Origin of the sequence: Pseudomonas sp. W2Jun17 (assembly GCF_023127795.1) — a bacterium.
In the GTDB taxonomy this organism is placed as follows: Bacteria; Pseudomonadota; Gammaproteobacteria; order Pseudomonadales; family Pseudomonadaceae; genus Aquipseudomonas; species Aquipseudomonas synxantha_A.
Genome location: NZ_SPKO01000003.1, coordinates 1 through 228,098 on the forward strand (window position 1 = coordinate 1; position 228,098 = coordinate 228,098).

Annotated in this window: 208 protein-coding genes and 2 pseudogenes (1 of these 210 running past the window's edge); 104 read left to right on the forward strand and 106 right to left on the reverse strand. The window is 60.3% G+C overall.

Going from position 1 to position 228,098, the window contains the following annotated elements:
• Window positions 1-112 precede the first annotated feature (112 nt).
• Both rpmG and rpmB read right to left on the reverse strand, forming a co-directional pair.
• Window positions 113-268 (reverse strand): 50S ribosomal protein L33, encoded by a 156-nt coding sequence (gene rpmG, locus E4O98_RS00965; RefSeq protein ID WP_003176906.1) that lies wholly within the window; start codon window positions 266-268, stop codon window positions 113-115.
• Window positions 269-279: 11 nt separating this feature from the next.
• Window positions 280-513 carry a 50S ribosomal protein L28 gene (gene rpmB, locus E4O98_RS00970; protein ID WP_003176907.1) on the reverse strand — a complete coding sequence of 78 codons (234 nt, stop codon included), beginning with the start codon at window positions 511-513 and terminating at the stop codon, window positions 280-282.
• 458 nt (window positions 514-971) lie between these two features.
• Here rpmB and E4O98_RS00975 point away from each other — a divergent pair, with 458 nt between their 5' ends.
• Window positions 972-2,564, forward strand: coding sequence for an ABC transporter substrate-binding protein (locus E4O98_RS00975; protein WP_248133954.1), 1,593 nt, complete (start codon window positions 972-974; stop codon window positions 2,562-2,564).
• 57 nt (window positions 2,565-2,621) lie between these two features.
• On the opposite strand, the gene radC is transcribed toward E4O98_RS00975, so the two are convergent.
• Complete coding sequence (gene radC, locus E4O98_RS00980; RefSeq protein WP_032878719.1) at window positions 2,622-3,296, reverse strand: DNA repair protein RadC; 675 nt, start codon at window positions 3,294-3,296, stop codon at window positions 2,622-2,624.
• 143 nt (window positions 3,297-3,439) lie between these two features.
• Between radC and coaBC the strand changes: the two genes are divergently transcribed.
• The 4 genes and pseudogenes from coaBC to argB all read left to right on the forward strand — a co-directional run bounded on the left by coaBC (window position 3,440) and on the right by argB (window position 7,696).
• Window positions 3,440-4,648, forward strand: coding sequence for a bifunctional phosphopantothenoylcysteine decarboxylase/phosphopantothenate--cysteine ligase CoaBC (coaBC, locus tag E4O98_RS00985; protein ID WP_015886530.1), 1,209 nt, complete (start codon window positions 3,440-3,442; stop codon window positions 4,646-4,648).
• 5 nt (window positions 4,649-4,653) lie between these two features.
• Window positions 4,654-5,109 carry a dUTP diphosphatase gene (gene dut / locus E4O98_RS00990; protein WP_016975923.1) on the forward strand — a complete coding sequence of 152 codons (456 nt, stop codon included), beginning with the start codon at window positions 4,654-4,656 and terminating at the stop codon, window positions 5,107-5,109.
• A 248-nt stretch (window positions 5,110-5,357) separates the two neighbouring features.
• Window positions 5,358-6,770, forward strand: a pseudogene (locus E4O98_RS00995) (phosphomannomutase/phosphoglucomutase); the annotation flags it as partial.
• A 20-nt stretch (window positions 6,771-6,790) separates the two neighbouring features.
• Window positions 6,791-7,696, forward strand: coding sequence for an acetylglutamate kinase (gene argB, locus E4O98_RS01000; protein ID WP_003213275.1), 906 nt, complete (start codon window positions 6,791-6,793; stop codon window positions 7,694-7,696).
• Between the two features lie 166 nt (window positions 7,697-7,862).
• Here the strand turns inward: argB and pyrE are convergent, their stop codons facing one another.
• Window positions 7,863-8,507, reverse strand: a complete 645-nt coding sequence (pyrE, locus tag E4O98_RS01005) for an orotate phosphoribosyltransferase (RefSeq protein ID WP_003195489.1) — start codon at window positions 8,505-8,507, stop codon at window positions 7,863-7,865.
• 82 nt (window positions 8,508-8,589) lie between these two features.
• Between pyrE and E4O98_RS01010 the strand changes: the two genes are divergently transcribed.
• Window positions 8,590-9,369 carry an exodeoxyribonuclease III gene (locus E4O98_RS01010; protein WP_003195493.1) on the forward strand — a complete coding sequence of 260 codons (780 nt, stop codon included), beginning with the start codon at window positions 8,590-8,592 and terminating at the stop codon, window positions 9,367-9,369.
• Window positions 9,370-9,430: 61 nt separating this feature from the next.
• Here the strand turns inward: E4O98_RS01010 and E4O98_RS01015 are convergent, their stop codons facing one another.
• Both E4O98_RS01015 and rph read right to left on the reverse strand, forming a co-directional pair.
• Window positions 9,431-9,799, reverse strand: a complete 369-nt coding sequence (locus tag E4O98_RS01015) for a DUF4870 domain-containing protein (RefSeq protein WP_005792486.1) — start codon at window positions 9,797-9,799, stop codon at window positions 9,431-9,433.
• 22 nt (window positions 9,800-9,821) lie between these two features.
• Window positions 9,822-10,544 (reverse strand): ribonuclease PH, encoded by a 723-nt coding sequence (gene rph / locus E4O98_RS01020; RefSeq protein ID WP_005792487.1) that lies wholly within the window; start codon window positions 10,542-10,544, stop codon window positions 9,822-9,824.
• A gap of 214 nt (window positions 10,545-10,758) precedes the next feature.
• Here rph and E4O98_RS01025 point away from each other — a divergent pair, with 214 nt between their 5' ends.
• From E4O98_RS01025 to E4O98_RS01050, 6 genes are all read left to right on the forward strand, one after another.
• The gene (locus E4O98_RS01025; RefSeq protein WP_005792488.1) at window positions 10,759-11,622 is read left to right on the forward strand and encodes a YicC/YloC family endoribonuclease; all 864 of its coding nucleotides are present in this window, start codon (window positions 10,759-10,761) and stop codon (window positions 11,620-11,622) included.
• Window positions 11,623-11,632: 10 nt separating this feature from the next.
• Complete coding sequence (gene gmk / locus E4O98_RS01030) at window positions 11,633-12,253, forward strand: guanylate kinase (RefSeq protein ID WP_003213284.1); 621 nt, start codon at window positions 11,633-11,635, stop codon at window positions 12,251-12,253.
• A gap of 167 nt (window positions 12,254-12,420) precedes the next feature.
• A complete protein-coding gene (gene rpoZ / locus E4O98_RS01035; protein ID WP_003176920.1) occupies window positions 12,421-12,684 on the forward strand; it encodes a DNA-directed RNA polymerase subunit omega in 264 nt (87 codons plus the stop codon).
• 60 nt (window positions 12,685-12,744) lie between these two features.
• A complete protein-coding gene (gene spoT / locus E4O98_RS01040) occupies window positions 12,745-14,850 on the forward strand; it encodes a bifunctional GTP diphosphokinase/guanosine-3',5'-bis pyrophosphate 3'-pyrophosphohydrolase (RefSeq protein WP_005792489.1) in 2,106 nt (701 codons plus the stop codon).
• Window positions 14,851-14,874: 24 nt separating this feature from the next.
• Entirely contained in the window at window positions 14,875-15,255 is a 381-nt protein-coding gene (locus E4O98_RS01045) for a RidA family protein (RefSeq protein WP_003176922.1), read from the forward strand.
• 56 nt (window positions 15,256-15,311) lie between these two features.
• Entirely contained in the window at window positions 15,312-16,052 is a 741-nt protein-coding gene (locus E4O98_RS01050) for a hypothetical protein (RefSeq protein ID WP_032878714.1), read from the forward strand.
• Between the two features lie 126 nt (window positions 16,053-16,178).
• Here E4O98_RS01050 and E4O98_RS01055 read toward each other — a convergent pair whose 3' ends face one another.
• Window positions 16,179-17,030 (reverse strand): SDR family oxidoreductase, encoded by an 852-nt coding sequence (locus E4O98_RS01055; RefSeq protein ID WP_223017778.1) that lies wholly within the window; start codon window positions 17,028-17,030, stop codon window positions 16,179-16,181.
• 188 nt (window positions 17,031-17,218) lie between these two features.
• On the opposite strand from E4O98_RS01055, the gene exbB reads away from it, so the two are divergent.
• The 6 genes from exbB (at window position 17,219) to E4O98_RS01085 (ending at window position 24,017) form a co-directional block, all read left to right on the forward strand.
• Entirely contained in the window at window positions 17,219-18,202 is a 984-nt protein-coding gene (exbB, locus tag E4O98_RS01060; protein ID WP_248133956.1) for a tonB-system energizer ExbB, read from the forward strand.
• A 6-nt stretch (window positions 18,203-18,208) separates the two neighbouring features.
• Window positions 18,209-18,634, forward strand: coding sequence for a TonB system transport protein ExbD (gene exbD / locus E4O98_RS01065; RefSeq protein WP_003195519.1), 426 nt, complete (start codon window positions 18,209-18,211; stop codon window positions 18,632-18,634).
• The gene (locus E4O98_RS01070) at window positions 18,631-19,377 is read left to right on the forward strand and encodes an energy transducer TonB (protein WP_228309126.1); all 747 of its coding nucleotides are present in this window, start codon (window positions 18,631-18,633) and stop codon (window positions 19,375-19,377) included. The genes exbD and E4O98_RS01070 overlap by 4 nt, the downstream gene beginning before the upstream one ends.
• 157 nt (window positions 19,378-19,534) lie before the next feature.
• Complete coding sequence (locus tag E4O98_RS01075; protein ID WP_032878710.1) at window positions 19,535-20,455, forward strand: hydrogen peroxide-inducible genes activator; 921 nt, start codon at window positions 19,535-19,537, stop codon at window positions 20,453-20,455.
• A gap of 8 nt (window positions 20,456-20,463) precedes the next feature.
• Complete coding sequence (gene recG, locus E4O98_RS01080; RefSeq protein ID WP_032881178.1) at window positions 20,464-22,539, forward strand: ATP-dependent DNA helicase RecG; 2,076 nt, start codon at window positions 20,464-20,466, stop codon at window positions 22,537-22,539.
• Between the two features lie 77 nt (window positions 22,540-22,616).
• Window positions 22,617-24,017, forward strand: coding sequence for an aminoacyl-tRNA deacylase and HDOD domain-containing protein (locus E4O98_RS01085; protein WP_005792496.1), 1,401 nt, complete (start codon window positions 22,617-22,619; stop codon window positions 24,015-24,017).
• A gap of 132 nt (window positions 24,018-24,149) precedes the next feature.
• Here the strand turns inward: E4O98_RS01085 and E4O98_RS01090 are convergent, their stop codons facing one another.
• From E4O98_RS01090 to tagH, 13 genes are all read right to left on the reverse strand, one after another.
• Window positions 24,150-24,524, reverse strand: a complete 375-nt coding sequence (locus tag E4O98_RS01090; protein ID WP_032803751.1) for a hypothetical protein — start codon at window positions 24,522-24,524, stop codon at window positions 24,150-24,152.
• A gap of 124 nt (window positions 24,525-24,648) precedes the next feature.
• Window positions 24,649-25,575: a type VI secretion system-associated lipoprotein TagQ gene (tagQ, locus tag E4O98_RS01095; RefSeq protein ID WP_032878708.1), complete on the reverse strand. Its 927-nt coding sequence runs from the start codon at window positions 25,573-25,575 to the stop codon at window positions 24,649-24,651.
• A gap of 84 nt (window positions 25,576-25,659) precedes the next feature.
• Entirely contained in the window at window positions 25,660-27,372 is a 1,713-nt protein-coding gene (locus tag E4O98_RS01100) for an SUMF1/EgtB/PvdO family nonheme iron enzyme (protein WP_248133958.1), read from the reverse strand.
• Window positions 27,365-28,549 carry a hypothetical protein gene (locus E4O98_RS01105; RefSeq protein WP_005792500.1) on the reverse strand — a complete coding sequence of 395 codons (1,185 nt, stop codon included), beginning with the start codon at window positions 28,547-28,549 and terminating at the stop codon, window positions 27,365-27,367. The genes E4O98_RS01100 and E4O98_RS01105 overlap by 8 nt, the downstream gene beginning before the upstream one ends.
• Window positions 28,549-29,253 (reverse strand): ABC transporter ATP-binding protein, encoded by a 705-nt coding sequence (locus E4O98_RS01110; RefSeq protein WP_032878706.1) that lies wholly within the window; start codon window positions 29,251-29,253, stop codon window positions 28,549-28,551. The genes E4O98_RS01105 and E4O98_RS01110 overlap by 1 nt, the downstream gene beginning before the upstream one ends.
• Window positions 29,253-32,231, reverse strand: a complete 2,979-nt coding sequence (locus E4O98_RS01115; protein WP_248133960.1) for a serine/threonine-protein kinase — start codon at window positions 32,229-32,231, stop codon at window positions 29,253-29,255. The genes E4O98_RS01110 and E4O98_RS01115 overlap by 1 nt, the downstream gene beginning before the upstream one ends.
• Window positions 32,228-32,947, reverse strand: coding sequence for a protein phosphatase 2C domain-containing protein (locus tag E4O98_RS01120; RefSeq protein WP_005792503.1), 720 nt, complete (start codon window positions 32,945-32,947; stop codon window positions 32,228-32,230). Before E4O98_RS01120 ends, E4O98_RS01115 begins: the two co-directional genes overlap by 4 nt.
• Entirely contained in the window at window positions 32,948-33,601 is a 654-nt protein-coding gene (gene tagF / locus E4O98_RS01125) for a type VI secretion system-associated protein TagF (RefSeq protein ID WP_248127688.1), read from the reverse strand.
• A complete protein-coding gene (tssM, locus tag E4O98_RS01130; RefSeq protein WP_103734145.1) occupies window positions 33,598-37,098 on the reverse strand; it encodes a type VI secretion system membrane subunit TssM in 3,501 nt (1,166 codons plus the stop codon). Before tssM ends, tagF begins: the two co-directional genes overlap by 4 nt.
• Complete coding sequence (locus tag E4O98_RS01135; RefSeq protein WP_078822642.1) at window positions 37,095-38,384, reverse strand: DotU family type VI secretion system protein; 1,290 nt, start codon at window positions 38,382-38,384, stop codon at window positions 37,095-37,097. Before E4O98_RS01135 ends, tssM begins: the two co-directional genes overlap by 4 nt.
• 6 nt (window positions 38,385-38,390) lie before the next feature.
• A complete protein-coding gene (gene tssK / locus E4O98_RS01140) occupies window positions 38,391-39,725 on the reverse strand; it encodes a type VI secretion system baseplate subunit TssK (RefSeq protein WP_005792507.1) in 1,335 nt (444 codons plus the stop codon).
• An 18-nt stretch (window positions 39,726-39,743) separates the two neighbouring features.
• Window positions 39,744-40,253, reverse strand: coding sequence for a type VI secretion system lipoprotein TssJ (gene tssJ / locus E4O98_RS01145; RefSeq protein WP_005792508.1), 510 nt, complete (start codon window positions 40,251-40,253; stop codon window positions 39,744-39,746).
• A gap of 56 nt (window positions 40,254-40,309) precedes the next feature.
• Window positions 40,310-41,656, reverse strand: a complete 1,347-nt coding sequence (gene tagH, locus E4O98_RS01150) for a type VI secretion system-associated FHA domain protein TagH (RefSeq protein ID WP_248133962.1) — start codon at window positions 41,654-41,656, stop codon at window positions 40,310-40,312.
• A 393-nt stretch (window positions 41,657-42,049) separates the two neighbouring features.
• Between tagH and tssA the strand changes: the two genes are divergently transcribed.
• From tssA to E4O98_RS01210, 12 genes are all read left to right on the forward strand, one after another.
• Window positions 42,050-43,069 (forward strand): type VI secretion system protein TssA, encoded by a 1,020-nt coding sequence (gene tssA, locus E4O98_RS01155; protein ID WP_032878693.1) that lies wholly within the window; start codon window positions 42,050-42,052, stop codon window positions 43,067-43,069.
• Window positions 43,070-43,123: 54 nt separating this feature from the next.
• Window positions 43,124-43,630: a type VI secretion system contractile sheath small subunit gene (gene tssB / locus E4O98_RS01160; RefSeq protein WP_003195557.1), complete on the forward strand. Its 507-nt coding sequence runs from the start codon at window positions 43,124-43,126 to the stop codon at window positions 43,628-43,630.
• Between the two features lie 2 nt (window positions 43,631-43,632).
• Window positions 43,633-45,129, forward strand: coding sequence for a type VI secretion system contractile sheath large subunit (tssC, locus tag E4O98_RS01165; RefSeq protein WP_005792511.1), 1,497 nt, complete (start codon window positions 43,633-43,635; stop codon window positions 45,127-45,129).
• A 171-nt stretch (window positions 45,130-45,300) separates the two neighbouring features.
• A complete protein-coding gene (locus E4O98_RS01170) occupies window positions 45,301-45,789 on the forward strand; it encodes a type VI secretion system tube protein Hcp (protein WP_005792512.1) in 489 nt (162 codons plus the stop codon).
• Window positions 45,790-45,867: 78 nt separating this feature from the next.
• The gene (gene tssE, locus E4O98_RS01175) at window positions 45,868-46,383 is read left to right on the forward strand and encodes a type VI secretion system baseplate subunit TssE (RefSeq protein WP_005792513.1); all 516 of its coding nucleotides are present in this window, start codon (window positions 45,868-45,870) and stop codon (window positions 46,381-46,383) included.
• Window positions 46,380-48,239, forward strand: a complete 1,860-nt coding sequence (gene tssF, locus E4O98_RS01180) for a type VI secretion system baseplate subunit TssF (RefSeq protein WP_032878692.1) — start codon at window positions 46,380-46,382, stop codon at window positions 48,237-48,239. The genes tssE and tssF overlap by 4 nt, the downstream gene beginning before the upstream one ends.
• Window positions 48,203-49,246 (forward strand): type VI secretion system baseplate subunit TssG, encoded by a 1,044-nt coding sequence (gene tssG, locus E4O98_RS01185; protein WP_078822644.1) that lies wholly within the window; start codon window positions 48,203-48,205, stop codon window positions 49,244-49,246. The genes tssF and tssG overlap by 37 nt, the downstream gene beginning before the upstream one ends.
• Window positions 49,239-51,902, forward strand: coding sequence for a type VI secretion system ATPase TssH (tssH, locus tag E4O98_RS01190; protein WP_103734141.1), 2,664 nt, complete (start codon window positions 49,239-49,241; stop codon window positions 51,900-51,902). Before tssG ends, tssH begins: the two co-directional genes overlap by 8 nt.
• A gap of 156 nt (window positions 51,903-52,058) precedes the next feature.
• Window positions 52,059-54,005: a type VI secretion system Vgr family protein gene (locus E4O98_RS01195; RefSeq protein ID WP_032878689.1), complete on the forward strand. Its 1,947-nt coding sequence runs from the start codon at window positions 52,059-52,061 to the stop codon at window positions 54,003-54,005.
• 15 nt (window positions 54,006-54,020) lie between these two features.
• Window positions 54,021-54,455, forward strand: a complete 435-nt coding sequence (locus tag E4O98_RS01200; protein ID WP_032878688.1) for a DcrB-related protein — start codon at window positions 54,021-54,023, stop codon at window positions 54,453-54,455.
• Window positions 54,456-54,469: 14 nt separating this feature from the next.
• Window positions 54,470-58,840 (forward strand): RHS repeat-associated core domain-containing protein, encoded by a 4,371-nt coding sequence (locus E4O98_RS01205; protein WP_248133964.1) that lies wholly within the window; start codon window positions 54,470-54,472, stop codon window positions 58,838-58,840.
• Window positions 58,841-58,850: 10 nt separating this feature from the next.
• On the forward strand, window positions 58,851-59,225 hold the full coding sequence (locus tag E4O98_RS01210) for a DUF4259 domain-containing protein (protein WP_032878687.1): 375 nt from the start codon (window positions 58,851-58,853) through the stop codon (window positions 59,223-59,225).
• A gap of 102 nt (window positions 59,226-59,327) precedes the next feature.
• Here E4O98_RS01210 and E4O98_RS01215 read toward each other — a convergent pair whose 3' ends face one another.
• From E4O98_RS01215 to E4O98_RS01225, 3 genes are all read right to left on the reverse strand, one after another.
• Complete coding sequence (locus E4O98_RS01215) at window positions 59,328-59,603, reverse strand: HU family DNA-binding protein (RefSeq protein WP_003195589.1); 276 nt, start codon at window positions 59,601-59,603, stop codon at window positions 59,328-59,330.
• Window positions 59,604-59,794: 191 nt separating this feature from the next.
• Complete coding sequence (locus E4O98_RS01220; protein WP_103734137.1) at window positions 59,795-60,943, reverse strand: FAD-dependent oxidoreductase; 1,149 nt, start codon at window positions 60,941-60,943, stop codon at window positions 59,795-59,797.
• Between the two features lie 36 nt (window positions 60,944-60,979).
• Entirely contained in the window at window positions 60,980-61,147 is a 168-nt protein-coding gene (locus E4O98_RS01225; RefSeq protein ID WP_002555879.1) for a rubredoxin, read from the reverse strand.
• Between the two features lie 195 nt (window positions 61,148-61,342).
• Here E4O98_RS01225 and E4O98_RS01230 point away from each other — a divergent pair, with 195 nt between their 5' ends.
• Both E4O98_RS01230 and ubiA read left to right on the forward strand, forming a co-directional pair.
• Window positions 61,343-61,906 (forward strand): chorismate lyase, encoded by a 564-nt coding sequence (locus E4O98_RS01230; RefSeq protein ID WP_103734136.1) that lies wholly within the window; start codon window positions 61,343-61,345, stop codon window positions 61,904-61,906.
• Window positions 61,906-62,796, forward strand: a complete 891-nt coding sequence (ubiA, locus tag E4O98_RS01235) for a 4-hydroxybenzoate octaprenyltransferase (protein ID WP_148853784.1) — start codon at window positions 61,906-61,908, stop codon at window positions 62,794-62,796. The genes E4O98_RS01230 and ubiA overlap by 1 nt, the downstream gene beginning before the upstream one ends.
• Window positions 62,797-62,852: 56 nt before the next feature.
• On the opposite strand, the gene E4O98_RS01240 is transcribed toward ubiA, so the two are convergent.
• The gene (locus E4O98_RS01240; RefSeq protein ID WP_078822653.1) at window positions 62,853-63,236 is read right to left on the reverse strand and encodes a hypothetical protein; all 384 of its coding nucleotides are present in this window, start codon (window positions 63,234-63,236) and stop codon (window positions 62,853-62,855) included.
• A 154-nt stretch (window positions 63,237-63,390) separates the two neighbouring features.
• Between E4O98_RS01240 and phoB the strand changes: the two genes are divergently transcribed.
• From phoB to E4O98_RS01255, 3 genes are all read left to right on the forward strand, one after another.
• A complete protein-coding gene (gene phoB / locus E4O98_RS01245) occupies window positions 63,391-64,080 on the forward strand; it encodes a phosphate regulon transcriptional regulator PhoB (RefSeq protein WP_005792526.1) in 690 nt (229 codons plus the stop codon).
• Window positions 64,081-64,161: 81 nt separating this feature from the next.
• Complete coding sequence (gene phoR, locus E4O98_RS01250; RefSeq protein ID WP_236648093.1) at window positions 64,162-65,448, forward strand: phosphate regulon sensor histidine kinase PhoR; 1,287 nt, start codon at window positions 64,162-64,164, stop codon at window positions 65,446-65,448.
• A 208-nt stretch (window positions 65,449-65,656) separates the two neighbouring features.
• Window positions 65,657-66,997 (forward strand): hemolysin family protein, encoded by a 1,341-nt coding sequence (locus tag E4O98_RS01255; RefSeq protein WP_005792528.1) that lies wholly within the window; start codon window positions 65,657-65,659, stop codon window positions 66,995-66,997.
• A gap of 62 nt (window positions 66,998-67,059) precedes the next feature.
• Here E4O98_RS01255 and E4O98_RS01260 read toward each other — a convergent pair whose 3' ends face one another.
• The 9 genes from E4O98_RS01260 to E4O98_RS01300 form a co-directional block, all read right to left on the reverse strand.
• Window positions 67,060-67,359 carry an XRE family transcriptional regulator gene (locus E4O98_RS01260; RefSeq protein WP_005792529.1) on the reverse strand — a complete coding sequence of 100 codons (300 nt, stop codon included), beginning with the start codon at window positions 67,357-67,359 and terminating at the stop codon, window positions 67,060-67,062.
• Between the two features lie 4 nt (window positions 67,360-67,363).
• Entirely contained in the window at window positions 67,364-67,687 is a 324-nt protein-coding gene (locus E4O98_RS01265) for a type II toxin-antitoxin system RelE/ParE family toxin (protein WP_005792530.1), read from the reverse strand.
• 186 nt (window positions 67,688-67,873) lie between these two features.
• On the reverse strand, window positions 67,874-68,773 hold the full coding sequence (locus E4O98_RS01270; protein WP_032878681.1) for a response regulator: 900 nt from the start codon (window positions 68,771-68,773) through the stop codon (window positions 67,874-67,876).
• A gap of 167 nt (window positions 68,774-68,940) precedes the next feature.
• A complete protein-coding gene (phoU, locus tag E4O98_RS01275; protein ID WP_017528598.1) occupies window positions 68,941-69,702 on the reverse strand; it encodes a phosphate signaling complex protein PhoU in 762 nt (253 codons plus the stop codon).
• A gap of 70 nt (window positions 69,703-69,772) precedes the next feature.
• The gene (gene pstB, locus E4O98_RS01280; RefSeq protein WP_005792533.1) at window positions 69,773-70,606 is read right to left on the reverse strand and encodes a phosphate ABC transporter ATP-binding protein PstB; all 834 of its coding nucleotides are present in this window, start codon (window positions 70,604-70,606) and stop codon (window positions 69,773-69,775) included.
• 80 nt (window positions 70,607-70,686) lie between these two features.
• On the reverse strand, window positions 70,687-72,357 hold the full coding sequence (gene pstA, locus E4O98_RS01285; RefSeq protein ID WP_032878679.1) for a phosphate ABC transporter permease PstA: 1,671 nt from the start codon (window positions 72,355-72,357) through the stop codon (window positions 70,687-70,689).
• A 15-nt stretch (window positions 72,358-72,372) separates the two neighbouring features.
• Window positions 72,373-74,406, reverse strand: a complete 2,034-nt coding sequence (locus E4O98_RS01290) for an ABC transporter permease subunit (RefSeq protein WP_248134053.1) — start codon at window positions 74,404-74,406, stop codon at window positions 72,373-72,375.
• A 484-nt stretch (window positions 74,407-74,890) separates the two neighbouring features.
• Window positions 74,891-75,877: a phosphate ABC transporter substrate-binding protein PstS gene (locus tag E4O98_RS01295; protein ID WP_248133966.1), complete on the reverse strand. Its 987-nt coding sequence runs from the start codon at window positions 75,875-75,877 to the stop codon at window positions 74,891-74,893.
• Window positions 75,878-76,074: 197 nt separating this feature from the next.
• On the reverse strand, window positions 76,075-77,364 hold the full coding sequence (locus E4O98_RS01300) for an MFS transporter (protein WP_005792537.1): 1,290 nt from the start codon (window positions 77,362-77,364) through the stop codon (window positions 76,075-76,077).
• Window positions 77,365-77,769: 405 nt separating this feature from the next.
• On the opposite strand from E4O98_RS01300, the gene E4O98_RS01305 reads away from it, so the two are divergent.
• Window positions 77,770-78,174, forward strand: coding sequence for an acyl-CoA thioesterase (locus E4O98_RS01305; protein ID WP_003176975.1), 405 nt, complete (start codon window positions 77,770-77,772; stop codon window positions 78,172-78,174).
• A 59-nt stretch (window positions 78,175-78,233) separates the two neighbouring features.
• A complete protein-coding gene (locus E4O98_RS01310) occupies window positions 78,234-79,133 on the forward strand; it encodes a D-hexose-6-phosphate mutarotase (RefSeq protein ID WP_248133967.1) in 900 nt (299 codons plus the stop codon).
• 117 nt (window positions 79,134-79,250) lie between these two features.
• On the opposite strand, the gene E4O98_RS01315 is transcribed toward E4O98_RS01310, so the two are convergent.
• The 5 genes from E4O98_RS01315 to E4O98_RS01335 form a co-directional block, all read right to left on the reverse strand.
• Window positions 79,251-79,787 carry a DUF3299 domain-containing protein gene (locus E4O98_RS01315; RefSeq protein WP_103734131.1) on the reverse strand — a complete coding sequence of 179 codons (537 nt, stop codon included), beginning with the start codon at window positions 79,785-79,787 and terminating at the stop codon, window positions 79,251-79,253.
• A 77-nt stretch (window positions 79,788-79,864) separates the two neighbouring features.
• Entirely contained in the window at window positions 79,865-80,110 is a 246-nt protein-coding gene (locus E4O98_RS01320) for a GlsB/YeaQ/YmgE family stress response membrane protein (RefSeq protein WP_005792540.1), read from the reverse strand.
• Window positions 80,111-80,219: 109 nt separating this feature from the next.
• Window positions 80,220-81,302 carry a 5-(carboxyamino)imidazole ribonucleotide synthase gene (locus tag E4O98_RS01325; RefSeq protein WP_032878674.1) on the reverse strand — a complete coding sequence of 361 codons (1,083 nt, stop codon included), beginning with the start codon at window positions 81,300-81,302 and terminating at the stop codon, window positions 80,220-80,222.
• Between the two features lie 11 nt (window positions 81,303-81,313).
• Window positions 81,314-81,805: a 5-(carboxyamino)imidazole ribonucleotide mutase gene (gene purE / locus E4O98_RS01330; RefSeq protein WP_003195648.1), complete on the reverse strand. Its 492-nt coding sequence runs from the start codon at window positions 81,803-81,805 to the stop codon at window positions 81,314-81,316.
• Window positions 81,806-82,181: 376 nt separating this feature from the next.
• On the reverse strand, window positions 82,182-83,090 hold the full coding sequence (locus E4O98_RS01335) for a LysR substrate-binding domain-containing protein (RefSeq protein WP_032881175.1): 909 nt from the start codon (window positions 83,088-83,090) through the stop codon (window positions 82,182-82,184).
• A 183-nt stretch (window positions 83,091-83,273) separates the two neighbouring features.
• Between E4O98_RS01335 and aspA the strand changes: the two genes are divergently transcribed.
• The 8 genes and pseudogenes from aspA to E4O98_RS27705 all read left to right on the forward strand — a co-directional run bounded on the left by aspA (window position 83,274) and on the right by E4O98_RS27705 (window position 95,635).
• On the forward strand, window positions 83,274-84,698 hold the full coding sequence (gene aspA / locus E4O98_RS01340) for an aspartate ammonia-lyase (protein ID WP_003195657.1): 1,425 nt from the start codon (window positions 83,274-83,276) through the stop codon (window positions 84,696-84,698).
• 392 nt (window positions 84,699-85,090) lie between these two features.
• Window positions 85,091-86,536 (forward strand): alanine/glycine:cation symporter family protein, encoded by a 1,446-nt coding sequence (locus E4O98_RS01345; RefSeq protein ID WP_005792545.1) that lies wholly within the window; start codon window positions 85,091-85,093, stop codon window positions 86,534-86,536.
• A 76-nt stretch (window positions 86,537-86,612) separates the two neighbouring features.
• Window positions 86,613-87,590 carry an asparaginase gene (locus E4O98_RS01350; RefSeq protein ID WP_248133969.1) on the forward strand — a complete coding sequence of 326 codons (978 nt, stop codon included), beginning with the start codon at window positions 86,613-86,615 and terminating at the stop codon, window positions 87,588-87,590.
• Window positions 87,591-87,639: 49 nt separating this feature from the next.
• A complete protein-coding gene (locus E4O98_RS01355; protein WP_148853781.1) occupies window positions 87,640-88,632 on the forward strand; it encodes an AraC family transcriptional regulator in 993 nt (330 codons plus the stop codon).
• Window positions 88,633-88,764: 132 nt separating this feature from the next.
• Window positions 88,765-89,798: pseudogene (locus E4O98_RS01360) on the forward strand (histone deacetylase family protein).
• The gene (locus E4O98_RS01365) at window positions 89,795-90,886 is read left to right on the forward strand and encodes a polyamine ABC transporter substrate-binding protein (RefSeq protein WP_148853780.1); all 1,092 of its coding nucleotides are present in this window, start codon (window positions 89,795-89,797) and stop codon (window positions 90,884-90,886) included. Before E4O98_RS01360 ends, E4O98_RS01365 begins: the two are co-directional and overlap by 4 nt.
• 151 nt (window positions 90,887-91,037) lie before the next feature.
• Window positions 91,038-93,464 carry a DUF6543 domain-containing protein gene (locus tag E4O98_RS27700; RefSeq protein ID WP_348984623.1) on the forward strand — a complete coding sequence of 809 codons (2,427 nt, stop codon included), beginning with the start codon at window positions 91,038-91,040 and terminating at the stop codon, window positions 93,462-93,464.
• The gene (locus tag E4O98_RS27705) at window positions 93,461-95,635 is read left to right on the forward strand and encodes a hypothetical protein (protein ID WP_348984624.1); all 2,175 of its coding nucleotides are present in this window, start codon (window positions 93,461-93,463) and stop codon (window positions 95,633-95,635) included. Before E4O98_RS27700 ends, E4O98_RS27705 begins: the two co-directional genes overlap by 4 nt.
• 19 nt (window positions 95,636-95,654) lie before the next feature.
• Here the strand turns inward: E4O98_RS27705 and E4O98_RS01375 are convergent, their stop codons facing one another.
• Window positions 95,655-97,193: a PLP-dependent aminotransferase family protein gene (locus tag E4O98_RS01375; RefSeq protein ID WP_216090498.1), complete on the reverse strand. Its 1,539-nt coding sequence runs from the start codon at window positions 97,191-97,193 to the stop codon at window positions 95,655-95,657.
• Window positions 97,194-97,281: 88 nt separating this feature from the next.
• On the opposite strand from E4O98_RS01375, the gene E4O98_RS01380 reads away from it, so the two are divergent.
• Genes E4O98_RS01380 through E4O98_RS01390 form a run of 3 tightly spaced genes read left to right on the forward strand, consistent with a single transcriptional unit; the run spans window position 97,282 to window position 99,045 of the window.
• A complete protein-coding gene (locus tag E4O98_RS01380) occupies window positions 97,282-97,920 on the forward strand; it encodes an FMN-binding negative transcriptional regulator (RefSeq protein ID WP_228309141.1) in 639 nt (212 codons plus the stop codon).
• Complete coding sequence (locus E4O98_RS01385) at window positions 97,917-98,363, forward strand: GNAT family N-acetyltransferase (protein WP_032878663.1); 447 nt, start codon at window positions 97,917-97,919, stop codon at window positions 98,361-98,363. Before E4O98_RS01380 ends, E4O98_RS01385 begins: the two co-directional genes overlap by 4 nt.
• A 10-nt stretch (window positions 98,364-98,373) precedes the next feature.
• Entirely contained in the window at window positions 98,374-99,045 is a 672-nt protein-coding gene (locus E4O98_RS01390) for a GNAT family protein (protein ID WP_032878662.1), read from the forward strand.
• Window positions 99,046-99,087: 42 nt separating this feature from the next.
• Here E4O98_RS01390 and E4O98_RS01395 read toward each other — a convergent pair whose 3' ends face one another.
• A complete protein-coding gene (locus E4O98_RS01395) occupies window positions 99,088-99,990 on the reverse strand; it encodes a homocysteine S-methyltransferase family protein (RefSeq protein ID WP_032878661.1) in 903 nt (300 codons plus the stop codon).
• Window positions 99,991-100,104: 114 nt separating this feature from the next.
• Between E4O98_RS01395 and E4O98_RS01400 the strand changes: the two genes are divergently transcribed.
• The 4 genes from E4O98_RS01400 to E4O98_RS01415 all read left to right on the forward strand — a co-directional run bounded on the left by E4O98_RS01400 (window position 100,105) and on the right by E4O98_RS01415 (window position 104,670).
• Complete coding sequence (locus E4O98_RS01400) at window positions 100,105-100,926, forward strand: ABC transporter substrate-binding protein (RefSeq protein WP_186559102.1); 822 nt, start codon at window positions 100,105-100,107, stop codon at window positions 100,924-100,926.
• Complete coding sequence (locus E4O98_RS01405) at window positions 100,923-101,693, forward strand: amino acid ABC transporter permease (RefSeq protein ID WP_032878659.1); 771 nt, start codon at window positions 100,923-100,925, stop codon at window positions 101,691-101,693. The genes E4O98_RS01400 and E4O98_RS01405 overlap by 4 nt, the downstream gene beginning before the upstream one ends.
• 164 nt (window positions 101,694-101,857) lie before the next feature.
• The gene (locus E4O98_RS01410; protein ID WP_032878658.1) at window positions 101,858-103,153 is read left to right on the forward strand and encodes an autotransporter outer membrane beta-barrel domain-containing protein; all 1,296 of its coding nucleotides are present in this window, start codon (window positions 101,858-101,860) and stop codon (window positions 103,151-103,153) included.
• A gap of 125 nt (window positions 103,154-103,278) precedes the next feature.
• Window positions 103,279-104,670: a hypothetical protein gene (locus E4O98_RS01415; protein WP_248133971.1), complete on the forward strand. Its 1,392-nt coding sequence runs from the start codon at window positions 103,279-103,281 to the stop codon at window positions 104,668-104,670.
• A 66-nt stretch (window positions 104,671-104,736) separates the two neighbouring features.
• Here the strand turns inward: E4O98_RS01415 and oadA are convergent, their stop codons facing one another.
• Window positions 104,737-106,545 carry a sodium-extruding oxaloacetate decarboxylase subunit alpha gene (gene oadA / locus E4O98_RS01420; RefSeq protein WP_005792562.1) on the reverse strand — a complete coding sequence of 603 codons (1,809 nt, stop codon included), beginning with the start codon at window positions 106,543-106,545 and terminating at the stop codon, window positions 104,737-104,739.
• Between the two features lie 11 nt (window positions 106,546-106,556).
• The gene (locus E4O98_RS01425; RefSeq protein WP_003195732.1) at window positions 106,557-107,972 is read right to left on the reverse strand and encodes an acetyl-CoA carboxylase biotin carboxylase subunit; all 1,416 of its coding nucleotides are present in this window, start codon (window positions 107,970-107,972) and stop codon (window positions 106,557-106,559) included.
• A gap of 196 nt (window positions 107,973-108,168) precedes the next feature.
• Here E4O98_RS01425 and E4O98_RS01430 point away from each other — a divergent pair, with 196 nt between their 5' ends.
• On the forward strand, window positions 108,169-109,143 hold the full coding sequence (locus E4O98_RS01430) for a LysR family transcriptional regulator (protein WP_032878656.1): 975 nt from the start codon (window positions 108,169-108,171) through the stop codon (window positions 109,141-109,143).
• Here E4O98_RS01430 and E4O98_RS01435 read toward each other — a convergent pair.
• The 3 genes from E4O98_RS01435 to E4O98_RS01445 all read right to left on the reverse strand — a co-directional run bounded on the left by E4O98_RS01435 (window position 109,073) and on the right by E4O98_RS01445 (window position 113,385).
• Window positions 109,073-109,270, reverse strand: a complete 198-nt coding sequence (locus E4O98_RS01435) for a hypothetical protein (RefSeq protein ID WP_078822668.1) — start codon at window positions 109,268-109,270, stop codon at window positions 109,073-109,075. The genes E4O98_RS01430 and E4O98_RS01435 overlap by 71 nt on opposite strands.
• A gap of 211 nt (window positions 109,271-109,481) precedes the next feature.
• Complete coding sequence (hexR, locus tag E4O98_RS01440; RefSeq protein ID WP_003177007.1) at window positions 109,482-110,348, reverse strand: transcriptional regulator HexR; 867 nt, start codon at window positions 110,346-110,348, stop codon at window positions 109,482-109,484.
• 163 nt (window positions 110,349-110,511) lie between these two features.
• Window positions 110,512-113,385 (reverse strand): EAL domain-containing protein, encoded by a 2,874-nt coding sequence (locus E4O98_RS01445; RefSeq protein WP_248133973.1) that lies wholly within the window; start codon window positions 113,383-113,385, stop codon window positions 110,512-110,514.
• A 279-nt stretch (window positions 113,386-113,664) separates the two neighbouring features.
• On the opposite strand from E4O98_RS01445, the gene uvrD reads away from it, so the two are divergent.
• From uvrD to E4O98_RS01460, 3 genes are all read left to right on the forward strand, one after another.
• On the forward strand, window positions 113,665-115,848 hold the full coding sequence (uvrD, locus tag E4O98_RS01450) for a DNA helicase II (protein WP_032878654.1): 2,184 nt from the start codon (window positions 113,665-113,667) through the stop codon (window positions 115,846-115,848).
• A gap of 273 nt (window positions 115,849-116,121) precedes the next feature.
• Window positions 116,122-116,991: a Tim44 domain-containing protein gene (locus tag E4O98_RS01455; RefSeq protein ID WP_032878653.1), complete on the forward strand. Its 870-nt coding sequence runs from the start codon at window positions 116,122-116,124 to the stop codon at window positions 116,989-116,991.
• Window positions 116,992-117,126: 135 nt separating this feature from the next.
• On the forward strand, window positions 117,127-117,534 hold the full coding sequence (locus tag E4O98_RS01460; protein WP_032878652.1) for an SMI1/KNR4 family protein: 408 nt from the start codon (window positions 117,127-117,129) through the stop codon (window positions 117,532-117,534).
• 16 nt (window positions 117,535-117,550) lie between these two features.
• Here E4O98_RS01460 and E4O98_RS01465 read toward each other — a convergent pair whose 3' ends face one another.
• Window positions 117,551-119,314 (reverse strand): cation:proton antiporter, encoded by a 1,764-nt coding sequence (locus tag E4O98_RS01465; protein ID WP_005792568.1) that lies wholly within the window; start codon window positions 119,312-119,314, stop codon window positions 117,551-117,553.
• 292 nt (window positions 119,315-119,606) lie between these two features.
• Here E4O98_RS01465 and E4O98_RS01470 point away from each other — a divergent pair, with 292 nt between their 5' ends.
• Window positions 119,607-120,092, forward strand: coding sequence for an acyl-CoA thioesterase (locus E4O98_RS01470; protein WP_003195747.1), 486 nt, complete (start codon window positions 119,607-119,609; stop codon window positions 120,090-120,092).
• Between the two features lie 26 nt (window positions 120,093-120,118).
• Here the strand turns inward: E4O98_RS01470 and pdxY are convergent, their stop codons facing one another.
• Entirely contained in the window at window positions 120,119-120,991 is an 873-nt protein-coding gene (gene pdxY / locus E4O98_RS01475; RefSeq protein ID WP_032878650.1) for a pyridoxal kinase PdxY, read from the reverse strand.
• A 117-nt stretch (window positions 120,992-121,108) separates the two neighbouring features.
• Between pdxY and E4O98_RS01480 the strand changes: the two genes are divergently transcribed.
• On the forward strand, window positions 121,109-121,504 hold the full coding sequence (locus tag E4O98_RS01480; RefSeq protein ID WP_005792570.1) for a DUF3301 domain-containing protein: 396 nt from the start codon (window positions 121,109-121,111) through the stop codon (window positions 121,502-121,504).
• Here E4O98_RS01480 and E4O98_RS01485 read toward each other — a convergent pair.
• The 4 genes from E4O98_RS01485 to dksA are packed head-to-tail and all read right to left on the reverse strand — an operon-like array spanning window position 121,498 to window position 124,786.
• Window positions 121,498-122,460: a CobW-like GTP-binding protein gene (locus E4O98_RS01485; protein WP_103734118.1), complete on the reverse strand. Its 963-nt coding sequence runs from the start codon at window positions 122,458-122,460 to the stop codon at window positions 121,498-121,500. The genes E4O98_RS01480 and E4O98_RS01485 overlap by 7 nt on opposite strands.
• 44 nt (window positions 122,461-122,504) lie before the next feature.
• Window positions 122,505-123,149, reverse strand: coding sequence for a DUF1826 domain-containing protein (locus E4O98_RS01490; RefSeq protein WP_032878648.1), 645 nt, complete (start codon window positions 123,147-123,149; stop codon window positions 122,505-122,507).
• Complete coding sequence (gene zigA, locus E4O98_RS01495) at window positions 123,149-124,354, reverse strand: zinc metallochaperone GTPase ZigA (RefSeq protein WP_005792573.1); 1,206 nt, start codon at window positions 124,352-124,354, stop codon at window positions 123,149-123,151. Before zigA ends, E4O98_RS01490 begins: the two co-directional genes overlap by 1 nt.
• A gap of 27 nt (window positions 124,355-124,381) precedes the next feature.
• The gene (gene dksA / locus E4O98_RS01500; RefSeq protein WP_148853769.1) at window positions 124,382-124,786 is read right to left on the reverse strand and encodes an RNA polymerase-binding protein DksA; all 405 of its coding nucleotides are present in this window, start codon (window positions 124,784-124,786) and stop codon (window positions 124,382-124,384) included.
• A gap of 126 nt (window positions 124,787-124,912) precedes the next feature.
• Here dksA and E4O98_RS01505 point away from each other — a divergent pair, with 126 nt between their 5' ends.
• Entirely contained in the window at window positions 124,913-125,281 is a 369-nt protein-coding gene (locus tag E4O98_RS01505) for a hypothetical protein (RefSeq protein ID WP_032803757.1), read from the forward strand.
• Here E4O98_RS01505 and E4O98_RS01510 read toward each other — a convergent pair.
• Window positions 125,278-126,489 (reverse strand): N-acetylmuramoyl-L-alanine amidase, encoded by a 1,212-nt coding sequence (locus E4O98_RS01510; RefSeq protein ID WP_248133975.1) that lies wholly within the window; start codon window positions 126,487-126,489, stop codon window positions 125,278-125,280. The genes E4O98_RS01505 and E4O98_RS01510 overlap by 4 nt on opposite strands.
• Before the next feature lie 128 nt (window positions 126,490-126,617).
• On the opposite strand from E4O98_RS01510, the gene folE2 reads away from it, so the two are divergent.
• Genes folE2 through E4O98_RS01540 form a run of 6 tightly spaced genes read left to right on the forward strand, consistent with a single transcriptional unit; the run spans window position 126,618 to window position 131,827 of the window.
• Complete coding sequence (gene folE2, locus E4O98_RS01515; protein WP_248133977.1) at window positions 126,618-127,508, forward strand: GTP cyclohydrolase FolE2; 891 nt, start codon at window positions 126,618-126,620, stop codon at window positions 127,506-127,508.
• Window positions 127,505-128,173 carry an ATP-binding cassette domain-containing protein gene (locus tag E4O98_RS01520; protein WP_032878643.1) on the forward strand — a complete coding sequence of 223 codons (669 nt, stop codon included), beginning with the start codon at window positions 127,505-127,507 and terminating at the stop codon, window positions 128,171-128,173. The genes folE2 and E4O98_RS01520 overlap by 4 nt, the downstream gene beginning before the upstream one ends.
• Complete coding sequence (locus tag E4O98_RS01525) at window positions 128,173-129,039, forward strand: metal ABC transporter permease (protein WP_032878642.1); 867 nt, start codon at window positions 128,173-128,175, stop codon at window positions 129,037-129,039. Before E4O98_RS01520 ends, E4O98_RS01525 begins: the two co-directional genes overlap by 1 nt.
• 11 nt (window positions 129,040-129,050) lie before the next feature.
• Window positions 129,051-129,929 (forward strand): metal ABC transporter substrate-binding protein, encoded by an 879-nt coding sequence (locus E4O98_RS01530; protein ID WP_248133979.1) that lies wholly within the window; start codon window positions 129,051-129,053, stop codon window positions 129,927-129,929.
• Entirely contained in the window at window positions 129,926-130,486 is a 561-nt protein-coding gene (locus E4O98_RS01535; RefSeq protein ID WP_103734111.1) for a DapH/DapD/GlmU-related protein, read from the forward strand. Before E4O98_RS01530 ends, E4O98_RS01535 begins: the two co-directional genes overlap by 4 nt.
• A 3-nt stretch (window positions 130,487-130,489) precedes the next feature.
• The gene (locus E4O98_RS01540) at window positions 130,490-131,827 is read left to right on the forward strand and encodes a dihydroorotase (protein ID WP_078822676.1); all 1,338 of its coding nucleotides are present in this window, start codon (window positions 130,490-130,492) and stop codon (window positions 131,825-131,827) included.
• On the opposite strand, the gene E4O98_RS01545 is transcribed toward E4O98_RS01540, so the two are convergent.
• Window positions 131,824-132,345 carry a DUF3617 domain-containing protein gene (locus E4O98_RS01545; RefSeq protein WP_005792583.1) on the reverse strand — a complete coding sequence of 174 codons (522 nt, stop codon included), beginning with the start codon at window positions 132,343-132,345 and terminating at the stop codon, window positions 131,824-131,826. The genes E4O98_RS01540 and E4O98_RS01545 overlap by 4 nt on opposite strands.
• A gap of 130 nt (window positions 132,346-132,475) precedes the next feature.
• Between E4O98_RS01545 and cls the strand changes: the two genes are divergently transcribed.
• Window positions 132,476-133,915 (forward strand): cardiolipin synthase, encoded by a 1,440-nt coding sequence (gene cls / locus E4O98_RS01550; RefSeq protein WP_005792584.1) that lies wholly within the window; start codon window positions 132,476-132,478, stop codon window positions 133,913-133,915.
• Between the two features lie 76 nt (window positions 133,916-133,991).
• On the opposite strand, the gene cfaB is transcribed toward cls, so the two are convergent.
• The 8 genes from cfaB to E4O98_RS01590 form a co-directional block, all read right to left on the reverse strand.
• Window positions 133,992-135,176, reverse strand: coding sequence for a C17 cyclopropane fatty acid synthase CfaB (gene cfaB, locus E4O98_RS01555; RefSeq protein WP_005792585.1), 1,185 nt, complete (start codon window positions 135,174-135,176; stop codon window positions 133,992-133,994).
• 87 nt (window positions 135,177-135,263) lie between these two features.
• Entirely contained in the window at window positions 135,264-136,052 is a 789-nt protein-coding gene (locus E4O98_RS01560) for a DNA-binding domain-containing protein (protein WP_148853766.1), read from the reverse strand.
• Complete coding sequence (locus tag E4O98_RS01565) at window positions 136,043-136,888, reverse strand: DUF692 domain-containing protein (protein WP_248133981.1); 846 nt, start codon at window positions 136,886-136,888, stop codon at window positions 136,043-136,045. The genes E4O98_RS01560 and E4O98_RS01565 overlap by 10 nt, the downstream gene beginning before the upstream one ends.
• A 65-nt stretch (window positions 136,889-136,953) precedes the next feature.
• Complete coding sequence (locus E4O98_RS01570; RefSeq protein WP_078822679.1) at window positions 136,954-137,205, reverse strand: hypothetical protein; 252 nt, start codon at window positions 137,203-137,205, stop codon at window positions 136,954-136,956.
• Between the two features lie 116 nt (window positions 137,206-137,321).
• Window positions 137,322-139,208, reverse strand: a complete 1,887-nt coding sequence (locus E4O98_RS01575; RefSeq protein ID WP_248133983.1) for a cation-translocating P-type ATPase — start codon at window positions 139,206-139,208, stop codon at window positions 137,322-137,324.
• Complete coding sequence (locus E4O98_RS01580; protein WP_248133985.1) at window positions 139,205-140,239, reverse strand: protease modulator HflK; 1,035 nt, start codon at window positions 140,237-140,239, stop codon at window positions 139,205-139,207. Before E4O98_RS01580 ends, E4O98_RS01575 begins: the two co-directional genes overlap by 4 nt.
• On the reverse strand, window positions 140,236-141,231 hold the full coding sequence (locus E4O98_RS01585; RefSeq protein WP_164699557.1) for a protease modulator HflC: 996 nt from the start codon (window positions 141,229-141,231) through the stop codon (window positions 140,236-140,238). Before E4O98_RS01585 ends, E4O98_RS01580 begins: the two co-directional genes overlap by 4 nt.
• Window positions 141,232-141,240: 9 nt before the next feature.
• Entirely contained in the window at window positions 141,241-143,166 is a 1,926-nt protein-coding gene (locus E4O98_RS01590) for a protease modulator HflK (RefSeq protein ID WP_248133987.1), read from the reverse strand.
• A gap of 308 nt (window positions 143,167-143,474) precedes the next feature.
• On the opposite strand from E4O98_RS01590, the gene E4O98_RS01595 reads away from it, so the two are divergent.
• Genes E4O98_RS01595 through E4O98_RS01620 form a run of 6 tightly spaced genes read left to right on the forward strand, consistent with a single transcriptional unit; the run spans window position 143,475 to window position 149,155 of the window.
• Entirely contained in the window at window positions 143,475-144,098 is a 624-nt protein-coding gene (locus tag E4O98_RS01595; RefSeq protein ID WP_248133120.1) for a CDP-alcohol phosphatidyltransferase family protein, read from the forward strand.
• Between the two features lie 10 nt (window positions 144,099-144,108).
• On the forward strand, window positions 144,109-145,857 hold the full coding sequence (locus E4O98_RS01600) for a bifunctional alpha/beta hydrolase/class I SAM-dependent methyltransferase (protein WP_248133989.1): 1,749 nt from the start codon (window positions 144,109-144,111) through the stop codon (window positions 145,855-145,857).
• Window positions 145,858-145,859: 2 nt separating this feature from the next.
• Window positions 145,860-147,158 (forward strand): phosphatase PAP2/dual specificity phosphatase family protein, encoded by a 1,299-nt coding sequence (locus E4O98_RS01605; protein ID WP_248133995.1) that lies wholly within the window; start codon window positions 145,860-145,862, stop codon window positions 147,156-147,158.
• Window positions 147,148-147,591, forward strand: a complete 444-nt coding sequence (locus E4O98_RS01610) for a hypothetical protein (protein WP_032878622.1) — start codon at window positions 147,148-147,150, stop codon at window positions 147,589-147,591. The genes E4O98_RS01605 and E4O98_RS01610 overlap by 11 nt, the downstream gene beginning before the upstream one ends.
• Window positions 147,592-147,600: 9 nt before the next feature.
• Complete coding sequence (locus tag E4O98_RS01615) at window positions 147,601-148,221, forward strand: lysophospholipid acyltransferase family protein (RefSeq protein ID WP_228309152.1); 621 nt, start codon at window positions 147,601-147,603, stop codon at window positions 148,219-148,221.
• A gap of 1 nt (window position 148,222) precedes the next feature.
• On the forward strand, window positions 148,223-149,155 hold the full coding sequence (locus tag E4O98_RS01620; protein ID WP_248133997.1) for a phosphatidate cytidylyltransferase: 933 nt from the start codon (window positions 148,223-148,225) through the stop codon (window positions 149,153-149,155).
• Between the two features lie 149 nt (window positions 149,156-149,304).
• Here the strand turns inward: E4O98_RS01620 and E4O98_RS01625 are convergent, their stop codons facing one another.
• The 22 genes from E4O98_RS01625 to rpmH form a co-directional block, all read right to left on the reverse strand.
• On the reverse strand, window positions 149,305-149,691 hold the full coding sequence (locus tag E4O98_RS01625) for a hypothetical protein (protein ID WP_248133999.1): 387 nt from the start codon (window positions 149,689-149,691) through the stop codon (window positions 149,305-149,307).
• A gap of 84 nt (window positions 149,692-149,775) precedes the next feature.
• Window positions 149,776-151,608 carry a glutamine--fructose-6-phosphate transaminase (isomerizing) gene (glmS, locus tag E4O98_RS01630; protein ID WP_005792598.1) on the reverse strand — a complete coding sequence of 611 codons (1,833 nt, stop codon included), beginning with the start codon at window positions 151,606-151,608 and terminating at the stop codon, window positions 149,776-149,778.
• A 10-nt stretch (window positions 151,609-151,618) separates the two neighbouring features.
• Complete coding sequence (locus E4O98_RS01635; protein WP_032878617.1) at window positions 151,619-152,386, reverse strand: DeoR family transcriptional regulator; 768 nt, start codon at window positions 152,384-152,386, stop codon at window positions 151,619-151,621.
• Window positions 152,387-152,615: 229 nt separating this feature from the next.
• Window positions 152,616-153,983 carry a bifunctional UDP-N-acetylglucosamine diphosphorylase/glucosamine-1-phosphate N-acetyltransferase GlmU gene (gene glmU / locus E4O98_RS01640; protein WP_032878616.1) on the reverse strand — a complete coding sequence of 456 codons (1,368 nt, stop codon included), beginning with the start codon at window positions 153,981-153,983 and terminating at the stop codon, window positions 152,616-152,618.
• Window positions 153,984-154,106: 123 nt separating this feature from the next.
• On the reverse strand, window positions 154,107-154,523 hold the full coding sequence (locus tag E4O98_RS01645) for a F0F1 ATP synthase subunit epsilon (protein ID WP_005792601.1): 417 nt from the start codon (window positions 154,521-154,523) through the stop codon (window positions 154,107-154,109).
• Window positions 154,524-154,567: 44 nt separating this feature from the next.
• Window positions 154,568-155,944 (reverse strand): F0F1 ATP synthase subunit beta, encoded by a 1,377-nt coding sequence (gene atpD / locus E4O98_RS01650; RefSeq protein WP_003195827.1) that lies wholly within the window; start codon window positions 155,942-155,944, stop codon window positions 154,568-154,570.
• 27 nt (window positions 155,945-155,971) lie between these two features.
• On the reverse strand, window positions 155,972-156,832 hold the full coding sequence (gene atpG, locus E4O98_RS01655; RefSeq protein ID WP_005792602.1) for a F0F1 ATP synthase subunit gamma: 861 nt from the start codon (window positions 156,830-156,832) through the stop codon (window positions 155,972-155,974).
• A gap of 50 nt (window positions 156,833-156,882) precedes the next feature.
• The gene (atpA, locus tag E4O98_RS01660; RefSeq protein ID WP_003195831.1) at window positions 156,883-158,427 is read right to left on the reverse strand and encodes a F0F1 ATP synthase subunit alpha; all 1,545 of its coding nucleotides are present in this window, start codon (window positions 158,425-158,427) and stop codon (window positions 156,883-156,885) included.
• A 21-nt stretch (window positions 158,428-158,448) separates the two neighbouring features.
• Window positions 158,449-158,985, reverse strand: coding sequence for a F0F1 ATP synthase subunit delta (locus tag E4O98_RS01665; RefSeq protein WP_003195833.1), 537 nt, complete (start codon window positions 158,983-158,985; stop codon window positions 158,449-158,451).
• A 12-nt stretch (window positions 158,986-158,997) separates the two neighbouring features.
• Window positions 158,998-159,468, reverse strand: coding sequence for a F0F1 ATP synthase subunit B (locus tag E4O98_RS01670; protein ID WP_003195835.1), 471 nt, complete (start codon window positions 159,466-159,468; stop codon window positions 158,998-159,000).
• Between the two features lie 56 nt (window positions 159,469-159,524).
• A complete protein-coding gene (atpE, locus tag E4O98_RS01675; protein WP_002555987.1) occupies window positions 159,525-159,782 on the reverse strand; it encodes a F0F1 ATP synthase subunit C in 258 nt (85 codons plus the stop codon).
• A 133-nt stretch (window positions 159,783-159,915) separates the two neighbouring features.
• A complete protein-coding gene (gene atpB / locus E4O98_RS01680; RefSeq protein ID WP_003195886.1) occupies window positions 159,916-160,785 on the reverse strand; it encodes a F0F1 ATP synthase subunit A in 870 nt (289 codons plus the stop codon).
• 16 nt (window positions 160,786-160,801) lie between these two features.
• A complete protein-coding gene (locus E4O98_RS01685) occupies window positions 160,802-161,209 on the reverse strand; it encodes a F0F1 ATP synthase subunit I (protein ID WP_010565865.1) in 408 nt (135 codons plus the stop codon).
• 148 nt (window positions 161,210-161,357) lie between these two features.
• Window positions 161,358-162,230 carry a ParB/RepB/Spo0J family partition protein gene (locus E4O98_RS01690; protein WP_248134002.1) on the reverse strand — a complete coding sequence of 291 codons (873 nt, stop codon included), beginning with the start codon at window positions 162,228-162,230 and terminating at the stop codon, window positions 161,358-161,360.
• A gap of 9 nt (window positions 162,231-162,239) precedes the next feature.
• Window positions 162,240-163,037 carry a ParA family protein gene (locus E4O98_RS01695; protein ID WP_005792605.1) on the reverse strand — a complete coding sequence of 266 codons (798 nt, stop codon included), beginning with the start codon at window positions 163,035-163,037 and terminating at the stop codon, window positions 162,240-162,242.
• An 18-nt stretch (window positions 163,038-163,055) separates the two neighbouring features.
• Entirely contained in the window at window positions 163,056-163,700 is a 645-nt protein-coding gene (gene rsmG / locus E4O98_RS01700; protein ID WP_032878612.1) for a 16S rRNA (guanine(527)-N(7))-methyltransferase RsmG, read from the reverse strand.
• Entirely contained in the window at window positions 163,697-165,589 is a 1,893-nt protein-coding gene (gene mnmG, locus E4O98_RS01705; protein ID WP_005792607.1) for a tRNA uridine-5-carboxymethylaminomethyl(34) synthesis enzyme MnmG, read from the reverse strand. The genes rsmG and mnmG overlap by 4 nt, the downstream gene beginning before the upstream one ends.
• 550 nt (window positions 165,590-166,139) lie before the next feature.
• The gene (gene mnmE / locus E4O98_RS01710; RefSeq protein WP_032878611.1) at window positions 166,140-167,510 is read right to left on the reverse strand and encodes a tRNA uridine-5-carboxymethylaminomethyl(34) synthesis GTPase MnmE; all 1,371 of its coding nucleotides are present in this window, start codon (window positions 167,508-167,510) and stop codon (window positions 166,140-166,142) included.
• Between the two features lie 79 nt (window positions 167,511-167,589).
• Window positions 167,590-169,272: a membrane protein insertase YidC gene (gene yidC / locus E4O98_RS01715; protein ID WP_248134004.1), complete on the reverse strand. Its 1,683-nt coding sequence runs from the start codon at window positions 169,270-169,272 to the stop codon at window positions 167,590-167,592.
• Window positions 169,273-169,274: 2 nt separating this feature from the next.
• The gene (gene yidD / locus E4O98_RS01720; protein ID WP_019816912.1) at window positions 169,275-169,520 is read right to left on the reverse strand and encodes a membrane protein insertion efficiency factor YidD; all 246 of its coding nucleotides are present in this window, start codon (window positions 169,518-169,520) and stop codon (window positions 169,275-169,277) included.
• Complete coding sequence (gene rnpA / locus E4O98_RS01725; protein ID WP_228309934.1) at window positions 169,513-169,917, reverse strand: ribonuclease P protein component; 405 nt, start codon at window positions 169,915-169,917, stop codon at window positions 169,513-169,515. Before rnpA ends, yidD begins: the two co-directional genes overlap by 8 nt.
• 16 nt (window positions 169,918-169,933) lie before the next feature.
• The gene (gene rpmH / locus E4O98_RS01730; RefSeq protein ID WP_003213577.1) at window positions 169,934-170,068 is read right to left on the reverse strand and encodes a 50S ribosomal protein L34; all 135 of its coding nucleotides are present in this window, start codon (window positions 170,066-170,068) and stop codon (window positions 169,934-169,936) included.
• A 575-nt stretch (window positions 170,069-170,643) separates the two neighbouring features.
• Here rpmH and dnaA point away from each other — a divergent pair.
• Genes dnaA through gyrB form a run of 4 tightly spaced genes read left to right on the forward strand, consistent with a single transcriptional unit; the run spans window position 170,644 to window position 176,849 of the window.
• Window positions 170,644-172,161, forward strand: a complete 1,518-nt coding sequence (gene dnaA, locus E4O98_RS01735) for a chromosomal replication initiator protein DnaA (protein WP_032878608.1) — start codon at window positions 170,644-170,646, stop codon at window positions 172,159-172,161.
• Between the two features lie 38 nt (window positions 172,162-172,199).
• Complete coding sequence (gene dnaN / locus E4O98_RS01740; RefSeq protein WP_005783345.1) at window positions 172,200-173,303, forward strand: DNA polymerase III subunit beta; 1,104 nt, start codon at window positions 172,200-172,202, stop codon at window positions 173,301-173,303.
• Window positions 173,304-173,323: 20 nt separating this feature from the next.
• Window positions 173,324-174,427 (forward strand): DNA replication/repair protein RecF, encoded by a 1,104-nt coding sequence (gene recF, locus E4O98_RS01745; RefSeq protein WP_032878606.1) that lies wholly within the window; start codon window positions 173,324-173,326, stop codon window positions 174,425-174,427.
• A 4-nt stretch (window positions 174,428-174,431) separates the two neighbouring features.
• Window positions 174,432-176,849: a DNA topoisomerase (ATP-hydrolyzing) subunit B gene (gene gyrB, locus E4O98_RS01750; RefSeq protein WP_005783347.1), complete on the forward strand. Its 2,418-nt coding sequence runs from the start codon at window positions 174,432-174,434 to the stop codon at window positions 176,847-176,849.
• A gap of 103 nt (window positions 176,850-176,952) precedes the next feature.
• Here gyrB and E4O98_RS01755 read toward each other — a convergent pair whose 3' ends face one another.
• On the reverse strand, window positions 176,953-177,675 hold the full coding sequence (locus E4O98_RS01755; protein WP_005783372.1) for a response regulator transcription factor: 723 nt from the start codon (window positions 177,673-177,675) through the stop codon (window positions 176,953-176,955).
• A gap of 371 nt (window positions 177,676-178,046) precedes the next feature.
• On the opposite strand from E4O98_RS01755, the gene E4O98_RS01760 reads away from it, so the two are divergent.
• Window positions 178,047-180,326: a CHASE2 domain-containing protein gene (locus E4O98_RS01760; RefSeq protein ID WP_248134055.1), complete on the forward strand. Its 2,280-nt coding sequence runs from the start codon at window positions 178,047-178,049 to the stop codon at window positions 180,324-180,326.
• A 181-nt stretch (window positions 180,327-180,507) separates the two neighbouring features.
• Here E4O98_RS01760 and E4O98_RS01765 read toward each other — a convergent pair whose 3' ends face one another.
• The 4 genes from E4O98_RS01765 to glyQ all read right to left on the reverse strand — a co-directional run bounded on the left by E4O98_RS01765 (window position 180,508) and on the right by glyQ (window position 184,904).
• Window positions 180,508-181,278 (reverse strand): lysophospholipid acyltransferase family protein, encoded by a 771-nt coding sequence (locus E4O98_RS01765; protein ID WP_005783374.1) that lies wholly within the window; start codon window positions 181,276-181,278, stop codon window positions 180,508-180,510.
• Between the two features lie 82 nt (window positions 181,279-181,360).
• Window positions 181,361-181,900 (reverse strand): D-glycero-beta-D-manno-heptose 1,7-bisphosphate 7-phosphatase, encoded by a 540-nt coding sequence (gene gmhB / locus E4O98_RS01770; RefSeq protein ID WP_177327431.1) that lies wholly within the window; start codon window positions 181,898-181,900, stop codon window positions 181,361-181,363.
• Complete coding sequence (gene glyS / locus E4O98_RS01775) at window positions 181,900-183,954, reverse strand: glycine--tRNA ligase subunit beta (RefSeq protein WP_078822694.1); 2,055 nt, start codon at window positions 183,952-183,954, stop codon at window positions 181,900-181,902. The genes gmhB and glyS overlap by 1 nt, the downstream gene beginning before the upstream one ends.
• Entirely contained in the window at window positions 183,951-184,904 is a 954-nt protein-coding gene (gene glyQ / locus E4O98_RS01780) for a glycine--tRNA ligase subunit alpha (RefSeq protein WP_003213601.1), read from the reverse strand. Before glyQ ends, glyS begins: the two co-directional genes overlap by 4 nt.
• Window positions 184,905-184,985: 81 nt before the next feature.
• Here glyQ and tag point away from each other — a divergent pair, with 81 nt between their 5' ends.
• Both tag and E4O98_RS01790 read left to right on the forward strand, forming a co-directional pair.
• On the forward strand, window positions 184,986-185,543 hold the full coding sequence (tag, locus tag E4O98_RS01785; RefSeq protein WP_005783377.1) for a DNA-3-methyladenine glycosylase I: 558 nt from the start codon (window positions 184,986-184,988) through the stop codon (window positions 185,541-185,543).
• A 40-nt stretch (window positions 185,544-185,583) separates the two neighbouring features.
• On the forward strand, window positions 185,584-186,471 hold the full coding sequence (locus tag E4O98_RS01790) for a lysophospholipid acyltransferase (protein WP_005783378.1): 888 nt from the start codon (window positions 185,584-185,586) through the stop codon (window positions 186,469-186,471).
• A gap of 134 nt (window positions 186,472-186,605) precedes the next feature.
• Here E4O98_RS01790 and E4O98_RS01795 read toward each other — a convergent pair whose 3' ends face one another.
• From E4O98_RS01795 to def, 5 genes are all read right to left on the reverse strand, one after another.
• Complete coding sequence (locus E4O98_RS01795; protein WP_223017804.1) at window positions 186,606-186,917, reverse strand: tetratricopeptide repeat protein; 312 nt, start codon at window positions 186,915-186,917, stop codon at window positions 186,606-186,608.
• An 18-nt stretch (window positions 186,918-186,935) separates the two neighbouring features.
• Window positions 186,936-188,309, reverse strand: a complete 1,374-nt coding sequence (gene trkA / locus E4O98_RS01800) for a Trk system potassium transporter TrkA (RefSeq protein ID WP_014716287.1) — start codon at window positions 188,307-188,309, stop codon at window positions 186,936-186,938.
• A gap of 22 nt (window positions 188,310-188,331) precedes the next feature.
• Window positions 188,332-189,642, reverse strand: coding sequence for a 16S rRNA (cytosine(967)-C(5))-methyltransferase RsmB (gene rsmB, locus E4O98_RS01805; RefSeq protein ID WP_032878600.1), 1,311 nt, complete (start codon window positions 189,640-189,642; stop codon window positions 188,332-188,334).
• Window positions 189,639-190,592 (reverse strand): methionyl-tRNA formyltransferase, encoded by a 954-nt coding sequence (gene fmt / locus E4O98_RS01810; RefSeq protein WP_248134006.1) that lies wholly within the window; start codon window positions 190,590-190,592, stop codon window positions 189,639-189,641. Before fmt ends, rsmB begins: the two co-directional genes overlap by 4 nt.
• 69 nt (window positions 190,593-190,661) lie before the next feature.
• Complete coding sequence (def, locus tag E4O98_RS01815) at window positions 190,662-191,168, reverse strand: peptide deformylase (protein WP_005783383.1); 507 nt, start codon at window positions 191,166-191,168, stop codon at window positions 190,662-190,664.
• Between the two features lie 135 nt (window positions 191,169-191,303).
• Here def and E4O98_RS01820 point away from each other — a divergent pair, with 135 nt between their 5' ends.
• From E4O98_RS01820 to E4O98_RS01830, 3 genes are all read left to right on the forward strand, one after another.
• Window positions 191,304-192,080 carry a peptidoglycan-binding protein gene (locus tag E4O98_RS01820; protein ID WP_078822696.1) on the forward strand — a complete coding sequence of 259 codons (777 nt, stop codon included), beginning with the start codon at window positions 191,304-191,306 and terminating at the stop codon, window positions 192,078-192,080.
• Window positions 192,081-192,143: 63 nt separating this feature from the next.
• Complete coding sequence (gene dprA / locus E4O98_RS01825; RefSeq protein WP_223017807.1) at window positions 192,144-193,244, forward strand: DNA-processing protein DprA; 1,101 nt, start codon at window positions 192,144-192,146, stop codon at window positions 193,242-193,244.
• A gap of 77 nt (window positions 193,245-193,321) precedes the next feature.
• Window positions 193,322-193,879: an L-threonylcarbamoyladenylate synthase gene (locus E4O98_RS01830; protein WP_248134008.1), complete on the forward strand. Its 558-nt coding sequence runs from the start codon at window positions 193,322-193,324 to the stop codon at window positions 193,877-193,879.
• 94 nt (window positions 193,880-193,973) lie between these two features.
• On the opposite strand, the gene E4O98_RS01835 is transcribed toward E4O98_RS01830, so the two are convergent.
• The gene (locus tag E4O98_RS01835; protein ID WP_032878594.1) at window positions 193,974-194,951 is read right to left on the reverse strand and encodes a quinone oxidoreductase; all 978 of its coding nucleotides are present in this window, start codon (window positions 194,949-194,951) and stop codon (window positions 193,974-193,976) included.
• 177 nt (window positions 194,952-195,128) lie between these two features.
• Between E4O98_RS01835 and hemF the strand changes: the two genes are divergently transcribed.
• Window positions 195,129-196,061 (forward strand): oxygen-dependent coproporphyrinogen oxidase, encoded by a 933-nt coding sequence (gene hemF, locus E4O98_RS01840; RefSeq protein ID WP_032878593.1) that lies wholly within the window; start codon window positions 195,129-195,131, stop codon window positions 196,059-196,061.
• Window positions 196,061-196,879, forward strand: a complete 819-nt coding sequence (aroE, locus tag E4O98_RS01845) for a shikimate dehydrogenase (RefSeq protein WP_032878592.1) — start codon at window positions 196,061-196,063, stop codon at window positions 196,877-196,879. The genes hemF and aroE overlap by 1 nt, the downstream gene beginning before the upstream one ends.
• 6 nt (window positions 196,880-196,885) lie before the next feature.
• Here the strand turns inward: aroE and E4O98_RS01850 are convergent, their stop codons facing one another.
• From E4O98_RS01850 to betC, 3 genes are all read right to left on the reverse strand, one after another.
• On the reverse strand, window positions 196,886-198,454 hold the full coding sequence (locus E4O98_RS01850) for a SulP family inorganic anion transporter (RefSeq protein WP_078822699.1): 1,569 nt from the start codon (window positions 198,452-198,454) through the stop codon (window positions 196,886-196,888).
• 159 nt (window positions 198,455-198,613) lie between these two features.
• Window positions 198,614-199,528, reverse strand: a complete 915-nt coding sequence (gene choX, locus E4O98_RS01855) for a choline ABC transporter substrate-binding protein (protein ID WP_032878589.1) — start codon at window positions 199,526-199,528, stop codon at window positions 198,614-198,616.
• Between the two features lie 18 nt (window positions 199,529-199,546).
• Complete coding sequence (gene betC, locus E4O98_RS01860) at window positions 199,547-201,061, reverse strand: choline-sulfatase (RefSeq protein WP_005783394.1); 1,515 nt, start codon at window positions 201,059-201,061, stop codon at window positions 199,547-199,549.
• A 103-nt stretch (window positions 201,062-201,164) separates the two neighbouring features.
• Here betC and E4O98_RS01865 point away from each other — a divergent pair, with 103 nt between their 5' ends.
• The 6 genes from E4O98_RS01865 to E4O98_RS01890 all read left to right on the forward strand — a co-directional run bounded on the left by E4O98_RS01865 (window position 201,165) and on the right by E4O98_RS01890 (window position 206,816).
• Window positions 201,165-202,115 carry a LysR family transcriptional regulator gene (locus E4O98_RS01865; protein WP_032878587.1) on the forward strand — a complete coding sequence of 317 codons (951 nt, stop codon included), beginning with the start codon at window positions 201,165-201,167 and terminating at the stop codon, window positions 202,113-202,115.
• Window positions 202,116-202,145: 30 nt separating this feature from the next.
• A complete protein-coding gene (locus E4O98_RS01870; protein WP_032878586.1) occupies window positions 202,146-202,472 on the forward strand; it encodes a DOPA 4,5-dioxygenase family protein in 327 nt (108 codons plus the stop codon).
• A 176-nt stretch (window positions 202,473-202,648) separates the two neighbouring features.
• Window positions 202,649-203,608, forward strand: coding sequence for a 2-dehydro-3-deoxygalactonokinase (locus tag E4O98_RS01875; protein ID WP_248134010.1), 960 nt, complete (start codon window positions 202,649-202,651; stop codon window positions 203,606-203,608).
• A gap of 1 nt (window position 203,609) precedes the next feature.
• On the forward strand, window positions 203,610-204,230 hold the full coding sequence (locus tag E4O98_RS01880) for a 2-dehydro-3-deoxy-6-phosphogalactonate aldolase (protein ID WP_005783399.1): 621 nt from the start codon (window positions 203,610-203,612) through the stop codon (window positions 204,228-204,230).
• 48 nt (window positions 204,231-204,278) lie between these two features.
• Window positions 204,279-205,427 (forward strand): galactonate dehydratase, encoded by a 1,149-nt coding sequence (gene dgoD, locus E4O98_RS01885; RefSeq protein ID WP_005783400.1) that lies wholly within the window; start codon window positions 204,279-204,281, stop codon window positions 205,425-205,427.
• Window positions 205,428-205,511: 84 nt separating this feature from the next.
• On the forward strand, window positions 205,512-206,816 hold the full coding sequence (locus tag E4O98_RS01890; RefSeq protein WP_078822703.1) for an MFS transporter: 1,305 nt from the start codon (window positions 205,512-205,514) through the stop codon (window positions 206,814-206,816).
• Window positions 206,817-206,851: 35 nt separating this feature from the next.
• Here the strand turns inward: E4O98_RS01890 and E4O98_RS01895 are convergent, their stop codons facing one another.
• From E4O98_RS01895 to trpB, 3 genes are all read right to left on the reverse strand, one after another.
• Window positions 206,852-208,510 (reverse strand): BBE domain-containing protein, encoded by a 1,659-nt coding sequence (locus tag E4O98_RS01895; RefSeq protein WP_248134012.1) that lies wholly within the window; start codon window positions 208,508-208,510, stop codon window positions 206,852-206,854.
• Window positions 208,511-208,679: 169 nt separating this feature from the next.
• Complete coding sequence (trpA, locus tag E4O98_RS01900; RefSeq protein ID WP_005783403.1) at window positions 208,680-209,489, reverse strand: tryptophan synthase subunit alpha; 810 nt, start codon at window positions 209,487-209,489, stop codon at window positions 208,680-208,682.
• The gene (trpB, locus tag E4O98_RS01905; RefSeq protein WP_005783404.1) at window positions 209,490-210,716 is read right to left on the reverse strand and encodes a tryptophan synthase subunit beta; all 1,227 of its coding nucleotides are present in this window, start codon (window positions 210,714-210,716) and stop codon (window positions 209,490-209,492) included.
• A 111-nt stretch (window positions 210,717-210,827) separates the two neighbouring features.
• Here trpB and E4O98_RS01910 point away from each other — a divergent pair, with 111 nt between their 5' ends.
• Window positions 210,828-211,724 carry a LysR family transcriptional regulator gene (locus E4O98_RS01910; RefSeq protein WP_078822706.1) on the forward strand — a complete coding sequence of 299 codons (897 nt, stop codon included), beginning with the start codon at window positions 210,828-210,830 and terminating at the stop codon, window positions 211,722-211,724.
• Window positions 211,725-211,732: 8 nt separating this feature from the next.
• Here the strand turns inward: E4O98_RS01910 and E4O98_RS01915 are convergent, their stop codons facing one another.
• On the reverse strand, window positions 211,733-212,059 hold the full coding sequence (locus E4O98_RS01915; protein WP_003187304.1) for a DUF883 family protein: 327 nt from the start codon (window positions 212,057-212,059) through the stop codon (window positions 211,733-211,735).
• Window positions 212,060-212,216: 157 nt separating this feature from the next.
• Here E4O98_RS01915 and E4O98_RS01920 point away from each other — a divergent pair, with 157 nt between their 5' ends.
• Window positions 212,217-212,432: a dodecin gene (locus E4O98_RS01920; RefSeq protein ID WP_005783406.1), complete on the forward strand. Its 216-nt coding sequence runs from the start codon at window positions 212,217-212,219 to the stop codon at window positions 212,430-212,432.
• Window positions 212,433-212,548: 116 nt separating this feature from the next.
• Window positions 212,549-212,770 carry a DUF1161 domain-containing protein gene (locus E4O98_RS01925; protein WP_032878581.1) on the forward strand — a complete coding sequence of 74 codons (222 nt, stop codon included), beginning with the start codon at window positions 212,549-212,551 and terminating at the stop codon, window positions 212,768-212,770.
• A 57-nt stretch (window positions 212,771-212,827) separates the two neighbouring features.
• Here the strand turns inward: E4O98_RS01925 and E4O98_RS01930 are convergent, their stop codons facing one another.
• Window positions 212,828-213,829 (reverse strand): LLM class flavin-dependent oxidoreductase, encoded by a 1,002-nt coding sequence (locus tag E4O98_RS01930; RefSeq protein ID WP_032878580.1) that lies wholly within the window; start codon window positions 213,827-213,829, stop codon window positions 212,828-212,830.
• 220 nt (window positions 213,830-214,049) lie between these two features.
• On the opposite strand from E4O98_RS01930, the gene E4O98_RS01935 reads away from it, so the two are divergent.
• Entirely contained in the window at window positions 214,050-214,481 is a 432-nt protein-coding gene (locus E4O98_RS01935) for an OsmC family protein (protein ID WP_003187311.1), read from the forward strand.
• A gap of 211 nt (window positions 214,482-214,692) precedes the next feature.
• On the forward strand, window positions 214,693-214,932 hold the full coding sequence (locus E4O98_RS01940) for a DUF1161 domain-containing protein (RefSeq protein WP_005783409.1): 240 nt from the start codon (window positions 214,693-214,695) through the stop codon (window positions 214,930-214,932).
• A 1-nt stretch (window position 214,933) separates the two neighbouring features.
• On the opposite strand, the gene E4O98_RS01945 is transcribed toward E4O98_RS01940, so the two are convergent.
• Window positions 214,934-215,356: a hypothetical protein gene (locus tag E4O98_RS01945; RefSeq protein WP_005783410.1), complete on the reverse strand. Its 423-nt coding sequence runs from the start codon at window positions 215,354-215,356 to the stop codon at window positions 214,934-214,936.
• Window positions 215,357-215,466: 110 nt separating this feature from the next.
• Here E4O98_RS01945 and E4O98_RS01950 point away from each other — a divergent pair, with 110 nt between their 5' ends.
• Entirely contained in the window at window positions 215,467-216,510 is a 1,044-nt protein-coding gene (locus E4O98_RS01950; RefSeq protein ID WP_032878578.1) for an aminopeptidase, read from the forward strand.
• Between the two features lie 95 nt (window positions 216,511-216,605).
• Here E4O98_RS01950 and E4O98_RS01955 read toward each other — a convergent pair whose 3' ends face one another.
• Window positions 216,606-217,265, reverse strand: a complete 660-nt coding sequence (locus tag E4O98_RS01955) for an HAD family hydrolase (RefSeq protein ID WP_078822711.1) — start codon at window positions 217,263-217,265, stop codon at window positions 216,606-216,608.
• A complete protein-coding gene (locus E4O98_RS01960; protein ID WP_248134014.1) occupies window positions 217,262-217,804 on the reverse strand; it encodes a gamma carbonic anhydrase family protein in 543 nt (180 codons plus the stop codon). Before E4O98_RS01960 ends, E4O98_RS01955 begins: the two co-directional genes overlap by 4 nt.
• A 54-nt stretch (window positions 217,805-217,858) precedes the next feature.
• On the opposite strand from E4O98_RS01960, the gene prlC reads away from it, so the two are divergent.
• Together prlC and E4O98_RS01970 are read left to right on the forward strand one after the other, a co-directional pair.
• Window positions 217,859-219,958: an oligopeptidase A gene (gene prlC / locus E4O98_RS01965; RefSeq protein WP_248134016.1), complete on the forward strand. Its 2,100-nt coding sequence runs from the start codon at window positions 217,859-217,861 to the stop codon at window positions 219,956-219,958.
• Window positions 219,955-220,230 carry a YheV family putative zinc ribbon protein gene (locus E4O98_RS01970; protein ID WP_032878575.1) on the forward strand — a complete coding sequence of 92 codons (276 nt, stop codon included), beginning with the start codon at window positions 219,955-219,957 and terminating at the stop codon, window positions 220,228-220,230. The genes prlC and E4O98_RS01970 overlap by 4 nt, the downstream gene beginning before the upstream one ends.
• A 106-nt stretch (window positions 220,231-220,336) precedes the next feature.
• On the opposite strand, the gene E4O98_RS01975 is transcribed toward E4O98_RS01970, so the two are convergent.
• Complete coding sequence (locus E4O98_RS01975) at window positions 220,337-220,993, reverse strand: dual specificity protein phosphatase family protein (protein ID WP_032878574.1); 657 nt, start codon at window positions 220,991-220,993, stop codon at window positions 220,337-220,339.
• A gap of 275 nt (window positions 220,994-221,268) precedes the next feature.
• Here E4O98_RS01975 and E4O98_RS01980 point away from each other — a divergent pair, with 275 nt between their 5' ends.
• The 6 genes from E4O98_RS01980 to E4O98_RS02005 form a co-directional block, all read left to right on the forward strand.
• Window positions 221,269-222,021: a gluconate 2-dehydrogenase subunit 3 family protein gene (locus tag E4O98_RS01980; protein WP_248134018.1), complete on the forward strand. Its 753-nt coding sequence runs from the start codon at window positions 221,269-221,271 to the stop codon at window positions 222,019-222,021.
• A 2-nt stretch (window positions 222,022-222,023) separates the two neighbouring features.
• Window positions 222,024-223,808 (forward strand): GMC family oxidoreductase, encoded by a 1,785-nt coding sequence (locus E4O98_RS01985; RefSeq protein ID WP_248134020.1) that lies wholly within the window; start codon window positions 222,024-222,026, stop codon window positions 223,806-223,808.
• Between the two features lie 12 nt (window positions 223,809-223,820).
• Window positions 223,821-225,119: a cytochrome c gene (locus E4O98_RS01990; RefSeq protein ID WP_032878572.1), complete on the forward strand. Its 1,299-nt coding sequence runs from the start codon at window positions 223,821-223,823 to the stop codon at window positions 225,117-225,119.
• 81 nt (window positions 225,120-225,200) lie between these two features.
• Window positions 225,201-226,259 carry a PA0069 family radical SAM protein gene (locus E4O98_RS01995; protein WP_032878571.1) on the forward strand — a complete coding sequence of 353 codons (1,059 nt, stop codon included), beginning with the start codon at window positions 225,201-225,203 and terminating at the stop codon, window positions 226,257-226,259.
• A 228-nt stretch (window positions 226,260-226,487) separates the two neighbouring features.
• Entirely contained in the window at window positions 226,488-227,216 is a 729-nt protein-coding gene (locus tag E4O98_RS02000; RefSeq protein WP_005783421.1) for a carbonic anhydrase, read from the forward strand.
• Window positions 227,217-227,301: 85 nt separating this feature from the next.
• Window positions 227,302-228,098, forward strand: the 5' portion of a protein-coding gene (locus tag E4O98_RS02005) for a SulP family inorganic anion transporter (protein ID WP_248134022.1). The gene runs 751 nt beyond the window's last position; only the first 797 of its 1,548 coding nucleotides appear in the window; it begins with the start codon at window positions 227,302-227,304; its stop codon lies beyond the right edge, outside the window.

A 228,098-nucleotide genomic window follows, 5' to 3' on the forward strand; every position in this document is an offset into this window, starting at 1 on the left:
ACTCCTCCTGAATATAGGCCAGAAGGCGTAAACCTTATTCAGGACGGGACACCAGGCAAAAAAAAGCCCGCATCGTGAGATACGGGCTTTTTTTCACAAGGAAGAAAATCAATTACTTGATTTTGCCTTCTTTGTAGATCACGTGCTTGCGAACGCGCGGGTCGAACATTTTCTTTTCGAGCTTGTCCGGGGTAGTACGCTTGTTCTTGTCGGTAGTGTAGAAGTGACCAGTACCGGCGCTAGAGATCATTCGAATCAATTCACGCATGATAGAGCTCCTTAGATCTTGCCAGCGGCGCGGATTTCGGCCAGCACGACAGTGATGCCACGCTTGTCGATAATACGCATGCCTTTGGCAGATACACGCAGGCGAACAAAACGTTTCTCTTCTTCAACCCAGAAGCGGTGATGCTGCAGGTTCGGCAGGAAACGACGACGGGTTTTGTTATTTGCGTGGGAAATGTTATTCCCAGTCACCGGACCCTTACCGGTAACTTGACAGACTCTCGACATGCCTCAGCCCTCTAAAACCACATGCCCAACCCGGCATGGGTTGGCCGCTTAATCTCTCAGTCATTTGGCGCCAGGCGCCGCGTTTCTTTAGGGTCTTACCGGCTACACCTACAAGCGAAGGAACCGGGCCCCTAGAAAAGAGCGCTGCTTTATACCAGAAAGACCCCAGTGCAACAACAGCCCGTGTGTTTTTACCAGCGTAAATCTTGGTGCCGGACGCCCGAACCGCTGCCAGGAGGGGCCGCTGTAACAGCCGACCGCTCGTCGCACAGAATGATTTACAGCGCCCGCAGGCACAGGGAAGTGCACGGCGAAACGCGCTGAGGCGCCATCAAAACAGCATTTTGGCCAAAAGCACAGGCAAAAATGGGCTAGTCATTTATCAATCAGACCTCTACGGTAGGCTTTTTCCAGACTGCACTCGCAGATGGGCCTTCGATCTGCACAGGAAACCGAATATGCGCCTCGCAGCCCTACCACTACTGCTTGCCCCCTTCTTTATGGCACCGATGGCCGTTGCAGCCACCAACTTGAGCGTCTGCACCGAGGCCAGCCCCGAAGGGTTCGATGTGGTGCAGTACAACTCGCTGACCACCACCAACGCCTCGGCGGATGTGCTGATGAACCGCCTGGTGGACTTTGATGCGGCCAGCGGCAAGCTGGTACCGAGCCTGGCAGACAGCTGGGAAGTTTCCCCCGATGGCCTGACCTACACCTTCAAGCTGCACCCGGGCGTGAAATTTCACCGTACCGATTATTTCAGCCCAAGCCGCACGCTGACCGCCGAAGACGTGCGCTTCAGCTTCGAGCGCATGCTCGATCCGGCCAACCCGTGGCACAAGATCGCCCAGAGCGGCTTCCCCCACGCCCAGTCCCTGCAATTGCCGGCACTGGTCAAGAAGATCGATGCCCTCGATCCGCTGACGGTGCGTTTCACCCTCGACCACGCCGACTCCACCTTTCTCCCGGCGTTGAGCATGGGCTTTGCCTCGATCTACCCGGCTGAATATGCCGACAAACTACTCAAGGCCGGCACGACTGAGAAACTCAACAGTCAGCCCATCGGCACCGGCCCGTTCGTATTCATGCGCTTCCAGAAAGATGCCGTGGTGCGCTACAAGGCCAACCCGGACTATTTCGCGGGCAAACCGGCTGTGGATAACTTGATCTTTGCCATCACCCCGGACGCCAACGTACGGTTGCAGAAACTGCATCGCAACGAATGTCAGATTGCCCTGTCGCCCAAGCCCCTGGATGTAGGCGAAGCCGAAAAAGACCCGGCGCTGAAGGTGGAAAAAACCGCTGCCTTCATGACCGCTTTCGTCGCCATCAACAGCCAGCACCCACCGCTGGACGAACCCGAAGTACGCCAGGCGATCAACCTGGCCTTTGACAAGGGCAGCTACCTCAAGGCCGTCTTCGAGGGCACCGCCGAAGCAGCCAACGGTGTGTACCCGCCCAATACCTGGAGCTATGCCAAGGGTTTGCCAGGCTACCCACAGGATCTGGCCAAGGCCAAGGCGCTGCTGGAACGTGCCGGGCTCAAGGACGGTTTCAAGACCACAATATGGACGCGCCCTACCGGCAGCCTGCTGAACCCCAACCCGAACCTCGGCGCCCAACTGCTACAGGCCGACCTGGCCAAGGTTGGCATCCAGGCTGAAATTCGTGTGATCGAATGGGGCGAATTGATTCGCCGCGCCAAGGCCGGCGAGCACGACTTGCTGTTCATGGGCTGGGCCGGCGACAACGGCGACCCGGACAACTTCCTGACCCCGCAATTTTCCTGCGCAGCGCTGAAATCCGGCACCAACTTCGCCCGCTACTGCGACCCCGCTCTGGATAAGTTGATCAGCGCCGGCAAGACCACCAGCGAGCAAGGCGTACGCACCAAGCTGTACCAGCAGGCCCAGGCGCAGATCCAGCAGCAGGCGCTGTGGCTGCCGCTGGCGCACCCGACGGCGTTTGCATTGACGCGCAAGAATGTCGAGGGTTACCAGGTAAGCCCGTTCGGCCGCCAGGATTATTCGAAAATCAGCCTCAAGCCCTAGGGCGCAACCCCTTTCCTGTAGGAACGAGCTTGTTCGCTCCTACAGGAACAGAGGTGGCTATACCCATCCGTATTCAGCCATCGACAGCGGATCACCATCTCCCACAATGATGTGATCCAGCACCCGCACATCCACCACTTCCAACGCCTTTTGCAGCATTTTGGTCAATCTGCGATCAGATGCACTGGGCTCCGCATTCCCGGAGGGATGGTTGTGGCACAAAATCACCGCTGCCGCGTTATGCGCCAAGGCACGCTTGACCACCTGCCGCGGGTAAACAATCGCAGTGTCGATGGTGCCCTGAAACAACGCCTCGAACCCCAGTACACGATGCTTTGAGTCCAGGAACAGACAGCCGAATATCTCATGAGGCTCATGGCGCAACAGCGCCTTGAGGTATTGACGCACAGCCAGCGGGCTCTCCACTACCGAGTCGGCGCGCAAGCGTTCGGCCAGATGGCGCCGGGACATTTCCAGCACCGCCTGCAATTGGGCGAACTTCGCCGGCCCCAGCCCCATATGCTGGCTGAACAGCGCCTGGCTGGCCTCCAACAGCGGGCGCAGGCCGCCAAACTGCACCAGCAGATCACGCGCCAGATCCACCGCACTTCGACCGGAAACGCCAGTACGCAGGAAGATCGCCAACAATTCGGCATCGGACAGGCTCGCCGCGCCACCTTCCAACAGCTTCTCCCGTGGACGCTCCGCCACGGGCCAATCACGAATACTCATCCCACCTCCGTCTGTATCTGCTGCGCTGTTGTGCGGCAGACGCTGTGTTATCGTAGGCCCTCTTTTTTGCATGCGATTTCACCTGGGGAGGGGTCATCGCAGGCGTCACTGAACTGGCATCACTGAACTGGAAAGGCAAACCAATGCAGCGTCTGTATCGGAAACGCATCGTTCTCGGCGTCGGCGGCGGCATTGCCGCCTACAAGAGCGCAGAGTTGGTTCGCAGGCTCCTGGACCAGGGCGCGGAAGTGCGCGTGGTCATGACCCGTGGTGGCAGTGAGTTCATCACCCCGTTGACCATGCAGGCCCTGTCCGGCCACCCGGTTCACCTCGACCTGCTGGACCCGGCGGCCGAAGCCGCCATGGGCCATATCGAACTGGCCAAATGGGCCGACCTGGTGCTGATCGCCCCGGCCACCGCCGACCTGATCGCCCGCCTGGCCCAGGGCATCGCCGATGACCTGCTGACCACCCTGGTATTGGCCACCGACGCCACCGTCGCGATCGCCCCGGCCATGAACCAGGCCATGTGGCGCGACCCGGCCACCCAAGCCAATACCCAACTCCTGCAAAGCCGCGGCCTCAAGGTGTTTGGCCCCGCCTCCGGCAGCCAGGCCTGTGGCGACGTCGGCATGGGCCGGATGCTCGAAGCCACCGACCTTGCGCTATGCGCCGCCGAGTGCTTCCAGCACCTGGCCCTGACCGGCAAGCACGTGCTGATCACCGCAGGCCCGACCCAGGAAAACATCGACCCGGTGCGCTACATCACCAACCATAGCTCAGGAAAAATGGGCTTTGCGTTGGCAGAAGCTGCGGTCGAGGCAGGCGCACGGGTGACCCTGATCACAGGCCCCGTGCATTTGCCGACCCCTGATCGCGTCACGCGAATCGACGTAGTCAGCGCCCGGGACATGCTGGCGGCCTGTGAAGCCGCCATTCCCTGTGACCTGTTCATCGCCTCGGCAGCGGTGGCGGATTACCGCCCGGAAGTCGTAGCCCCGCAAAAGCTCAAGAAAGACCCTACAAGCGGCGACGGCCTGCTCCTGCAAATGGTGCGCAACCCGGACATCCTGGCCACCATCGCCACCCGTCCGGACCGTCCGTTCAGTGTCGGTTTCGCTGCCGAGACCGAGCACCTTCTGGACTACGCCGCGCGCAAACTGAAAGACAAAAACCTCGACTTGATCGTTGCCAATGATGTCGCCAACCCGAGCATCGGCTTCAACAGCGAGGAAAATGCCTGCAGCGTGATCGACCGCGAGCTGCACGCCACCCTTTTCGCCCAGACGAGCAAGGGCAAGATTGCCCGCCAACTGATCTCTTTTATCGCCCAACGGCTGAACCAGGTTTAATTTTCATGCACGCTTTGCAAGCCAAGATCCTCGACCCCCGCATCGGCAACGAATTCCCCCTGCCGGCCTACGCCACACCGGGCTCCGCCGGCCTGGACCTGCGCGCCATGCTCAAGGAAGACACCGTTCTTGAGCCAGGCCAGACCATCCTGATCCCGACCGGCCTGTCGATCTATGTCGGCGACCCGGGCCTGGCGGCGCTGATCCTGCCGCGCTCCGGCCTGGGCCACAAACACGGCATCGTGCTCGGTAACCTGGTCGGCCTGATCGACTCCGACTACCAGGGCGAGCTGATGGTGTCGTGCTGGAACCGTGGCCAGACTGCTTTCAACATCGCCGTCGGCGAGCGCATCGCCCAACTGGTCCTGGTGCCGGTGGTGCAGGCGCATTTTGAATTGGTGCAGGAATTCGACGAAACCCAGCGCGGCGCAGGCGGTTTTGGGCATTCCGGCAGTCACTGACTAAGCTGAACGTGGCCGGATGCAATCGTCCGGCCACGCGCCACCGCCCGGCTTTTCAGGATGAAGAATGCGCGGAAATAATCATCGAGATTTCTCCAATGAAATCAAAGGACTACGTAAAAATAATGCTAGCGCCAATGCGCCGATGGCATTTTTACACCACGAACTCTCTGCCGAAAACGCCGTCATACCCTTCAGTTTGAGCCTGCCGGCCAGCCACATCAGGCCCGCCTTGCCCCCTTTCAGATGGAGTTTCCCCCGCGATGAGTACCGCAGCCCGCGTAGCCCCGACCTTTCCCGACAGCATTTTTCGCGCCTATGACATTCGTGGCGTGGTACCCAAGACCCTGACCGCCGAAACCGCCTACTGGATCGGCCGCGCCATCGGTTCGCAGAGCCTTGCCCAGGGCGAACCCAACGTCTCGGTGGGTCGTGACGGCCGTTTGTCCGGCCCCGAGCTGGTCGAGCAACTGATCCAGGGGCTGGCCGACAGCGGTTGCCACGTCAGCGACGTCGGCCTGGTGCCGACACCCGCGTTGTACTACGCGGCCAACGTACTGGCCGGTAAATCCGGGGTGATGCTCACCGGCAGCCATAACCCTTCGGACTACAACGGCTTCAAGATCGTCATCGCTGGCGATACGCTGGCCAATGAACAGATCCAGGCCCTGCACACCCGCCTGAAGACCAACGACCTGACCAGCGGCACCGGCACCATCACCAAGGTCGACATCCTGCAGCGCTACTCCGATGAAATCACCCGCGACGTCAAACTCGCGCGCCGCCTCAAAGTGGTGGTGGATTGCGGAAACGGCGCGGCTGGCGTGATAGCCCCGCAATTGCTCGAAGCGCTGAACTGCGAAGTGATCCCGCTGTTCTGCGACGTCGACGGCAACTTCCCCAACCACCACCCGGATCCGGGCAAGCCGGAAAACCTGGTGGACCTGATCGCCAAGGTCAATGAAGTGGGCGCCGACGTCGGCCTGGCCTTCGATGGCGACGGTGACCGCGTAGGCGTGGTGACCGAAACCGGCGAGATCGTATTCCCCGACCGCCTGCTGATGCTGTTTGCCCGTGACGTCGTGGCGCGCAACCCCAACGCCGAGATCATCTTCGACGTGAAATGCACGCGCCGCCTGACGCCACTGATCAAGGAGTACGGCGGTCGCCCGCTAATGTGGAAGACCGGTCATTCGTTGATCAAAAAGAAAATGAAGGAAACCGGCGCACTGTTGGCCGGCGAAATGAGCGGCCACGTGTTCTTCAAGGAGCGCTGGTTCGGGTTTGACGACGGCATTTACAGCGCCGCTCGTCTGCTGGAGATCCTCAGCAAGGAAAAATCCACCGCCGAAGAACTGTTTCAGACCTTCCCGAATGATATTTCTACGCCAGAGATCAATATCCATGTGACCGAGGAGAGCAAATTCAGCATCATTGACGCATTGCACGATGCGCAATGGGGTGAAGGCGCCAACCTGACCTCCATTGATGGTGTGCGAGTCGATTACGCCAAAGGCTGGGGCCTGGTTCGCGCGTCCAACACCACACCGGTGCTGGTCCTGCGTTTCGAGGCGGATACCGAGGCCGAGTTGCAGCGCATCAAGGACGTGTTCCACGCCCAGTTGAAACGTGTTGCCCCTGATCTCCAATTACCGTTCTGATTTTTTGCCCGGAGCCCTGAATGACCCTCGAACGCGAAGCCGCTGCCAACACCGCCAAGGTCCTGTCCGAAGCGTTGCCTTATATTCGACGCTACGTCGGCAAGACGCTGGTGATCAAGTACGGCGGCAATGCCATGGAAAGCGACGAGCTGAAAACCGGCTTTGCCCGCGACATCGTGCTGATGAAAGCCGTGGGGATCAACCCGGTGGTCGTCCACGGTGGCGGCCCGCAAATCGGCGACCTGCTCAAGCGTCTGTCGATCGAGAGTCACTTCATCGATGGTATGCGTGTCACTGACGCGCAGACCATGGACGTGGTGGAGATGGTCCTCGGCGGCCAGGTCAACAAAGACATCGTCAACCTGATCAACCGCCACGGCGGCAGCGCCATCGGCCTGACCGGCAAGGATGCAGAGCTGATCCGCGCCAAGAAACTTACCGTGACCCGCAAGACGCCGGAGATGACCCAGCCGGAAATCATCGACATCGGCCAGGTGGGCGAAGTGATCGGCATCAACACCGATTTGCTCAACCTGCTGGTCAAGGGCGACTTCATCCCGGTGATTGCGCCGATCGGCGTGGGTGCCAATGGCGAGTCCTATAACATCAACGCCGATCTGGTAGCCGGTAAGGTGGCGGAAGCACTGAAGGCTGAAAAGCTGATGCTACTGACCAATATCGCCGGTTTGATGGACAAGGAAGGCAAGGTACTGACTGGCCTGACCACCCAGCAGGTAGACGACCTGATCGCCGACGGCACCATCTACGGCGGCATGTTGCCGAAGATCCGTTGCGCGCTGGAAGCAGTGCAAGGTGGTGTAGGCAGCTCGCTGATCCTGGATGGCCGTGTGCCGAATGCAATCCTGCTGGAAATCTTCACTGATACCGGTGTGGGCACGCTGATCAGTAACCGCAAGCGTCCTTAACCGCTGCAAATAAAAAGGCCCCGCTCAATTGAATTGAGCGGGGCCTTTTGTTTGTACACCGTTCAAATGTGGGAGCTGGCTTGCCTGCGATGACGGCAGTACATTCAAAAATGCACCGACTGACACACCGCTATCGCGGGCAAGCCCGCTCCCACAGGGGTCAGTGTCAGACGCCGAACTGCTCGCGGTATGCACGCACAGCCGGCAAATGCTGCTTGAGCTGCGGATCATCCTCCAGGAACTGCAACACCTGGTTCAACGACACGATACTTACCACCGGAATGCCGAAATCGCGCTCCACTTCCTGGATCGCCGACAACTCACCGTTGCCGCGTTCCTGGCGGTTCAGGGCGATCAGCACGCCGGCGGCCTTGGCGCCGTCCTGGGAAGCGATGATCTGCATCACTTCACGGATAGCAGTACCTGCGGTGATCACGTCATCGATGATCAGCACATCGCCGGTCAACGGAGCCCCTACCAGGCTGCCGCCTTCACCGTGGGCCTTGGCTTCCTTACGGTTGAAGCACCACGGCAGATCCTGCCCATGATGTTCCGCCAGGGCCACCGCTGTAGCCGCAGCCAAGGGAATACCCTTGTAGGCCGGACCAAAAAGCACATCAAAGGAAATACCGCTTTCAACGATGGCTGCCGCGTAGAAACGACCCAGCTGAGCCAGGGCCGAACCCGAGTTGAACAAGCCTGCATTGAAGAAGTACGGGCTGGTGCGCCCGGACTTGAGAGTGAACTCACCGAAGCGTAAAACGCCGCGATCGATGGCAAAACGAATGAAATCGCGTTGATACGCCTGCATGAAAAAAGCCTCAGATACCACGGATTTAGCTAATTAGGTGGACGGCGTGTATCATACACGCACGCGATTTTTGGGGCCATTTATGCGGATCATCAGTGTGAACGTTAATGGTATTCAGGCTGCAGTCGAGCGTGGTTTGCTCAGTTGGCTGCAAGCCCAGAATGCCGACGTCATCTGCCTGCAGGACACCCGCGCCTCCGCCTTTGAACTGGACGACCCAGCCTTCCAACTGGATGGCTACTTCCTTTATGCCTGCGATGCCGAAGTGCCCACCCAAGGTGGCGTGGCTTTGTACTCGCGGTTGCAACCCAAGGCGGTCATCAGCGGCCTCGGCTTCGAGACAGCCGACCGCTACGGGCGCTACCTGCAAGCCGATTTCGACAAGGTCAGCATCGCGACCTTGCTGCTTCCTTCGGGGCAGAACGGCGATGAAGACTTGAACCAGAAGTTCAAGCTAATGGACGACTTCGCCCGTTACCTGGATAAACAGCGACGCAAACGTCGCGAGTACATTTATTGTGGCTCGCTGTACGTGGCGCAACAGAAGCTGGATATCAAGAACTGGCGCGACAGCCAGCAATCACCGGGCTTCCTGGCGCCGGAACGGGCCTGGATGGACGAGATTGTCGGCAACATGGGCTATGTTGATGCCCTGCGCGAAGTCAGCCGCGAAGGCGATCAGTACAGCTGGTGGCCGGATAACGAACAGGCCGAGATGCTCAACCTGGGCTGGCGTTTCGACTATCAGCTGCTGACCCCGGGCCTGCGCCGGTTCGTACGCAGCGCTCGCCTGCCACGCCAGCCGCGCTTCTCGCAGCACGCGCCGCTGATCGTGGACTACGACTGGACCTTGACCATCTGAGGTCTTTTTCCAGGCACAAAAAAAAACCGACAGCAATGTCGGTTTTTTTGTGGCCGCTCGGTTACTTGACCAGACGCCAAGTCCACGGATAGCGATAGGCAATGCCCTTGTTGGCCTTGATCCCGGCAATGATCGTCAGTATCAACGCCCCTATCACCAGTACGGTCATCAGCAAAAAGCCGACCACCACGAAGCCCAGCACCAGACACACCAACCAGGCGATGGCCACGGTGATCTGAAAATTCAGGGCTTCCTTGCCCTGATCATCGATAAGCGGGTCCACATCCTTCTTGAACTGCCACAGGATCAGCGGCCCCAACACGCTGCCGAAGGGGAACACCAACCCTGCAAACGCCGCGAAATGACACAGCATTGCCAACTGGCGTACTTCCTTGGACGGTGCCGGAACCGGCAATTGGCTGTCATTCATGGCGCTTCTCCTTGGGGCGGGCTTAGTCAGCGAGTGCAGCGGTTTGCAGTGCAAAGATTTCGGTCATGCCCTTCTGGGCCAGGGCCAGCATCGCGTTCAGCTCAGCCGGCTGGAATGGCGCGCCTTCGGCGGTGCCCTGCACTTCGATGAAACCACCGGTGCTGGTCATGACCACGTTCAGATCGGTCTCGGCGGCCGAGTCTTCCAGGTAATCCAGGTCCAGCACAGGCTCGCCCTGGTACATGCCGACCGACACAGCTGCGATCATCTGCTTGAGCGGGTCACCCGCCTTGAGGCCGCCGCGCTTCTTGATCACTTTCAATGCGTCGACCAGGGCTACCATGGCGCCAGTGATGGATGCAGTACGGGTACCGCCATCAGCCTGGATCACGTCGCAGTCGACGTAAAGGGTCACGTCGCCCAACTTGGACATGTCCAGCGCGGCACGCAGGGAACGGCCGATCAGGCGCTGGATTTCCAGGGTACGCCCGCCTTGCTTGCCACGGCTGGCTTCACGCTGGTTACGCTCACCGGTGGCGCGCGGCAACATGCCGTACTCTGCGGTCAACCAGCCCTGGCCCTGGCCCTTGAGGAAGCGCGGCACGCCGTTTTCGACGCTGACGGTGCAAATCACCTTGGTATCGCCAAACTCGACCAGTACGGATCCCTCGGCGTGTTTGGTGTAGTTGCGGGTGATGCGGATCGAGCGGAGCTGATCGGCAGCGCGACCACTTGGACGTTTCATAGGGGATACCTGTACTGAGGACGAAAAACTGCCGAGCATTATAGAGCCGCGAGCCGATTCGGGGCACTTCTAAAAATTCGGTTACGAATGCGCATGTTTGGGCGCCTCCTGCGCACTGCGCTACAATCCTGCGCCTCTCGACTGTAGGAGCGAGCTTGCTCGCTCCTACAGGTCGGCCTGGCCAATATCTATCTATCCAACACGAGGTACCTCCATGGTGCACAGCATGACCGCCTTCGCCCGTGTCGAAAAAGCCGGGGTTCAAGGCACCCTCAGCTGGGAATTGCGCTCGGTCAACAGCCGTTACCTGGAGCCACACCTGCGCCTGCCTGAGTCGTTCCGCGACCTCGAAGGCGCCGTTCGTGAAGCGCTGCGCCAGGGCATTTCCCGTGGCAAGCTGGAATGCACCCTGCGTTTTACCGAAGAAACCACCGGCAAACCGCTGCAGCTGGACCGCGACCGCGCCGCACAACTGGTTGCCGCCGCCGAAACCATCGCCGGCCTGATCAAGCAACCGGCCGCGCTGAACCCTCTGGAAGTCCTGGCCTGGCCCGGCGTACTGGTGGGCGACGCAACCGACCCGCAGGCCCTGAACGCCGAAGCCCTCGCGCTGTTCAACCAGGGCCTGAAGGAGCTCAAGGCCGGCCGTGAGCGCGAAGGCGCTGAACTGGCGCGCCTGATCAACGAGCGTCTGACATCGATCGAAGCCGATGTGGTCACCCTGCGCGAACTGGTGCCGCAGATGCTTGCCACCCAACGCCAGAAGATCCTCGACCGCTTCACCGACATGAAAGCCGACCTTGACCCGACGCGCCTGGAACAGGAAATGGTCCTGCTTGCCCAGAAAAGCGACGTGGCTGAAGAGCTCGACCGCCTGAGCACCCACATTCTTGAAGTACGCCGCGTGCTCAAGTCCGGTGGCGCCGCCGGTCGGCGCCTGGACTTCCTGATGCAGGAACTCAACCGCGAAGCCAATACACTGGGCTCCAAGGCGTTCGATCCGCGCAGCACCACGGCGGCGGTCAACCTCAAAGTGTTGATCGAGCAAATGCGCGAACAAGTACAGAATATTGAGTAAGGCAACCTCCATGACCCACAGCACCGGCACCCTTTACATCATTTCCGCCCCTTCGGGCGCGGGCAAAAGCAGCCTGGTCAAAGCCTTGACCGACGCTGACGAGCAGATCCGCATTTCGGTGTCGCACACCACCCGCGCCATGCGCCCGGGCGAAGTGAACGGCGTGCACTATCACTTCGTCGAGCGTACCGAATTCGTCAAGATGATCGAACACGGCGACTTCCTGGAGCGCGCCGAAGTCTTCGGCAACCTCTACGGCACCTCCCAAAGTCATCTGCAGCAGACCCTGGACGAAGGCCACGACCTGATCCTGGAAATCGATTGGCAGGGCGCCGAGCAAGTGCGCCAATTGATGCCCAAGGCACGCTCGATCTTTATCCTGCCGCCGTCGCTTGAAGCGTTGCACCAGCGCCTGACCAACCGTGGCCAGGACAGCGACGAGATCATCGAAGGGCGTATGCGTGAAGCCGTCAGCGAAATGAGCCACTATGTCGACTACGACTACCTGATCATCAATGACGATTTTGCCCACGCCCTGGATGATTTGAAGGCGATTTTCCGTGCCAATCAGCTCCAGCAAAAGCGTCAACAGCAGCGTTTCGGCAAATTACTCGCCGAACTGCTCGGCTGATTGGCTCTTCCCAAAACCGCTGCAAGGGCCTTACATTGGCACTTGTAGCGGTTTTGCGAGAGCCTGCGAAAAATCAGCGCTTCCCTAAACGCTGGTGATTTTTTAAACTGCTCAGTCCGCTCGCCCAACCGGGCAGCGCGCATCTTGCATTCGCTCCGAGGAATACCATGGCCCGCGTAACCGTTGAAGACTGCCTAGAACACGTGGATAACCGCTTTGAGCTGGTCATGCTCTCTACCAAGCGTGCCCGTCAACTGGCCACTGGCGGCAAAGAGCCCCTGGTCCAGTGGGAAAACGACAAGCCTACCGTTGTAGCCCTGCGTGAAATCGCTGAAGGCCTGATGAGCTACGAGTTCATTGCCAACGCCGAAATCGTTGAAGACGAACCGCTGTTTGCAGCGTTCGAGGACGAGTCCAACGAGGCCGTCTAAGCCTATGCCAGGTCGACGTAGCACGGCGCAGGGTCACAGTCATCGGCAGGAGTTCACACTTTGCCGAGCATAGACGCCCTCGCCGATCGCTTATCGGCCTACCTCGGCCCCGACCAGGTCAACCTGGTCCGCCGAGCGTATTTCTACGCCGAACAAGCCCACGACGGCCAACGCCGACGTAGCGGTGAGGCGTACGTCACCCATCCCCTTGCGGTGGCAAATATCCTGGCCGACATGCACATGGACCATCAGAGCCTGATGGCCGCGATGCTGCATGACGTGATCGAAGACACCGGCATTGCCAAGGAAGCGCTCAGCGCGCAATTTGGCGAAACCGTGGCCGAACTGGTCGACGGGGTCAGCAAACTGACCCAGATGAACTTCGAGACCAAGGCCGAAGCCCAGGCGGAAAACTTCCAGAAGATGGCCATGGCCATGGCCCGAGACATTCGGGTGATCCTGGTCAAGCTGGCCGACCGGCTGCACAACATGCGCACGCTGGAAGTGCTGTCCGGCGAAAAGCGTCGGCGCATCGCCAAGGAAACCCTGGAAATCTACGCGCCCATCGCCAACCGGCTGGGCATGCACGCCATTCGTATCGAATTCGAAGACCTTGGTTTCAAAGCCATGCACCCGATGCGTTCGGCGCGCATCTACCAGGCGGTCAAACGCGCCCGGGGCAATCGCAAGGAAATCGTCAACAAGATCGAAGAATCCCTGAGCCATTGCCTGGCGATCGACGAGATCGAAGGCGAGGTCAGTGGCCGCCAGAAGCACATCTACGGCATCTACAAGAAGATGCGTGGCAAGCGCCGGGCCTTCAACGAGATCATGGACGTGTACGCGTTCCGGATCATCGTCGACAAGGTCGATACCTGCTACCGCGTGCTTGGAGCTGTACATAATTTGTACAAACCCTTGCCGGGCCGCTTCAAGGACTACATCGCGATCCCCAAGGCCAACGGCTATCAGTCGCTGCATACCACGCTGTTCGGTATGCATGGCGTGCCGATCGAGATTCAGATCCGTACCCGCGAAATGGAAGAGATGGCCAACAACGGCATCGCCGCCCATTGGCTGTACAAGTCCAGTGGCGACGAGCAGCCCAAAGGCACCCATGCCCGCGCCCGCCAGTGGGTCAAGGGCGTGCTGGAAATGCAGCAACGTGCCGGCAACTCACTGGAATTCATCGAAAGCGTGAAGATCGACCTGTTCCCGGACGAGGTCTACGTGTTCACGCCCAAGGGCCGGATCATGGAGCTGCCCAAGGGCTCCACGGCGGTCGACTTCGCCTACGCGGTACACACCGACGTCGGCAACAGCTGCATTGCCTGTCGGATCAATCGTCGTCTCGCGCCGCTGTCCGAGCCCCTGCAAAGCGGCTCCACGGTCGAGATCGTCAGTGCTCCAGGCGCACGCCCCAACCCGGCATGGCTGAACTTCGTGGTCACCGGCAAGGCCCGTACGCATATTCGCCACGCCCTGAAACTGCAGCGTCGCTCCGAGTCCATCAGCCTGGGCGAGCGCCTGCTGAACAAGGTGCTCAACGGCTTCGACAGCGCCCTGGACAAGATTGCGCAAGAGCGCGTGCAGGCGATGCTTCATGAGTATCGCCAGGAAACCATCGAAGACCTGCTCGAAGATATCGGCCTGGGCAACCGCATGGCCTACGTGGTCGCCCGTCGCTTGCTGGGCGAAGGCGAACAACTGCCGAGCCCGGAAGGCCCGCTGGCGATTCGCGGCACCGAGGGTCTGGTGCTCAGTTACGCAAAATGTTGCACACCGATTCCGGGCGACCCGATTGTCGGCCACCTGTCCGCGGGCAAGGGCATGGTGGTGCACCTGGACAACTGCCGCAATATCACCGAAATCCGCCACAACCCGGAAAAATGCATCCAGCTCTCGTGGGCCAAGGATGTCACCGGCGAGTTCAACGTCGAGCTGCGGGTGGAGCTGGAACACCAGCGCGGCCTGATCGCCCTGCTGGCCAGCAGCGTCAACGCGGCCGACGGCAATATCGAGAAAATCAGCATGGACGAACGTGATGGTCGCATCAGCGTGGTCCAACTGGTGGTCAGTGTGCACGACCGCGTGCACCTGGCCCGCGTGATCAAGAAACTGCGCGCCTTGACCGGTGTGATCCGCATCACCCGTATGCGTGCATAACCGATCCATTACAAGGAGTCATTCATGACCAAGACAGTTATCACCAGCGATAAAGCCCCAGCCGCCATCGGCACCTACTCCCAGGCGATCAAGGCGGGCAACACCGTCTACATGTCCGGCCAGATTCCGCTGGACCCAAAGACCATGGAACTGGTTGAAGGCTTCGAAGCCCAGACCGTACAAGTCTTCGAAAACCTCAAGTCCGTGGCCGAAGCTGCCGGTGGTTCGTTCAAGGACATCGTCAAGCTGAACATCTTCCTCACCGACCTGAGCCATTTTGCCAAGGTCAACGAGATCATGGGCAAGTACTTCGAACAACCCTACCCAGCCCGCGCCGCCATCGGCGTTGCCGCCCTGCCAAAGGGCGCACAGGTTGAGATGGACGCCATTCTGGTCATCGAGTAAAACACCCGGCGCAGCCCCAAAAGGCTGCGCCGGCTTCGCTTCATAAGGATTTCGTAATGCGCAAAGCGCTTGTAGCCTCTTCGTTGCTCGCACTGTTGCTCGGCGGTTGTGCCAGCAACCCGGCCGATCTGGACGTAAGCGGTACCTGGATCAACCAGGCCGCCATCGACGCGGCAGCCAAGGGCGGCCCTTTGCGTGAAGCCCTGCAATCCTATGGCCCCAACCTTGAGTGGGAGGTCAACACCAAGGCGTTGCAGGCGCGCTACTACAACGGTTTTGAAGTAGCGGAAGGCAAGTTGTCGGGTGAAAAACCCGGCGCGTGGAGCGTGGACTTCTACGGCAGCTCCGCCACCGAACTCAAGCGCAAAGGCAAACAATTGCTGCAAGTGGCCAACGACAATGAGCCAGAGCAGCTGTTCGCCCGCGCCAAAGACCCGGCCCCCGAAGGCGCACCACTGGGTGCCAACTTCGAACGGGCACTGTATGCGGCCTACATGGGCGGCGACTGGAAGATAACCGACGGCACCGGCAACGGCGCCACAGTGCAGTTCCAGGCTGACGGCAAGATCGCCGGTCTGCCTGGCGTTGACCGTTACTCACTGTGCCTGGCGGGTGATTGCGCCTCCATGAGCGGCGGCTACGACAGCATCTGGCTGCAACTGAACGGCCAGGGCAACCCATGGATTTTCGTACGCAAGGGTGAGCAGCTGGAAATCTTCCAGGCGATCAACACCGCGCAGGCCGATGAAGTGCCTTCGTTTACTCCAGGCCCGCGCCAATGGCTGCTTGAAAAGTAATAACAGCCTCGCCCAAATCCAAATGTGGGAGCTGGCTTGCCTGCGATGACGGTATTACACCCAACAAAGATGTGATTGATATACCGCTATCGCAGGCAAGCCAGCTCCCACATTTTTTGCCGCGCTTCAGCCTTTCAGAATCGCCGCATAGCCTTCCCGGTAAGTCGGGTAAGTCGGCACCCAGCCCAACGCCTTGATACGCGCATTACTGCACTGCTTGCTCCCCGCACGCCGCACACTGGCGTCCTCGGCCCATTCGGTCACACCCAGGTACTCGCGCAACCAGGCCACCACCTCGGCTAGCGGTGCCGGCGCATCGTCAACGCCGATGTAGACCTTGTCCAGCGAACCGCCCTTTTCCACATGCCGCAGCAAGAAGGCGAGCAGGCCCGCGGCGTCATCGGCGTGGATACGATTGCCATACAGCGGCGGATCAACCGCTACGCGGTAGCCTTGACGCACCTGGGTCAGCAGCCATTCACGACCCGGGCCGTAAATCCCGGTCAGCCGCACGATGGTGGCCGGAATACCACTATTGAGCGCCACTTGCTCAGCTTCCAGCATCACCTGCCCGGAATAACCCTTCGCTTGCGTCTCTGACGTTTCGTCGACCCACTCGCCGTTCTGCTGCCCATACACACTGCTGCTGGAGACAAACAGCAAATGCTTGGGCGTCTGGCCATAGTCGTCCAGCCACTCCAGTACATGCTGCAACCCTTGCACGTAGGCGGCGCGATAGCCGGCCTCGTCGTGGTCGGTGGCAGCGGCGCAGTACACCAGATAATCCACCCCGCCGATCGGCCAGGTGTCCGGGCAATCCTTTTTGAACAGATCGCCAGCGATGCCGATCACGCCGTCGGGCAGGCGTGAAATATCGCGGCGCAGGCCGTGGACCTCCCATTCCGAGGCCAGCAATTGGCTAGCCAGCCGACTACCCACATCACCGCAACCGGCAATCACAACAGAAGGCGCAGACATCATAAAACTCCATTCTCAAAGGCGCAGATTAGCCGCGCGAGTGGATCAACGGCCAGTGAAAAGCGAAATAAAGTAACAGTGCCACTTTAGTTAACAAGAATTACTTGCAATAATAACCACCCATTTGTCCTCGACCCCCCTCGGTCTGGAAGGACGATCACCCATTTTTTCTCTCAGGTCCGGCCAGCATGACATGTAATACAACCCCCGCTTCGCCAACCAAGCCTCACAGCCCATCCCGCGCCTGGCGTGCGATTGCTGCGATGCTGTTCAGCGTCCTGCTGGCACCGACCGCCGCATTCGCTGATGCCACCGCCCCCGCCACTCCGGCGGCTGCCGAGCAGAATGCTGCGACCCCGACGACATCTGCCGTTGCTCCAGTGGCTACCGACCCGGCCCAGGCCACGGGCGACGCCGCACCTGCCAACGAAACCGGCGTTGTGCTGGAAGAAGACAACACCCTGGGTATGGCCCATGACCTGTCGCCATGGGGCATGTACCAGAATGCCGACGTAGTGGTGAAGGCTGTGATGATCGGCCTGGCCATCGCCTCGATCATCACCTGGACCATCTGGATTGCCAAAGGCTTCGAGCTGCTGGGCGCCAAGCGTCGTCTGCGCGCTGAAATCGTCCACCTGAAAAAAGCCACTACCCTCAAGGAAGCGAGCGAAACCGCAACCAAAAAGGGCACCCTGGCCAACACCCTGGTGCACGACGCGCTGGAAGAAATGCGCCTGTCGGCCAACACCCGCGAAAAAGAAGGCATCAAGGAACGCGTGGCTTTCCGCCTGGAACGCCTGGTTGCCGCCTGCGGCCGTAACATGAGCAGCGGCACCGGCGTACTCGCCACCATCGGTTCCACCGCGCCGTTTGTCGGCCTGTTCGGCACCGTATGGGGCATCATGAACAGCTTCATCGGCATCGCCAAAACCCAGACCACCAACCTCGCCGTCGTTGCCCCCGGCATCGCCGAAGCCCTGCTGGCTACTGCCCTGGGCCTGGTTGCCGCGATCCCTGCGGTGGTGATCTACAACGTCTTCGCCCGTTCGATCGCCGGCTACAAGGCTCAGGTATCGGATGCGTCGGCAGAAGTCCTGCTGCTGGTCAGCCGTGACCTCGATCACCTGCCTACCGAGCGCAGCTCGCAACCGCACATGGTGAAAGTGGGGTAATCGGCCATGGGCCTGCATTTGAATCAAGGCGACGACGAACTCGTCGAGAACCACGAAATCAACGTTACGCCGTTTATCGACGTGATGCTGGTGCTGCTGATCATCTTCATGGTGGCTGCACCGTTGGCCACCGTGGACATCAAGGTTGACCTGCCCGCCTCCAGCGCCAAGCCGGCGCCGCGGCCGGAGAAGCCGATTTTCCTCAGCGTCAAGGCGGACCAACGCCTGTTCCTGGGCGAAGAAGAAGTCAAGGCTGAAACCCTGGGGCCGGTGCTCGACGCCAAGACCCAGGGCAAGAAAGACACGACAATCTTCTTCCAGGCCGACAAGGGCGTGGACTACGGCGACCTGATGAGTGTGATGGATGCCCTGCGGGCAGCCGGCTACCTCAAGGTAGGCCTGGTCGGACTTGAGACGGCAGCCAAGAAATGATCACGACGCGCCACAAACTGACGCGTTACGGCACCAGCCTCGCCGTCGTGCTGGGCGTGCATGCCGTCGCGATCATCATCGCGCTCCAATGGTCCGCGCCGCAGGTGATCCAGTTACCGCCTGCCGCGATGGTCATCGACCTGGCGCCGCTGCCAGCGCCACCGCCGCCTCCGGCACCGCCCAAGGTCGTGGCGCCACCGCCGCCGCCAGTTGACGAGCTGCCGCTGCCGAAATTGGCCGAGGCGCCCAAACCGACGATCCAGGTGCCCAAGCCGGTCAAGCCCAAACCCAAGCCGCAACCGCCCAAGCCAGTGGAGAAGAAGCCCGATCCGCCCAAGGAGAAACCTTCCGAGGAGCCTCCAAGCGAAACGCCGCCGAGCAACGCGCCTGCGCAAAAATCCGCCCAGCCTGCGCCCGGGCCATCGGCACAGCAGCTTGCTGCCCAGGCATCCTGGCAAAGTACCCTGCTGGCGCACCTGCAGAAGTACAAGAAGTACCCGCCGGGCGCCCAGCAACGTGGCAAGGAAGGCATGAACCGCTTGCGTTTCGTGGTCGATGGCGAAGGCAATGTACTGTCCTACGAACTGGAAGGCCGCTCCGGCAACGCCGACCTGGACCGTGCGACCCTGGAGATGATCCGCAAGGCTCAACCCTTGCCCAAACCGCCAGCCGACTTGTTGAAAAACGGCAGTGTCGAACTGGTCGCACCCTTCGTTTACAACATCGATAAACGTCGCCGCTAGCGGAGCAATGTGGGAGGGGCTTGCCCCCCTCCCGCACTGACTTTCACCGCGACAACAATTTCCGACATTCCCCACTCAATCCCCAGCAAAGTTCTGATAACGTGCGTCTATCGATTGCAGCCGGTATGCTTGGCCCGCAACTTCATGGACGCCCGCTATGACTCTTACAGAATTACGCTACATCGTGACCCTCGCCCAAGAACAGCACTTCGGCCATGCCGCCGAGCGTTGCCACGTCAGCCAGCCGACGCTGTCGGTGGGCGTGAAAAAGCTTGAAGACGAACTCGGTGTGCTGATTTTCGAGCGCAGCAAGAGCGCCGTGCGCCTCACCCCAGTGGGCGAAGGCATCGTTGCCCAGGCCCAGAAGGTCCTGGAGCAGGCGCAAAGCATTCGCGAGCTGGCCCAGGCCGGCAAGAACCAGCTGACCGCACCGCTCAAAGTCGGCGCGATCTACACTGTCGGCCCTTACCTGTTCCCGCACCTGATCCCGCAACTGCACCGCGTCGCGCCGCAGATGCCGCTGTATATCGAAGAAAACTTCACTCACGTGCTGCGCGACAAACTGCGCAACGGCGAGTTGGACGCGATCATCATCGCCCTGCCGTTCAACGAGGCGGACGTGCTGACCCTGCCGCTCTACGACGAGCCGTTCTACGTGCTGATGCCGGCCTCGCACCCGTGGACCAAAAAGGACACCATCGATGCCGGCCTGCTCAACGACAAGAGCCTGCTGCTGCTCGGCGAAGGCCACTGCTTCCGCGACCAGGTACTGGAAGCCTGCCCGACCCTGACCAAGGGCAACGACGGCGCCAAGCACACCACGGTGGAATCCAGCTCCCTGGAAACCATTCGCCATATGGTCGCTTCCGGCCTGGGTATTTCGATCCTGCCGCTGTCAGCGGTGGACAGCCATCACTACGCTCAAGGCGTGATCGAAGTTCGCCCACTCACGCCTCCGGTGCCGTTCCGTACCGTGGCGATCGCCTGGCGCGCCAGCTTCCCACGCCCCAAGGCAATTGAGATCCTCGCCGACTCGATTCGCCTGTGTTCGGTGGCCAAGCCGCCCGCTGCGAGCTAAGCAACCGTATGACTGAGCTGTCGCAGGTGTCGGTGACGGCACTCAAGGGTGTCGGTGACGCCATGGCCGAGAAGTTGGCCAAGGTCGGCCTGGAAAACCTCCAGGACGTGCTGTTCCACTTGCCCCTACGTTATCAGGACCGCACCCGCGTCGTGCCCATCGGCCATTTGCGCCCAGGCCAGGATGCGGTGGTCGAAGGCACTGTCAGCGGCGCTGACGTGGTGATGGGCAAGCGCCGCAGCCTGGTGGTGCGCCTGCAGGATGGTACTGGCGGCTTGAGCCTGCGCTTCTACCATTTCAGCAACGCGCAGAAAGAAGGCCTCAAGCGTGGCACCCGTGTGCGCTGCTACGGTGAGGCACGTCCCGGTGCATCGGGCCTGGAGATCTACCACCCGGAATACCGCGCCATCACCGGCGACGAACCGCCACCGGTGGACACCACCCTCACGCCGATCTACCCGCTGACCGAGGGCCTGACCCAGCAACGCCTGCGCCAACTGTGCATGCAAACCCTGACCATGCTCGGCCCGCAAAGCCTGCCCGACTGGCTGCCCCTGGAGCTGGCCCGCGACTATCAACTGGCGCCCCTGGCCGATGCGATCCGCTACCTGCATCACCCGCCCGCCGATGCCGATGTGGACGAACTCGCCCTCGGTCATCACTGGGCCCAGCATCGCCTGGCCTTCGAAGAGCTGTTGACCCACCAACTGTCCCAGCAGCGCCTGCGTGAAAGCATGCGTTCCCTGCGTGCGCCGGCGATGCCCAAGGCTACGCGGCTTCCCGCGCAATACCTGGCCAACCTCGGCTTTGCGCCGACCGGAGCACAGCAGCGCGTGGGCAATGAGATCGCCTACGACCTCAGCCAGCAAGAACCCATGCTGCGCCTGATCCAGGGCGACGTGGGCGCAGGCAAAACCGTGGTCGCCGCCCTCGCCGCCTTGCAAGCACTGGAGGCGGGTTACCAAGTCGCGCTGATGGCGCCGACAGAAATTCTCGCCGAACAACACTTCATCACCTTCAAGCGCTGGCTCGAGCCGCTGGGCCTGGAAGTGGCGTGGCTGGCCGGCAAGCTCAAAGGCAAGAACCGTGCGAGCGCCCTGGAGCAAATCGCTGCCGGCGCGCCGATGGTGGTGGGCACCCATGCGCTGTTCCAGGACGAAGTGCAGTTCAAGAACCTCGCGCTGGTGATCATCGACGAGCAGCATCGCTTCGGCGTGCAACAGCGCCTGGCCCTGCGCCAGAAAGGCGTGGGCGGGCGCATGAACCCGCACCAGTTGATCATGACCGCCACCCCGATCCCGCGCACCCTGGCCATGAGCGCCTACGCCGATCTCGACACCTCGATCCTCGATGAATTGCCGCCCGGGCGTACGCCGGTCAACACCGTGCTGGTCACCGACACCCGGCGCGTGGAGGTGATCGAGCGCGTGCGCGGCGCCTGCGCCGAAGGCCGGCAGGCGTACTGGGTCTGTACCTTGATTGAAGAGTCCGAAGAGCTGACCTGCCAAGCCGCCGAAACCACTTACGAAGACCTCACCAGCGCCCTGGGCGAACTCAAGGTCGGGCTGATCCATGGCCGCATGAAACCGGCAGAGAAAGCCGCAGTGATGGCCGAGTTCAAGGCCGGCAACCTGCAATTGCTGGTGGCTACCACGGTGATCGAAGTGGGCGTGGACGTGCCCAACGCCAGCCTGATGATCATCGAAAACCCCGAACGCCTGGGCCTGGCGCAACTGCACCAATTGCGCGGCCGGGTCGGCCGGGGCAGCGCTGCCAGCCATTGCGTGCTGTTGTATCACCCGCCGCTGTCGCAGATCGGCCGCCAGCGCCTGGGCATCATGCGCGAAACCAACGACGGGTTTGTCATCGCCGAAAAAGACCTCGAACTGCGCGGCCCGGGTGAAATGCTCGGCACACGCCAGACCGGTCTGCTGCAATTCAAGGTCGCTGACCTGATGCGTGACGCCGACTTGTTGCCTGCTGTGCGCGACGCCGCGCAAGCCTTGTTGGAACGCTGGCCCGAACATGTCAGCCCGCTGCTGGATCGCTGGCTGCGGCACGGGCAGCAATACGGCCAAGTGTGACGCCCGACGCACTTATCCGACCATCACCCGTATCAAGCTGGTTATACTCCAATGACTGTAAGAAATTGGATCAGGCCATGTCAGAAGTTGCCCTCGCCACAGCCCCACTGACCGCCCCGCCGGTCATTCGGGCGCTGCTCGCAAAGCTCGCCGTCCCCTACACGGAAGTCGCCGAACACGCGGGCCTGAACCCTGCGCGAAAGGTCCAGGCGGTGTTGCTTGAGGATGCGGTCGGTGCACTCATGGTGCTGTTCCCTCAAAGCCAGTTGCTTGACCTCAACCGCCTCACCGAACTCACTGGTCGCCGTCTCACGGCCGTAGCCCCGGAGCGGGTCGAGCGTATGCTTGGCAAGCATGACCTGAGCCTGCTGCCCGGGCTGCCGCCGCTCACCAGTTCACCTTGCCTGTATGAAGGCAGCCTGCTCAACGAGCCGAGCCTGCTGGTGCATTCGGGCGAAGCCGGGTTGTTGCTGGAAATCCCCAGTGACGCCTTCAAGAGCCTGCTCACCAAGGCCAGTGCCGCCCAGTTCGGCGAGCCATTGAGCAACATTCGCCCGAACCTGGACCGCCCCAATGATGACCGCGAGGAAATCACCCAGGCGATGCAGGCGTTCACAGCCCGCCGCATTCAGCAACGCCTGGAAGCGACCATCGAGATTCCACCGCTGGCCGACACGGCGCAAAAGATCATCAAGCTGCGCGTAGATCCCAACGCCACCATCGATGACATCACCGGCGTGGTGGAAACCGACCCGGCGCTGGCCGCCCAGGTGGTGAGTTGGGCCGCGTCGCCCTACTACGCCTCGCCGGGCAAGATCCGTTCAGTCGAAGACGCCATCGTGCGCGTACTGGGCTTCGATCTGGTGATCAACCTGGCGCTCGGCCTGGCACTGGGCAAAACCCTGAGCCTGCCCAAAGACCGTCCGCATCAGTCCACCCCGTACTGGCATCAGTCGATCTACACCGCTGCCGTGATCGAGGGGCTGACCCGCGCCATGCCCCGTGCCCAGCGCCCGGAAGCCGGCCTGACCTACCTGGCCGGGCTGTTGCACAACTTCGGCTACCTGCTGCTGGCCCATGTGTTCCCACCGCATTTCTCGCTGATCTGCCGACACCTGGAGGTCAACCCGCACCTGTGCCACAGCTATGTCGAGCAACATTTGCTGGGGATCAGCCGCGAGCAGATTGGTGCGTGGTTGATGCGCTACTGGGACATGCCGGACGAACTGTCCACAGCCCTGCGCTTTCAGCACGATCCGACCTATGACGGGCAATATGCCGAGTATCCGAACTTGGTGTGTCTGGCGGTGCGATTGTTGCGTAGCCGGGGGATTGGATCGGGGCCAGATGAGGCGATTCCGGATGCGTTGCTGGAGCGTTTAGGCTTGAGCCGGGAAAAAGCTGAGGAAGTGGTCGCCAAGGTGTTGGATGCCGAGGTGCTGTTGCGCGAGTTGGCATCGCAGTTCAGCCAGGGCTAAATCTTTCACCTGATAAACCGCTATCGCAGGCAAGCCAGCCCCCACAGTTGACCGAGTTCCAGCGTTGGAACGCAGCCAGACTGTGGGAGCTGGCTTGCCTGCGATGAATCCAACTCGGTATACCTGAAAACCCTACTTCTTTTTCTTCGGCTTCAAATACTTGGTCAGCCCTTGAAACCAGATCACCAGCGCCGGGTTGCCCTTGATCTGAATCGACTTGTCCTGAATCCCCGTCATGAACGCCAGTTGCTTGTTCTTCGCCTGCATCGTGGCAAAACCGTAGGCGGCATCCTTGAAAGCAATCGCAAAGGCAGGCTCAGGGTGAACACCTGAACGACTGGTGATGCGCTGGTCTTTGACAATGAAGTGACGGGCAACCTTGCCGTCGAGGGTCTGCAGCTGGAAGGCCAGGTCTTTGTCACCCAGTTGCTGCTGGAAGGCGGGATTGGTGCGGCTGGCTTTGCCCATCATCAGGCCAAGCACCCACAGAAGAAGACGAAATTTCATGCACACGGCCTCGGTGTATTTATTGGAGTGGCCGCAGCAGTGTAACGATTTGCAAATAGAACGCCACCGATCTTGCGCTTTAGGCGCAGATCGGCTGGCGTTTAACGCTTATAGCAACAAGTGCTTAGACGTTAGGGCAAGGTACCGGCGCCCAGTCAACCAGGTTCGGGTTGGTGCAGTTGAGCTTGAGCTGGGAATCACCCGCGTTGGCTACCTGCTTGCTTTCAGCTTGCTTGGCCTGGGCCGTTTGCAAGGTCTTCTCGGTGGTGACCGCTTCTTTCGGCACGGTTGGCAGCACCGGCTTTTTCGGTGGCTTGGTGCCCGCGCCTTTCTTCTTGGTCGGCGTCACGACAGGCGCCGCATCGGCCTGGGCCACGGTGACCACGTCGGCACGCTGCACGCCGACTTGCTGCAGGTCTTTTTCGTAAGCCTGAGTGTAGTTGTTCAGGTCTTCGCTGGCTTTGCCGTTGACTGCGACGATCAGGTCATTGGATTCCTTCAAGCCCGAGACGATTTCCGCCAGGCGCTTGCGGCCTTCGGTATCGTTGACGGTCTTGGCCTTGCGGTCGGCCACAAGCTTGGTGAACGCACTCTGGTAGCACTGCTGCGACGCCTTGGCGTAGGCGGTGCTGCGGTCGATGTCGGAGACGCTTTTATTCACGTCAGCGGCATAGGAGGCGATGCGCTGGTTGTCATCGGCGATCTGCTTCTGACGTTCGGTGTAGTAACCCGCCGCGCCGCCGGCCAGGGCGCCACCGGCAGCACCGATGGCGGCATTACGGCCACGTTTTTCCTTGTCGCCGGTCAGCGCGCCCAGCAACGCACCGCCGGCCGCGCCGATGGCGGCACCGGTCACCACCGACTTGGTCATGTTCGAGTCGGTGGCACGCAGATGCTGCACCGGCTCGTAGCAGTTGGGGTAGTACTCGACCTTGGTGCTCGACGCGACCTTGGACGCAGGCGACGTAGCGCAACCGGTCAACACGGTGCTGAAACCGGCCGCGATCAGCAGCAGGTGACGCTTGGAAACCGACTTACGGGAAAAAAGCATAGATGTGATCTCTGTTAAGTTTGACTTGCCCAGCACGGCCCACCGCCGCCTGAGTCCCTTCCAAGCTCGCTAGACAGCCAACGATCAAGACCGCTGACCGCTCGCTGCGAGCAATTCCTTCAAGATCGTTGCCGGGTCGGCCCGCTGTTGCTTGCGGTAGTTGCCGACATGGCGAACGAACAGTGTCGCGCGCGTCACCAGGCTCTTGCCGAGCACTGGCTTGCGATCCAACTCTTCCTTGACCCGTTGAAACTGCGCCTGGATCACCGCATCGGTGTAGCGCGTGCCGGTGGCCAGGTTGTCGATATAAATCGCCACCGCGCCGTCGAGGGCGCTGCGTCCATTGGCAATGGCGGTGGCGAACAGCTGCGCGCTGGCTTCGTCCTTGCTGTCGACGGCCTGCTGGCGACTCTTCTGCAGGTTGGCCAGGCGAATGTTGTAGTTGCTGATGGTCTCGGCCACCAACGCCGCCGACTGGATCAGGTTGCCCGCGGCCTCTTCGCGCTGCTGGGCGATCAGCGAAACGTTGCGCTTGAGCTCTTCGTTGACCAGACCCAGCTCGGCCTGCAGCTTGGGGTCGACGCTGGCGGCGATGATGCTGTCCAGGCGCTTGGTCGGGTCCTGGGCGTCGTCGATGGCGTCGGTCAGCGCAGCGAGGCGGCCTTCCTTCTGCCATTGGGCAAACAACTCCTTGTAGCGCGAACGCGGCGCCGACAACGCGCCGATCGCCACGCGAAAGCCGGTGGTCTCGTTGCTTTGCTCGGTGCCATCGGCTGCAAACAATGGGTATTCGCGGCGCATACCGGTAAACAAGGTGCCCTCGCCTTCCAGATAATTGCCGCCCTTGACCACAAAGCCGCCATAGGTGCCCTGGCGTCGGCCGGCATGTACCAGCTGGAACGATTCCTGGACCATTTCCGCAGCGTTGCCGATCACGTCGAACAGGCCGATGGGGTTGGGCAATTTGGTGCCGATGGGCATCAGCCGTGCCGCCTGACCGGTGCCGCCGGCGACCTGGTTGAACACCGCGTAATCAGCCAGCGGGCCATCGCTTTCGCTGCCCTCGGCGCGCCGTGGATACAAGCGGCTTTCCAGGTCCTGACGGCTCACCGCCTGGCCGCCGCGTGCGGCGTATTCCCACTCAACCTCGGTAGGCAGGCGCACAAAGCCCAGGCCGCCGTCTTCGGCTGACGAACCGCGCCCGCTCACCGGCAACAACTCGCGGTGGTACTTCATCAGCCAGGCGCTGTACACCGCCGAAAAACGCTCGGCTTCAAAACGCGACAGCTTCACCTTGGGCAACCGCCCGGCCATGCCGGTGGGCGCGTCACACGCCGGTGCCGGTTCACCGCTGGCCAGGGACTGCGCCTGGCCCATCACCTGGGCATATTGGCGTGCAGTCACTTCGTACTTGCCGATGAAGTACAGCATGGGCTTGAGTGGGGTCTTGGCGTCGGTCTTGGGCATCAGCGGCGCGATGACCTTGTTCCAGGCCTTGGGCAAGTCCTTGAGGGTGAACTGGCCGTTGATGAAGTCGCGGCGATAACCGGAAATAAACGACTGCTGGTAACCGGCCTCGCCTTCGGCAAAGGGGTAGCCGAGGCTGACTTCGCGGTCATCCAGGGTGCCCTGGGCCAGCACGTAGGCATAGCGGAACACCATGCTGCCTTCGCACGGCAGCGGCAAGCTCACGTCATCCGGCAACGGTTTCGGGTTGTCGAGCTTGTCGCTTGCCTCATCCGCCCAGGCCAGCGAGGCCAGGCTCAGCGCCACGCAGGCGCCCAGTAACTTATACATCTCTGATTCCTTCAGAAGCCTGGATACGCGCCACCCGCCACCCCCCACAGGCCGCCGCCACGGCGCTGACGCCGAGCACGGCAGCCAGGGCCAGGCCGTAGTGACGCGCCAACAGATGGCTGGCGTACTCGCCCGGCACCTGCACGAAGAGTTGATTCAAACCCGCTTCGGCCAGGCCATAGAGCCCAACACTGAGCAAGCCCGCAAAACCGGCGCTGTACAGCGCCTGCAACAGCACAAACAGCAACAGCGCGCCGGTGGAAAACCCCAGCAGGCGCAACACTGACAATTCCCGCCGCTTGCGCGCAACCGCCGCCAACGCGCCGGCAAATATCGCCGCAAAGGCTCCGGCCAGGGCCAACCCGGCGATGATCCAGAATACAATCGACAGGTTGCGGCTCAACGACTGCACTTGGGCGATAGTGTGCGCCTGGGTCGACACCAGCAGGTTCTGCCCGGCGAAATACACCCGCAGCGGTTCCACATCACTGAGGCTGCGCGCATACAGGCGAAACGCCGGATAGATACGCTGTTCGCTCACGCCCGCCACCTCGCCGTCCCAATGCAACGCCGGCACCGCACGGCCATCGCGATAATCTTCCGCCGCTTCCAGCAACGCTAAATCAGTCAACAGTCCATCACGGGCAAAGGCTTCCAACGGCAACACCGCCAGCACTTGCAACCGCGTGCGCTGGGCCTCGACGCGCCCCGCCACTTGCCGCGCAAAGCTGGTTTCCAGCCAGTCACCGGGCCTTGCCGCAAGCTTTTCGGCAGCGGTATGGCTGAGCACAATCTGATCCAAACCGTGAGGCATCGGTAAGCCTGCCAACAACGGATCACCCGCTGCGGTTGGCAACATTTCCAGGGTCAGCGCGCCCACTTGGGCCGTTGCTGCAATCTGCCGTGTGCGCGGCAAAGCAAACGCCACATCGCTGCGCTGCCCCAACTGCTCGATAAACGCTGCGCTGAATCGGCCACCGCCCAACGGGATAATTTCACGGGTAGCCGGATCGGTCTCCAAGCGTTCGGTCAAACTGCTAACCAGTCCAAATTTCAGGCCGAATAACACCAGCAATGGCGCGATAACCGCTACCAGCGCCAGCACCGAACAGGCTGACAGCCAACCGTCGTTGCGATAGTCCTGCCAGGCGAGTGAGGCAAGCAGACCGATGCGCATCAGCACGCCTCCCCGAGGGTTGCGGTGACGCCGCCGTCAGCATCGCGACGGCAACCGATACGCCGCACCTGCAAGCCACTGGCGCGGGCCAAGGGTTCGTCATGGGTGGCGATCACACAGGCCGCCCGCTGTTCACGGGCCCGGGCCAGCAGCGCCTGCATCACCCGCTCGGCGTTGAGCGGGTCGAGGGAAGCGGTCGGCTCATCCGCCAGCACCAGTTGCGGCGCATGGGCCAGGGCGCGGGCGCAACTCACGCGCTGGCGCTGGCCCACCGACAACGCCGCCGGGCGCTTGGCCAACTGATCGCTGACCTGCAACTGCTCGGCCAGACGCGCCACGCTGCCGTCGTCCTTCAAGCCCAGCAATTGCCGGGACAAAGCGATATTGCCGCGCACATCCAGAAACCCCAGCAGCCCACCGGTTTGCGGTACATAGCCCAAGTGCTGGCTGCGCAACGCGGCCAGGGCGGATTGCCGGTCGGCACGCCACAGCGCGCCGATGTCCTGCTGGTTGAACGCAAACTGCCCGACCTGATCCGGCGCCAATACCAGCGCCAGCAGATCCAGCAACGTGCTTTTGCCGCAACCACTGGGGCCGACAATCGCCAGTTGTTCGCCCGCTTGCAGGTGCAACGCCGGAATCACCAGGCTGTAGCGCTGGCTACCAACGCCCCGGCTCTTGTGCACTGCGCTCAGGTTCAACATTACGGCAGCGTCGACAGCGGCACGCGGTACAACGCATCACCCGGTTCGGCATCGCCGAAACGGACCCAGTTGGCCACGTCGTTATGGAATGTTTCATACAGGCGGATTTTCGAATCCAACTCGTCGATAAAGTCTTCCTGCTCGGCCACGCTCAACGACAACCACAAATCCTGGGTCATGTTCAGCGACTTGCTGCGGTACGGCAGGCCCTCCAGGTATTCACCGAGCAGACCGCCGTCGGCCAGGTTACCGCCCTTGCGCAGGGCTTGGGGGTCTCGGCTCATGTAGGCCGAGGCGCTGGCGATTTCCTGGAAGAAATCCTTGGGCGAGCTTTGGGTCTTGCGCGCCGCATCCACGATCAACTTCAGCGACTGTTGCAGGTCATTGAGTTGCAGCTTGGTCAGCATCACGCACACCTGGAACGCTGGCAGTGCCGGGTTGGTCAGGTCGCGGTCGGCGGTCCAGGCGCTGACCAGTTGCGGCGCCTGACTGGCGGTTTTGCGCCCGAGGAAGTCCATGTGCATGGCATAGCCGACCGCGGTGGATTTGTCCGCCAGGCTTGGCGCCGAACCGAGCAGCGGCACCGGTTGCGGCGTGTTGTTGCGCACCTGATGCACCAGGTCGGCGAACACTGTACCGATCTCATCGACGCGCTCACCCAGCTTGCGCACATCGCCTCCCGGCACTGGCGTGTACAGGTCACCGATCTGCGGGTTGGCGTCGGCGGTAAGGATGCGGTACTGGCTCTCGGCACCGGCGTGGGTTTTCTTGCCGACATCGGTGCGCAGATGCAGCGCGTAGATCTTGATCTGCTTGCCGAGTGCGGCCTGTCGCACTTCGGCTTCGTTCATCTGGGTAGCGGCGAACGGGTCGTTCTTGCGCAGCGCACCCGCGTCGGTGACCAGCAGGATGATGCGCCCGCCATAGCCCGACCAATCCATGCCATCCACCGCCTGCATCACCCCGGCAAACGCATCTTCGTTGAAGGAATGGCTGGAGACGGTTGAGGCTTTGACCTGGCGCGCCATATCGAGGAAGCGCTGCAGATCGCGCCCCTGGTCGAGGCTGATCAGGGTCTTGGCGACGTACTCAAGGCCCGGGGTTTTCTTGATGCTGCTGCGAAAGCCGACCAGGCCGAAGCTGACGCTGTCCAGTTCGCCGCGCTCTGCGATACGGGTTTGCAACTCGTGTACCACGTCGCGGATCTGGTCGATGTAGGGCTGCATCGACACCGTGGTATCCACCACCAGCACCACGGCGGTGCGGAATGCATCGGCATTGGCGCTGAGTGTCGGGGTCGCCGGTGTGGCAGCCGCGCTGCGGCCTGGGTCGATGGAGGCCACGTTGAGCAACTGCACCGGCTGGCCGTTTTCATCGAAGCTCTCTTTTGAGTCGAAAATCGGCAACAGGTAGAACTGGTTTTGCGGCACCGCGCTGGCGGCCGGCTCAAGGGCCAGGACTTGCTGGTTGTCCTCAGGGTTACTCTGCGCCTTGGCCAGCACGCTTTTCGCGGCGGCAGGATCGGCCAACAGTTTCTCCACCTCGCCGGATTGGCGCAGGAACATCACAGGCGCACGCCCCGAGCGCTCGGTGAACTTGAGCACCAGGCTTTGTTTCCAGTCGCTGACCTGGGCGGCCGGCAACCAACCGTCGCTGCGCCCATCGGTGGCGGCGCCCACGCGTACCCACGGGCTGCCATCCACTTCCTTGCGCTGGTACACGTAGAGCACGGAAAACGCCGGCAACGCTTTACCCGGCGCGCTGCCCGCGTCTGCTGAAAGCTGGGCGCCGGGCTTGCTGAGTACGCGCTGGAACAGGGTCTTCTTGCCCGCCATCAGCAACGGACGTTGACCGCCATCCACTGCAGCGACAGCCACCGGTGGCATCACCGTGGGCACCACTGCGGCTGGCGGCTGAGGCGGTTCATCGCTGCCACTCAACCACCAGTAGCTGGCGCCACCAATGGCCAACGCGACGGCGACCGCCACGGCGGCCAAGGCCAATACCGGACCACGGCGCTGCTCGGAGGGGGCACTGTGCTGGGTCGGCGTGACCACCGGTTGGCGCACTATTGGCTGCGGCTGCGGTTTATCAGTCGGAATGTCGACGGTGACAGGGGTCATGCCCGCCAGATCAAAGCTTAGAGGAATCGGCAGCGGCCGTACCAGCGTGGCGTCCGATTCATCCGCCGGCAGTTGATCCAGCGCCAACAACAACGCTGCCGCATCCGGATAACGCTGCGCCGGGTCTTTGGCCAACAACTTGCGCAGCACACCCTGGTAACGCCCGTGATGCACAGGCAATTCCGGCAACGGCTCAGTCAGGTGCGCCAGCGCAGTGGAAAGCGCATCGGTGCCGCTGTAGGGCAGCTTGCCGACGAGGATTTCGTACAGCACCACACCGAGTGCGTAGAGATCGGCGCGCCCGTCGATCTCCTGACCCCGCGCCTGCTCGGGGCTCATGTAGCTGGGTGTACCCACGGCAAACCCGGCCTGGGTGAATTGGGTGCGGTCGTCCAGCGACTTGGCGATACCAAAGTCGGAAAGTACTGCAGTGCCATCGGCGCGGAACAGAATATTCGCCGGCTTGACGTCGCGATGCACCAACCCCTGGGCATGGGCATAACCCAGCGCCGAGGCGATCTGGCGGATCAGCGTCACCCCCTGCTCCGGCGTCAGGCCGGCAGCGATGCGCTCCTTGAGCGTGCCGTTGGGCAGGTATTCCATGGCCATGTAATACAGCTCACCGACGTTGCCGATGTCATGGATGGTCACCGTGTGCGGGTGCGAAAGGCGCGCCAGGGTCTTGCCCTCACGCAGGAAGCGCTCGCAGAAACTCGGATCTGCCGCCAGCGCCGCGGCCATCACCTTCAACGCTACCTTGCGCTCCAGCGAACGCTGAGTCGCCAGGTACACGCTGGCCATGGCGCCTTCGCCGATCTCGCCTTCGATGTCATAACCTGGAATGACAATGTTCATGACGAAACCTTCACGACGAGGGTGGTGATGTTGTCCGGTGCGCCGCGATTGAGCCCCAGGTGCACCAGGCTGCGCACGATTTCATCCGGTGCGTCATGGCTGAGCACGTCGCGGATTTCGCGGTCTTCGACGGTCTTGTTCAGGCCGTCGCTGCACAACAGGTAGCTGTCGCCGGGAGCGATCAACAGTTCAACCGACGCCACGTCCAGTTGCGCTTCCACGCCGACAGCGCGGGTGACGATATTGGAGCGCGGATGGGTGCGGGCGTCAGCTTCGCTGAGCAAGCCGCTGTCTTGCAGGTCCTGCACGTAGCTGTGGTCGCGAGAGATGCTTTCCAGCACGCCGTCACGCAGGCGATACAAGCGACTGTCGCCGGCCCACAGGCACACACCGCGCAAGCCGCGGGCGGCAAATACCACTACCGTACTGCCCATCATGGTCACGCCACGGTTGGCGGTTTCTTCGCGTACAGCGGTGTTGATGCGCAGAAGGTCATTGCGCAGCGCCGCGGTGTATTCGTCGAGGGAGCGGCCCAGCGGTACATGGCGCAGGCTGTCGACGATCAAGCTGCTGACATAGTCCCCCGCGGCGTGCCCGCCCATGCCATCGGCCACCACCCACAGGCGGTTTTCCGGCAGGTCCAGAAAGGCATCTTCGTTGACTTGGCGAACCATGCCCACATGGCTTTTGCTCGCGGATTTGTACGTCGCGCCCATCTACACCACACCTTCTTGTCCGAGCAAAAACTGCGCAAAGTCATCGGCGGCAGGCAAGCCCTGGCACCGTAATAAACCAGGTGAAATACGTTGCGAACCACGGCCCCACCACAGGCTCGCGCCCTCGCACGCCTGTTCGGCCAGTGCGGTCATGCGCTGATGGGGCACCGTAGCGGCCACGCGCTGCAGGCCGGCGAAACGGCTGTCGACCGCACGCGGCTCACTCGCAGGAATGCCCAGGGCGTCGATCCCCGCGTTGAAACTTTCGAAGGTAGCGCCACTGTCCAGGGTGCTGAGCAACAGCTCTTCGGCCTGCTCGAACCAGGTGTCCGGCCCGCCCACCAGGGAGGCGGGGTTGGTGTCGTGATCCAGCAAGGTGACCACGGCCAGCGGAAAATACCGCCCGACCCGATCAATGCTCGGCATCACCACGCCCGCCGCGGCATCGGGCCCGCATACGCCTGGCGCCAGTACGAAGCGCCACAACGGGCTGACCAGATACACGTTGAGCCAGTCACCGCCCAGGCTGTTCTGGCTGGCGAGCAAACCCGCCGCCAGCCAGCTGTCCCACGGGCCGATAAAACTCTGGGGCAAGGCGCGGCTGACAAAGTCCCCGCGACTGGCCAGCTTGCCGTAGAAACCCACAGTCGTCATAGCCGCTCCGGCAGGCTGAAACCGCTGAGCACGCGGCTTCTGAACGGGTTGAAGGCACTGTTGGCGCGCAGCTCGTAGGCGATGCTCGCACCATCAACCCGCAGGCGCAGGTTGAAGCGGTCCGGCGAGTTGCCCGCGGTGAGATCCGATTGCTCCAGCAGACGGAACCAGGCCCACGGACCGTCCAGCGTGATACCGGAGCGACCACTGGCCGACGGCGGCATGATGGAAATACGCACCACGCCGATGCTGCCAGGGTTCGGCCATTGCATCGCTACCGGGCGGCTCGGGCCGTGGTCGTAGCTCAACTGCTGGCCATCCAGATCAAGCAGAAACTGGGTGATGGTCGGGTCCATCGACACCGGCTTGAGCTCGAAACGCACGATAGGCTGGGTGCCCCCGGACCTGAAGAACGCATCGCGAATTGTCGCCGCCCGCTGGAAGGTTTGCAGCACGCCCGGGGCAATCCCCAGCTTCTGCGCCGCGCCCGGTTGCCAGCGCCAGGTCTGTGCCGATGTATCCACATAGGGCTGCAAGTATTTGCGGAAGTAGTTATCCATTACCCCGCCCACGCCGAAGAACTGGCCGAAGTCATCCAGGGTGGCGTCCCGCGCACTGCCCGGCGACATCGGGTAGCGACCGGCCAACGACTGACGATACACGTTGACCACTTCACTGACCCAGGCCGCGTTCAGCTGGTTACGCACCCCGCCCATCATGCTGTTGGTGGTGGAATTGACCACCGACTTGACCATGCCCTGCACCAGCGGCGGCTGGCGCTCGGCATTCAGGCTGACCCGCGTGGCCGCAGCCGCCGCCTGGTTCTTGGCCTCACCGAGCAAGGCATCGCCGCTGGCACCGACCATGGCGCTGACCTGCACATACAGCGCATTCATGTCCGACAGCAGGCCGTCGATGGCCGCCGGTTCGCCTTCGTTTTTGCTGACGATGCTGTTGAGTTCGGCAAAGTGCGCGGTCACCGGATCCTCCGACGCCGCCGGGGCATTCGCCGTCGGTTGCTCCTGGCCAAGCAAGCTGCCAAGGCGCTCTTTGAGCTTGTCGACGCCACCTTCCACCGGTACACCCTTGGCAGCCAACTGGCGCTCTTCGGCTTGCAGATCGGTTTCCCTGGCGACCGCCACCAGCAGCTTTTTCAGCGGCGAGGTCGGGCCGGAAATCACCCGCAGCACGTCGGCGGCCTGGGCCACGCTGGTGATCGGCACAAAGTCGATGTCGGCAAGCAGCGCATCCCACTGACGCTGGTAGTCCTGGAAGTACAAGCGACGCACATCCGCGGCCAGGCTCACCACGTTCTGCTGATCGGCCTGCTCGTGGCCCAGCACCCATTGTTCCTCGGCCAGGGTGCCGGTCTGGTTCAGGCTGCTCAGCAAGAACGCCTGACGATAGCCCTTGGCAGTGAAGAAACCACTCAACGGCTCACCCAACGGCTTGCCGCTTTTGCGGCTGAACACCAGCGCGGCGTCACGCCCAGCGGCTTCGTTGAGACGAAAGTCCGGGATGCCTTCGGGCAGTTTCTGGCGCTTGACCCGGTCATACACGCGCTGGGCCACCGGCAGTTGCTGCAACTGGCGTCGCAGGTCATCGATCAGGCGTGGGTCCAGGCGAGCACTCGGCGGGTGCCGCTCGAACAGCGCTTGCAAGTGCCCGGCCAGCGCCTGACGCTGATCGGCCGGAAGGTCGCGGGGCAGGTTGCGATCCCAGTCCAGGGCGATCCAGGCCTTGATAAAGTCCGGATCGTAATGCTCGGTGTCGGCGAGCATCAGGTAGGCCTTGAGGCCCTCGTAGAGAAAGTCGGAGTTACCGCCGCCGTGCAGTTGCTCTTCGATGCGCGTCACCAAGCGTGGCGCGAACACGGCGATCAACAGCTTGCGGTAGACACTGGCGGATTCGGCTTCAAGCATATCGCCCTGATACAGCCCCAGCCCTTCGGACCAGCTCGGCGAATCCCCCGCGAGGTTCTTCACCGCGTTCAGCAGTGGTAGCACCGCGAGCACTTCTCGTTGTGCCGGGCTCAGGTTCTGCACGGTCTGGCCCAAGGGCGCAACTTTCTGATCGACCTGGGCGATATACGCCTGGTTGGCGCGATAACTCACCCACCACAGGCTGCTGACCACCACGACCAGCGCAACGGTGGCCGCCAGCACACCACGTGCAATCCACTTGCGGCGCCGTTCGATTTTCGGGTTCACCCCCACCAAACCACGCTCGGCAAAGGCCACAGCGGTGAAGAGTTTTTCGATGAAGTAACTGCGCCCGGTGCCGCTCTGACGCGCCAGGTGCTGGCGGTCCAGGTTCATGCTCTGGGCCATGGCGCCGATCAGACGGTCAATAGGGCTGCCTTCCTGGGTGCCGCTGGTGAAGTACACGCCGCGCAGCAACACGCGCTCTTCAAAAGCGTTGGGCTTGAACACACCTTCAAGGAAGCTTTGCAGACAGTCCTTCAACGCGCCGAACTGCTGCGGGAAACCGTAAATCAGGTCGCGGCGCGCCGGGTCGCGTTCCTGTTGCAGACGCTCGACCAGGCGTTCGTTGAGGCGCTGCTCCAGCCCGGCGAATTCGCTTTGCAGGTGCGCCAACGGGCTGTCGCTGTGCTTGCCGTCGTCCAGGGCAAAGGTCATGCCCCACACCTGGGCGCGCTCTTCCTTGCTCAGGTTGTCGAAGAACTCCATGAAGCCCGGTACCAGGTCGAGCTTGGTCAGCATCAGGTAGATGGGGAAACGCACGCCCAACTGGGTGTACAGCTCCTGGATACGCAGACGAATCGCGGCGGCATGGGCGGCGCGCTCGGCGTCTGTACCCAGCAGCAAATCCGACAGGCTGATGGCGATAAACGCACCATCGATGGGTCGGCGCGAACGTTGCTTTTTCAGCAGGTCAAGAAAGCCCAGCCACGCGGCTTTATCCACCGTCGAGTTGCTGTCCTGGGTGGTGTAGCGGCCCGCGGTGTCGAGCAAAACGGCCTGATCGGTAAACCACCAGTCGCAGTTACGCGTACCACCGACGCCGCGCACGGCACCGGCGCCCAACTGCGCCGCCAGCGGAAAGTGCAATCCGGAATTGACCAGTGCGGTGGTCTTGCCCGAACCCGGCGGGCCAATGATCACGTACCACGGCAGCTCGTAAAGGTTGCGGCGTTCGTCACCGCCCAGCTTGGCTTTTTTCAGCAGCGTCAGGGCTTCGTCCATGCGCTGGCGCAGGGTCGACAACTCTTCGGCAGTGGCAACACTGTTGGGATCAGCCGGGGTTTCGGCGGCCAGGCTGCGCATCACTTCGGCAGCCTGGCGGCGGGCCTGGATGATGCGGAACACGCGGTAGGCGAGCCACAGCGCAAATACCAGAATGATCAGCGCCCAGCGTCGACCCTCGGGCATCAACACGTCGAGCAACGGCCCGACAAACCAGATGATCAGGCTCAGAGCAATCAGGCCCAGAACGGGGATCACCCAGCGAATCATGAAACTGAAAAACGCCTTCACTCGACGCCCTCCGCCAGTACGGTGATTTCAACCCGACGATTGCGGGCACGGCCTTCGGCAGTACCGTTGCTCGCCAGCGGCTCGGTGTCGCTACGGCCTTCGGCGCTGAAGCGATCAGCCTGGCCGGTCTTGGCCGCGAGGATCTCCAGCACCGACTTGGCCCGGGCTTCGGACAGCGCCCAGTTCGACGGGAAGCGCAGCGTGGCGATCGGGCGGTTGTCGCTATGGCCGGTGACACGCACCTGGCCCTTGACCTTGCGAATGGCATCAGCGATGCGCAGCATCAGCGGCTGGTAAGCATCGACAATGCTGGAGCTGGCGGAGGCGAACAGCTCATCGCCACGAATGGTCACCACCGAACGGTCAACCTTGTCTTCCACGGCCACGCGACCGGCCTTGATGTCTTCGGCCAGGAAGCCGGCCAGGCGCGGCCGCTCGATCACTTTTGGCTGCGCCACCGGACGGTCGATGGCCTGCACCGGGATCTCGCCCAGTGCATGAATGTTTTTAAACACTGGCTCGGCGTCCGAGGCCAGTTTCATGCGCAGGCCAAACAGCAACGCCAGCAGCAGCGCCACGCCGATCGCCACGGCGATCCACGGTGGCATGAACTGCGCCAGGCGATCACGGGCCACGGTCACGCCGCGCCAGTGCGGCGACAGCTCACGCTCGTGTTCACCACGGGCACTGCGAATCGCTGCGGCGGTGCGCTCGCGCAAGGCTTCCAATTGGCTGCGACCGTCGGTCATCACGCGGTAGCGGCCTTCGAAACCCAGGCACATGCACAGGTACAACAGCTCCAACAGGTACAGGCGTTCCCGTGGGCTTTGCAGGCAGTGGTCGAGCAACTGGAAGACCTTTTCACCGCCCCAGGCTTCGTTGTGCACGGTGATCAGCAGGCTTTGCTTGCCCCAATCACTGGTGCTGCCCCACGGCGTGCTCAACACCGCTTCATCCAGGGCGGTGCACAGCGCGTAACGGGCCAGCAGCACTTCGTTGCGCGCCACACCAGCCGCTTCGGCGCGTTCTTCGAACTGGCGCAGATAGGCCAGCAACTGCGCCCGCAGGCTGGCTGGCGCCGGGTGGGCGATGGTGTTGCGCAGCCGCGTCAGCAACGCCAGTAAAGGGCCGGCGGCGCTTTCCAGCGGGTTGAGGCCCTGGCTTTTGCCGGTGAGGATCGGCGCAGCCGGCATCGACAGCGGCGTCGGTTCTGCGCGTGCAGGCTCCGGCGCTCGGCCACCCGGGCGCGGCATGAACTGGGTGCGGTCATCATCATTGGGATGCATCGCGGATTATCCTCGGATCGCCCAGAAGGCCAGGTTCAAGCCCGGGAACTGCCCGGCGATATGGAAGGCAAAGCCGCCGGAATTGCTCAACTGCTGCCAGTGCTCGCTGCCTCGGTCCAGCTCGTAGTAGGTGCTACCGGCGTGGTACGGCAATTGGCGCGGCGCCACCGGCAACGGCAGCAAGCCAATGCCTGGCAGTTGCAGGTTGACCATGTCGCGAATGTGCTCCACCGAACCGACTTTGCTCTGCTGGCCAAAGCGTGCGCGCAGGGTTTCGCCGGGCACATCGGCACGCACCACGAGGATGAAACTGGCGTTGTCGAGCAGGGTCTTGTCGGCCAGCATCGCCACGTGGATACCGTAGGCCTTCTCCACAATCGGGATCGGCGTGGCCTTGCTGTCGATCAGCATCGACAGCGCTTCACGCAGGGCCGCCATCACCGGAGTGAAGCTCAGCGCCAAGTCATCGTGCTGGTATTGCGGGTATTCCTGCGGGCGGCGACCTGAAGTGGAGAAGGTCGAAAACTCACCGGCCAGGCTCACCAGTTCGCTGAAGAAGCGCTCCGGGTGCAGCGGGCTCAACTGGCTCAAATGCTGGATCAGCGGCTGGGCGCGATTGACCAGCTGCAGCAGCATGAAGTCGGCAATCTCCGAAGCGCCGCCAGCGCCGGAGGCCACCACGCGCCCCGCCAGGGCTTCGCCACGCTGGTGCAGCAGGCCGAGCAGTTCACTGCGAAACGCAGTCAGCGGTTTGCTTGCGGTCACATTCAGCACCGGCGGGATGTAGGTGTCGTCGAGCACCAGCGCGCGGTCGGCGCGTTTTTCCTTGATGCGTACCAGGCCAATGGCGGCATAGTCGCTGATGCCGTCCTGCGCCGTCAGCAGGCGCAATGCCCGCGACCCCACGGCTACCGGGGCGCGGTTTTCGAACGGCGCGTTGTCATCGCGCACTTCACGCACCTGGCTGACATAACGCGCAGCTTCCAGGGCTTCGCCTTCCTCAACCGTGTCACGCGCACCGGCACGCTTGAGCGGCAGGGCCAGGTACACCAAGCCGTCGCGCAGGTTGTCGTCGATACTCAACGGGCTCGGCGCCAGGTCATCCTGGGGGATATTGAAGGGCGTGCCATCGGGCAACAGGCCGCGGGCCGATACGATCGCCAGCTTGCCCTGGGCCAGCAGGCCCTGGTCGATCAGCAACTCGGAAAAACCCCAGGCCCCTGCCGACAACGGACGGCTGCGCGCGTCGATCAGGTTTTCCAGGTAACGGTCATGCTGCTGGAAGTGCTGCGTTGCGATGAACATGCCTTCCGACCAGACCACGCGATTGTTCCAGGACATGGGGGCTCCGATTGCTTGTTATTGGGCTGGGCTGGAGGGGGAAACCACGACGTCGGCGCGCACGGCACGCACATCGAGGCTGATCTGGTATTCGCTGGATTGGCGCGGCGCTACGTTGATCACGGCGCGCCATTGCGCGCGGTCCAACTCGCGATAGCCCACCAGCACGCCGATCTGGCGCGTGGCCGGGTTGAGGTCGCGCTGAATGCTCAGTTGCTGGCCGGGTTGCACCACCACTTCATCCTGGTCCAGCAGGTCGAGGCCGAGGGTGGATTGCGCACGGTCAGCCAGCGCGAAGTAATCGGAGCGGGAAAAGGTCGCGGCGTTTTTCAGTTCGAAAATACGCACCCGCACCGGCGCAGCCTGGCCATTGGCGCCGGGGTTGAGCCCGGCGATCGCGTGGAAATGCAACTCGACGGCGGCGCTGTTGGCTTGCGTGTCGGCAGCCGCTTCGGGTTTGGCCGCGTCGTTTGCACACGCGGTCAGCAGCAGCGCGGTAGCGGCTGCGAGTAAAAACCTGGGAATCATCCTGCGTCCTCAATGACGTGTTTAGCTATCCGTTTTATCCATAAGTGCGACGCGCTTTAGCGTCGCTGTCGTGCGCTGTGCTCTTCGTAGGCCCGGCTGAATTCGCGACCGAACAGGTCCTGGAAATCCTCCTGGGCCTCGCGCGAAATGTTGCTGTAGAGCTCGGTAAACTGCTGCCAGTACTGGGCCTGGCGCGAGCCGTTGAAAATGCTCGAAAGGCCACCGGGCTTGCCCATGCGTTCCTCCAACTGCGCCGGTTCAAAGCGCGCGAGCAGGTGTTTGATCGCCGCTTCCACGCCAGCCATCACGGCCAACTGGTGGGCGCGCAGGTCATCGAAACTGTCCCGTACCGCGATGTCCGGCGCCATAAACGCCTGGTTGCCATGACGAAGCAGCAGCAGTAACGCTTCGTCGGCATTCGGGGCGAATTTCAACGGGTTGTTTTCAGCGGGGCGGATCATCGTCTGCTGCATACGGAACTCGCCCTTGAGGCTGGCCCGGGCGCGCAATACGTCGATCAGGCCCTCGACCATCAGCCGGTAGCTGCGGCCGATGCTTTCCATCTGGGCGCTGGCGTCGGCCTGGTCCAGGCGCAACTGGTCGAGACCGGCGCCACGCAGGAAGGCTTGCAAGAGGTCGGTAGGTTGCGCAGCGTCTGCCACGGCCAGCGCAACCGGCTCGACCACGGGCGGCGGAGCAATCGGTGCTGGGGCAATCGGCGCCGGGGCAGGCGCTGCATTGGCGACGGGCGCGGGCGCAGGCGCGTCGCCAAACAGGTCCCAGTCTTCAGGAATGACAGCGCCTTGCACCACCGGTTTCTCGACTACCGGTACAGCAACCGGAGCCGGCGGGCGGAAATCGTGTTGTTCGGATGGCACATGGTCCGCCACAGTGGGCGGCGGCACGGCGGTGGGGCTGAGGAAGTCGAACAGGTCTGGCAGGGTTTCCATCGACGAGGCGCCGTGGAATTGCGGTGCGATCATCGGCGTAGGCGCAGGCGGACTCGCCACAGCGCCCATCAGCGCTTCGAAGCTGTTTGGCGACTCACCGGCAAACGGTTGGCTGTCGACGGCTTGCACGTTGAAGTCGATGCGCGCCTGGATTTCGTAATCGCCGATGCGGATCAACTCGCCATCTTGCAGCGGCTCGCTGTTACCCCGGCGCATACGAATACCGGCCTTGACCAACTCCACACCATTGGTGCTGTTATCGGTTAAGTAATAACGGCCATCTTTGTATTGAATAACGCAATGCTGGGAGGAGACGAGACGCTCAGGATCAGGCAATACCCAGTCATTATCCGAACTGCGACCAATAGCTATCCTGCCCTGATCCATGGACTTTTCAGCGCATTGCCCTGGGGTAATCTTGTGATAACTAGTGATAGTCAAACACAGCGACATCTTGCCTCCTTGCTGATGCATCGCGCGCGGTCTACCCAACGGGCCACGCTTCCCTGAAGATTTGCCCGCGGTCGCGAAAACGACCGCCAAAATCTGCTTTTACCAGCATGATCGCTGATCTTAACTGGCTTGCATGACAAAAATCCTCCATGGGCGCGCCTTTCGACCCGCCAGTCGCACAGGTTGTTAAACACCGCACATCTGTCACAGAGGGCGAATAGCTTACCTTGACAAGGCATAACTACTACACCAAAAATGCACAACTTCTTGAACATCAGTGATGGCGCAGTAGTGGCACTCTGATTGTATGACCAAGAAAACATGCACAGTTCATTGCGCAACTAATGCATGCGTTGCCCGCCTTCCAGCGGGCTGATAAGGAGATCGAACTCAGTGGATGTGCCGTTGCTGCTCACCGCCGTTTCTGCAACTTCGCCCTGTGGCGAAGACATGGAATATGACGCGCAATTTCTGCAATTGGAACGTGATGCCAAGGGCCAGCCCGAACGCAGCATGGGCGACTCGATCCTGCCCGCTGAGCCGCCGGAGTGGCGCAGCATCCAGCAGCAGAGCCTCGACCTGTTGCAGCGCAGCAAAGACCTGCGCATCACTCATTTCCTGCTGCAAAGTTCCCTCGCCTTGCAGGGCGTGGCCGGGCTGGCTGAAGTCCTTGTCCTGATCAACGCCTTGCTGCGCGAATACTGGGCCGACGTGCATCCACGCCTGGATGCCGACGACGACAACGACCCCACCGTGCGCATCAACGCCCTGACCGGCCTGACCTGCGACACCAATATTCGCCTGTTGCGCGAAAGCATCCTGACACGCTCACGCACCTTCGGGCCCGTGAGCCTGCGCGCCGCGCTCAACGCCAGCGGCCTGCAGAGTTTTGCCGATGAGCAACTGGGCAACCAGCAGCTCAACGCTGCATTCCTCGACAGCGACCCCGAGCTGCTGCAAGCCACCCGCGACGCGTTGATCGCAGCGCGTACGGCCTGCGAAGCCATTGAGCAACAGGTCAATGACCAGGTCGGTTCCGCCCAGGGCGTGGACCTCAGCGCCTTGAAGCAGCCGCTCAAGCAGGCCCTGCAAATACTCAATCAAGCGGTGCCCGGCACCGACAGCAGCAGCGAACCCGAGGCCGTCAGTGAAGACAATGCCCCCTCGGTCGATTTCGCCGCTGCGCCCGCAGCCCCTCGCCCGACGGGCGACATCGCTACTCGCGATGACGTGTTGCGCAGCCTCGACAAGATCCTTGCGTACTACACCCGACACGAGCCTTCGAGCCCGCTGCCGGTGTTGTTGAACCGAGCGAAAAATCTGGTGCACGCCGACTTCGCGGCCATCGTGCGCAATCTGATTCCCGACGGCATGTCCCAATTTGAAAACCTGCGCGGCCCGGACAGCGAGTAAGCCGCCGGACCGTGCAGTAACAACACCGTCGCTCAAGCGACCAGGAGCAGCAACGTGGCGAAGCAAAGTTCTCAGAAATTCATCGCGCGCAACCGTGCGCCTCGAGTGCAGATCGAGTACGACGTCGAGCTCTACGGCGCCGAGAAAAAGGTCCAGCTGCCCTTCGTAATGGGTGTGATGGCCGACCTCGCCGGCAAGCCCGCCGAGCCGCTGGCACCCGTGGCCGACCGCAAGTTCCTTGAAGTGGACGTCGACAACTTCGACTCACGCCTCAAGGCCATGCAGCCACGCGTGGCGTTCCACGTACCCAACGAGCTGACCGGCGAAGGCAACCTGAGCCTGGATATCACCTTCGAAAGCATGGACGACTTCAGCCCGGCCGCCGTGGCGCGCAAGGTTGACTCGCTGAACCAGTTGCTCGAAGCCCGCACTCAGTTGGCCAACCTGCTGACCTACATGGACGGCAAGACCGGCGCTGAAGAAATCATCATGAAGGCGATCAAGGACCCGGCACTGCTTCAGGCACTTGCCAGCGCGCCCAAGCCTGCAGGGGAGCAGTAATCATGACTGACAATACCGCCCGCGAAGGCAGCCAGATCCTGGGTGCCACCGAAGAAGCCAGCGAGTTCGCCAACCTGCTGCTGCAAGAATTCAAACCCAAGACCGAGCGTGCCCGCGAAGCCGTGGAAACCGCGGTGCGCACCCTGGCTGAACAAGCCCTGGCGCAAACCGACTTGGTGTCCAACGATGCGATCAAGTCGATCGAATCGATCATCGCCGCCATCGACGCCAAGCTCACTGCCCAAGTCAACCAGATCATCCACCACCAGGATTTCCAACAGTTGGAAAGCGCCTGGCGTGGCCTGCACTATCTGGTCAACAACACCGAGAGCGATGAGCAACTGAAGATTCGCGTGCTCAACATTTCCAAGCCGGAGCTGCACAAGACCCTGAAGAAATTCAAGGGCACCGCGTGGGACCAGAGCCCGATCTTCAAGAAGATGTACGAAGAAGAATACGGCCAGTTCGGCGGCGAACCCTACGGCTGCCTGGTGGGCGATTACTACTTCGACCAGTCGCCACCCGATGTGGAACTGCTGGGCGAGCTGTCGAAAGTCTGCGCCGCCATGCACTCGCCGTTCATCGCGGCCGCATCGCCAACCGTGATGGGCATGGGCTCCTGGCAGGAACTGTCGAACCCACGCGACCTGACCAAGATTTTCACCACCCCGGAATACGCCGGCTGGCGCTCGCTGCGTGAATCGGAAGACTCGCGCTACATCGGCCTGACCATGCCGCGCTTCCTGGCGCGCCTGCCGTATGGCGCCAAGACCGACCCAGTGGAAGCCTTCGCCTTCGAAGAAAACACCGACGGCGCCGACAGCTCCAAGTACACCTGGGCCAACGCCGCCTACGCGATGGCGGTGAACATCAACCGTTCGTTCAAGCACTACGGCTGGTGCTCGCGCATCCGTGGTATCGAGTCTGGCGGTGAAGTGGAAAACCTGCCGGCCCACACCTTCCCTACCGATGACGGTGGTGTGGACATGAAGTGCCCGACCGAAATCGCTATCAGCGACCGCCGTGAAGCGGAACTGGCGAAGAACGGTTTCATGCCGCTGCTGCACAAGAAAAACACCGACTTTGCCGCGTTCATCGGCGCACAGTCGTTGCAGAAACCGGCCGAATACGACGATCCGGACGCCACCGCCAACGCCAACCTGGCCGCGCGTCTGCCGTACCTGTTCGCCACCTGCCGTTTCGCCCACTACTTGAAGTGCATCGTGCGCGACAAGGTCGGCTCCTTCAAAGAGAAGGACGAGATGCAGCGCTGGTTGCAGGACTGGATCCTCAACTACGTCGACGGCGACCCTGCGCACTCCACCGAAACCACCAAGGCCCAGCACCCATTGGCGGCTGCCGAAGTGATCGTGGAAGAAGTCGAAGGCAACCCGGGGTATTACAACTCCAAGTTCTACCTGCGCCCGCACTACCAGCTTGAAGGGCTGACGGTGTCGTTGCGACTGGTATCGAAGCTGCCTTCTGCCAAGAGCGCATAAGTAACTGTTGAACCGGTTCTTCTGTTGGAGCCGGGCTTGCCCGCGATGCAGGCGACGCGGTCTGCCAGCCAGACCGCGGTGATGCTATCGCAGGCAAGCCAGCCCCCCAGAAAAGCACTGCCCCATTGGCGGTAACCCAATATCGTGGCTGAGACCACACAGGGAGAAAACATGGCTGTTGATATTTTCATCAAGATCGGCGACATCAAGGGCGAGTCCATGGACAAGGCCCACAAGGACGAAATCGACGTGTTGAACTGGAGCTGGGGCATGGCCCAGTCCGGCAACATGCACGTTGGCGGTGGCGGCGGTGCGGGCAAGGTGAATATCCAGGACCTGTCGCTGACCAAGTACGTCGACAAGGCTTCGCCCAACCTGATGATGCACTGCGCCAGCGGCAAGCACATCGACAAGGTCAAGCTGACCGTGCGCAAGGCCGGTGGCGAAAGCCAGGTCGAGTACATGGTGATCAACCTGGAAGAAGTGCTGGTCACCTCCCTGAGCACCGGCGGCTCGGGCACCGATGATCGCCTGACCGAGAACGTGACCCTGAACTTCGCCCAAGTGATGGTCGACTACCAGCCGCAGAAAGCCGACGGCACCAAAGACGGCGGCGCGATCAAGTTTGGCTGGAACATCCGTTCCAACACCAAGCGCTGATAGCCCCTGTGGCCGTGACCCCGCGCCACGGCCACAGGCATCTTGTCTCTCTCGCAACCCGTCCGTGGAGCTGCTTTGGTGGTAACTGAAATCGCTTCCCGCGACCGTCTGCAACCGTCCCTGCTGGACCGGCTGACCGACGACGACCCGACCAATCCCAAGGAAAGCGCCGACAAACGCGTGCTATCCCTGACCCAATTGAAAGCCTCGGTACTGCGTGACCTGGCGTGGCTGCTCAACACCACCTCGTTACTTGATGCCGATGCGACGCTGCACACCCCGGCCGGTACCTCGGTGGTCAATTACGGCCTGCCGGCACTGGCGGGCAACAGCGTTTCCAGCGTCGACATCAAGGCCCTGGAAGCCCTGATCTACCAGGCCATCGCCACCTTCGAGCCACGCATCCTGCGCCACACCCTGCGGGTCAAAGCCCGTGTCGGCCATGGCGAGATGAACCACAACGCCCTGAGTTTCGAGATTGAGGGTGACCTGTGGGCGCAGCCAGTGCCGTTGCGCCTGCTGCTGCAAACCGACCTGGACCTGGAGTCCGGCCACGTACGCGTGGTCAATGCCGACCAGCGGAGACGCCCATGAATCCGCGCCTGCTGGAGCTGTACAACCAGGAACTGCACCACGTGCGCGAAAGCGCCGCCGAGTTCGCCAAGGAATACCCGAAAATCGCCAGTCGGCTGACCCTGTCCGGTATGGACTGCGCCGACCCCTACGTCGAACGCTTGCTTGAAGGCTTTGCCTACCTCACGGCCCGGGTGCAGCTCAAGCTCGACGCCGAGTACCCGACCTTCACCCACAACCTGCTGGAAATCGCCTACCCGCACTACCTGGCGCCCACCCCGTCGATGACCGTAGTGCAATTGCAGACCGACCCGGATGAAGGCTCCCTGGCCAGCGGTTTCCCCCTGCCCCGCGACACGGTACTGCGCGCCGCCCTGGGCCGCGAAACCCAGACCTGCTGCGAGTACCGCACCGCACATCCGGTGACGCTGTGGCCCTTGCAGGTCAGTCACGCCGAATACTTCGGCAACCCCGCCGCCGTGCTCGGTCGCCTGGCCGCCAGTGAGCCGAAGGCCAAGGCGGGGTTGCGCCTGACCTTGCGCACCGGCGCCGAATTGCCGTTCAGCAGCCTTGAGCTGGATAACCTGCCGCTGTACCTCAGTGGTGCCGACGAGCAGCCATTCCGCCTCTACGAACAACTGCTGGGCAATGCCTGCGCGGTGTTTGCACGCCAACCCGGCGGCGATTGGGTTGAGCGTTTGCCCCAAGACGCGTTGCGCTCCCGTGGGTTTGACGATGCCGACGCGGCGATGCCGGTAGTGGCGCGGGCGTTCCAGGGCTACCGGTTGTTGCAGGAATACTTCGCCCTGCCCCACCGCTTCCTGTTCGTCGAGTTCGCCGAGCTGGGCCGGGCGGTCAAGCGTTGCGACGGCCAGGAGCTGGAACTGATCGTGCTGTTCGACCGCCACGAACCGAGCCTGGAAGGCAGCGTTGGCGCAGCGCAGTTTTTGCCCTTCTGCACCCCCGCGATCAACCTGTTCCCAAAACGTGTAGACCGCATCCACTTGTCTGACCGGGTCAACGAACACCACGTGATCGCCGACCGCACGCGGCCGATGGATTTCGAGATTCACTCGTTGAGCGGCATCACCGGCCACGGCACCGGGCCGGAGCAGCCGTTTTTACCCTTCTATGCAGTGCGTGATCCGTCGCGTTATGGCCGTGACCAGGCTTACTACACGGTGCGCCGCGAGCCACGCGTGCTGTCCAGCGACCAGCGCCGCAACGGTCCGCGCTCCACCTACGTGGGCAGCGAAACCTTTGTCAGCCTGGTGGACAGCCGCCAGGCGCCCTACGGCCATGATTTGCGCCAGTTGGGCGTCACGGCGCTGTGCACCAACCGTGACTTGCCGCTGTTCATGAGCGTGGGCAATGGCAAGACCGATTTCACCCTGGCCGACAGCGCCCCGGTGCTTTCAGTGCGTTGCGTCGCAGGCCCCAGCCGCCCACGCGCCAGCCATGCCCACGATGCCAAGGCCTGGCGCCTGATCAGCCAGCTGTCGCTCAATTACCTGTCTTTGAGCGAACAGGGCCAGGGTGCCGGCGCCCTGCGTGAGTTATTGCGCCTGTACGGCGACAGCAACGACGCCGCCCTGCAATTGCAGATCGAAGGCTTGCGCGAAGTCAGCAGCAAGGCGGTGACCCGGCGCCTGCCGATGCCTGGCCCGATCGTATTTGGCCGGGGCCTGGAAATCACCCTGCAATTCGATGAAAACGCGTTTCGCGGCACCGGTGTGTTTCTACTCGGTGCGGTGTTGGAGCGCTTCCTGGCACGTTATGTGTCGATCAACAGCTTTACCGAAACGGTGATCCGTACCACCGAACGCGGCGAGATCATGCGATGGAAAGCCAAGCCCGGACGGCGTCCGACCCTGTGAGTACCCTGGATGCGATGCATCAGGAGCCCTGGGAATATGACTTCTTCCAGGCGCTGCGACGTATCGAGTGCGAATCGCCGGACCTGCCGCGCCTGGGCCATTCCCTGCGCCTGGCGGATGACCCGTTGCGCCTCGGGCAACAGGCCGATTGCACCTTCGCGCCGGCCACGCTGGCGTCGGTCGACCCCGGCGGCGACGGCAAGCCGGCGCGCCTGGAGCAGTTCTTCTTCGGTCTCGGCGGCCCCAACGGCCCGCTGCCGCTGCATATCACCGAGTACGTGCGCGAGCGTCAGCGCAATAACGCCGACAGCACCAGCAAGCAGTTCCTGGATGTGTTCCACCATCGCTTGCTGACGCTGTTCTACCGAGCCTGGGCCGAGGCACGTCCGACGGTCAGCCACGACCGGCCGGACGATGACTACTGGTCCGCACGCCTCGCCGCCCTGAGTGGGCGGGGTATGCCGAGCCTGCTCAATCAGGGGTTGATTGCCGATACCGCCAAGCTGCACTACAGCGGCCACCTGTCGGCGCAAACCCGCTACCCGGACGGTTTGAAGGCGATCCTCGGCGAGTATTTCGGCCTGCCGGTAGCGATCGAGGAATACGTCGGCCAATGGCTGGAATTGCCCGAGCGCAGCCGCGTCGGTGTGAGCGCCAACCAGTTGGGCGTGGACTTTTGCCTGGGCCGCTTTGTGTGGGACCGCCAGCATAAATTCCGCATTCGCCTGGGCCCACTCAAGCTGGACGACTACATGGGGATGCTGCCTGGTCATCAACCGTTCAACGAACTGGTGGCCTGGGTGGCCGAGTACCTGGGCCATGAACTGGACTGGGACCTGAACCTGGTTTTGCAACAACCCGAAGTTCCGGCACTGCAACTCAACGGCCAGTTCCGCCTGGGTTTCAATACCTGGCTCGGCCAACCTGCGCATGACGCCAACGACCTAATCCTGGCCCGGCATTACGCCGACCACGCCACCACCTCAAGGAATCCAGAGCATGGGTGAAATCAGTCGCGCCGCACTGTTCGGCAAACTCAACAGCGTGGCCTACAAGGCCATCGAAGCCGCCACCGTGTTCTGCAAGTTGCGGGGCAATCCGTATGTGGAGCTGGCCCACTGGTTTCACCAGTTGCTGCAATTGCAGGACTCGGACCTGCACCGCATCATCCGCCAGTTCAACCTGGAACCGGCGCGCCTGGCCCGTGACCTTACCGAGGCCCTGGACCGCCTGCCACGCGGCTCGACCTCCATCACCGACCTGTCCTCCCACGTGGAAGAAGCGGTGGAACGTGGCTGGGTGTACGGCAGCCTGATGTTTGGCGAAAGCCAGGTGCGCACCGGTTACCTGGTGCTGGGCATTCTGAAAACGCCGAGCCTGCGCCACGCGCTGCTGGGCTTGTCCGCCGAATTCGACAAGATCAAGGCCGAAGCCTTGAGCGAGCGCTTTGACGAGTATGTCGGCGACTCGCCGGAAAATGCCTTGAGCGCCAGCGATGGTTTCAATGCTGGAGCAGTGCCGGGTGAAGCCAGTGGTGCGATGGCGCCGAGTGCGATGGGCAAGCAGGAAGCCCTCAAGCGCTTCACCGTCGACCTGACCGAACAGGCCCGCAGCGGCAAGCTCGACCCTATCGTCGGCCGTGACGAAGAGATTCGCCAACTGGTGGATATCCTCATGCGTCGGCGCCAGAACAACCCGATCCTCACCGGTGAGGCCGGGGTGGGCAAGACCGCCGTGGTCGAAGGTTTCGCCCTGCGCATCGTCGCCGGTGATGTGCCGCCCGCCTTGAAAGACGTGGAACTGCGTAGCCTCGACGTGGGCCTGCTGCAAGCCGGCGCCAGCATGAAGGGCGAGTTCGAACAGCGCCTGCGCCAGGTCATTGAAGACGTGCAGGCGTCGCCCAAGCCGATCATCTTGTTTATCGACGAAGCCCATACCCTGGTGGGCGCCGGTGGTGCCGCCGGCACTGGCGACGCGGCCAACCTGCTCAAGCCCGCCCTCGCCCGTGGCACCTTGCGTACCGTGGCCGCCACCACCTGGGCCGAGTACAAGAAGCACATCGAAAAAGACCCGGCCCTGACCCGTCGCTTCCAGGTGGTGCAAGTGGCTGAGCCGTCGGAAGACAAAGCGCTGCTGATGATGCGCGGCGTGGCCTCGACCATGGAAAAACACCACCAGGTGCAGATCCTCGATGAAGCCCTGGAAGCCTCGGTGAAGCTGTCGCACCGCTACATCCCGGCGCGCCAGTTACCGGACAAGTCCGTTAGCCTGCTGGACACTGCCTGCGCCCGTGTCGCCATCAGCCTGCACGCAGTGCCCGCCGAAGTGGACGACAGCCGTCGCCGCATCGAAGCGCTGGAAACCGAACTGCAAATCATCGCCCGCGAACAGGCCATCGGCATTGCCATTGGTACGCGCCAGAGCAACAGCGAAGCCCTGTTGAGCACCGAGCGCGAGCGCCTGGCGACCCTGGAAAACCGTTGGGCCGAAGAGAAAGCCCTGGTGGATGAACTGCTCGCCACCCGTGCCACCTTGCGCGAAAAGGCCGGCGTCGTAGATAGCGGCAGCGATGAACTCCGCACGCAACTGATCGACCTGCAACAACGCCTCACCGCCCTGCAAGGCGAAACCCCGCTGATCCTGCCGACCGTGGATTACCAGGCCGTGGCCTCGGTGGTCGCCGACTGGACCGGCATCCCGGTGGGCCGCATGGCGCGCAACGAACTGGAGACCGTGCTCAACCTCGACCAGCATCTGAAAAAACGCATCATCGGCCAGGACCACGCGCTGCAAATGATCGCCAAGCGCATCCAGACCTCCCGTGCCGGCCTCGACAACCCGAGCAAGCCGATTGGCGTGTTCATGCTCGCCGGCACCTCGGGTGTGGGCAAGACCGAAACCGCCCTGGCACTGGCCGAAGCCATGTACGGCGGCGAGCAGAACGTCATCACCATCAACATGAGCGAGTTCCAGGAAGCCCACACCGTGTCCACCCTCAAGGGTGCGCCACCGGGCTATATCGGCTACGGCGAAGGCGGCGTGCTGACCGAAGCGGTGCGGCGCAAGCCCTACAGCGTGGTGCTGTTGGACGAGGTGGAAAAAGCTCACCCGGACGTGCATGAGATCTTCTTCCAGGTGTTCGACAAGGGCGTGATGGAAGACGGCGAAGGCCGAGTGATCGACTTCAAGAATACCCTGATCCTGCTGACTACCAACGCCGGTACCGAGCTGATCTCCCACGTCTGCAAGGACCCGGCGAACATTCCCGAGCCGGAAGAAATCGCCAAGGCCCTGCGCCAGCCGTTGCTGGAGATTTTCCCACCGGCGCTGCTGGGACGTTTGGTGACCATTCCCTACTACCCGCTGAGCGACGAGATGCTCAAGGCGATCACGCGCCTGCAACTGAACCGCATCAAGAAGCGCGTGGAGAACACCCACAAAGTCGCCTTTGACTACGACGATGCGGTGGTCGATTTGATCGTCTCGCGCTGCACTGAAACCGAAAGCGGTGGGCGCATGATCGACACTATCCTCACCAACAGCCTGCTGCCGGACATGAGCCGTGAGTTCCTCACGCGCATGTTGGAAGGCAAGGCGCTGGCGGGGGTGCGGATCAGCAGCCGGGATAATGAATTGCACTACGACTTCAGCGACGCAGATTGACCTGACGGGACACGGTCAAAATGTGGGAGCTGGCTTGCCTGCGATAGCGGTGTATCAGTCAACATCAATGTTGAATGTTCAATTGCTATCGCAGGCAAGCCAGCTCCCACATTGGATTCGGTTTCTTCAGTTATTACGACACTTACGGGTTAACCGATGCTATTCAACCAAGCCTCACGCCTGGCCAAGATCACCAGCCCTCTCGGGCCGGATGTGCTGTTGCTCAACGAAATGGGCGGCGGTGAAGAGTTAGGAAGGCTGTTCAACTATGAGCTGCAACTGACGTCCCTGGACGCCAACATCGACCTCAACCAGTTGCTCGGCAAGCCCATGAGCGTGGGCCTGCAACTGGCGGACGGTGGCGAGCGGCACTTTCACGGCATCGTCGCGCGTTGCAGCCAGAACATCGACCAGGGTCAGTTCGCCAGTTACCAGGTCACCCTGCGCCCATGGCTGTGGTTGCTCAGCCGCACCTCCGATTGCCGGATTTTCCAGAACCTGAGCATCCCGCAGATCATCAAGCAGGTGTTCCGCGACCTGGGTTTTTCCGATTTCGAAGACGCCCTGAGCCGACCGTATCGCGAGTGGGAATACTGCGTGCAGTACCGCGAGACCAGCTTCGATTTCGTCAGCCGCCTGATGGAACAAGAAGGCATCTACTACTTCTTTCGCCATGAACAGGATCGCCACGTTCTGGTGCTGGCCGACGCCTATGGCGCCCACACCACGGTGCCGGGCTACGGATCGATCCCCTACTACCCCAAGGACGAGCAGCAACGCGAACGCGACCATATGCACAACTGGCACTTGGCGCAGGAGGTGCAGCCGGGTTCGCTGGAGCTCAACGACTACGACTTCCAACGCCCCAGCGCGAGCATCGACGTGCGCTCGGCCATGCCGCGCCCACACACCGGCGGCGACTATCCGCTGTACGACTACCCCGGCACCTACGTGCAAAGCGCCGACGGCGAACACTACGCACGTACCCGCATCGAAGCCCTGCAAACCCTGCACGAGCAGATCGAGTTCGCCGGCAATGCGCGTGGCCTGGGGTCGGGCCACCTGTTCAGCCTCACCGGCTTCAGTCGTCAGGATCAGAACCGCGAATACCTGATCGTCGGCTGTCGCTACTACATCGTCCAGGAAAGCCTGGAGAGCGGCGGCGGCTCCGGTTCGGCGCAATTCGAAAGCAGCCTGACCTGCATCGACGCCCAACAGAGTTTCCGCCCACTGGCCAACACCCATCGCCCTATCGTCAAAGGCCCGCAGACTGCATTGGTGGTGGGCCCCAAAGGCGAGGAAATCTGGACCGACCAGTACGGCCGCGTGAAGGTGCATTTCTACTGGGACCGCCACGACCAATCCAACGAGAACAGCTCGTGCTGGATCCGTGTGTCGCAATCCTGGGCCGGCAAGAACTGGGGCTCGATGCAGATTCCACGAATCGGCCAGGAAGTGATCGTCAGCTTCCTTGAAGGCGATCCGGACCGCCCGATCATCACCGGGCGGGTGTACAACGCCGAGCAGACTGTGCCTTACGACCTACCGGAAAACGCCACCCAGAGCGGCATGAAAAGCCGCTCCAGCAAAGGCGGCACGCCGGCCAACTTCAATGAAATCCGCATGGAGGACAAGAAGGGTCTGGAGCAGTTGTATATCCATGCCGAGCGCAATCAGGACATCGTGGTGGAGGTGGATGAAAGCCACTCGGTGGGGCATGACCGCAACAAGAGTATTGGCCATAACGAGACGGTGACCATCGGCAGCAATCGTCTGCGGGTTGTGCGCAACAACGACACGGTGATCGTGGGTGGCGCCAAGTCCGACAGCGCCGCCACGCACTACACCATCGAGGCCGGCGAGAGTATTCGCCTGGTGTGCGGCGACAGTGTGATCGAGCTCAAGGCAGGCGGGGATATCAACCTGACCTGCGGCTCGTTCAACCTGTTTTCCACCGGCAGCAGCAAGATCCAGACAAAGGGCAAACTGGACATCAACCTGGGCAGTGACAAGGGCACATCGCCCGGCGCCCAGGGCGTGCAAGACACGATCAAGTCCGCCGTCGAATCAAAATTCCCCGGCAAGCCCGGCGCTGGTCAATAACGAGACTTCTTCACCATGAATTACCTGATCAACGAAGCCCAATTCACCCTGCCCGATGCCGAGGTACAGGACACCTCGATCAATATCCTCAAGTTCGCCAAGCTGGGCACCACCCTAGTGGTGAGCCGCAGCCCGTTGGCGGACGGCGAGAGCCTGCAAAGCAATTTCGAAGGCCAGCTGAAAAAACTCGAGCAGCAGGTCAAGGATCTGCGCTATTCCCCTGCACAAGCGGTCAAGGTCGGTCCGACGCAGGACATCGACGCCTTTGAAGTACAGAACCGTTTCAACAAAGGCAGCGACAACATTTACCAATATCAGCTGGCAATGCAGATACCCGGCACCCGCCAACTGATTGCACTGAGCTACGTCAAGACCCAGCCCCTGGGCCCTGCCGAGGCGGCTCATTGGGCAACGCTGAAAAACACGCTCAATTTTACTGCTACGCCCTGAGTCGAGCCTGAGCGATGAGTGACGATCTTTGGGCTGCCCGCGAAGGCGACGCACTGCTGCACACCTCGGTGATGGCCGATATTCTCGGCGGTGTGCTGGAAGTGGCCGCCTATGCGGCGATCACTACTGTGGGCTGCCTGGCCGTTGCCGGAGCGGTGTTCCTCGCGACCGGTGCAACCATTGCCACAGGCGGTGTTGCATTGGTTTTGGTGGTCGGCGCGGTCGTCGGCATCACCGCGGGCCTCACGGGGGCGGACCTGAAGATATCCAGTTGGTGCGAGTCCGCCGCCAACTGGGTGTTCCCGCCGGTGATCGATGCGTTCATCACCAGCGGCTCGCACAACGTGTTCATCAATGGCAAAAAGGCTGCCCGCGCTGCCGGCAAGATGACGGCTGTGCCCGTCGCGCCCAGCGAGCCGCCAGCGCCAAGCTTCCTGGATATGGCCGGGGAGTTTTTCTCGCAGATGTGGCGCCCGACTGTCGCCTCGCCTGCGCCCGGCACAGAGCCGTGCCCGCTGGATACCGTGGGGTGCAACAAGCACCCGCCGATGCCGCTGCAATTCATTGCCGAGGGTTCCAGCTCGGTATTCATCAATGGTCAGCCGGCGGCACGCAGCGGGGATCGCAGTACCTGTGACGCCAAGATTGGCACGGCTGAGGGTCTGATTTCGCCGGATGTGCGCATTGGTGGCGAGACCATTGTGGTGCAGGAGATTCGTAGCGGGAAAACGCCGGGGGTGGGGCTGGCGATTGCCGTGGTGATGGCATTGCGGGGCAATGTGAAGTGTTTCTGGACCAAGCTGCCGTGCATGATCGGAAGTGCGCTGGTGGGGGGAGCGATTTCTTATGGGACCGCCAAGGTCACCTCTGCGCTCAAGGGCGCCATGAATGGCTCGCCCAATCCGGTGCACAGCGCGACGGGGGCCAAGATCCTGGGCGGGGACGAGGAACTGGACTTCACGTTGCCGGGATTGCTCCCGATAGATTGGCAGCGCTTTTACAGCAGCCTCGACACACGCCGGGACGGCCTATTTGGCGCTGGATGGAGCGTCGCGTATGAGGTGTCGATCGAGATAGAAGCAGACGAAAACCTGGTCTACATCGACGAACAAGGACGCCGCCTGGAGATCGGTTACATCCCGTTGTCCGGCGGAGGGTTCGATCCGGGCCAAGGCCTTGCAGTCAGGCGCAGTGGCGACGGCGCGGTATTGGTCGAAAGCATCGACGGCCTGTATCGCCTGTTCGAGCCCGACCCGCTGAACAGCTCGCGGATGCGCTTGCATCTGCTGGGTGATCGTAATGAGGGCCGGATTTTCCTCGACTACGACAGTCAGGGCCGACTGTATCGCCTGCGCGACACCCACGACTTGATGCATGTAGAACTGAACTACGCGGCTGAACACCCTAGGCGTGTGAGCCACATCGAACGGCGTTACCTGCGCCAGGACCATTTCGATGCACGCAGCGACGTACTTGTCAGTTATCGCTATGACAGCAACGGCGATCTTGCCGAAGTATTGGATGCCCAAGGCACAACCCTTCGACTCTTTGCCTACGACAGCGGCAGGCGCATGGCCGAGCACCAATTGCCGAGTGGTTTGCGCTGTTTCTACCAATGGGCTGAAGTACCAGGGCCAGACGGCCCGGAATGGCGCGTCAGCCGGCACTGGACCGACGCGGGCGATGAATACCGCTTCGATTACGATCTGGACGCCGGCATTACCCGCGTGACCGACGGCCTGATGCGGGTCAGCACGCGGCATTGGAACCCGCAGTTCCAGATCACTCGCTACGTCGATAACCTGGGCCATACGTGGCAGTTTGAATGGAGCGAAGATCGCCAGTTGCTCGGCGCGATTGACCCGCAAAACGGCCAGTGGCGTTTCAACTATGACGCATCCGGCAACCTGAGCGCCGTCATCGATCCGCTGTCCAGAACCCGCGGCACGCAGTGGCTGGAACACTGGGCATTGCCCCAAGTGGAAACCGATCCGGCAGGCAACAGTTGGCATTATCGCTACGACCAGCGTGGCAACTGCATCGAAGAAATCGACCCCTTGGGAAACCGTACGCGTTACGTCTATGACGGTTTCGGTCAGCCGGTGCAAATCATCGACGCCACGGAAAAGACCAGAACGTTGCATTGGAACGAGTGGAGCCAACTGGTCGAAGAAGTGGATTGCTCGGGTTATCCGACTCGTTATCAATACGATGCGTTTGGCAATCTGGTAGTGCAGACCAATGCCGAAGGTGAGTCGGTGCGCTACCGATACGGACCTCAGGGACTATTGCTGGAATGCCAGCTTCCCGACGGTCGCGTGGAGCAATTTCAACGTAGCACCAATGGTTATCTGACGGTTTATATCGACCCGGCCGGTAGCACCACGCGCTATGCCTATGACGTACGCGGCCTGGTCAAGCAACGCTGGGATGCGCATAACCGCACGGTCATGTTCGATCATGACGCCTACGGGCGACTTCGCAAGCTGACAAACGAGAACGGAGAAAGCTACCGCTTTGAATGGGACGCGGCCGACCGTATGGTGCAGCAGCAAGACCTCGACCAGAGTCGGCGCTGCTACACCTATGATTCGCTGGATGATGTCGTAGCCGTGGACTACCTGCCGGGGATGGAAGGCGAACCGGTAGCTGCGTTGTCACACCAGTTTCAGCGAGATCCGATTGGGCGCCTGGTCAGCAAAGTCACTGCGGACGGCACCACCGTTTATGAGCATGATCTGAACGATCAACTGGTGGCCGTCACCTTCACCGCGCTTGACGGCGCAGAACAGGTACTGGGTTTCAGCTATGACGCGCTGGGACAACTGCTGCAGGAGCAAAGCACAGCGGGGTCCTTGCAGCATCACTACGACGAATTGGGCAACCTGATTCAGACCCGGTTGCCCGACGGACGATGGCTGAACCGCCTCTACTACGGCAGTGGCCACCTGCATCAGTTGAATCTCGATGGTAAGGTCATCAGCGACTTCGAGCGGGATCGTTTGCACCGCGAAGTGCAGCGCACTCAGGGCCAACTCAAGACGAGTACCGCCTATGATCGAAATGGACGGGTTCGCTCGCGACAGCGCCGTAGTATTGACCAACCGTGGCAGTTGCCACCGTTGGTTGAGACTGAATACTGCTACGACCCCAGCGATAACCTGATCGGGCGTCGTCGTACTGACCGTCAAGAGCTTCTGGGCTACGACAGTACGGGACGCATCCTCGTCAACCACCAAGTAGGACACAGCGAAACCTACGCCTATGATGCTGCCTCCAATTTGCTCGACGGCCCGACCCAAGGTGGTCTGGTAAGGCATAACCGCCTGCTCACCTATCAAGACAAACGTTACAAGTACGACGCCCTTGGGCGGATGATCGAGAAAAGCAGCACGGCGCGGGGGTTGCAACGGTTTACTTACAATGCCGAGCATCGCTTGATCGAAGTGCGTAGCCAGAAAGGCGCGCTGAACACGATTGTGAGGATGGTGTACGACCCCCTTGGGCGGCGTATTGGCAAAACCGAGCACGATGCCAATGAGCTCTGCCTGGGAGAAACACGCTTCGACTGGGATGGCTTGCGTCTTCTACAGGAACATCGGCATAGCCAGACCAGCCTCTATCTATATGACAATCACAGCTATGACCCGCTAGCTCGCGTGGACGGTACGGGGAAACACCAGTGTGTGCGGTATTACCACAATGACCTGAACGGACTGCCAGAGTACCTCACCGAGACTGATGGGCTCATAGTTTGGCAAGCGCGCTACAAAGTATGGGGCGCCCCTCTTGAAGAGGTGCGCGAAGCGTACTTCATCGAGGAGCAGAACCTGCGATTCCAGGGTCAGTATCTTGATCGAGAAACCGGGTTGCATTTCAATACTTTGCGGTATTACGACCCCGACATTGGCCGTTTTACGACACCTGACCCTATAGGTCTGGCAGGTGGTTTGAATCTTTACGCTTATGCCTCGAACCCGCTGACTTGGATCGATCCTCTTGGACTTAACCCAGCGCTCCTGGAGGCGCTTGGCGCGGATGCAAAATCAGTCGGTGTTTATCGATTTACTGACAAAAATGGCAAGCTCTACGTAGGTTCCACTACTGATCAAACCTTCGGCTCAAGACTGAGTCAGCATGTCGCTTCCGGAAAACTGCCGGCTGACAAAATCAGCTCGGTACAGTTACACAGTATGAACGGGGCCACCGCCCAGGAAATCTATAAGGTCGAAGCCAGTGAAATTGTGCGAAATGGCGGCAGGAGCGTAGACGGCGGGAAAACCTCTAACCTTCGAGCGCCTGCCGGTACACGTGAGCTATTCAAAAACCCCAACTGGGTCGCAACAGAAAAATCTAAACCATCACGATTCGGAAAATGTGGCTAAGGAGTCAAAAATGGGCGCCTGGAATTACAACCCTTGGGAAAACGATGAAGCCGCGGACTGGTTTCAGGAATTCTGGAAACAACAAAATTTTGCGGTCTTGATCAACGAAATCAGCCAGTTTAATCCCGCTGAAGAACGTTATGACGCCTTTAGGGCTGCCTGTTATCTATTACAAACCCTAGGCAACCCCTATATATGGCCAGCCGAGTATCTGGCAGAACTCAAACCCCTGATCGAGCAGGCTATTTCAATTCTGACCCAACTGATTGACCCGCCCAATGACGAATGGGGGTTTCTTGATATGTGGGGCGACAGCGCCGATGTTATCAACGCCGTGGAGGAACAAATCGACGCTCTGAAAATGCGATTAGGCGAGCTGGCTTAATCTGGCATACGTATCGGCACCCAACAAAAATGGGCACCCGACCCAGTCGGCGTGCCCATTTTCTTTACCGCCCCGCCTCCCTTCGAGACGGTACCGCTTAACTTACGGGTTGACGCTGTCTTTGAGCGACTTGCCCGGTTTGAACGCGACGGTGTTGCTTGCCTTGATCTTCACAGGCTCACCGGTTTGCGGGTTCTTGCCGGTGCGGGCGCCGCGGTGGCGTTGCAGGAAGGTGCCGAAACCCACCAGGGTGACGCTGTCCTTGCGGTGCAGGGCGCCGGTGATTTCTTCGAGTACGGCGTTAAGGACGCGGTTGGCCTGCTCTTTGGTGAGGTCTGCTTTTTCAGCGATGGCGGCTGCGAGATCTGGTTTACGCATAAATGAAGCCTCTTTGACGGTTTTTTGTTGTTATGTCCGTGCTGCTCTCTGGTGGAGCAGCGCCCAAGGCGCCGCAGGCTCTACTCTGCGGCAGACGGGAGTGAGGATGGCACGCCCTCGCACGCTCCGCCAGTCTCCCGGCGACCTTTCTACAGGCGAAACGGTGCTGATTCCGACAGAACGGCTGGCATTTACGCCAGCAATGGCGGAAGTTCTTTGTTCAGGGCCAGTTTTTCCATGACGGCGCTGCCGGTCAGCGCGTATCCCAGCAGGCGGCCGCTGGCGTCGCGACACAGGGCCTTGATGTCGGCGCCCTGCCCTTCGACGCTCCACACACCTTCGGTGCCCCGTGGCGCAGGTGACACCACCAGCGGGCAGACCGGGGTTTTCACGGTGACCGGCATAGGCCCATAGCTCACCGCCGTGGCGTTGCCGGCCAAGGTTTGCGCCAGGGCACGGGCGCAGCTCATCAGTGGCATCACGTACAGCAGGTTCAAGCCGTCGACCTCGGCGCAGTCGCCCAGGGCGTAGATGTTGGCGTGGGACGTCTTGAGGTGACGGTCCACCATGATCCCGCGATTGATTTGCAGGCCGGCGGCGGCGGCCAGGTCTACACGAGGACGCAGGCCGATGGCGGACACCACCAGGTCACAGTGGATCACATCACCGTCCGACAGGTGCGCCTCAAGGCCATCAGCCGTGCGTTGCAGGCGATTGAGCACCGGGCCCAGGTGGAAACGCGCGCCGATGCCTTCCAGCCCGGCTTGCACCGCTGCGGCAGCCGCCGGGTGCAGCAGGGTCGGCATGACCTGCTCACAGGGTGCGACCAGGTCGATTTCATAGCCGCCGAGGATCAGGTCGTTGGCAAATTCGCAGCCGATCAGGCCAGCGCCAAGCAACAACACGCGACGTTTGCCGGCAGCCGCGGCGCGAAAGCGCGCGTAGTCTTCCAGGTCGTTGATCGGAAAAATCAGTTCAGCCCCATCGCCTTCAACCGGTACGCGCACGGTTTCTGCGCCCCAGGCCAGGACCAGGTCGCGGTAGGCCACCGCTTCCTCGCCGATCCACAGGCGCTTGTGGCCTGCGTCGATGCCGCTGACACGTGTATGGGTGCGCACTTCGGCCTTGAGCTGCTCGGCCATGGCGCCGGGTTCGGCCATGCTCAGGCCATCGGCTTCCTTGTTCTTGCCAAAGCCGGTGGAGAGCATGGGCTTGGAGTAGGAGCGCCCGTCATCCGCGGTGATCAGCAGCAATGGGGTCTCGCTGTCGAGCTTGCGAAACTCCCGGGCTACGTTGTAACCGGCCAATCCTGTGCCGATGATCACGACGGGTGCGTTCATTCCTTTCTCCTTGTAGTACGTGTCTTAAACTAAGAATTAGCCGATTTCGATCATTTCGAAATCCATTTTGCCCACGCCGCAGTCCGGGCACAGCCAGTCTTCCGGGACGTCTTGCCACAGCGTGCCCGGAGCTATTCCGTCATCCGGCCAGCCGTCCGCTTCGTTGTAGATCAAGCCACAGACGATACATTGCCACTTCTTCATTACGTGCTTCCTCAAGTCCAGGCATTTTGGCCGGCGGTCGATGGATCCAGCGTTGCCGCACGGCTCAGGGCGTTTTGTACTGATCGAGGCCGGCAGATGCAAGCACGATCGACGCAAACGGCCGGTTTGGCGCGGCAAAAGTTCAGGGTGCCATGGTAAGCTCACCGCCTCTTTTGCTGCCAATACTGACTCACCGTGCCGCACTCAATCGCCCCTTCCGATGCTTGCCAATGGCTGACCCAGAGCCTTCTGAGTCCCTTGCCCACGCCCTTGACCCTCAACTGGCTGTTTGACGAAGGCTCGCTGACGCGACGGCTGACAGGGCTGTCCAACGACGGTTTCAGCGTGACGCCGCTGTTCGAAGGCTGGCAGCCATTGCGCGACGATGAATGTGCCGCCCTGGGCCTGGCCCCGGCCAGCATCGGCTGGGTGCGCGAGGTGTACCTGCGTGGGCATGACCAGCCGTGGGTGTTTGCCCGCAGCGTGGCGGCGCGCAGTGCCTTGCAGGGCGACGGGCTGCACATGGACGAGCTGGGCAGTCGCTCGCTGGGGGAGCTGTTGTTCTGCGACCGCGCCTTTACCCGCCAGGCCATCGAAGTGTGCCATTACCCTCGCCCATGCCTGCCGGCAGCGGACCAGACCGACGGTTTGTGGGCGCGCCGCTCTCGCTTCGATCGCGGCGCGCTGAGCGTGCTGGTGGCAGAAGTCTTCCTGCCGAGTTTCTGGCACGCGCTGCATGACCATCCGGAGAACTGCTGATGTATCAACGTCTGCTCAAGTCCTTGAACCGCCTGAACCCCAGGGCCTGGGATTTCATTCAGTTGACGCGCATGGACAAGCCCATTGGCATCTACCTGTTGCTGTGGCCGACATTGTGGGCACTGTGGATCGCCGGCAAGGGCTCGCCGTCGCTGCTTAATATCGTGATTTTCGTGTTGGGCGTGGTGCTGACCCGCGCCGGTGGCTGCGTGATCAATGATTGGGCTGACCGCAAGGTCGATGGCCATGTGAAGCGCACCGAGCAACGCCCACTGGTGAGCGGCAAGATCAGCTCGAAAGAGGCATTGGTGTTTTTTGCCGTGTTGATGGGTATCAGCTTCCTGCTGGTGCTGCTGACTAACGCCAGCACTATCCTGCTATCCCTGGGCGGCCTGGCGCTGGCAGCCAGCTACCCGTTCATGAAGCGCTACACCTATTACCCGCAGGTAGTGCTGGGCGCGGCGTTTTCCTGGGGCATGCCGATGGCGTTTACCGCCGAGACCGGCCATCTGCCCGCTACCGCGTGGTTGCTGTATATCGCCAACCTGTTGTGGACCGTGGGCTACGACACCTATTACGCCATGACCGACCGTGATGACGACTTGAAGATCGGGGTGAAATCCACCGCCATTCTGTTTGGTGATGCTGATCGCGTGATCATCCTGACCCTGCAAGGGCTGTCGCTGGTGTGCCTGTTGCTGGCCGGCACGCGGTTTGAACTGGGGGGTTGGTTCCAACTGGGGTTGCTGGCGGCGGCGGGCTGTTTTGCCTGGGAGTTCTGGTACACCCGGGACAGGGACCGTATGAAGTGCTTCAGGGCGTTCTTGCATAACCATTGGGCGGGGTTGGCGATTTTTGTCGGGATTGTGGTGGATTACGCGGTTCGGTAGTGCAGGACTGACGCCATCGGGGGCTTGCCCCCGATGGATTCAGCAGCACCGCAGACTTAAGGCTTGATGATGTGCCAGGCGCCACCCTTGCCATCCCCGGTCTTGTCACCGGCTTTCTTGTCGTCCTTGTAGGTGTAGACAGGCTTGCCTTTGTAGGCCCACTGGCTTGTCTGGTCGTCGCGGGTGATCACCGTCCAATCACCGTCACCGGTCGTGGTGTCGGTGGACTCGGCCTTCAACGGCGGCCAGTTGGTCGCGCACTGGTCCTTGCACACTGACTTGCCATCGGCGTCCTTGTCGAAGGTGTAGAGCGTCATGCCCTTGTGATCCACCAACATCCCTTCTTTAGTCATCGCAGGCTCTGCCGCAAACGCCAGGCCTGGCAGCGCCAAGGCTGCGGATAGCAGCAGGGCTTTCCAGGAAATCGTGCTGTAAGTCATCGGAACCTTCCTTTTGTGGTTGTCAGGATTCGGACCCAAAGGGTAGTCCAGAGTGCCCTGAATTGCCCAAGCGACTAAATTACTGTCACACGACTGCAATAATTCCGTTATCTAATGCGGCGCAAGACAGTTAAATGACAAGAGGATTTTGAGCATGGTTGGCAGGAGCATTCTGATTGTTGACGACGAAGCGCCCATTCGCGAGATGATCGCCGTTGCGTTGGAAATGGCCGGCTATGACTGCCTGGAGGCGGAAAACTCCCAGCAGGCCCACGCCATTATCGTCGACCGCAAGCCGGACCTGATCCTGCTCGACTGGATGCTGCCCGGCACGTCCGGCATCGAGTTGGCCCGGCGCCTCAAGCGTGACGAACTGACCGGGGATATCCCAATCATCATGCTCACCGCCAAGGGTGAAGAGGACAACAAGATCCAGGGCCTGGAAGTGGGCGCCGATGACTACATCACCAAACCTTTTTCCCCTCGGGAGCTGGTGGCGCGCCTCAAAGCCGTATTGCGCCGTGCCGGCCCGACCGATGGCGAAGCGCCGATCGAAGTCGACGGCCTGATTCTGGACCCGATCAGCCACCGCGTGACCATCGACGGCAAGCCCGCCGAGATGGGCCCGACCGAATACCGATTGCTGCAATTCTTCATGACCCACCAGGAGCGCGCCTACACCCGCGGCCAATTGCTGGACCAGGTGTGGGGCGGCAATGTGTATGTGGAGGAGCGCACCGTGGACGTGCATATCCGCCGCTTGCGCAAAGCCTTGGGCGACGCGTACGAGAATCTGGTACAAACCGTGCGCGGCACCGGCTATCGGTTTTCCACCAAAAGCTGAGCCAGCCCCTTCCTCCCTTAACAGCTGACAAGGACGCATGTTTAAGTGAACCAGAACTGGCATGGCACCCTGATCCGCCACATGCTTCTGTTGATCACTGCTTGCCTGCTGGTCGGGCTGATCAGTGGCTATTACGGCTGGAGCCTGGCCGCCGGCATCGCGTTGTACCTGGGCTGGACCCTCAAACAATTGCTGCGCCTGCATGAATGGCTGCGCCAGCACAAACCCGACGAGGCGCCGCCCGATGGCTATGGCCTGTGGGGTGAGGTGTTCGACAGCATCTACCACCTGCAACGTCGCGACCAACGGGTACGCGGGCGCCTGCAAGCGGTGATCGACCGGGTGCAGGAATCCACCGCGGCGCTCAAGGACGCCGTGATCATGCTCGACAGCGACGGCAACCTGGAATGGTGGAACCGCGCCGCCGAAACCCTGCTGGGTCTCAAGACGCCACAGGACAGCGGCCAGCCGGTGACCAACCTGGTGCGCCACCCGCGCTTCAAGGAATACTTCGAGCAGGACAACTACGAAGAAGCCCTGGAAATCCCGTCGCCCACCAACGACCGCGTACGCATCCAGCTGTACCTGACGCGCTATGGCAACAATGAGCACTTGATGCTGGTGCGTGATGTGACCCGCATCCATCAGCTTGAACAGATGCGCAAGGACTTCGTCGCCAACGTCTCCCACGAGCTTCGCACACCGCTGACGGTGATCTGCGGCTACTTGGAGACGCTGCTGGACAACGTCGACGAGATCAACCCGCGCTGGAGCCGCGCCCTGCAGCAGATGCAGCAGCAAGGCTCGCGGATGCAGACCCTGCTCAACGACTTGCTGCTTTTGGCCAAGCTTGAAGCCACCGATTACCCCTCGGATAACCACCCGGTGGCAGTGCAAAGCCTGCTGCACACCATCAAGAATGACGCCCAGGCGCTCTCCGGCGAACGCGGCCAGCAGATCACCCTGGAAGCCGACCCAACGGTGCTGCTCAAGGGCAGTGAGGGCGAGTTACGCAGCGCGTTCTCCAATTTGGTGTTCAACGCGGTGAAGTACACCCAGGACAAGGGCAATATCCGTATTCGCTGGTGGGCCGACGAACAGGGCGCGCACCTGAGCGTGCAGGACTCGGGTATCGGCATCGACGCCAAGCATCTGCCGCGCCTCACCGAACGTTTCTACCGCGTTGACTCCAGCCGCAACTCCAACACCGGCGGCACGGGGCTCGGCCTGGCGATCGTCAAGCATGTGTTGTTGCGCCATCGGGCGCGCCTGGAAATCAGCAGCGTGCTGGGGCATGGCAGTACGTTTACCTGCCATTTTCCGACAACGCAGGTAACGCGTTCGCCAGTGATCGACAATGATGAATAACTCAAATACAGCACAAATCTAAATGTGGGAGGGGGCAAGCCCCCTCCCACATTGGATTTGTATGCTTTTGGAGAACAGGTTCCTTGCCCCGCCCGGCAGCGGGCACTAGGCAAGCGCCCCGTCAGCCGCTACATTGGCCGACTTGCGCCTGCCTTTCAGGCTCACCTGTCATCCCTTATTGAACACACGGAACCTGCAAAACCCCATCATGGACCCTTCCCCTGGCATTACCCTCGCTACACTCTTCGCCGATTTCGGCATGATTCTTTTTGCACTGATCCTGGTACTGCTCAACGGTTTCTTCGTTGCGGCGGAATTTGCCATGGTCAAACTGCGCGCCACGCGGGTCGAGGCCATCGCCCACAAGAACGGTTGGCGCGGGCAGATCCTGCGCACCGTACACAGCCAGCTCGACGCCTACCTGTCGGCCTGTCAGCTGGGTATCACCCTGGCGTCCCTGGGCCTGGGCTGGGTCGGTGAACCGGCCTTTGCGCACATCCTCGAGCCAATGCTGGGCGCAATCGGCGTGCAGTCGCCGGAAGTGATCAAGGGCGTGTCGTTCTTTGCCGCCTTCTTCGTGATTTCCTACCTGCACATCGTGGTCGGTGAGCTGGCGCCCAAGTCCTGGGCGATTCGCAAGCCCGAGCTGCTGTCGCTATGGACGGCAGTGCCGCTGTACCTGTTCTACTGGGCGATGTACCCGGCCATCTACCTGCTCAACGCCAGCGCCAACGCCATCCTGCGCATCGCCGGCCAAGGCGAGCCTGGCCCCCACCATGAGCACCATTACAGCCGCGAAGAGCTCAAACTGATCCTGCACTCCAGCCGTGGCCAGGACCCGAGCGACCAAGGTATGCGCGTACTGGCCTCTGCGGTGGAAATGGGCGAACTGGAAGTGGTGGACTGGGCCAACTCCCGGGAAGACCTGGTGACCCTGGACTTCAACGCCCCGCTCAAAGAGATTCTTGCGCTGTTCCGTCGCCACAAATTCAGCCGGTACCCGGTGTATGACGCGGTGCGCAATGAGTTCGTGGGCCTGTTGCACATCAAGGATCTGCTGCTGGAACTGGCCGCCCTGGACCATATTCCCGAATCCTTCAACCTGGCCGAACTGACCCGCCCGCTGGAACGCGTCTCGCGGCACATGCCGTTGTCGCAACTGCTGGAGCAGTTCCGCAAAGGCGGCGCGCACTTCGCCCTGGTGGAGGAAGCCGACGGCAAGATCATCGGCTACCTGACCATGGAAGACGTGCTGGAAGTACTGGTGGGCGATATCCAGGATGAACACCGCAAGGCCGAGCGCGGCATCCTCGCCTACCAGCCCGGCAAATTGCTGGTACGTGGCGACACGCCGCTGTTCAAAGTCGAACGCCTGCTGGGCGTCGACCTGGACCACATCGAAGCCGAAACCCTGGCCGGCCTGATCTACGACACCCTCAAGCGCGTGCCGGAAGAAGAGGAAGTGCTGGAAGTGGAAGGCTTGCGGATCATCATCAAGAAGATGAAAGGGCCCAAGATAGTACTGGCCAAGGTCTTGCTGCTGGACTGACCTTCGATTGCCCAATGCAAAATTGGGCAATATCCCAAGCGTCGTGACGACCTAAACGATCGTCACGCAGGCAGCGCGTTGAAACAGATATCCACATTCATCTGCGCCGCGGCCGACAGATTGACTAACGCATCAAGAGAACACTTGTCGATCTTGCCGTTAAGTACGTCGTTCAGGCGAGGCTGGCTGATACCCAGCCTTAGCGCCGCATCCTTCTGGGACAGCTCCCAGCTACGAATGGTGTTGCACAACTCCAACAGCAGCTTTGAGCGTAGGCGCATATTGGCGGCTTGCGCTGGCGTGTCCTCCAGAGCATCCCACACAGAGTTGAAACGTTCGGTATGTAACTTTTGATTTGTCATGGGCTTAACCTAATTCCTGCAATCTGGCACGCGCCAATTCGATATCCCGCCCTTCGGTTTTCCGTGTGGTCTTGCGCAACGCGTGCAGCACATAGACAGCTTCAGGCCGATTGACCACGTAGAACACTCGAAACGCTCCCGACTCTTCAGTGATCCGAATCTCATTGACGCCCCTCCCGATCGTTTTCATCGGCTTGCAATCGAAGGGCTGCTCACCCTGTTGCAACAGATCCAACTGAAAACCGGCTGCCCTTCGGGCGTCGAGAGGAAAATCCTTGAGATCCTTGAGCGAGCTTCCTAGAAACACCACATCCTTGTGCCTTGGCATTGACTTCTCCTTTCCTGGAAAGAAAAAGCGTAATCGACGACTCAACCAAAGGCGGTGCAGCTGTGTTTCAAGGCATAGCAAAGGCTCGACAACACTGAAGCGTTATCGAGAGCCTATATCGGAACAGATATAAATCAAGCCGTCTAGCAGGAATCAGACAACCGGTCGATTGCTTGATTCAGGCCATCAGGCACCCGGCACAAAATGCTTCTGCGCCGTACCGCGCGCAATCAGGCGCGAGATGTAGTCCAGCTTCTGCGCATCCTGGTCGATAAAGCGAAAGGTCAGTTGCAACCAGTCGCTGTCGGGCTTGGGCTCGTAGGCGACGATGGCATGCAGGTAGCCGTTGAGGCGTGCGACTTCGGCGTTGTCGCCCTGCTCAAGGTCGAGCACGGCGCTTTCCAGTACCTGAGGCAGGACGTCGCCGCGCTTTACCACCAGCAACGCTTCCTTGATGCTCAGGGCCTTGATCACGCATTGCTGAGTGCCGCTTGCGAGGCGCAACTGGCCCTGACCGCGACTGCCAGCCGGCGCCGCTGCTGCTGGGGCCTTCACGGGTGGGGTGTTGAGCAGACCTTTACTGGGTGCCGCCACCGGGGCCGGCTTGACCGCTTCGGGTCTGCCGCCGGTCAGGGCGCTCAGGGAGTCGTTGCCGAAGGCCGAGTTCATCTTGGTCGGCGCGCTGGCGATCAGTGCGTCGAGGCGGCCGATCTTGTGCAGGGCCTGCTTGACCTTGTTGAGCAGTTGCTCGTTGGTGAACGGTTTGCTGACATAGCCGGAAACGCCGGCCTGGATCGCCTGAACCACGTTTTCCTTATCGCCACGGCTGGTCACCATCACGAACGGCATGGCCTTCAGATGCGCTTGCTCGCGGCACCAGGTCAAGAGCTCAAGACCGGACATCTCAGGCATTTCCCAGTCACACAGCACCAGGTCGAAGGTTTCGCGCATCAGGATGGATTGCGCCTTTTTGCCGTTCACCGCATCTTCGATCTTGATTCCGGGGAAGTAATTGCGCAGGCACTTCTTCACCAGGTCGCGAATAAACGAGGCGTCATCCACCACCAATACACTGACTTTGCTCATCGACCCTTCATCCTATAAAAACCTCGGCTGGCAGTACGCCTGACTGATGGCATTTTGCCAAAACCTTGCAGTCACGTTCGGACTTTATTCGCCGCCCGCGCAAAAAATTCAGCTGCCACAAACGAAAACGCCCGGCCAATGGCCGGGCGTTAATTTCACGGGCAACCTTACTTATCGTCAGGTTCGCCTGGAACATTAGGCGTTTGATCGGCGGAGCCTTCAACTTCGGCCTTCATGCGCTTGAGGCCCATGTGCCGAACGTCGGTGCCGCGCACCAGGTAGATCACCAGTTCCGAGATATTACGCGCGTGATCGCCGATCCGCTCCAGGGAGCGCAGCACCCAGATAATGCTCAAGACCCGCGAGATAGAGCGTGGATCTTCCATCATGTAGGTGGCCAGCTCACGCAAGGCGGTCTTGTACTCGCGGTCGATGACCTTGTCGTACTGAGCCACCGACAACGCCAGGTCTGCATCGAAACGCGCAAACGCGTCGAGGGCATCGCGCACCATGTTGCGCACCTGGTCGCCGATATGGCGCACTTCCACGTAACCGCGTGGCGCTTCACCTTCTTCGCACAGTTGGATGGCACGCCGGGCGATCTTGGTGGCTTCGTCGCCAATGCGCTCCAGGTCAATCACCGACTTGGAGATGCTGATGATCAAACGCAGGTCGGAGGCCGCCGGCTGGCGACGGGCAAGAATGCGCAGGCACTCTTCATCGATATTGCGTTCCATCTGGTTGATCTGGTCATCGATCTCGCGCACCTGCTGGGCCAGGCCCGAGTCGGCCTCGATCAGCGCGGTGACGGCATCGTTGACTTGCTTCTCCACCAGCCCGCCCATCGCCAGGAGGTGGCTGCGCACTTCCTCAAGCTCGGCGTTGAACTGCGCGGAGATGTGGTGGGTAAGGCCTTCTTTGCTAATCATGTTGGCGTCCTTGGAGCGTCCGGTAAGGTGCGGAGAACCGCAGCGTCAGTGCAATCAGAACCACAGCTTCCTAGCCGTAGCGACCGGTGATGTAGTCTTCGGTCTGCTTCTTCGCCGGATTGGTGAACAGGGTATCGGTATCGCCGAACTCCACCAGCTTGCCCATGTACATGAACGCGGTGTAGTCCGAAACCCGCGCCGCCTGTTGCATGTTGTGGGTCACGATAACGATGGTGAACTTGGACTTGAGCTCGTAGATCAGCTCTTCGACTTTCAAGGTCGAGATCGGGTCGAGCGCCGAGCACGGTTCGTCGAGCAGCAGCACTTCCGGCTCTACGGCGATGGTACGGGCAATCACCAGACGCTGCTGCTGGCCGCCGGACAAGCCAAGTGCCGACTCGTGCAGACGGTCCTTGACCTCGTCCCACAACGCGGCGCCCTTGAGAGCCCATTCAACCGCTTCGTCGAGGACGCGCTTCTTGTTGATGCCCTGGATGCGCAGGCCATAGACCACGTTTTCATAAATGGTCTTGGGGAACGGGTTGGGCTTCTGGAACACCATCCCCACCCGGCGTCGCAACTCGGCCACGTCTTCACCCTTGCGGTAAATATTGGTGCCGTAGAGATTGATCGCACCTTCCACACGGCAACCGTCCACCAGGTCATTCATACGGTTGAACGTGCGCAGTAATGTCGACTTGCCGCAGCCGGACGGGCCGATAAAGGCGGTCACGCGCTGCTTGGGGATGTTCATGCTGACGTCGAACAGCGCTTGTTTTTCGCCGTAGTACAGGCTCAGGCCCGGGACTTCGATGGCCACGGTTTCCTGGGCCAGGCTCAGGCTCTGTTTGTCGCGACCCAGGGCAGACATGTTGATGCCGTGAGGTTGGTTTTCGTGTTGCATGGGATGCTCCCTGTGCTACCAATTCGTTTCGTTGAACCGCCGGGGCGGCTTACTCAAATTCTGTGTCTGTGGGAGCCGTGTTAGCTGTCCAGCGCCTTGTATTTTTCGCGCAGGTGGTTACGGATCCACACCGCCGACAGGTTGAGCGTGGCGATCACCAGCACCAGCAGCAACGCGGTGGCGTACACCAGCGGCCTTGCGGCTTCGACGTTAGGGCTCTGGAAGCCGACGTCATAAATATGGAAGCCCAGGTGCATGATTTTCTGGTCCAGGTGCAGGTACGGATAGTTGCCGTCCAGCGGCAGCGACGGAGCCAGCTTCACTACGCCCACCAGCATCAGCGGCGCCACTTCGCCGGCGGCGCGGGCCACGGCGAGGATCATGCCGGTCATCATGGCCGGGCTGGCCATCGGCAGCACGATCTTCCACAGCGTTTCCGCCTTGGTCGCGCCCAGTGCCAGGGAGCCTTCACGCACCGTGCGAGGAATGCGCGCCAGGCCTTCTTCGGTGGCCACGATCACCACCGGCACCGCCAATAGCGCCAGGGTCAGCGAGGCCCAGAGCAGGCCCGGAGTACCGAAGGTCGGCGCCGGCAGGGCTTCGGCGAAGAACAGGCGGTCAACCGAACCACCCAGTACATAGACGAAGAAGCCCAGGCCGAATACGCCGTAGACAATGGCCGGTACGCCCGCCAGGTTGTTCACGGCGATACGGATGATCCGCGTCAGAGTGTTCTGCTTGGCGTACTCACGCAGGTACACGGCCGCCAGCACGCCAAACGGGGTCACGATCATCGCCATGATCAGGGTCATCATCACGGTGCCGAAGATGGCCGGGAAAATCCCGCCTTCGGTGTTGGCTTCCCGTGGGTCATCACTGAGGAATTCCCAGACCTTGCTGAAGTAGAAGCCGATCTTGGTCAGGGTGCCCATGGCGTTAGGCTGGTAGGCGTGCACCACCTTGCCGATGCCGATCTCCACTTCCTTGCCGTTGCCGTCGCGGGCAGTCAGGGCGTCGCGGTTGAACTGAGCGTGCAAGTCGGCCAGGCGCGCTTCGATATCTTGATAGCGGGCGTTGAGTTCGGCGCGGTCGGCGTCCATATCGGCCTGGGCGGCGGCGTCGAGCTTGCCTTCCAGTTCCAGTTTGCGCCCGTGCAGGCGGATGCGTTCCAGGCCGGCGTTGATCGCACCGATATCGGTTTTTTCCAGGGTCTTGAGCTGGGCGGCGAGCTTGTTGACACGGTCCACGCGAGCTTGCAGCTCTGGCCATGCGGCCTCGCCTTCAGCGATGACCTTGCCGTCCTGCTTGACGTTGACCAGGGTGCCGTAGAAGTTGCCCCACTCACGACGCTCAATGGCCATCAGGTTGGCCGGCTTGGTCTGGTCCTTCAACCATTCGCCGACGATCCAGGTGAAGTCGTTGCCGTTCAAGTCGCGGTTGCCGACCTTGATCAGCTCGCGAGTCATGAATTCCGGGCCCTGGTCCGGCACCGGCAGGCCGGCGCTCTTGAGGCGCTCACGCGGCACTTCTTCTTTCTGTACCACTTCGCCGATGACGATATGGTTGGCCTGGCCCGGCACGTTGTAGTTGGCCTGGATCAGGTCGGCCGGCCAGAAGTGGCCCAGGCCACGCACGGCAATCACAGCCAGCAAACCAATGGTCATGATGACCGCGATGGACACCGCGCCACCGCTGATCCAGACGCCTGGGGCGCCGCTCTTGAACCATCCATTCAGGGAGTTCTGTTTCACAGACTTCTACCTTTCTTAAAGCGACGAGTATTTCTTGCGCAGACGCTGACGAATCAGTTCGGCGAGGGTGTTCATGATGAACGTGAACAGCAGCAGCACCAGCGCCGAGAGGAACAGCACGCGGTAGTGACTGCCACCGACTTCCGACTCGGGCATTTCCACCGCGACGTTGGCCGCCAGGGTGCGCAAGCCCTCGAACAGGTTCATCTCCATGACCGGGGTGTTACCGGTGGCCATCAGCACGATCATGGTTTCACCCACTGCACGGCCCATGCCGATCATCAGTGCAGAGAAGATGCCCGGGCTGGCGGTCAGGATCACCACGCGGGTCATGGTCTGCCACGGCGTGGCGCCCAGGGCCAGGGAGCCCAGGGTCAGGCCGCGGGGTACGCTGAACACGGCGTCTTCGGCGATCGAGTAGATGTTCGGGATCACCGCAAAACCCATGGCCAGGCCGACCACCAGGGCGTTGCGCTGGTCGTAGGTGATCCCCAGGTCATGGGAGATCCACATGCGCATGTCGCCGCCAAAGAACCAGGTTTCCAGGTATGGACTCATGTACAGCGAGAGCCAGCCCACCAGCAGGATTACCGGGATCAGGATCGCGCTTTCCCAGCCGTCCGGCACCCGCAGGCGAATCGACTCGGGCAAGCGACTGAAGACAAAACCGGCGACCAGGATGCCGATAGGCAATAGCATCAGCAGGCTGAAAATGCCCGGCAAGTGCCCTTCCACGTACGGCGCCAGGAACAGGCCGGCGAAGAAGCCAAGGATCACGGTCGGCATGGCTTCCATCAGTTCGATCACCGGTTTGACCTTGCGGCGCAGGCTCGGGGCCATGAAGTACGCGGTGTAGATCGCCGCCGCAACCGCCAGTGGCGCGGCCAGCAGCATGGCGTAGAACGCAGCCTTCAACGTGCCGAAGGTCAGCGGGGCCAGGCTCATCTTGGGTTCGAAGTCGGTGTTGGCGGCGGTGGACTGCCAGACGTATTTAGGCTCGTCGTAGTTCTCGTACCAGACCTTGCTCCACAACGCGCTCCACGAGACTTCCGGGTGCGGGTTGTCGAGCAACAGCGGTTGCAGCTTGCCGCCGGCCTCGACGATTACGCGGTTGGCCCGTGGCGACATACCGAACAGGCCCTGGCCGTCGACCACCGGGTCGACCAGCAGGGTGCGGTGAGCGGTGCTGTGGAAAACGCCGAACTGGCCGGAGGCATCGAGCGCGGTGAAGCCTTTGCGGCGTTCTTCAGCACTGATTTCGACAATGGGCGCAGTGCCCATCTGGAAGGTGCGGATCTGTCTCAGGCGTTGCTCGCCATCCGGGTCGCGGGCCATGAACCACTGGGCCAGGCCGCCCTTGGAGTTGCCGACGATCAGCGAGATACCGCCCACCAACTGAGTGCTGGCGGTGACTTCGGCTGCGCCGTCTTCCAGGAGTTTGTAGCGACCGTTGAGGCTGTTGTCGCGCAGGCTGAACACATCGGCCAAGGCGCGACCGTTGATCACATAAAGCCATTGCTGGCGTGGGTCGACAAAGATGGCTTTCACCGGTTCGGTCATCTGCGGCAGCTCGATGCGCTTCTGCTCGCTGGTGACTTCACCGGTCATCATGTTTTCTTCGCGGCTCAACGACAGCACGTTCAGGTACGAACCCGCCGAACCGGCCACCACCAAGGTGGAGTCAGTGGCGTTGAGGGCGACATGCTCCAGTGGGCGACCGGCCTCATCCAACACGATCGGCGTTTCGCCGTAAGGGTATTCAATCGCTGGGGTGATGGTCTTCTTGCCGTCCGGGTACGACACTTTATAGGTGTGGCGGAACACCAGGGACTGGCCATTGGACAAACCAAGGATAACCAGCGGGCTGCCCGGCTGGTCTTCACCAATAGAAACAACGCTGGCACCGGCCGGAAGCGGCAGGTCGACACGCTTGAGCTCTGCACCGCTATCCACTGCAAAGAACAGCGCCTGGCCCTTGTCGGAAACCCGCATGGCAACCTGGTTCTGTTCTTCAAGGGAGATCATCAACGGCTTGCCGGCGTCCTGCATCCAGGCGGGTGTCAGCGCGTCTTCCTTGGTCAACGAGGCACCCTGGAACAGAGGTGCAACGACGTAGGCGAGGAAGAAGAAGATCAGGGTGATGGCGCCGAGGACGGCGAGGCCACCGACCAGCACATACCAGCGGGTCAGGCGATCCTTGAGCGCGCGAATGCGGCGCTTGCGTTGCAACTCAGGCGTATTGAAATCAATGCGCTTGGGGGGAGAAGTTGTCGTCATGGTGGAATTGGCCAGATCATTCATGCGCACACCCTAGCGATCCTGTATGACAGAAAGATGACAGTGCAGTGACGCAACAAATCCGCCGCGAAGCAGGGCTGGCAGCGGATTAAAAATTAGGGATGCAGACTGCTTATGTGGGAGCGGGCTTGCCCGCGATGGCATCAACACGATTTCAACGCTAAACCGCGTCGCCAGCATCGCGGGCAAGCCCGCTCCCACAGAAAAGCATGCGTCTACATCAGGTATCGCAGGCTTAGTTGCCTTCTTTCAGACCCAGCTCAGCCAAGGCCTTGGCGGCCACTTTGGCAGGCAGTGGGATGTAGCCGTCCTTGACGACAACTTCCTGGCCCTGCTTGGACAGCACCAGTTTCACGAACTCGGCTTCCAGCGGGGCCAGAGGCTTGTTCGGGGCTTTGTTGACATACACGTAGAGGAAGCGCGACAGCGGGTATTTGCCGTTCAGGGCGTTTTCTTCGCTGTCTTCGATGAAGTCAGTGCTGCCTTTCTTGGCCAGGGCCACAGTCTTCACGCTGGCGGTCTTGTAGCCGATGCCCGAGTAACCGATGCCGTTCAGCGAGGAGCTGATCGACTGCACGACCGAAGCCGAGCCAGGTTGTTCGTTCACGTTAGGCTTGTAGTCGCCTTTGCACAGGGCTTCTTCCTTGAAGTAGCCGTAGGTGCCGGATACCGAGTTGCGACCGAACAATTGCACTGGCTTGTTGGCCAGGTCGCCGGTCACACCCAGGTCGCCCCAGGTTTTAACGTCAGCTTTGGCGCCGCACAGGCGAGTCGAGGAGAAGATCGCGTCGACTTGCTCCATGGTCAGGTGCTGGATCGGGTTGTCCTTGTGCACGAACACCGCCAAGGCGTCCACGGCAACCGGGATAGCGGTTGGCTTGTAGCCGTACTTCTGCTCGAAGGCCGCCAGTTCGGTGTCCTTCATCTTGCGGCTCATCGGGCCCAGGTTGGAGGTGCCTTCAGTCAGCGCAGGTGGCGCGGTGGCGGAACCGGCAGCTTGAATCTGGATGTTGACGTTCGGGTATTCCTTTTTGTAACCCTCAGCCCACAAAGTCATCAGGTTAGCCAGGGTGTCGGAGCCGACGCTGGACAGGTTGCCCGACACACCAGTGATCTTGACGTACGCCGGGATTGCCGGATCAACACCAGCGGCCACCGCGTTGGCGGTCGCAACGCCAGCAGCGACAAAAGTCATTGCCGCCATCAAACGTTTCAGTTTCATGCCTTGCTCCTAGCAGATAGGGATAATTGGATCGGGGCCAAGTATCGAGAGGCCGTGTGAACACTCTATGTCTGCAATGTGACAATTAGATGAAAGGCCACTATCGGGAAGCAAAGGTATGCGAAGTAAAAAACGGAACAGGCACTCTCATTGTGGCGAGGGAGCTTGCTCCCTCACCACAGTAGATCAGGCTGGCGTTAGCGACCGCGTTTCCACAGATACCCACCCACCAACATCCCCATCACACACAGGACGGCCACATAGTAAGCCGGGCCCATCGGGCTCTCCTTCATCAGCAGCGACACCGCCAATGGCGTCAGTCCACCGAATACGGCATAGGCGACGTTGTAGGAGAACGACAGGCCGCTGAAGCGCACCACTGGCGGGAACGCCTTGACCATCACGTAGGGCACTACACCGATGGTGCCCACGAACAAACCGGTCAATGCGTACAACGGAAACAGCCAGTCCGGGTGGGCCATCAGGCTGTGATACAGCGTCCAGGAGGTCGCCAGCAGCAGTGCGCAACCGGTAACCAGCACGCGACCGGCGCCAAAACGGTCGGCCAGGGCACCCGAGGCGATGCAACCCAGGCTCAGGGTCACGATGGCCAGGCTGTTGGCTTGCAGTGCCACCGTGGGGCTGAAGTGGTAGACGGTTTGCAGCACGGTCGGCGTCATCAGGATAACCACCACGACGCCGGCGGACAGCAGCCAGGTGAGCAACATCGACAACACAATGGCGCCCCGGTGGTCACGCAGCACTGCACGCAACGGCAGCTCGGCAGCAAGGGTCTTGCGTTGCTGCATCTCAGCGAAGATCGGCGTTTCATGCAGCCAGCGGCGCAGATACACCGACAACAGACCGAATACACCGCCAAGCAGGAATGGGATCCGCCAGGCGTAATCGGAGACCTGCTCCGGGGTATAGGCCGTATTGATCGCAGTAGCTACCAGCGAGCCGAGCAGAATACCGGCGGTGAGGCCGCTGGTCAGGGTGCCGCAGGCGTAGCCGATGTGGCGCGGCGGAACGTGCTCGGAGACGAACACCCAGGCGCCCGGTACCTCGCCGCCAATCGCCGCACCCTGGATGACGCGCATCAGCAGCAGCAAGAGCGGCGCCCACAGGCCGATCTGCGCGTAGGTGGGCAGCAGGCCCATGATCAGGGTGGGTACGGCCATCATGAAGATGCTCAGGGTGAACATCTTCTTGCGCCCCAGCAGGTCGCCGAAGTGCGCCATGATGATGCCGCCCAGTGGGCGGGCCAGGTAGCCGGCGGCGAAGATGCCGAAGGTCTGCATCATGCGCAGCCATTCGGGCATGTCGACGGGGAAGAACAGTTTTCCGACCACGGTGGCGAAAAACACAAAGATGATGAAGTCGTAGAACTCCAGCGCCCCGCCCAAGGCAGACAGCGACAGGGTTTTGTAGTCGTTGCGGGTCAGCGGGCGCGAGGGCTGCGCACTGCTTGCGGGCACGGAGGACATGGCAAGGCTTCTCTTATAGTAATCATCGTAAAGGACTGCACGCCCGTGACTTGCGGCGGGTTTGGCAAGATAGCAAATCGCCTGAAAAAGCACAGCGCCAGGAACACAGTTGCGCGCAAAAGCCCCGATACAGCGTCTATTTACCGACCAAATGAGCGTCCGGAGGTCGTCGTGGCGCCAGGGTCTCGATATACTCGCCAGTGCAAGCGCCAGACCCGCTGTCTTGAGGGGCTGCTGTGCCAAAACGTTGTTGGGTACCATCCAGCCGATTTGGCAGAGTTTCCCTTTAGTTCGCCTTACGAGAAACGCATCGAGCGGTGTATGTTGGTGCTGAAACGTTTTTCCAGAAGACGGCTATCCACTTCAAATACCCATGAAGCGTCACGGGTCAGAGGCACCCTCGGCATGATCGAACTCGAACAAGAAGATCCTATCCCGCAAGGCGATCTCGCCCTGCAAATCACTGCACTGCCGCGTGAAACCAATGGTTTTGGCGATATCTTCGGCGGCTGGCTGGTCGCGCAGATGGACCTGGCAGGCACGGCAATGGCCAGCAAGGTCGCCGGCGGGCGCGTAGCCACCGTCGCCATTGATCGCATGGCCTTCCTGGTACCGGTAGCCGTGGGTGCACAGCTTTCCTTCTATACCCAGGCTCTGGAAATTGGCCGCAGCTCGATCCAGATGATGGTCGAAGTGTGGAGCGATGACCCGCTGTCCAGCGAATGGCGCAAGGTCACCGAAGCGGTATTTGTGTTCGTCGCCATCGACGGCAGCGGTCGCACCCGTTCGGTACCGTCACGGGCGCGTTAAACCTCGCCGGGTTTTAACGGTCAATTGCCCCATTGCCTGCCACTTGAGAGAGCTTTGTTATGCCTACGCCCCACGTTGAGACGATGAAAATCGACGAGCTGGACTGCTGGCGCATCCGCCACAACGGCGCCGAGCTGATGGTGGCCCAACAGGGTGCGCATATCTTCAGTTACCAGCGCGAGGGCGAACAGCCACTGATATGGCCGAACCCCGCGGCGGTGTTCAAGCGGGGCAAAGGCATCCGTACCGGCGTGCCGGTGTGCTGGCCGTGGTTTGGTGTTTTCGACCGTAACCCGCAGAGCGTAAAAGCCATGCGCCAAAGCGATCAGCCTGCCGGCGCCCACGGCTTTGTGCGCACCGCGCTCTGGGAGTTGGCCGGGACGGCAATCGAAGGTGAAGCCCTGCGTATCGAGCTGGTGCTGCCGACTCCTGCGAACGGCTTTCCCGGCTGGCCCCATCAGGTTGACTTGACGCTGAGCCTGCTGCTGGACGAGCAACTGCATATCCGCCTCACCAGCCACAACCGTGGCACCGACACCGTGACCTTCAGCCAGGCACTGCACACCTACTTTGCTGTGAGCGACGTGCGCAACGTGCAGGTCGAGGGGGTGGATGGCTTGGCCTATATCGACACTGCTGATGGGTGGACCGAGAAGCAGCAATCCGGCTTGCTGCACTTCACTGGCGAAACTGATCGTATCTACCTGGATACGCCAGCGCAGTTGAGCATTGGGGATAAAGACTGGCAGCGCCGCATCCAACTCACCAGCGAAGGCTCGAAGTCCACCGTGATCTGGAACCCCTGGACCGAACGGGCCGAGGCACTTGATGACATGGCTGACGACGGCTGGCAGGGCATGTTGTGCATCGAGACGGCGAATGTGCTGAATGATGTGGTAAGCCTGGCCCCCGGTAAAAGCCACACCTTGGGCGTTCGTATCACCAATATCACTTTGTAAACCCAGTCAGAATGTGGGAGCTGGCTTGCCTGCGATAGCATCGCCTCAGTGCAACTGACACACCGAGTCGCCTGCATCGCAGATCAAGCCAGCTCCCACAGGGATTGGTAGCGCCAGTTAGAGATCGGACTCCTTCACCACCCGCACCTTCCCCGCCTCCAGCGCATACGCTGCATCGGCCAAGTCATTGTTGACCTTCTCCACCTTCAACATGCCCGTGACCCACAGCGGCGTGTAGATATCATCCAGCTTCAACCCCTTGGGATACCGCACCAGCACCAGTTGGTTAGGCGGCGGTGGCGGCACATGGATGCAGGCGCCCGGATACGGCACCAGGAAGAACAGCGTGCTGCGGCCTTTGGCATCGGTTTCCAACGGCACCGGATACCCACCAATGCGGATATTCTTGCCGTTCATGGCCGCTACGGTCTTGGTGGAATACATCACCGCGGGCAAGCCTTTGCTCTGCTTCAAGCCACCTTTTTCAGTGAACGTGCCTTGGGCTTCGGGGGAGTTATGGTCGATCTCGGGCATGGCTTCGAGGGCTTTCTGGTCCGAAAGCGGCATCAGGTCGAGCCAGTCGGTTTCCGGCAGTTCGCCAGCGTGCGCCAGGCCAGAGCCCAGCAGGAGGAGAGTGAAGAATAGACGGCGCATGGAGAGGCTCGGCAAATACAAGTGCCGAGCATTCTAGCCCTCTGCGCCTGCGCAGCGCAGAGGACTTTGTCGGCTGATTACTTCTTTTTGATCAGGCCGTAGATCACCAGCAACACGATGGCACCTACCAGCGCGCCGATGAAGCCCGCGCCCTGGCCTGCCTGGTAGATCCCCAGTGCCTGGCCGCCATAGGTCGCGGCCAGGGAGCCGGCGATACCCAGCAGAATGGTCATGATCCAGCCCATGCTGTCGTCACCCGGCTTGAGGAAACGCGCCAGCAGGCCAACGATCAAGCCGATAAAGATGGTTCCAATGATACCCATGGCATTTCCCTCTGATTGAATGTGAGTCATGACAAAGCCTAGTCAGGCTTTATCATCCTGCAATCAGAGAGACGACGGTGACCAATGGTTCCCGCCGACTCCCGGCTTATTACTCGGCGATCAGCGCTTCGACCTTGAGGATCTGCGCCTGCAGCGTTGCGCGATCCTTGCAGCGCAGGTTTGCGTGCCCGACTTTGCGTCCGGCCTTGAACGCCTTGCCGTAGTGATGCAGGTGGCAGTCATCGATGGCAATCACCCGCTCAACCGGCGGGACTACGCCGATGAAGTTGAGCATGGCGCTCTCGCCGACCTTGGCCGTGGAGCCCAACGGCAAGCCCGCCACCGCCCGCAGGTGGTTTTCGAACTGGCTGCACTCGGCGCCTTCGGTGGTCCAGTGCCCGGAGTTGTGAACACGCGGGGCGATTTCGTTGGCCTTGAGGCCGCCGTCGACTTCAAAGAACTCGAACGCCATCACGCCGACGTAATCCAGTTGCTTGAGCACGCGGCTGGAATAATCTTCGGCCAGGGCCTGCAGTGGGTGGTCGGTGCTGGCCACGGACAGCTTGAGGATGCCGCTGTCGTGGGTGTTGTGCACCAGCGGGTAAAAGCGCGTCTCACCATCACGGGCACGCACGGCGATCAGCGATACTTCACCGGTGAATGGCACAAAGCCTTCCAGCAGGCAGCCGACGCTGCCCAGCTCAGCGAAGGTGCCAACCACATCGGCGGCGGTACGCAGCACTTTCTGGCCCTTGCCGTCGTAACCCAGGGTGCGGGTTTTCAACACCGCAGGCAGGCCGATGCTGGCGACAGCGGCGTCCAGGTCTGCCTGGGACTGGATGTCGGCGAAGGCCGGGGTGGGGATGCCCAAGTCCTTGAACATACTCTTCTCGAACCAGCGGTCCCGGGCGATGCGCAAGGCTTCAGCGCTCGGGTACACCGGTACGAACTGCGACAGGAAGGCCACGGTTTCGGCCGGGACGCTTTCAAACTCGAACGTCACCAGGTCGACTTCGTCGGCCAGTTGGCGCAGGTGATCCGGGTCGCTGTAGTCAGCGCGCAGGTGTTCACCCAGGGCGGCGGCGCAGGCATCTGGCGCCGGGTCCAGGAAAGCGAAGTTCATCCCCAGCGGAGTGCCCGCCAGGGCCAGCATGCGACCGAGTTGGCCACCACCGATTACACCGATTTTCATCGTCAACAACCTCAGGCGATGCGTGGGTCTGGATTGTCCAGCACACTGTCTGTCTGCTCAGCACGGAATTTTTTCAGCACCGCGTGGAACTGCGGGTGCTTGGCGCCCAGGATACTGGCCGACAGCAATGCAGCGTTGATCGCGCCGGCCTTGCCGATCGCCAGGGTCGCTACCGGGATACCGGCCGGCATCTGCACGATGGACAACAGCGAATCCACGCCCGAGAGCATCGACGACTGCACCGGCACGCCAAGCACCGGCAGGTGCGTCTTGGCCGCACACATACCTGGCAAGTGCGCCGCGCCGCCGGCACCGGCGATGATCACCTCGATGCCACGGGATTCTGCTTCATCGGCATACTGGAACAGCAAATCCGGGGTGCGGTGGGCAGAGACCACCTTCACTTCATACGGAATGCCGAGTTTTTCCAGCATATCGGCGGTGTGGCTAAGGGTGGACCAATCGGACTTGGAGCCCATGATCACGCCAACCAATGCACTCATCGTCGTGCCTCTTCTCTCTGGGCGCCCGCAGGCGCGTCAAAAAACAACAAGCCACGCAGGAGACCGGCGTGGCTTGTTGTACGAATTAGTTTCGGGCCAGAACTGCCTGCGCTCAATCAGGCTGCGTTAAAAACAAACTCGGAATGCTCATTGGCTAAAGCCAACTCCGCTTCCTCGCTTGTTTTTGCCTTGCCTGATCTTCGCTCGGCGAGTTCTGACCTCGAAACGCGGCCGGTTGAACCGGCCGAAGGCCGCGCAGTATACCGTAATAATCCAGATAAACAGCCCCTGGAATGACCATCTGTCTAGCCGCTCAAACCGGCGGTTTTATTGACTCTTGAGTCAGTCCCCTGCACCGCAAAACCCTGTGGGAGGCTCAGGTACTTTGCGCCGCGCCTCCTTCCAGTTTGCGCCACAGCAACCGAACATTCGCCTTGCGCACCAACGCACAGCGATACAAGCGAATCTCCAGGGGCACGTGCCATTGCGGCCCGCCGCACACCACCAGTTCGCCGCGAGCCAGTTCGGCACGCACGCTCAGTTGAGGCACCCAGGCGATGCCCAAGCCTTCAAGAGCCATGCTCTTGAGGCTGTCAGCCATGGCGGTTTCGTAAATGGTGGTGAACCGCAGGGCCCGCTGGCGCAGCAGCAAATTCACCGAGCGGCCGAGGAACGCCCCGGCACTGTAGGCCAGCAACGGCACACTGCCCTCGCTTTCCAGGTCGAACAGCGGCTTGCCATCGGCATCGGCGGCGCACACCGGGAGCATTTCGGTGTTGCCCAGGTGCAGCGATGGGAATATCTCGGCGTCCATCTGCATGGCGGCATCCGGGTCGTAGAACGCCAGCATCAGGTCGCAACCGCCTTCGCGCAGGGCGTGCACAGCGTCGCCGACGTTAGTGGCAACCAATCGCGTGGCGATGTTCAGCCCCTCATTGCGCAGCTGTGCGATCCAACGCGGAAAGAACCCCAGTGCCAGCGAGTGTGCGGCCGCAACCTGCATGACTTCACCCTGCCCGCCTTCCAGATGATGCAAATGCCGCAGTACTTCGCCGAGCTGTTCGACCACGGTGCGCGCCGTCACCAGGAACAACTGCCCCGCCGCTGTCAGCTCCACCGGCGTGCGCGAGCGGTTGACCAGCGTCAGGCCCAACGCGGCTTCAAGGCTGCGAATACGGCGACTGAACGCCGGCTGCGTCACAAAACGCCGCTCCGCAGCCTGGGAAAAGCTGCGCGTCGCCGCCAGGGCGCTGAAGTCTTCCAGCCATTTGCTTTCAAGGTTCATCATTGCCTCCCACGCCGAATGCACCATTTTGGCACACACGCCCGCCATCATGGCTGGGTCACATCCACATTATGCCGTTTGTGCATAGCCCAGTGTTTAACAGCATTGGCCCAAAAACTTCTACAAGCCTAGCATTCGCAGCGTTCCGGCCAGTTCCGGGTCCATATCGAGATGATTTCCGTCATGTCCTCTGCTGCATCTTTCCGTACAGAAAAAGACCTGCTTGGCGTACTCGAAGTACCTGCTCAAGCGTATTACGGCATCCAGACCCTGCGAGCGGTGAACAACTTCCGCCTCTCGGGCGTTCCGATTTCGCATTACCCGAAATTGGTGGTCGGCCTGGCAATGGTCAAGCAAGCAGCGGCTGACGCCAACCGCGAGTTGGGCCAGCTCAGCGAAGCCAAGCACGCTGCCATCAGCGAAGCCTGTGCCCGCCTGATCCGCGGCGATTTCCACGAAGAGTTCGTGGTGGACATGATTCAAGGCGGCGCTGGCACTTCAACCAACATGAATGCCAACGAAGTCATCGCCAACATCGCGCTGGAGGCCATGGGCCATCAGAAAGGCGAATACCAGTACCTGCACCCCAACAACGACGTGAACATGGCGCAGTCGACCAACGACGCCTACCCGACCGCGATCCGCTTGGGTCTGCTGCTGGGCCATGACGCGCTGCTGGCCAGCCTCGACAGCCTGATCCAGGCGTTCGCCGCCAAAGGCGCCGAGTTCAGCCATGTGCTGAAAATGGGCCGTACCCAATTGCAAGACGCCGTGCCGATGACCCTCGGTCAGGAATTCCGCGCCTTCGCCACCACCCTGGGTGAAGACCTGGCGCGCTTGAAGACCCTGGCGCCGGAGCTGCTCACCGAAGTGAACCTGGGCGGCACCGCCATCGGCACCGGCATCAACGCCGACCCACGCTACCAGGCCCTGGCCGTACAACGCCTGGCCACCATCAGCGGTCAGCCGCTGGTACCGGCGGCCGACCTGATCGAAGCCACCTCCGACATGGGCGCCTTCGTGCTGTTCTCCGGCATGCTCAAGCGTACCGCGGTGAAGCTGTCGAAGATCTGCAACGACTTGCGCCTGCTGTCCAGCGGCCCACGCACCGGCATCAATGAGATCAACCTGCCGGCGCGCCAGCCAGGCAGCTCGATCATGCCCGGCAAGGTCAACCCGGTGATTCCGGAAGCCGTTAACCAGGTGGCATTCCAGGTCATCGGCAACGACCTGGCCCTGACCATGGCGGCCGAAGGCGGCCAATTGCAACTGAACGTGATGGAGCCGCTGATCGCCTTCAAGATCTTCGACTCGATCCGCCTGCTGCAACGCGCCATGGACATGCTGCGCGAGCACTGCATCGTCGGCATCACCGCCAACGAAGCACGCTGCCGCGAACTGGTGGAGCACTCCATCGGCCTGGTCACCGCGCTGAACCCCTACATCGGCTATGAAAACGCCACCCGCATCGCGCGTATCGCTCTTGAAAGCGGCCGCGGCGTGCTGGAACTGGTGCGTGAAGAAGGCTTGCTCGACGACGCCATGCTCGACGACATCCTGCGCCCGGAAAACATGATCGCTCCACGCTTGGTCCCGCTGAAGGCCTAAGCGTTTGTTGCACCGCTCACCAGGCTGAGGGACTAGACACCTCTCACCTTTTGAGGGCCTGAAGGCTCGTTCTTCAGGCCCTTTTTTTTGCCTCAAGGTTGTGAAATGAAGCCCATAAAAACTCCAATATCGCCCTGCAAACCCACCTTGCTTGCCACCGCTTGGCTGAAACCTTTAATCAGCCCGTGCAGACGGATCAGTCTCGCCTAGGTATAGTGCCGCCCCTCTCGCGTCTGCGGCCATCGGTAACGAGGCCCGGGTACCACGCGAAACCGCATGAATAACAACACCCGCAAAAGGATGGGGATCGAAGCGTCGTGCACTGCCTGGTGCCGAGCGATGCGTCGGACCGTCCTGCGTTTGCCATCAGAAAAATCAGCGAGGAACACTCCATGCTCGAAGTCATCAACGACTTCCTCTCAGGGAAAGTACTGATCGTGCTCATAGTCGGGCTCGGCGGTTATTTCACGATCCGCTCGCGTTTCGTTCAATTGCGTCACTTTTTCCACATGTTCTCGGTGTTTAAAGACAGCCTCAAGAGCAGCGCCGGTCAACTCAGCTCGTTCCAGGCGCTGATGCTCAGCCTGGCCGGCCGCGTGGGTGCCGGTAACATCGCGGGTGTCGGTATTGCTGTGACCCTGGGTGGTCCGGGGGCGGTGTTCTGGATGTGGGTCACCGCGCTGGTGGGCATGTCTTCGAGCTTTATCGAGTGCTCCCTCGGCCAGTTGTACAAGCGCACCGACGCTGAAGGCACCTACCGTGGTGGCCCGGCCTATTACATTCAGCACGGCCTGCAGAAGCGTTGGCTGGGGATGGTCATGGCGTTCCTGCTGCTGGTGACCTTCGGTTTTGCCTTCAACGGCCTGCAAGCCCACGCCGTGACCCACTCGCTCAATAACGCCTTTGGCCTCGACACCACTTACACCGGCCTCGCGCTGGCGGTGTTGTTGGGCCTGGTGTTCATCGGCGGGATCAAGCGTATTGCGTCGATTGCCGACCTGCTGGTACCGGTCAAGACCCTGGTGTACATCGCCGTGACCCTGTACGTGATCGTGCTGCAATTCGACCACGTGCCGGCCATGCTCGCGACCATCGTCAAGAGCGCGTTCGGCCTCGACCAAGCCTTCGGTGGCCTGGTGGGCAGCGCGATCATCATGGGTGTAAAGCGCGGCGTGTTCGCCAACGAAGCAGGTCTGGGCAGTGCGCCTAACGTAGCCGCGGTGGCTTCGGTAGAGCATCCGATCGCCCAGGGCGTGGTGCAAGCGTTCAGCGTGTTCCTCGACACCTTCGTGATCTGCACCTGTACTGCGTTGCTGATCCTGCTGTCGGGTTTCTACACCCCAGGCTTTGAAGGCGACGGCATTGCCCTGACTCAGAACTCCCTGGCGGCGGTGGTCGGTGACTGGGGCCGCATGTTCATCTCGGTGGCCCTGGCGTTGTTCGTGTTCACCTCGATCATGTACAACTACTACCTGGGCGAGAGCAACCTGCGCTTTCTGGTCGGCAATAACCGCAAGGTGCTGATGGGCTATCGCGCACTGGTGCTGGTGCTGATTTTCTGGGGCTCGATCGAGAACCTGAGCACCGTGTTCGCCTTCGCCGACATCACCATGACCATGCTCGCGTTCGTCAACCTGTTCGCCCTGGCATTCCTGTTCAAGATCGCCATGCGCATCCTCAACGACTACGACAACCAGCGCGCGGCGGGCATCAAGACCCCGGTGTTCGACTCCAGCCAGTTCCCTGACCTGGACCTGGACCGCAAGGCCTGGCCGGCCAATCCGGTGAAGCCTGAAGCAGCACCCTCGGCTGAACTGAGCGCTCAAGCGCAACGTTGATCACCGCTAGATGACACGCCGCCCGGCCTTGGGCATGCTCTGGGCCCGGCGGCGTTTTTCGTTCAGGAGATTTCTCATGCAACCAGCTAACAACGTGATGGTGCTCTACACCGGCGGCACCATCGGTATGCAGGCCAGCGCCAATGGCCTTGTGCCCGCTTCAGGTTTTGAGGCGCGTATGCGCGAACAGCTTGCCGACGCGCCAGTGCCCACTTGGCGGTTCCGGGAAATGTCGCCACTGATCGACAGCGCCAACATGACCCCCGCCTACTGGCAGCGCCTGCGTACCGCCGTGGTTGAAGCCGTGGACGACGGCTGCGACGCGGTGCTGATCCTGCACGGCACTGACACCCTGGCGTACAGCGCGGCGGCCATGAGTTTCCAATTGCTGGGCTTGCCCGCACCGGTGGTGTTCACCGGCTCGATGTTGCCGGCCGGCGTGCCGGACAGTGATGCCTGGGAAAATGTCAGCGGTGCTTTGGCGGCATTGGGCGAAGGCCTGGCAGCGGGTGTACACCTGTACTTCCACGGCGCGCTGATGGCGCCGACCCGTTGCGCGAAAATTCGCAGTTTCGGGCGCAATCCGTTTGCGACCTTGCAACGCCAGGGTGGCATTGCCCGCGCCGAGTCCCTGCCGGCCGCGCTGGATTACCGTCAGCCCAAAGCCTTGGCGAATGTCGCCGTACTGCCGTTGGTGCCGGGTATTGATGCTGCGCAACTGGACGCTGTAATTGGCAGCGGCATTCAGGCGTTGGTACTGGAGTGCTTCGGAAGCGGCACCGGGCCAAGTGACAACCCAGCCTTCCTGGCCAGCCTTCAACGTGCGCAGGACCAGAATGTGGTGGTGGTTGCTATCACCCAATGCCATGAAGGCGGTGTAGAGCTGGACGTCTACGAGGCCGGCAGCCGCCTGCGCGATGTGGGCGTACTGTCCGGTGGCGGCATGACCCGCGAGGCAGCGTTCGGCAAGCTCAACGCCCTGCTCGGTGCCGGGCTGGAGACCAGCGAAATCCGTCGCCTGGTGGAATTGGACCTGTGCGGCGAACTGAGCTGACCGGCATGTAACTTGCTCCACTTCCAGCCTCTCCTGGCTGGAAGTTCCCATGCTGCACTCCCACCTCACCACCCTCAATGCCGTGTCCTTGGTACTCAGCACCTTCGAGGCCGAAGGCTTGCCCCACGAAGCGTTGCTGGCCGGCAGCGGCATCTGCGCGGCGGACTTGAGCCGCGCCGACACGCGCATCGCCACGCACCAGGAGATGCAAGTGTGCGCCAATGCCGTGGCCCGTCAGCGCGATATCGGCCTGATCGTTGGCCGGCGTATGCATGTTTCTTCCTACGGCATACTGGGCTATGCCCTGCTCACCAGTGCCACTTTCGGTGACGCTTTGCATCTGGCCCTGCGGTATCCGGCGCTGTTGGGAACACTCTTCGAACTGAGCCTGGAGGAAGACGGCGAACGTATCTGGTTCACGGCCGGCGACTACCGCGAAAACCCGGCCCTGACCGCGTTCAATGTCGAGTTGTGTCTGGGATCACTGAAGGTCATCTGTGACGACCTGCTCGGCCATCCCCTGCCCTTGCTGGGCGCTCGTTTTGAACACGACGCGCCGGATTATCAGGCGCGCTACGCCGAGAGCTTCGACTGCCCGCTACAGTTTCAGGCTATTGCCAACGCGTTCGCCTTTGATAAACGCTGGCTTGCCCAACCGTTGCCCCTGGCCGACACGGTCACCCACCAGGCCATGGTCGAACGTTGCCGCAAACAAAACACTGAGTTCACCGGGCGCGAGGCCTGGCTGGGGCGAATCCGCCAGTTGCTGGCCGCACAACTGCACGCCGCCCCTGGGCTCGATGGCCTGGCGCAGCAGATGAACTGTTCGGCGCGCACCCTGCGCCGGCACCTGCATGACCTGGGCTGCAGCTATCAGGAACTGCTCGATGAGTTGCGCTTTGAACGCGCCAAACAGTTGTTGGCTGACAACCTGTGGCCGATCCACCGAATTGCCGAGACGCTGGGGTTCAGCGAAACGGCGAGTTTCAGGCATGCCTTCGTGCGCTGGAGCGGCGTAACGCCGAGCCGATTTCGTGCATGACGCGCCAATGAGGGGCGAATTGCGGACACACACTTTGGCCATATTGATCCCCTTTTGGCCGCTCCTGACGTTCTCATAAACCGCGCCCACCGCAAGACTGCATACACCGATACAGCTTGCGGAGAACAACAAATGCTGACGATCTACTCGGACGATCACCACCTGCACCACGGCCGTTGTGAACTGATGGACGGGCAACTGATGCCCTGCTTTGAAATGCCCTCGCGTGCCGACCACGTGCTGCAACGGGTCAAGACGCGAGAACTGGGCCCGTGCAGGCCCCGCAGGATTTTGGCCTGGCGCCGCTGCAACGCGTCCATAGCCGCGACTATCTGGATTTCTTCAAAGGCGCCTGGCAACGCTGGACCGAATACGGCCAGGACGGTGACCTGCTGCCCTACACCTGGCCCGCCCGCACGTTGCGCCGCGTGATTCCCACCAGCCTGCACGGCCAGTTGGGCTATTACAGTTTCGACGGTGGCGCGCCGATTACCGCCGGCACCTGGCAAGCGGCCTACAGCGCCGCGCAAGTCGCCCTCACAGCCCAGGCCGCCATCGCGCAAGGCGCCCACAGTGCCTTCGCGCTGTGCCGCCCGCCTGGGCATCACGCCGCCAGCGATTTGATGGGCGGTTATTGCTACCTCAACAACGCAGCCATCGCGGCCCAGGCGTTCCTTGATCAGGGCTGCAAAAAGGTCGCGATCCTCGACGTGGATTACCACCACGGCAACGGCACACAGTCGATTTTTTATGCGCGCAGCGACGTGCTGTTCACCTCGATCCACGGCCATCCGGAGGCAGAGTTTCCGTTCTTCCTCGGGTATGCAGATGAGCAGGGAGAAGGCATCGGAGAAGGTTTCAACTTCAATTACCCGCTACCCGCAGGTTCAGGCTGGGAGGCTTGGAGCGCAGCGCTTGAACAAGCCTGCACAGAGATCGAGCGCTACGCCGCCGACATCATCGTGGTGTCCCTGGGCGTGGACACCTTCAAGGACGACCCTATCTCGCAGTTCAAGCTCGACAGCCCGGACTACCTGGCCATGGGCGCGCGCATTGCCCGCCTGGGCAAGCCCACGCTGTTCGTGATGGAAGGCGGCTACGCGGTGGAGGAAATCGGCATCAACGCCGTCAACGTGCTGGAAGGTTTCGAGGAAGCAGCCCAATGAACATACTCAAGTCGCTCGCCCTGTGCGCCGTGGTTGTCAGTGGCGCAGCCCAGGCCGAAGAAAAAACCCTGAAGGTCTACAACTGGTTCGACTACATCACGCCCAAGGCGCTGGAAGACTTCAAGGCACAGAACCCGTCGATCAAGTTGGTGTATGACATCTTCGACACCAACGAAGCCCTGGAAGCCAAGTTGCTCACCGGCAACTCCGGCTATGACGTGGTGGTGCCGTCCAATGTGTTCCTGGCCAAGCAGATCGAAGCCGGTGTGTTCCAGCCCCTGGATCGAAGCCAGTTGCCCAACTGGAAGCACCTGGACCCCAAGCTGATGAAGCTGATCGAAGCCAACGACCCCGGCAATCAATACGCCGTGCCCTACATGTACGGCACCATCCTGATCGGCTTCAACCCAGCCAAGGTCAAGGCGGCCCTGGGCGACAACGCCCCCGTGGACAGCTGGGACCTGATCTTCAAGGAGGAAAACCTCAGCAAGCTCAAGCAATGCGGCGTCGCACTGCTGGACTCGCCCTCGGAAATACTGCCCCTGGCGTTACAACACCTTGGCCTGGACCCCAACAGCGGCAATCCCAAGGACTACGACAAGGCCGAAGCACTGATGATGAAGATCCGCCCGTACATCACTTACTTTCACTCCTCCAAGTACATGGCCGACATCGCCAACGGGGATATTTGCGTGGCGGTGGGCTATTCCGGCAGTTTTTCCCAAGCCGCCAACCGTGCCAAAGACGCCAAGAATGGCGTGACCGTGGACATGCGCCTGCCCAAGGAAGGCGCGCCGATCTGGTTCGACATGCTCGCCATTCCCAAAGGCGCCAAAAACCCGAACGACGCCTACACCTTCATCAACTACCTGCTGCAACCCACAGTGATCGCACCCATCAGTGACTTCGTCGGGTACCCCAATCCAAACAGGGACGCTACCGAGAGGGTCGACCCGACCATTCGCCACAACCCCAACCTGTATCCGACCGACACCGCCATGGCCACGCTCTACACCCTCATCCCCCTGGACAGCAAAGCCGAACGCGCCAGGACAAGGGCCTGGACCAGGATCAAATCCGGCACCTGAAGCACCTTGGTTTGACGTGTACCTTCGAATGCGCTTGTGAAGGTGGCCTATCTAAGCACCGCCTCTCTGTGTGGCCGCGCCCTAGCATGGAAATTTCTAGCCTTGACCTCAGGGCTGGTTCCACCAAACGGCCAGACAGGGAAGCCTCACCATGAACGCCCCCGCTTCAACGACCACGCCCTCGAACACATCGCGTCCGGATGCACGCATAGCGCTGCTCACCCAATTCTCTACAGGTCCTTCGTTCAGGGAGACTGCAACCCTGCTGCTGCGCGAGGCGCTACAGGAGCAGTACCCGACGCTGGATATCGACCCGGACACCGTCATGCTCGCAACGCCCACCTGGAACCTGGATGACGACCGGGTCAGCGCCGGCCCCACCGAGTACCAGGCCCTGAGTGACATCCTTGCCAGGCAGGCAGTGCTGGCGGTGCCGATCCTGTACCTTCAGGGCGAGCACTTTCTCACGCAGCAACCGATCATCGAGCCGGCGGTACACCTGCCCGTGCGCGTGACTGAAATCGCCAAGACCATCAACCAACTGGCGCCTTCGATGCTGCGGGCCTACCAGCAACAAACGATCAACTATTGGAATCAAACCAACGGCAGCGGCCCACATTGGCACGAGCTGTCGAACCTGCTGCGCACGGTGTGGGATGTCGAGGCCGCCGATGACTGGACCGCCACCGAGTGTGCCATGGCTCGCGCCCTGTTCACTCACCCCGACAAAGCCGACAGAAAGGGCAACGACCTCTACAAGCTCAGGGCTTGCCTGGTTGATATCGACCGAGTCGACGATGAAGGGCAGGTCAAGCACGTCAATGATGTGATCATCGCGGTATTGATCGGCGAACACGAAGGCAAAACCACAGTCCTCACGCATTCGCTGCTCAAGGGTTATGAAAAGTTTCCTTCGCTGGAGCACCTGGGCCAATCCTTGCCCGCGCACCTGTCGGGCTCTGTCACGGACCCGCAAATCCAATGGCGTCTGTTTGAACCGGACGGCAACTTCTTTGATCACCAAGCCTGTGCCTTGGTGTCATTGCAGATCGATACCATCGCTGAAATCGACTTCTCCGACCTGCGCAAAACCAACAACGTCGATATGGCACTGGGCACGCCACCTGCTGCTGCCCCGCCGCCTGCGCAAAGCAGCCCGGATCTGGCCTGGTACCGCGAGCAGATGCCCGACTGGCTGACAAACGCTTCACCCAGCGACTCGAATTTCTATGCTCGGCACCTCAAAGACCTCGCCGCGCTGCATAACCAGAATGCCGGTCGGTCGTTCCTGGACGACGTCCCTACTATCGAGGCGTACGCGTTGAAGGTCATCAAGGCAAAGGTGATCAAGGACCACCCGGATAGCACTAACCTGCCCTTGGAGAAGATCTTCCTGCAAATAGAGAGCCCGGTCGTGTGGGGCGCTTTCGTCGTCCCGGGCCAGGTTGAGAGCAACACGTTCAGCCTGGTTGAACTGGCCCTGCAAAACCTGATTGCAGTGCCCGTCGGTAACAAAGTGGTCAAGACCAGCAATGGCTCCAACTTGCCTGAGTGGATGACCCCTGCCTATTTTGAATCGCTGGCCACCGATGCCGATATTGGCCGTACCTACCCTGCGCTGATCAAGGAAAAGCTGCTGGATGACACTCGGGAATCTGCACGCCGCAATACGCTATATAGCCAACACCTGCGTATCCAACTGCCGATGCAGGCCTTGCAGGCCAAGATCCGCCAGGAAGGCAGCATTGACGAGCAGGGCTACCGTTATGTGACCGCGGTGATGCAAGAACAGGCCACTGACAGCAAAGTGGACGGGCAAACCATCGTACTCAGGCCCTTGGCCTTCGTGCCCACCCGACGCACGGACACCTCTGTGGACACGGTCGCCAACATGTACGTGATAGGCCCCGAAGACCCGGCGGCCGGGCCATGCCTCTTGTACCGGCCGCTGTTCACGCCAGCCCTGATGCAGTTCCCGTCGCCGGCCAACCTCATCTATACGATCGCGCAATCGAGCAGCTTGTGCGAGTCGGTCTTGGCCTGGCTGCCGGATGCGGTCCGCAGCGACTATACCAACTATGTATTTCCCGGCTCGCTGCCTTCACCTTGGGCGGTCGCCGATTACCTGGTGGAGCCCGACAAGCTATGGACCATGAGCGGGCCAATGACCCTGGGCACCGAAGTACTCAACGGTGATCGATTCACCACAATGTTCAAGGCCAATGCCCAGGCCCTGATAGAACTGGCCGACCGCCAATCGGTGTCCAACGCCGAAAGCCGTTGGGCGACCTTTAAACACGCCGGCTGGGTGATCTTCAATGGGGTGCTGCCGTTTCTGGGGCGCACCATCGGCACGGGCGCCTGGATCTGGCAGGTGGTCGATCAACTGCAAACTTTTGTGCAAGCCCATGACCACGACGAAAAACAAGCCGAGTGGTCGGCACTCACCGATGTCCTGTTGAACCTCGGCATGGCGATCACGTTGCACGCCGCCAGCCGCAGCCACCGTACCGGCTACCCACGCAAGACCACGCCAAAGCTACCAGCACAAAGCAGGTCACGATCAAACAAGAGGTGACCCTGACCAAGGAGCTGCCGGCCACACATTTACCGCACCTGCACACCAGCGGCGCAATCAAGCGCATACCCAGCGAACTCGCAACCGTGCTCGACAGCTTCAAGGTCAGCAAACCGCAAGGCCTCGGCGCGGCTGAAACCTCAAAAAACCAATACCAGCATCTCTTTCATCAGGCACAGAAGTATTACGTCCCCGTAGGGGAGCGCTGGTTTGAGGTCAGTGCCGGTGAAGATGAAGCGGTAGTCATCATCGACCCGAAGCAGCCCGGTCGAACAGGACCTGCGTTGATTCACAACGCTCAGGGCCAATGGTTCATCGACACTCGTCTGCGCCTGCGCGGCGCCGGTTCCAAGCAGCTGCAGGAGCAGTCAAAATCCAAAGCTGAGATCAACGCGATAGAAGCCAAAAGACGCCTGACGCTATTTGAACAAAACAAACCCACTGCGCAATTGGAGCTGCATCAGGCCCGTCTGGCAATGTCGGACACCGCGTCATCCACTTCATCCGAGATCAGCCGCCAAACCTACCTGCAAAAACTCAAGAGCCAGAGCAGCGACTACGAAAAGGCACTGCAACAGCTCAAGATATTGAATGTGTTCTCGCCCAGCGCGGACTATCAGCAACACGCAATCCGCTACGTGAGCGCCCAACTGGAGCTGACTCGGACCGGTATCACCGAGGCGCAAGTCGCCTTCACACCTAAACTCAAAACCGTGCTCGACCAGATCGAACATCAAATCAGCCATCCAGAGGAACGTCATATCGACGATGCCCGCATCATGACCGAATTGAGCCAGGACATGATCCAGCGCCTGAACTACAGCCAATCGCGGCTTACCCAACTCAAAGCGCTGGGTGAGCTGGGATTCGAGCAAATTCGCAATTACCGGAGTAAATTGCCAAGCTACACCGCACGCGACCTCAGGGCCTTGCAAGTGTCGATGGCGCGCAACTTATGCCTGGACGGCAGCAGCATCGCCACAGCCTCGTCAGCCTGGAGTGCCATTGACACCATCGTCGACGCCGCCAACCTGTCGATTCAGGCCTTGCATGAAACGTCGATGGAGCGTAGCCAGCCGCGCTTGGATGAACGCATCGAAACCCTTGGCAGCCTGGTGGAACAGTTCAAGATCATCGACGAACGCCTGCAGGATTTTCCGGACGAGTTTCCTGACGCAGCGCTGCCTGCACGTATCACGACCCTGCGCGAAAAAATCCGCGATTTCTATCGCGAAACCCTGGGTAGCCTGGAACTGCTGCACGCGGATCGGGACACGCTCAGAAGCCGCCCGACACCGCCTTCAACACCGCCAAGAGCAAAGAAAAAAATCATTCACACGCGCTACAACGGGGTATTGGTGGGAGTACCACGACTGACAGAGGCCGGCGATGAAACCGGCATGGTGGATGTCATCTCTCCTCTCAACCAGCAGATCATGGCGACCTTTCACGAAAAAACCCCAGGTGTGTGGGTGCAGCACGTCAATCCCGTCGAGACCACCACTACCACCACTACTCTGGACGTCGCCACTAGTATCAGCCAGGCCCAGGAGCTTCTGGAAGGGTTGGGGGCCTTCAAGCAGCGCACTGGCCAACAGGCGATCAAACCGGAGCGCAGCGCTACTGGCATTGAATGGCTGTACCACCAGCATGCGTTAAAACTGGAACAGGCCTCTGCAAACATTGAGCAGGCTCTGACCCAAAGCAACTCCACCGAGAGCAACGGGGGCTCTGCGGCTCTGGTCAACAAACAACTGAGCGAAGCGGCGCAGGCACTCTATCAAGAGGCGGCTCGCCAGAAACTGCAAATGATCAAGAAACGCCCACCCACCATCAGTAGCGTGGAATGGCTTAAGCAAAACAACGAGATCGTAATCAAGAGAACCGTCAAGCGCCGCCGGCTCAAAGGGCCTGTCAAGGTCTACCTGGATGAGTACACCCTGAGTAACCGCAGTGATAAAACTGTGCTGTGGTATGCACACTTCCATTATTCGGCCGAATGGGTGCCCGCCAGGGCTTTTCTCAGGGGCCGCTTGAAAACCCCGCAAGAGCACGCCCGGGGAGTAGATGCCGACAGTCTTGACGGCCTCAACGAACAGCAAAAAACCGCGTTCTACCTCAGCGAAATAAACCGGGACCAGGCCCAGCGGTTGTTTTTCAAGGTGAAGTAACCTCAGTGCCGGATCGTATTCAAGCCAGCCACACCCGACGCAAGCGGGCCAGCGCCTGTGCGATGGCCGCCTCAGGCACGGCAGCGAACCCCAGCACCAGTCCGGCACGCTGGTCCGGTGGTGGGCCGGTATCTGCCAGCCAGTAGCCGCTCAAGCCGTTGATCTCGACATCTACCGCGCGGGCTTGGGCAAGCAGCGCTTGCTCACGGGCCAGGCTGTCCACGCGCACCGTCAGGTGTAAGCCTGCTGCAACGCTGGGCAAGGCCCCGACACCTGGCAATTCGCTGGGCCAGCCGACCAACAAAGCGTTGCGGCGGTTCAGGGCCGCACGGCGCATACGCCGAATATGGCGCTGGAAATGCCCCGCCGCCATGAATTCGGCCATTACGGCCTGAGTGCTGACTTCGGAATGACGCATGTCCACGGCGCGGCGCTGAGCAAAGGCCTCTACCAGACCCGGCGGCAATACCAGGTAACCCAGGCGCAAAGCCGGGAATGCCACCTTGCCGAATGTGCCGACATAAAGCACGCGCCCACTACGGTCCAGCGCCGCCAAGGGCGACAAGGGGGCTCCGGTGTAACGGTACTCACCGTCATAGTCGTCTTCGACGATCCAACCGCCAGTACGCTCGGCCCAGGCCAGCAATTGCAGGCGCCGCGCCAGGCTCATCACCACGCCCAACGGGTACTGATGGGACGGCGTGACATAGGTCACCCGGCAATCCTTCAGGCGGTTCAAGACCTCGCAGTCAATACCATCGCCATCCACCGGCACACCCTTCAATCGTCCACCTGCCAACGCAAAGGCATGGCCTGCCGCGCGATAACCCGGGTTTTCCACCGCCACGCAATCCCCAGGCTCCACCAGCAACTGTGCACAAAGGCTGATTGCCTGTTGCGCGCCACTGGTGATCACTATTTGCTCAGTCGTGCACTGCAGACCTCGCGCAGTGCGCAGGTAAGCGGCGATCAGGCCACGTAGACGCTCGTCACCGGCCGGGTCGCCGTAGCATAACTGCGCCAGGTCCGGCTTGCGCCAGAACGCCCCATTAAGCTTGGCCCACACCTCAAAAGGAAATAGATCAAAGGCCGGTACCCCCACCCGAAAAGCCCGTGGCGGACCGCAAGGAGGCTGGACCAAATGGTTATGTCTGACCCTGTCCAGGCCACCACTGTGGATAACTTCGCTGGCCTGAGTGTGCGCATTATCCAGACGATTTGTGGATAAGGCTGTGGGTAAGCCTGTTGAAAACCCTGTGGATAGTTTTGTGGATAGTTTTTTTGCTGTGGGCAGCTGCGAGACGTAGGTGCCGTCTCCCACCCGGCTTTCAATAAACCCCTCGGCATACAACTGATCGTATGCGCGTACCACGCTGTTGCGCGAGATCGACAACGCCGCCGCCATATCACGGGTGGCAGGCAAGCGCGTGCCACTGACCAGCCGCCCATCCAGCACGCGCTGGCGCAGGGCGTCGTACAGTTGGCGTGTCAGGCCCTGGCGGCGATCCAACTCGATGCCAGCAGGGTCGAACGACATCGAGGGGATGACGGGCGGCATATTGGACCTATGAAATGAGGGCTAGATGGCTCTTACAACGAGCCATTAGCCTGCCTAGGATGCAGGTATTCGCCAAGGAAAATTTTCCATGTACACACCTCGCGCCTTCGCCCTAGATGATTTGCCCCAAATCCAGCAACTGATCCAGCACACGCGCCTTGCGCAGTTGGTGACCGTGGGTGAAAACGGCCTGCAGGCCAGCCACCTGCCGTTACTGCTCAATCCCGACGAAGGACCCAACGGTACGCTTTATGGGCATCTGGCCAAGGCCAATCCGCAGTGGCGCGACCTGCAAAACGGCAGTGAAGCACTGGTCATCTTTGCTGGCGCCGAGGCGTATGTCAGCCCGGCGTTTTACCCCTCCAAGGCCGAGCACGGCAAAGTGGTGCCCACCTGGAATTACCTCGCCGTGCACGCCTACGGCAAGGCCGACGTGTTCAGCGACAGCGAGCGATTACTCAAGGTCGTCGGCGCCCTCACTGATCACCACGAACGCGGCCGCGCCCAACCTTGGGCCGTCGGCGATGCGCCGGCCGACTACATCGACGCCATGCTCAAGGCCATCGTTGGCTTTGCCCTGCCTATCGACCGCCTGGTCGGCAAACGCAAGCTCAGCCAGAACCGCAGCGCAGCCGATATGGCCGGCGTACGTGAAGCCCTGGCCGGCAGCGCTGATCTGCGCGACCAGAATCTCGCCCGTTTCATTCCCCAAGGAGTTGCAGAATGACCCCGATCGACATCCGCCAAGTCACCGCCGCGGACCACGCCGCCTGGCTACCGTTGTGGCTGGCCTACTTGAAGTTCTACAACACCGAACTGCCGGACGCCGTCAGCCAAAGCACCTGGCAACGCCTGATAGACGCCCGCGAGCCGACCCACTCGGCGTTGGCTTGGCAGGACGGCAAGGCGGTGGGCATGGTTAACTTCATCTATCACCGCTCCAATTGGAGCATCGAGAACTCGTGCTACCTGCAGGATCTTTTAGTGGACCCATCCCAACGCGGCACCGGCGTAGGCCGTAAGCTGATCGAGTTCGTCTACGCCACCGCCAAGGCCGATGGCTGCTGCAAAGTGCACTGGTTGACCCACGAGACCAACGCCACCGCGATCCAACTCTACGAACGCATCGCCGAACGCCCTGGTTTCATCCAATTTCGCCAAGGTCTTTAAGGAGCCCAGCATGTCCACTTCCCTCGCCGACTGGAAAGGCGTCCCGTCACCCACGGTTCAACTGCTTGAAGGGCGCTTTATCCGCCTGGAAAAACTCGATCCGGCGCGCCACGGCGATGATCTGTTCAACGCCCTGCAAGGCCCCGGCGCCGATCCCAAGCTATGGGACTATTTGCCCTACGGCCCCTTCCCTGAACGCAGCGCATTCGATGCCTGGCTGAATAATCACGCGGCCCATAACGATCCGTATTTCTTCAGCGTGATCGACCGCGCGAGCGGCCAGGTCCAGGGCATCCTCAGCCTGATGTCGATCGTGCCCGAGCAAGGCCGCATCGAGATCGGCCACGTCACCTTCGGTGCTCCGATGCAACGCTCGCCCAAAAGCACCGAGGCGGTGTACCTGTTGGCCAAGTACGCCTTCGAGCAGGGCAATCGCCGCTTGGAATGGAAGTGCAACAACGCCAACGCCCGCTCCAAGTACGCGGCAGAGCGCCTGGGCTTCAGCTTTGAAGGCGTGTTCCGCCAGCATACTGTGGTCAAGGGCAAGAACCGGGATACCGCGTGGTATTCAATCATCGATTCGGAATGGCCCAAAGTGGGCGCGGGATTTGAGGCCTGGTTGTCTGAGGCGAACCAGAGTGGTTCGGGCCAGCTGAAAACGCTGGCCGACTGCCGAATCTAGATCTCACTCGCAACACAAAACCCATGTGGGAGGGGCGGTGGATCAGTTGGTCAGGCGCTGCGCCAGCACCGCAATATGCTCCGGCCCGATGCCACAGCACCCACCCAAATGGCTAGCGCCACGCGCCTGCCAATCAGCAGCCCAATGCAGGTAACCCGGCGGGTCGAGGTCGTCGCGCAACGGGTCCAGGCCATCGTTGGCCGTGGCTTCCTTGGGTTGTGGGGGGAAGGCGTTGGCGTAGGCACCGATCTGAATCGCTACGCCCAATCGCTCAAAGGTCTCTCGCGCGGCATCGATCGCCGCGCCGATCACTTCCGGCTGGCTGCAGTTGAACAACAACACCTGCACACCCAACTGCGCCGCCGCCTCGGCCGCTTCCGCTACCGGTTCGCCGGAGCGCAGGCGCGGTACGTCGTCGGTGTCTTCGTCTTTCAAGGTGAACGACAGCCAGAACGGTTTACCGTCCTGCGGCAGGCCGGCATGAATCGCTCGCGCTTCAACGATTGAGCTCTGGGTTTCCGCCAGCCACAGGTCGACGTGAGGCGCCAGGCCCAGCACCAGCGGTGTCAGCAACTCGCTGACCCGCTCCGGCAGGAACAAGTCGGGCCGGTACGAGCCAAACAGCGGCGGCAAGGAGCCAGCGACACGCACCGCCTTGCCGGACGCCTGCACCGCCCGTCGCGCCAACTCACCGGCCAATGCGGCCAGCGCCTGGCCTTCGGCGGCAAAGCGCGCCTCACCAATATGAAAGGGCACCACCGCGTAGCTGTTGCTGGTAATCACGTCGGCACCGCTGTCGATATAGGCCGCGTGTACCGCCTCCACCGCCTGCGGCGCTTCGCTCAAGGCCAATGCCGACCACTCCGGCTGGCGGAACGGCGCGCCACGGCGTTGCAGTTCACGGCCCATGCCACCATCGAGAATTACTGTGCGTGCTGCGCCCATATGCTTTTTACTCATATGCTTATGAAAATAACTCACTATGAGAGTCGTTCTTATAACTATTTAATGCGTACCGTTCGGTTAATAACAACCTCTTTTTTATTCAGGTGTTCGATTTTGAAATTCAGACCGCTGTTGGCCCTGGGCCTGACGATGTTGGCTGCTTCCACCCAAGCCTTTGGCGGTGCCACGCTGGATCGTATCGAGCAGAAGAAGGAACTGGTCGGCGTGCTGATGGAAAGCTACCCGCCGTTTTCATTCCTCAACGAGCAGAACCAGCTCGACGGTTTCGATGTGGATGTGGCCAAGGCCGTGGCGCAAAAGCTTGGCGTGAAGCTGCGCCTGGAAACGCCTTCATGGGACGTCATTGCCGCTGGCCGCTGGAGCGGGCGCTATGACATTTGCATCTGCTCCATGACCCCGAGTAAGGCACGCGCCGAGGTGTTCGACTTCCCGGTGCAGTACTACGCCTCGCCCGCGGTGATCGTGGTCAACGCCAAGGATGATCGCATCCACGAAGCCAAGGACCTGAGCGGCAAGAAAGTCGGGCTCACCAGCGCCTCCAGCTACGAGAGTTACCTGAACAAGAACCTGGTCATCGAAGGCGCCGAAGACACGCAGCTGCAGTACCCGTTCGAAGACGTGCAGATCGCCCCGTACGATACCGACAATGTGGCGTTCCAGGACCTGGGCCTGGGCGCCGGCGTGCGTCTGGACGCAATCCTCACCAACCTGGTTACCGCGCAGCCGCGCCTGACCCAGGACAAGCGCTTCAAGCTGGCCGGCGCACCGCTGTATTCGGAGCCCAACTCGGTAGCCATCGAGAAAGGCGACGCGCAGTGGGACAGCAAAGTGCGTGAGGTCTTCGCCCAGCTTAAACAGGACGGCACCTTGAGCAAGCTGTCGCAAAAATGGATCGGCGCCGACATCAGCCAATGAGTTTTCGCATACGGCTTTACCTGACCTGGGCGGCGCTGTTCGCCCTGTTTGCCAGTTTCTTCCTGAGCTTTGACCTGAAGTTCTCGATCATTCTCGACAAGCTGCCCAACCTGGTCGGCCTGCACCTGGCGCCCAACGGTTTTCTGCAAGGTGCGGCGCTGACGCTATTCCTGTGCCTGTGCGCCATGCTTGCGTCATCGGTGCTGGGCTTTATCACCGCGCTGGGGCGCCTGTCGAAAAGCGCGGTGGCGTTTGGCATTGCCAGTTTCTACGCCTCGTTCTTTCGTGGCACGCCGCTGCTGATCCAGATCCTGCTGATTTACCTGGGCCTGCCGCAACTGGGCCTGGTGCCGGGCGCCATCGTCGCCGGGATCATCGCGTTGTCGCTGAACTATGGTGCCTACCTGAGCGAGATTTTCCGCGCCGGCATCCTCGGCGTGCCCCATGGTCAACGCGAGGCCGCGCTGGCCTTGGGTATGCGTGACAGGGAAATTTTCTGGCACGTCACCCTGCCCCAGGCCATGCGCACCATCATCCCCCCGGCCACCAACCAATTCATCTCGATGCTCAAGGACTCGTCGCTGGTCTCGGTGATGGGGGTATGGGAAGTGATGTTCCTGGCACAGTCCTATGGCCGCTCCAGCTACCGCTACATCGAGATGCTCACCACGGCGGCAATCATTTATTGGGTACTGTCACTGGGACTGGAGCTGATCCAGGCGCGCATGGAGCGGCATTTCGGCAAGGGGTATATGCACCGCAGTTAAAGCGCAGCACCCGTTGTATAGCGCCTTGGTCGGCCAAACGCAGATGGGCTTTTTATCGCACCTGACTAAAGACAACTCCCGCAAACCAGCGGTCAATGGCCTGACAGTTATCCGCCTGTGCCCCCGCTACATTCCCGGCCTCATTCATCAGAGGTCGGTAATTCATGCCCTTTACACCGCAAAGAATCGCAGCATTTATCAGTCTTGTAATTGCCCTCAGTGTGCAACCTGCGCACGCACGAGGCGATATTGAATACAGGCCTCACCAACCCTATGATTCGCTCGACGCTGAGGGGGCCTTCAAACCTGAAGTCGATACGCCGCCAATCCCTGGGCCCTACCCCGGCTACTTCATTGGCCAAGCCTCCACCTACAATGGCGTGCAAGTGGCCAAGGTGCTGGAGCCCGCACTGCTTGAACTGCTCAAGTCCGGCGAATTGACCTCGGAGAAGCTCAAGGAGCTGCAAAAGGTAAATGACGCACTCGCCGCACAGCCCGGCGGCATCGGCGCAGCCCTGGAGCAATTGGCCGGTAGCCAAAACGCGAACCTGCTCAGCGCCACGCACGCCGTCACCAGCCACATCAGCAGCCAATTGCTCTCGTCCCTGCGCAACCTGCCCGACGATGACAACGGTCGTTTCTGGGTACAAGGGGTGAGTAACGGCGGCCACCTCGACCAACGAAGCGGCAGCGCCGGACTGAAGCACGATAGCAAGGGTCTGATGCTGGGCGCCGACTGGGCAGTGGATAACGCCTGGCGTGTGGGTGTTATGGGGGCAAAATCCGCCAGTGACCTAAAGGCGCAACGCTTCTCTACCGAACTGGACAGCTTGCACCTGGGCGCATACGCGGTGCGTCAGGACGGCCCGCTGGCCCTGCGCCTGGGGGCGATTTACAGCAGCCATGCCGGGACCAACCGGCGCGACGTCAACCTGCTCGTTTACAAGGACTCGCTCAAGTCTCGTTACGATGCCCAAAGCCAAACGCTGTTCTCTGAGCTGGGCTATCAATTGGGCAGCCAGGACCTCCACATCGAGCCTTTCGCTGGCCTCGGCTACCAGCGTCATCACCGCGACAGTTTCAAGGAAAGTGGCGGCCTGACCGCGCTGAACGTCGGCGCGCAGACCCAGCAGAACCTTAACAGCACCGTTGGCCTGCGCTTGGCGACGGTTTACAGGTTCGATGATCAGGTCAGCCTCACGCCTCACCTCAGCGCCGGCTGGAAACACCTCTACGGCGCGGTTGACAGCCAGGTGCACCAAACCTATCGCAATGCGCCCGTTGCGCTTGATGGCTTCACCATTACCGGCACGTCCCTGGACCGCAATAGCCTCGACGTAAACTTGGGCGTTGATCTTGCGTTATCCAAGCAACACACCCTGGGCCTGGCCTACAGCGGCCAAGCTGGCACCCATAGCCGCAACCAGGGTTTGAAGGGGCAATGGACGATGAGCTTTTAACCGAGCATCGTCAGACGACATCCCGACAGCGAGCCTTCTTACAATCATCTGCTCTGCCAGCCGACATCTGTCGGCTGTTACCTGCGTTAGTTTTCGACCTCAAGCACACTTGAGGTCGAAACCCAATGTTACGAGTACCCCACCAGCTTGCGGCCTATATCCCCCTGCCTGGCTGTTCGGCAGCAGCCCCTGTTTATGCTGAAAAAAGTAACGCTATCGAACTCGCCACCGGCGGTCATTTTACCAACTACGGGCACATATCCACCGGGCCTTCCACGCGCTTCAAGGAGTCGTATAGCGGCATAAGCGCGAACAGCGCAGCAAGCATAATCGTCAACCACGGAGCGGTAGCGGGTGGCAGCAACGGCATCAAAGCCACCGACGATGTGACGCTGATCAATTACGGCGTAATCATCGGCCATAAAGGGGCCGGTCTGAAATCCAAGGGCAATGCAGACGTCGTCAACTACCGCATCATCAGGGGCGCGGATGCCCAGCGATCCAAAGAGAATGATGGCGACGGTGATGGCCTGGACATCGACAAACGTGCATGCGTGCACAACTACGGGCTCATTGAAGGCACCGGGGCCAATGGCGCGGACAAGAACGGAGCCCCCAACACCAGCGAAGGCATCGCCATGGGCGGCGGCGAAATCTATAACCGTGGAGTTATTCGCGGCGCACATCATGGGGTGCTGGTGGACGATGGGGACTTGGGCCCGGCCTACGGGAGCACCTCGCTGATCAACGAGGGCATCATCACCGGTCGCAACGGCTACGGCGTGAGGCTGATCGGAGAACACAATGACCAAGTCACCAACGATGGGCTGATAAGCGGCACCAAAGGCATCGCCCTGGATATGGGGGGTGGCGATGATGTGTTGACTGTGCGCGGTAACGCTCAATTCAACGGCAAAGTAGACGGTGGCAGTGGCACCAATCACGTCGTGCTGGACGATGTCCAAGGTGGCACTTTCAACGGCGCCCTTCGTATCCAGCACCTGTGGATAGGCAGCGGTGCCTGGACCCTCGACGGTGCGCTGGACGCCAATCAGCAAGGCCGAGTCTCTCGCGGGGCAACGCTGATCAACCAGAGTTACATCGGGGGCACAATGACGATTGATGCAGGCGCAACCTACACCGCAGGCACGGTAACCAATCTTGACGTTGCCGGCACGCTGCTGCTGGACCCTGCGCTGAAAAGCCAGACGCGAATCAAGCACGACCTTGACCTGGCAAACGGGTCGACCCTGGCCTTCACCCTCGGCATGGGTGAAGCGCACAGCACCTTGAAAGTAGGCAACAGCGCCCGCCTCAAGGGCACAACACTGAATATCCAGGTCGAACACGAAAACGACGAACTGCTTACCCGCCAGTTACGTGTTATCGACGCTGCTCAGATTGAGGGACGCTTCAACAGGATCACCAGCAACCTTAAAACCTTGACGCCGAGGCTGATCTACACACCCAGCGGGGTCTTTGTCAGTTTCAGGCGCAAACCCTCTACAGAGGCCTGAGTTTCAGGCAAAAAAAGGAGGGCACCTGCCCCCCCGAGGATTAAGCGGTAGTGTCGAAGGCTGTTATCAGCCTTCGATCTCAATCAGGATCTCACCCGGGTTGACCCGGTCGCCCTTGGCCACATGAACAGCGGTCACCTTGCCGGCAATCGCGGCCTGCACTTCGGTTTCCATCTTCATGGCTTCGGTAATCAATACAGCCTGGCCGGCCTTGACCACATCGCCTTCCTTGACCAGCACGTCGACGATATTGCCCGGCATCGCCGTGCTGACATGGCCGGGTTCGGTGGCGTGCTTGCGCTTGCTGCCGCCGCTGCTGACGAACTCGTTGAGCGGCTCGAACACCACTTCTTCCGGCATACCGTCGATGGACAGGTAGAAGTGGCGTTTGCCTTCAGCCTTCACGCCGACACCGGTGATGTCTACACGGTAGCTTTCGCCGTGCACGTCGATGACGAATTCGGTCGGCACGCCTTCACCACCGGCACGGGCCACACCGCCTGCCTCCGGAATCGGCAGCAGGACTTCAGGGGCCAGGGTGCCTGCGTCGCGTTCTTCAAGGAATTTGCGCCCGATATCCGGGAACATGGCGTAGGTCAGCACGTCTTCTTCGGACTTGGCCAACGTGCCGATTTCACCGCGCAGCTTGGTCATTTCCGGCTTGAGCAAATCAGCCGGGCGAACGTCGATGACCTCTTCGCTGCCGATGGCCTGACGGCGCAGCTTTTCGTTCACAGTGCCCGGGGCCTTGCCGTAGCCGCCTTGCAGGTAGAGCTTCACTTCGTTGGTGATGGTCTTGTAGCGCTCACCGGCCAGCACGTTGAAGAACGCCTGGGTGCCGACGATCTGCGACGTCGGGGTCACCAGCGGCGGGAAGCCGAGATCTTCACGTACACGCGGGATTTCGGCGAGTACTTCGCTCATGCGATTGAGAGCGCCCTGCTCTTTCAACTGGTTGGCCAGGTTGGAAATCATCCCGCCCGGTACCTGGTTGACCTGCACACGGGTGTCGACCGCCGTGAACTCGCTTTCAAACTGGTGGTACTTCTTGCGTACCGCGTAGAAGTACAGGCCAATTTCCTGCAGCAGCTCCAGGTCCAGGCCGGTGTCGAACTCGCTGCCTTTAAGGGCGGCGACCATCGACTCGGTGCCCGGGTGGCTGGTGCCCCAGGCGAAGCTGGAGATGGCGGTGTCGATATGGTCGGCACCATTTTCGATAGCCTTGAGTTGGCACATCGCAGCCAGGCCCGCGGTGTCGTGGGAGTGGATAAAGATCGGCAGGTTCTGCTCGGCCTTGAGCGCCTTGACCAGCTCGCCAGTGGCATAAGGAGTCAGCAGGCCGGCCATGTCCTTGATCGCGATAGAGTCGCAACCCATGGACTCCAATTGTTTGGCCTGGGCCACGAATGCATCGACGGTGTGCACCGGGCTGGTGGTGTAGGCGATGGTGCCCTGGGCATGTTTGCCGGCAGCCTTGACCGCTTCGATGGCCACGCGCAGGTTACGCACGTCGTTCATGGCGTCGAAGATGCGGAACACATCGATACCGTTGACGGCAGCCTTGGCCACGAAGGCCTTGACCACATCGTCGCTGTAATGGCGGTAGCCCAGCAGGTTCTGGCCACGCAGCAGCATTTGCAGGCGCGTGTTAGGCAGCGCGGCGCGCAGTTTGCGCAGGCGCTCCCACGGGTCTTCTTTCAAAAAGCGCACGCAGGCGTCGAACGTTGCGCCACCCCAGACTTCCAGGGACCAGTAGCCGACTTTGTCGAGCTTGTCGCAGATCGGCAGCATGTCGTCGGTGCGCATACGAGTGGCCAGCAACGATTGATGGGCGTCGCGCAGGATAGTGTCGGTTACGAAAATCTTCTTGCTCATTCTTATATTCCTCACAGGCCTGCGTGGGCGGCGATGGCGGCGGCGATGGCCAGGGCCAGCTCTTCGGGTTTGCGCTTGATCGAGTAGTTGGTCAGCTCAGGGTGGCTTTCCACGAAACTGGTGTTGAACTGGCCGCTGCGGAATTCCGGGTTGCGCAGGATTTCCTGGTAGTAGGCGGCAGTGGTCTTCACGCCTTGCAGGCGCATGTCGTCCAGGGCACGCAGGCCGCGGTCCATGGCTTCTTCCCAGGTCAGCGCCCACACCACCAGTTTCAGGCACATGGAGTCGTAGAACGGCGGGATGGTGTAGCCGGTATAGATCGCCGTGTCGGTGCGCACGCCGGGGCCGCCGGGTGCGTAGTAACGGGTGATCTTGCCGAAGCTGGGCAGGAAGTTATTCTTCGGGTCTTCGGCGTTGATACGGAACTGCAACGCAAAGCCACGGTGCTGGATATCTTCCTGCTTGACCGAAAGCGGCAGGCCCGAGGCGATGCGAATCTGCTCGCGGACAATATCGATGCCGGTGATTTCTTCGGTGATGGTGTGTTCCACCTGCACCCGGGTGTTCATCTCCATGAAGTACACCTCGCCCTCGGCGAGCAGGAACTCCACGGTACCGGCGTTCTCATAGCCCACGGCCTTGGCCGCACGCACCGACAGGTCGCCGATGTAGGCGCGCTGTTCAGGCGTCAATTGCGGGCTGGGGGCAATTTCGATCAGCTTCTGGTTGCGACGCTGGATCGAGCAATCGCGTTCGAACAGGTGCACCACGTTGCCAAAGCTGTCACCCAGGATCTGCGCTTCGATGTGCTTGGGATTGACGATGCATTTTTCCAGGAACACTTCCGCCGAGCCGAACGCCTTGGTGGCCTCGGAAATGACGCGGGGGAAGGCTTGTTCAAGTTCTTCGCGACTGTTGCAACGACGGATACCGCGCCCGCCACCACCGGAAGTGGCCTTGAGCATCACCGGGTAACCAATGCGGTCGCCTTCGGTCAGCGCTTCGTGGATATCCGCGACGTTGCCTTCGGTGCCGGGAGTGACCGGCACACCGGCCTTGATCATGCTGCGGCGCGCTTCGGTCTTGTCGCCCATGCGGCGAATCACTTCGGCCGAAGGGCCAATGAACTTGATGCCGCGCTCCGCGCAGATATCCGCCAGTTCGGCATTTTCCGACAAGAAGCCGTAGCCGGGATGCAGCGCGTCGCAACCGGTTTCCACCGCCAGGTTCACCAGCTTGCGCGGGTTGAGATAGCCGGCCAGGGGCTCGGCACCAATGCTGTGGGCCTCGTCGGCACGTTTGACGTGCAACGCGTGGCGGTCGGCGTCCGAGTAAACCGCGACCGAGCGAATGCCCATCTCGGCGCAGGCACGCACGATTCGTACGGCAATTTCACCACGGTTGGCGATCAGGATCTTTTTTATCACTTGGAAATTCCCTTGAGCCGATTGCTGCGTTCTTCGACCCGCTTGAGGTGGGTCGGCGCGTGACCAAATGTTTCATGACAGTCGCGAGACACACACTAAGCCCGCCAAGGGATTAACAAAAATCAATAATTATTGGGTCATGCATAAGGAAAGACTTATAGTTGCCGGTATGGCCAGGGCCGAGAGGCAATAAATAATGCGTAAGTCGTTGATGAGGCTGACATTAAGGCAACTTCAGATCTTTCATGAGGTGTGCGATTTGCGCTCTTACAGCCGTGCCGCCGAGGAAATGTCCCTCACGCAACCGGCCGTCAGCCTGCAAATCCGCCAGCTGGAAGAACTGATCGGCCAACCGCTGTTCGACTACGTCGGCAAGAAGCTCTACATGACCGAGGCCGCCGAAGCCCTGCAACGGGCCAGTCGCGATATTTTCGGGCGTCTGGAAAACCTCGATATGCAGCTATCGGATATGCAGGGCTCATTGCAGGGCCAACTGAAGCTGGCGGTGGAATCGAGCGCCAAGTACTTCGTGCCGCACCTGTTTGCGGCTTTCAAGCGCCAGCACCCGGAAGTGCAACTGCACCTGACCGTGGTCAATCGTGCCCAGGTAATCCGCAGGCTTTCGGATAACCGCGATGATCTGGTGATCATGTCCATGGTGCCCCAGGACATGGGCCTGGAATTCCTGCCGTTTCTCAATAATCCGATTGTCGCGGTGGCACTGCCGGATCATCCGTTGAGCCTGCAAGGGCCGCTGCGCCTGCAAGACCTGGAGCCTTACACGCTGCTTATCCGCGAACCAGGTTCCGGCACGCGGCTGGCGTGTGAAGAGTACTTCAAGGAAAAACGCGTGCACTTCACACAAACCGTGGAAGTGGCCTCGGCCGAGGCGCAACGAGAGTGCGTGGTCGCAGGTTTGGGTGTGGCGCTGCTGACGCGCCACGCCTTGAACCTGGAACTGGCCACCGGCGGGCTCAAAGAGCTGCCGGTGGAAGAACTGCCGCTGTACCGCAGTTGGTGCCTGGTGCAGGCCAAGGCCAAACGCCTGTCACCGGTGGCCCATGCGTTCCTGGGCTTTATCCGCAGCGAACGGGTGCAGATCAGCGCACTGGCTGAGCGTTTCGCTGGGCAGCCACGGGTGCCTGCCAATGGAGTTCCGGGTAGTCACTGATGCTCTGGAGCAACTGGCGCTCTTCGCAACGGTCTTCGATGGCGCGACGGAACGCCATGCGGCGCTGGTCTTCCTGCTGACGACGGGTCTTGACGGTGCTGTTGCTGTCTTCGTAATGCCGAGTCATGTGGAGTCTCCCAATGCGAGTACGGGGGAGTACAGGATGGGCGCGACGGATGACGGGGGGATGACAGCCTCATGAAGATTCTGGATGCATGGAGAATCTCATGTGGGAGGGGGCTTGCTCCCGATAGCGGAGTTTCAGTCACAGAGTCATTGACTGACCTACTGCTATCGGGAGCAAGCCCCCTCCCACATTGAGTTCTGTGTGCAGGTATTTAGTCGTCGAGGGCTTTGACGGACTTGGGTGACAGACGCAGGCTGCGCAAACTGCGTTTAACGCTCTTGAGGTGGTTGACCAGACTCGGGCCGCGAGCCATGGCCACGCCCATCGCCAACACGTCGATCACCACCAGGTGGGCAATACGCGAGGTCAGCGGTGTGTAGATTTCGGTGTCTTCATGCACGTCGATCGCCAGGTTAACCGTGGACAGCTCCGCCAATGGCGTCTGGCTCGGGCAAAGGGTGATCAGCGAAGCGCCGCTTTCACGCACCAGGTTGGCGGTGATCAGCAGGTCTTTGGAGCGACCGGATTGGGAAATACAGATGGCCACGTCAGTGGGCTTCAAGGTCACTGCCGACATCGCCTGCATGTGCGGGTCGCTGTAGGCCGCGGCCGTCAGCAGCAGACGGAAGAATTTGTGCTGGGCATCGGCAGCCACCGCGCCGGAAGCGCCAAAGCCGTAGAACTCGACGCGCTGGGCCTGGGACATCGCGGTCACGGCCTTTTGCAGCTCCACCGGGTCGAGCTTCTCGCGCACTTCCATCAGGGTGTGCAGGGTGGTGTCGAAGATTTTCAGGCTGTAGTCGGCGACGGAGTCGTCTTCATGAATGGCAAACTGGCCGAAGCTCGCGCCGGCCGCCAGGCTTTGCGCCAGCTTGAGTTTCAAATCCTGAAACCCGGAGCAACCAATGGCGCGGCAGAAGCGCACGATGGTCGGCTCGCTGATACCCACGCTGTGAGCCAGATCGGCCATGGAACTGTGCATCACGGCCGCAGGGTCAAGCAGCACATGATCGGCAACCTTGAGTTCCGATTTGCGTAACAGGTGGCGCGACTGGGCGATATGTTGCAACAGGTTCAAAGGGCAGGACTCTTGTTATTGGCAGGTGCCAGGGATGTAGCAAGCTTGTAGTTATACTACAAGAATTGTCGTTTTGCCCGTTCGATGCATCACTAAATCGCCCTGCTCCCCTCTGGTTTCAGCGGGCAGACGCCATGTAGCCATAAAGGCGGCCAACGCGGCGTTAAGAAAAATCTGCATTTTTGCGTAACAAATCCGCCAGCCCTTCGGCGTGCATTGGCGGGCTGATCAGATAACCCTGCACCTCATCGCACTGTTCACCGCGCAGGAAATCCAGCTGTTGCTGATCCTCCACGCCCTCGGCCACCACCTTGAGCGCCAGCCCATGGGCCATGGCAATGATAGCCCGCGTGATGGCGGCATCCTCACGCGCCTGACCGAGGCCACGGATAAAGGCCTGGTCGATCTTCACGTAATCCACAGGAATACGCTTGAGGTAACTGAGGGACGAATAACCGGTGCCAAAATCGTCGATGGCCAGCTTCACCCCCAGGTCACACAACTGCTGGAAAGTGGCGATGATGTGCTCAACGCTATCGAGCAACTGGCTTTCGGTGAGTTCCAACTCAAGGTATTGCGGGTCCAGCCCGGTCTCTTCCAGAACCTGACGCACCAGGCTGACCAGCTTGCCCTGACGCAGCTGATGCACCGACAGGTTCACCGACACGCGAATCGGCGCCAGCCCCTGGCGCTGCCACTCGCAAGCTTGCCGGCACGCCTGGCGCAGCACGAACTCTCCCAACGGCACGATCAAGCCGGTTTCTTCAGCCAGGCCGATAAAGTCCCCCGGCGGCACCATGCCCCACTGCGGATGCTCCCAGCGAATCAGCGCCTCGGCGGCATTCAGCTTGCCGGTCGCCAGGCACAACTTCGGCTGGTAGAACACGCTCAGATGGCGCTCCTCGATCGCTTTGCGCAGGTGGTTTTCCAACTGCAGACGCTCCAGGGTGCTGGCTTGCAAACTGTCGGTGTAAAACTGGAAATTATTGCCGCCCAGATGCTTGGCGTGCTGCATGGCCATATTCGATTGGCTGACCAACGCAGAGATCTCCCGCGCATTATCCGGCAGCAAGCTGACCCCCATAGAAGCACTGACCACCAGTTCGTGCCCCTCCACCGTTACCGGTACCCGCAGTTTCGCCAACAGCCGCGTCGCCACGCGCGCCAGGCTCGACAAATTGCCGTAGGCATCGAACAGCACCGCGAACTCATCGCCGGACAAGCGCGCAATGGTGTCGGCTTCGGGCAGCGCATTGATCAAACGCCGGGCCATTTTCTGTAACAACTGGTCGGCCACTTCATGGCCCAGGCTGTCATTGAGCAACTTGAAGCGGTCCAGGTTGATATGCAGCAGCGCCAGGCTGCGCCCGCCCTGGCGCACGCGTTGATGGGCTTCGTGCAGCCGTTCGCGAAACAGCGAACGGTTGGCCAGGCCGGTCAGCTCGTCATAGTGAGTAAGGTAGCGCATACGTTCTTCGGATTCGCGCCGTGCCGACAGATCGGCGAAAAAGCCTACAATATGACTGACGTTTCCCCGAACATCGCGCACCACATTCAATTGCAGCCACTGCGGGTAGAGCTCGCCGTTCTTGCGCGTTTCTACCAGCTCGCCCTGCCAGGTGCCATGGCTGAGCAGGGCCTGGCGGATCATCGGGAAGTGGCGCCGCGCATCGCGACTGCTGGGCAGCTCCACGACATTGCGTCCAAGCATGTCGTCGATGTCAAAACCGGTGACACGGCTGAACGCTTGGTTCACCGCGATCAGCGCGTACTCGGGATCAAGGATCACGATGCCTTCGCTGGCCGCCTCGAACACAGTCGAGGCGAGCCGTTGCTGTTCTTCCAGCGCCTTGCTGGCACTGATGTCGCGGCGCGTGCCGAGCATCCGCACGACGCGGCCATTGGGCGCACGTTCTACCGCACGCCCACGGTCCTGGATCCACATCCAATGTCCATCGCCATGACGTATCCGGTATTCCACCTGATAATCCTCACTGCGACCTTTCAAGTGCTCCACCAGCGCGTGCTTGAGCAATGGCAGGTCGTCGGGGTGCAGGCGCGGCTTGAGGTGGCTGAGCATCGCCTTGACGTATTCAGGCTCCAGGCCGAACAGCTCCTTGAGCTGAGTGTGATGGACTTCGTCGGTTTGCAGGTTCCAGTCCCACAGGCCCAGTTCACTGGCTTGCAGGGCCATGGCCAGGCGCGCTTCGCTGGTATTGAGGGCGAGGCTGGCGGCATCCAGTTCCTGGCTGCGTTGCGCCACGCGGTCTTGCAGGCCGATTTGGGCTTCGCGCAGGTCCTGCTCGACCTGGCGGCGCTGCTCGACTTCACGCACCAGCTCCAGGTTCAGCTGCTCACTGCGCTGCCGGGCCTGCTGCAGGTGCTCGATCAGGGCCTGGTTCTGGAAGCGACGCAACAGCCCGCGCTGGATCAAGCGGTTGACCTGCCACGCTACCAGGCTCAGGGACGCCAGCAGGATCAGGCCAAGCACGCCCCAGCCCTGCTGCTGTGGGGTGCCATTGCAGAAAAGATAAATAATGGCCGGCAACAGGCAGGGCAAGGCAAATGACAGGAAGGCCCAAAGGCTCACGGCATAGGCCACGCTGGCCGACAAGGTAGCGGCGCCGATCAGGCCGAACACCCAGGCCTGATGCATGAAACTGTCGGCGGGTACCAGGGCGATGGCGGCAATGGACAGGGTCAGGCCGCTGACCGCTGAGCCGAGCATGAACATACGCCGCCACACCGGTTGGGCCTGGCGGCTGGGCATGGCCGAATCAAAAGCCGCCACCTGGATCACGCGCATCGCCACCAGAGCGAGTAACCAGAGCAACCAGAGACTGTCGAGCAGGTAGTGCTCGGGATTCCACAACAACCAGGCGCAGACCAGGCCATTGACCAGCATCAGCAGCGTCGGCAGCAACGAGCCCTGATACAGCAGGCGTGTGCGCTCGACCGCCATTTGGGTTGCATAGTGTTTGCGGATGACCTGCGCGGGCGCCACTGAGGGGCCAAACAGATCAGTGCTAAGGGTCATAGGCGATGTTCTTATAATGGTGAGCCCGAAACGTCGACGGAGCATACACAAGCAAGCGCCTGGGCCAAACTGCCCCACGTCATAAAAAACCGCCTGCAATGGGCCGCAAACCTTTGGTCCAGACAGCTCGAGCAAGACGCGGCGCGGGCTGCGGCCCATGACCAACCGGTCATCCCGCACGACAGAATTTTTGCCCGCCGGGTGGTGTGCGAAGTGTTTTGCGTCGACCACCGGGCATTGGGATTTGCCCGAGCCCCTTTAGGCCCATAGAATGCGTCGATGCGCGATGATCTCTCTCTTTTGCTGAACTCCCTCAACGATGCCCAACGCCAGGCCGTAGCGGCCCCCGTTGGCCGTCAGTTGGTCCTGGCCGGTGCTGGCTCCGGTAAAACCCGAGTGCTGGTGCACCGTATCGCCTGGTTGATCCAGGTCGAAAACGCGTCCCCGCATTCCATCCTGTCGGTGACCTTCACCAACAAGGCCGCTGCCGAGATGCGCCATCGCATCGAGCAGTTGATGGGCATCAGCCCGGCCGGCATGTGGGTGGGTACCTTCCACGGCCTGGCGCACCGCCTGTTGCGAGCCCATTGGCAGGAAGCGGGGCTGAGCCAGACCTTCCAGATCCTCGACAGCGATGACCAGCAACGCCTGGTCAAACGGGTGATCCGCGAACTGGGCCTGGATGAACAACGCTGGCCGGCGCGTCAGGCCCAGTGGTTTATCAACGGCCAGAAAGACGAGGGCCTGCGCCCGCAACATATCCAGGCCAGCGGCGACCTGTTCCTGGCCACCATGCGCAGCATTTATGAAGCCTACGAGGCGGCCTGCGTACGCGCCGGCGTGATCGACTTCTCCGAACTGTTACTGCGCGCGCTGGACCTGTGGCGTGACAACCCCGGTTTGCTGGCACATTACCAGAAGCGCTTCCGCCACATCCTGGTGGACGAGTTCCAGGACACCAACGCCGTGCAGTACGCCTGGTTGCGCCTGCTGGCCAAGGGCGGCGACAGCCTCATGGTGGTGGGTGATGACGACCAGTCGATCTACGGCTGGCGCGGCGCGAAAATCGAGAATATCTATCAGTATTCCGAGGACTTCCCGGACGCGGTGACCATCCGTCTGGAGCAGAACTACCGCTCCACCGCCGGGATCCTCAAGGCCGCCAACGCCTTGATCGCCAACAACACCGGGCGCCTGGGCAAAGAGCTGTGGACCGATGGCGGCGAAGGCGAAGCGATCAACCTGTATGCCGCGTTCAACGAACACGATGAAGCACGCTACGTGGTGGAAACCATCGAAAGCGCGCTGAAAACCGGGCTGGCCCGTAGCGATATCGCGATTCTGTACCGCTCCAACGCCCAATCGCGGGTGCTGGAAGAAGCCTTGCTGCGCGAGCGTATCCCGTACCGCATCTACGGCGGCCAGCGTTTCTTCGAACGTGCCGAAATCAAGAACGCCATGGCCTACCTGCGCTTGCTCGAAGGCCGTGGTAACGACGCGGCGCTGGAGCGGGTGATCAATATCCCGGCCCGCGGCATTGGCGAGAAAACCGTTGAAGCGATCCGCGACCATGCACGCCATGCCGATGTGTCGATGTGGGAAGCCATGCGTTTGCTCATCGCCAACAAAGGCTTGACCGGCCGTGCGGCCGGGGCGCTGGGTGTGTTTGTCGAGCTGATCGAGAACCTGGCCGCCAAGTGCGCAGAAATGCCCCTGCACCTGATGACCCAGACCGTGATCGAGCAGTCCGGCCTGATCGCCTACCACGAGGCGGAAAAAGGCGAGAAAGGCCAGGCCCGGGTAGAAAACCTTGAGGAACTGGTCAGCGCTGCCCGCGCCTTTGAAAACACCGAGGAAGATGAAGAGCTGACGCCGCTCGCCGCCTTCCTGGGTCATGCATCACTGGAAGCCGGCGATACCCAGGCCGATGAGCATGAAGACAGCATCCAGTTGATGACCTTGCACAGCGCCAAGGGCCTGGAATTCCCCTATGTGTTCCTGGTGGGCATGGAAGAAGGCCTGTTCCCCCACAAGATGAGCCTGGAAGAGCCCGGCCGCCTTGAAGAAGAGCGCCGCCTGGCCTACGTGGGCATTACCCGGGCGATGCAGAACCTGGTGATGACCTACGCGGAGACCCGGCGCCTGTATGGCAGCGAGACCTACAACAAGGTGTCGCGTTTCGTACGTGAAGTGCCGAAAGGCTTGATCCAGGAAGTGCGCCTGTCCAACAGCGTCAGTCGCCCGTTCGGGGGCGGCCAGCAGCAGAACTCCAGCACTATGTTTGCCGGTTCCGAGATTCCTGAAACCCCGTTCAGCCTTGGCCAGCAGGTCAAACATGCGATCTTCGGCGAAGGTGTGATCCTCAATTTCGAAGGCGCCGGTGCACAGGCCCGGGTGCAGGTGAACTTCGCCGAAGGCAGCAAGTGGCTGATGATGGGTTACGCGAAGCTCGAAGCGGTCTGAAGCGAGCTGTTTGTGGCGAGGCAGCTCGCCCGTTTTTTGGGGCTGCTGCGAAGCCCAGCGGGAGCAAGCTCCCTCGCCACAAGAAACACTGCGTAACATGAAGATTATTGGCCCACCCTTGTTTTAGAAGAGCACGGGCCAATATCTGTAGTTAGTCCTACAGACCCTTCGGATTTGGTCTTACGCAAAAGCCCGAAACATTATGCCGCTAGCCACTGCCACGACACCTGTGCAACATGGCGCGCGTGCAATCCACAAATGGGAATTCCCTTTATGAAACGTTTTCTTAGCATCGCCATGGCGTTGTGCATCGGCTTGACGATGAGCCTGGACGCCAACGCCAAACGCTTCGGTGGCGGCAAAAGCTCTGGCGCAGCGCCGACTCACCAAACCAGTCAAATGGCTCCCTCCGCCGGTGCCGGCGGTGCTGCCGCAACTGCGGGTGCAGCCGGTGCGGCTGGCGCTGCTGCCAAGGCCGGCGGTGCTTCGCGCTGGTTGGGCCCTCTGGCCGGTATCGCCGCCGGTGGCCTGCTCGCGTCCATGTTCATGGGCGGCGGCTTCCAGGGCATGCAGATCTTCGACATCCTGATCCTGGCCGTCATCGCCTTCGTGATCTTCCGCTTTATCGCTGCCCGTCGCCGCAAGCAGCAGGAGCACCTTGCTCCAGCCGGCGCGCCGATGCAGCGTGAAGTGTTCGAGCAGAAGCCAGCCATGGGTTCGATCTTCGGTGGTTCGGCAGCACCTGCCGCCGCCCGTCCGGTGATCAATGCTCCGGCCTGGTTCAACGAAGAGCGTTTCGTCGAAGCGGCCCGCAGCCACTTCCAGTCCCTGCAACAGCACTGGGACGCTAACGAAATGGACAAGATTGCCGAGTTCGTTACTCCGCAACTGCTGGAGTTCCTCAAGCGCGAACGCGCCGAGATCGGCGATGCGTTCCAGTCGACCTACATCGACGACCTGCGCGTACAGCTTGAAGGTGTGGATGATCGTGCCGACAAGACTATCGCCACCCTGACCTTCAGCGGCGTGTCGAAGTCGTCGCGTTTCGACCAGGGCGAAGTGTTCAGCGAAAGCTGGAACATGGAACGTGCTCAGGGCGAGAACCAGCCATGGCTGGTCGCCGGTATCCGCCAGAACAGCTGATACTCACGCGTTTGAGCAAGCGGTAACAAAAACCCCGGACATGTCCGGGGTTTTCTATTTCACGGTTGCACTTATAGCGAGCTACTGTATAAAACGCCCCTATAAACCGCGCCATCTAGCAAGAGGATCCCGGCCGTGGAAGAAATCATCGAACAATTGCGTGAAGCCAACGAACCGGTCCCGGTTCCTTTGGAGCTGCCTGACGAAGACCAACTGGTGGAAGTTGAAGAACAGCTGTTCATCAATATTCCGTTCGTCTTTAAGGAATTCCTGCTGACCGTCAGTGATGTGGTGTACGGCAGCTTGGAGCCAGTGACCATTACTGACCCGGGCTCCCATACCTACCTGCCTGAAGTGGCTGCAAACGCCTGGGACCTTGGTGTACCTCGTGAGCTGATCCCAATCTGCCAAGACGGTGACGACTACTACTGCGTCGAAGAAGACGGCACCGTGGTGCTGTGGTCTGGCGAAGAAGAAATCGTCACCGAAGAATCCTGGGAATCGGTGTGGCACTGGGCGCGGGACGTCTGGCTGGAAAGCTGAGTCCCACACCCAACCTTTAGTGCTCCGGCGTATCCTTGTGGTTATCTAATGTTTCCAACAAGGCCACCTGCATCCGCGTATGCACCCGGATAAACCAGCGCCAGAGCACCGCAGCCACTGCCGCCGTGACCACGGCGATCAGCACCAGCAACTTGTTGGTCGGCAGAATGCTGGCCGACAAGGCTGCCAGTAGCAGGAAGATCACCAGCAGCGAGAGCAGCGGAATCAGCTCCGCGATCACCCTTCGCACACGCTGGGTATGCCGCCCGGCCATCTCCGGCTTCACACTCATCTCGGCCAGCAACATCGACAGTGCCTTGAGCTTGCGATACGCCGCAATCAGGAACGGCAGCGACAACAGCAGCGCCCCGCCCCAGATCAACGCCTTCTGCCAGCTCTGATCACTGATCCAGCCTTCCAGATACCCGCCGATGCGCGCCGCGAAAAAACTGCCGGCGAAGAAGATCGCGATCACCAGTGCCAGATTCACCCCGACTTGCAGGATGATCTTGCGGATCATCGACGCCAGCATTGCACCCTCGCCCTGGGGCTGGATGCTGCGCAGCCATTCGCCATACAGTCCGAATACCCGGCTCATGCGCTTGGGCATTACCGCTGCGATCTTCAACGACAGCGGGTCAGCCCCGCGAATCAGGTAGGGGGTGAGCAAGGTCGTGATTGCCGAAACAGCCACGGCCACCGGGTACAGGAAGTCGCTGGTCACCTGCAAAGTCATCCCCAGCGCTGCGATGATGAAAGAAAATTCGCCAATCTGTGACAGCCCCATACCGACCCGCAACGAAGTACGACCATCATTGCCCGCGATAAAAGCGCCCAGGCCACAGGAGAGCATTTTGCCCAGTACCACAGCCACGGTGATCACGGCGATCGGCCACGCGTATTGCAGCAAGATCTGCGGGTCGATCATCAAGCCAATTGCCACAAAGAAGATCGCGCTGAACATGTCGCGAACGGGTTCGATCAAGCGCTCAATCTTAATCAACTGACGGGATTCAGCCATGATCGCGCCAATCAGGAAGGCGCCGAGCACCATGCTGTACTCCAGCTTCACCACCAGCAGGCAGAAGCCGAAACACAGGCCCAATACGGTGATCAGCAGCATTTCGTTGCTTTCAAACTTGGCCACGTAGGCCAGCAGGCGCGGCACCAGCAAAATGCCGATCACCAGCGCGACGATCATGAACAGTGAGAGTTTGCCGACCGTGGAGAACACTTCGCCTGAGCTGACCGTGCCACTGACGGCGATGCTCGACAGCAGGGCAATGATGCCGATGCCGAGAATGTCCTCGACGATCAATACCCCGAAAATCAGCTGGGCGAAACGCTGGTCTTTCATCTTCAGGTCATTGAGGGCCTTGACGATGATGGTGGTCGAGGAGATCGCCAGGATCGCGCCGAGGAACAGCGAGTCCATGGTGCTCCAGTCGAACCAGCGGCCAATCTCATAGCCGATCCAGATCATCAGGACGATTTCCAGGAAGGCCGCGATAAACGCCGTGGCGCCCACCTTGAACAGCTTGCGCAGGCTGAACTCCAGGCCCAGGCAGAACATCAGGAAAATCACCCCTAGCTCAGCCAGGGTCTTGATCGTGTCTTCATCGTGGATCAGGCCAAACGGCGGGGTATGCGGCCCGATAATAAAGCCAGCGACGATGTAGCCCAGCACCACCGGCTGCTTGAGGCGGTGAAACAGGATGGTCACAACCCCTGCCACCAGCATGATCACGGCCAGGTCCTGGATAAAGCTGATGGCGTGCATGGCGAGGGACTCCTTGAGGTACCAGCGCTTTTCCCACTTCCGGCCGCCTTTGTACGGTCGCAAAGAGCGGAAGGAAAAGTCTGCCTTGATCGTAAGAAATGCCCTGAGATGGGCTTTTGAAGGTTAACACCGCGACTTCTGCTGAAAAGCCGGTGCAATATATGGAAACAGATCGATGCACGCGTGACGGCAAGCTGCCCACCAGCGTCCCGTTAGGGATGGCGCTGCAAAGACTCCAGCACCCGCAAAGGTGCCCTCCCCCCAACCAATGCCTACAACCCGTGAGTGTGCTATGGAACCCGGAAACGCCCAGCTGTCGATGACGGTACTGATGACCCCTGACATGGCTAACTTCTCAGGCAATGTCCACGGCGGCACGCTGCTCAAGTACCTCGACGAAGTGGCCTACGCCTGCGCCAGCCGTTATGCCGGTCGTTATGTGGTCACGCTGTCGGTGGACCAGGTGATTTTTCGCGAACCGATCCATGTCGGTGAACTGGTGACTTTCCTCGCGTCGGTCAACTACACCGGCAATACGTCGATGGAAGTGGGCATCAAGGTGGTGACCGAGAACATCCGTGAACGCTCGGTGCGCCATACCAACAGCTGTTTCTTTACCATGGTGGCCGTGGACGACCAGCGCAAACCTGCCGCCGTGCCGCCGCTGCAACCGCAGAACAGCGAGGACAAGCGCCGCTTTGTGCAGGCCCAGCAGCGTCGGCAGATTCGTCAGGAGCTGGAAAAGCGTTACCGGGAGATCAAAGCCGACGCGCCGTAATTTGTAAACCCACGGGCTCCCTGTGCTTACAAACTGATCGGTGTGGCTTCGAAGCGCACACGAGGGTGGGCAATACGGTCCTGGGCCCGCACCAGTTCCAGTTCATAACTGGCGCAGGCCTGGGTCTCCAGTAACACTTCATGCACCGCTGCGGCGGTGAATTCAAAGGCTGCCACCAGGCTATCGCCCAACAGCACCCGCGCCAGGAACAGGCCCGACGTCAGGTCACCCACACCCACCGGCTGACGCGGGAACGCCAGCAGCGGCCGACGCAAGTGCCAACTGCCCTCAGCCGTCACCAACAGCATTTCAAAACCTTCCGGCAGTTTGCCTGGGTAATCCAGGTGCTTGACCAGCACCGCTTTGGGCCCGCGGGCCAGCAACGCCTTGGCCATGGCCAGGCAATCAAACAGCGATTGCGGCTTGCGCCCGGCAAAGCTGTCCAGTTCCAGTTGGTTGGGGCACAGGAAATCTGCCATGGCCGCAGCCTCATCGAGCAGGAAATCGCTGACCTCCTGTGGCACGATGCAACCCTTTTCCGGGTGGCCCATCACCGGGTCGCACAGGTACAGCGCCTTCGGATTGATCGCTTTGATACGGGCCACGCCGCTAAGGATTGCACGGCCCTGATCGGCGCTGCCCAGGTAGCCGGACAGCACCGCGTCACAGTTGCCCAGCTCACCAATCGCGGCAATGCCTTCTACCAGGGCCGGAATCTGCTGCGGCGCCAACACTTCGCCCGCCCACTGTCCATACTGAGTGTGGTTGGAGAACTGCACCGTATTGAGCGGCCAGACATTCACTCCCACACGCTGCATGGGGAACACGGCGGCGCTGTTTCCGGCGTGGCCAAAGACCACATGAGACTGGATCGCAAGCAGATGAGGTGTGCGTTTCATGCGGGAGATTTCCGTAAAGCCGTTGAAATTCTGGCCGCGCAGTATGCGACTAAACGCAGCCTGTACGACAGACCGGCGACGCAGTTAAGCTGCTCTCACTTTGTTGGAGTTCATGGAATGCTGACCCTGGGAAACATCTTCGTGCTGATGCTGCTGGCGACTGGCGCCGCCTGGGTTTGGCACAACCACGGCCTGCGTGAGCGGGCACTGGAGCGGGTCAAGCAGCATTGCGCCAAGCTTGATATCGAATTGCTCGATGGTGCGGTTGCGCTCAAACGCATTGGTTTCGTCAAGGATGCCAATGGCCGGCGGCGCCTGGCACGCGTCTATAATTTCGAATTCACCGTGACCGGGGAGACCCGCCATGCCGGGACGATCACCCAATTCGGCGCCCACAGTGCGCAGATCGAACTGGCACCCTACCCGTTCGAAGCCAAGGAACCACTGCCTAGCGCCGAAGTGATCGAATTGAGCCAATGGCGCCAGGACCACGCCACCAAGAACCGTCAGTAGCGGCAGGCTGCCAGCGCCGCCTGCAATGCGGCCACGTCCCGTGGTTCGCTGAAGATCAATTCGATACGTGAATCCCGTCGCCATTCGCTAGGTTGCCAGGTTAAAACGCTGTTATCCACAGCGTTGGCCGAGACCCAGTCTTCGCCGCTGTGGATAACCAGTTTGGCACGATGCCAGTCGAGGCTTGATAGCCAGCGATGCAGACGGCTGACATCAAATTGCTGGCTGGGGTGCCATCGCCAGCCGATACTCCACCCCCCCTCCTGGCCCTGGCTCAAACAGATGGGCAAGGCAGGATCGCTCCAGATGGCCGGCATTTGCGCGAGGCCTTCAGGCGCCGCCAAGTTATCCACAGCCGCTTGGGCCTGCGCATTCAAGCCCGGCAACTGGTCGATTGGCAGCTGAGCCTGGCGTGTCCAGTAAATCGCGCAATCGGGTAACTGCCGTTCAATCGCCTGACGCTGCGCGGCATTCAGGGCCTCATCCTTGTTCAACACCAGCAGGCCAGCACTTGCCAGCGCCGCTTGCTGTGCCTGCGGCAAGGGCTTGCCTGCTGCCAACGCCTGGGCATCCAGCACCAGCACGCTGGGCTGCACGGCCAGCACGTCTTGCCATGGCGCTTCCCGTAGTTGTTTGAGCAACTGCGCGGGATGACCCAAACCCGAAGGTTCGATAAACAGCCGATCCGGTTTGGCCTTACGCAGCAAACGGCCCAGGCCTACCTGGAACGGTGCACCATTCACACAGCACAGGCAGCCACCCGCTACCTCGCCCAAGGCGACGCCGTCAGCGTCTTGAGTCAACAAGGCAGCGTCCAGGCCGATCTGGCCAAATTCGTTGATCAGCACCGCCCAACGCTCGTTGGCCGGGCGCTGAGCGAGCAGGTGCTTGATCAGGCTGGTCTTGCCGGCGCCCAATGGGCCGGCAATCACATGGGTGGGTATGTTCTGCAACATTGGAAACATCATTCTGGCCGTGTAGAGCGTTTGATCCTACGCGGTTACGCCAGCCAATCCAGCGTCAGGATCAACCGGCGCTCATCGGCCTTGAGCGCTGGCGAACGATGGATCAGGCCATGCCCTTCGTTACCGTGCCATTTGGTGCCCTTGAGCAGCGCCACCTCACCGCAGTGGATCTGCTCGATACGCTCGGTAGGTTCGGCGTCCGCCTGGCTCAGTTTGCGGCGATCCATCACACCTTCGCGCAACCATTGGCTGCCGATACCGGCATAGGTGGTGATCAGCCGAACCGGCACATGATCAACGTGAAAACGCGGGCACATGGCCTTGTCCAACAGCCGCAAACGTACGCCAATACGCTTGGCGCCGAGCAGGCAGGCAAATGCACTGACCAGCCATGACACATCGGCGATAAAACCTTCGTAACCCTCAAGATCGCGACAACTGGATGCCAGACCCTGCAAGTTCGGCACGGCGTCCTCGTTGTCGAGCTCAATCACCAGGGATTCGGCGAGCGGCTCATTGAGCGCCACCAGCAAGGCGCCGAACTCGGCGATATGCAGGGGCAACTGACGTTGCCACAGCGCCAGGTTGACGCCATCTTCGAGGATATCGGACAGTGCCAACGGAGTTTGCCCACACGTCTGGCGGATCACGGGGCGCAGGGGGATAACCGGGGCCAGCATCAGGCGACCTGCTCATACCAAGGGCCGAAAGGATCAGGCAGCTGGCGCCAACCTTCGACACCCAGGGCCATTTCTTCATCATTGAGCAAGCAGGCATCCAGTTCCGCACGCATCAGGTTGAAGTCGATGTTTTGCCCGATAAACACCAGCTCCTGGCGGCAGTCCCCGGTGCTCAGTTGCCAGTTGCCCATGATCGCCGCCACGCTTTCCTCGTCCTGGGGCCATTGGCTTTTGGGCACAAAGCGCCACCAGCGTCCGGCAAAGCCATGGCGCATCAAGCCACCAGCCTGGGACCAACTGCCGGCGTCCTGATGTTTGCTGGCCAACCAGAAGAAGCCCTTGGAGCGCAACAGTTTGCCGTTCACCCAAGGGCGATCGATAAAGTCGAAAAACCGCTGTGGATGGAAGGGGCGGCGCGCACGGTAAGCGGTGGAGGCAATACCGTATTCTTCGGTTTCCGGTACATGCTCACCGCGCAGCTCCTGCAACCAACCCGGCGCCTGGGCAGCGCGTTCGAAGTCGAAACGGCCGGTGTTGAGGATCTTGTGCAGCGCCACCTCGCCCATGACCATCGGGATGATTTCCGCCTGGGCGTTGAGGCGCTCGAGGATGGCCATCAATTCTTCACGCTCGCGGCTGCTGATCAGGTCGATTTTGCTGATCAGGATGACGTCGGCGAATTCGATCTGTTCGATCAACAGGTCAGTGATAGAGCGCTCATCTTCTTCACCCAGCGTTTCGCCGCGGGAAGCCAGGCTTTCGGCGGCCTGGTAGTCGAGCAGAAAGTTCATGCCATCGACCACGGTAACCATGGTGTCCAGGCGTGCAATGTCGGCCAGGCTTTGCTCGTTTTCATCGCGAAATGTGAAGGTTTCGGCCACGGGCAGCGGCTCGGAGATACCGGTGGATTCGATCAGCAGATAATCGAAACGCCCTTCCTTGGCGAGCTTGGCGACTTCTTCCAGCAAGTCTTCACGCAAGGTGCAGCAGATGCAGCCGTTGCTCATCTCCACCAGTTTTTCTTCGGCACGATTGAGCGTGACGTCGCGCTGCACCTCGCTGCCGTCGATGTTGATTTCACTCATGTCGTTGACGATCACCGCCACCCGCAGGTTGTCGCGGTTGCGCAGGACATAGTTGAGCAGTGTGCTTTTACCGGCGCCGAGAAAGCCGGACAACACGGTCACGGGGAGACGATTGGGCATCAGGTATTCCTCATCAGGGTTGGCCGGTCAAACTGCCCGTTTATGGCGTTCGCGCAGCTCTTCACGTTCTTTGGCTTCGATACACAGGGTTGCGGTGGGGCGCAGCAGCAGGCGTTGCAGGCCGATGGGCTCGCCGGTTTCACGGCACCATCCGTATTCACCGCGGGCCAGCAGCTCCAGGGCATCGTCGATCTTGTCCAACAGCTTTTTTTCCCGCTCCAGTAGGCGCAACTGCCACTGGCGCTGCTCTTCAGCGCTGCCGATATCCGCCAGGTCGCTATTGGTTTCCTGCTCGCGCAGCGCCTGGAACTCAGCGTCGATACGCGCTTGCAGTTCATTGCGCTGAGCCAGCAGCAGCTCGCGGAAGAAGCGCTGTTGGGCTTCATTCATGTAGTCAGCAGCCGGTTGGGCCAGCAATTCTTGTTCGGTCATGGGAAACGGTTCACGGGTGGGGCTGTGCATTTATGTTATAGTATAACAATACAAATAAGCCAACTTCCCTTGCTCCTCACGACGAAGGGCGCAATGCTTGATCACTTTCGCCCCCCGAGAAACACGATGAGATACGTGCTGTGCGCCCTGCTATTGGCAACCGCAGGACCTGCCTGCGCCCAAGTCCCAAGCCCGTTGGCCAACTGCACCCGCAGCGCCACCCTGCTGGCTTGCGTGGACCCGCTGGGCAATGCCTACAGCGTGGCGACTGCGGGCAACATCACTTACCTGCGCGGTTTCGAAGTGATCGGCAAACGCTATTGGGCACAGACCAATAGCCGCTACGGGCAACTGACGTTCTTCACCGGGTTGGCATCGGATGGCGAGGCGTGGGTTGGCTACACACGTCGCGTGGGCTGGACCACCATCAACCGGTTTTCCAGTTCAGGCGGCGCCAGCGCCAAGTTCACCTGTAACCGAATGACCGGCTGTTAAGCCTGGGTTTTCTGCTGTTCCTGCACCCAAGCCATGTAACTGTTGATGGGCGGGTTCTTCTGGAAGTACTGTTTCAACCCTTCAAAAAGCCGATCCGCCACCGCTTGTTGATGACGCGCCGTCACCAGCCGCTGGGCGTCCCGTGCATTGGAGATAAACCCGGTCTCCACCAGGATCGAAGGCACGTCCGGTGACTTGAGCACCGCGAACCCTGCCTGTTCCACCCGCTTCTGATGCAGGCTGGTGATGCTTTGCAGGCTGCCCAATACCGCGCTGCCCAGTTGCAGGCTGGAGGCGATGGTGGCGTTCATGGACATGTCGAGGATTACTCCGGCCAGCATCGGGTCCTTGTCCTTCAAATTGAGTAACGTCGTGGCGCCCAAGAGGTCTGCGCCGTTCTCGCGCTGGGCCATGAACCGCGCCGTGGCAGAGGTGGCACCGCCTTGCGACAACGCATACACCGAAGCGCCCGATGCAGTAAGCCGTGGCGCGGCGTCGGCGTGCACCGAGATGAACATATCGGCTTTGTGCTTGCGGGCGATGTCCACGCGCTTGCGCAGCGGTACGAAGAAGTCGTCGTTGCGCACCAGCTTTACGGCAAAACCTTTTTCACGTTTCAAACGTTTCGCCAGCAACTGGGCGATCGACAGCACCACATTTTTTTCGCGCTGGCCCTTGGAGCCGACGGCGCCCGGGTCTTTGCCGCCATGGCCGGGGTCAACCACCACAATGATGTCGCGTTTGGGATGCGCCTTGTCCGCCGGCACCACCAAGGGCGCGGGTTCAGCAGCGATTTGACGGCGCGCGCGCGTGGCGTTGGTCAGGTCCAATACCAGGCGATGGCCTTGGCCATGCTGGGGCGGCAGCACAAAACTGTTGAGCTGCATCGGCGCGACCAAATCCAGGACGATACGCGTATCGCTCTTGCCGAAATGCCCGGAGCGGATCGAGGTAATCCCACTGTTCTTCAGCGCCAGTTGGGAAAAGTCGCCGCTGAGGCCGGCGCCACTCAAGTCGATGATCAGGCGGTCCGGCGACGTCAGGGAGAACGTCTTGTATTGCAGCGGGCCGCTAAGGTCGAACACCAGCCGCAGCTTATCGTCCGAACGCCACAGCCGCGCATTGCGGATCTGCGTGGCGTAGGCCCCCAAAGGCAACGTGAACAAGGGGCTGACAAGCAGTAGGTTAAGGAGCTGACGTCTGTACATGACATATACCGCAGATAAAGGAGCATCCCTACTCGACAGGACTGAACAAAGGCTGGGACAGAAATTTCATCGTGGCAGTTATTGTTATACTATAACATGACTAATCATTTCCAACGATGGACCTGCTCATGAATGCGCTGACTCTGCCGGATATCGCCGCGCAGGCTTCACGCCAAGCCTTGCCACTCGACTGGGTGGGCATGTGCGGCATTGCCCTACCTGTGTTGCTCGGCGGCCAACACCTGGCCGCTACCGCCGATGCGGGCGTAAGCCTGAACGACGGCACGGCCCGTGGCATTCATATGTCACGCCTCTACCTGGCGTTGGAAATGCTCGAACAGCAACCCCTTACATCTGCACTTTTGCGTAATGTACTGCAGCGTTTTCTCGACACACATGAAGATTTATCTAAGAACGCCTACCTGCGTATTCACACAAATCTGTTGTTAAAGCGCCCTGCGCTGGTCAGCCCTTTGGAGGGTTGGAAAAGCTATCCGGTCAGCATCGAAGCGCGTCTGGAAAATCAGATGTTCCACGTGGAACTAAAAATTGACGTTACTTATTCCTCAACGTGCCCTTGCTCCGCTGCCCTGGCCAGACAGCTGATTCAGCAGCAGTTTCTCGAAGATTTTGCCCACACATCTCTGCAGCATGAAGACGTGTTGAGCTGGCTGGGCAGCGCCCACGGTATTGTGGCCACGCCCCATAGCCAACGCAGTACCGCGCAGTTAAACGTTCAGCTGCAGGGTGACGATCTGGCGATAGTCGACTTGATCAACGCTGCCGAAGCAGCTCTGGGCACTGCCGTACAAACCGCTGTGAAACGTGCGGATGAACAAGCGTTCGCCCTGGCTAACGGACAGAACCTCATGTTCTGCGAAGATGCCGCTCGCCGCTTGAACCTCGCCTTGAAGCGCTCGGATGCCGTCAAAGCCTTCCACCTCAAAGTGATCCACGCTGAAAGCCTGCACGCCCACGATGCGGTGGCAGAAAGCCGTTGGACGAGAGACTTTGCATGATTACCTGCCATGCTTTGCGCTGGGGCGCCCCCGGCCAACCACTGACGCCGGCGCTGAACCTGACGCTGGAAAAAGGTAGCCTCACAGGGATTATCGGCGCCAATGGCACCGGCAAGAGCAGCCTGGTCAAAGTGATCGCCGGGTTGCAAAAGCCGCTGACGGGCAAGGTGCGTGTCGATGTTCCACGTCGCGGCGGCTTGTCGTTCTTGCCCCAGCAACAGCACCTGGATCGTCAGTTTCCGATCAGTTTGCAAGAGTTGGTGGCTGCCGGCTTCTGGGGCACCCAGCTGAATTCACATGAACGCAACGAGCGCCTGCACGCCGTATTGGACGACTGGTGTCTCAGCGGTTTGGAACAGCGCCCGCTGATGGCGTTATCCGGTGGCGAACTGCAACGCGCCCTGCTCGCCCGTATGAGCCTGGCCGACTCCCCCATCCTGCTGCTCGACGAACCCCACGCCGCCCTCGACGAAGACGGCCAGGCACTGTGCTGGAAACACATCCATACCTGGCACAACCAAGGCCGCACGCTGGTGGTCGTCTGTCATGACTTGGCGTCCGTGCGTCACCACACCCAGCACGTGCTGCAGCTTAAAAACACCGGCTGCGTGTTCGGCCCCAGCAAAGAGCTGATCCGCCCGCAACCACAGATGCAGGTGGCCTGATGCACCTCACCGCTCACCTGTGGATGCCATTTCAGGATTTCGTGTTTATGCGCCGCGCACTGATCGGCGGGTTGGTGCTTGCATGTAGCACCGCCCCCTTGGGCGTGTTCCTGATCCTGCGACGCATGAGCCTGATCGGTGACGCCGTGGCTCACGGCATTCTGCCGGGCGCCGCACTGGGCTTCTGGCTCGCAGGGCTAAGCCTGCCCGCCCTGACCCTCGGCGGCCTCGGCGCAGGCCTGAGCATGGCCGGCCTGGCGGCGTGGATCACCCGCCGCACCGGCCTGCGCGAAGACGCCAGCCTCGCCGCCATCTACCCCATTTCGCTCGCGGCCGGAGTACTGATCCTTGGCATCGCCGGCAAACGCTTGGACCTGCTGCACCTGTTATTCGGCTCCGCCCTGGCCGTGGACGAAACCACACTGACCGGAATGCTCTGGGTGTCCAGCTTCAGCCTGATCGCCATGGCACTGATCTACAAACCCCTGCTGCTCGACACCCTTGACCCGCTGTTCCTGCAAACCGTCAGCCGCCTTGGCCCACTGGCCCACGGCCTGTTCCTGACCCTGGTGGTGCTGAACCTGGTGATCGGTTTTCAAGCCATCGGCGCACTGATGGTGGTGGGTTTGATGATGCTGCCGGCCATCGCTTCACGCTTCTGGAGCCGACGCCTGCCGGTGTTGATCGCAGTATCGGCGGTGCTGGGATGCCTGTCGGTGTGGCTGGGTTTGCTGCTGTCGTTCTACTACTCACTGCCCAGCGGCCCGGCGATCGTGTTGGTGGCGGGCGCTGGATATGTGTTGTCCGTGGTATTCGGTCCGGTGCATGGCTTATTGCGCCGCCCACCTTTGCCTACATCCTCATGAGGTGTTTCCCGATGCGCGCTCTTCTTGTGTTGTTCAGTCTGTTGCTGCCGCTGTCGATGGCTCACGCCGCAGACAAACTCCAGGTAGTCACCAGCTTCAGTATTCTCGATGACATCACCCACCAGATCGGTGGCGACCATATTCAGATCAGCAACATGGTCGGCCCGGACGACGATGCTCATACCTATGAACCCACACCGGATGACGCCAAAGCGCTGCTCAAGGCCAAGGTCATCATCAAGAACGGTCTAGGTTTCGAGCCGTGGCTGGATCGCCTGGTCACCAGCACTGAAACCACCGCTACGGTCGTCACCGCCAGCAAAGGCGTGATCTCGCACACCATGGAGGAAGACGGCGAGACCATTCCCGACCCACACGCCTGGCACAACCTGGCCAACGCCGAAATTTATGTGAGCAACATCACCAAGGCATTGGTGACCGCCGACCCTGCCAATAAAACCGACTACCTGCGCAACAGCCAGGCTTACCTTAAGCAAATCCACAGCCTGCTGGCTGAGGCCAAAGCCAAGTTCGCTGCACTGCCTTCAGGCAACCGCCGCATCGTCACCTCCCATGACGCCTTCGGCTATTTGGGCCAGGCGTATGGCATCCAATTCCTCGCGCCCCAGGGCTTGTCTACCGAGCGTGACCCGTCGGCCGCCGAAGTCGCCGCGCTGATCACCCAGATCCGTAAAGACAAGGTCAAAGCCGTGTTTATCGAAAACATCAAGGACTCGCGCCTGCTCAAGCAGATTGCCGATGAAAGCGGCGCGCAGATAGGCGGCACGCTGTACTCCGACGCCCTCGCCGCTCAAGGCCCGGCCAGCACCTTTATCGGGCTGTTCGAATACAACCTGAACACCCTGTGCGCGGCGTTGAGCAAACCATGATCCGCAAAAACCCTTCAGGTGACCTGCCGATCATTGCCGAGTCAGCCTACGTCGACAAGACCGCGATCATCTGCGGCAAGGTCATCATCGGCGAGAACGTCTTCGTCGGCCCCTACGCCGTGATCCGCGCCGACGAAGTCGATGCCAGCGGCGCCATGGACCCGATCACGATCGGCGCGAACTCCAACATCCAGGACGGTGTGGTGATCCACTCCAAGTCCGGCGCGGCGGTGACTATTGGCGAGTTCACCTCTATCGCCCACCGTTCCATCGTCCATGGCCCCTGCACAGTTGGCGACCGCGTGTTCATCGGCTTCAACAGCGTGCTGTTCAATTGCGCCGTCGGCGATGGCTGCGTGGTGCGCCACAACTCGGTGGTCGATGGCCGCGACCTGCCCGCGGCCTTCTACGTGCCCTCCACCACCCGCATCGGGCCTAACACCGACCTGTCGCAATTCCCGCCGGTGAGTGTCAGTGCCTCGGAGTTTTCCGAAGACGTGGCACGCACCAACGTCGACCTGGTGCGCGGCTACAAAGCCTTGCAAAACGAGTTCTGAACCATGAGTCGCCTGCTGATACGCAACGCCCGCCTGGTCAACGAGGGCCAGGTATTCGACGCCGACGTGCTGGTCGCCAATGGCCGTATCGAGAAGATTGCCGCCAGCATTGAAGGCGCTGACGAACCGGTGGAAATCGACGCCAAAGGCCAGTGGTTGCTGCCGGGAATGATCGATGACCAGGTGCATTTTCGCGAACCCGGCGCGCCAGACAAAGGCAGTTTCTACAGCGAATCCCGTGCCGCGGTGGCCGGCGGTATCACCAGCTTCATGGACATGCCCAACACCCAGCCAGCCACTTTGAACCTGCAAGCCTTGGCCGATAAGAAGCACCGTGCTGCGTTGCACTCAGTGGCCAACTACGGCTTTCACTTTGGCGTAAGCAACGACAATCTGGATATCGTCGCCGGCCTCGACCCCTGTGAAGTGGCTGGAGTCAAAGTGTTCATGGGCGCCTCCACCGGCAACATGCTGGTGGACGACCCACGTATTCTGGAACGTTTGTTTGCCGACGTGCCGACCATTCTGCTCGCGCACTGCGAACACACTCCGAGCATCCTGGCCAACGAGCAACGCTTGCGCGAGCGTTTTGGCGAGCGCATTCCCGCTGTCGCTCATCCACTGATCCGCGACGCCGAAGCGTGTTATCGCTCGTCATCGTATGCCGTGGAACTGGCCCAGCGCCACGGCACGCGACTGCACGTGCTGCACCTGACCAGCGCCCGTGAACTCGCGTTGTTCGAAGACAAGCCCCTGGCCGAAAAACACATCACCGCCGAGGTCTGCCTGCATCATCTGCTGTTCGACGATCGCGACTATCACCGCCTCGGCCACCAGATCAAATGCAACCCGGCCATCAAGACACGCGCCGACCGCGACGCGCTGCGCCTGGCGTTATTAAGTGATCGTCTGGATGTGATTGGCACTGACCATGCGCCGCATACCTGGGCGCAAAAACAATTGGGCTATCGTGAAGCACCCTCGGGTTTGCCCCTGGTGCAGCACGCCCTGCCGGCACTATTGGAGTTGGTGGCCGACGGGCATTTGCCTCTGACCACACTGGTGGCGAAAACCAGTCATCGTGTGGCCGACCTGTTTGCCATTCCTGATCGCGGTTACCTGCGTGAAGGCTATTGGGCCGATCTGGTGTTGATCAAACCTGAGCCTCAGGGCAAACCGGTCAGCAGCCAACCGATTCTCGCCCGTTGCGGCTGGACTCCCTTTGCAGAGCGCAGCTTTCGTCACAGCGTGAGCACCACGCTGGTGTCCGGCCACCTGGCCTGGCACAACGGCCAGGTGGTCGACAGTTGCCAGGGCTTGCCCCTGCATTTTCTGCGTTAAGCGCGGGGTTTGACCGTACCGCAATCGTTGCCCAGCCACTGAGCGTGGCTGTCCAGGCTGCCCTTCTGCTGGATGCCGGTGGCATTGAACGTACCGTTGACGGTGGTGGTGAATTCCTTCTGGCTTTGGAAGGTCGCTACACCAGTGCCCTGGGCTTTGGGGCAGCTGAAACGGAACTTCCATTGGTTGCCGGTCTTGTCAGTCACTTCCTGCTTGCAGCCCGATTGCGGGTCGGTCAGCGGGATGGAATCGGTGGCAACCTGGGCTGGGGTCAGGCACACCTGCACACCCTTACCGGCCATGTTGATGCCTTGCTTTTCGAGCATGGCGCGCTGTTCAGGAGTCATTTGTTGCTTGAGCTGACCGAGGATCAGCGACAGGTCCGGCAGGTCCTGGTTATCGACTTTCATATTGCTGGTGGTCAATTCCCACAAGCCCGGCGCCAGCATCTGCGCCTGCGCCGCCACCGGCAGCGACAACCCAACAACCATGGCCAAACCTAGCAGACGAGCATTCATCGGGTAACTCCTGGGTAATTGTCGGCGTTAGACGTCGTAAAGCGGCCAGTGTTGCACGGCAAATAAAATAGCGACATTCGCAGCGGTTCATGGTCTGTTACGCACTGGACTGCCTGGAGTTACGTCGTTCATGGATTTCTTTGGCCCGCACCTGCTCGCCTACTTCATTGCCACGCTGCACGTTCTCGGGAGCCTCGCCGCAATTCACGCGGTACTGACTGTCCGCACCGCCCAAGGCTCGATCGCCTGGGCCTTGTCGCTGATGTTCATGCCTTACCTGACGCTGATCCCTTACCTGATCTTCGGCCGCAGCACCTTCGACGCGTACATCCAGGCCCGTCGCCAGGCCAACCAGGAAATGCACACGGCGATCGCCGAACTGAATTGGCGCCCGTGGGTAGAGGAAGCGCTCGCGGCGCGCAACTCCAGTGCCTATGCCTCCCTGCGAGCCATGCCCAAGCTCGGGCGCATGCCGTGTCTGGCCAATAATGAAGTGCGCCTGTTGATCAATGGCGAGGCTACTTTTGGCGCGATTTTCGAGGCGATTCGCAACGCCAGGACCGCCGTGCTGTTCCAGTTTTTCATCATCCATGACGATGAGCTTGGCCGCCAATTGCAGGTGCTATTGAAGGAAAAGGCCGCCCAGGGCGTCGACATTTATGTGCTGTACGACCGCATCGGCAGCCACGCCCTACCCCATCGCTACGTACAATCGCTGCGCGACGCCGGGGTGCAGGTCAAGGCGTTCGCCACCCGCAGCGGCTGGCTCAATCGTTTCCAGGTCAACTTCCGTAACCATCGCAAGATCGTGGTGGTGGACGGTATCACCGGCTTTGTCGGCGGGCACAATGTGGGCGATGAGTACTTGGGCAAAAAGCCGCCGCTGGCGCCATGGCGCGATACCCATGTACAGGTCACCGGCCCAGTGGTGGCCTGCCTTCAGGAGTCGTTTGCCGAAGACTGGTTCTGGGCGGCGCGGCAACTGCCGCCGCTGATCCTGCCGGATGCCTACCCCGAAGACGGCGTGCTCTGCCAACTGCTCGCCAGTGGCCCGGCAGACCCCTATGAAACCTGCTCGCTGTTTTTCGTCGAGGCCATCCACGCCGCGACCGAGCGGGTATGGATTACCAGCCCGTACTTCGTCCCCGACGAAGCCGTATTCGCCGCACTGCGCCTGGCGGTATTGCGCGGGGTGGACGTGCGCCTGTTGCTGCCATCGCGGCCCGACCACCGCATCGTATATGCCGCCTCCAGCCTTTACGCCATCGAAGCCGTGCGCGCAGGTGTGCGGGTGTTCCGCTACAAGCCCGGGTTTCTGCATCAGAAGGTGGTGTTGGTAGACAGCGAAATCAGCGCCATTGGCAGCGCCAACATGGACAACCGTTCGTTCCGACTGAATTTCGAAGTGATGTTGCTGACAGTGGATGAGGCTTTCGCCAGCCAGGTTGAACACATGCTGCTGGACGATTTTGCCCTGTCCCATGAAGTCAGTCAGGAAGAAAGCCGCGAGACGCGACGCCTGCAACAGTTGGGGATGCGGGTGGCGCGCTTGATCTCACCGATTCTCTAACAGACAACGCAGGGAAAATGTGGGAGGGGGCAAGTCCCCTCCCACATTTGGATCTTCAGTGTTCTGGAAAATCGGGTCAGCGGTAGAGATCTTCCCGCGTCCACGGCAGTTCATGACCACCATCGGCATGGGGTTTGACCGCCAAGATCTGGTGCAAGTTGATCCAGCCCCGGGCAAACGCATAAGCGCAACCGGCCAGGTACAGCCGCCAGATGCGCAGCGCCTGCTCCGGCACCATCTTTGCCGCCGCTTCCAGATTGTCTTCCAGGCGCTCGCTCCAATGGTCCAACGTGCGGGCGTAGTGCAAGCGCAAACTTTCGACATCCACGACTTCCAACCCGACCTCGCTGATCTCGGCAGTCATCATCGCCAGGTGAGGCAGTTCGCCGTTGGGAAATACGTAGCGCTCGATAAACTCCCCGGCGCCTCGGCCTACCGGGCGGCCATCGGTATGTTTGGCGGTAATGCCATGGTTCATCACCAGGCCGCCTTCACGCACGGCACCGAACAGGGTCTGACAGTACTGTGCCAGGTTGGCGTGGCCGACGTGTTCGAACATACCCACGCTCACCACTTTGTCGAAGCGGCCATCCTGGGGCAGGTCGCGGTAGTCGAGCAGTTGCAGGTCGACCTGATCCTCCAGGCCTTCGGCTTTCACCCGCTCCCTGGCCAGCGCCAGCTGTTCCTTGCTCAAGGTGATACCAAACACCTTGACTCCGAATTCCCGCGCCGCAAACCGCGCAAGCCCGCCCCAACCACACCCAACGTCGAGCAGGTACTCGCCCGGCTGCAGCCGCAGTTTGCGGCACAGGTGACGGAATTTGTCTTGCTGGGCCTGGTCGATGGATTCGCTGCCGGTTTCGAAATAACCGCAGGAATACGCCATGTCCTGATCCAGCCATAGTTGGTAGAACTCGTTGGACAGGTCGTAATGGTAGGAAATGGCCGCCGCGTCGGTGGCCTTGTCGTGGATCGAGCGCACCGGACGGCTGCCTTCGTCGTCATCGATCAAGGCGTGGCTCAACTCGTCACATACCCTGATCACCTCGGTGATGGAGCCTTCCAGCTCCAGTTTGCCTTCGACGAAGGCTTCGCCCAGTGAATCGAGCGTTGGGTGGGTCAGCTTGGACACCATCGTGGGGTCCTTGACCACAATCGTCACACTGGGCTCAGGACCCAAGTTGAATTCATGGCCGTCCCAGAGTCGAAGACGCAACGGTAGCTGAAGATTCTGTAAGGCCGGTGGAAGTTGCGCGAGCATGAGTAATCCCCCCTTGTTTCAGACGTCTGGAGTGAGGGTAGACCATCCGAAGACAAAGTAGGAGGCTATCGATTTAATAGCACGTCTCTATGGGGCTCGGAGTTCAAGCAAACCGTCCTGGATCCACTGTTTCAGCCATGTGGCCGCTTGCAGCGACGCACCCTCTGAATAAGTGACTGCCAACTCTGCGCACAGTTCTGAAAAATTCCAGCCGGTAGTCACCATCCCTGCCAGTGCACAGGCCTCGTCCGGCTCCAGGCTGCGGTAGTGACACACATTCTGATGACGCCATACCAGGCAGATTTGCATCGGGTCCAGCGCCTTGCTGCCGGGAAAACCCGATGCATCCTTGCTGGCTCGCCAGATCGCCACCGTGTTGAAACGGCACAGCAAATGCTGCACTGAAGGCGCCAGGCTTACCTGTAGCGCCGGCCAGTCCCCAGGCGCCAATTGCGCCATGTCATTCACGGTCAGCGGCGTACCCTGGGGTGCATCGAACGCCAGGGTAAACGCCCACTCCAGGCGCGCCAACTCAGCCAGCGGCGCACTGTGTTCTGCGACCAAGTGCTCAAGGATAAACATCGAAAAGCGCTCACCGAGCCAACGCAGGCTGTAGTGGGCCGAGGGGTAACGGCGAATGTAGGCTTCGCTCAGCGCGGCAAATTCATCATCCCCCAGCCAATATCGGATAGCGCTGAAGTCATGGCACAGCACTTCCTTCAATCGCGACAGATAGGCGTTGTGGTAAATCGCCAGGCCGGTGTCCACATCCAGGGTCGGCCCCCCCAGCAAGGTGGCGGCAAAGCTGCTGTTGGCCGCGCAAGGTTCAGATAACAGGTGCTCTTCAAAAGCCAATTGCCAGTCGATCAGGCGCATAGCGATTTCCTGGCCAGGGCACTGGCTGCCAGCTCGCGGGCCTTGCTCAACTCAGTGAGCAATTCTTCGAACGGCGGGAAATGATCATCGCGCTCCAACAGCGTCGACACCGGCCCCAAATGCTCCAGGGTCTGTTGGTAAAGCGCCCACACCGGGTCGCACACGGGATGGTCGTGGGTGTCGACCACATAGTCGCCGTAGTCCATATGCCCGGCCAGGTGCAGTTGGCGGATGCTCTCGGGCGGCAGGTTGCGGATAAACGTCCAGGCATCAAAGCCATGGTTACGCGCACTCACATACACATTGTTCACGTCCAGCAGCAACTGGCACCCGCTCAGGTGGGCCAAAGCGTTGAGGAACTCCCACTCGGTGAACTCATCAGCCTTGGAGCGCACATAGCTGGAGACGTTTTCCAGCACCAGCGGGCGCTGCAACACGTCCTGCACCTGACGCACACGACCGGCCACGTGATAGAGGCTTTCTTCGGTGTAGGGCAGCGGAAGCAGGTCATGCAGCTGATGCGCGCTGCCGCGGCTCCAGCACAGGTGATCGGAAATCCAGGCCGGCTGGATGCGCTCGGAGAGCTGTTTGATTTGCGCAAGGTAATCGGTATCGAGGGCATGGGGCCCACCGATGGACAAGGACACCCCGTGCATTACCACGGGGTAACGCTCGGTTATCGCATCCAGGTAGTACAAGGCTTTGCCGCCCTGCACCAGATAATTCTCGGAGATCACTTCGAACCAATCCACGGCCGGCGACTGTTCGAGGATCTGCTGGTAGTACTCTCTGCGCAACCCCAGGCCGTAACCGAGGCTCGAAAAAGAAGTGGGCATAAGACGCTCCAGGAAAAGTGTCCGCAGCGACGGGGGGCGGTCGCTGCGGTTGCACTCGGTTGCCGTTACTCGCCGACGGTACCGCCCTTCTCGTCGCACATCGCCTTGCTCATGGACAGGAAGCCCTGGCCTTTGCAGGAACCTTGACCTTTGCACGCGTGATCTTTGGTCTTGCAGTCGTTCTGCCCTTTACAAGCGTTGACGCCATAGCAATGCACAGTGGCATCGGCTGCGTGTGCCTGGGTGGCCACACCGGCAAACATAGTGGCGGCAGCCATCGCGAGGGCGGCGCCAGCAGCAGCGGATTTAATGCTCATTGTTGTATTCCTCATGATCAGTGGTGAAGTCGGTCCGAACGGATTGTTCAGTCTCGACACACCACTAGAGTGAGGCCCCCCATCGGCGTTACAGCCGTGTGCAAATATTTCTGAAATTATTCATCAAGCTTCAACAGCGGCTCCTGGAAGCGTAATAACCGCCCAGCGTTACCCAGCACCAGCAAGGTACTGAGGTTATGCAGCACCGCCGCAATCATGGCACCCGCCGCGCCCAGCCAGCCAAAGGCCGCGAACACCACAATGGCCAACGTCCAGCCCAGGCCGATGATCACGTTCACCTGCAACGTCTGCCGGCACTGGCGGCTCAAGCGCACGCAGGTACCCAGGCGGCGCAAGTCGCTGCCGATCAACACCACGTCCGCCGATGCGAGTGCGATATCGGCACCGCCCGCCCCCATCGCCACACCAACCACACCGGCCTTGAGCGCCAACGAATCATTGATGCCATCGCCCACCACCATCGGCCGGAAGCCGCTGCTGATTTCACCCAGCACGCGGTTGAGCTTGTCTTCCGGCAAGGCTTGGGCTTCGACATCACTGATGCCCACCTCCAGCGCCAGGCTGTCGGCCACGCTTTGGCGGTCGCCGGTCAGCAGCAACTGGCGGCCCAGGCCCAAATCACGCAACTCTTGCAGGGCCTGGCGCGCCTCCGGCTTGACGCTGTCGGCCAGCAACAGCCAGGCCAGGAACTCGCCGTTCAACGCCAACCCGGCAATAGGGCCGTCATGGCTGGGAACGCCGCTGGTGACGATGCCCAATTGTTCGAACAACTCCGGCCGCCCCAGCGCCGCTTCGCCCTGTTCGGTCTGTGCGACCACGCCCAGGCCCTGACGCTCGCGAATGTCGGTGAGCGCCAGTAACTGCTCCTGAGTCGCCAACCCCGCCAACGCTCGGCTGACCGGGTGACTGCTCGCCGAGCCGAGGCTGGCCGCCAGGTTCAGCAGCTCCTGGCGATCCGGTGCGGTGGTCTCGATGGACTGCAAACGCAGGGTGCCAAAGGTCAGGGTGCCGGTCTTGTCGACCACCAACGAGGTCAGGTCAGCCAATTCTTCGAGAAACGCCGAGCTGCGAATCAGAATCCCATGACGCGCCGCCACGGCGATCCCGGCAATCGCCGTGGCCGGCGCCGACAGCACCAAGGCACACGGGCACGCCGCCACCAGCACCGCCAGCATCGCCTGCGCATCGTTGGTGACGAACCAGGTGACCGCCGCCAGCAACAGCACCAACACCATATAGCTACCGGCATAACGCTCCAGCAGCCGCGTGATCGGCGGCTTGGAGCGCTCGGCGTTCTGCATCAGTGCGATGACTTTGCCCAGGGTCGATTCGTTGCCAGTGCGCGTCACTTCAAGGCGCAGCAGACCATCAAGGTTGATCGCGCCACCAAACACCTGCACACCCGCGCTGGCTTCCAACGGCACCGACTCACCGGTGATTGGTGCCGTGTCCAGGCTCGCCTGGCCGGACAGCACCACGCCATCGGCCGGCACGCGGTCGCCGGCGCGCACTTCGACGATATCACCGGGGTTCAGCGTGGCGTTATCCACTTCGGTGATGGTTCCGTCAGCCTGTACCAAACGGGCGTGACTGCGGGTGAGTTTGCCCAGGGCATGGATCGCCTCCTGGGAGCCGATCACGCTGCGCTCTTCCAGCACATGGCCGAAGATCATGATGATCGGCAACAACGCGGCGGTGAGCAGATCGCCGGTGGCCCAAGCGCCAAGCATGGCCAGGGCAATCAGTTGGTCAGTGATGCCGTGCAAGCTGGGAAAGCGCAGGCTGTACCAGGCCGAACGCATTACCGGCACCGCCACCAACAGCGATGCCACCCCCAGCAGCAATTGGCTCACGCCGTTCTGATCCGGCGCCAGCCAGAGCCATACCAGGCCCAGCACGAGCAACCCAAGGGCGAGCATGGCCAGGGTCAATTGCCGGGCAGCGCTGCGCTGTTCGGCCGAGGTCAGCATGGGTGCGCTCATTGTTCGGCTCCCTGGATGATCAAGCGGGAGTCGTCTTTGGGGTCGACGGTGGTCACGGAACCCGCCTGGCCGAGAATCTTCGGCAGGCGTTCGCGGTACAGGCGCAACAGCAAGCCGGGGTCTTTGACCTGGGCGAGGCTGGCGACGGTAGCGGTTTGCGCCTGGGCATTGGCCAAGCGTTCGCTGGCCTGGGCGTGGGCGACTTGCACCTGGCGGTCAGCCTCCTGATTCGCGGTCTGGGTGAGTTTTTCCGCTTCGGTGCGGGCGTTGGCCACCGCTTTATCCGCTTGCTGGCTGGCAGTCAGCACTGCGTTGAAGGCATTCACCGCCGGGCCCGGCAGGCTCGATTGCACATCGACGCGGGTGACTTCGATGCCCAGGCCCAAGCCGCTGGCAGCCAACTCGGCCAGGCGTTTATTGATGCCTTGCACCAGATCGCCGCGCAGGCGCTCGCGGCGTTCGGCGGCGCCGTTGTCGCTGCCGATCAGTTCCGGGCGTGCTACCAGGATGGTGTCCAGATCCCGCGCTGCCGTCAGGGCTACGGCACTGCGCGTCACCAACCGATCCAGCGCGGGCAACACGTGGTCGCCCTGCAACACGAAGGCATAGGGCTGGGTCACCTTGTAGAACACCCGCACATCCAACTGCACCACCCCGGCATCGCCGGTCAGCAGGTAGCCGGAACCGGCCAGGGCATCGCTCAACGGCGTAGCGAAACTGGCCACGCGATCAGCCTGCAACGCCGCATCGGAACGCAGCAGGTTCTCCACTCGGCGCTCGATCACCCGGTCCGCCGCCGGCAACAACACCACCTTCTCGAACGGCTGCGGCCAGGCCAGCAACAGCCCGGCGTTCTGAATGCGATCAAGGGCGCCGAAGTGCAGGACCACCGCGCGATTCTGCGGGTCGATCTGGCGCACATTGGAAAAGGCCCAGGCCAACGCCGCCAACACAGTGACCGCGTACAGCGCCAGGAAGGTCAGGCGCCCGGCCTGAATCCAAGGGCTGTCGGGACTGCCACGTTCGCTCATGGCTGGATGTCCTTCGGCCCATCCACCAGGGCGCGGAACGGCGCGGCGTCGGTGCGCAGGATGATTTTGGTACCCGGCGTGACCACCGTGCCCAAGGTATCCAGCGAGCGCAGCAGGTTGTACAGCTGCGGATTACCCGCGTAGGCACGGCCATAAATCTGCGCGGCTTCTACCCGCGATTGCGCTTCGATATCGGCGGCTTTCACCGTCGCATCGGCCTGCACAATGCGCGCATCACGCTCGGCGGCGGAGCGGATTTGCGCCGCTTCGCGCTTGCCCACGGCGGTGCGTTCAGTAGCGATGGTTTCCCGCTCGGCGCGCATACGATCAACCGTGGCGGTGAGTGTCACCGAAGGCAATGTCAGGCGCTCGATGCCGACCTGCGCCACGCGCACGCCGTAGGTGGCGAGCAATTGTTGATCAATCTGCTGGCGCAACTGCGCTTCAAAATCGGCGATGCGCACTTGGCTGGCGTCGGTGTTGATCAAGCTGGACAGGTCAAAGCTGGCCGCCGTGGTTTCCAGCGCCGAGCCGACGAAGGTGCGGATCTGCCGCGCCGCTTCGTCCGGCTGGTTCTGCACTGCGCGCATGAAGCGCTGCACATTGTCGGCATCGCCCTGCACCTGCCACGCCACATAGGCCTGCACGATAATCCGCAGGCCATCGCGGGTGCCCACATCCTGCAAGCCGCTGGACGTGGTGCGCAGGCGCAGGTCCACCGGGATCGCCGCTTCGAATGGCGCCGGCCAGCGCCAGCCCAGGCCCGGCTCCAACAGCACTCGCGCGGGGTTGCCGAAGCGGGTAATCACCGTGGCCTCGCCGGAGCGCACCTGCACCAGGCTCGCCGCTGCCACGGCAAACAGCACCAGTAACGCCGCCCAGGCCATGCGCCGCCAAGGGAAAGGCCCGGCCGCTTGTTCATCACCATGGTGGTGATGGTGGTGGCCGTGATGATGGTGATGACCGTGATCGTGAGAATGAGCGCTCAACAGACAGACTCCTTATTGAACGGCTTTGCGCGGCGCCAGTGGATCGGCGGGCAAAGTAAAAGAACGCAGATCAATCGTCGGCGCACTGTCGGCGCCCAAACGATGATCCAGAATAAGCAGCTTGGCGTGGGCCAGGCCCAGGCTCAGTTGGCTCAGGTACTGTTCCAGCACGAAAGCCTGGCCCGCAGCGGCATAGGCTTTTTGTTCGGCGGCAAAGCGCAGGTTCGCCGCTTGCGCGCCGGCATTCACTTCGCGGGCGCCGGCCTGGGCCTGATCACGGACGGTGCTGGCTTGCAGCAGCGCCTGGTTGGTCTGCTCGCTGGCCGCGCCACGTTCACGGGCGATCAGTGCCTGGGCGCCGATCTGGGCGGCTTGCACACCGTGGTAAGCATTGGCGGCGCCAGCCGGTGGGTGGATCGCTTCAACCACCGTGGCGAGGATTTCCACCCCGCTGTCGAGGGTGTGCAGGTCTGCTTGCACCGTGCGGCCAATCTCGTCGGCGAGGCTGGTGCGTTGTTCACCGAGCAATTCGTCGAGGGTGCGCGAGGCAAAGTCATGCACCAGGATGCGGCTGGCGGTGCTGCGGATCAGGGTAGGTATGTCCGCGCTGTTGTAAGTGGCGGCAAGCGCAGCCTGGTCGGTGAGGCCGATGCGGTAGACAAATCGCACGTCCATGTTGACGATCTGGAAGCCCTGCTTATCGCCGCTGCTGCTGGCGATGACCTGGGATTTGTCATTCACATGGCTGGCGTCCCACAGGCGGTTGGCAATCAACGGCGCCGGGCCTTCGGCAGCGGCCAGCTCCGGTGTGGCGGCTTCGCTGACGCTGGTCGCCAACTCATGCACCACGCCGTTCTCCACGTTGAGTACGCGACCCAGCGGCCACGGCAAACCCGTATGCAGGCCGGGGCCGAACACCTCGACCGGTTTGCCGAAGCGCTCATAAATCCCACGCCCTTGCAGGGGGACTTCATGCACGCCGGTCAGCGCCCAACCTACCGTCAGCACCACCAGCAACACCGGCAGGAAAGCCCGGCGCATGTAGGTGAAGGCCCAGATCTGGCGCAGGTCGATGCCAAAACGGTTGTGCAATTCATGCTGCAACGCCAGCAACGGTTGTGGCGGCCAACGCAGCAGGCCGGCGATAAAACTCTGCGCCATCAAGCGCGGCTCAAGGCGCGGCTGGCGCGGGCTGAACAGCGACAGCACGCCCCGCAGCAGGAACTCCAGCGCCACCAGCGCCGGCAACAGGCCGACGAGTGTCGCCAGACGCAGCGGCCACACCGACTCGGCATTGGCAAACAACAGGCAGATGGCACTCAGCACCAGGCAGATAATCGCCACCCGACTCAACTGCGCCAGCTGTGAAGCTTCCGGCCACTGGGCGGCGGTTTCCTGGGCCAGGCGACGTTCGAACACCAGCAAGCCAAAAGCCAGCCCCAATGCCAGCGCCGCACCGATACTGGCGGACTGACCGATGGCCGCAGCAGGCAAGGCCAGGTCCCAGAACTGGATAACGCTGACCAACGCCATCAACGACCAGCCGGCCAACCACAGCACCGGTGCGCCAACCTGTGCCAGCAGGCCGTTGCCGAAACGGTTGATCAGCCCCTTGTGCCAGGCAGTGGGCTCAATGGGTTGCTCAATCAACTCAGCGCTCGGCACCTCCATCGCCTGGGCACGCCAATCAGCCACCCACCAGGCCGACTGCAACCCGGCCACCAACAGCAGCAGGGCCGAAGCGCAGTTGATCAACACCACCGGCCAGATCGACAGTGGCGCAAACAACGCCACGAACAGCGCCAACACCCATCCGCTGATCGCCAGGGTCGTCAGGCTGATACCCGCTTGGCGTAACCGACGGGCATGGAACAGCCCTTGCTGAAAACGCGCCAGGCCTTCTACGGAGGCGCCGTCAGCTTCTAAATCCACCTGCATCCGCTCAATGCCCACTTGCACACAATTCGTTACGATATAACACGAAGCGTGAAATTTTTGTTCGCTTTTGCATCCACTCTGAATCCCTTGTGGGAGGGGGCTTGCCCCCGATGGCAGTGTGTCAGTCGACTGATTAGTTACTGATACACCGCAATCGGGGGCAAGCCCCCTCCCACATTTGTTTTGCTGTGCTCTCTGGAGTGTGACTAACCCCCTATAAACACGAGCCATCACTGGTGTCGGCTGCGATTAATCGGCACACTCCGAAACAGCTTTTCGCGGGTTCACGGACAAGGAAGCGCCACCCCATGATTTCCATCTACCAACTCAAACCGCGGTTTCAAAACCTGCTGCGCCCGCTTGTGCAGCGCCTCTACGACAACGGCACTACCGCCAACCAGATCACCGTGCTGGCCGGCGTTATTTCCCTGCTGGTGGGGTTGTTGATCGCAGGCTTCGCCCAACACCTCTGGCTGTTTGCGCTGATTCCTTTATGGATGATCGTGCGCATGGCCCTCAACGCCATCGACGGCATGCTCGCTCGGGAATTCGGCCAGCAGTCACGCCTCGGCGCTTACCTCAATGAACTGTGCGATGTGATCGCCGACAGCGCGCTGATCCTGCCCTTTGCCCTGATCCCCGGCGTGAGCCCGGTGCCAGTGGTGCTGGTGACACTGCTTGCGGTCTTCAGCGAGTACGCCGGTGTGTTGGGGCCGATGGTGGGCGCATCGCGTCGCTATGACGGGCCGATGGGCAAGAGTGATCGGGCTTTTGTACTGGGTGTACTGGCCACCGGCGTGGCGCTGGGCTGGCTCGGCGCCGGTTGGGTCGAGGCGGTGATGTGGCTGGTCGCCGCCATGCTCGCCTATACCTTGGTCAACCGGGTGCGCCAGGGCCTCAAAGAACAGCCACAAACTCCCCCTTCTGCATAAGGAATTTGCGATGCGCGAACAGCAAGAGCACACCTTCAGTACCCATGATGGCGTCGAGCTTTTCTACCGGCACTGGCCGGCCACGGCAGACGCCGGGCCGCGCAAGGCAATCCTGTTGTTCCATCGCGGCCATGAGCACTCCGGACGTATTGCCCACCTGGTGGATGAACTGGACTTGCCGGGGTTTGATTTCTTCGCCTGGGACGCCCGCGGCCACGGCCAATCCCCCGGCGAGCGCGGCGACAGCCCCAGCTTTGCCACCAGTGCCCGTGATGTGCAGACCTTCTGCGACCATATCGGCGCCACCTACGGCATCGAAGAGCAAAACCTGGCCGTGATCGCCCAAAGCGTCGGCGCGGTGATCGCGGCCACCTGGGTCCACGATTACGCGCCAAAAATCCGCGCCCTGGTGCTCGCCTCGCCCGCCTTCAAGGTCAAGCTGTACGTGCCCTTCGCCCGCCCGGGCCTGGCCTTGATGCGCAGGTTTCGCGGCAACTTTTTCGTCAACAGCTACGTCAAGGCCAAGTTCCTCAGCCATGACCCGGAACGTGTGGCGTCCTACGACAGCGACCCGCTGATCACCAAAGCCATCTCGGTGAATGTGCTGCTGGGTCTGTACGAAGCGGCCGACCGGGTTGTAGCCGACGCCCAGGCGATCCAGGTGCCGACCCAGTTGCTTATCTCCGGCTCCGATTTTGTGGTGCACCGTAAACCCCAGCAGCAATTTTTCGACCGCCTCGGCAGCCTGAAAAAAGAGCTGCATATCCTCCCTGGGTTTTTCCACGACACCCTCGGTGAACGTGACCGAGCCGTGGCCGTGAGCAGCGCCAAACGCTTTATCCTGCAGAACTTCGTACACCCGCTGGACCGCGCCTCTCTACTGGACGCCGACAAACTTGGCGCCACCTGCGCCGAATCCGAATCCCTTGCCGCGCCACTGCCACGCAATTCCCTGCGCGACCTCTACTGGCGCATGACCCGCGCCAGCATGGGCCTGGGCAAGAACCTGTCGGACGGCGTGAAACTGGGCTTCGACACCGGTTTCGACTCCGGCAGCACGCTGGACTACGTGTATCGCAATAAGCCTACCGGCAAGGGCGGGCTGGGGCGGATGATCGACACCAACTACCTCAACTCCATTGGCTGGCGCGGTATTCGCCAGCGCAAGCTGAACGTCGAGGAACTGCTGCGCCTGGCCATGACCAAGCTGCGTGACGAGCACCGCGAGGTCCGTATCGTCGATATCGCCGCCGGCCACGGCCGTTACATCCTTGAAGCCTTGCAGGGCGTATCGCCGTTGCCGGAGTCGATCCTGCTGCGCGACTACAGCGACATCAACGTGCGCGACGGTGGCGCGCTGATTCGCGAGAAGGGCTTGGGGGACATCGCCCAGTTCATCAAAGGCGATGCGTTCGACCGCGCCGACCTGGCTGCCCTGGACCCCAAGCCGACCTTGGCCGTGGTGTCCGGGTTGTATGAGTTGTTTGCCGATAACGCCATGGTCGGTGGTTCACTGGCGGGGCTGGCCGACGCCGTGGAGCCGGGGGGTTACCTGGTCTACACCGGGCAGCCGTGGCACCCGCAGTTGGAGCTGATTGCCCGCGCGCTCACCAGCCACCGCCAGGGCCAGGCCTGGGTGATGCGTCGGCGCAGCCAGGCGGAAATGGACCAGTTGGTTGAAGCCGCGGGCTTTCGCAAGATCACCCAGCGCGTGGATGAGTGGGGCATTTTCACTGTGTCCCTGGCACAGAAGATCTGAACATGCGCGAACCCGGTTTATTGAAACCAGCGGTGCTCTGGCTGCTGCTGTTGGCGCCGCTGTTTTTCAGCACCTACGGCTTCGCCACCTGGGTCACCAGCCAGCGCAGCGACGTCGGCACGCTGGTGTTCGGCTGGGAAAGCCATATGCCGTTCTGGGCCTGGACCATCGTGCCCTATTGGTCCATCGACCTGCTCTACGGCTTCTCTCTGCTGCTGCCCAATACACGGCATGAGCTGAAACAACATGCACTGCGCCTGCTGAGTGCGCAGGTGATTGCCGTCAGCTGCTTCCTGATCTGGCCGCTGCGCTTCACCTTTGAGCGGCCAGAGCTGGACGGGGTGTTTGGCTGGCTATTCGCGGTGCTGGCCGGTTTCGACAAACCGTTCAACCAGGCACCTTCGCTGCATATCGCACTGCTGGTGATCCTGTGGGTCATGTACCAGCGGCACACCCAGGGGGTCTGGCGCTGGGTGGTGAACGGCTGGTTTGCGCTGATCGGCATCTCGGTGCTGACTACTTATCAACATCACTTTATCGACTTACCCACAGGCGCCCTCGCGGGGTGGCTGTGCGTGTGGTTATGGCCAGTGGAGCACCCGAGCCCATTGTTGAGTGCGCAGTTGACGCGGGATACCCAACGCTGGCGCCTGGCTGTGCGCTACGGGCTGGGCACGCTATTACTGCTGGCACTTGCCCTGGTACTGGGCGGCGGCTGGCTGTGGCTGCTGTGGCCAGCGGTTTCCCTGGGTTTGATCACCGCCAACTACCTTGTGATCGGCGCGTCGGGCTTTCAAAAACGTGCGGATGGCCGCCTTACGCCTGCAGCCCGCTGGTTGTATGCGCCTTATTTAGCGGGTGCGTGGGTCAATTCGCGGCTGTGGACACGCAAACATCCACAGCCGGACCTGATTGTGGATAACGTCTGGCTGGGGCGCATTCCTACGGCCAGCGAGCAGGGCTCGCTCAGGGCCATTGTCGATCTGTGCGCCGAACTGCCGATTAATCCACTGGGCCGCGCTTATGCCTGCGTGCCGGTACTGGACCTCGTCACCCCGACAGCCGACGAATGCCTGGAAGCCGCACACGCCATTGAACGCCTGCGAACGAGCGGCCCCTTGCTGGTGTGCTGCGCCCTCGGTTACTCCCGTAGCGCCACTGCTGTCGCCGCCTGGCTGCTGAATACTGGCCGAGCCGCCACGGTCGATGAAGCACTGGCTATTATTCGTACAGCACGGGCCACTGTGGTCCTGCACCCCGCACACCGTAAAGCGTTGGAGGGTTTGCACCATGCACCCTGATATGGAACTCCAGATAGTTGCCAGCCTGCTACGCCGTGGCCGTTCCCTGGATCAGTTATCCACAGGCCTGACGTTGCTCGGCATACTGTTCGGCCTCGCCCAATTGTTGTTGGCCAGTATCTCGACGATCTGCCTGCTGCTGGCCCTGTGGATGATCGTGCTGGGCCTGCTGCAAAAGTACTGGGCGCTGCGAGTGGCCTTCGACGCCGACCTGTTCGCCATGCTGGCCCGCGACGTTACCCGCACTCCAGACCTTGACCAGGCCCTGCAAACCCTCGGCCTGCAATCGTCCAAGCGAGCCGGTCGGCCGTGGACCGAACGCCGCCGTGGCGCCCTTAAACTGTTGCGTAAACAAGCCTGGTTGCTGGGCGCGCAAGCGCTGCTGACCTTGGGCGTCATCCTCGCCAGCCCTTGGCTGCCTTTCGCCGGATAAGGAATTCCCATGTTCGAACCCGTGGTCGCCACGCTGATTACCTCCATGGCCCGCACCGTCACCGGCGCTCGCAGCCTGTGGCTGGGGTGCGCGCCAGTACCGGTGCAACGCATCTATTTCGCCAACCACAGCAGCCACGGTGACTTCGTGCTGGTGTGGGCGTCGCTGCCGCAGAACCTGCGCAAATTCACACGCCCGGTGGCCGGCAGCGATTACTGGAACAAGAGCGCGCTGCGCCGCTACATCATCAACCGGGTGTTCAATGGCGTGCTGATCGACCGCGAGCGCAAAGAGCCTGTGGATAACCCATTGCTGCCCATGCTCGCGGCTCTGGAAGGCGGTGACTCGCTGATCATTTTTCCTGAAGGCACGCGCAATCTGGAGGATGGCTTACTGCCGTTCAAAAGCGGTTTGTATCACCTGGCAAAAAGTTACCCACAGGCCGAGTTGGTCCCCGTGTGGATAGCCAACCTCAACCGGGTCATGCCCAAGGGTCGCGTATTGCCACTGCCGTTGTTATGCACAACCAGCTTCGGTGCGCCCCTGCAATTGGGGGAAGGTGAAGACAAAGCCGCATTCCTCGCCCGTACCCGCGATGCCCTGCTCGCCCTCGCCCCGGAGCACTCCTGAAATGGATAGCCAAACCCTGATGTTGTTCGGCGGCATCGGCGCGATCCTGGTCATCGCCTCGCTGATCGGCCTGATCCTCAAGCTGCGCACCCGTGGCAGCCCCAACGCAGTCATCGACAACCTCAACGCCCGCATCAACGCGTGGTGGGTCATGGTGGTAGTGATCGGCGTTGCCTTCTGGCTCGGCACCGGCGCGGTGATCCTGCTGTTCTACGCGGTGTCGTTCTACGCCCTGCGCGAATTCCTCACCCTCACCCCGACTCGGCGCAGCGACTACCCGGCCCTGGTGGCCGCGTTCTACCTGGCCCTGCCACTGCAATACGTGCTGATCTACGCCGACTGGTACGGGCTGTTCTCGATCTTCATTCCGGGGTACGTGTTTTTGCTGCTACCGATCCTCGCCTCCCTTGGCGGCGACAGCACACACTTCCTGGAACGTGCCTCGAAGGTGCAATGGGGGCTGATGATCGCGGTGTTCTGCGTGTCCTTCGTACCGGCCCTGCTGACGTTGGACATCCCCGGCTACGAAGGCCGTAACCTGTTGTTGATCGCTTACCTGGTGATCGTGGTGCAACTCTCGGACGTGCTGCAGTACGTATGCGGCAAGCTGTTCGGCAAACACAAGATCGCGCCTAACCTGTCACCGTCGAAAACCGTGGAAGGTTTTGTCGGCGGGATCCTGTTGTCTTCACTGATCGGTGCAGCGCTGTGGTGGACCACGCCGTTCAACCCTTGGCAGTCGTTCCTGATCGCGCTGCTGATCAACTTGCTGGGCTTTGCCGGCGGGATTGTGATGTCAGCGATCAAGCGTGACCGCGGCGTGAAGGACTGGGGGCACATGATCGAAGGGCACGGTGGGATGTTGGATCGGCTGGATTCGGTGTGCTTTGCGGCGCCGATTTTCTTTCATCTTGTGCGGTACTGGTGGACCTGACCCCATCCCTTTTTCAGCACCAATGAAGATCAAAATGTGGGAGGAGGCTTGCCTCCGATAGCGGTTTGTCAGTAACTGCCTATGCTGGCTGATACACCTATATCGGGAGCAAGCCCCCTCCCACCTTGGACTTGTGGTGCTTTCAGGGTTTAAGCAAAGTCTGAAACTGGTGCAGCAGTGATCTCGACATAGCTAGACTCCCCTCCGCCTATCGCACCCGATAGCCAGCCCCAAACGAAACTCAGCGTGGTGCGCCCGGCGTGATCCACGCCTACCGTGCCACGTGACCACCCCGCGCGCAGTTCACCTTCCAGGGTTACGCACTGAAATAGCAGCTCGATGGTCTCTGCACCGGTCACCCGCCCGACCTGCGTGCCCACGTGAATTCGGCCACCCTGGTAAGTGCTCGAAATCACGCCGTCTTTGATTTGGTAATGAAACACGGTGCCAGTACCGGACAATCCTTGGGCGTTATTCGCGACTACGAATCGACGATCGTGCAAACGTGCGTGGACAGTTGCAGAACGGTGTTGCATCAGTACGCATCCTTGAATTAAGCGAATCCAAAACGTAAAAAAGGGGCTGTTGAAAACAGCCCCTTTTGGGTACGTCAGTAAGCCTTACTCCACCGTCACCGACTTAGCCAGGTTACGCGGCTGGTCAACGTCGGTGCCTTTGAGCACGGCGACGTAGTACGACAGCAACTGCAGCGGGATGGTGTAGAGGATCGGCGACAGCGTGTCGTGAATGTGCGGCATGTTGATCACGTGAGTGCCTTCGCCATTGGTCATGCCCGCCTTCTCGTCTGCGAAGACGATCAGTTGGCCGCCACGGGCGCGTACTTCCTGCAGGTTGGACTTGAGCTTCTCCAGCAGTTCGTTGTTCGGCGCGACGGTGACCACCGGCATGTCGTCATCCACCAGGGCCAGTGGGCCGTGCTTCAGCTCACCGGCCGGGTAGGCTTCAGCGTGGATGTACGAGATTTCCTTGAGTTTCAGCGAGCCTTCCATTGCCACGGGGTATTGCGCGCCACGGCCCAGGAACAGGGTGTGGTTCTTGTCAGCGAACAGCTCGGCGACTTTTTCCACGGTGCTGTCCATGGCCAGGGCTTCACCCAGGCGGGTGGGCAGACGACGCAGTTCTTCCACCAGGGTGGCTTCGACACCTTCGGCGAGGGTGCCGCGCACTTGGCCAAGGGACAGGGTCAGCAGCAGCAGGCCCACCAGTTGAGTCGTGAAGGCTTTGGTGGAGGCTACGCCGATTTCGCGACCGGCTTGGGTCAGCAGGGTCAGGTCGGATTCACGCACCAGGGAGCTGATGCTGACGTTGCAGATGGCCAGGCTGCCGAGGAAGCCCAGCTCCTTGGCGTTGCGCAGGGCAGCCAGGGTGTCGGCGGTTTCGCCGGACTGGGAGATGGTCACGAACAGGGTGTCTGGCTGCACCACCACTTTGCGGTAGCGGAACTCGCTGGCGACTTCGACCTGGCACGGGATGCCGGCCAATTCTTCCAGCCAATAACGCGCGACCATACCGGCGTGGTAGCTGGTGCCACAGGCAACGATTTGTACATTGCGCACTTTGGCGAACAGTTCGGCGGCTTGCGGGCCGAAGGCGTTGACCAGCACCTGGTTCTGGCTCAGGCGACCTTCCAGGGTGCGTTGCACCACGGATGGTTGCTCGTGGATTTCCTTGAGCATGAAGTGGCGGAACTCGCCTTTGTCGGCGGCTTCGGCACCGTCGCGGTATTGCACGGCTTCACGCTCGACCGACTGACCGTCAACGTCCCAGATCTGTACGCTTTCACGGCGGATGTCGGCAATATCGCCTTCTTCCAGGTACATGAAACGGTCGGTCACCTGGCGCAGGGCCAGTTGGTCGGAGGCAAGGAAGTTCTCGCCCAGGCCCAGGCCGATTACCAATGGGCTGCCACTGCGCGCGGCAACCAAGCGGTCAGGCTGGCTGGCACTGATCACGGCCAGGCCGTAGGCGCCGTGCAGCTCTTTGACTGTGGCCTTGAGGGCCGTGGTCAGGTCACTGTGGTCTTTGAGCTTGTGGTTGAGCAGGTGGGCGATCACTTCGGTGTCGGTGTCCGAGGTGAACACGTAGCCCAGGCCCTTGAGTTGCTCACGCAGCACTTCGTGGTTTTCGATGATGCCGTTGTGCACCACCGCCAGGTCACCGGAAAAATGCGGGTGGGCGTTGCGTTCGCACGGCGCGCCGTGGGTGGCCCAACGGGTGTGGGCGATACCCAGGCGACCCGCCAGAGGCTCGCCGGCCAGAGCCTGGTCCAACTCGCTGACCTTGCCCGGGCGGCGCATACGCTCCAGCTTGCCGGCGTTGGTGAAGACAGCCACGCCTGCGCTGTCATAGCCGCGGTATTCCAGGCGCTTGAGGCCTTCGATCAGGATAGCAGTTACGTTACGTTCGGCGACTGCGCCAACAATTCCACACATGGTGTTTCTCCTAGATGACTGCCGCGCATATCAGCGTAATGCCGCGGGCTTGGATCTGGTCGCGGGCCTCAAGTGGCAGGCGATCATCGGTAATAAGGGTATGGACGCTGCTCCAGGGCAGCTCCAGGTTGGGGATCTTGCGGCCAATCTTGTCGGACTCGACCATCACCACCACTTCACGGGCGACCTCAGCCATCACACGGCTCAGGCCCAGCAGTTCGTTGAAGGTGGTGGTGCCGCGCTGCAAGTCGATGCCGTCGGCGCCAATGAACAACTGATCGAAATCGTAGGAACGCAGCACCTGCTCGGCGACCTGCCCCTGGAACGAGTCCGAATGCGGGTCCCAGGTACCGCCGGTCATTAACAGCACCGGTTCATGTTCCAGTTCGCTCAGGGCGCGGGCCACATTCAAGGAGTTGGTCATAACCACCAGCCCGGGTTGATGACCGAGTTCCGGAATCATGGCGGCGGTGGTGCTGCCGCTGTCGATGATGATGCGCGCATGTTCACGCAAGCGCACCACGGCCGCACGCGCGATGGCACGCTTGTAGGCCGAGATGGGCTGGGCGGCGTCGCCTACCAGCTCTTGGGGCATGGTGATTGCGCCACCGTAGCGACGCAGGAGCAGGCCGTTACTTTCGAGGGCGGCCAAGTCCTTGCGGATGGTGACTTCCGAAGTTTCGAAACGCTTGGCCAGTTGGTCCACGCTGACTTCGCCCTGCTCATTGAGCAAGGTCAGGATATTGTGGCGCCGCTGGGGAGTATTTCGTTTCGACATGGCAGTGATAAGTTTCGTTCCGAAAGATAACGAAGGCAATCAAAACCTATTGGCGAAAGATCGTCAAGCTGGGGCGATAACTATTTTTCGAACAACACCGGCAAATGTGGGAGGGGGCTTGCCCCCGATGACGGTGTGTCAGTCACCTGATGAGTTGACTGGTCCACCGCTATCGGGAGCAAGCCCCCTCCCACATTGGAGTTTTGACGCTGCCAAGGCTGTGGACAACTCAGGTCTTCTTGATTTTGACCGGGCGTTTCCAACCGTCGATATTGCGTTGACGGGCGCGGGCTACCGCCAGCTGGGACTTATCCACATCCTGGTTGATGGTCGAGCCTGCCGCCGTATTTGAACCATCGCCAATGGTGACGGGTGCAATCAGCGAGTTATTGGAGCCAATGAATACATCTTCACCAATCGTCGTCTGGTACTTGTTGGCGCCGTCATAGTTGCAGGTGATGGTGCCGGCACCAATGTTGGTGCGGGCGCCGATGACGGCATCGCCCAGGTAAGTCAGGTGACCGACTTTTGCACCTTCGCCGAGGTGTGCGTTTTTCAGTTCGACAAAGTTACCCACATGGGCCTTGGCCCCCAGCTCGCTACCTGGACGCAAGCGCGCAAACGGCCCCGCATCGCTGCCCTCACCCATCACGGCACCGTCGACATGGCTGTTGGCCTTGACGACCACGCCTTTGCGCAAGGTGCTGTCCTTGATAACGCAGTTCGGGCCGATGACCACATTGTCTTCAATGATCACCCGGCCTTCGAGGATCACGTTGATATCGATCAGCACGTCGCGGCCTACTGTTACGTCGCCACGCACATCGAAACGCGCCGGGTCACGCAGGGTCACGCCCTGGGCCATCAGACGCAGGCCTTCACGCAACTGGTAGTGACGCTCCAGCTCTGCAAGCTGCTTGCGGTCGTTGGCGCCCTGCACTTCCATCGGGTCGTGGGGCTGCTCAGTGGCGACCACCAGGCCATCGCTGACGGCCATCTCAATGACATCGGTGAGGTAGTACTCGCCCTGGGCATTGTTGTTGGACAGACGGCTCATCCAGTCGCCCAGCTTATCGGCAGGGACGGCAAGAATGCCGGTGTTGCCTTCGGTAATGGCGCGCTGGGCTTCACTGGCGTCCTTGTGCTCGACGATCGCGGCAACCTTGCCGTCGGCATTGCGCACGATGCGGCCATAGCCGGTAGGGTCGTCCAACTCAACGGTGAGCAAGCCCATCTGGCCAGGCACTACGTGCTTGAGCAGTCGTTGCAGGGTTTCTACTTCAATCAGCGGTACATCGCCATAGAGGATCAGCACCGTGTCGGCGGTAATGAAGGGCACAGCTTGCGCGGTAGCGTGGCCGGTGCCCAGTTGCTTGTCTTGCAATACGAAATTCAGATCGTCCGCAGCCAGACGCTCACGGACCACGTCTGCACCGTGGCCAATCACCACATGAATACGTTGCGGGTCCAATTGCCGGGCGCTGTGGATAACATGACCCAGCATGGAGTTACCCGCGACCGGGTGCAGCACCTTGGGCAGGGCTGAACGCATACGGGTGCCCTGGCCTGCGGCGAGAATGACGATTTCAAGAGACATGAATGGCTACCAATCCTGGGCGGTCCGGGTTCAGACCAAAGAAGTGTTTTGCAAAAAAAGAAAAAGGGTAGCCGAGGCCACCCTTTTTAATCAATCACGCATGAAGTGTAACGGCAAGGCCGCTTACTTCTTGCGGATCTGCTGGAGCGTGCGCAGCTGAGCTGCAGCCTCGGCCAGACGAACTGCAGCAGCGCTGTAGTCGAAGTCTGCGCCTTTTTCGTTCAGGGCCTTCTCGGCAGCCTTGACGGCTTCCTGAGCGGAGGCTTCATCCAGGTCGCCAGCACGTTGCACGGTGTCGGCAAGTACCTTGACCATGTTCGGCTGAACCTCGAGGAAACCACCAGAGATGTAGAACACCTCTTTTTCCCCGCCTTGCTTGGTCAGAGTGATCGGACCTGGCTTCAAGCTTGTGATCAGCGGGGCGTGACCCATGGCGATACCAAGATCACCCAAGTCGCCGTGCGCTGTTACAAACTCGACCAGACCGGAGAAAATTTCCCCTTCCGCGCTGACGATATCGCAATGGACTGTCATAGCCATCTGATTGCCTCAACCTGATGAGCGCCCGTTGCCGGGCGCCTGGATTACAGTTTCTTGGCTTTCTCGATCGCTTCTTCGATGCCGCCGACCATGTAGAACGCTTGTTCTGGCAGGTGGTCGTAGTCACCGTTGAGGATGCCTTTGAAGCCAGCAATGGTGTCTTTCAGGGAAACGTATTTACCCGAGGCACCGGTGAAGACTTCAGCCACGAAGAACGGCTGCGACAAGAAACGCTGGATCTTACGAGCACGGTTTACCAACTGCTTGTCGGCTTCCGACAGCTCGTCCATACCCAGGATCGCAATGATGTCCTTCAGTTCTTTGTAACGCTGCAGCACGTACTGAACGCCGCGAGCGGTGTCGTAGTGCTCCTGGCCGATCACGTTCGGATCCAGCTGGCGCGAAGTCGAGTCGAGTGGATCGACCGCTGGGTAGATACCCAGGGAAGCGATGTCACGGGACAGAACGACGGTGGCGTCCAAGTGGGCGAAGGTGGTGGCTGGCGACGGGTCGGTCAAGTCATCCGCAGGTACGTATACCGCTTGGATCGAGGTGATCGAACCTTCCTTGGTCGAAGTGATACGTTCTTGCAGAACGCCCATCTCTTCAGCCAGGGTCGGCTGGTAACCTACTGCAGAAGGCATACGGCCCAGCAGTGCGGATACTTCAGTACCGGCCAGGGTGTAACGGTAGATGTTGTCGACGAACAACAGAACGTCGTTACCTTCGTCACGGAACTTCTCGGCCATGGTCAGGCCAGTCAGTGCTACGCGCAGACGGTTTCCCGGCGGCTCGTTCATCTGACCGTAAACCAGTGCCACTTTGTCCAGAACGTTGGAGTCCTTCATCTCGTGGTAGAAGTCGTTACCCTCACGAGTACGCTCACCCACACCGGCGAACACGGAATAACCGCTGTGCTCGATGGCGATGTTACGGATCAGTTCCATCATGTTTACGGTCTTGCCTACACCGGCACCACCGAACAGACCGACTTTACCGCCTTTGGCGAACGGGCAAACCAGGTCGATAACCTTGATGCCGGTTTCCAGCAGGTCGTTGCCGCCCGCTTGTTCTGCGAACGAAGGTGCTGCGCGGTGAATGCCCCAGCGCTCTTCGGTAGCGATCGGGCCAGCTTCGTCGATCGGGTTGCCCAGTACGTCCATGATCCGGCCCAGGGTCGCTTTACCGACCGGTACGGAGATGGCAGCGCCAGTGTCGACAACGTCCAGACCGCGCTTCAAGCCTTCGGTGGAACCCATCGCAATGGTACGAACTACGCCGTCGCCCAGCTGTTGCTGAACTTCCAGGGTAGTTTCCGCGCCTTGTACTTTCAGCGCGTTGTAGATGCTCGGTACGCTGTCGCGTGGAAATTCCACGTCGATAACGGCGCCGATGATTTGAACGATACGTCCGCTACTCATAGCTGGATCCTCTGAATATTTGAACCGTTAAACCGCGGCAGCGCCGCCGACGATTTCCGAGATCTCTTGGGTGATCGCAGCCTGACGCGCCTTGTTGTAGATCAGCTGCAAATCGCTGATCAGATCACCGGCGTTATCGGTAGCGTTTTTCATCGCGATCATCCGCGCCGCTTGTTCAGCTGCGTTGTTCTCGACCACCGCCTGGTACACCTGCGACTCCACGTAGCGCACCATCAAGCCATCAAGCAGCTCTTTGGCGTCTGGTTCGTAGAGGTAGTCCCAGTGGTGCTTGAGTTCCTGATCCGGAGTCGCCACCAGTGGAATCAATTGCTCCACGGTTGGCTGCTGGGTCATGGTGTTGATGAACTTGTTGGATACCACGGAAAGGCGGTCAATACGGCCTTCCAGGTACGCATCCAGCATCACCTTCACACTGCCGATCAAATCATTGATCGACGGCTCTTCACCCAGATGGCTGATAGCTGCAACGACGTTACCGCCGAAGTTGCGGAAAAAGGCCGCACCCTTGCTACCCACCACACACAGATCGATCTCGACGCCGTTTTCGCGGTTTACCGCCATGTCCTTGACCAGGGCCTTGAACAGGTTGGTATTCAGACCACCGCACAAACCACGGTCACTGCTCACTACCACATAACCTGCACGCTTGACGGCGCGCTCGATCATGAACGGGTGGCGGTATTCCGGGTTGGCGTTGGCCAGATGCCCAATTACCTGGCGGATACGCTCCGCATAAGGACGGCTAGCAGCCATGCGCATTTGTGCCTTGCGCATTTTGCTGACCGCCACTTTTTCCATGGCGCTGGTAATTTTTTGCGTGCTTTTGATGCTCGCAATCTTACTGCGAATCTCTTTTGCGCCTGCCATGTAACACCTATCAGGTTAGCAAGCGGGAGCCTTGCGGCTCCCGCTGCGGCTTACCAGGTTTGGGTGGCCTTGAACTTCTCGATACCGGCTTTCATGCCAGCGTCGATATCGTCATTGAAGTCACCCTTCACGTTGATCTTCGCCATCAATTCGGCGTGATCGCGGTTGAAGTAAGCAATCAGCGCTTGTTCAAAGCTGCCGACCTTGGCGATTTCAACGTCGGTCAGGAACCCACGCTCAGCGGCATACAGCGACAACGCCATGTCAGCGATCGACATTGGGGCGTATTGCTTCTGCTTCATCAGCTCGGTAACGCGCTGACCATGCTCAAGTTGCTTACGGGTCGCTTCGTCCAGGTCAGAAGCGAACTGGGCGAATGCCGCCAGTTCACGGTACTGAGCCAGAGCGGTACGGATACCACCGGAGAGCTTCTTGATGATCTTGGTCTGAGCGGCACCACCCACACGGGATACCGAAACACCGGCGTTCACAGCAGGACGGATCCCGGAGTTGAACATGGCCGATTCCAGGAAGATCTGACCGTCAGTGATGGAAATCACGTTGGTCGGAACGAACGCGGAAACGTCGCCAGCCTGGGTTTCGATGATCGGCAGTGCGGTCAGGGAGCCGGTTTTGCCGGTCACTGCGCCGTTGGTGAACTTCTCTACGTATTCTTCCGAAACGCGGGAAGCGCGCTCCAGCAGACGGGAGTGGAGATAGAACACGTCGCCTGGGTAGGCTTCACGGCCTGGTGGACGGCGCAGCAGCAGGGAAATCTGGCGGTAAGCCACTGCTTGCTTGGACAGATCGTCATAAACGATCAGCGCGTCTTCACCGCGGTCGCGGAAGAATTCACCCATGGTGCAACCGGAGTACGGTGCCAGGAATTGCAGCGCAGGAGATTCCGAAGCGCTGGCAGCCACGATGATCGTGTTGGCCAGGGCGCCGTTTTCTTCCAGCTTGCGAACCACGTTGGCGATGGTCGATTGCTTCTGACCGATGGCTACGTAGACGCAGAAAATGCCGCTGTCTTTCTGGTTGATGATCGCGTCGATCGCCAGAGCGGTTTTACCGATCTGACGGTCACCGATGATCAGCTCACGCTGGCCACGGCCGACCGGGATCATGGCATCGACAGCCTTGTAGCCAGTCTGTACAGGCTGGTCTACCGACTTACGCCAGATCACGCCTGGAGCAACTTTCTCGACCGCGTCGGTCTCGGTGTTGCCCAGTGGACCTTTACCGTCAACAGGGTTACCCAGTGCGTCGACTACGCGACCCAGCAGTTCCTTACCAACCGGAACTTCCAGGATGCGGCCTGTGCACTTGGCGCTCATGCCTTCAGCCAGACTGGTGTACGCGCCCAATACAACGGCACCTACGGAGTCTTGCTCCAGGTTGAGGGCCATACCGTAGACGCCGCCCGGAAACTCGATCATCTCGCCGTACATTACGTCGGCCAGACCGTGAATCCGCACGATGCCGTCAGATACGCTGACGACAGTGCCTTCGTTACGGGCTTGGGAGGTCACATCGAGCTTGTCGATGCGGCCCTTGATAATTTCACTTATTTCGGAAGGATTGAGTTGCTGCATTGCTCTGCTGCCCCTTCAAACTCAAGATTTCAATGCTTCGGCAAGTTTCGCGATTTTGCCGCGAATCGAGCCATCGATAACCAGGTCGCCGGCACGGATAACAACACCACCAATCAGGGATGCGTCCTCCGAAGCTTGCAGGCGCACTTCCCGATTGAGTCGTGCACTGAGAACCTTGGCGAGTTTGTCTTGCTGTTCTTGGTTCAATGCGAAAGCACTGGTCACTTCAACGTCTACCGATTTCTCTGCTTCGGCCTTGTACAGGTCGAACAGAGCGGCGATCTCCGGCAATAGCGGGAGACGGTCGTTTTCGGCAATGACGTGGATGAAGTTCTGCACCTTCACATCAAACTTGTCGCCGCACACTTCAATAAAAGTGGCGGCCTTGTCTGCGCTCGTCAGGCGCGGGGCCTTGAGCACGCGCTGCATGGTGTCGTCTTGCGACACTGCTGCAGCCAGGCCGAGCATGGCTGACCAAGAGGCCAGCTGCTGGTGGGCCTGGGCGTGCTCGAAGGCTGCCTTAGCGTAAGGTCGGGCCAACGTGGTCAGTTCTGCCATGATCGCCCTCGCTTAAATTTCAGCAGCCAGTTTGTTAACCAGCTCCGCGTGCGCGTTTTGATCGATTGTGGCACCGAGGATCTTCTCAGCACCGCCGACCGCCAGAGCACCCAGTTGGGCACGCAGCGCGTCTTTGACGCCGTTCAGTTCCTGTTCGATCTCGGCATGAGCCGAAGCCTTCACACGGTCAGCTTCGACGCGGGCTTTTTCAACAGCCTCTTCGACGATCTGGTTACCGCGTTTCTTGGCTTGCTCAATGATCTCGGCTGCCTGTGCTTTAGCTTCGCGCAGTTGCTGACCCACTTTCTCGTGGGCCAACTCCAGGTCGCGAGCTGCACGGCTGGCAGCGTCCAAACCATCCGCGATCTTCTTCTGACGTTCGTGCAAAGCCGCGATGACCGGAGGCCACACGAACTTCATGCAAAACACTACAAAAATGAAGAACGCAACGGATTGGCCAATCAGGGTTGCATTAATGTTCACGCCAACACCTCGCTCATTCGTTGTCCATCACCCCAATCACTCGAAAATTCGAGTGATTAGCCAGCGAGTTGACCAACGAAGGGGTTCGCGAAGGTGAAGAACAGTGCGATACCAACGCCGATCATGGTCACGGCGTCGAGCAGGCCGGCGACGATGAACATTTTAACTTGCAGCATTGGGACCATTTCTGGCTGACGCGCTGCGCCTTCCAGGAATTTGCCGCCCAGCAGGCCGAAACCAATGGCAGTACCCAGGGCGCCCAGGCCGATCAACAGTGCAACAGCGATAGCGGTTAGACCAACTACAGTTTCCATCTTTCCTCCCGACTTTTACGTCGTATGGTTTAGGTTTTTTAGATTTTAAAGCGGTAAAACAAATCGTTTCATAGCCCTGTTGGGCCACCTTCCCGTTTGACCGGGAAGGACATCAGACTAGTCGAGACTGGTCTTAATGGTTCTCTTCGTGCGCCATCGACAGATAGACGATGGTCAGCATCATGAAGATGAAGGCCTGCAGGGTAATGATCAGGATGTGGAACACAGCCCACGCCCACTGCAGTACTACGCCCAGGCCGCTAAGCCAGAGCAGACCGCTGCCGAACATCACAGCGATCAGAATGAACACCAGCTCGCCGGCATACATGTTGCCGAACAGTCGCAGAGCCAGGGAAATCGGCTTGGCGATCAGGGTCACGAATTCCAGCAGGAAGTTCACCGGGATCAGCAGGGCTTGAACGAAGATGTTCTTGCTGCCGAACGGGTGCAGGGTCAGTTCGCCGATGAAGCCGCCGATGCCCTTGACCTTGATGCTGTAGAAAATGATCAACGCGAACACCGACAGGGCCATGCCCAGGGTAGCGTTCGGGTCAGTGGTGGATACGGCACGGAATGGGATGTGCGGATCGCCGGAGATCGCCATGGCCAACTGAGGGATCCAGTCCACCGGGATCAGGTCGACGGCGTTCATCAGGAATACCCAGACGAAGATGGTCAGTGCCAACGGTGCAATCACCGGGCTACGGCCATGGAAGCTGTCTTTCACGCTGCCATCGACGAATTCGACCAATACTTCAACGAAGTTCTGCAAAGCACCTGGCTGACCGGAAGTCGCCTTCTTTGCCGCCATGCGGAAAATCAGGACGAAGATCAGACCCAATGCGACCGACCAACCCAGAGTATCCAGGTGGAAAGCCCAGAAACCCATTTCTTTGGCTTCTGCTGCGGTGTGGGCAAAGCCCCAGCCGCCATTAGGAAGCTGACCGAAGGTCAGGTTCTGCAAGTGGTGCTGGATATAGCCCGAAGCGGTTGTTTCTGCCATGGTTGCCTCAAACGCCCTAAGGTTTCGAAAGTCTTGTTTTCATTAGCAGGGGAGCGAACCAGCTGACCAGTTGGGTCAACACGAAGACGCCGAATACAGCCAGCGGCGCCAATGGCTTCACACCTGCAAAGGTCAGTGCAAACAGCACTGCCGTCAAAATCAGTTTCCCTGCTTCGCCGGCATAAAAAGACCGCACGATAGCCTGGGCTGCTCGGGCGCCGGAAAACCGAAAGGCCCTGTGAGCAAAATACATATTGGGCAGCAAGGCTATCAGGCCTCCGCAGAGTCCTGAATATCCGGCTACGACTCCATGCCAGTACCAAAGCGCCAAAGCGGCGATCAGCAAAATGACAAATTGAGCCAACAAAACCGGAAAAACAGCCAAGCGATGGAACGGCAACGTGTTTGGCGTGCGGGTTTCCATCACTCTTGCTCCTCAATGGTCGGCTGCCGGAAATCAATAACTTGGCATAATTTGTGCCGACAAAATGCGCGCAGAGTATAGGGGCGGTTCTGCCCCTATTCAACTGTCGGGTAGTGATTTCCGATCACGCGCTACATAAGCAAATGTTTCAGCGGATGTGGGCAAGGACGCCCTGAAGCTCATCGAGAGAGTTATATCCGATGACCAGTTGGCCTCTGCCCTTCTTGCCGTGGCGAATTTGCACCGCAGAGCCTAGCCGCTCGGCCAGGCGCTGCTCGAGGCGCGCGATATCCGGATCAGGTTTGGCGGTTTCAACCGGTGCAGGTTTACCGCTGAGCCACTGGCGAACCAGGGCCTCGGTCTGACGAACGGTGAGCCCTCGTGCGACAACGTGTCGCGCCCCTTCAACCTGTTGATTTTCCGGCAAACCCAGCAAAGCACGAGCGTGGCCCATTTCCAGGTCGCCATGGGACAACATGGTCTTGATGACTTCCGGCAAGGCGATCAGACGCAGCAAGTTGGAAACCGTGACACGGGATTTTCCGACCGCCTCGGCCACTTGTTGCTGGGTCAGCTGAAATTCCTGCTGCAAACGCTGCAACGCGATCGCTTCTTCGATCGGGTTGAGGTCCTCACGCTGGATGTTCTCGATCAACGCCATGGCGATGGCAGTTTCATCCGGCACATCACGCACCATCGCCGGGATGGTTTCCTTGCCAGCCTGTTGGCTCGCGCGCCAGCGACGTTCACCGGCGATGATCTCAAAGCGACCACTGCCAATTGGGCGCACCACAATCGGTTGCATCACGCCCTGGGCTTTGATCGAGTTGGCCAGTTCTTCCAGCGCCTGGGGATCCATGTCCCGGCGTGGCTGGTATTTGCCGCGCTGGATCAGGTCCAGGGGCAAGTGCTGCAGCTCGCGCTCGTCGGCCTGCACCGCTTGTTCTTCAAGCGATGTGACGGTCGGACCACTCAGGAGTGCATCCAGTCCACGTCCGAGACCTCGTTTCTTGACGGCCATGGGGATTCCTTAAGTTGGCTGGGCTGCAGCGGTGCGTGAATTGCGGCGTTGACGACGAACCATCTCGCCAGCCAGCGCCAGGTAGGCAATGGCACCACGCGAGGATTTATCGTACGCCAGCGCGGGCATGCCATAGCTTGGTGCTTCGGCCAGGCGGATGTTGCGTGGAATCACGGTGTCGTACAACTGATCGCCAAAATGTTCCTTGAGCTGCGCCGAGACATCGTTCATCAGGCTCAGGCGCGGGTCATACATGGTCCGCAGCAAGCCTTCGACTTTCAGGTTCGGGTTGAGCAACTCGGCGATACGCTTGATGTTATCCACAAGGTCGCTCAAGCCCTCAAGGGCAAAGTACTCACACTGCATGGGGATAATCACCCCATCGGCGGCAACCAGCGCGTTGAGTGTGAGCATCGACAGCGACGGCGGGCAGTCGATCAAAATGTAGTCGTAATTCTCGCGGATAGGTGCCAAGGCGCTGCGCAGACGGCTTTCTTTCATCTGCATTTCCAGCAACACCACTTCCGCCGCGGTCAAATCGCGGTTGGCCGGCAGCAGTTGGTAACCACCGTGCTCGGAATAGTGCATGGCCTGGGCCAGGTCACATTCACCAATCAGCAAATCGTAGACCGAGTTTTCAAGGCCGTGTTTATCCACACCGCTACCCATGGTGGCGTTGCCCTGTGGATCGAGATCGATCAACAGCACCCGACGCTTGGTGGCGACCAGGGATGCTGCGAGGTTGATACAGGTGGTGGTTTTACCCACACCACCTTTCTGGTTCGCAATCGCGAATACCTTAGCCATTCTTGCTTGTGTTCCCAATCATGCCGTGCGGCGCAGTATCAGCAGATGGCGTTGGCCTTGGCAACCGGGGACGGCCAAGGCGTGTTCGCTATCGAGGTGGAAGTCTGCCGGCAATGCTAACAGCTCGTCGCTTGGATGGACGCCCTTCATTGCCAGCCAGCGCGTGTCGCGATCGCCTAGATGGCGAGTCCAGTTGCTGAAGTTCTCCATGCTGCTGAACGCCCGGGAAACAATTCCGTGGAAAGGCTGTTCAGGCGTAAAGGCTTCGACGCGACTGTGGATAACGTGCAGGTTGTCCAGCTTGAGTTCGAGTTTGACCTGGGTCAGGAAGCGGGTTTTCTTGCCGTTGCTGTCCAGGCAGGTCACTTGCGACTCGGGAAACAGGATGGCCAGCGGAATACCAGGCATCCCGCCGCCGCTGCCGACATCCAGCCAGCGACCGTTTTCGATGAACGGCATCACACTGAGACTATCGAGCAGATGGCGCGAGACCATTTCGTCTGGATCACGCACTGCGGTCAGGTTGTAGGCCTTGTTCCATTTGATCAACAGGGCCAGGTAGCCCAGCAGTAACTCATGCTGGACCTCGGTCAACGCTACGCCCAACTGGCGCGCCCCTGTGGATAACTCTTCGGCGTGTTGCGAGGTGACCAACGAACTCAAGCGCTTTGCTCCAACTGACGGCCCGCGCCGCGTTTTTTCAAATGAATCATCAACAGCGAAATAGCTGCTGGGGTGACGCCTGGGATACGTGAAGCCTGCCCGAGGGTTTCCGGCCGAGTTATCCCCAGCTTGCTTTGAATTTCTTTCGACAACCCGGAAATCCCGGTGTAGTCAATATCCACAGGCAGCTTGGTGTCTTCACTGGCGCGCAGCCGGGCGATTTCGTCCTGCTGGCGATCAATGTAACCGGCGTACTTGGTCTTGATCTCCACCTGTTCGGCGACTTGTGGGTCTTCTGCGCCCTGGCCTGTCACTTCAACCAGACCAGCGTAGTCGATTTCCGGACGAGAAAGCAGGTTGAGCAAGTTGTACTCATGGGTCAACGGCGTGCCGAATTTTTCCGCGATCGCGTCGCCCTGCTCGGTGCCTGGGCGAACCCAGGTACTTTTCAGGCGTTGCTCTTCAAGCGCAATGCTTTCACGTTTTTTGCAGAAGGCAGCCCAGCGCGCGTCATCGACCAAGCCCAACTCGCGACCTTTTTCAGTCAGGCGTAGATCGGCGTTGTCTTCGCGCAGGATCAGACGGTATTCCGCGCGGGAAGTGAACATGCGGTACGGTTCCTGGGTGCCCAGGGTGATCAGGTCATCGACCAATACGCCGATGTACGCTTCATCACGACGCGGGCACCAGCTGTCTTTGCCTTGTGCACGCAATGCCGCGTTGGTTCCGGCCAGCAAACCTTGGGCGCCGGCTTCTTCGTAACCGGTGGTCCCGTTGATTTGGCCAGCAAAGAACAAACCCCCGATCACCTTGGTTTCCAGGCTGTATTTCAGATCACGCGGGTCGAAGTAGTCGTACTCAATGGCGTAGCCGGGACGCACGATGTGCGCATTTTCCATACCGCGAATCGATTGCACGATCTGGATCTGCACATCGAACGGCAGCGAGGTGGAAATCCCGTTGGGGTACAGCTCGTGAGTGGTCAAGCCTTCGGGTTCGATAAAGACCTGGTGGCTTTCCTTGTCGGCAAAGCGGTGGATCTTGTCTTCGATCGACGGGCAATACCGCGGGCCAATGCCTTCGATTACCCCGGAATACATCGGCGAACGATCAAGGTTCGCGGCAATGATTTCGTGGGTACGGGCGTTGGTGTGGGTAATCCAGCAACTGACCTGTTTGGGGTGCTGTTCTTTGGAACCCATGAACGACATCACCGGGATCGGCGTATCGCCGGCTTGCTCGGTCATCACCGAGAAATCCACAGAGCGCCCGTCAATGCGTGGCGGGGTACCGGTTTTCAAGCGGCCGACGCGCAGCGGCAGTTCACGCAGACGTTTTGCCAGGGCAATCGACGGCGGATCACCAGCGCGACCACCGGAATAATTTTGCATACCGATGTGGATAAGTCCGCCGAGGAACGTCCCTGTGGTCAGTACTACCGAATCCGCGTGAAAACGCAGACCCATTTGCGTGACGACACCGCGTACCTGGTCCTGCTCGACGATCAGGTCATCGGCAGCCTGCTGAAATATCCACAGGTTCGGCTGGTTTTCCAGGGTTTCGCGCACCGCTGCCTTGTACAGGATGCGGTCGGCCTGGGCTCGGGTAGCCCTTACGGCCGGGCCTTTACGGCTGTTTAGCACGCGAAATTGAATACCACCTTTGTCGGTGGCCATCGCCATTACACCGCCAAGGGCATCGATTTCCTTGACCAGATGGCTTTTGCCAATCCCGCCAATAGCGGGGTTGCAACTCATGGCACCGAGGGTTTCCACGTTGTGCGTAAGCAACAGGGTTTTTACGCCCATGCGTGCTGACGCCAGTGCTGCCTCGGTACCGGCATGACCGCCGCCGATGACGATCACTTCAAAACGGGAAGGGAAATCCACCACGCACCTCGTGCCTGCTTATGTAGGTAATCAGGAATTGTCTGTTGAAAGAGTTTTGGAGCTATGGCGGCAAGTATAGGGACTTCGCCCTTCCTAAAGAACCCTTTGCACAAAATTTAACCAGCTGTGGATGAATCACAGACAATAGAAATTAAAAGAGAGAAATTTATTAAATCTTTGTTTTTATGTTTATTTCTACTGAGCAACGTTTCTGTGGATAGATCTCTACAGCCCTTTATATTCAATGTGTACAGCGATTCAAAAGTCTGTGGTCATGTGCCAATGAGGCCCTTGGATAAGTGCTTTAAGCCTGTGGATTAAATTGATGGTTATCCACAGACGGTTTTTTACTCAGGTTTCAAGCCCTGTTATCAACTGGGCACAGGCGCGGTTACTCACAGGGTTTAATCCACAGAAAAGTACCAGCCGAGGCGAATAGCGCGCACGGAAAAACACCGATTGCTCGGCGAGTCAGTCAAAAAATGATGGGGTTGCCCTGAAACGGGCTTAACAGACAGGCGCGAATGGCCTGTCTGTGGACAACGAAGGTCTATTTACCGATGCAGAAGCTGGAGAAGATCCTGCCCAGCAAATCGTCCGAGCTGAACGCGCCGGTAATTTCTCCCAGCAGTTGCTGTGCTTGACGTAAATCTTCAGCCAGCAGCTCCCCAGCACCCGCCAAGGTCAGCTGCGCCCGGCCGTGCTCCAAGGCGGCACTGGCATGGCGCAGTGCCTCAAGATGCCTGCGACGTGCACTGAAGCTGCTTTCCGAGGTCTGTTCATAGCCCATGCAGGCCTTGAGATGCTCACGCAGCAATTCCAGGCCGTCACCTGCCGCTTTGGCGCTCAGGCTGATAGTGACATGGCCATCCTCACTGGTTTGCAGGGCAATCGCTTCACCCGTCAGGTCGGCCTTGTTACGAATCAAGGTGACTTTGGCCGGGTCAGGTCGTTGCTCGAGGAATTCTGGCCACAGCGCAAAAGGATCCACAGCTTCCGGTGCCGTGGCATCGACGACCAACAACACACGATCGGCTTCCCCGATAGCCTTGAGCGCGCGTTCCACACCAATTTTTTCCACCTGGTCGTCGGTGTCGCGCAGCCCGGCGGTGTCGACGACGTGAAGCGGCATGCCGTCGATGTGGATATGTTCGCGCAAGATATCCCGGGTAGTGCCGGCAATCTCGGTGACGATCGCCGCCTCGCGCCCTGCCAGGGCGTTGAGCAGGCTGGATTTACCGGCATTGGGCCGCCCGGCAATCACCACCGTCATACCATCGCGCAGCAACGCGCCCTGCCCGGCTTCACGCAGGACTGTGGATAATTCCTCACGGACCTTATCCAACATCGCCAACACATGGCCATCCGCGAGGAAGTCGATTTCTTCTTCGGGAAAATCAATCGCCGCTTCGACGTAAATACGCAGGCTGATCAATTGCTCGGTCAAGTTATGCACACGCAGGGAAAAAGCCCCCTGCAATGAGCGCAAAGCGTTACGTGCAGCCTGTGCAGAACTGGCTTCGATCAAATCCGCAATCGCTTCGGCTTGGGCCAAATCGAGCTTGTCGTTCAGAAATGCCCGTTCGCTGAATTCCCCAGGCCGTGCCAAGCGGCAACCCAGTTGCAAGCAACGCTGCAGGAGCATATCCAGGACTACAGGACCACCGTGCCCCTGTAATTCCAGGACATCTTCACCGGTGAAAGAGTTGGGTCCCGGAAAATAGATCGCCAAGCCCTCGTCCAATACGCTTTGGTCAGCATCCAGAAACTGGCCGTAATGGGCATAACGGGGTTTCAGCTCTCGGCCACTGATTGCCATGGCCGCAACGCCCGCCAAGGGGCCGGAAATTCGAACGATACCGACTCCGCCTCGGCCCTGAGCGGTGGCGACAGCAGCGATGGTTTCACGAGGAGCGCTCATCAGCAGGTTCCAGAACAAAAGTGACGGAAAGCAAAACGCCCCACTAGGGGGCGTCTTGAGTGGTTATCCACAGAGTAAATTACGCCTCGGCTTTTTTGGTAGCCGCTTCGATCTTACGTGTGATGTACCACTGTTGAGAGATCGACAACACGTTGTTGACCACCCAGTACAGTACCAAGCCAGCAGGGAACCACAGGAAGAAGAAGGTGAAGATGATTGGCATCATTTTCATTACCTTGGCCTGCATCGGATCCGGCGGGGGTGGGTTCAGACGCTGCTGGATAAACATGGTCGCGCCCATGATGATCGGCAGGATAAAGAACGGGTCCTTGATCGACAGGTCAGTTATCCACAGCATGAACGGCGCTTGGCGCATTTCCACGCTTTCCAGCAGTACCCAGTACAGCGACAGGAACACCGGCATCTGTACCAGAATAGGCAAGCATCCACCCAGCGGGTTGATCTTCTCTTTCTTGTACAGCTCCATCATGGCCTGCGACATTTTCTGCCGGTCATCGCCATGTTGTTCTTTCAGTGCCGCCAGTTTCGGGGCAACGGCACGCATACGCGCCATCGACTTGTAGCTGGCTGCCGACAGTGGGAAGAAGATCCCCTTGATCAGCATGGTCAGGAAGATGATCGACCAGCCCCAGTTGCCGACGATGCTGTGGATATGTTGCAACAGCCAGAAGATCGGCTGGGCAATGAACCACAGGAAGCCGTAATCCACAGTCAGTTCCAGACCTGGGGACAACTCTTTCAATACGGCCTGGCTTTTAGGACCGGCGTACAGGGTAGCGCTGGTTTCAGCCTTGGCACCTGGAGCGACGGTCAACGCCGGGCCAGTGAACCCAATGATGTAGTTGCCCTGGCTGTCCTTGCGGGTTTGAACCAGGTTCGCGTCACCCTTGTTCGGAATCCAGGCGGTCACGAAGTAGTGCTGCAGCCACGCTACCCAGCCACCCTGGACGGTTTCTTTCAGCGTGCCCTTGTCGATATCTTTCATCGACACTTTTTTGTACGGCTCGTTACTTGTCCACAGGGCGGCGCCCAGGTAAGTCGCGGTGCCGGTGGCGGTGCTGGAAGACGGATCGGAACTGGCGTCACGCTTGAGCTGGGCAAACAGGTTGCCGCTCCAGGCTTTGTCGCTGGTGTTGTCGATCAGGTAAGTGACCTTCAGATCGTACAAACCACGGGTAAAGCTGAAACGCTTGATGTAGTTGACGCCGTCGAGGCTGAATTTCAGGTCGACGTTCAACTGGTTCTGGCCGTCTGCCAGTTGATAAGTCTTTTGCTCGGTCGAATAAACCGGACGACCGGTAGCACGTGCATCCGGACCATTGGTGCCGGTCAGGCCGCTTTGCGCCAGATAAGTACGTTCACCGCCGTTATCGAACAGCTGGAACGGAACATCCGGATGATCCTGGCGACGTGGATAAAGCGGCAGCTTCAGCTGTGCAATATCACCACCTTGTGGGTCGATAGCCAGGTCGAGCACATCCGTTTTCACGTGGATGAGGTCTTTGTTGGTGACCACTGGCGTTTCTAACGGGGCACTTGTCTCGCCATTCGCGCTGGGAACATCGGCACTCGCGGACGCATTGTTACCCAGCGGGGTGTCCGGAATAGCCGGCGCAGCCTGATTGGTAGCAACATTCTGAGTCGGCAGGGCAGCCTGGCCGTAGTCCTGGTTCCATTTAAGGACCATGACATAGGACACGATTGCCAGGGCGACGATCAGGATTGTGCGTTTAATATCCATGATTACTCGGCCATCGAAGAAGAACGGGAGGTAGGGATAGGTGGAACCGGGTCATAACCACCGGGATTCCACGGATGACAGCGACCTAAACGACGAAAGGTCAGCCAGCCACCGCGAAGAAGACCATGATTTTCTATGGCCTCTAACGCGTAGCAGGAACAACTGGGGTAGAAACGACAGTGGCTGGCCATCAGAGGACTAATGGCATAGCGATAAAACTGGATCGGAACGATTGCCAGTTTACGCATCAAGGCTGTCTACCCCTACAGTTTCGGTGCTGACTACTGGTGCTGGCTTGTGGGTACGAGCCAAACGTTTCCAGAGCTTGCCGAAATGCTGAATCAATTCGGGGTTTTCTACATCACCCAAGCCTTTGCGCGCGACGATAACAATATCCCAACCAACCAGAGTGTCCTGGTGGAGGCGAAACGATTCGCGCATCAGACGCTTGAGGCGATTGCGCTCAACGGAGAGCTTGACGCTCTTCTTGCCAATCACCAGCCCGAGACGGGGGTGATCAAGATCGTTGTTACGCGCAAGGAGCAGGAGATTTTTCCCCGGAACCTTGCCGGTGGGGGAGTCAAAGACTGCCTTGAAATGCCGGGGGGTAAGCAGACGCTTTTCCCGACTGAAGTCCTGACTCACCACCAGTACCGGATTATCAAACTGCCAGACGCGCACGACCTTTGGCGCGGCGACGCGACAGGACAGCACGGCCGTTCTTGGTAGCCATGCGAGCACGGAAGCCGTGAGTACGGGCGCGTTTGATGGTGCTTGGTTGGAAAGTACGTTTCATGGCGTTGTTACCTGGTTCGTCCACAACGGGCCGGAATGGCCCCCGTTTTAAGAGACCGGCGATTCTAGAGAAAGCAAGCCTCTAGGTCAATTTCCAACCAGCTTTTCCTTCAATTAGATCTTTGCCGCCTTCCGAGCCGTTCTGCTTTCATCCGCCATGCCATAGATATAAAAATAAAGAAGGAAGTTATTTAAAGCTTTTCTGTAAAGCTTATAAAAGCTAGCTAGGCGATCATCTGTGGATAACTGCCTTTAGCCCTTATTCTGCGCGCTGTACAGAGAATGACAACACGGGGGAGAAGCAGTGCTCTGCCTGTGCTGCGCTATCGGATAAGCTGTGCGTGGAATGGGTTGTTATCCACAGGCCGGTTACCCACAGACTTTTGCCCCCACTTGTGCAACGAGCTCAGGGTGGCTTATCCACAGAGCTTATGCACAGACCATTGGTCGCCTTTTCTGCGGTTAACACATTGATTTTGGGTGCCCTGTGAGCAACCTACATGTGGATAAGTGGGCGGCTGGTCGCTACAATGGCGGCTGTTTTTGCCTCACCGGCTTTCAACTTAGGGGATATCCGTGTCAGTGGAACTTTGGCAGCAGTGCGTGGAGCTTTTGCGCGATGAGCTGCCTGCCCAGCAATTCAACACCTGGATCCGTCCGCTACAGGTCGAAGCCGAAGGCGACGAGTTGCGTGTCTACGCACCCAATCGTTTTGTTCTCGACTGGGTCAATGAGAAGTACCTGAGCCGCGTTCTCGAATTGCTCGATGAACATGGCAATGGCCTCGCGCCCGTGCTCTCCTTATTAATAGGCAGCAAACGTAGCTCAGCACCCCGTGCTGCGCCGAACGCGCCTTTGGCTGCAGCGGCATCGCAAGCCCAGGCGGCAGCGGCACCGGTTGCTGCTTCTACTGCACCTGCTGCAACGTCGTCCAAATCCTCTGCGCAAAAAAATGCGCCAGAGCATGAAGAACCGTCTCGCGACAGCTTCGATCCGATGGCAGGCGCCAGCTCCCAGCAGGCTCCCGTTCGTGCCGAACAGCGCACTGTGCAGGTTGAGGGTGGGCTCAAGCACACCAGTTATCTGAACCGCACCTTCACCTTCGAGAACTTCGTCGAGGGCAAGTCCAACCAGCTGGCCCGTGCAGCTGCCTGGCAAGTCGCCGATAACCCCAAGCACGGTTACAACCCGCTCTTCCTTTATGGTGGCGTTGGCTTGGGTAAGACGCACTTGATGCACGCCGTAGGTAACCACCTATTAAAGAAGAACCCGAACGCCAAGGTCGTGTACCTGCATTCGGAGCGCTTCGTGGCTGACATGGTCAAGGCCCTGCAGCTCAATGCGATCAACGAGTTCAAGCGTTTCTACCGCTCCGTTGATGCTTTGCTGATCGATGACATTCAGTTCTTCGCTCGCAAGGAACGTTCCCAGGAAGAGTTTTTCCACACCTTCAACGCCCTGCTCGAAGGTGGCCAGCAGGTCATCTTGACCAGTGACCGTTACCCGAAAGAAATTGAAGGCTTGGAAGAGCGCCTGAAGTCGCGTTTCGGCTGGGGCCTGACCGTTGCGGTGGAACCGCCGGAGCTGGAAACCCGGGTTGCGATCCTGATGAAGAAGGCCGATCAGGCAAAGGTTGATCTGCCTCACGACGCTGCCTTCTTTATTGCCCAACGCATTCGCTCCAACGTGCGTGAGCTGGAGGGCGCGCTCAAGCGGGTCATCGCTCACTCGCACTTCATGGGCCGTGATATCACCATCGAGTTGATTCGCGAATCCCTGAAAGACTTGTTGGCCCTGCAGGACAAGTTGGTGAGTGTGGATAACATCCAGCGCACCGTGGCCGAGTACTACAAGATCAAGATTTCCGACCTGCTGTCCAAGCGCCGTTCGCGCTCGGTTGCACGCCCGCGTCAGGTGGCTATGGCTCTCTCCAAGGAGCTGACCAACCACAGCCTGCCGGAAATCGGCGATGTGTTTGGCGGTCGCGACCACACCACGGTCTTGCACGCCTGCCGCAAAATCAACGAACTTAAGGAATCCGACGCGGATATTCGCGAGGACTACAAGAACCTGCTGCGTACACTGACTACGTGATGACACCAGCGCAGCTTATTAAGGCAAGGGACTAGACCATGCATTTCACCATTCAACGCGAAGCCCTGTTGAAACCCCTGCAACTGGTCGCAGGCGTCGTCGAGCGCCGACAGACCTTGCCGGTGCTCTCCAACGTATTACTGGTGGTCGAAGGCCAGCAGTTGTCCTTGACCGGTACCGACCTGGAAGTCGAGCTGGTTGGTCGTGTGCAGCTTGAAGAGCCCGCCGAACCCGGCGAAATCACTGTGCCGGCGCGCAAGCTGATGGACATCTGCAAAAGCCTGCCCAACGATGCGCTGATTGACATCAAGGTCGATGAGCAAAAATTGGTGGTCAAGGCTGGCCGTAGCCGGTTCACTCTGTCGACCTTGCCGGCCAATGACTTCCCAACCGTGGAAGAAGGGCCAGGCTCGCTGACGTGCAGCCTGGAGCAAAGCAAGCTGCGTCGCTTGATCGAGCGCACCAGCTTCGCCATGGCCCAGCAGGACGTGCGCTACTACCTTAACGGCATGTTGCTGGAAGTATCCGAAGGCATCATTCGTGCGGTTGCCACTGACGGTCACCGTCTGGCGATGTGCTCGATGCGTGCCGATATCGGCCAGCCTGATCGTCACCAGGTGATCGTTCCGCGCAAAGGTATCCTTGAGTTGGCGCGCTTGCTCACCGAGCCGGACGGCAATGTCAGCATCGTGTTGGGTCAGCACCATATCCGCGCGACCACTGGTGAGTTCACCTTCACCTCCAAATTGGTTGACGGCAAGTTCCCGGATTACGAGCGTGTGTTGCCTAAAGGTGGCGACAAGCTGGTGATTGGCGATCGCCAGGCCTTGCGTGAAGCGTTCAGCCGTACTGCGATTCTGTCGAACGAAAAGTACCGTGGTATTCGCCTGCAATTGGCCAACGGGCAATTGAAAATCCAGGCCAACAACCCGGAGCAGGAAGAGGCAGAAGAAGAAGTTGGCGTCGACTACAACGGCGGCTCTCTGGAAATCGGCTTTAACGTGAGCTACCTGTTGGACGTGCTGGGCGTCATGACTACCGAACAGGTTCGCCTGATCCTGTCGGACTCCAACAGCAGCGCCCTGGTGCAAGAATCCGATAACGACGACTCGGCTTACGTTGTCATGCCGATGCGCCTGTAATCATGCTCAGCAGAAGCTAGATGTCCCTTAGTCGCGTCTCTGTCACCGCGGTGCGTAATCTGCACCCGGTGACCTTCTCCCCTTCCCCCCGCATCAATATCCTCCATGGCGCCAACGGCAGTGGCAAAACCAGTGTGCTGGAAGCTATCCACTTGTTGGGGCTGGCCCGTTCCTTCCGCAGTGCCCGCCTGTTGCCGGTGATTCAGTACGAACAGTTGGCGTGTACAGTGTTTGGCCAAGTCGAGTTGGCGGAAGGTGGTCAGAGTGCACTGGGGATATCCCGCGATCGCGGCGGGGAGTTTCAGATTCGTATCGACGGGCAAAATGCGCGCAGTGCCGCACAACTGGCAGAAATTCTGCCGTTGCAGTTGATCAACCCCGACAGCTTCCGTCTGTTGGAAGGTGCACCGAAAATCCGCCGCCAATTTCTGGACTGGGGTGTGTTCCACGTGGAACCCCGCTTCATGGCCACTTGGCAGCGCCTGCAGAAGGCCCTGCGGCAGCGGAACTCATGGCTGCGGCATGGTACACTTGACGCCGCTTCGCAAGCAGCCTGGGACCGAGAGCTATGCCTGGCCAGCGACGAAATAGATGAGTACCGTCGTGCCTATATCAAAGCCTTGAAACCAGTCTTTGAGCAGACCTTGAGCGAGTTACTGGACCTCGAGGGGCTGACGCTGAGTTACTACCGAGGTTGGGACAAAGACCGTGAGCTCAGTGCTGTGCTTGCGACGTCCCTGCAGCGGGATCAGCAAATCGGACACACCCAGGCCGGCCCCCAACGCGCTGATTTGCGCCTTAGATTAGGTGCACATAATGCTGCGGATATTTTGTCCCGCGGCCAGCAGAAGTTGGTGGTGTGTGCGCTGCGTATTGCGCAAGGGCACTTGGTTAGCCAGGCAAGGCGCGGTCAGTGTATTTATCTGGTGGATGACTTGCCGTCGGAGCTCGACGAGCAGCACCGCCGTTCGCTATGCCGCTTGTTGGAAGACTTACGCTGCCAGGTATTCATTACCTGTGTAGACCACGAATTATTGAGGGAAGGCTGGCAGACGGAAACGCCAGTCGCTTTGTTCCACGTGGAACAAGGCCGTATCACCCAGACCCACGACCATCGGGAGTGAAGGCATGAGCGAAGAAAACACGTACGACTCGACCAGCATTAAAGTGCTGAAAGGTTTGGATGCCGTACGCAAACGTCCCGGTATGTACATTGGCGACACCGATGATGGTAGCGGTCTGCACCACATGGTGTTCGAGGTGGTCGATAACTCCATCGACGAAGCTCTGGCCGGTCACTGCGACGACATCAGCATTATCATCCACCCGGATGAGTCCATTACCGTGCGTGACAACGGTCGTGGCATCCCGGTAGACGTGCACAAAGAAGAAGGCGTTTCGGCGGCAGAGGTCATCATGACCGTGCTCCACGCCGGCGGTAAATTCGACGACAACTCCTATAAAGTATCCGGCGGTTTGCACGGTGTAGGTGTGTCGGTAGTGAACGCTCTGTCCGAAGAGTTGATTCTCACCGTTCGCCGTAGCGGCAAGATCTGGGAACAGACTTACGTCCACGGTGTGCCACAGGAACCGATGAAAATCGTTGGTGACAGTGAAACCACCGGTACCCAGATCCACTTCAAGCCATCGGCTGAGACCTTCAAGAACATCCACTTCAGCTGGGACATCCTGGCCAAGCGGATTCGTGAACTGTCCTTCCTCAACTCCGGTGTTGGCATCGTCCTCAAGGATGAGCGCAGCGGCAAGGAAGAGTTGTTCAAGTACGAAGGCGGCCTGCGTGCGTTTGTTGAATACCTGAACACCAACAAGACTGCGGTCAACCAGGTGTTCCACTTCAACATCCAGCGTGAAGACGGCATCGGCGTGGAAATCGCCCTGCAGTGGAACGACAGCTTCAACGAGAACCTGTTGTGCTTCACCAACAACATTCCCCAGCGCGATGGCGGTACTCACCTGGTGGGTTTCCGTTCTGCGTTGACGCGTAACCTGAACACCTACATTGAAGCGGAAGGTTTGGCGAAGAAGCATAAAGTCGCCACCACCGGTGACGATGCTCGTGAAGGCCTGACGGCGATTATCTCGGTCAAGGTTCCGGATCCGAAGTTCAGCTCCCAGACCAAAGACAAGCTGGTGTCTTCCGAAGTGAAGACCGCGGTTGAACAGGAAATGGGCAAGTACTTCTCCGACTTCCTGTTGGAAAACCCCAACGAGGCCAAGCTGGTTGTCGGCAAGATGATCGATGCTGCCCGCGCCCGTGAAGCCGCGCGTAAAGCCCGTGAGATGACCCGTCGTAAAGGCGCGCTGGATATCGCCGGCTTGCCTGGCAAACTGGCTGACTGCCAGGAGAAGGACCCTGCCCTCTCCGAACTGTACCTGGTGGAAGGTGACTCTGCTGGCGGTTCCGCCAAGCAGGGTCGTAACCGTCGCACCCAGGCCATCCTGCCGTTGAAGGGCAAGATCCTCAACGTTGAGAAGGCGCGCTTCGACAAGATGATTTCCTCTCAGGAAGTCGGCACCTTGATCACTGCACTTGGCTGCGGTATTGGCCGTGATGAGTACAACATCGACAAGCTGCGTTACCACAACATCATCATCATGACCGATGCTGACGTCGACGGTTCGCACATCCGTACCCTGCTGCTGACGTTCTTCTTCCGTCAGTTGCCAGAGCTGATCGAGCGTGGCTACATCTACATTGCCCAGCCGCCGTTGTACAAGGTGAAAAAAGGCAAGCAAGAGCAATACATCAAAGACGACGACGCCATGGAAGAGTACATGACGCAGTCGGCCCTGGAAGATGCGAGCCTGCACCTGAACGACGAAGCACCGGGCATCTCCGGTGAGGCGCTGGAGCGTCTGGTCAACGACTTCCGTATGGTCATGAAGACGCTCAAGCGTTTGTCGCGCTTGTATCCTCAGGAGCTGACCGAGCACTTCATCTACCTGCCGGCCGTGAGCCTGGAGCAGTTGGGCGATCACGCCGCCATGCAGGATTGGCTGGCCCAGTACGAAGTGCGTCTGCGTACCGTTGAGAAGTCTGGCCTGGTGTACAAAGCCAGCCTGCGCGAAGACCGCGAACGTAACGTGTGGCTGCCGGAGGTCGAACTGATCTCCCACGGTTTGTCCAACTACGTCACCTTCAACCGCGACTTCTTCGGCAGCAACGATTACAAAACGGTCGTTACCCTCGGCGCGCAACTGAGCACCCTGCTGGACGATGGTGCTTACATTCAGCGTGGCGAGCGCAAGAAAGCGGTCAAAGAGTTCAAGGAAGCCCTGGACTGGCTGATGGCTGAAAGCACCAAGCGCCATACCATCCAGCGATACAAAGGTCTTGGCGAGATGAACCCGGATCAGCTGTGGGAAACCACCATGGACCCGGCTCAGCGTCGTATGTTGCGTGTGACCATCGAAGACGCCATTGGCGCAGACCAGATCTTCAACACCCTGATGGGGGATGCGGTCGAGCCTCGTCGTGACTTCATCGAGAGCAACGCCTTGGCGGTGTCTAACCTGGATTTCTGATCAGGTAAACCTGCTTGAACAAAAAGGCCGACGCTTAGCGTTGGCCTTTTTTATTGGGTGATGGTTAAGCGTTTTAAAATGCTCCACGTGGAACATCAAGATTTCAACTTTGCGCCGTTGTCGCCACACTCTCCAAACGATACCCATATCCATAGATCGTCAACAGCTGCCAGCCGCGATCCGCCGTCAGCCCGAGCTTGTTACGCAGACGGTAGATATGGGTATCCAAAGGCCGTGACGAGACCATTTCCTCATGGCTCCAAAACCGCTCATACAGGTACTCGCGAGACAGCGGCCGGGCCAGGTTGGCAAACAGGCAACTGGCCAGGCGGTATTCCCGTTCTGTCAGGTTAATGGGTTTGCCTGCGCGAGTGACGGTCAGTTCGGCATCGTCGAAGGTTAGATCATTAAAGCTCTGTACTTCCTGGGTAGCCGACTTCTGTAAGCCGTGACGTCGCAGGACGGCGCTGACGCGTGCTTTGAGCTCGTTGGGGCGAAAGGGTTTACTGACGTAATCATCTGCGCCGCTGTTCAATGCGGTGACGATATCGCTTTCGGCATCGCGACTGGTGAGCATGATGACCGCGGGGGGCGATTCCATGTGTTCGCGGGTCCAGCGCAACAAGGCAATGCCCGAGATATCCGGCAGTTGCCAGTCCAGGATCAGCAGGTCAAAGGTTTCCCGCCGCAGTTGGCGCAGCAGGTCTTCGCCGCGCTCAAAGAAATGCAGCGACCATGGCTGTTCCGCAGTGCTGGGAATCTGTCGCAGTGTCTGTTCCACCCGTCGCAACTCGGCGGGCTCGTCATCCAGTATTGCGACTCGCATTGGGGTCCTTCCTACAAAAAATACGACTGCTTTAATGAGAGGCGACTGTGCAAAGCCAGCCTCTGAATCTGAACAATTATGGGCGGATTCTACGATCCTTGTATCTCTCGATACGCTGATAAGATCCCGTGATGCTCAAAGCAAAGATACCGGCTCCTGTCTGTGAGGAAAAGGACTCGCTCATACCCTGCCCTGCAACAAGGTGAGGTATGGTTTGTTGCACGGTTCTGGGTAAAGTCCTCAACTGAGACCGAAATAAGCTTCACTTGTTTCAGAACACTGTTGAACGTCACCACATGGAGAGGGAGCGGGCCTATGGCACCTTTACCCGATGACCATCAATGCCTTCGCATACTTTCGGTGGTAGCCCTGTGAAACTATGGCGCAAAGCCGAGAAACGCCAACCCACCCAGGCACAGCTGTTGTTCCACGGGTTGGTCCGTGAATGGCTGCTGATCGGTCTGGTGTTACTGCCCTTTACCGTTTACCTGTCCTTGAGCCCGGGCCTGGCACTGAATAACCCTCTCTACGACAGCCTGCGCCGCCTGACACCTTTACCGGTGGATCCACGGATTCTGCTGGTCACCATTGATGCGCCCAGCCTGGAAATACTCGGCCCATGGCCGTGGCCGCGCAGTGTGCATGCAGATCTGATTGAACGCCTTAGCGCCGCCCAGCCGGCAGGCATTCTGTTTGACGTAGTCTTCAGCGAACCTAGCAAGGGGGCCGATGGACGACGGTTGGCTGATGCGGTCTGCAATGCTGGCAATGTACTGCTGCCCATCGTCGGTGATAGCAGCGTAAGTCCCAGCCTGCCAGGAGAGCCGCTGTCACCGTTGCTCAAGTGCGCCAAGGGCGTGGGGCATATCAACGTCGAAGCGGATAGCGACGGCATCGTACGCAGCGTGTATCTGCGTGAAGGCCCGCCGGGAAGCACGCTCCCTCAATTGGCATGGTTGGCGTTTGCGCTGAGTGAGCAAGCACCGGTAATGCCGGGCCTGACCCAGGAGCCCAGCAGCCAGCAGTGGCATCAGGAGCATGAAATCCGCGTGCCTTTCACCTCGGAAGATGACCACTTTCCCAGCGTGTCCTACCTCAGCGTATTACGCGGCGAGGTACCTCCCGAGACGCTTCGCGGCCGGCTGATTCTGATAGGTGCCACGGCGTATGGAATGGCCGATCGTTTTGTGACACCGCTCTCCTCCACCGTCGGCACGACCGCAGGAGTGGAAATCCAGGCCGATATCCTCAATGGTCTGTTGCAGGGACGCAGCATTGTCGACCTGCCCGGATGGCTTGCTGCCCTGTTGGCGACATCCCTGGTGACCTTGCTGCTGGGCCTTCTGCTGTATCGCCCTCGCTACGCCCTGTGGATGACCCTGGGTGGCATGACCGCGGCGCTGGTGGGCTCATGGGCATTGCTGCGCCTTGGGCATTGGTGGTCTCCCGCCGCGTGTTTGATCGGGCTGTTACTCAGCTATCTCATCTGGAACTGGCGGCGCCTGAGCGTCATCCTGGCCTACTTTGGTTGGGAACTGGCGCGGCTGGATAACGAGCCCAAGGTGCTGCCGGAGCGTCGTCGTGCGCCCGCCAGCAAGGGTGATGTGTTGCAGGGGCGGATCTTTGCCCTTGAGCAGGCAGTCAGTCGTACGCGTGATACGCGGCGCTTTATGGCTGACGGGTTGGAGTGCCTGCCGGTGGCTACGCTGATAACCGACCCACAGGGCAATATTCTGTTGGCCAACCGTGTAGCCCGTGATGTGTTTGGTAACGACCTGGTCAATTCAAACCTCATCGAACAACTCGCCGATTTGGGTTATCCCCCGCTGCATAACGGCGTACGCCCTGCCCTGTCAGCACTGGAATTGGTTGAGTTCCGCGATATCCACCAGCGCAGTCTGCGGATGGAGCTTGCGCCCTTGCTTCCGGCCGAAGGTGACTTCGCCCTCGGATGGCTGTTGAGCCTGACGGACCTGAGCAAGGAGCGAGAAGCCCAGCAGCATCGCGAGACCATGCTGCGTTTCCTCTCCCACGACCTACGCGCACCCCATTCGGCGATCCTCGCCCTGCTGGATGTGCATAACGGCGAATCGCCAGTCTTTGCCCAGGTCGAACAACAGGTCCGACGGGCATTGAGCCTTACCGAATCCTTTGTGCAATTGGCCAAGGCCGAGGCTGACGGTTACCAGTTCCAGCCTACCTTGTTCGCCATGCTGGTGATGGACGCCTTTGATCAGGTTGCGGTGATTGCGCAGCTCAAGGGCATCCATCTGGTCAACGACCTGGATGAGGCGGATGAAGCCATGATCCATGCCGATCAATCATTGCTTACCCGTGCGTTGTTCAACGTGCTGGAGAATGCGATCAAATATTCCCCATCCGGCACTACCGTCAGGTTGAGGCACGGCAGTGCACAGGGTTGGTTGGAATGCCGCATCAGCGATCAGGGGCCGGGGATTGCCCCCGAGGATTTACCGGAACTGTTCAGCCAATACCGGCGTTTCGATTCGGCCCAGGGCAGTGACGGTCTTGGACTGGGGCTGACGATGGTTAAGGCCGTGGTGGAACGGCACGGTGGACGCATCGTTTGTGAAAGTGAGCTGGGCAAGGGCTCGACATTCATCCTGTTATTGCCGCAGTTGGAAGACTAAAAAACCGACTTTTCTGCTGTGCATAAAAAACCGGTCACAAGGACCGGTTTTTTTATGAAGAAAAAACTTATGCACGTTTTTCGAGATTTTATGACCTTCAGAAATATGCAGCTAAATCAGAAGGTTATGAATAAAAAAAGCCAATTCGCCAACAAAGCGTGCACAGGTTATCCACAGATCCTCAAATCGCCGGGGTCTCGACTACCAAGGGCTCAGGAGGCAGGGAACCCATGGCTCGCTGCTGTGCTTCATTCCATGCAGCGGCGCGGTCGTTCAGTGCAGCAATCGCACGCGGCCCCTCGCCTTCTGCGTACATCGGCTCGCCTATAACCACGGTGATGGTGCCAGCGCGTTTGGCCCAGCCGGTCTTCGGCCAGAACTTGCCGGCATTGTGGGCAATGGGTAGCACCGGCAGGTTGGCGTTGACCGCCAATGCCGTACCGCCCCGTGAGAACTTGCCTACGGTGCCGTAGGGCACACGCGTACCTTCGGGGAAGATCAGTACCCAGACGCCGTCCTTGAGCAACTCGTCGCCCTTCTTGGCCACGTGCTTGAGCGCCGCCTTGGGGTTGTCACGGTCAATGGCGATCGGGCGCAACATGGCCATGGCCCAGCCAAAGAACGGTACGTACAACAGTTCACGCTTAAGCACCTGGCTCAGGGGCGAGAAGTACGCGGAAAGAAAGAAGGTTTCCCAAGTGCTTTGGTGGTTCGACAAAATCACGCAGGGTTGGTCCGGGACGTTTTCTGCGCCCTTGACCTCAAAACGGATGTTCAGGAACACCTTGCTCAGCCACAACGCGCAACGGCACCAATAAACGTTGATGAAGCGATAACGCGCCTTGAACGGCAGGAAGGGGGCAATAAAAAAGCTCAGGGTGCACCAGAGAAACGAACTGGTGCCCAGCAGCAGGTAAAAGAAAAAGGTTCTGATGGCCTGCAAGATCGACATGGCGGCATTTACCGTTGCGGGACACGGCCCGCCTGTTAAAAGCGCACTCCCGAACAATCCTTGGTCAGGAAGTCGAGGGCGGCTAGTTGTTAATAAGTTCTGCGGCAACCGCCGCCAGATCGTCAAAAATCAAAGTGCCTACCGGCAGGTTTTTCGCCTGGGTCTTTTCGCCTTTTCCGGTCTTTACCAAAACTGGCTGAGAGTCGACGGCTTTGGCCGCCTCCAGGTCACCGAGGCTGTCCCCGACGAACCATATCCCAGCCAAGGGCACCTTGTAATGTTCTGCAATAGTTTTCAACATGCCAGGCTTGGGCTTGCGGCAATCGCAGCCCTCATCCGGCCCGTGAGGGCAGTAAACCACCAGCCCCACCTCACCTCCCTGTTCGGCCACCAACGTGCGCAAGCGCGCGTGCATGGCGTCCAGGGTGGCGATGTCGTAGTAACCGCGGGCGATGCCGGACTGGTTGGTGGCGATGGCCACCGTCCAGCCGGCTTTGCTCAACTGCGCGATGGCCTCGATCGAGCCGGGCAAGGGGATCCACTCCTGTACCGACTTGATGTAAGCGTCGGAGTCGTAGTTGATCACCCCGTCCCGATCGAGAATCAGCAGTTTCAACATGATCAACCCAATACGGAAATGTCAGCGATATTGATGAACAGGCCACGCAAACGCGCGAGCATGGCGTAACGGTTTTTCCGCACGCCGGCATCGTCGGCATTGATCATCACCGCTTCGAAGAACGCGTCTACCGGCTCACGCAGAGACGCCAGGCGCGCCAACGCTTCAGCGTAGTTACGCTCCGCGATCAGCGGTTTCACAGCGTTCTCGGCCTTGGCGATGGCCGAGTTCAGCGAGAACTCCTTGGCATCGGCAAACAGGCTTGGGTCAACGTCGGCATTGCCGAGGTTGTCGGCCTTGCTCAGCAGGTTCGACACACGCTTGTTCACGGCCGCCAGGGCATCGGCTTCCGGCAGCTTGCGGAACGCTTGTACGGCTTGTACGCGCTGGTCGAAGTCCAGTGCCGAACCCGGTTGCAGGGCACGTACCGACAGGTAGACGGAAACGTCCACGCCTTCGTCTTCGTAACGCGCACGCAGGCGGTCGAACACGAACTCCAGCACTTGCTCGGCCAGGCCGGCTTGCTTGACCTTGGTCCCGAACTGGCCGACCGCGAACACCACGGCCTGGGTCAGGTCGAGATCCAGCTTCTTGTCGATCAGGATCCGCAGCACGCCCAATGCCGCACGGCGCAGGGCATACGGGTCTTTGCTACCGGTGGGCAACATACCGATACCAAAGATACCCACCAGCGTATCGAGCTTGTCGGCGATGGCCACGGCCGCACCCGTCAGGGTGGTCGGCAATTCTGCACCGGCACCGCGTGGCATGTACTGCTCGTTCAGGGCCAGGGCGACGTCGTCCGGCTCGCCGTCGTTGAGGGCGTAGTAGTAACCGGCGACACCTTGCATCTCAGGGAACTCGCCAACCATCTCGGTGGCCAGGTCGCACTTGGACAGCAAGCCGGCACGGGCGGCCCAGGCTGCGTCGCCGCCGATGCGTGGCGCAATGTAGGCCGCCAGCTTGGAAACCCGCACGGCCTTGTCGTAGACACTGCCGAGTTTTTCCTGGAACACCACGTTTTGCAGGCGCAGGTTGAAGTCTTCGAGCTTCTGTTTCTTATCTTGCTTGAAGAAGAACTCGGCATCGGTCAGGCGCGGGCGAACGACTTTCTCGTTACCGGCGATGATCTGCTGCGGGTCCTTGCTTTCGATGTTGGCCACGGTGATAAAGCGCGGGAGCAACTTACCGTCTGCGTCCAGCAGGCAGAAATACTTCTGGTTGTCCTGCATGGTGGTGATCAACGCTTCTTGTGGCACGTCGAGGAAACGCTCTTCGAACGAGCACACCAGCGGCACCGGCCACTCCACCAGAGCGGTCACTTCGTCCAGCAGGCTTGGCGGCACGATGGCGGTGCCTTCCTGCAGGCGGGCCAATTCTTCGGTGCGCTTGCTGATCAGCTCGCGACGCTCATTGGCATCGGCCAATACGTAAGCGGCGCGCAGGTCGTTGAGGTAGTTGGCCGGCGAAGTGATGCGCACGCTTTCGGGATGATGGAAGCGGTGACCACGGGAATCACGACCAGCCTTCTGGGCGAGGATGGTGCAATCGATGACCTGGTCACCGAGCAGCATTACCAGCCATTGGGTCGGACGTACGAACTCTTCCTTGCGCGCACCCCAGCGCATGCGCTTGGGGATAGGCAGGTCGTTCAGGGAGTCTTCAACGATGGTCGGCAGCAGGCTGGCGGTCGGCTTGCCGGTGATGACCTGGCTGAAACGCAGTTTCGGGCCGCTCTGGTCGATCTCGCTCAGCTCTACGCCACATTTCTTGGCAAAGCCAAGGGCGGCTTGTGTCGGGTTGCCGTCGGCATCGAAAGCTGCCTGGCGCGGTGGGCCGTCCAGGTTGATGTTGCGGTCCGGCTGCTGGGTTTCCAGCGCGGTCAGCAGCACAGCCAGGCGGCGCGGCGCGGCGTAGACTTTTTTGGCTTCAAACTTCAGGCCGGCAGTCTGCAGGCCTTTTTCGATACCGGCCAGGAATGCATCGGCCAGGGTATTGAGTGCCTTGGGTGGCAGCTCTTCGGTGCCCAGTTCAACCAGGAAATCTTGAGCACTCATTGTGCAGCCTCCAGCTTAGCCAACACTTCATCACGCAGGTCAGGGGTTGCCATCGGGAAGCCCAGCTTGGCGCGAGCCAGCAAATAGGCTTGGGCGACGGAACGTGCCAGCGTGCGCACACGCAGGATGTATTGCTGGCGCGCAGTTACCGAGATGGCACGGCGGGCGTCCAGCAGGTTGAAGGTATGGGACGCCTTCAACACCATTTCATAGCTTGGCAACGGCAGCGGCTGGTCGAGTTCGATCAGGCGCTTGGCTTCGCTTTCATAGAAGTCGAACAGTTCGAACAGCTTCTCGACGTTGGCGTGTTCGAAGTTGTAGGTGGACTGCTCCACTTCGTTCTGGTGGAACACATCGCCGTAAGTCACCTTGCCGAACGGGCCGTCAGCCCATACCAGGTCGTAGACCGAATCCACGCCTTGCAGGTACATGGCCAGGCGCTCGAGGCCGTAGGTGATCTCGCCGGTCACCGGGTAGCATTCGATGCCGCCGGCTTGCTGGAAGTAAGTGAACTGCGTCACTTCCATGCCATTGAGCCAGACTTCCCAGCCCAGGCCCCAGGCGCCCAGAGTTGGCGATTCCCAGTTGTCTTCGACGAAACGGATGTCGTGCACCAGTGGGTCCAGGCCCACATGCTTGAGCGAGCCCAGGTACAGTTCCTGGAAGTTGTCCGGGTTGGGCTTCAATACCACCTGGAACTGGTAGTAGTGCTGCAGACGGTTCGGGTTTTCGCCGTAGCGGCCGTCAGTCGGGCGACGACTGGGCTGCACATAAGCGGCGTTCCAGGTTTCCGGGCCGATGGCCCGCAGGAATGTAGCGGTGTGGAAAGTGCCGGCGCCTACTTCCATATCGTAGGGCTGAAGTACCACACAACCTTGCTCGGCCCAGTATTGCTGGAGGGCGAGGATCAAGTCTTGGAAGGTACGCACGGCTGGCGTAGGCTGGCTCACGAAATTCACCTGTTACTTGGGCTGCGATTTAAAGAGCGGGAGTATACCCGATTCGGCCCCGCCACCACTCCCTGGAGCCTTATGCCACGCTGCTTTTGGTGTTCTGAAGATCCGCTGTACATGGCTTATCACGATCAAGAGTGGGGAACGCCGCTGCGCGATGCGCAGGGTTTGTTCGAGTTGCTTTTGCTCGAAGGGTTCCAGGCCGGTCTGTCCTGGATCACTGTTTTACGCAAACGCGAGCATTATCGAAAGGTCTTGTTCGGCTTTGATGCGCAGCGTCTGGCGCGGTTAAGCGATGAAGAAATCGAGGCGCTGATGCAGGATCCGGGCATCGTGCGCAATCGCTTGAAGCTCAATGCTACCCGGCGCAACGCCGCGGCCTGGCTGGCGCTGGAAGACCCGGTGGGGTTGCTGTGGTCATTTGTCGGCGGCAAACCCAAGGTCAATCACTTCAAGGATCGCAGCGACGTCCCGGCCATTACACCCGAGGCTGAAGCCATGAGCCGCGCCTTGAAGAAAGCCGGTTTCACCTTCGTCGGGCCGACCATCTGCTACGCCTTCATGCAGGCCTCGGGCATGGTCATGGACCACACTCAGGACTGTGACCGTTACGCGGACTTGGTCAACGCCGGTTAGAATGCCGGTTTTGCGCACCACACACGATCAGGAGTGACCTGTGGAAAAGTTTAAAGGCGCCTTGCTGGTAGGCGCTCTCCGGTTGTTTGCCCTGCTGCCCTGGCGCGCCGTACAAGCCGTCGGCACGGGCATCGGCTGGATCATGTGGAAAACCCCCAACCGCTCCCGCGACACCGTGCGGATCAACCTCTCCAAATGCTTCCCGGATATGGACCCGGCCGAGCGCGAGCGCCTGGTGGGCCGCAGCCTGATGGACATCGGCAAGTCCCTGACCGAAAGTGCTTGCGCGTGGATCTGGCCAGCCCAGCGCTCCATCGACCTGGTGCGGGAAGTCGAGGGTCTGGAAGTGTTGCACCAAGCCCTGGCCTCGGGCAAAGGCGTGGTGGGTATCACCAGTCATCTGGGCAACTGGGAAGTGCTGAACCACTTCTATTGCAGCCAGTGCAAACCGATCATTTTCTATCGCCCGCCCAAGCTCAAGGCGGTGGACGAACTGCTGCGCAAACAACGCGTGCAATTGGGCAACCGCGTGGCGGCGTCGACCAAGGAAGGCATTCTCAGCGTGATCAAGGAAGTGCGCAAAGGCGGCCAGGTAGGCATTCCTGCCGACCCGGAACCAGCCGAGTCCGCCGGCATCTTCGTCCCGTTTTTCGCCACCCAGGCCCTCACCAGCAAATTCGTGCCGAACATGCTCGCGGGCCACAAGGCTGTTGGCGTATTCCTGCACGCGTTGCGCCTGCCGGACGGCTCAGGCTACAAAGTGATCCTGGAAGCGGCGCCGGAAGACATGTACAGCACCGACACCGCCACCTCCTGCGCGGCGATGAGCAAAGTGGTGGAGCGCTATGTGGGCGCCTACCCGAGCCAGTACATGTGGAGCATGAAGCGCTTCAAGAAGCGCCCGCCGGGTGAGGCGCGGTGGTACTGATTCACACCTGACTCAAGACCGATATAGAAACAATGTGGGAGGGGGCTTGCTCCCGATAGCGGTGGTTCAGTCAAATATGCATTGGCTGACACACTGCCATCGGGAGCAAGCCCCCTCCCACATTTAGTCCTGTATCAAGCCTGGCGATCGAGTTTCTTCAGGAACACGGTCATCTCTTTTTCGGCCTGCTTGTCGCCGTGGGCCTGGGCCGCTTCAATGCCTTTTTCCCACGCCTGTCGTGCTGAGGCACTGTCACCCTGCGCCTGGTGCGCCTTGCCCAACAGCTTCCACGCCGCCGAATACTTCGGATCGAACTCGACACACTTGCCCAGATGCTCGGCGGCTTTGGCGTTGTCCTTCAAGTCCAGATAACCCTTGCCCAAGCCGAAACGCAGCAGCGAATTATCCACACCCTTGGCGAGCATTTTTTCCAGGGATTCGAGCATGTCGGTCACTCCGTTTGATCAGAAAAAGCTCAAGCCCACGTGGAACAGCTTCTCTACATCGCGGATATGTTTTTTATCCACAAGGAACAAAATCACATGGTCTCCAGTGGCGATCACCGTGTCGTCGTGGGCGATGATCACTTCTTCATCGCGGATGATTGCACCAATGGTGGTACCCGGCGGCAGGCCGATATCGCGGATGGCCTTGCCAATCACCTTGCTCGACTTCGAATCACCGTGGGCAATCGCCTCGATGGCTTCCGCCGCACCCCGGCGCAGGGAGTGCACGCTGACAATATCGCCACGCCGCACGTGGGCGAGCAAGGTACCGATGGTCGCCAGTTGGGGGCTGATGGCGATGTCGATATCGCCGCCCTGGATCAGATCCACATAGGCCGGGTTGTTGATGATGGTCATCACCTTCTTCGCCCCCAGCCGCTTGGCCAGCAACGACGACATGATGTTGGCTTCGTCATCGTTGGTCAGGGCGAGGAAGATATCGGCGTCGGCGATGTTTTCTTCCATCAGCAGGTCGCGGTCCGAGGCGCTGCCTTGCAGTACGACAGTGCTGTCGAGGGTGTCGGACAAATGCCTGCAACGCGTCGGGCTCATCTCGATGATCTTCACCTGGTAGCGGCTTTCGATGGCCTCGGCCAACCGCTCGCCGATCTGCCCGCCGCCGGCGATGACGATGCGTTTGTAACTCTCGTCGAGCCTGCGCATTTCGCTCATGACCGCACGAATATTCGCCTTGGCGGCGATGAAAAACACTTCGTCGTCGGCCTCGATCACCGTGTCGCCTTGGGGCAGGATCGGCCGGTCACGACGGAAAATCGCGGCCACGCGGGTTTCCACGTTTGGCATGTGCTCACGCAGCTGGCGCAGTTGTTGGCCAACCAACGGCCCGCCGTAGTACGCCTTTACCGCCACCAGTTGCGCCTTGCCCTCGGCGAAGTCGATCACCTGCAAGGCGCCAGGGATTTCGATCAGGCGCTTGATGTAGTGGGTGACCACCTGTTCCGGGCTGATCAATACGTCCACCGGAATGGCGTCATTATCGAACAGGCCGGCGCGAGTCAGGTAGGCCGCTTCGCGCACCCGGGCGATCTTGGTTGGGGTGTGGAACAACGTATGAGCGACCTGGCACGCGACCATGTTGGTCTCGTCGCTGTTGGTCACCGCCACAAGCATGTCGGCATCGTCGGCACCCGCCTGACGCAGCACCGTTGGAAACGACGCCCGGCCTTGTACCGTGCGGATGTCCAGGCGGTCGCCCAGGTTGCGCAGGCGCTCGGCATCGGTGTCGACCACGGTGATGTCGTTGGCTTCGCCGGCCAAGTGTTCGGCCAGCGTGCCTCCGACCTGCCCTGCCCCAAGGATGATGATTTTCATCCGGTCACTCCCTTAAACCCATTCAGCCGCGTGCGGCGGCGATCTTGATCAGTTTGGCGTAGTAGAAGCCATCGTGCCCGCCTTCCTGCGCGAGCAGTTGGCGGCCGTGGGGCTGCTTGATGCCGGCGCTGGTAGCGAGGTCCAGTTCGCGCGCGCCGCTGGTGCGGGCGAGGAAGGCTTGGATGACCTCGGTATTTTCGGTGGGTAGCGTGGAGCAGGTGGCGTACAGCAGGATGCCGCCGACTTCCAGGGTTGGCCACAGGGCGTCAAGCAATTCGCCTTGCAGCACCGCGAGGGCGGCGATGTCGTCGGGCTGGCGGGTCAGCTTGATGTCCGGGTGCCGACGGATCACGCCGGTGGCAGAGCAAGGTGCGTCCAGCAGGATGCGCTGGAATGGCTTGCCGTCCCACCAGGTCGCTGTGTCGCGGCCGTCGGCGGCGATCAGGTCGGCGCTGAGGCCCAGGCGTGCAAGGTTTTCCCGCACGCGCACCAGGCGTTTGGCTTCAAGATCCACAGCCACTACACCGGCCAGGTCTTTTTCAACTTCAAGGATGTGACAGGTCTTACCACCTGGCGCGCAGCAGGCGTCGAGTACGCGCTGGCCGGGGGCCAAATCGAGCAGGTCGGCCGCCAATTGCGCGGCCTCGTCCTGCACGCTGATCCAGCCTTCGGCAAAGCCCGGCAGGCTGCGCACATCAGTGGCGGCTTCGAGCACGATGCCGTCGGTGCTGTACACGCACGGGGTGGCGTTGATGGCGGCGTCGGCCAGTAATTGCAGATACGCATCACGACTATGGTGGCGACGGTTGACCCGCAGGATCATCGGCGGGTGCGCATTGTTGGCCGCGCAGATAGCCTCCCATTGCTCGGGCCAGAAGGCTTTCAGGGATTTTTGCAGCCAGCGCGGGTGGGCGGTGCGCACCACCGGATCATGTTCCAGCTCGGCCAGCAGTGCTTCGCTTTCACGCTGGGCCCGGCGCAGTACGGCATTGAGCAGGGCCTTGGCCCAGGGCTTTTTCAGCTTGTCGGCGCAACCGACGGTTTCACCGATGGCGGCGTGGGCCGGTACGCGGGTGTAGAGCAGTTGATAGAGGCCCACCAGCAACAGCGCCTCGACATCAGCGTCTGCCGCCTTGAACGGTTTTTGCAGCAGCTTGGCTGCCAGTGCCGACAACCTTGGCTGCCAGCGGGCGGTGCCAAAGGCCAGGTCCTGGGTGAAACCGCGATCCCGGTCTTCGACCTTGTCCAATTGCGTGGGCAATGAACTGTTCAGCGAAGCCTTGCCGTTGAGCACGGCAGCGAGAGCCTTGGCGGCGGCCAGACGTGGGTTCATTGAGTGGCCACCCCGAGGATCGTGCCCAAGGCAAATTTCTCACGGCGGCTATTGAACAAATCGCTGAAGTTCAGCGCTTTGCCGCCGGGCAATTGCAGACGTGTCAGGCACAGCGCCTGATCACCGCAAGCGACGAACAGCCCGTCTTTGCTGGCGCCGATAATCTCGCCGGGGGCGCCTTTGCCGTCGGCCAGGGTCGCGTTCAACACCTTCAAGGCTTCGCCGTTCAGGGTGCTATGGCAAATTGGCCATGGGTTGAAGGCACGTACCAGGCGCTCCAGCTCCACGGCCGGGCGGCTCCAGTCGATGCGCGCTTCGTCTTTGTTCAATTTGTGCGCGTAGGTGGCCAGGCTGTCGTCCTGTACCTCGCCTTCCAGGGTGCCTGCTGCGAGGCCGGCGATGGCCTGGATTACGGCAGGTGGGCCCATTTCGGCAAGGCGGTCGTGCAGGCTGCCACCGGTGTCTTGCGCGGTGATCGGGGTGGTGACCTTGAGCAGCATCGGTCCGGTGTCCAGGCCCGCCTCCATGCGCATCACGGTCACGCCGCTTTCGCTGTCGCCCGCCTCCACGGCGCGCTGGATCGGCGCCGCACCACGCCAGCGAGGCAGCAGCGAAGCATGGCTGTTGATGCAACCCAGGCGCGGGATATCCAGCACCGCCTGGGGCAGGATCAAACCGTAGGCCACCACCACCAGCAGGTCCGGTTTCAGCGCGGCCAGTTCGGCCTGGGCTTCGGCGTTACGCAGGGTCGGCGGTTGCAGCACCGCTATGTTGTGTTCAAGCGCCAATAGCTTGACCGGGCTCGGCATCAGTTTTTGCCCGCGACCGGCCGGGCGATCCGGCTGGGTGTACACCGCGACGATGTCATAAGGGCTGGCAAGCAGCGCCTTGAGGTGTTCGGCGGCGAATTCAGGGGTGCCGGCAAAAACAATGCGCAATGGCTCGGTCATGGGAGTTCTCGGTTAAAAACAGTCACAAAAGAAAAAGGCTTGCCGCAGCAAGCCTTTGGAAGAAGGGCATCAAGCTTGCTGGCGATGCTTTTTTTCCAGCTTCTTCTTGATCCGGTCCCGCTTGAGCGTGGACAGGTAATCGACAAACAGCTTGCCGTTAAGGTGATCGCATTCATGTTGGATGCACACTGCCAACAGACCTTCGGCAATCAGCTCAAACGGTTTGCCATCACGGTCCAGGGCCTTGATCTTCACGCGCAACGGGCGTTCGACGTTCTCGTAGAACTCCGGCACCGACAGGCAGCCTTCCTGGTATTCGCCCATCTCATCGGTCAGCGGTTCGAACTCGGGGTTGATGTACACCCGGGGTTCGCTGCGATCTTCCGACAGGTCCATGACCACGACACGCAGATGCACGTTGACCTGGGTAGCGGCGAGGCCAATGCCCGGAGCTTCATACATTGTTTCAAACATGTCATCGACCAACTGACGAACCTTGTCGTCCACTACGGCCACCGGCTTGGCGATCGTGCGCAGGCGCGAGTCGGGAAATTCGAGGATGTTCAAAATAGCCATAAGCGTAATTGCTGCACATGTGAGGTAAAGACCAATCGGCGGTGGGATGGACCCACACGGCCGGTGTGAAACGCTCAGAAGCCACGAGGGCCAAGGCATTTCACGCGAACGCACATAATAAAGGAGATTCACCCCATGAGGAAATCGCTACTCGTCTTGCTGCTGTGGGCCCCCGTCGCCATGGCGTTGATTCCCAAGCCCACTGAACGCCTGGATCACGCGACGCAACAGGCCATCCAGCACTTTTTACTGCATAACCGGATTGTCGATACGCCCCAGGACCTGGACAACGCGCCTTATATCGTCGCAGCGCAAGGCGGTCGCGTGCTGGGGGCCAACGGTGAGCGCGTGCATGCTCGCGGTCAGCTGGACCCGGCCCAGCCAAGCTACGGAATCTTTCGTCGAGGCAAGGTCTACACCGACCCAGGCACCCAGGAGCTACTGGGCATCAATGCCGACGATATCGGCACCGCACGCTTTGTACTCGCCGACGACCTCACCACCCTGGCGGTGCAGCGGGTTACCCAGGAAATCCGTCCAGGTGACCGCTTGCTTGGTGCCCAACGTCCGGTCGCGCTGAACACCCTGGAGTCAGCCAAATCAACGGCTTTCATCGCAGGGCACATCATCGACATCCCCAGGGGCGTCACTCAGATTGGTGTGCTGGACGCCGTGACCCTGAACAAGGGCCGCCGCGATGGATTGATCGAAGGCCAGTTACTGACGGTGATCAAGGCGGGTGCCACGGTGCGAGACGTCCTTACCGGCACGCCAACACAACTCCCGGAAGAACGGGCCGGCACTCTTCTGGTGTTTCGCACCTATGAAAAACTCAGCTACGCCTTGGTGCTCAGTGCTTCACGCGCGCTGGCTGTAAAGGATCGTTTCGAGACCCGTCAACAAGCGCAATAAATAGCCTGCTAAATAAGTTACCAACAGAGTTATCCACAGCTTGTTCCGGTCAAGGATGATCAAATGAATCCGATAAACAGTAGCGAAATTTCTCCGGCAGAGCTGGAAGCCCGACTACGCTTGCACAGGCTGCCAGAACTGGGTCCCAAGCGTTTTCACGTATTGATCCAAGCGTTCGGCTGCGCCTCCAAGGCCCTCAGTGCCCCCGCCAGTGCCTGGCGTTCCCTCGGGTTGCCCGCCATCAGCGCCGATGCCCGGCGTAGCCCGCAAATCCGTGATGGCGCCAGTACGGCATTGGCCTGGTTAGAGCGTCCGGCCCAGCATTTGCTGATGTGGGACCAACCTGAGTACCCGGCCTTGCTTGCTCAGATCGACGACGCACCGCCGCTGTTATTCGTTGCGGGCGACCCGGGCATTCTGGAAAAACCACAGTTGGCCATGGTCGGTAGCCGGCGTGCTTCCCGCCCCGGCATGGACACGGCCGCCGCGTTTTCCCGCAGCCTGGCGAGCGCCGGTTTTGTCATCACCAGTGGTTTGGCGCTGGGCATTGACGGCGCAGCACACCAGGCAGCGCTGGAGGTGGGCGGTCGTACAGTCGGGGTGCTTGGCACCGGGCTGGAAAATTTTTATCCACAGCGCCACCGCAAGCTCGCTGCCGCGATGATTGCCCAAGGCAGCGCGGTGGTTTCTGAGTTTCCGTTGGACGCGGGGCCCCAGGCCGGTAATTTTCCACGGCGCAATCGGATTATCAGCGGGCTCTCGCTGGGGGTTCTGGTGGTGGAAGCCAGCATGGCCAGCGGTTCGCTGATCACCGCACGGCTGGCCGCAGAGCAAGGGCGCGAGGTGTATGCGATCCCGGGCTCCATTCACCATCCCGGTGCCAAGGGTTGCCATCAACTGATCCGTGATGGCGCGGTGCTGGTGGAAACCATCGAACACATCCTTGAGGCGCTGCGCGGTTGGCAGGCGTTATCGCGCCCTGCGCCGGTGCCGATCACCCACCCACTGGTGGCACTGCTGCATGCTGCGCCGCATACCAGTGAAGCCCTGGCGATTGCCAGTGGTCGGCCGTTGTCCCAGGTGCTGGCGACTCTTACGGAGCTGGAGCTGGAAGGCCAGGTCATCTGCGAAAGCGGGCGCTGGCTGGCGCGTTGCCAGGTTTAGGTGCTGCCGGTTTTTGGCGCTGGGTTTTGTAACGAAGATCGGTAAACTGCCCAGAGCTTTAGTCCGGAGATTAAATAATGGTCAACAGGTGGCGTGTGCTGCAAGCCGCACGGGAAATTCGCGCAGGCGCGGTGATTGCCTATCCGACCGAGGCGGTCTGGGGCCTGGGTTGCGACCCGTGGAATGAAGAAGCGGTGGATCGGCTATTGGCGATCAAGAACCGCTCGGTGGACAAGGGCCTGATTCTGGTAGCGGACAACATTCGTCAATTCGACTTCCTGTTCGAAGACTTCCCGGACACCTGGATCGATCGCATGGCCAGCACCTGGCCCGGGCCGAATACCTGGCTGGTGCCCCACCAGGACTTGTTGCCCGAATGGGTCACGGGTATGCATGACACCGTGGCGTTGCGGGTTACTGATCACCCGTTGGTGAGGGATTTGTGCGCTCAGGTCGGGCCGTTGATCTCCACGTCGGCCAACCCTCAGGGGCGCCCGGCGGCACGCACGCGTATTCGCGTGGAGCAGTATTTCCGCGGGCAAGTGGACTTGGTGTTGGGTGGCGCGGTGGGTGGGCGCAAGAACCCAAGCCTGATTCGGGACCTGGTGACAGGTGAGGTCGTGCGCCCCTCCTGAGATCGAGGCACGGCCATCGCGGGCAAGCCCGGCTCCCACATTTGATCAGTCATCGCGGTCAAATGTGGGAGCTGGCTTGCCTGCGATGACGCACTCAAGGCAACAGAATGGTTGAGCCAGTCGTGCGTCGCGCCGACAACTCGGTCTGCGCTTTGGCCGCATCCGCCAGCGGGTAGCGCTGGTTGATATCAATGCGCACCTTGCCGCTCTTGATCATCGAAAACAGATCGTCCGCCATCGCCTGCAAGTTCGCCGGATTGTTGGCGTAGGTCGCCAGCGTCGGGCGGGTCACGTACAGCGAGCCCTTGGCCGACAGAATGCCCAGGTTCACCCCGTCCACCGCGCCCGACGCGTTGCCAAAGCTTACGACCAAACCCCGTGGCGCCACGCTGTCCAGAGAGGTCAGCCAGGTGTCCTTGCCGACGCCGTCGTACACCACCGGCACCTTTTTACCGTCAGTCAATTCCAGCACACGTTGTGCGACATTCTCCTTGCTGTAGTCGATGGTTTCCCAGGCGCCGAGGGATTTGGCCAGGGCGGCCTTTTCCGGCGAACTCACGGTGCCGATCAGCTTCACGCCCAGGGCCTTGGCCCATTGGCAGGCCAGGGAGCCGACGCCACCGGCAGCGGCGTGGAACAGGATGGTTTCGCCGCCTTTCAATTCGTAGGTCTGGCGCAGCAGATATTGCACGGTCAGGCCCTTGAGCATGGCCCCGGCGGCCTGCTCGAAACTGATGTCATCCGGCAGGTGCACCAGGTTGGCGGCGGGCAACACATGCAACTCGCTGTAGGCACCCAGCGGGCCGCTGCCGTAGGCCACGCGGTCGCCGACTTTGAACTGGGTGACTTCACTGCCCACGGCATCGACGACACCAGCGCCTTCAGCGCCCAGGCCGGATGGCAGCGCGGGCGGTGCGTAGAGGCCACTGCGAAAATAGGTGTCGATGAAGTTCAGACCTATGGCCTCGTTACGCACCCGCACCTGTTGTGGGCCAGGCTCCGCTGGCGTGTAGTCCACATACTCAAGTACTTCGGGGCCGCCGTGGGCGCTGAACTGGATACGTTTGGCCATCTGCACTTCTCCTTGGGTTCGAATCTGCGTAGCCCCCTATCGGACTCCTAAGCTTGATCTTCGTCAACTGCCGCGCACCTAAGTGCAGTGGCATGTGGGCGCAGTGGTATCCTGTGCGCCCATTTGCCGCCGACGCCCAATGGCCTCGCGTAGCTTTGCCCGATTCAAGGTGATGCCATGACTACCCGCACCGAGGCCGTTAAAGCCTACCTGCTTGACCTGCAAGATCGCATTTGCAACGCCCTGGAAACCTTCGAGACGGACGCTCGCTTTATCGAAGACGCCTGGACCCGGCCTGCCGGTGGTGGCGGTCGCACCCGTGTGATCGAGAACGGTTCGGTGATCGAAAAAGGCGGCGTTAACTTTTCCCACGTGTTTGGCAGCGGTTTGCCACCGTCCGCCAGTGCCCATCGGCCTGAGCTGGCTGGTCGGGGGTTTGAAGCCTTGGGCGTGTCACTGGTGATTCATCCGCATAATCCCCATGTGCCGACATCCCACGCCAATGTGCGCTTTTTCATCGCTGAAAAAGAAGGCGAAGAGCCGGTGTGGTGGTTCGGTGGCGGCTTTGACTTGACCCCGTATTACGGCAACGAAGAAGACTGCGTCCACTGGCACCGTGTGGCCGAGCAAGCTTGTGCGCCCTTTGGCCCGGACGTGTACGCACGCTATAAAGCCTGGTGCGACGCCTATTTCCACATCAAGCATCGCAATGAACCTCGCGGTATCGGTGGCCTGTTCTTCGATGACTTGAACGAATGGGGCTTCGACACCTGTTTCGCCTTTATCCGTGCCATCGGCGATGCCTATATTGATGCCTACCTGCCGATTGTGCAGCGTCGCAAGGCCATGGCGTATACCGAGCAGCAGCGTCAGTTCCAGGAGTTCCGCCGGGGCCGCTACGTCGAATTCAACCTGGTCTATGACCGTGGCACCCTGTTCGGTTTGCAGTCGGGCGGGCGTACAGAGTCGATCCTGATGTCGCTGCCGCCCCAGGTCCGTTGGAGCTACGACTGGAAGGCCGAGGCCGGTAGCGAAGAGGCGCGCCTCACCGATTATTTCCTTCAAGACCGCGACTGGCTCGGCGTCGTTGCAGCCAAGGCGGCGGTGTGATGGACCGTTATGTCGTGTTCGGCAACCCCATCGGCCACAGTAAATCGCCGCTGATCCACCGTATGTTCGCCGAGCAGACCGGCGAACAACTGGACTACAGCACGTTGCTCGCGCCGTTGGAGGATTTCACCCACTGCGCCCGTGAGTTTTTTCGCCAGGGCCGTGGCGCCAACGTGACCGTGCCGTTCAAGGAAGACGCCTATCGTTTGGCCGATACCTTGACTGAACGTGCCCAGCGCGCTGGAGCCGTGAACACCCTGAGCAAACTGGCGGACGGTACGTTGTTGGGAGACAACACCGACGGCGCCGGCCTGGTGCGCGACCTGACGGTCAACGCCGGGCTGAACCTGCAAGGCAAACGCATCCTGTTGTTGGGAGCCGGTGGCGCGGTGCGCGGTGCACTTGAGCCGTTGCTGGCACAGCAACCCTCTTCGTTGATCATCGCCAACCGCACCGTGGAAAAGGCCGAGCTGCTCGCTGAGCTGTTCGACGACCTGGGCCCGGTGTCTGCCAGTGGTTTCGATTGGCTACGTGAGCCGGTGGACGTGATCATCAATGCCACGTCCGCCAGCCTGTCAGGCGATGTACCGCCGATTGCCGGCAGCCTGATCGAGCCGGGCAAGACGTTCTGCTACGACATGATGTACGCCAAGGAACCTACCGCGTTCTGCCGCTGGGCTGCGGAACACGGCGCTGTGGTGGCGATGGATGGTTTGGGGATGCTGGTGGAGCAGGCAGCGGAAGCCTTCTTCCTGTGGCGTGGTGTGCGCCCTGATTCAGCACCGGTGTTAGCCGAACTACGCCGTCAATTGGCCTGATCGTGTTCAATCTTGGAAATGGAGGGGGCAACTCTTGGCCCCTTCCAGTTTTCTTAACTCTTCGATTACTTGCGGCCTGGCCCCACGCAAGGTCAGGCTACGCCCCAACCGCGCCAACCGTCGCGCCTCCTGATGCAGCATCTCCACCCCGGAGTAGTCGATAAAATTGATCTGCTGCGCTTCGATCACCACCCGTGTGCCCTGCAGACTTTGCAGGCGTACTTGCAGGTAATGGCTGGCGCCAAAAAAGATCGAGCCACCCACGCGTAATACATCCTCGTCCCCATCGCGCCATTGCTGAACCCGTGGTTGCGAAGTGCGCTTGAGGTAGAAAAACAGCGATGCCAACACCCCGGCATAAATCGCCGTTTGTAGCTCCAGCAGCAAGGTGGCGACACACGTCAGGCCCATCACCACGAATTCGGCGCGGCTGACACGAAACAAAGCACGAATCCCTCGATGATCCACCAAACCCCAGCAAATCAGCAGGATGCTGGCGGCCATGCTCGGGATGGGAATATGCGCGATCAACGTCGCGCCGAACAACGCAAATAACGCCACCCACAGCGCGGAAAACACCCCAGCCAGGGGCGAACAAGCACCCGCCTCGTAACTGAGGCCCGAACGGGTGAACGAACCGGCTGACAGGTAGCCGGAGAAAAATCCGCCAACGATGTTGGATAAACCCTGGGCGCGCACTTCCTGGTTGGCGTCGAGTAATTGTTGCGAGCGAGCCGACAGTGAGCGTGCAATCGACAGGCTGGTCACCAACCCCAGCATCCCCACCGCCACCGCGCTGGGCAACAGGCGCAGTACCAGGTCCAGGTCCATCGGCAATGGACTGAACGGCGGCAACTGGCCGATAAAAGAACTGACCAGCGCCACATGCCCGAACATCGTCGGCCACAGCCATGCCGTCAGGCTACCCAAGACTAAAGCGATCAACAGCGTCGGCCAGCGTGGCACCAGAGACTTGAGCAGCGCGCCCACCAGCAAAGTGCCGAGCCCGAGGATCACGGACGCACGATCCCACTCACCGCCATGGTCGACCAGCGCCAGCAGGCTGTTGAGGGCGGTGGCCTGGCTCGGCAAGTCCAGCCCCAGCAGGTTCGGCAACTGCCCCAGGGCAATCACCACCGCGGCGCCCAGGGTGAAACCCAGCACCACCGAATGGGAGACAAAATTCACCAGCGCGCCAAAGCGCAGAAGGCCGAGCAACCACTGGAACACCCCGGCGAGGAAGGTCAGCAACAGGATGAGGGTGATGTAGTCCTGGGAACCTGGCACGGCCAATGGGCTGATACTGGCGTAAAGCACGATGGAAATCGCCGCCGTGGGCCCACAGATCAGGTGCCAGGAAGAGCCCCACAGGCAAGCGATCAAGACCGGGATGATCGCCGCGTAGAGCCCGTATTCCGGTGGCAGGCCGGCGATCAGTGCGTAGGCAATCGACTGTGGCAGGGCCAGTACGGCGCCACTGAGGCCGACGATCGCATCCCGGCCGACGCTGGCGCGGGTTTGGCGCGGGAGCCAGCTGAGGAAGGGGAAGAGTGTGTGGCGGTTGGGCCGGGGCATCGCAGGCTCGGGTAGAAGGTTTGGCTTAGAGTATCAGTACACACCGGCTCCCTGTGGGAGGGGGCTTGCTCCCGATAGCGGTGTTTCAGCCAATACATTCATAGCTGATAGGCCGTCATCGGGGGCAAGCCCCTTCCCACATTTGGATCCAGGCGCATCTTAGAGTTGGGCTTTGACCGCGGGCAACGCATCCTGGCCATCCAGGGTTTTCACGCCGTCGAGCCACTTGTCCAGCACCGCGGGGTTGGCCTTGATCCACGCTTTGGCCGCCTCGGCATTGCTGACCTTGTTGTTGGCCACCTGCGCCATGATGCCGTTCTCCATCTCCTGGGTGAAACTCAGGTTGGTCAGCAGTTTGGCGACATTCGGGCAGGCTTGGGCGTAACCCTTGCGGGTCAAGGTATACACGCTACCGGTGGCGCCAAAATACTGCTCGCCGCCCTTGAGGTAATGCATCTTCAACTGCACGTTCATCGGGTGCGGCGTCCAGCCGAGGAAGGTGACGAAGCGCTGTTTCTTCACTGCTCGCGACACCTCGGCGAGCATCGCCTGCTCGCTGGATTCGATCAGCTTCCACTGGCCCAGGTCGAAGTCATTCTTTTTGATGATCTCCTGCAACGAGATATTTGCCGGCGCGCCGGAGCCGATGCCGTAGATCTTCTTGTCGAACTTGTCGGCAAACTTGTTCAGGTCGGCAAAGTCACGTACGCCGGCGTCCCATACGTAGTCCGGCACCGCGAGGGTGAACTCGGTGCCGTCGAGGTTCTTCGCCAGTTGCACCACATCGCCGTTGGCCACGAACTTGTCATAAAAACCTTGTTGCGCCGGCATCCAGTTGCCGAGAAACACATCCACCTGGCCGTCCTTGAGCCCGCCAAAGGTGATCGGCACCGCCAGGGTATCGACCTTGGCTTTGTAGCCCATGCCCGTCAGCAAAAAGCCGGTAATGGCATTGGTGGCGGCAATGTCGCTCCAGCCTGGATCGGCCATCTTTACCGTTTCACAGCGAGCGTCTGCGTACACGTTGGCGCTGCCCAGCGCCAATATGCTCAGTACCACGGTCAACTTTTGCATGGCCTTCCCTCTGTCTGTTTATTGGTTTTGGCAGGGTTGTGGATAACGTGCCTTGCGCTCCAGGTCGTCGAGGTCGATATGGTTGCGCATGTACTGCTGACTGGCATCCACCTGTGGCTGGTGGTCCCAGCTCTTGAGCGTGCCTTGAGTCAGTGCCTCAAACACCAGGCGGCGGCGACGCTGGCTGGCAAGCACTTGCTGATGGATCGCCGGAATGTCCCATTTGGCCCGCGCCTCATGCAAAAAGGCCTCGAACAGCGAGCGATGTTCTGCTGACAGGCTGAGGTTCTCCCGCTCGTGCGGGTCGTTGCGCACATCAAACAGTAGGCAAGGGTCGTCTTCGCTGTAGATAAATTTGTAGGCGCCCCGGCGAATCATCATCAATGGGCTGATGGTGCCTTCGGCCATGTATTCGCCAAACACTTCGTCATGCCCGCCCTGCCCTTGCAGGTGCGGGACCAGAGAGCGACCGTCCAGCGGCAAGTGTGGGTCCAGCTCGCCGCCGGCCAGCTCCACCAGGGTCGGCAGCAGGTCGGCGGTGGACACGGCCTGAGTGACCCGCCCAGCCGCAAATTGGCCCGGCGCACTGATCAGCAGCGGCACGCGGGCGGCCATTTCAAACCAGTGCATTTTGTACCAGAGGCCGCGCTCGCCGAGCATGTCACCGTGGTCGCCGGAGAAGATGATCAGGGTGTCGTCAGCCAGGCCGGTGTCTTCCAGGGTTTGCAGGAGTTTGCCGACATTGCTGTCGATGTAACTGCACGCACCGAAGTAGGCGCGACGGGCATCGCGGATCTTGTCCACAGGCAGCGGTTTATCCCACAAGTCATAGACCTTGAGCAGACGCTGGGAGTGTGGGTCCAGCTCTGCTTGCGCCGGCGTTGCAGGCAAAGGGATGTCGGCGTCGTCGTACAGGTCCCAGAACGGCTTGGGAATGGTGTAAGGGTCGTGGGGATGGGTCATCGATACGGTCAGGCAGAACGGTCGGTCGCCGTCCTCGCGGATATGGTCGAACAGGTATTGCTGCGCCTTGAACACCACCTCCTCGTCGAAGTCCAGCTGGTTGGTGCGCACGCACGGGCCTGCTTGCAGCACCGAAGACATGTTGTGGTACCAGGTGGGGCGTACGTCGGGCTCATCCCAATTCACCGCCCAGCCATAATCCGCGGGGTAGATATCGCTGGTCAGGCGTTCTTCATAGCCGTGCAACTGGTCGGGGCCACAGAAATGCATCTTGCCCGACAACGCGGTGCGGTAGCCGAGGCGACGCAGGTAGTGGGCATAGGTCGGCACATCGGCGGGGAAATCGGCAGCGTTGTCGTAGGCGCCGATCTTGCTCGGCAACTGGCCGCTGACCAGAGTGAAGCGCGAAGGCGCACACAACGGACTGTTGCAATAGGCGGCCTCGAATACCACGCCTTGGGCGGCGAGGCGGCTGAGGTTGGGCAGCTTGATCGAGGAAGGCCCGTAGAACGGCAGCATGGGAGCGGCCATTTGATCGGCCATGATGAAAAGAATGTTCTTGCGCTTCATGGTTTCTCGGCATTCCATAGTAAGTGTTTATGCCAATGAGAATGCGGCCCATGGAAATCAGGGTAAAGCCCATGACAAGCAATGCCTAGGATAACGACAGCTTATGTATGAAGCGCTGGGTAACCTCTCTCTCGATCTGCTGCGAGCCTTCGAAGCGGCGGCGCGCCACCGCAGTTTTACCGCCGCGGCGATGGAGCTTGGCACCACCCAGCCGGCGGTCAGCCAGCAGATCAAGCGTCTTGAAGAACAACTGGCAATCCGCCTGTTTGACCGCATCTATCGCGGTATCGAACTGACCGACGCCGGCGTGCTGTTGTTCGAGCACGTACAGGGCGCCCTGCAAAGCATCAATCAAGGGCTCAGCACCATCACCCAACAGGACCAGCACGAAGTACTGCAAGTGGCTACCGACTTTGCCTTCGCCGCCTATTGGCTGATGCCGCGCCTGCATCGCTTTCACCAGGCCAACCCGCAGGTGGATGTGAGCCTGGTTACCAGTGAGCGCAACCACGCCAGCCTGCGCAGCGATATCGATGTGGCGGTGCTGTTCGGCGATGGCCGTTTCAAGCAGGGCGACAGCCTGTGGTTGTTCAATGAGGAAGTGTTCCCGGTATGCAGCCCGCAGTGGCTCAAGGCTCAGGCCGCGCCGATGACGGTGCAATCCTTGCCCGAGTACCCGTTGCTGCACCTGCGTCAGGAAAACAACAGCCAATGGTTCGACTGGAGCGGGGTGTTCCGCCAATTGGGTATATCCGCTGCGCCAACTCCCGGGCAATTGCGCTTCGACAACTACACCTTGCTGATTCAGGCTGCGATTGCCGGCCAGGGCGTTGCCATCGGCTGGCGCCATTTGGTGGATAACCTGCTGGAACAGAACTGGCTGTGCCGACCGATCAGCCCCACGGTGACCTCGCGTTTCGGTTATTACGTGGTGCAACCCCAGCGCAAACGCCGCGGGCAGTTGGTTGAGCGTTTTGTCCAATGGCTGATGGCGGAACAGGCCAGCAGTGCGCAGTCGTTGACCGGGCTGGCCCTGCCTTCGATTGCGGTCTAGGATCGGCACATCGTGGATCCGGAGTCCGTCATGCAACGTATCAAGGGCTATCACGCCCATATCTACTTCGACGCCAGCACCATCGACCAGGCGCGCACGCTGTGTGAGGACGCCGCCAGGCTGTTCCCGTTGCGCATGGGCCGTGTGCATGAGCGGCCGGTGGGCCCGCATCCGGATTGGAGCTGCCAGCTGGCATTCGAGCCGGAATACATCGGCGTGGTGTTGCCGTGGCTGGCGCTGCACCGCGATGGCCTGGTGGTCTTCCTGCACCCTGAAACCGGCGATGACCTGAAGGACCACACCGACTACGCGATCTGGATGGGTGCGATGCGCGAGCTAGATCTGTCGGTTTTTTAACTTTCCTTATCAGATAACGCCTTGCCTTTCCCTAAGTAAAAACAGGGAACGGTGTAGGATTAATCTTGCTTCGTCTCATTATGTGGGATCGATATTTATATATTGAGATATTCCGGCGCGTAGGTTTATATTCGCCCATCTGCTTTTTTCAGCACCCACTCATTTCAGGTGAAGCGATGCAGGCGCAATTGATCGCGCTCGATTGGGGGACCAGCTCCCTTCGTGCTTACAAACTCGGCTCGGCGGGCGTTGTGCTGGAACAGCGCGCGCAAGCCTGGGGCATCATGCATTTGCCCAGCGAGCCACGGGACATCAACGGTATTCATTGCACTGACGGCTTCGAGTTGGCGTTCGATAGCGCCTGCGGCGATTGGCTCGACGCCCAGCCTGAATTGCCAGTGATTGCCTGCGGTATGGTTGGCAGCGCGCAGGGTTGGAGCGAGGCGGCTTATTGCGCCACGCCTGTGGATGTCGCCAGCCTGGGCTTGGCGTTCCACCGCGTGCGCAGCCTGCGTGGGGTGGATGTGCATATTGTGCCGGGGGTGATTGAGCAAGCGGGTTTACCCAATGTGATGCGCGGCGAAGAAACCCAGGTACTCGGCGTGCTGCAGGGGCTTGGGGCCCAAGTGCTGATCGGGTTGCCCGGCAGCCACTCCAAATGGGTCGAGGTGAGTGAAGGCCGCATTACGCATTTCGACACCTTCATGACCGGCGAACTGTTCGCGGTATTGAGCAAGCACAGCATCCTGGGCCGCACTCAGCAGCCGAGCGAACAATTCCAGGCCGAGGCCTTTGATCGTGGCGTGCACGTGGCGCTTTCAAAGGATGGCAGGCGTGGCGTGCTGTCGACCTTGTTCAGTGCCCGTACCCTGGGCCTGACGGCTGAGCTTGCACCCAACCAGCAGCCCGACTACCTGTCCGGCCTGTTGATCGGCCACGAACTCGCCGGTTTGCCAGACAGCGCCAAAACCAAGCCGATCATCCTGGTTGGCGCCGCCCCACTCTGCGCCCGCTATCAACGCGCTCTGGCCCTTTGCGGCTTCGCCCACGTCAGCCTGGCGCAGGAAGCCACCGAGCGCGGCCTGTGGCAATTGGCCGTGGCGGCTGGGCTCACTCAACCTGTAACGGAGGCCTGACATGCTCAAGCAAGCACTCGCGCAAAACGGTTTGATCGCAATCCTGCGTGGCATACGCCCGGACGAAGCCCAGGCCATCGGCCAGGTGTTGTACGACGCGGGTTTTCGTGTGATCGAAGTCCCGCTCAATTCGCCGGAGCCGTACACCAGCATTCGCACCCTGCGCGACAGCCTGCCCGCCGATTGCCTGATCGGCGCCGGCACGGTGTTGACGCCTGAACAGGTCGAGCAGGTGAAGGCGGCTGGTGGCCAAGTGATTGTCATGCCCCATAGCGATGCCAAAGTACTGCGCGCCGCCAAGGCCGCAGGCCTGTACTTGTCGCCTGGCGTGGCGACGCCAACCGAGGCGTTTGCCGCACTGGCCGAAGGCGCCGACGTATTGAAGCTGTTCCCGGCCGAGCAGATCGGTCCTTCGGTGATCAAGGCGTGGCTGGCGGTATTGCCGGCGGGCACGCTGCTGCTGCCGGTAGGCGGTGTTACGCCGGACAACATGCAGGTGTTTATCGACGCCGGCGCGAAAGGGTTCGGGTTGGGCTCCGGCTTGTTCAAGCCGGGAATGACAGTGGATCAGGTCGCGAGCCGTGCCCAGGCTTATGTCGCCGCCTGGAAAGCCCTGAGCTGATAGCAAGTTCCGCGCCCGCAGGCGCTGCATCCATAAGAGAGACAAGAGATGAAAATCACCAAATTGACGACCTTTATCGTCCCGCCGCGCTGGTGCTTCCTCAAGGTCGAAACCGACCAGGGCGTGACTGGCTGGGGTGAGCCCGTGGTCGAAGGCCGCGCTCACACAGTGGCCGCCGCCGTCGAAGAACTGTCCGACTACCTGATCGGCAAAGACCCACGCAATATCGAAGATATCTGGACGGTGCTCTATCGCGGCGGGTTCTATCGCGGCGGTGCCGTGCACATGAGCGCCCTCGCCGGTATCGACCAGGCGTTGTGGGACATCAAGGGCAAGGCGCTGGGCGTCTCGGTCAGCGATCTGCTGGGCGGCCAGGTGCGTGACAAGATTCGCGTGTACTCGTGGATCGGTGGCGACCGCCCCGCCGACACTGCCCGTGCAGCCAAAGAGGCCGTGGCTCGTGGCTTCACTGCGGTGAAAATGAACGGCACCGAAGAACTGCAGTTCCTCGACAGCTTCGACAAAGTCGACCTGGCACTGGCCAATGTCGCTGCCGTGCGCGATGCGGTGGGCCCTAACGTCGGTATCGGCGTCGACTTCCATGGCCGCGTGCACAAGCCCATGGCCAAGGTGCTGATGAAAGAGCTTGATCCTTACAAACTGATGTTCATTGAAGAACCGGTGCTCAGCGAAAACTACGAAGCATTGAAAGAACTGGCGCCGCTGACCAGTACGCCGATTGCCCTGGGCGAGCGCCTGTTTTCGCGTTGGGATTTCAAGCGTGTGCTCAGCGAAGGCTACGTCGACATCATCCAGCCGGACGCCTCCCACGCAGGCGGGATTACCGAAACCCGCAAGATCGCCAACATGGCCGAAGCCTACGACGTGGCCCTGGCCCTGCACTGTCCGCTGGGCCCGATTGCCCTGGCAGCGTGCCTGCAGCTGGATGCGGCTTGCTACAACGCATTTATCCAGGAGCAAAGCCTGGGTATCCACTATAACGAAAGCAACGACCTGCTCGACTACGTGCGCGACCCGGGCGTGTTCGACTATGACCAGGGCTTTGTGAAGATCCCCAACGGCCCGGGCCTGGGCATCGAGATCAACGAGGAATACGTGATTGAGCGCGCGGCTATCGGCCATCGCTGGCGCAATCCGATCTGGCGCCACGCCGACGGCAGTTTTGCCGAGTGGTGATTTTTATCTGAAGGAATGCGCTCCCACATTGACCGCGTTCCTTCAGCACGTTTTGTCCTCAACAAACATAAAAAGAGGCACCCCATGCACCCTGAATCCCACACCGGGCAGGCTTCTTTAGTCACGCCTAGCCGAAAGCGCTTCTTCATCATGGTGCTGCTGTTCATCACCGTGGTGATCAACTACCTGGACCGCAGCAACCTGTCGATTGCCGCGCCTGCGCTGACCAGCGAGCTGGGTATCGACCCGGTGCAGGTCGGGCTTATTTTTTCCGCTTTCGGCTGGACTTACGCGGCCATGCAAATCCCCGGCGGCTGGCTGGTAGACCGGGTGCCGCCGCGCATTCTCTACACAGCCGCCCTGCTGCTGTGGTCGATTGCAACCGTGATGCTCGGTTTCGCCGCCAGCTTTATCGCGTTGTTCGTGTTGCGCATGGCCGTTGGCGCGTTGGAGGCGCCGGCCTATCCCATCAACAGCCGTGTGGTCACCACCTGGTTTCCCGAGCGCGAGCGCGCCACGGCTATCGGCGTCTACACCTCCGGGCAATTTGTCGGCCTGGCGTTCCTCACGCCGGTACTGGCTTGGCTGCAACACCAGTACGGCTGGCACATGGTGTTTGTCGTTACCGGTGGCGTCGGCATCCTGTGGGCCGCGATCTGGTACGCGGTGTATCGCGAGCCCAAAGATTTCAAAGGCGCCAATGAGGCTGAAATCCAGTTGATCCGTGACGGTGGTGGGCTGGTGGACATGCAGGCGCAAACGGCCAAGGCACCCTTCAGTTGGGTCGACCTCGGTATCGTGCTGAGCAAGCGCAAACTCTGGGGCATCTACCTGGGGCAGTTTTGCCTGAACTCTACGCTATGGTTCTTCCTGACCTGGTTCCCGACGTACCTGGTGAAATATCGCGGCATGGACTTTATCCAGTCAGGTTTGTTGGCGTCGTTGCCGTTCCTGGCCGCTTTTGTGGGCGTGCTGTGTTCGGGGGTGTTTTCCGATTGGTTGATCCGTCGTGGTGCCTCGGTAGGCTTTGCCCGCAAGTTGCCGATCATCAGTGGGCTGCTGATTTCCACGGCGATCATCGGTGCCAACTACGTGGACTCCACGGCGTGGGTCATCGCGTTTCTGGCGGTGGCATTTTTCGGCAATGGCCTGGCGTCGATCACTTGGTCGCTGGTTTCGACCTTGGCGCCTGCGCGGTTGCTGGGGCTGACCGGAGGCGTGTTCAACTTCATCGGTAACCTGTCGGCAATCGCTACGCCCATCGTGATTGGCTTTCTGGCCAGTGGTTCGTCGTTTGCGCCGGCGATTACTTACATCGCGGTGCTGGCGTTGCTGGGAGCACTTTCCTACATATTGCTTGTAGGTAAAGTCGAGCGGATCGAGCTGTAAAAAAGGGCGACCTTGGAGTCGCCCTTCTTTCGCGATTACGGCACCGACATTTCGTTATGGAAAATGTTGTGTGGGTCCCAGCGCTGCTTGGTACGCCGCAGGCGGCTTTCGATGATCAGGTCGGGAAAGAAGATCTTGTACCACTGTGGGTTTTTGCCATTGGCCGGATTGCCACCGATGTAGGTCATATCGAGGTCGGGGTAATTGATGTAACAACCTTCAAACTCGTCGTTGATCGGTACGCCCTGATCATCGGCGAACGCGTTGAAGTACAACCCTCGGATCCAGTCGGCATGGGCTTGATCCGAGGCGGCGCTATCGCCGCGCCAGTAACATTGCGGTTGCCACTTGAGGTATGACGAGCGCTGAGCGGCTGACGACTCCCTGCGCACTGGCTCGCTGGCGGCATTGATCTGGCCACCGAAAGACTGAATCTGAATGAGGCTTTGTGTCAGGTGGTTATCAGGGTCTGGCCAGGTCAATGTGGTCCAGATGGCGTCCAGCACTTGAGGGCTGAACACGCCCTTCTGATAAGCCGACTTATAACGCCCACGCTGGTTGTCCCCCGAGCCATTCAATGTCTGTTGGCACACCAGCCAGTCCAAGCGTTGAGAGGCTGCTCGGGCGGATGACACTGAGTCGACGGTGCGCCCGTTGGTAGTGCTGCGCGGCAGATGGATGACGTGAAATGGGACCAGGGACTCTGTAGCGGGCAGGCCAATGGCTGTGAGCATCTTGTCGACGAAGTCATCGAAGGGCGCCCGTTCGTTCAGTTCGCCATCCTTGTCCACATAGTGAATACCCAGGGTCACATTGCCTGTGTGCTGGTGGCGCATCTCCAGCTTGGTCGCCAGGCCCCAAGTGTCCGTGTTGCTTTGATTGCTGGCGAACCATGATTGATAGGCCGCCAGCAGGTTATCGAGTGCAGGCTTGGTCAGTACGGACCAGTCCCATTCCAACACCAGCCACAGTAACTCTTTCGGTGCCGGTGGCAGGTCTTTGAAGTAATAGCTGGTGATGATGCCGAACTGTCCGCCACCGGCACCGCAACACGCGGCGAACAGGTCCAGTTCGTCCTGATTGGTGCTGTCGCGAGAAACGTGGCGCGGTTCGAGGCCTTTGCCAAGGCTGTCGGGCACCAGGATATCCACACCGCTGAGCCAGTCACATACCAGTCCATATTTGCGCGACAGCAGCCCATAGCCGCCTCCGCAAATATGTCCGCCAAGGCCCACTGAATAACACGAGCCACCGGGCAGGGTTTTGTTGGCCAGCTTGTATAACGCGACATAGGCATCCCAGTTTTGTCCGCCGGCTTCCAGGCGAAAGCTATAGCGTTCAGCAGCGCTGGGGTCCAGCTCGGAGCCGATTTGCCCGCTGGCGTCGTAGACCACCTGGTTCAACGCACTGATATCCAGAATCGACAGTACCTCAAGTGGACTGTCGGGCATCTTGTTGGCGACAAAGCCTTCGTAGCAATGACCACCACTGCGTACGGTGATGCGCCCCTCGGGAAGGGCCAATGCCTGCGCGGCGGCGTCAATGATGTCTTGTGGGCTGCGGCAGAGGTAGATCAGGTTGGCGCCATTTTGCGAAGACTGACCCTGCACATTGCCCAACGGCCAGCGCAGGTTGAAGCCCTTTTGCAAGGTTGAGTGACGGGAGTCTGAAGAGGTAATGAGATCAAAGGCCATGATGTACTCCTGAGAGCCAGGGATGACTTCTGATGCAACTAACTTAACGACCGGGAAGCAAGAAATGCGGGGGGCTTGCGAGGGTGGTTAGACGGCAATAGGCATGGAAGTGCGTTGGGGTGACGTGGTGTCACCCCTCAGCGTAGCGCAAGTATCAAAACGCAGGTGCTTACTTGCGTGCGTTGCGCACACCTGCCGACAGCGCCGCGCAATGACTCAGCACGCCATCGATCGCTTGCTGGTCGCTGCCGGCATTGGCGATGTGATCGATCAGTGCCGAACCCACCACCACACCGTCGGCCAGGCGCGCAATGGCCGCAGCTTGTTCCGGTGTACGAATACCGAAACCGATGCTGATCGGCAGGTCGGTGTGGCGACGCAGACGCGTGACCGCTTCTTCGACGTGTTCCAGCGTGGCGGCGCCGGCACCGGTCACGCCTGCTACCGACACGTAATACACAAACCCGGAACTGCCGTTGAGCACCGTCGGCAGGCGCACGTCATCGGTGGTCGGCGTGGTCAGGCGGATAAAGTCGATGCCCGCGGCCTGAGCCGGGTCGCATAACTCGCCGTTGTGCTCAGGTGGCATGTCGACCACGATCAGGCCGTCGACGCCGGCTGCCTTCGCATCGGCGATAAACTGCGGCACACCGTATTTGTGAATGGGGTTGAAGTAGCCCATCAACACCAGGGGGGTGTCGCTGTCGTCGGTGCGGAACTCGCGGACCATTTGCAGGGTTTTCGCCAGGTTTTGCTTGGCGTCCAGCGCACGGATATTAGCCAGTTGAATCGCCGGGCCGTCTGCCATCGGATCGGTGAAGGGCATGCCCAGCTCGATCACGTCGGCGCCGGCGGCCGGCAAGCCCTTGAGGATCGCCAGCGAGGCGTCATAACCCGGGTCGCCAGCGGTGACGAAGGTCACCAGGGCGGCGCGGTTTTGTTCCTTGAGTTGCGCAAAGCGGGTTTGCAGGCGGCTCATTTAGTGTTTCTCCTGCTTGGACTGTTCCATGTGATGCATCACGGTCTGCATATCTTTGTCGCCACGGCCCGAGAGATTGACCACCATCAGATGATCCTTGGGCAGGGTGGGTGCGCGCTTGAACACTTCAGCCAGGGCGTGGGCGCTTTCCAGCGCAGGAATTATCCCTTCCAGGCGGCAGCATTTGTGGAATGCATCCAGGGCTTCGTCATCAGTTACCGAGGTGTACTGGACGCGGCCGATGTCATGCAACCAGGCGTGCTCAGGGCCGATGCCGGGGTAGTCGAGGCCGGCGGAAATCGAATGGGCGTCGATGATCTGGCCGTCGTCGTCCTGCAGCAGGAAGGTGCGGTTGCCGTGCAGCACGCCGGGTACGCCGCCGTTGAGGCTGGCGGCGTGCTTGCCGGTTTCGATGCCATGGCCCGCTGCTTCGACGCCGATGATTTCGACGCTGGTGTCATCCAGGAACGGGTGGAACAAGCCCATGGCGTTGGAGCCACCGCCGATGCACGCCACCAGGCTGTCCGGCAGGCGGCCTTCCTGGGCTTGCAGTTGGGTGCGGGTTTCCTTGCCGATCACGGCCTGAAAGTCGCGCACCATGGCCGGGTAAGGATGCGGGCCGGCCACGGTGCCGATCAGGTAGAAGGTGCTGTCGACGTTGGTCACCCAGTCACGCAGGGCTTCGTTCATGGCGTCTTTGAGGGTGCCGGTGCCGGCGACCACCGGGATCACTTCGGCACCCAGCAGCTTCATGCGAAACACGTTGGCCTGCTGGCGCTCGATATCGGTGGTGCCCATGTAGATCACGCATTGCAGGCCGAAGCGTGCGGCAACGGTAGCGGTGGCTACGCCGTGCATACCGGCACCGGTCTCGGCGATGATGCGTTTCTTGCCCATGCGCCGTGCCAGCAGGATCTGGCCGATGCAGTTGTTGATCTTGTGCGCGCCGGTGTGGTTCAGCTCTTCGCGCTTGAGATAGATCTTGGCGCCGCCACAGAACTCCGTCAGGCGTTCGGCGAAGTACAGCGGGCTTGGGCGTCCGACGTAATCGCGCTGGAAGTAGGCCAATTCTTCATTGAACGCTGGATCCACTTTGGCCGCTTCGTATTCACGGGCCAGGTCGAGGATCAACGGCATCAGCGTTTCAGCCACGTAGCGGCCGCCGAACGCACCAAACAGGCCGTTGGCGTCAGGGCCGTTGCGTAGATCGGTCTGGGACTGGGTCATGGGGCGCTCCAGGAATGAATGTGTGTTGAGAGGCAATGACGGCCACTCTACCCCTGACGCTTTGGACTGAAAACCGATAAGATCGCCGTAACCTGTCAGGAAAACTCACAGATGAGCCGCGACCTTCCACCCCTCAATGCCTTGCGTGCTTTTGAAGCCACCGCCCGCTTCAGTAGCGTCAGCCAAGCCGCTGAGCAACTGCACGTGACCCACGGTGCGGTCAGCCGGCAGTTGAAAGTCCTGGAAGAACATTTGGGTGTGAGCCTGTTCGTCAAGGATGGACGTGGCCTTAAACTCACAGATGCAGGCGTTCGGCTTCGGGATGCCAGCGTGGAGGCTTTCGAGCGGTTGCGGGACGCGTGCGCCGAACTTACCCAAAGCAGCGCCGACGCACCCTTTGTGCTCGGCTGTTCGGGTAGCTTGCTGGCGCGCTGGTTTATCCCCCGGCTGGGGCGCTTGAATGCCGACTTGCCCGATTTGCGCCTGCACCTGTCGGCGGGCGAAGGCGATCTGGACCCCCGGCGGCCTGGCCTGGACGCCTTACTGGTATTCGCCGAGCCGCCGTGGCCGGCCGATATGCAAGTGTATGAGCTGGCCAGCGAGCGAATCGGCCCGGTGTTGAGCCCTCGTTTCGCAGGTTTTGAACAGTTGCGTCAGGCTCCAGCAACGGCATTGCTAAGCGAAGCGTTGTTGCACACCACCTCACGACCCCAAGCCTGGCCCAGCTGGGCGCGGCAACACGGCATCGAGCCCGGCGCGTTGAAACTCGGCCAGGGGTTTGAGCACTTGTATTATTTGCTGGAAGCGGCAGTAGCAGGATTGGGAGTGGCGATTGCGCCAGAACCACTGGTGGCAGAGGACCTGCGAGCGGGTCGCCTGGTGGCGCCGTGGGGCTTCAGCGAAACCCCGGCGCACCTGGCTTTGTGGCTACCCAAGCGCGCCGCAGACGGGCGCGCCGGGCAGTTGGCGCAATGGCTCAAGGCTGAGCTGTTGCGTCAACCGGTGTAACCGGTCAATCAGTCACCGCGCTTGCACAGCAGGTAAGCCGCCAGCAGGCCCAGCGCGCCCACGGCGACGCCAGCGGTCGTCCATGGGTGCTCTTGTGCGTAGTCACGGGTGGCAGCACTGGTTTCACGAATTTTGACTTTGCTTTCTTCATAGGCGTCGCTGATCAGGTGGCGAGAGTGCTTGAGGGCGTTCTCGGCATTGCTTTTCAGGGCCTTCAGCGTTTTGCGCGACTCATCGGACGCGTCGTCCTTGAGGCTCTCCAAAGATTTGAGCAGGCTCGAAATCTCGGCTTCCATGCTTTCCAGCGACGCTTTGCGTAAAGAAGTGTTGGCCATGTGGACATCTCCTGAAGTGATTGAGTGGCGTGTGTAGATACCGACTGCGCCGGTTTCAGAAAGTGCAGTAATTCTGAACTTTCACCTCCCAGCGGTCGCCAGAAGCAGTAAGCACATTCGCTGCTAGTCTTGATTGACGACCTATAGGAGAAACGCCATGAGTGATCATCACACCTACAAGAAAGTCGAACTGGTGGGCTCTTCCACCACCAGCATCGAAGACGCAATCAACAATGCTCTGGCTGAAGCCAACAAAAGCATCAAGCACCTGGAGTGGTTCGAGGTGACTGAAACCCGTGGTCACATCAAGGATGGCAAGGCCGCGCACTTCCAGGTCACGCTGAAAGTGGGGTTCCGAATTGCGAGTAGTTAATCCGCTCAGTTGAACTTTGCCCGCTGGCCGATTGCCATAACCTGCGCTACAACGAATGCGTGCCGATGCGATGAGCGTTGGCACGCTCTTTTTGATCAGCGCAAGGAAAGTAACGGATGAAGAAGTTTCTGTTGGCGGTGGGTTTGTTGAGCATTGCGGGTACGGCGATGGCAGCCAAGGACTGTGAGGAGCTGAAAAGCGAGATCGCAGCGAAAATCGATGCCAAGGGCGTACCGCATTACTCTTTGGAAATCGTAGATAAAGGTGCCGCAGCGGGTGGTGACGTCGTAGGGACGTGCGGCGGCGACACCAAGGAAATTGTCTACAAGCGCGGTTGATTCCGTGCTCCAGACATAAAAACCGACGCAAGTGCGTCGGTTTTTTTCGCTTGGATTTCAGTCCTTCATCACCTGTGCCAGCAGCTCGTAGGAATGAATCCGGTCGGCGTGCTCATAAAGGTCACTGGTAAAAATCAGCTCATCGGCGCCGGTCTGCTCGATCAACACCTCCAGCTTGGCGCGAATCTTCGCCGGGCTACCCACCATGGCCAGGCCAAGGAAGCTACCCACCGCGTCTTTTTCATGGGGCAGCCACAAGCCGTCCATGGTTTTTACCGGTGGGCGCTGCACCAGGCTCTGGCCGCGCATCAGCGCGAGGATGCGTTGGTACATCGAGGTGGCCAGGTAATCGGCCTGTTCGTCGGTATCGGCTGCCACCAGTGGAATGCCGAGCATCACGTAGGGCTTGTCCAGTACCGCCGAAGGCTTGAAGTGATTGCGGTACACACGAATCGCCTCATGCATCAGGCGCGGTGCGAAGTGGGAGGCGAAGGCGTAGGGCAAGCCACGCTCACCGGCCAATTGCGCGCTGAACAGGCTCGAACCCAACAGCCACACTGGCACATTGGTGCCCGTGCCCGGTACGGCGATCACCCGTTGGTCGGGCGTACGCGGGCCCAGGTAGGCCATGAGTTCGGCTACGTCTTCGGGGAAGTCATCGGCACTGCCGGAACGTTCACGGCGCAGGGCGCGAGCGGTCATCTGGTCAGAACCGGGCGCGCGGCCCAGGCCCAGGTCGATACGGCCGGGGTAGAGGCTTTCCAGAGTGCCGAACTGTTCGGCAATCACCAAGGGCGCGTGGTTAGGCAGCATGACGCCGCCAGAACCGACACGAATGGTCGAGGTGCCGCCAGCCAGATAGCCGAGCAATACTGAAGTGGCAGAACTGGCGATGCCGTCCATATTGTGGTGCTCAGCCACCCAGAAGCGGTTGTAGCCGAACTTTTCCACGTGTTGGGCCAAGTCCAGGGAATTGCGCAGCGATTGCGCCGGGCTGCCATTGGCACGCACGGGCACCAGGTCGAGGGTCGAAAACTTTACGTCGGACAGCGATTTCATCAGCCTGCTTCTCCAATAGGGCGTACAGGCTTTTTTAAACGAGCTAAAACCTGCCGCTGCATGTGCATAGTCTATGCAATGAGGGCATATACCCGAGATTCAATAGGTGGCTCCGAAATTTCCTACTGTATTGCTAGGTTTCTCCGACAAGGTGAACTTTGCCCACGGGTCTATCCTCAGAACCCTTACTGACGCAAAACCACCGTTCGAGGAGAAAGCTATGAGTATCGTTAAAAAGGCATCCGCGCATTGGGAAGGTGATCTGAAGACAGGCCTGGGTTCCATATCCACTGAAACCGGCGTGCTGCGCGAAGCGCCCTACGGCTTCAAGGCCCGTTTCGAAGGCGGCAAGGGCACCAACCCTGAAGAGCTTATCGGCGCAGCTCACGCCGGCTGTTTCTCCATGGCGTTTTCCATGATTCTCGGCGATGCCGGGCTCAAGGCTGACAGCATTGATACCCAGGCCGAAGTGACCCTGGACCAGGTCGAGGGCGGATTCGCGATCACTGCCGTGCACCTGATCCTTAAAGCCAAGATCCCGGGCGCGAGCCAGGCGCAGTTCGATGAACTGAGCAAAAAGGCCAAGGAAGGGTGCCCGGTGTCCAAAGTGCTGAATGCAACCATCACCTTGGATGCCACGCTGGTCAACTGACACAGCAGTACTCTTGTGTGGGAGCGGGCTTGCTCGCGAATGCGGTGGATCAGCCGATATCTCGGGGACTGACACTCCGTATTCGCGAGCAAGCCCGCTCCCACATTTTCAGTTGTGCGTTAAATCAGAACTCGTGTTTGTAAAATGTGGTCGAATAGCCCATGCAGCCTAGGCGCACACTCGTGCGCAGCGCATTCAGGGAGCTACACACATGAAACGTTTTGCCTTGGCAATCATCTGCGGTGTATTGGCCACTTCGGCCGTGGCCGCGCCAAAAGATTGTGAAGAGCTCAGGAAAGAAATCGAAGTGAAGATCCAGGCCAAGGCGATTCCGTCCTACACCCTGGAAATAATCACTGCCGAAGAAGCCGAGAACCATGACAGCGCCATGATCGTCGGTTCGTGCGAAAACGGTACCAAGCGCATCATCTATCAGAAAAACAATGACTGACTCAGATGCAGTTGACGCTGCGTTCTTCGGCCAGCAACTGGCGCGCTGAGTCATACAGCCGGATGTTGGGCGTGAACGCGAGCGAGCGACCTTCGAGCACATAGCGTTGGCCGGCCTGGAAATGGTCGTACTGCAGGGTCATGAAACAGGTGCGATACATCATCTGGCTAAGGCCCCCCAAGCCGCCGCCGGCGGGCACTTCAAAGTCAAAGCGCACCATCAGCTCGTGAGGGCCGGGAGGCATTTGGAAGAAGCGCCCGTCGTTGAGGTTTTTCCCGTCCAGGCGCTGAGCCATGACCAATTTGGAGCCCGGCGTCGGCGTGGTGAAATCCACCCAGGCCTGTTGCGGGTCGACAGGCGGGATGGGGGCCGAAGTGCAAGCGCTGAGCAGGAGGGCGGCAACGGGCAATGGAAACTGACGCATGGCAGGTACTCAACGCGAGAAGAGCCTTGAGTATAAACATGCCGCGCCATGGAAAAATCCCGTTCAAGCGCGATAGTCTGGCGAATAAATCACCCAGGAGCAGTCGGTGCATGATCAGGTGTTTTCTTCCAGGGTTGATGGTTGTGCTACTCAGCGGTTGTTCCAGCGTCAGTTATTACAGTCAGTTGGCGAGCGGTCAGTGGCAGTTATTGCGGGCCCGGGAGCCGGTTGCCGAAGTTATCGCCGACCAGACTCGCCCTCAACTATTGCGCGAGCATCTCGTGCAATCGCAAAAAGCTCGCACCTTTGCCAGTGAGCACTTGCATCTGCCTGATAATCAAAGCTACCGGTTATACGCCGATATCGGCCGGCCCTATGTGGTCTGGAATGTCTTCGCCACGCAGGAATTTTCTCTGGCTCCTGAAAACCACTGCTTTCCCATCGCCGGTTGCGTTGCCTATCGCGGCTACTACAACCAAGGCGCGGCGCGTGGCGAGGCGGCGCTGTTGCGGCAACAAGGCATGGACGTGTCGATCGGTGGCGTCGAAGCCTATTCCACCCTGGGGTGGTTCAACGACCCGATCATGAGTTCGATGATGAGTTGGGGTGATGAGCGCCTCGCGACTCTGATCTTCCACGAACTGGCCCACCAGCGTTTCTACGTGAAGGATGACACCGAGTTCAACGAGTCATTCGCCACGTTCGTCGAGCAGGAAGGCACCCGTCAGTGGCGGGCGGCACGGGGCCTGGCGCCTGTCAGCGATGCGGCGTTGAAGCAGCGTGATCAGTTCATCCGACTCATTCTCGATACCCGCAAGCGCCTGGAGGCGTTGTATGCGCAGCCGTTGGCAGCGGACGCGATGCGCCGGGCCAAAGCGGCGCAATTCGAGCAGTTGCGCAGCGAATACCGGCAACTGCGTGATAGCCAATGGGGTGGTGACAAGCGTTATGACGCCTGGATCAACCAGCCGATGAATAACGCTCGGCTTTTGCCGTTTGGGTTGTATGACCAGTGGGTACCGGCGTTTGCGGCGTTGTTTGCGCAGGAAGGTGGGGATTGGGTGAGGTTTTATGCGGCGGTGGAGAAGTTGGGTGGGTTGCCGGTGGAGCAGCGTAAAGCGGCGTTGAGGCAGTTGGAGAAGGTTGGCCGTTAGGGCCTCATCGCAGGCAAGCCAGCTCCCACAGTTGACCGCATTCTCATGTTGAAAATCGGCCAACTGTGGGAGCTGGCTTGCCTGCGAAAGCGGTCTCAAGGCCGCTGCAAAAACGCCTGGTGCATCTGGTCCAACGTCTCGAAGTGCCAGGTCGGCGCTTCGGCACTCAACTCTTCAAAACTGCCGAACCCATACCCTACCGCCGCCGAATCCAACCCATTGCTGCGTGCGCCGATCAGGTCATGCTTGCGATCACCGATCATCAAGGTTGTGGCCGGGTCCAGCCCTTCCTCACGGATCAAGTGGGCGATCAACTCGACCTTGTTGGTACGCGTGCCGTCCAGTTCGCTGCCGTAAATCACCTTGAAGTGCTTGGCAAAGTCGAAATGCCGCGCAATCTCGCGGGCAAATTCCCATGGCTTGGAGGTGGCCACGTACAGTTGGCGCCCTTGGCTGTTGAGTTCCTCCAGCAATGGCATCACGCCGTCGAACACGCGGTTTTCATACAGCCCGGTGACCTTGAAGCGCTCGCGGTAGAAATTCACCGCTTCCCAGGCCTTGGCCTCGTCGAAACCGTAGAAGTGCATGAACGCTTGCAGCAGAGGCGGGCCGATGAAATGTTCAAGCTTGGTCAGGTCAGGTTCGTCGATGCCCAATTTGCCAAGGGCGTACTGGATCGAACGGGTGATGCCCTCACGCGGATCGGTGAGCGTGCCGTCCAGGTCGAAGAGGACCGTTGGGTGGTTGAGGGTCATTGATCGAATCCTTCTGCCAGGTGCAGGTCCTTGAGCTTCACGTAGTTCGCAGCGCTGTAGGTGAAAAAGGCGCGCTCCTTGTCAGTCAGCGCGCGGACCTGTTTAACCGGGCTGCCCACATACAAAAAACCACTGTCGAGTTTCTTGCCGGGTGGCACCAGGCTGCCGGCGCCGATGATCACGTCGTCCTCGACCACGGCGCCGTCCATCACGATGCTGCTCATGCCAATCAAGACGCGGTTGCCCACCGTGCAACCATGCAGCATGACCTTGTGGGCGATGGTCACGTCGTCGCCGATCAGCAGCGGGAAACCATCAGGATTGAACGGCCCTGCATGGGTAATGTGCAACACGCAGCCGTCCTGCACACTGGTGCGTGCGCCGATGCGGATGCGGTGCATGTCGCCGCGAATCACGGTCAGCGGCCAAACCGAGCTGTCGGGGCCGATTTCGACATCGCCGATCACCACCGTCGAAATATCGACAAAAGCCCCGGCGCCCAGGGTTGGCGTGTGGTTCTGATAGGTGCGAAGGGTCACGATAGCCTCTCTCTCTTCTGCTGATAGCTGCGGTGGGTGTTGATTGTAATTAAGATGGCCCCATCTTTGTTCTTACATGTTTCTTCAGCCAAGGTGCCAACCGTGAGCGCGAACAACCCTCTTTTGCAGTCCTACGACCTGCCGCCGTTCTCGGCGATCCGTGCCGAGCACGTCCAGCCGGCCATCGAACAGATCCTCGCCGACAACCGTGTGGCTATCGCAGACATCCTGCAAAGCCAGGGCAAAAATCCGACATGGGCCGGTCTGGTCCTGGCCATGGATGAACTGAACGACCGCCTTGGCGCTGCCTGGAGCCCGGTCAGCCACCTCAATGCAGTGTGCAACAGCGCCGAGTTGCGTGAAGCCTACGAGGCTTGCCTGCCCGCCTTGAGTGCCTACTCCACCGAGATGGGCCAGAACCGTGAACTGTTCCAGGCTTTCGACGCCTTGGCCAACAGCCCCGAGGCCGCCGGTTTCGACGTGGCGCAAAAAACCATTCTGGAACACTCCCTGCGCGATTTCCGCCTGTCGGGTATCGACCTGCCGCCGGAGCAGCAAAAGCGCTACGCCGAAGTGCAAAGCAAGCTTTCCGAGCTGGGCAGCAAATTCTCCAACCAGTTGCTGGACGCTACCCAGGCCTGGACCAAGCACGTCACCGATGAAGCCACCCTCGCTGGCCTGACCGACTCGGCCAAGGCGCAAATGGCTGCCGCCGCCCAGGCCAAGGGCCTCGACGGCTGGCTGATCACCCTGGAATTCCCCAGCTATTACGCCGTGATGACCTATGCCCAGGACCGCGCCTTACGTGAAGAGGTCTACGCGGCCTACTGCACCCGTGCGTCGGACCAGGGCCCGAATGCCGGTCAGAACGATAACGGCCCGGTGATGGAACAGATTCTCGACCTGCGTCAGGAACTGGCCCAATTGTTGGGTTACGCGTCCTTCGCCGAGCTGAGCCTGGCGACCAAGATGGCCGACTCCAGCGACCAGGTGCTGAGCTTCCTGCGGGACCTGGCCAAACGCAGCAAGCCGTTCGCCACACAGGATCTGCAACAGCTCAAGGCTTACGCCGCCGAACAAGGCTGCGCCGACCTGCAAAGCTGGGACAGCGGTTTCTATGGCGAAAAATTGCGTGAGCAGCGCTACAGCGTGTCCCAGGAAGCCCTGCGTGCTTACTTCCCGATCGACAAGGTGCTGGGCGGCCTGTTTGCCATTGTGCAACGCCTGTACGGCATCGAGATTGCCGAACAGAAGGGCTTCGACACCTGGCACCCGAACGTTCGCCTGTTTGAAATCAAAGAAAATGGCGAGCACGTCGGGCGCTTCTTCTTCGACCTGTATGCCCGCGCCAACAAGCGTGGCGGTGCCTGGATGGACGGTGCCCGCGATCGTCGTCGCACGGTCGACGGCGTGCTGCAAAGCCCGGTCGCCAACCTGGTGTGCAACTTCACGCCAGCCGACAGCGGCAAGCCTGCGCTGCTGACCCACGATGAAGTCACCACCCTGTTCCACGAATTCGGCCACGGCCTGCATCACCTGCTGACTCGCGTCGAGCACGCCGGTGTATCCGGGATCAACGGCGTGGCGTGGGATGCGGTGGAATTGCCGAGCCAATTCATGGAGAACTGGTGCTGGGAGCCCGAGGGCCTGGCGCTGATCTCCGGCCACTATGAAACCGGCGAGCCCCTGCCCCAGGATCTGCTGGAAAAAATGCTCGCGGCGAAGAATTTCCAGTCCGGCCTGATGATGGTGCGTCAGCTGGAGTTCTCGTTGTTCGACTTTGAGCTGCACGCCACTCATGGCGATGGCCGCAGCGTGGCGCAGGTGCTTGAAGGTGTACGTGATGAAGTCTCGGTGATGCGTCCGCCGGCCTACAACCGCTTCCCCAACAGCTTCGCGCACATCTTCGCCGGTGGTTATGCGGCGGGTTACTACAGCTACAAATGGGCCGAAGTGCTTTCGGCCGATGCCTTCTCCAAGTTCGAAGAAGACGGTGTGCTCAATGCCCAGACCGGGCGTGCGTTTCGCGAAGCGATCCTGGCGCGTGGCGGTTCCCAGGCGCCGATGGTGCTGTTCGTCGACTTCCGCGGACGGGCGCCGTCGATTGACGCACTCTTGCGCCACAGCGGCCTGAGTGAGGACGCGGCAGCATGAGTGAAGCGCCTGTGATTACCAAAAAGCAATTTATCGCCGGGGCGGTCTGCCCGGCGTGCAGTGAGCCGGACAAGTTGAAAATGTGGACCGAAGACAGCGTGCCGCACCGCGAATGCGTGGCCTGCGGGTATACCGATACGTTGAATGATCAGGGGCTTTCGGTGCCCAAGGAGTTGGGCACGCGGGTCAATACATCGGCATTGAAAGCGCCGGCGGATCCAAAAGTGCAGGCGGTGCAGTTCTTCCCCAATCCCAAGCTCAAAAAAGACTAAACCGGACTCACTGTAGGAGCGAGCTTGCTCGCGAAAAACGTTAACGATAACGCGGTTTCCCTAAGTAAACGCGGTGTCATTCAGTTATTCGCAAGTAAGCTCACGCCTACAATTTTTTCTCTTCCTGGCCCGTTGTGGTGATCCAGTCTTTCATTGAGCACAACGCGAACGCGCTGGTGCTGCAATCGCCATTCGCCAAAGCTGTACGCAACTTGTCGACATCGGCTTTCATCATGTAGCGAACCCCGTCCTTGAAGCCATTGCTGCTGCCGAAGCCGCCCAAGGTCATCTCGTTCAGCGCGTCCTCCTTGCTCCATCCCTGAACCACCACCCGATACATCGCTGCCATCAGGCCAGTCCGGTCGGCGCCGTGCTTGCAGTGCATCAACACCGGGCCATCTGCCTCTGCTGTCTGAATCGCTCTGATCGCCGCCAACACGTCGGAATCGTCGACATGGTTGGTGCGATAGCTCAACTGCACCTGTTTGATATCAGATGATTTAAGCCACTGCGCATCAGATTCCGGCAAAAAGTTGATGACGGTAGCGATCTTGAGTTCTTCCAAAATGGGCAGTGCATCACCGTCTGGCAATGCGCTGCGATAGAGCGTGGGCGTCATTTGATGCAGGTTGTACTGGTCACCCACTGGTTGGGCCCATTCCGGCGAGCGGATCGAGATCGCGTCATCGGCCTGGGCTTGAAGCGTGTTGAACAGGGCCATGACCGCCAAGCCGAGGATAGGCAGTAATCGTGTGTTGAACATGGACAGTGTGACCGAATAAGGAAGTGGCTGATGGGCCGTAGATTCGCTTAGGGGCGGTCAATGTCGCGTGAGGTCTTCGTCAAAGAATTGTGATTCATCCGATCTGATCCGGTGTTTTTCTCGCTGAATCGACTCTTCTCAATTCTTAGCCTGCTATCATTTGTAACTATTGTTTGCCAATGTGTTCTATGTTTTTGGATCCCATTGCTTGGCAAGCCTTCACGCTGCTCCCAGAAGCGGCGGATAAACCCGTGACCACATGATGAGGTGTATCCATGTCTGATCAAGATCAAGACAACCCCCGGCGTGACTTTCTACGCAAATCCTTGACCTTGATCCCGGTGGTCACGGTTGCCAGCACCGGCCTGGGTGGTTCGATGCTGATGGCCACGCCGGAGCCTGCCCAAGCGGTGCCGGCCAAACCTGCGACGAGCGATAAAGCCTATGAGCCGAGCTATTTCACGGCCGAGGAATGGGCGTTCATCAACGCCGCCGTCGAGCGCTTGATTCCGGCTGATGCCCAAGGCCCTGGCGCACTGGAAGCTGGCGCGCCGGAATATATCGACCGCCAGATGAACACCCCTTACGCCAGCGGCGCCCTGTGGTTCATGCAAGGTCCCTTCAACGCCGATGCGCCGCCGGAAATGGGCTGGCAGAGCAAATTGGTACCCAAGGAAATCTATCGCCTGGGTATCGCCGCAACGGACGCTTGGTCGAAAGCGTTCAACGGCAAGGCTTTTGCTGCGCAAGACAGCGCTACCCGAGACGATATGCTACGCCGTCTGGAGGCCGGCGGCAGCGAAGTTGCCGCGCACTTCGACGCCGTGCCGCCAAAGATGTTCTTTAACCTGTTGCTGCAAAACACCAAGGAAGGTTTCTTCTGCGACCCGATCCATGGCGGCAATAAAGGCATGGTCGGCTGGACCATGATCGGCTTCCCCGGCGCCCGCGCCGACTTCATGGATTGGGTGGAACGCAACGAGCAATACCCCTTCCCGGCTGTTTCCATTCGCGGCGAGAGGGCATAAACGTGGCGACCATCATGAAGAAAGTGGATGCGGTGATTGTAGGCTTTGGCTGGACCGGCGCGATCATGGCCAAGGAGCTGACGGAAGCAGGCCTCAACGTGGTAGCGCTGGAGCGCGGCCCGATGCAGGACACTTATCCGGACGGCAACTATCCCCAGGTCATCGACGAATTGACCTACAGCGTGCGTAAGAAGCTGTTCCAGGACATTTCCAAAGAGACAGTAACCATTCGCCATAGTGTGAATGATGTGGCCCTGCCCAACCGTCAACTCGGTGCGTTCCTGCCGGGTAACGGCGTGGGCGGCGCGGGGCTGCACTGGTCGGGCGTGCATTTTCGTGTCGATCCGATCGAGTTGCGTATGCGCAGCCATTACGAGGAACGCTACGGGAAGAACTTCATTCCCAAGGACATGACCATCCAGGATTTCGGCGTCAGCTATGAAGAGCTGGAGCCGTTTTTCGACTATGCGGAAAAAGTCTTCGGTACCTCCGGGCAGGCCTGGACGGTCAAAGGTCAGTTGGTAGGCGAAGGCCGTGGGGGCAACCCTTACGCGCCGGATCGTTCCAACCCGTTCCCGTTGGAGGCGCAGAAGAATACGGTCTCCGCACAACTGTTTCAGAAAGCAGCGACGGAGGTGGGTTACAAGCCTTACAACCTGCCGTCGGCCAATACGTCGGGGCCATACACCAACCCCTACGGCGCGCAGATGGGACCGTGCAATTTCTGCGGCTTTTGCAGTGGCTACGTGTGCTACATGTATTCCAAAGCGTCGCCGAACGTGAACATCCTGCCGGCCCTGCGCCAGGTGCCCAACTTCGAGTTGCGGCCCAATTCCCACGTACTCAAGGTCAACCTCGACAGCACCAAGAAAAAAGCCACCGGCGTGACCTATATCGATGCCCAGGGCCGCGAATGCGAGCAGCCGGCAGACCTGGTGATTCTGGGCGCGTTCCAGTTCCATAACGTGCGCCTGATGTTGCTGTCGGGCATCGGCAAACCCTACGACCCGATTACCAATGAGGGCGTGGTAGGCCGCAACTTCGCTTACCAGAACATGGGCACCATCAAGGCGTTCTTTGATAAGGACACCCACACCAACAACTTCATCGGCGCGGGCGGCAATGGCGTGGCCATCGACGACTTCAACGCCGACAACTTCGACCACGGCCCCCACGGCTTCGTGGGGGGCTCGCCGATGTGGGTAAACCAGGCGGGCAGCCGGCCGATTGCCGGTACTTCCAACCCGCCGGGCACGCCGGCCTGGGGCAGCGCCTGGAAGCGTGCCACCGCCGATTACTATACCCACCAGGTGTCGATGGATGCTCACGGTGCCCATCAATCCTACCGTAGTAACTATCTGGATCTGGATCCGGTTTACCGCGATGCCTACGGCCTGCCGCTGCTGCGCATGACGTTCGACTGGCAGGAAAACGACATCAAGATGAACCGCTTCATGGTCGAGAAAATGGGCAAGGTCGCACAGGCGATGAACCCCAAGGCCATCGCCGTGTTGGGTAAAAAAGTCGGTGATCACTTCAATACCGCCTCTTACCAGACCACCCACCTCAACGGCGGCGCCATCATGGGCACCGACCCGAAAACCAGTGCGTTGAACCGCTACCTGCAGTGTTGGGATGTGCACAACGTGTTCGTCCCGGGCGCGTCCGCTTTCCCACAGGGCTTGGGCTATAACCCTACCGGCCTGGTGGCAGCTTTGACCTATTGGTCAGCTCGAGCAATCCGCGAGCAGTACCTGAAAAAACCCGGCCCACTGGTTCAGGCATAAGGAGCGATGACCATGAAAGCACTCGTTATCGCCTCCCTGGCGCTCTTCAGCAGCTGCTCGGTGAGCGCTGCGGAATCTGACTTGATCAAGCAGGGTGAATACCTGGCACGTGCCGGCGACTGCGTGGCTTGCCACACCGCCAAAGGCGGCAAACCCTTCGCCGGTGGCCTGCCGATGGAAACACCCATCGGCGTGATCTACTCCACCAACATCACCCCAGACAAGACCGGCCTGGGCGACTACAGCTTCGAAGACTTCGACAAGGCCGTGCGCCATGGCGTCGCCAAGAACGGCAGTACGCTTTACCCGGCGATGCCCTACCCGTCCTACGCGCGTGTCAGCGATAGCGATATGCAAGCGCTGTATGCGTACTTCATGAAGGGCGTCGAGCCGGTCGCCCAAGAGAACAAGGACAGCGATATCCCCTGGCCTTTGAGTATGCGTTGGCCGCTGGCCGCGTGGCGCTGGATGTTTGCGCCGGCGGTCGAGACGCAACCGTCACCAGCCGCAGCGGATCCGGTGATCAGCCGTGGCGCGTACTTGGTGGAAGGCCTGGGACACTGCGGCGCCTGCCATACGCCGCGTGCCCTGACCATGCAGGAAAAAGCCCTGAGCGCCACTGACGGCAACGACTTCCTGTCCGGCAGCGCGCCGTTGGAGGGCTGGATTGCGAAAAGCCTGCGCGGCGACCACAAGGACGGTCTCGGCAGTTGGAGCGAAGAGCAACTGGTGCAGTTTCTCAAGACCGGTCGCAGTGACCGCAGTGCGGTGTTCGGTGGTATGAGCGATGTTGTCGTCCACAGCATGCAGTACATGTCAGAAGATGACTTGACCGCTATCGCCCGTTACCTCAAGAGCCTGCCGGCGGTGGACCCCAAGGATCAGCCGCACCAGTACGACAAGCAGGTGGCCGAGGCGCTTTGGAAAGGTGATGACAGCAAGCCGGGCGCCTCGGTGTATATCGACAACTGCGCGGCCTGCCACCGCACCGATGGTCATGGCTATACGCGGGTGTTCCCGGCGCTGGCGGGTAACCCGGTCGTGCAGACGGCGGACGCCACGTCGTTGATCAACATTGTGTTGAACGGCGGCACCTTGCCGGCGACGCATACCGCGCCGTCCACCTTCACCATGCCGGCATTCGCCTGGCGCCTGTCGGACCAGGAAGTGGCCGATGTGGTCAGTTTTATCCGTGGCAGCTGGGGCAACCAAGGGGCGCCGGTAAACGCCAGCGATGTGGCAGGCCTGCGCAAAAGCGATATGCGCACCACGTCGGGCGATGATCTGGGGCAGGTGACGCAAAAGCACTGATCACACTCTAGCCGCCCAACGGCACTGGTCAGCAACCCCGCGCCTCGATACTGTATATAAAAACAGTATCGAGGCTTTTTCATGACTACTGCGCTGCCGCCCCGGGGTCGGGGCACGGCCACCAACCTGCACAACCGGTTTGCACCTACGGTCAGCGTGGCCGAGGACGATGGCTGGTACCAGGAGGTGCCGCCCACTCAAGGCACCGAAGTGCGTATCGAAACGGCCAAGACCATCATCACCCGCAACAACTCGCCGGACTTGCCGTTCGATCGCTCGATCAACCCTTACCGCGGCTGTGAGCATGGGTGCATCTATTGTTATGCACGGCCCAGCCATGCCTATTGGGACATGTCCCCGGGGCTCGACTTCGAGACCCGGCTGATTGCCAAGAGCAATGCGGCCGATGTGCTGGAGCAGCAGCTGTCCAAGCCTGGCTATGTGTGCGCGCCGATCAACCTGGGCTCTAACACCGATCCGTACCAGCCTATCGAACGCGAATACAGGATCACGCGGCAAACCCTTGAAGTGCTGCTACGCTACCGTCACCCGGTGACGATCATCACCAAGGGCTCGCTGATCCTGCGTGATCTGGACCTGCTCACCGAGTTGGCCCGTCAGCGCCTGGTGGCGGTGATGATCAGCCTGACCAGCCTGGATGACGAGCTCAAGCGCATCCTAGAGCCACGCACGGCGGCGCCGAAGGCGCGGTTGCGGGCCATTCGGGTGATGCGCGACGCGGGTATTGCGGTGGGTGTGTTGTGCTCGCCGATGATTCCGATGATCAACGACAGTGAGCTGGAAAACCTGCTGACCGAGGCTCATGCGGCCGGTGCGCAAAGCGCGGCGTACATGATGCTGCGCCTGCCGTTGGAAGTGGCGCCGCTGTTCGAGGAGTGGCTGGCGGCACACTACCCGCAGCGTGCGGCTCATGTGATGAGCCTGGTGCGTCAGGTACGCGGTGGTGAGGTGTATGACAGTCGCTTCGGTGTGCGCATGCGGGGTGAAGGGCCCTTTGCCGATTTGCTGGCTCAACGCTTCAGCAAGGCGATCAAGCGTTTGGGGCTGAACCGACGCGAAGGATTCAACCTGGATTGCACCGCATTCTGCCCACCGGGCAGACAGATGACATTGTTGTAAACTGAAGAAGATGGCGGTGAATTTACCGTAGGAATAGTCGCCTTTTGACATCACTGAAACCCGCGATCTAGAGCGTTTCATTCAGTTTGAGTTAAGTTTCAGCGGTTACCTTGTTCAGCGAGTGACTGACGAGTCGGTGCCCTGTTCTGCGGTGGTTTTACAACTATTTCACTGCCCTGGCGTCGAACTGACCTGAACCCTCCCCTGCATTGATCAAGAGGATGAATCATGAGTGACAAGGATAAACAGCCGTTGGCTGCGTCGGCTTCAGCCCCTGTGGCGGAGTCCGCCGATGCAGCGCTGCAACACATCGTTGACGGTTTTTTGCATTTCCATCACGACGTCTTCCCTCAGCAGGAAGAACTCTTCAAGAAACTTGCCACGGCCCAGAGCCCGCGGGCAATGTTCATTACCTGCGCCGACTCGCGCATCGTGCCCGAGCTGATTACCCAAAGCTCCCCGGGCGACCTGTTCGTGACCCGTAACGTCGGTAACGTGGTGCCTCCCTACGGCCAAATGAACGGTGGTGTCTCCACGGCCATCGAGTATGCGGTGCTTGCCCTTGGTGTACAGCACATCATTGTGTGCGGGCACTCCGACTGCGGCGCGATGCGCGCGGTACTCAACCCAGACAGCCTGGAAAAGATGCCGACGGTCAAGGCATGGCTGCGTCACGCCGAGGTCGCCAAGACCATGGTCCATGACAACTGCGACTGCGCCAACGAAGGCGAGAGCATGGCGGTGCTGACCGAAGAAAACGTTATCGCCCAACTGCAACATTTGCGCACCCACCCTTCCGTGGCTTCGCGCATGGCCAATGGTCATTTGTTTATCCATGGCTGGATCTACAACATCGAGACCAGCGAAATTCGGGCCTACGATGCGGACAAAGCGGCGTTCCGACCGCTGAACGGCACCGAGCCGATCCCTTCAGCGACGCCTAAAGCGCGCTTCTAAAACACTTCCCTGCCGGGTAACGCGGTGGCTGCCATGGACGCAGCCAGGCTTTACCGCGCCCGGCGAATGCCTCGGGAGAGTCATCATGCGTGCTGCTCAATTGAAAGCTGTTTTGCCACGAGAGCTGCTCGCCTCGGTGGTTGTTTTTCTGGTTGCCTTGCCGCTGTGCATGGGCATTGCGATCGCATCCGGTATGCCGCCGGCCAAGGGGCTGATCACCGGGATCATCGGTGGCCTGGTGGTGGGCTGGTTGGCGGGGTCGCCGCTGCAAGTCAGCGGCCCGGCGGCGGGTTTGGCGGTACTGGTGTTCGAACTGGTGCGCCAACACGGCATGATGATGCTGGGGCCGATCCTGCTGCTGGCCGGCTTCCTACAACTGGTGGCCGGGCGTTTGCGCCTGGGTTGCTGGTTTCGTGTCACGGCGCCGGCGGTTGTCTACGGCATGTTGGCGGGGATCGGCGTGTTGATTGTGCTTTCGCAGATCCATGTGATGCTTGATGGGGCGCCCAAGCCATCCGGGCTGGATAACCTGGCAGGCTTCCCGGCGGCGATGGCTGAAGCGCTTCCGACCTTGGGTGGCGGGCTCGGGTGGCAGGCCGGCCTGCTCGGTCTGTCGACCATGTTGGTCATGTACCTGTGGGACAAATTCCGCCCGCGGCAATTGCGTTTTGTGCCGGGCGCCCTGCTGGGGGTGGGGCTGGCGACCGTCACCAGCCTGGTGCTGGCCCTGCAGGTCAAGCGCGTGGAGGTCCCGGAAAATCTCGCGGATGCCATTGACTGGCTGCGCCCCAGCGATCTGCTCAACCTGGCTGACCCACAGCTGTTGATCGCAGCTTTCGCCGTAGCGTTTATCGCCAGCGCCGAAACCCTGCTGTCTGCCGC

Excerpts from the sequence above, each read along its gene's own strand:
- E4O98_RS01915 (WP_003187304.1), bottom strand. The coding sequence starts at position 212,059 with ATGGCCAACACTTCTTTACGCAAAGCGTCGCTGGAAAGCATGGAAGCC.
- E4O98_RS01010 (WP_003195493.1), top strand. The coding sequence starts at position 8,590 with ATGCGGATCATCAGTGTGAACGTTAATGGTATTCAGGCTGCAGTCGAG.
- E4O98_RS01595 (WP_248133120.1), top strand. The coding sequence starts at position 143,475 with ATGATTTCCATCTACCAACTCAAACCGCGGTTTCAAAACCTGCTGCGC.
- E4O98_RS01615 (WP_228309152.1), top strand. The coding sequence starts at position 147,601 with ATGTTCGAACCCGTGGTCGCCACGCTGATTACCTCCATGGCCCGCACC.
- E4O98_RS01925 (WP_032878581.1), top strand. The coding sequence starts at position 212,549 with ATGAAGAAGTTTCTGTTGGCGGTGGGTTTGTTGAGCATTGCGGGTACG.
- glyS (WP_078822694.1), bottom strand. The coding sequence starts at position 183,954 with ATGAGTGCTCAAGATTTCCTGGTTGAACTGGGCACCGAAGAGCTGCCA.
- exbB (WP_248133956.1), top strand. The coding sequence starts at position 17,219 with ATGACATGTAATACAACCCCCGCTTCGCCAACCAAGCCTCACAGCCCA.
- E4O98_RS01520 (WP_032878643.1), top strand. The coding sequence starts at position 127,505 with ATGATTACCTGCCATGCTTTGCGCTGGGGCGCCCCCGGCCAACCACTG.
- E4O98_RS01625 (WP_248133999.1), bottom strand. The coding sequence starts at position 149,691 with ATGCAACACCGTTCTGCAACTGTCCACGCACGTTTGCACGATCGTCGA.
- trpA (WP_005783403.1), bottom strand. The coding sequence starts at position 209,489 with ATGAGCCGCCTGCAAACCCGCTTTGCGCAACTCAAGGAACAAAACCGC.
- pyrE (WP_003195489.1), bottom strand. The coding sequence starts at position 8,507 with ATGCAGGCGTATCAACGCGATTTCATTCGTTTTGCCATCGATCGCGGC.
- E4O98_RS01565 (WP_248133981.1), bottom strand. The coding sequence starts at position 136,888 with ATGCCCACTTCTTTTTCGAGCCTCGGTTACGGCCTGGGGTTGCGCAGA.
- cfaB (WP_005792585.1), bottom strand. The coding sequence starts at position 135,176 with ATGCTCGCGCAACTTCCACCGGCCTTACAGAATCTTCAGCTACCGTTG.
- E4O98_RS01600 (WP_248133989.1), top strand. The coding sequence starts at position 144,109 with ATGCGCGAACAGCAAGAGCACACCTTCAGTACCCATGATGGCGTCGAG.
- trkA (WP_014716287.1), bottom strand. The coding sequence starts at position 188,309 with ATGAAAATCATCATCCTTGGGGCAGGGCAGGTCGGAGGCACGCTGGCC.
- tssC (WP_005792511.1), top strand. The coding sequence starts at position 43,633 with ATGACTGACAATACCGCCCGCGAAGGCAGCCAGATCCTGGGTGCCACC.
- E4O98_RS01490 (WP_032878648.1), bottom strand. The coding sequence starts at position 123,149 with ATGCTGGCCCCGGTTATCCCCCTGCGCCCCGTGATCCGCCAGACGTGT.
- gmk (WP_003213284.1), top strand. The coding sequence starts at position 11,633 with ATGACCCACAGCACCGGCACCCTTTACATCATTTCCGCCCCTTCGGGC.
- E4O98_RS01075 (WP_032878710.1), top strand. The coding sequence starts at position 19,535 with ATGACTCTTACAGAATTACGCTACATCGTGACCCTCGCCCAAGAACAG.
- atpE (WP_002555987.1), bottom strand. The coding sequence starts at position 159,782 with ATGGAAACTGTAGTTGGTCTAACCGCTATCGCTGTTGCACTGTTGATC.
- def (WP_005783383.1), bottom strand. The coding sequence starts at position 191,168 with ATGGCTATTTTGAACATCCTCGAATTTCCCGACTCGCGCCTGCGCACG.
- dut (WP_016975923.1), top strand. The coding sequence starts at position 4,654 with ATGCACGCTTTGCAAGCCAAGATCCTCGACCCCCGCATCGGCAACGAA.
- E4O98_RS01525 (WP_032878642.1), top strand. The coding sequence starts at position 128,173 with ATGCACCTCACCGCTCACCTGTGGATGCCATTTCAGGATTTCGTGTTT.
- E4O98_RS01115 (WP_248133960.1), bottom strand. The coding sequence starts at position 32,231 with ATGAACATTGTCATTCCAGGTTATGACATCGAAGGCGAGATCGGCGAA.
- zigA (WP_005792573.1), bottom strand. The coding sequence starts at position 124,354 with ATGCCCAATCGTCTCCCCGTGACCGTGTTGTCCGGCTTTCTCGGCGCC.
- E4O98_RS01645 (WP_005792601.1), bottom strand. The coding sequence starts at position 154,523 with ATGGCTATGACAGTCCATTGCGATATCGTCAGCGCGGAAGGGGAAATT.
- aroE (WP_032878592.1), top strand. The coding sequence starts at position 196,061 with ATGGACCGTTATGTCGTGTTCGGCAACCCCATCGGCCACAGTAAATCG.
- E4O98_RS01935 (WP_003187311.1), top strand. The coding sequence starts at position 214,050 with ATGAGTATCGTTAAAAAGGCATCCGCGCATTGGGAAGGTGATCTGAAG.
- E4O98_RS01270 (WP_032878681.1), bottom strand. The coding sequence starts at position 68,773 with ATGAGCAAAGTCAGTGTATTGGTGGTGGATGACGCCTCGTTTATTCGC.
- E4O98_RS01260 (WP_005792529.1), bottom strand. The coding sequence starts at position 67,359 with ATGACAAATCAAAAGTTACATACCGAACGTTTCAACTCTGTGTGGGAT.
- phoU (WP_017528598.1), bottom strand. The coding sequence starts at position 69,702 with ATGATTAGCAAAGAAGGCCTTACCCACCACATCTCCGCGCAGTTCAAC.
- E4O98_RS01345 (WP_005792545.1), top strand. The coding sequence starts at position 85,091 with ATGCTCGAAGTCATCAACGACTTCCTCTCAGGGAAAGTACTGATCGTG.
- yidD (WP_019816912.1), bottom strand. The coding sequence starts at position 169,520 with ATGCGTAAACTGGCAATCGTTCCGATCCAGTTTTATCGCTATGCCATT.
- oadA (WP_005792562.1), bottom strand. The coding sequence starts at position 106,545 with ATGAGCAAGAAGATTTTCGTAACCGACACTATCCTGCGCGACGCCCAT.
- rph (WP_005792487.1), bottom strand. The coding sequence starts at position 10,544 with ATGAAACGTCCAAGTGGTCGCGCTGCCGATCAGCTCCGCTCGATCCGC.
- E4O98_RS01225 (WP_002555879.1), bottom strand. The coding sequence starts at position 61,147 with ATGAAGAAGTGGCAATGTATCGTCTGTGGCTTGATCTACAACGAAGCG.
- E4O98_RS01820 (WP_078822696.1), top strand. The coding sequence starts at position 191,304 with ATGAGGAAATCGCTACTCGTCTTGCTGCTGTGGGCCCCCGTCGCCATG.
- E4O98_RS01410 (WP_032878658.1), top strand. The coding sequence starts at position 101,858 with ATGCCCTTTACACCGCAAAGAATCGCAGCATTTATCAGTCTTGTAATT.
- E4O98_RS01170 (WP_005792512.1), top strand. The coding sequence starts at position 45,301 with ATGGCTGTTGATATTTTCATCAAGATCGGCGACATCAAGGGCGAGTCC.
- tagF (WP_248127688.1), bottom strand. The coding sequence starts at position 33,601 with ATGACGACTGTGGGTTTCTACGGCAAGCTGGCCAGTCGCGGGGACTTT.
- E4O98_RS01055 (WP_223017778.1), bottom strand. The coding sequence starts at position 17,030 with ATGTCTGCGCCTTCTGTTGTGATTGCCGGTTGCGGTGATGTGGGTAGT.
- E4O98_RS01050 (WP_032878714.1), top strand. The coding sequence starts at position 15,312 with ATGCGCAAAGCGCTTGTAGCCTCTTCGTTGCTCGCACTGTTGCTCGGC.
- E4O98_RS02000 (WP_005783421.1), top strand. The coding sequence starts at position 226,488 with ATGAGTGACAAGGATAAACAGCCGTTGGCTGCGTCGGCTTCAGCCCCT.
- E4O98_RS01325 (WP_032878674.1), bottom strand. The coding sequence starts at position 81,302 with ATGAAAATCGGTGTAATCGGTGGTGGCCAACTCGGTCGCATGCTGGCC.
- yidC (WP_248134004.1), bottom strand. The coding sequence starts at position 169,272 with ATGGATATTAAACGCACAATCCTGATCGTCGCCCTGGCAATCGTGTCC.
- coaBC (WP_015886530.1), top strand. The coding sequence starts at position 3,440 with ATGCAGCGTCTGTATCGGAAACGCATCGTTCTCGGCGTCGGCGGCGGC.
- E4O98_RS01355 (WP_148853781.1), top strand. The coding sequence starts at position 87,640 with ATGCTGCACTCCCACCTCACCACCCTCAATGCCGTGTCCTTGGTACTC.
- E4O98_RS01995 (WP_032878571.1), top strand. The coding sequence starts at position 225,201 with ATGACTACTGCGCTGCCGCCCCGGGGTCGGGGCACGGCCACCAACCTG.
- E4O98_RS01070 (WP_228309126.1), top strand. The coding sequence starts at position 18,631 with ATGATCACGACGCGCCACAAACTGACGCGTTACGGCACCAGCCTCGCC.
- aspA (WP_003195657.1), top strand. The coding sequence starts at position 83,274 with ATGTCCTCTGCTGCATCTTTCCGTACAGAAAAAGACCTGCTTGGCGTA.
- glmU (WP_032878616.1), bottom strand. The coding sequence starts at position 153,983 with ATGTCTCTTGAAATCGTCATTCTCGCCGCAGGCCAGGGCACCCGTATG.
- E4O98_RS01110 (WP_032878706.1), bottom strand. The coding sequence starts at position 29,253 with ATGTTGAACCTGAGCGCAGTGCACAAGAGCCGGGGCGTTGGTAGCCAG.
- E4O98_RS01940 (WP_005783409.1), top strand. The coding sequence starts at position 214,693 with ATGAAACGTTTTGCCTTGGCAATCATCTGCGGTGTATTGGCCACTTCG.
- argB (WP_003213275.1), top strand. The coding sequence starts at position 6,791 with ATGACCCTCGAACGCGAAGCCGCTGCCAACACCGCCAAGGTCCTGTCC.
- E4O98_RS01480 (WP_005792570.1), top strand. The coding sequence starts at position 121,109 with ATGCTGACCCTGGGAAACATCTTCGTGCTGATGCTGCTGGCGACTGGC.
- tssJ (WP_005792508.1), bottom strand. The coding sequence starts at position 40,253 with ATGATTCCCAGGTTTTTACTCGCAGCCGCTACCGCGCTGCTGCTGACC.
- E4O98_RS01305 (WP_003176975.1), top strand. The coding sequence starts at position 77,770 with ATGATCGAACTCGAACAAGAAGATCCTATCCCGCAAGGCGATCTCGCC.
- mnmE (WP_032878611.1), bottom strand. The coding sequence starts at position 167,510 with ATGAGCGCTCCTCGTGAAACCATCGCTGCTGTCGCCACCGCTCAGGGC.
- E4O98_RS01240 (WP_078822653.1), bottom strand. The coding sequence starts at position 63,236 with ATGACTTACAGCACGATTTCCTGGAAAGCCCTGCTGCTATCCGCAGCC.
- cls (WP_005792584.1), top strand. The coding sequence starts at position 132,476 with ATGGATTTCTTTGGCCCGCACCTGCTCGCCTACTTCATTGCCACGCTG.
- E4O98_RS01300 (WP_005792537.1), bottom strand. The coding sequence starts at position 77,364 with ATGTCCTCCGTGCCCGCAAGCAGTGCGCAGCCCTCGCGCCCGCTGACC.
- E4O98_RS01795 (WP_223017804.1), bottom strand. The coding sequence starts at position 186,917 with ATGCTCGAATCCCTGGAAAAAATGCTCGCCAAGGGTGTGGATAATTCG.
- E4O98_RS01980 (WP_248134018.1), top strand. The coding sequence starts at position 221,269 with ATGTCTGATCAAGATCAAGACAACCCCCGGCGTGACTTTCTACGCAAA.
- E4O98_RS01570 (WP_078822679.1), bottom strand. The coding sequence starts at position 137,205 with ATGAGCATTAAATCCGCTGCTGCTGGCGCCGCCCTCGCGATGGCTGCC.
- E4O98_RS01015 (WP_005792486.1), bottom strand. The coding sequence starts at position 9,799 with ATGAATGACAGCCAATTGCCGGTTCCGGCACCGTCCAAGGAAGTACGC.
- recG (WP_032881178.1), top strand. The coding sequence starts at position 20,464 with ATGACTGAGCTGTCGCAGGTGTCGGTGACGGCACTCAAGGGTGTCGGT.
- E4O98_RS01385 (WP_032878663.1), top strand. The coding sequence starts at position 97,917 with ATGACCCCGATCGACATCCGCCAAGTCACCGCCGCGGACCACGCCGCC.
- E4O98_RS01875 (WP_248134010.1), top strand. The coding sequence starts at position 202,649 with ATGCAGGCGCAATTGATCGCGCTCGATTGGGGGACCAGCTCCCTTCGT.
- E4O98_RS01575 (WP_248133983.1), bottom strand. The coding sequence starts at position 139,208 with ATGAGCGCACCCATGCTGACCTCGGCCGAACAGCGCAGCGCTGCCCGG.
- E4O98_RS01665 (WP_003195833.1), bottom strand. The coding sequence starts at position 158,985 with ATGGCAGAACTGACCACGTTGGCCCGACCTTACGCTAAGGCAGCCTTC.
- phoB (WP_005792526.1), top strand. The coding sequence starts at position 63,391 with ATGGTTGGCAGGAGCATTCTGATTGTTGACGACGAAGCGCCCATTCGC.
- fmt (WP_248134006.1), bottom strand. The coding sequence starts at position 190,592 with ATGACCGAGCCATTGCGCATTGTTTTTGCCGGCACCCCTGAATTCGCC.
- E4O98_RS01560 (WP_148853766.1), bottom strand. The coding sequence starts at position 136,052 with ATGCGCCTGATCGACTGGCAATTGGCTTTTGAAGAGCACCTGTTATCT.
- E4O98_RS01920 (WP_005783406.1), top strand. The coding sequence starts at position 212,217 with ATGAGTGATCATCACACCTACAAGAAAGTCGAACTGGTGGGCTCTTCC.
- E4O98_RS01945 (WP_005783410.1), bottom strand. The coding sequence starts at position 215,356 with ATGCGTCAGTTTCCATTGCCCGTTGCCGCCCTCCTGCTCAGCGCTTGC.
- phoR (WP_236648093.1), top strand. The coding sequence starts at position 64,162 with ATGCTTCTGTTGATCACTGCTTGCCTGCTGGTCGGGCTGATCAGTGGC.
- E4O98_RS01435 (WP_078822668.1), bottom strand. The coding sequence starts at position 109,270 with ATGACTCGGCATTACGAAGACAGCAACAGCACCGTCAAGACCCGTCGT.
- E4O98_RS01580 (WP_248133985.1), bottom strand. The coding sequence starts at position 140,239 with ATGAGCGAACGTGGCAGTCCCGACAGCCCTTGGATTCAGGCCGGGCGC.
- E4O98_RS01365 (WP_148853780.1), top strand. The coding sequence starts at position 89,795 with ATGAACATACTCAAGTCGCTCGCCCTGTGCGCCGTGGTTGTCAGTGGC.
- E4O98_RS01530 (WP_248133979.1), top strand. The coding sequence starts at position 129,051 with ATGCGCGCTCTTCTTGTGTTGTTCAGTCTGTTGCTGCCGCTGTCGATG.
- E4O98_RS01445 (WP_248133973.1), bottom strand. The coding sequence starts at position 113,385 with ATGACCCTTAGCACTGATCTGTTTGGCCCCTCAGTGGCGCCCGCGCAG.
- E4O98_RS01620 (WP_248133997.1), top strand. The coding sequence starts at position 148,223 with ATGGATAGCCAAACCCTGATGTTGTTCGGCGGCATCGGCGCGATCCTG.
- E4O98_RS01850 (WP_078822699.1), bottom strand. The coding sequence starts at position 198,454 with ATGCCCCGGCCCAACCGCCACACACTCTTCCCCTTCCTCAGCTGGCTC.
- atpD (WP_003195827.1), bottom strand. The coding sequence starts at position 155,944 with ATGAGTAGCGGACGTATCGTTCAAATCATCGGCGCCGTTATCGACGTG.
- uvrD (WP_032878654.1), top strand. The coding sequence starts at position 113,665 with ATGCGCGATGATCTCTCTCTTTTGCTGAACTCCCTCAACGATGCCCAA.
- pstB (WP_005792533.1), bottom strand. The coding sequence starts at position 70,606 with ATGCAACACGAAAACCAACCTCACGGCATCAACATGTCTGCCCTGGGT.
- E4O98_RS01320 (WP_005792540.1), bottom strand. The coding sequence starts at position 80,110 with ATGGGTATCATTGGAACCATCTTTATCGGCTTGATCGTTGGCCTGCTG.
- E4O98_RS01880 (WP_005783399.1), top strand. The coding sequence starts at position 203,610 with ATGCTCAAGCAAGCACTCGCGCAAAACGGTTTGATCGCAATCCTGCGT.
- folE2 (WP_248133977.1), top strand. The coding sequence starts at position 126,618 with ATGAATGCGCTGACTCTGCCGGATATCGCCGCGCAGGCTTCACGCCAA.
- E4O98_RS01950 (WP_032878578.1), top strand. The coding sequence starts at position 215,467 with ATGATCAGGTGTTTTCTTCCAGGGTTGATGGTTGTGCTACTCAGCGGT.
- E4O98_RS01895 (WP_248134012.1), bottom strand. The coding sequence starts at position 208,510 with ATGGCCTTTGATCTCATTACCTCTTCAGACTCCCGTCACTCAACCTTG.
- E4O98_RS01955 (WP_078822711.1), bottom strand. The coding sequence starts at position 217,265 with ATGACCCTCAACCACCCAACGGTCCTCTTCGACCTGGACGGCACGCTC.
- E4O98_RS01380 (WP_228309141.1), top strand. The coding sequence starts at position 97,282 with ATGTACACACCTCGCGCCTTCGCCCTAGATGATTTGCCCCAAATCCAG.
- rpoZ (WP_003176920.1), top strand. The coding sequence starts at position 12,421 with ATGGCCCGCGTAACCGTTGAAGACTGCCTAGAACACGTGGATAACCGC.
- E4O98_RS01505 (WP_032803757.1), top strand. The coding sequence starts at position 124,913 with ATGAGATACGTGCTGTGCGCCCTGCTATTGGCAACCGCAGGACCTGCC.
- E4O98_RS01290 (WP_248134053.1), bottom strand. The coding sequence starts at position 74,406 with ATGCAGGACGCCGGCAAGCCGTTGATGATCTCCCTTGAAGAACAGAAC.
- dksA (WP_148853769.1), bottom strand. The coding sequence starts at position 124,786 with ATGACCGAACAAGAATTGCTGGCCCAACCGGCTGCTGACTACATGAAT.
- glmS (WP_005792598.1), bottom strand. The coding sequence starts at position 151,608 with ATGTGTGGAATTGTTGGCGCAGTCGCCGAACGTAACGTAACTGCTATC.
- E4O98_RS01265 (WP_005792530.1), bottom strand. The coding sequence starts at position 67,687 with ATGCCAAGGCACAAGGATGTGGTGTTTCTAGGAAGCTCGCTCAAGGAT.
- E4O98_RS01105 (WP_005792500.1), bottom strand. The coding sequence starts at position 28,549 with ATGCGCATCGGTCTGCTTGCCTCACTCGCCTGGCAGGACTATCGCAAC.
- E4O98_RS01605 (WP_248133995.1), top strand. The coding sequence starts at position 145,860 with ATGCGCGAACCCGGTTTATTGAAACCAGCGGTGCTCTGGCTGCTGCTG.
- E4O98_RS01890 (WP_078822703.1), top strand. The coding sequence starts at position 205,512 with ATGCACCCTGAATCCCACACCGGGCAGGCTTCTTTAGTCACGCCTAGC.
- radC (WP_032878719.1), bottom strand. The coding sequence starts at position 3,296 with ATGAGTATTCGTGATTGGCCCGTGGCGGAGCGTCCACGGGAGAAGCTG.
- E4O98_RS01405 (WP_032878659.1), top strand. The coding sequence starts at position 100,923 with ATGAGTTTTCGCATACGGCTTTACCTGACCTGGGCGGCGCTGTTCGCC.
- E4O98_RS01195 (WP_032878689.1), top strand. The coding sequence starts at position 52,059 with ATGCTATTCAACCAAGCCTCACGCCTGGCCAAGATCACCAGCCCTCTC.
- atpG (WP_005792602.1), bottom strand. The coding sequence starts at position 156,832 with ATGGCAGGCGCAAAAGAGATTCGCAGTAAGATTGCGAGCATCAAAAGC.
- E4O98_RS01930 (WP_032878580.1), bottom strand. The coding sequence starts at position 213,829 with ATGAAATCGCTGTCCGACGTAAAGTTTTCGACCCTCGACCTGGTGCCC.
- rpmH (WP_003213577.1), bottom strand. The coding sequence starts at position 170,068 with ATGAAACGTACTTTCCAACCAAGCACCATCAAACGCGCCCGTACTCAC.
- choX (WP_032878589.1), bottom strand. The coding sequence starts at position 199,528 with ATGCAAAAGTTGACCGTGGTACTGAGCATATTGGCGCTGGGCAGCGCC.
- E4O98_RS01975 (WP_032878574.1), bottom strand. The coding sequence starts at position 220,993 with ATGTTCAACACACGATTACTGCCTATCCTCGGCTTGGCGGTCATGGCC.
- gyrB (WP_005783347.1), top strand. The coding sequence starts at position 174,432 with ATGAGCGAAGAAAACACGTACGACTCGACCAGCATTAAAGTGCTGAAA.
- E4O98_RS01540 (WP_078822676.1), top strand. The coding sequence starts at position 130,490 with ATGAGTCGCCTGCTGATACGCAACGCCCGCCTGGTCAACGAGGGCCAG.
- E4O98_RS01835 (WP_032878594.1), bottom strand. The coding sequence starts at position 194,951 with ATGGCCAAACGTATCCAGTTCAGCGCCCACGGCGGCCCCGAAGTACTT.
- E4O98_RS01390 (WP_032878662.1), top strand. The coding sequence starts at position 98,374 with ATGTCCACTTCCCTCGCCGACTGGAAAGGCGTCCCGTCACCCACGGTT.
- betC (WP_005783394.1), bottom strand. The coding sequence starts at position 201,061 with ATGAAGCGCAAGAACATTCTTTTCATCATGGCCGATCAAATGGCCGCT.
- E4O98_RS01485 (WP_103734118.1), bottom strand. The coding sequence starts at position 122,460 with ATGTTGCAGAACATACCCACCCATGTGATTGCCGGCCCATTGGGCGCC.
- E4O98_RS01135 (WP_078822642.1), bottom strand. The coding sequence starts at position 38,384 with ATGCATCCCAATGATGATGACCGCACCCAGTTCATGCCGCGCCCGGGT.
- E4O98_RS01100 (WP_248133958.1), bottom strand. The coding sequence starts at position 27,372 with ATGTATAAGTTACTGGGCGCCTGCGTGGCGCTGAGCCTGGCCTCGCTG.
- E4O98_RS01610 (WP_032878622.1), top strand. The coding sequence starts at position 147,148 with ATGCACCCTGATATGGAACTCCAGATAGTTGCCAGCCTGCTACGCCGT.
- E4O98_RS01690 (WP_248134002.1), bottom strand. The coding sequence starts at position 162,230 with ATGGCCGTCAAGAAACGAGGTCTCGGACGTGGACTGGATGCACTCCTG.
- E4O98_RS01685 (WP_010565865.1), bottom strand. The coding sequence starts at position 161,209 with ATGGAAACCCGCACGCCAAACACGTTGCCGTTCCATCGCTTGGCTGTT.
- E4O98_RS01315 (WP_103734131.1), bottom strand. The coding sequence starts at position 79,787 with ATGCGCCGTCTATTCTTCACTCTCCTCCTGCTGGGCTCTGGCCTGGCG.
- E4O98_RS01510 (WP_248133975.1), bottom strand. The coding sequence starts at position 126,489 with ATGTACAGACGTCAGCTCCTTAACCTACTGCTTGTCAGCCCCTTGTTC.
- E4O98_RS01220 (WP_103734137.1), bottom strand. The coding sequence starts at position 60,943 with ATGAACGCACCCGTCGTGATCATCGGCACAGGATTGGCCGGTTACAAC.
- tagH (WP_248133962.1), bottom strand. The coding sequence starts at position 41,656 with ATGTCGCTGTGTTTGACTATCACTAGTTATCACAAGATTACCCCAGGG.
- exbD (WP_003195519.1), top strand. The coding sequence starts at position 18,209 with ATGGGCCTGCATTTGAATCAAGGCGACGACGAACTCGTCGAGAACCAC.
- E4O98_RS01430 (WP_032878656.1), top strand. The coding sequence starts at position 108,169 with ATGCGTAAGTCGTTGATGAGGCTGACATTAAGGCAACTTCAGATCTTT.
- tag (WP_005783377.1), top strand. The coding sequence starts at position 184,986 with ATGCCACGCTGCTTTTGGTGTTCTGAAGATCCGCTGTACATGGCTTAT.
- E4O98_RS01755 (WP_005783372.1), bottom strand. The coding sequence starts at position 177,675 with ATGCGAGTCGCAATACTGGATGACGAGCCCGCCGAGTTGCGACGGGTG.
- dnaN (WP_005783345.1), top strand. The coding sequence starts at position 172,200 with ATGCATTTCACCATTCAACGCGAAGCCCTGTTGAAACCCCTGCAACTG.
- E4O98_RS01695 (WP_005792605.1), bottom strand. The coding sequence starts at position 163,037 with ATGGCTAAGGTATTCGCGATTGCGAACCAGAAAGGTGGTGTGGGTAAA.
- E4O98_RS01120 (WP_005792503.1), bottom strand. The coding sequence starts at position 32,947 with ATGGGCGCGACGTACAAATCCGCGAGCAAAAGCCATGTGGGCATGGTT.
- E4O98_RS01395 (WP_032878661.1), bottom strand. The coding sequence starts at position 99,990 with ATGGGCGCAGCACGCACAGTAATTCTCGATGGTGGCATGGGCCGTGAA.
- prlC (WP_248134016.1), top strand. The coding sequence starts at position 217,859 with ATGGCCCCATCTTTGTTCTTACATGTTTCTTCAGCCAAGGTGCCAACC.
- trpB (WP_005783404.1), bottom strand. The coding sequence starts at position 210,716 with ATGACCCAGTCCCAGACCGATCTACGCAACGGCCCTGACGCCAACGGC.
- E4O98_RS01045 (WP_003176922.1), top strand. The coding sequence starts at position 14,875 with ATGACCAAGACAGTTATCACCAGCGATAAAGCCCCAGCCGCCATCGGC.
- recF (WP_032878606.1), top strand. The coding sequence starts at position 173,324 with ATGTCCCTTAGTCGCGTCTCTGTCACCGCGGTGCGTAATCTGCACCCG.
- E4O98_RS01335 (WP_032881175.1), bottom strand. The coding sequence starts at position 83,090 with ATGAACCTTGAAAGCAAATGGCTGGAAGACTTCAGCGCCCTGGCGGCG.
- E4O98_RS01255 (WP_005792528.1), top strand. The coding sequence starts at position 65,657 with ATGGACCCTTCCCCTGGCATTACCCTCGCTACACTCTTCGCCGATTTC.
- E4O98_RS01205 (WP_248133964.1), top strand. The coding sequence starts at position 54,470 with ATGAGTGACGATCTTTGGGCTGCCCGCGAAGGCGACGCACTGCTGCAC.
- dprA (WP_223017807.1), top strand. The coding sequence starts at position 192,144 with ATGAATCCGATAAACAGTAGCGAAATTTCTCCGGCAGAGCTGGAAGCC.
- tssH (WP_103734141.1), top strand. The coding sequence starts at position 49,239 with ATGGGTGAAATCAGTCGCGCCGCACTGTTCGGCAAACTCAACAGCGTG.
- E4O98_RS01910 (WP_078822706.1), top strand. The coding sequence starts at position 210,828 with ATGAGCCGCGACCTTCCACCCCTCAATGCCTTGCGTGCTTTTGAAGCC.
- E4O98_RS01455 (WP_032878653.1), top strand. The coding sequence starts at position 116,122 with ATGAAACGTTTTCTTAGCATCGCCATGGCGTTGTGCATCGGCTTGACG.
- E4O98_RS01635 (WP_032878617.1), bottom strand. The coding sequence starts at position 152,386 with ATGTCGAAACGAAATACTCCCCAGCGGCGCCACAATATCCTGACCTTG.
- atpB (WP_003195886.1), bottom strand. The coding sequence starts at position 160,785 with ATGGCAGAAACAACCGCTTCGGGCTATATCCAGCACCACTTGCAGAAC.
- E4O98_RS01865 (WP_032878587.1), top strand. The coding sequence starts at position 201,165 with ATGTATGAAGCGCTGGGTAACCTCTCTCTCGATCTGCTGCGAGCCTTC.
- atpA (WP_003195831.1), bottom strand. The coding sequence starts at position 158,427 with ATGCAGCAACTCAATCCTTCCGAAATAAGTGAAATTATCAAGGGCCGC.
- E4O98_RS27700 (WP_348984623.1), top strand. The coding sequence starts at position 91,038 with ATGAACGCCCCCGCTTCAACGACCACGCCCTCGAACACATCGCGTCCG.
- dgoD (WP_005783400.1), top strand. The coding sequence starts at position 204,279 with ATGAAAATCACCAAATTGACGACCTTTATCGTCCCGCCGCGCTGGTGC.
- E4O98_RS01210 (WP_032878687.1), top strand. The coding sequence starts at position 58,851 with ATGGGCGCCTGGAATTACAACCCTTGGGAAAACGATGAAGCCGCGGAC.
- ubiA (WP_148853784.1), top strand. The coding sequence starts at position 61,906 with ATGTATCAACGTCTGCTCAAGTCCTTGAACCGCCTGAACCCCAGGGCC.
- E4O98_RS01870 (WP_032878586.1), top strand. The coding sequence starts at position 202,146 with ATGCAACGTATCAAGGGCTATCACGCCCATATCTACTTCGACGCCAGC.
- E4O98_RS01590 (WP_248133987.1), bottom strand. The coding sequence starts at position 143,166 with ATGCAGGTGGATTTAGAAGCTGACGGCGCCTCCGTAGAAGGCCTGGCG.
- E4O98_RS01465 (WP_005792568.1), bottom strand. The coding sequence starts at position 119,314 with ATGCACGCCATCAGCTTTATCCAGGACCTGGCCGTGATCATGCTGGTG.
- E4O98_RS01200 (WP_032878688.1), top strand. The coding sequence starts at position 54,021 with ATGAATTACCTGATCAACGAAGCCCAATTCACCCTGCCCGATGCCGAG.
- rpmG (WP_003176906.1), bottom strand. The coding sequence starts at position 268 with ATGCGTGAATTGATTCGAATGATCTCTAGCGCCGGTACTGGTCACTTC.
- tssF (WP_032878692.1), top strand. The coding sequence starts at position 46,380 with ATGAATCCGCGCCTGCTGGAGCTGTACAACCAGGAACTGCACCACGTG.
- E4O98_RS01025 (WP_005792488.1), top strand. The coding sequence starts at position 10,759 with ATGGTGCACAGCATGACCGCCTTCGCCCGTGTCGAAAAAGCCGGGGTT.
- E4O98_RS01830 (WP_248134008.1), top strand. The coding sequence starts at position 193,322 with ATGGTCAACAGGTGGCGTGTGCTGCAAGCCGCACGGGAAATTCGCGCA.
- E4O98_RS01545 (WP_005792583.1), bottom strand. The coding sequence starts at position 132,345 with ATGAATGCTCGTCTGCTAGGTTTGGCCATGGTTGTTGGGTTGTCGCTG.
- tssG (WP_078822644.1), top strand. The coding sequence starts at position 48,203 with ATGGAAAGCCAAGCCCGGACGGCGTCCGACCCTGTGAGTACCCTGGAT.
- rpmB (WP_003176907.1), bottom strand. The coding sequence starts at position 513 with ATGTCGAGAGTCTGTCAAGTTACCGGTAAGGGTCCGGTGACTGGGAAT.
- purE (WP_003195648.1), bottom strand. The coding sequence starts at position 81,805 with ATGAGTGCATTGGTTGGCGTGATCATGGGCTCCAAGTCCGATTGGTCC.
- E4O98_RS01295 (WP_248133966.1), bottom strand. The coding sequence starts at position 75,877 with ATGAAACTGAAACGTTTGATGGCGGCAATGACTTTTGTCGCTGCTGGC.
- E4O98_RS01085 (WP_005792496.1), top strand. The coding sequence starts at position 22,617 with ATGTCAGAAGTTGCCCTCGCCACAGCCCCACTGACCGCCCCGCCGGTC.
- E4O98_RS01375 (WP_216090498.1), bottom strand. The coding sequence starts at position 97,193 with ATGCCGCCCGTCATCCCCTCGATGTCGTTCGACCCTGCTGGCATCGAG.
- E4O98_RS01470 (WP_003195747.1), top strand. The coding sequence starts at position 119,607 with ATGGAACCCGGAAACGCCCAGCTGTCGATGACGGTACTGATGACCCCT.
- E4O98_RS01970 (WP_032878575.1), top strand. The coding sequence starts at position 219,955 with ATGAGTGAAGCGCCTGTGATTACCAAAAAGCAATTTATCGCCGGGGCG.
- tssK (WP_005792507.1), bottom strand. The coding sequence starts at position 39,725 with ATGTCCTGGAACAATCGCGTGGTCTGGTCGGAAGGCATGTTCATCGCA.
- rsmB (WP_032878600.1), bottom strand. The coding sequence starts at position 189,642 with ATGAACCCACGTCTGGCCGCCGCCAAGGCTCTCGCTGCCGTGCTCAAC.
- E4O98_RS01990 (WP_032878572.1), top strand. The coding sequence starts at position 223,821 with ATGAAAGCACTCGTTATCGCCTCCCTGGCGCTCTTCAGCAGCTGCTCG.
- pdxY (WP_032878650.1), bottom strand. The coding sequence starts at position 120,991 with ATGAAACGCACACCTCATCTGCTTGCGATCCAGTCTCATGTGGTCTTT.
- hemF (WP_032878593.1), top strand. The coding sequence starts at position 195,129 with ATGACTACCCGCACCGAGGCCGTTAAAGCCTACCTGCTTGACCTGCAA.
- E4O98_RS01090 (WP_032803751.1), bottom strand. The coding sequence starts at position 24,524 with ATGAAATTTCGTCTTCTTCTGTGGGTGCTTGGCCTGATGATGGGCAAA.
- E4O98_RS01765 (WP_005783374.1), bottom strand. The coding sequence starts at position 181,278 with ATGTCGATCTTGCAGGCCATCAGAACCTTTTTCTTTTACCTGCTGCTG.
- E4O98_RS01310 (WP_248133967.1), top strand. The coding sequence starts at position 78,234 with ATGCCTACGCCCCACGTTGAGACGATGAAAATCGACGAGCTGGACTGC.
- E4O98_RS01415 (WP_248133971.1), top strand. The coding sequence starts at position 103,279 with ATGTTACGAGTACCCCACCAGCTTGCGGCCTATATCCCCCTGCCTGGC.
- E4O98_RS01350 (WP_248133969.1), top strand. The coding sequence starts at position 86,613 with ATGCAACCAGCTAACAACGTGATGGTGCTCTACACCGGCGGCACCATC.
- E4O98_RS01215 (WP_003195589.1), bottom strand. The coding sequence starts at position 59,603 with ATGCGTAAACCAGATCTCGCAGCCGCCATCGCTGAAAAAGCAGACCTC.
- E4O98_RS00975 (WP_248133954.1), top strand. The coding sequence starts at position 972 with ATGCGCCTCGCAGCCCTACCACTACTGCTTGCCCCCTTCTTTATGGCA.
- E4O98_RS01535 (WP_103734111.1), top strand. The coding sequence starts at position 129,926 with ATGATCCGCAAAAACCCTTCAGGTGACCTGCCGATCATTGCCGAGTCA.
- tagQ (WP_032878708.1), bottom strand. The coding sequence starts at position 25,575 with ATGCTTTTTTCCCGTAAGTCGGTTTCCAAGCGTCACCTGCTGCTGATC.